At 70.3% G+C, this 224,875-nt stretch carries 211 protein-coding genes and 3 tRNA genes (2 of these 214 running past the window's edge); 106 read left to right on the forward strand and 108 right to left on the reverse strand.

Features of this window, described 5'->3' with window-relative positions; translation table 11 throughout:
* Positions 1–813, reverse strand: the 5' portion of a protein-coding gene (locus ACLF3G_RS00580; protein ID WP_430667364.1) for a DEAD/DEAH box helicase. 468 nt of this gene lie to the left of the window's left edge; only the first 813 of its 1,281 coding nucleotides appear in the window; the start codon lies at positions 811–813; the stop codon falls past the left edge of the window.
* A 312-nt stretch (positions 814–1,125) separates the two neighbouring features.
* Positions 1,126–2,106, reverse strand: coding sequence for a LysR family transcriptional regulator (locus ACLF3G_RS00585; RefSeq protein WP_430667365.1), 981 nt, complete (start codon positions 2,104–2,106; stop codon positions 1,126–1,128).
* 69 nt (positions 2,107–2,175) lie between these two features.
* Here ACLF3G_RS00585 and ACLF3G_RS00590 point away from each other — a divergent pair, with 69 nt between their 5' ends.
* Positions 2,176–2,577, forward strand: coding sequence for a hypothetical protein (locus ACLF3G_RS00590; RefSeq protein ID WP_430667366.1), 402 nt, complete (start codon positions 2,176–2,178; stop codon positions 2,575–2,577).
* Positions 2,578–2,604: 27 nt separating this feature from the next.
* Positions 2,605–3,252 carry a DUF2306 domain-containing protein gene (locus tag ACLF3G_RS00595; RefSeq protein ID WP_430667367.1) on the forward strand — a complete coding sequence of 216 codons (648 nt, stop codon included), beginning with the start codon at positions 2,605–2,607 and terminating at the stop codon, positions 3,250–3,252.
* Between the two features lie 469 nt (positions 3,253–3,721).
* Here the strand turns inward: ACLF3G_RS00595 and ACLF3G_RS00600 are convergent.
* Positions 3,722–3,811 (reverse strand) — tRNA-Ser (locus ACLF3G_RS00600).
* Between the two features lie 192 nt (positions 3,812–4,003).
* Here ACLF3G_RS00600 and ACLF3G_RS00605 point away from each other — a divergent pair.
* The 3 genes from ACLF3G_RS00605 to ACLF3G_RS00615 are packed head-to-tail and all read left to right on the forward strand — an operon-like array spanning position 4,004 to position 7,763.
* Positions 4,004–4,756 (forward strand): SDR family NAD(P)-dependent oxidoreductase, encoded by a 753-nt coding sequence (locus ACLF3G_RS00605; RefSeq protein ID WP_430667368.1) that lies wholly within the window; start codon positions 4,004–4,006, stop codon positions 4,754–4,756.
* Positions 4,744–6,294 carry a hypothetical protein gene (locus tag ACLF3G_RS00610; RefSeq protein ID WP_430667369.1) on the forward strand — a complete coding sequence of 517 codons (1,551 nt, stop codon included), beginning with the start codon at positions 4,744–4,746 and terminating at the stop codon, positions 6,292–6,294. The genes ACLF3G_RS00605 and ACLF3G_RS00610 overlap by 13 nt, the downstream gene beginning before the upstream one ends.
* Positions 6,295–6,317: 23 nt before the next feature.
* Positions 6,318–7,763, forward strand: coding sequence for an amidase (locus tag ACLF3G_RS00615; protein WP_430667370.1), 1,446 nt, complete (start codon positions 6,318–6,320; stop codon positions 7,761–7,763).
* Here the strand turns inward: ACLF3G_RS00615 and ACLF3G_RS00620 are convergent.
* Together ACLF3G_RS00620 and ACLF3G_RS00625 are read right to left on the reverse strand one after the other, a co-directional pair.
* The gene (locus ACLF3G_RS00620; RefSeq protein WP_430667371.1) at positions 7,663–9,084 is read right to left on the reverse strand and encodes a glycosyltransferase family 4 protein; all 1,422 of its coding nucleotides are present in this window, start codon (positions 9,082–9,084) and stop codon (positions 7,663–7,665) included. The genes ACLF3G_RS00615 and ACLF3G_RS00620 overlap by 101 nt on opposite strands.
* A gap of 88 nt (positions 9,085–9,172) precedes the next feature.
* Complete coding sequence (locus ACLF3G_RS00625) at positions 9,173–9,535, reverse strand: hypothetical protein (RefSeq protein ID WP_430667372.1); 363 nt, start codon at positions 9,533–9,535, stop codon at positions 9,173–9,175.
* 18 nt (positions 9,536–9,553) lie between these two features.
* Between ACLF3G_RS00625 and ACLF3G_RS00630 the strand changes: the two genes are divergently transcribed.
* The 14 genes from ACLF3G_RS00630 to mazG all read left to right on the forward strand — a co-directional run bounded on the left by ACLF3G_RS00630 (position 9,554) and on the right by mazG (position 24,500).
* Positions 9,554–10,699, forward strand: a complete 1,146-nt coding sequence (locus ACLF3G_RS00630) for a hypothetical protein (protein WP_430667373.1) — start codon at positions 9,554–9,556, stop codon at positions 10,697–10,699.
* Positions 10,700–10,817: 118 nt separating this feature from the next.
* On the forward strand, positions 10,818–12,458 hold the full coding sequence (locus tag ACLF3G_RS00635; RefSeq protein WP_430667374.1) for an ABC transporter permease: 1,641 nt from the start codon (positions 10,818–10,820) through the stop codon (positions 12,456–12,458).
* The gene (locus ACLF3G_RS00640; protein WP_430667375.1) at positions 12,458–13,126 is read left to right on the forward strand and encodes an ABC transporter ATP-binding protein; all 669 of its coding nucleotides are present in this window, start codon (positions 12,458–12,460) and stop codon (positions 13,124–13,126) included. The genes ACLF3G_RS00635 and ACLF3G_RS00640 overlap by 1 nt, the downstream gene beginning before the upstream one ends.
* Positions 13,119–14,303 (forward strand): hypothetical protein, encoded by a 1,185-nt coding sequence (locus ACLF3G_RS00645; protein WP_430667376.1) that lies wholly within the window; start codon positions 13,119–13,121, stop codon positions 14,301–14,303. Before ACLF3G_RS00640 ends, ACLF3G_RS00645 begins: the two co-directional genes overlap by 8 nt.
* Before the next feature lie 55 nt (positions 14,304–14,358).
* Positions 14,359–15,408, forward strand: a complete 1,050-nt coding sequence (locus ACLF3G_RS00650; protein ID WP_430667377.1) for a lipid A deacylase LpxR family protein — start codon at positions 14,359–14,361, stop codon at positions 15,406–15,408.
* 61 nt (positions 15,409–15,469) lie between these two features.
* Positions 15,470–16,426, forward strand: coding sequence for a lytic murein transglycosylase (locus ACLF3G_RS00655; protein WP_430667378.1), 957 nt, complete (start codon positions 15,470–15,472; stop codon positions 16,424–16,426).
* Positions 16,426–17,349 (forward strand): RlpA-like double-psi beta-barrel domain-containing protein, encoded by a 924-nt coding sequence (locus tag ACLF3G_RS00660; RefSeq protein WP_430667379.1) that lies wholly within the window; start codon positions 16,426–16,428, stop codon positions 17,347–17,349. The genes ACLF3G_RS00655 and ACLF3G_RS00660 overlap by 1 nt, the downstream gene beginning before the upstream one ends.
* Positions 17,350–17,376: 27 nt before the next feature.
* Positions 17,377–18,582 (forward strand): D-alanyl-D-alanine carboxypeptidase family protein, encoded by a 1,206-nt coding sequence (locus tag ACLF3G_RS00665; protein ID WP_430667380.1) that lies wholly within the window; start codon positions 17,377–17,379, stop codon positions 18,580–18,582.
* Positions 18,583–18,587: 5 nt separating this feature from the next.
* Positions 18,588–19,211 carry a dTMP kinase gene (gene tmk, locus ACLF3G_RS00670; protein WP_430667381.1) on the forward strand — a complete coding sequence of 208 codons (624 nt, stop codon included), beginning with the start codon at positions 18,588–18,590 and terminating at the stop codon, positions 19,209–19,211.
* The gene (locus tag ACLF3G_RS00675; protein ID WP_430667382.1) at positions 19,208–20,275 is read left to right on the forward strand and encodes a DNA polymerase III subunit delta'; all 1,068 of its coding nucleotides are present in this window, start codon (positions 19,208–19,210) and stop codon (positions 20,273–20,275) included. Before tmk ends, ACLF3G_RS00675 begins: the two co-directional genes overlap by 4 nt.
* A 24-nt stretch (positions 20,276–20,299) precedes the next feature.
* The gene (metG, locus tag ACLF3G_RS00680; RefSeq protein WP_430667383.1) at positions 20,300–21,829 is read left to right on the forward strand and encodes a methionine--tRNA ligase; all 1,530 of its coding nucleotides are present in this window, start codon (positions 20,300–20,302) and stop codon (positions 21,827–21,829) included.
* Positions 21,826–22,599 (forward strand): TatD family hydrolase, encoded by a 774-nt coding sequence (locus ACLF3G_RS00685; protein ID WP_430667384.1) that lies wholly within the window; start codon positions 21,826–21,828, stop codon positions 22,597–22,599. The genes metG and ACLF3G_RS00685 overlap by 4 nt, the downstream gene beginning before the upstream one ends.
* The gene (locus ACLF3G_RS00690) at positions 22,599–23,402 is read left to right on the forward strand and encodes an MBL fold metallo-hydrolase (RefSeq protein WP_430667385.1); all 804 of its coding nucleotides are present in this window, start codon (positions 22,599–22,601) and stop codon (positions 23,400–23,402) included. The genes ACLF3G_RS00685 and ACLF3G_RS00690 overlap by 1 nt, the downstream gene beginning before the upstream one ends.
* Before the next feature lie 291 nt (positions 23,403–23,693).
* Positions 23,694–24,500, forward strand: a complete 807-nt coding sequence (mazG, locus tag ACLF3G_RS00695) for a nucleoside triphosphate pyrophosphohydrolase (protein ID WP_430667386.1) — start codon at positions 23,694–23,696, stop codon at positions 24,498–24,500.
* A gap of 109 nt (positions 24,501–24,609) precedes the next feature.
* On the opposite strand, the gene ACLF3G_RS00700 is transcribed toward mazG, so the two are convergent.
* The 12 genes from ACLF3G_RS00700 to dusB form a co-directional block, all read right to left on the reverse strand.
* On the reverse strand, positions 24,610–25,554 hold the full coding sequence (locus ACLF3G_RS00700) for a pirin family protein (RefSeq protein WP_430667387.1): 945 nt from the start codon (positions 25,552–25,554) through the stop codon (positions 24,610–24,612).
* Between the two features lie 56 nt (positions 25,555–25,610).
* A complete protein-coding gene (greB, locus tag ACLF3G_RS00705) occupies positions 25,611–26,141 on the reverse strand; it encodes a transcription elongation factor GreB (RefSeq protein ID WP_430667388.1) in 531 nt (176 codons plus the stop codon).
* A complete protein-coding gene (locus tag ACLF3G_RS00710; protein ID WP_430667389.1) occupies positions 26,134–26,964 on the reverse strand; it encodes an inositol monophosphatase family protein in 831 nt (276 codons plus the stop codon). Before ACLF3G_RS00710 ends, greB begins: the two co-directional genes overlap by 8 nt.
* Complete coding sequence (gene hflX, locus ACLF3G_RS00715) at positions 26,964–28,274, reverse strand: GTPase HflX (protein ID WP_430668123.1); 1,311 nt, start codon at positions 28,272–28,274, stop codon at positions 26,964–26,966. Before hflX ends, ACLF3G_RS00710 begins: the two co-directional genes overlap by 1 nt.
* Before the next feature lie 25 nt (positions 28,275–28,299).
* The gene (hfq, locus tag ACLF3G_RS00720) at positions 28,300–28,641 is read right to left on the reverse strand and encodes an RNA chaperone Hfq (RefSeq protein WP_430667390.1); all 342 of its coding nucleotides are present in this window, start codon (positions 28,639–28,641) and stop codon (positions 28,300–28,302) included.
* Between the two features lie 178 nt (positions 28,642–28,819).
* Positions 28,820–29,485 carry an HAD family hydrolase gene (locus ACLF3G_RS00725; RefSeq protein ID WP_430667391.1) on the reverse strand — a complete coding sequence of 222 codons (666 nt, stop codon included), beginning with the start codon at positions 29,483–29,485 and terminating at the stop codon, positions 28,820–28,822.
* Positions 29,482–30,354 (reverse strand): D-amino-acid transaminase, encoded by an 873-nt coding sequence (locus tag ACLF3G_RS00730; protein WP_430667392.1) that lies wholly within the window; start codon positions 30,352–30,354, stop codon positions 29,482–29,484. Before ACLF3G_RS00730 ends, ACLF3G_RS00725 begins: the two co-directional genes overlap by 4 nt.
* Before the next feature lie 65 nt (positions 30,355–30,419).
* Positions 30,420–31,829 carry a sigma-54-dependent transcriptional regulator gene (locus tag ACLF3G_RS00735; protein WP_430667393.1) on the reverse strand — a complete coding sequence of 470 codons (1,410 nt, stop codon included), beginning with the start codon at positions 31,827–31,829 and terminating at the stop codon, positions 30,420–30,422.
* Positions 31,819–34,107 carry an ATP-binding protein gene (locus ACLF3G_RS00740; protein WP_430667394.1) on the reverse strand — a complete coding sequence of 763 codons (2,289 nt, stop codon included), beginning with the start codon at positions 34,105–34,107 and terminating at the stop codon, positions 31,819–31,821. The genes ACLF3G_RS00735 and ACLF3G_RS00740 overlap by 11 nt, the downstream gene beginning before the upstream one ends.
* Positions 34,108–34,144: 37 nt before the next feature.
* A complete protein-coding gene (ntrC, locus tag ACLF3G_RS00745) occupies positions 34,145–35,605 on the reverse strand; it encodes a nitrogen regulation protein NR(I) (RefSeq protein ID WP_430667395.1) in 1,461 nt (486 codons plus the stop codon).
* Positions 35,602–36,768 carry a two-component system sensor histidine kinase NtrB gene (locus tag ACLF3G_RS00750; protein WP_430667396.1) on the reverse strand — a complete coding sequence of 389 codons (1,167 nt, stop codon included), beginning with the start codon at positions 36,766–36,768 and terminating at the stop codon, positions 35,602–35,604. Before ACLF3G_RS00750 ends, ntrC begins: the two co-directional genes overlap by 4 nt.
* Positions 36,765–37,805: a tRNA dihydrouridine synthase DusB gene (dusB, locus tag ACLF3G_RS00755; RefSeq protein WP_430667397.1), complete on the reverse strand. Its 1,041-nt coding sequence runs from the start codon at positions 37,803–37,805 to the stop codon at positions 36,765–36,767. The genes ACLF3G_RS00750 and dusB overlap by 4 nt, the downstream gene beginning before the upstream one ends.
* Before the next feature lie 144 nt (positions 37,806–37,949).
* Here dusB and ACLF3G_RS00760 point away from each other — a divergent pair, with 144 nt between their 5' ends.
* Positions 37,950–39,095 (forward strand): bifunctional 2-C-methyl-D-erythritol 4-phosphate cytidylyltransferase/2-C-methyl-D-erythritol 2,4-cyclodiphosphate synthase, encoded by a 1,146-nt coding sequence (locus tag ACLF3G_RS00760; protein ID WP_430667398.1) that lies wholly within the window; start codon positions 37,950–37,952, stop codon positions 39,093–39,095.
* Between the two features lie 535 nt (positions 39,096–39,630).
* Here the strand turns inward: ACLF3G_RS00760 and ACLF3G_RS00765 are convergent.
* The 6 genes from ACLF3G_RS00765 to ACLF3G_RS00790 form a co-directional block, all read right to left on the reverse strand.
* Positions 39,631–40,797 (reverse strand): acetyl-CoA acetyltransferase, encoded by a 1,167-nt coding sequence (locus ACLF3G_RS00765; RefSeq protein WP_430667399.1) that lies wholly within the window; start codon positions 40,795–40,797, stop codon positions 39,631–39,633.
* Between the two features lie 36 nt (positions 40,798–40,833).
* Positions 40,834–41,631, reverse strand: coding sequence for an enoyl-CoA hydratase/isomerase family protein (locus tag ACLF3G_RS00770; RefSeq protein WP_430667400.1), 798 nt, complete (start codon positions 41,629–41,631; stop codon positions 40,834–40,836).
* Positions 41,632–42,187: 556 nt separating this feature from the next.
* Positions 42,188–43,285, reverse strand: coding sequence for a serine/threonine-protein kinase (locus ACLF3G_RS00775; protein ID WP_430667401.1), 1,098 nt, complete (start codon positions 43,283–43,285; stop codon positions 42,188–42,190).
* A 92-nt stretch (positions 43,286–43,377) separates the two neighbouring features.
* Positions 43,378–44,037, reverse strand: a complete 660-nt coding sequence (cysE, locus tag ACLF3G_RS00780; protein WP_430667402.1) for a serine O-acetyltransferase — start codon at positions 44,035–44,037, stop codon at positions 43,378–43,380.
* 6 nt (positions 44,038–44,043) lie between these two features.
* Positions 44,044–45,048 carry a cysteine synthase A gene (locus tag ACLF3G_RS00785; protein WP_430667403.1) on the reverse strand — a complete coding sequence of 335 codons (1,005 nt, stop codon included), beginning with the start codon at positions 45,046–45,048 and terminating at the stop codon, positions 44,044–44,046.
* Between the two features lie 5 nt (positions 45,049–45,053).
* A complete protein-coding gene (locus ACLF3G_RS00790) occupies positions 45,054–45,686 on the reverse strand; it encodes a peroxiredoxin (protein WP_430667404.1) in 633 nt (210 codons plus the stop codon).
* Positions 45,687–45,895: 209 nt separating this feature from the next.
* Between ACLF3G_RS00790 and ACLF3G_RS00795 the strand changes: the two genes are divergently transcribed.
* On the forward strand, positions 45,896–46,885 hold the full coding sequence (locus ACLF3G_RS00795) for a DUF2891 domain-containing protein (RefSeq protein ID WP_430667405.1): 990 nt from the start codon (positions 45,896–45,898) through the stop codon (positions 46,883–46,885).
* Positions 46,882–47,565: a DJ-1/PfpI family protein gene (locus tag ACLF3G_RS00800; protein WP_430667406.1), complete on the forward strand. Its 684-nt coding sequence runs from the start codon at positions 46,882–46,884 to the stop codon at positions 47,563–47,565. The genes ACLF3G_RS00795 and ACLF3G_RS00800 overlap by 4 nt, the downstream gene beginning before the upstream one ends.
* Here ACLF3G_RS00800 and ACLF3G_RS00805 read toward each other — a convergent pair.
* Genes ACLF3G_RS00805 through ACLF3G_RS00830 form a run of 6 tightly spaced genes read right to left on the reverse strand, consistent with a single transcriptional unit; the run spans position 47,562 to position 52,367 of the window.
* Complete coding sequence (locus tag ACLF3G_RS00805; protein ID WP_430667407.1) at positions 47,562–48,005, reverse strand: MarR family winged helix-turn-helix transcriptional regulator; 444 nt, start codon at positions 48,003–48,005, stop codon at positions 47,562–47,564. The two genes, ACLF3G_RS00800 and ACLF3G_RS00805, sit on opposite strands and share 4 nt — an antisense overlap.
* Positions 48,002–49,048 (reverse strand): hydroxyacid dehydrogenase, encoded by a 1,047-nt coding sequence (locus tag ACLF3G_RS00810; RefSeq protein WP_430667408.1) that lies wholly within the window; start codon positions 49,046–49,048, stop codon positions 48,002–48,004. Before ACLF3G_RS00810 ends, ACLF3G_RS00805 begins: the two co-directional genes overlap by 4 nt.
* On the reverse strand, positions 49,045–50,037 hold the full coding sequence (locus ACLF3G_RS00815) for an ABC transporter substrate-binding protein (protein WP_430667409.1): 993 nt from the start codon (positions 50,035–50,037) through the stop codon (positions 49,045–49,047). Before ACLF3G_RS00815 ends, ACLF3G_RS00810 begins: the two co-directional genes overlap by 4 nt.
* A gap of 4 nt (positions 50,038–50,041) precedes the next feature.
* Positions 50,042–50,230, reverse strand: a complete 189-nt coding sequence (locus tag ACLF3G_RS00820; RefSeq protein WP_430667410.1) for a hypothetical protein — start codon at positions 50,228–50,230, stop codon at positions 50,042–50,044.
* A complete protein-coding gene (locus ACLF3G_RS00825) occupies positions 50,221–51,420 on the reverse strand; it encodes a Gfo/Idh/MocA family protein (RefSeq protein WP_430667411.1) in 1,200 nt (399 codons plus the stop codon). Before ACLF3G_RS00825 ends, ACLF3G_RS00820 begins: the two co-directional genes overlap by 10 nt.
* The gene (locus tag ACLF3G_RS00830; protein WP_430667412.1) at positions 51,420–52,367 is read right to left on the reverse strand and encodes a PDR/VanB family oxidoreductase; all 948 of its coding nucleotides are present in this window, start codon (positions 52,365–52,367) and stop codon (positions 51,420–51,422) included. The genes ACLF3G_RS00825 and ACLF3G_RS00830 overlap by 1 nt, the downstream gene beginning before the upstream one ends.
* Positions 52,368–52,479: 112 nt before the next feature.
* Between ACLF3G_RS00830 and ACLF3G_RS00835 the strand changes: the two genes are divergently transcribed.
* The gene (locus tag ACLF3G_RS00835) at positions 52,480–53,811 is read left to right on the forward strand and encodes a Rieske 2Fe-2S domain-containing protein (RefSeq protein ID WP_430667413.1); all 1,332 of its coding nucleotides are present in this window, start codon (positions 52,480–52,482) and stop codon (positions 53,809–53,811) included.
* A 4-nt stretch (positions 53,812–53,815) separates the two neighbouring features.
* On the opposite strand, the gene ACLF3G_RS00840 is transcribed toward ACLF3G_RS00835, so the two are convergent.
* Positions 53,816–55,024, reverse strand: a complete 1,209-nt coding sequence (locus ACLF3G_RS00840; protein ID WP_430667414.1) for an LLM class flavin-dependent oxidoreductase — start codon at positions 55,022–55,024, stop codon at positions 53,816–53,818.
* Positions 55,025–55,104: 80 nt separating this feature from the next.
* On the opposite strand from ACLF3G_RS00840, the gene ACLF3G_RS00845 reads away from it, so the two are divergent.
* The 9 genes from ACLF3G_RS00845 to ACLF3G_RS00885 all read left to right on the forward strand — a co-directional run bounded on the left by ACLF3G_RS00845 (position 55,105) and on the right by ACLF3G_RS00885 (position 61,137).
* On the forward strand, positions 55,105–56,820 hold the full coding sequence (locus tag ACLF3G_RS00845) for a class I SAM-dependent methyltransferase (protein ID WP_430667415.1): 1,716 nt from the start codon (positions 55,105–55,107) through the stop codon (positions 56,818–56,820).
* A 70-nt stretch (positions 56,821–56,890) separates the two neighbouring features.
* Positions 56,891–57,304 carry a CopG family transcriptional regulator gene (locus ACLF3G_RS00850; protein WP_430667416.1) on the forward strand — a complete coding sequence of 138 codons (414 nt, stop codon included), beginning with the start codon at positions 56,891–56,893 and terminating at the stop codon, positions 57,302–57,304.
* A 43-nt stretch (positions 57,305–57,347) separates the two neighbouring features.
* Positions 57,348–58,439, forward strand: a complete 1,092-nt coding sequence (locus ACLF3G_RS00855; protein ID WP_430667417.1) for an extracellular catalytic domain type 1 short-chain-length polyhydroxyalkanoate depolymerase — start codon at positions 57,348–57,350, stop codon at positions 58,437–58,439.
* A 59-nt stretch (positions 58,440–58,498) separates the two neighbouring features.
* Positions 58,499–58,816: a hypothetical protein gene (locus ACLF3G_RS00860; RefSeq protein ID WP_430667418.1), complete on the forward strand. Its 318-nt coding sequence runs from the start codon at positions 58,499–58,501 to the stop codon at positions 58,814–58,816.
* Between the two features lie 113 nt (positions 58,817–58,929).
* The gene (locus ACLF3G_RS00865; protein ID WP_430667419.1) at positions 58,930–59,274 is read left to right on the forward strand and encodes a hypothetical protein; all 345 of its coding nucleotides are present in this window, start codon (positions 58,930–58,932) and stop codon (positions 59,272–59,274) included.
* Positions 59,275–59,395: 121 nt separating this feature from the next.
* Positions 59,396–59,527, forward strand: coding sequence for a hypothetical protein (locus ACLF3G_RS00870; protein WP_430667420.1), 132 nt, complete (start codon positions 59,396–59,398; stop codon positions 59,525–59,527).
* Positions 59,528–59,552: 25 nt separating this feature from the next.
* Positions 59,553–59,963: a DUF4345 domain-containing protein gene (locus ACLF3G_RS00875; protein ID WP_430667421.1), complete on the forward strand. Its 411-nt coding sequence runs from the start codon at positions 59,553–59,555 to the stop codon at positions 59,961–59,963.
* Positions 59,964–60,010: 47 nt separating this feature from the next.
* Positions 60,011–60,445, forward strand: coding sequence for a globin family protein (locus ACLF3G_RS00880; RefSeq protein WP_430667422.1), 435 nt, complete (start codon positions 60,011–60,013; stop codon positions 60,443–60,445).
* A 32-nt stretch (positions 60,446–60,477) separates the two neighbouring features.
* Complete coding sequence (locus tag ACLF3G_RS00885; RefSeq protein ID WP_430667423.1) at positions 60,478–61,137, forward strand: DsbA family oxidoreductase; 660 nt, start codon at positions 60,478–60,480, stop codon at positions 61,135–61,137.
* Positions 61,138–61,147: 10 nt separating this feature from the next.
* Here the strand turns inward: ACLF3G_RS00885 and ACLF3G_RS00890 are convergent, their stop codons facing one another.
* The 4 genes from ACLF3G_RS00890 to ACLF3G_RS00905 all read right to left on the reverse strand — a co-directional run bounded on the left by ACLF3G_RS00890 (position 61,148) and on the right by ACLF3G_RS00905 (position 63,936).
* Positions 61,148–61,525 (reverse strand): hypothetical protein, encoded by a 378-nt coding sequence (locus tag ACLF3G_RS00890; protein ID WP_430667424.1) that lies wholly within the window; start codon positions 61,523–61,525, stop codon positions 61,148–61,150.
* A gap of 75 nt (positions 61,526–61,600) precedes the next feature.
* Positions 61,601–62,488, reverse strand: coding sequence for a pyridoxal kinase PdxY (gene pdxY / locus ACLF3G_RS00895; RefSeq protein WP_430667425.1), 888 nt, complete (start codon positions 62,486–62,488; stop codon positions 61,601–61,603).
* Positions 62,485–63,231, reverse strand: a complete 747-nt coding sequence (locus ACLF3G_RS00900; protein WP_430667426.1) for an SDR family oxidoreductase — start codon at positions 63,229–63,231, stop codon at positions 62,485–62,487. The genes pdxY and ACLF3G_RS00900 overlap by 4 nt, the downstream gene beginning before the upstream one ends.
* Positions 63,232–63,303: 72 nt before the next feature.
* Positions 63,304–63,936: a cation transporter gene (locus ACLF3G_RS00905; RefSeq protein ID WP_430667427.1), complete on the reverse strand. Its 633-nt coding sequence runs from the start codon at positions 63,934–63,936 to the stop codon at positions 63,304–63,306.
* A 104-nt stretch (positions 63,937–64,040) separates the two neighbouring features.
* Between ACLF3G_RS00905 and speB the strand changes: the two genes are divergently transcribed.
* The 8 genes from speB (at position 64,041) to ACLF3G_RS00945 (ending at position 74,066) form a co-directional block, all read left to right on the forward strand.
* Positions 64,041–64,925, forward strand: coding sequence for an agmatinase (speB, locus tag ACLF3G_RS00910; RefSeq protein ID WP_430667428.1), 885 nt, complete (start codon positions 64,041–64,043; stop codon positions 64,923–64,925).
* 615 nt (positions 64,926–65,540) lie between these two features.
* Complete coding sequence (locus ACLF3G_RS00915) at positions 65,541–66,740, forward strand: type III PLP-dependent enzyme (RefSeq protein WP_430667429.1); 1,200 nt, start codon at positions 65,541–65,543, stop codon at positions 66,738–66,740.
* A gap of 70 nt (positions 66,741–66,810) precedes the next feature.
* Positions 66,811–68,229, forward strand: coding sequence for a homospermidine synthase (locus tag ACLF3G_RS00920; RefSeq protein ID WP_430667430.1), 1,419 nt, complete (start codon positions 66,811–66,813; stop codon positions 68,227–68,229).
* Positions 68,230–68,284: 55 nt separating this feature from the next.
* Entirely contained in the window at positions 68,285–69,883 is a 1,599-nt protein-coding gene (locus ACLF3G_RS00925; protein ID WP_430667431.1) for an ABC transporter substrate-binding protein, read from the forward strand.
* The gene (locus tag ACLF3G_RS00930; RefSeq protein ID WP_430667432.1) at positions 69,880–70,758 is read left to right on the forward strand and encodes an alpha/beta hydrolase; all 879 of its coding nucleotides are present in this window, start codon (positions 69,880–69,882) and stop codon (positions 70,756–70,758) included. Before ACLF3G_RS00925 ends, ACLF3G_RS00930 begins: the two co-directional genes overlap by 4 nt.
* Positions 70,759–70,849: 91 nt before the next feature.
* A complete protein-coding gene (locus tag ACLF3G_RS00935; RefSeq protein ID WP_430667433.1) occupies positions 70,850–71,590 on the forward strand; it encodes a FadR/GntR family transcriptional regulator in 741 nt (246 codons plus the stop codon).
* 57 nt (positions 71,591–71,647) lie between these two features.
* Positions 71,648–73,003, forward strand: coding sequence for an MmgE/PrpD family protein (locus tag ACLF3G_RS00940; protein WP_430667434.1), 1,356 nt, complete (start codon positions 71,648–71,650; stop codon positions 73,001–73,003).
* Between the two features lie 106 nt (positions 73,004–73,109).
* Positions 73,110–74,066, forward strand: coding sequence for a Bug family tripartite tricarboxylate transporter substrate binding protein (locus ACLF3G_RS00945; RefSeq protein WP_430667435.1), 957 nt, complete (start codon positions 73,110–73,112; stop codon positions 74,064–74,066).
* On the opposite strand, the gene ACLF3G_RS00950 is transcribed toward ACLF3G_RS00945, so the two are convergent.
* Genes ACLF3G_RS00950 through ACLF3G_RS01020 form a run of 15 tightly spaced genes read right to left on the reverse strand, consistent with a single transcriptional unit; the run spans position 74,053 to position 88,335 of the window.
* Positions 74,053–74,244 carry a DUF1289 domain-containing protein gene (locus tag ACLF3G_RS00950; RefSeq protein ID WP_430667436.1) on the reverse strand — a complete coding sequence of 64 codons (192 nt, stop codon included), beginning with the start codon at positions 74,242–74,244 and terminating at the stop codon, positions 74,053–74,055. The genes ACLF3G_RS00945 and ACLF3G_RS00950 overlap by 14 nt on opposite strands.
* Positions 74,241–75,611, reverse strand: a complete 1,371-nt coding sequence (locus ACLF3G_RS00955) for an FAD-dependent oxidoreductase (protein WP_430667437.1) — start codon at positions 75,609–75,611, stop codon at positions 74,241–74,243. The genes ACLF3G_RS00950 and ACLF3G_RS00955 overlap by 4 nt, the downstream gene beginning before the upstream one ends.
* Positions 75,533–76,507: an ABC transporter ATP-binding protein gene (locus tag ACLF3G_RS00960; protein ID WP_430667438.1), complete on the reverse strand. Its 975-nt coding sequence runs from the start codon at positions 76,505–76,507 to the stop codon at positions 75,533–75,535. The genes ACLF3G_RS00955 and ACLF3G_RS00960 overlap by 79 nt, the downstream gene beginning before the upstream one ends.
* Positions 76,500–77,378 carry an ABC transporter permease gene (locus ACLF3G_RS00965; RefSeq protein ID WP_430667439.1) on the reverse strand — a complete coding sequence of 293 codons (879 nt, stop codon included), beginning with the start codon at positions 77,376–77,378 and terminating at the stop codon, positions 76,500–76,502. Before ACLF3G_RS00965 ends, ACLF3G_RS00960 begins: the two co-directional genes overlap by 8 nt.
* Complete coding sequence (locus tag ACLF3G_RS00970) at positions 77,375–78,316, reverse strand: ABC transporter permease (RefSeq protein ID WP_430667440.1); 942 nt, start codon at positions 78,314–78,316, stop codon at positions 77,375–77,377. The genes ACLF3G_RS00965 and ACLF3G_RS00970 overlap by 4 nt, the downstream gene beginning before the upstream one ends.
* Positions 78,317–78,372: 56 nt before the next feature.
* On the reverse strand, positions 78,373–79,929 hold the full coding sequence (locus ACLF3G_RS00975; RefSeq protein ID WP_430667441.1) for an ABC transporter substrate-binding protein: 1,557 nt from the start codon (positions 79,927–79,929) through the stop codon (positions 78,373–78,375).
* Between the two features lie 35 nt (positions 79,930–79,964).
* Positions 79,965–81,083: an NAD(P)/FAD-dependent oxidoreductase gene (locus tag ACLF3G_RS00980; protein WP_430667442.1), complete on the reverse strand. Its 1,119-nt coding sequence runs from the start codon at positions 81,081–81,083 to the stop codon at positions 79,965–79,967.
* Entirely contained in the window at positions 81,083–82,441 is a 1,359-nt protein-coding gene (locus tag ACLF3G_RS00985) for an FAD-dependent oxidoreductase (RefSeq protein WP_430667443.1), read from the reverse strand. Before ACLF3G_RS00985 ends, ACLF3G_RS00980 begins: the two co-directional genes overlap by 1 nt.
* Positions 82,438–82,725: a (2Fe-2S)-binding protein gene (locus ACLF3G_RS00990; RefSeq protein ID WP_430667444.1), complete on the reverse strand. Its 288-nt coding sequence runs from the start codon at positions 82,723–82,725 to the stop codon at positions 82,438–82,440. The genes ACLF3G_RS00985 and ACLF3G_RS00990 overlap by 4 nt, the downstream gene beginning before the upstream one ends.
* Complete coding sequence (locus ACLF3G_RS00995) at positions 82,722–83,414, reverse strand: SDR family NAD(P)-dependent oxidoreductase (RefSeq protein WP_430667445.1); 693 nt, start codon at positions 83,412–83,414, stop codon at positions 82,722–82,724. The genes ACLF3G_RS00990 and ACLF3G_RS00995 overlap by 4 nt, the downstream gene beginning before the upstream one ends.
* Positions 83,407–84,393, reverse strand: coding sequence for an ABC transporter ATP-binding protein (locus ACLF3G_RS01000; protein ID WP_430667446.1), 987 nt, complete (start codon positions 84,391–84,393; stop codon positions 83,407–83,409). Before ACLF3G_RS01000 ends, ACLF3G_RS00995 begins: the two co-directional genes overlap by 8 nt.
* Before the next feature lie 33 nt (positions 84,394–84,426).
* Positions 84,427–85,542 carry an NAD(P)/FAD-dependent oxidoreductase gene (locus ACLF3G_RS01005; RefSeq protein ID WP_430667447.1) on the reverse strand — a complete coding sequence of 372 codons (1,116 nt, stop codon included), beginning with the start codon at positions 85,540–85,542 and terminating at the stop codon, positions 84,427–84,429.
* Entirely contained in the window at positions 85,543–86,940 is a 1,398-nt protein-coding gene (locus ACLF3G_RS01010; RefSeq protein WP_430667448.1) for an FAD-dependent oxidoreductase, read from the reverse strand.
* Positions 86,937–87,230, reverse strand: coding sequence for a (2Fe-2S)-binding protein (locus ACLF3G_RS01015; RefSeq protein ID WP_430667449.1), 294 nt, complete (start codon positions 87,228–87,230; stop codon positions 86,937–86,939). Before ACLF3G_RS01015 ends, ACLF3G_RS01010 begins: the two co-directional genes overlap by 4 nt.
* Complete coding sequence (locus ACLF3G_RS01020) at positions 87,214–88,335, reverse strand: NAD(P)/FAD-dependent oxidoreductase (RefSeq protein ID WP_430667450.1); 1,122 nt, start codon at positions 88,333–88,335, stop codon at positions 87,214–87,216. Before ACLF3G_RS01020 ends, ACLF3G_RS01015 begins: the two co-directional genes overlap by 17 nt.
* A 62-nt stretch (positions 88,336–88,397) precedes the next feature.
* Between ACLF3G_RS01020 and ACLF3G_RS01025 the strand changes: the two genes are divergently transcribed.
* Both ACLF3G_RS01025 and ACLF3G_RS01030 read left to right on the forward strand, forming a co-directional pair.
* On the forward strand, positions 88,398–89,906 hold the full coding sequence (locus ACLF3G_RS01025) for an ABC transporter substrate-binding protein (RefSeq protein WP_430667451.1): 1,509 nt from the start codon (positions 88,398–88,400) through the stop codon (positions 89,904–89,906).
* Between the two features lie 4 nt (positions 89,907–89,910).
* Positions 89,911–90,876, forward strand: coding sequence for a Bug family tripartite tricarboxylate transporter substrate binding protein (locus ACLF3G_RS01030; RefSeq protein ID WP_430667452.1), 966 nt, complete (start codon positions 89,911–89,913; stop codon positions 90,874–90,876).
* A 10-nt stretch (positions 90,877–90,886) separates the two neighbouring features.
* On the opposite strand, the gene ACLF3G_RS01035 is transcribed toward ACLF3G_RS01030, so the two are convergent.
* A complete protein-coding gene (locus ACLF3G_RS01035; protein WP_430667453.1) occupies positions 90,887–91,576 on the reverse strand; it encodes a glutathione S-transferase N-terminal domain-containing protein in 690 nt (229 codons plus the stop codon).
* A 153-nt stretch (positions 91,577–91,729) separates the two neighbouring features.
* Here ACLF3G_RS01035 and ACLF3G_RS01040 point away from each other — a divergent pair, with 153 nt between their 5' ends.
* Complete coding sequence (locus ACLF3G_RS01040; RefSeq protein WP_430667454.1) at positions 91,730–93,037, forward strand: M20 family metallopeptidase; 1,308 nt, start codon at positions 91,730–91,732, stop codon at positions 93,035–93,037.
* Positions 93,038–93,112: 75 nt separating this feature from the next.
* On the forward strand, positions 93,113–93,598 hold the full coding sequence (gene mscL / locus ACLF3G_RS01045) for a large conductance mechanosensitive channel protein MscL (protein ID WP_430667455.1): 486 nt from the start codon (positions 93,113–93,115) through the stop codon (positions 93,596–93,598).
* On the opposite strand, the gene ACLF3G_RS01050 is transcribed toward mscL, so the two are convergent.
* Positions 93,555–94,451 (reverse strand): BMP family ABC transporter substrate-binding protein, encoded by an 897-nt coding sequence (locus ACLF3G_RS01050; RefSeq protein ID WP_430667456.1) that lies wholly within the window; start codon positions 94,449–94,451, stop codon positions 93,555–93,557. The genes mscL and ACLF3G_RS01050 overlap by 44 nt on opposite strands.
* 2 nt (positions 94,452–94,453) lie before the next feature.
* Positions 94,454–95,440, reverse strand: a complete 987-nt coding sequence (locus tag ACLF3G_RS01055) for a Bug family tripartite tricarboxylate transporter substrate binding protein (protein WP_430667457.1) — start codon at positions 95,438–95,440, stop codon at positions 94,454–94,456.
* A gap of 71 nt (positions 95,441–95,511) precedes the next feature.
* Between ACLF3G_RS01055 and ACLF3G_RS01060 the strand changes: the two genes are divergently transcribed.
* From ACLF3G_RS01060 to ACLF3G_RS01100, 9 genes are all read left to right on the forward strand, one after another.
* Positions 95,512–96,261 (forward strand): hypothetical protein, encoded by a 750-nt coding sequence (locus ACLF3G_RS01060; protein WP_430667458.1) that lies wholly within the window; start codon positions 95,512–95,514, stop codon positions 96,259–96,261.
* A 2-nt stretch (positions 96,262–96,263) separates the two neighbouring features.
* Entirely contained in the window at positions 96,264–96,605 is a 342-nt protein-coding gene (locus ACLF3G_RS01065) for a hydroxyisourate hydrolase (RefSeq protein ID WP_430668124.1), read from the forward strand.
* 14 nt (positions 96,606–96,619) lie between these two features.
* The gene (locus ACLF3G_RS01070) at positions 96,620–97,504 is read left to right on the forward strand and encodes a polysaccharide deacetylase family protein (protein WP_430667459.1); all 885 of its coding nucleotides are present in this window, start codon (positions 96,620–96,622) and stop codon (positions 97,502–97,504) included.
* Positions 97,501–98,229 carry an aspartate/glutamate racemase family protein gene (locus tag ACLF3G_RS01075; protein ID WP_430667460.1) on the forward strand — a complete coding sequence of 243 codons (729 nt, stop codon included), beginning with the start codon at positions 97,501–97,503 and terminating at the stop codon, positions 98,227–98,229. The genes ACLF3G_RS01070 and ACLF3G_RS01075 overlap by 4 nt, the downstream gene beginning before the upstream one ends.
* Before the next feature lie 54 nt (positions 98,230–98,283).
* Entirely contained in the window at positions 98,284–99,258 is a 975-nt protein-coding gene (locus tag ACLF3G_RS01080; RefSeq protein WP_430667461.1) for a Bug family tripartite tricarboxylate transporter substrate binding protein, read from the forward strand.
* Positions 99,259–99,299: 41 nt separating this feature from the next.
* Positions 99,300–100,640, forward strand: a complete 1,341-nt coding sequence (locus tag ACLF3G_RS01085) for an MATE family efflux transporter (RefSeq protein ID WP_430667462.1) — start codon at positions 99,300–99,302, stop codon at positions 100,638–100,640.
* Between the two features lie 37 nt (positions 100,641–100,677).
* A complete protein-coding gene (locus ACLF3G_RS01090; protein ID WP_430667463.1) occupies positions 100,678–101,808 on the forward strand; it encodes an acyl-CoA dehydrogenase family protein in 1,131 nt (376 codons plus the stop codon).
* A complete protein-coding gene (locus ACLF3G_RS01095) occupies positions 101,805–102,572 on the forward strand; it encodes a 3-ketoacyl-ACP reductase (protein ID WP_430667464.1) in 768 nt (255 codons plus the stop codon). Before ACLF3G_RS01090 ends, ACLF3G_RS01095 begins: the two co-directional genes overlap by 4 nt.
* A 125-nt stretch (positions 102,573–102,697) precedes the next feature.
* Positions 102,698–103,165, forward strand: a complete 468-nt coding sequence (locus tag ACLF3G_RS01100) for a MaoC family dehydratase (RefSeq protein WP_430667465.1) — start codon at positions 102,698–102,700, stop codon at positions 103,163–103,165.
* Here ACLF3G_RS01100 and ACLF3G_RS01105 read toward each other — a convergent pair.
* Both ACLF3G_RS01105 and ACLF3G_RS01110 read right to left on the reverse strand, forming a co-directional pair.
* Positions 103,142–104,161 (reverse strand): Gfo/Idh/MocA family protein, encoded by a 1,020-nt coding sequence (locus tag ACLF3G_RS01105; RefSeq protein WP_430667466.1) that lies wholly within the window; start codon positions 104,159–104,161, stop codon positions 103,142–103,144. The genes ACLF3G_RS01100 and ACLF3G_RS01105 overlap by 24 nt on opposite strands.
* Positions 104,158–104,886: an enoyl-CoA hydratase/isomerase family protein gene (locus tag ACLF3G_RS01110; protein WP_430667467.1), complete on the reverse strand. Its 729-nt coding sequence runs from the start codon at positions 104,884–104,886 to the stop codon at positions 104,158–104,160. Before ACLF3G_RS01110 ends, ACLF3G_RS01105 begins: the two co-directional genes overlap by 4 nt.
* A gap of 64 nt (positions 104,887–104,950) precedes the next feature.
* Between ACLF3G_RS01110 and ACLF3G_RS01115 the strand changes: the two genes are divergently transcribed.
* The 8 genes from ACLF3G_RS01115 to ACLF3G_RS01150 all read left to right on the forward strand — a co-directional run bounded on the left by ACLF3G_RS01115 (position 104,951) and on the right by ACLF3G_RS01150 (position 113,542).
* On the forward strand, positions 104,951–106,495 hold the full coding sequence (locus ACLF3G_RS01115) for an acyl CoA:acetate/3-ketoacid CoA transferase (RefSeq protein ID WP_430667468.1): 1,545 nt from the start codon (positions 104,951–104,953) through the stop codon (positions 106,493–106,495).
* The gene (locus ACLF3G_RS01120) at positions 106,492–106,920 is read left to right on the forward strand and encodes a MaoC family dehydratase (RefSeq protein WP_430667469.1); all 429 of its coding nucleotides are present in this window, start codon (positions 106,492–106,494) and stop codon (positions 106,918–106,920) included. Before ACLF3G_RS01115 ends, ACLF3G_RS01120 begins: the two co-directional genes overlap by 4 nt.
* An 86-nt stretch (positions 106,921–107,006) precedes the next feature.
* Positions 107,007–108,005: a TRAP transporter substrate-binding protein gene (locus tag ACLF3G_RS01125; protein WP_430667470.1), complete on the forward strand. Its 999-nt coding sequence runs from the start codon at positions 107,007–107,009 to the stop codon at positions 108,003–108,005.
* 67 nt (positions 108,006–108,072) lie between these two features.
* Positions 108,073–108,588 (forward strand): TRAP transporter small permease, encoded by a 516-nt coding sequence (locus ACLF3G_RS01130; protein WP_430667471.1) that lies wholly within the window; start codon positions 108,073–108,075, stop codon positions 108,586–108,588.
* Positions 108,588–109,907, forward strand: a complete 1,320-nt coding sequence (locus ACLF3G_RS01135) for a TRAP transporter large permease (protein ID WP_430667472.1) — start codon at positions 108,588–108,590, stop codon at positions 109,905–109,907. The genes ACLF3G_RS01130 and ACLF3G_RS01135 overlap by 1 nt, the downstream gene beginning before the upstream one ends.
* Before the next feature lie 40 nt (positions 109,908–109,947).
* Positions 109,948–111,708 (forward strand): ABC transporter transmembrane domain-containing protein, encoded by a 1,761-nt coding sequence (locus tag ACLF3G_RS01140; RefSeq protein ID WP_430667473.1) that lies wholly within the window; start codon positions 109,948–109,950, stop codon positions 111,706–111,708.
* A 288-nt stretch (positions 111,709–111,996) separates the two neighbouring features.
* Entirely contained in the window at positions 111,997–112,941 is a 945-nt protein-coding gene (locus tag ACLF3G_RS01145) for a DUF4394 domain-containing protein (protein ID WP_430667474.1), read from the forward strand.
* 151 nt (positions 112,942–113,092) lie between these two features.
* On the forward strand, positions 113,093–113,542 hold the full coding sequence (locus tag ACLF3G_RS01150) for an RrF2 family transcriptional regulator (protein WP_430667475.1): 450 nt from the start codon (positions 113,093–113,095) through the stop codon (positions 113,540–113,542).
* Positions 113,543–113,548: 6 nt separating this feature from the next.
* Here ACLF3G_RS01150 and ACLF3G_RS01155 read toward each other — a convergent pair whose 3' ends face one another.
* Entirely contained in the window at positions 113,549–113,968 is a 420-nt protein-coding gene (locus ACLF3G_RS01155; RefSeq protein ID WP_430667476.1) for a YidB family protein, read from the reverse strand.
* A 74-nt stretch (positions 113,969–114,042) separates the two neighbouring features.
* Positions 114,043–114,717: a GntR family transcriptional regulator gene (locus ACLF3G_RS01160; RefSeq protein ID WP_430667477.1), complete on the reverse strand. Its 675-nt coding sequence runs from the start codon at positions 114,715–114,717 to the stop codon at positions 114,043–114,045.
* Between the two features lie 93 nt (positions 114,718–114,810).
* Here ACLF3G_RS01160 and tcuA point away from each other — a divergent pair, with 93 nt between their 5' ends.
* Both tcuA and tcuB read left to right on the forward strand, forming a co-directional pair.
* Positions 114,811–116,208: an FAD-dependent tricarballylate dehydrogenase TcuA gene (tcuA, locus tag ACLF3G_RS01165; protein WP_430667478.1), complete on the forward strand. Its 1,398-nt coding sequence runs from the start codon at positions 114,811–114,813 to the stop codon at positions 116,206–116,208.
* Positions 116,195–117,355 (forward strand): tricarballylate utilization 4Fe-4S protein TcuB, encoded by a 1,161-nt coding sequence (tcuB, locus tag ACLF3G_RS01170; protein WP_430667479.1) that lies wholly within the window; start codon positions 116,195–116,197, stop codon positions 117,353–117,355. The genes tcuA and tcuB overlap by 14 nt, the downstream gene beginning before the upstream one ends.
* A 5-nt stretch (positions 117,356–117,360) precedes the next feature.
* On the opposite strand, the gene ACLF3G_RS01175 is transcribed toward tcuB, so the two are convergent.
* Positions 117,361–118,236 (reverse strand): FkbM family methyltransferase, encoded by an 876-nt coding sequence (locus tag ACLF3G_RS01175; protein ID WP_430667480.1) that lies wholly within the window; start codon positions 118,234–118,236, stop codon positions 117,361–117,363.
* A gap of 41 nt (positions 118,237–118,277) precedes the next feature.
* Between ACLF3G_RS01175 and ACLF3G_RS01180 the strand changes: the two genes are divergently transcribed.
* From ACLF3G_RS01180 to ACLF3G_RS01190, 3 genes are all read left to right on the forward strand, one after another.
* Complete coding sequence (locus ACLF3G_RS01180; protein ID WP_430667481.1) at positions 118,278–118,886, forward strand: glutathione S-transferase family protein; 609 nt, start codon at positions 118,278–118,280, stop codon at positions 118,884–118,886.
* Positions 118,887–119,048: 162 nt separating this feature from the next.
* Positions 119,049–121,301 (forward strand): DUF3141 domain-containing protein, encoded by a 2,253-nt coding sequence (locus tag ACLF3G_RS01185; protein WP_430667482.1) that lies wholly within the window; start codon positions 119,049–119,051, stop codon positions 121,299–121,301.
* 119 nt (positions 121,302–121,420) lie between these two features.
* On the forward strand, positions 121,421–121,612 hold the full coding sequence (locus tag ACLF3G_RS01190; RefSeq protein WP_430667483.1) for a hypothetical protein: 192 nt from the start codon (positions 121,421–121,423) through the stop codon (positions 121,610–121,612).
* A 79-nt stretch (positions 121,613–121,691) separates the two neighbouring features.
* Here ACLF3G_RS01190 and ACLF3G_RS01195 read toward each other — a convergent pair whose 3' ends face one another.
* Positions 121,692–122,801 (reverse strand): hypothetical protein, encoded by a 1,110-nt coding sequence (locus tag ACLF3G_RS01195; protein WP_430667484.1) that lies wholly within the window; start codon positions 122,799–122,801, stop codon positions 121,692–121,694.
* A gap of 299 nt (positions 122,802–123,100) precedes the next feature.
* On the opposite strand from ACLF3G_RS01195, the gene ACLF3G_RS01200 reads away from it, so the two are divergent.
* Positions 123,101–124,048, forward strand: coding sequence for a 3-hydroxyacyl-CoA dehydrogenase (locus tag ACLF3G_RS01200; protein ID WP_430667485.1), 948 nt, complete (start codon positions 123,101–123,103; stop codon positions 124,046–124,048).
* A complete protein-coding gene (locus ACLF3G_RS01205) occupies positions 124,045–124,968 on the forward strand; it encodes a 3-keto-5-aminohexanoate cleavage protein (RefSeq protein WP_430667486.1) in 924 nt (307 codons plus the stop codon). Before ACLF3G_RS01200 ends, ACLF3G_RS01205 begins: the two co-directional genes overlap by 4 nt.
* Positions 124,969–124,971: 3 nt before the next feature.
* Here ACLF3G_RS01205 and ACLF3G_RS01210 read toward each other — a convergent pair whose 3' ends face one another.
* The 5 genes from ACLF3G_RS01210 to ACLF3G_RS01230 all read right to left on the reverse strand — a co-directional run bounded on the left by ACLF3G_RS01210 (position 124,972) and on the right by ACLF3G_RS01230 (position 129,509).
* Complete coding sequence (locus ACLF3G_RS01210) at positions 124,972–125,658, reverse strand: hypothetical protein (RefSeq protein WP_430667487.1); 687 nt, start codon at positions 125,656–125,658, stop codon at positions 124,972–124,974.
* 74 nt (positions 125,659–125,732) lie between these two features.
* Entirely contained in the window at positions 125,733–126,716 is a 984-nt protein-coding gene (locus tag ACLF3G_RS01215) for an ABC transporter ATP-binding protein (RefSeq protein ID WP_430667488.1), read from the reverse strand.
* Entirely contained in the window at positions 126,713–127,681 is a 969-nt protein-coding gene (locus tag ACLF3G_RS01220) for an ABC transporter ATP-binding protein (RefSeq protein ID WP_430667489.1), read from the reverse strand. Before ACLF3G_RS01220 ends, ACLF3G_RS01215 begins: the two co-directional genes overlap by 4 nt.
* Positions 127,678–128,538, reverse strand: a complete 861-nt coding sequence (locus ACLF3G_RS01225; RefSeq protein WP_430667490.1) for an ABC transporter permease — start codon at positions 128,536–128,538, stop codon at positions 127,678–127,680. Before ACLF3G_RS01225 ends, ACLF3G_RS01220 begins: the two co-directional genes overlap by 4 nt.
* Entirely contained in the window at positions 128,535–129,509 is a 975-nt protein-coding gene (locus tag ACLF3G_RS01230) for an ABC transporter permease (protein WP_430667491.1), read from the reverse strand. Before ACLF3G_RS01230 ends, ACLF3G_RS01225 begins: the two co-directional genes overlap by 4 nt.
* A gap of 86 nt (positions 129,510–129,595) precedes the next feature.
* Here ACLF3G_RS01230 and ACLF3G_RS01235 point away from each other — a divergent pair, with 86 nt between their 5' ends.
* The 4 genes from ACLF3G_RS01235 to ACLF3G_RS01250 are packed head-to-tail and all read left to right on the forward strand — an operon-like array spanning position 129,596 to position 134,284.
* The gene (locus ACLF3G_RS01235; protein ID WP_430667492.1) at positions 129,596–131,182 is read left to right on the forward strand and encodes an ABC transporter substrate-binding protein; all 1,587 of its coding nucleotides are present in this window, start codon (positions 129,596–129,598) and stop codon (positions 131,180–131,182) included.
* A complete protein-coding gene (locus tag ACLF3G_RS01240; protein WP_430667493.1) occupies positions 131,182–131,892 on the forward strand; it encodes a creatininase family protein in 711 nt (236 codons plus the stop codon). The genes ACLF3G_RS01235 and ACLF3G_RS01240 overlap by 1 nt, the downstream gene beginning before the upstream one ends.
* On the forward strand, positions 131,874–132,884 hold the full coding sequence (locus tag ACLF3G_RS01245; RefSeq protein WP_430667494.1) for a ketopantoate reductase family protein: 1,011 nt from the start codon (positions 131,874–131,876) through the stop codon (positions 132,882–132,884). Before ACLF3G_RS01240 ends, ACLF3G_RS01245 begins: the two co-directional genes overlap by 19 nt.
* A complete protein-coding gene (locus tag ACLF3G_RS01250) occupies positions 132,881–134,284 on the forward strand; it encodes a M20/M25/M40 family metallo-hydrolase (protein WP_430667495.1) in 1,404 nt (467 codons plus the stop codon). The genes ACLF3G_RS01245 and ACLF3G_RS01250 overlap by 4 nt, the downstream gene beginning before the upstream one ends.
* On the opposite strand, the gene ACLF3G_RS01255 is transcribed toward ACLF3G_RS01250, so the two are convergent.
* From ACLF3G_RS01255 to ACLF3G_RS01280, 6 genes are all read right to left on the reverse strand, one after another.
* Positions 134,272–134,763, reverse strand: coding sequence for a gluconokinase (locus ACLF3G_RS01255; RefSeq protein ID WP_430667496.1), 492 nt, complete (start codon positions 134,761–134,763; stop codon positions 134,272–134,274). The genes ACLF3G_RS01250 and ACLF3G_RS01255 overlap by 13 nt on opposite strands.
* On the reverse strand, positions 134,760–135,737 hold the full coding sequence (gene gnd / locus ACLF3G_RS01260; protein WP_430667497.1) for a phosphogluconate dehydrogenase (NAD(+)-dependent, decarboxylating): 978 nt from the start codon (positions 135,735–135,737) through the stop codon (positions 134,760–134,762). Before gnd ends, ACLF3G_RS01255 begins: the two co-directional genes overlap by 4 nt.
* A 99-nt stretch (positions 135,738–135,836) precedes the next feature.
* Positions 135,837–136,724, reverse strand: coding sequence for an MBL fold metallo-hydrolase (locus ACLF3G_RS01265; RefSeq protein ID WP_430667498.1), 888 nt, complete (start codon positions 136,722–136,724; stop codon positions 135,837–135,839).
* A gap of 53 nt (positions 136,725–136,777) precedes the next feature.
* Positions 136,778–139,063: a xanthine dehydrogenase molybdopterin binding subunit gene (gene xdhB / locus ACLF3G_RS01270; protein WP_430667499.1), complete on the reverse strand. Its 2,286-nt coding sequence runs from the start codon at positions 139,061–139,063 to the stop codon at positions 136,778–136,780.
* The gene (locus ACLF3G_RS01275) at positions 139,063–140,472 is read right to left on the reverse strand and encodes an FAD binding domain-containing protein (protein WP_430667500.1); all 1,410 of its coding nucleotides are present in this window, start codon (positions 140,470–140,472) and stop codon (positions 139,063–139,065) included. Before ACLF3G_RS01275 ends, xdhB begins: the two co-directional genes overlap by 1 nt.
* Positions 140,473–140,508: 36 nt before the next feature.
* Complete coding sequence (locus ACLF3G_RS01280) at positions 140,509–141,276, reverse strand: response regulator transcription factor (protein ID WP_430667501.1); 768 nt, start codon at positions 141,274–141,276, stop codon at positions 140,509–140,511.
* Between the two features lie 241 nt (positions 141,277–141,517).
* Here ACLF3G_RS01280 and ACLF3G_RS01285 point away from each other — a divergent pair, with 241 nt between their 5' ends.
* Positions 141,518–142,864: a response regulator gene (locus ACLF3G_RS01285; RefSeq protein WP_430667502.1), complete on the forward strand. Its 1,347-nt coding sequence runs from the start codon at positions 141,518–141,520 to the stop codon at positions 142,862–142,864.
* A 106-nt stretch (positions 142,865–142,970) separates the two neighbouring features.
* Positions 142,971–144,188 (forward strand): glycosyl hydrolase family 8, encoded by a 1,218-nt coding sequence (locus ACLF3G_RS01290; protein WP_430667503.1) that lies wholly within the window; start codon positions 142,971–142,973, stop codon positions 144,186–144,188.
* A gap of 20 nt (positions 144,189–144,208) precedes the next feature.
* Here ACLF3G_RS01290 and araD read toward each other — a convergent pair whose 3' ends face one another.
* Positions 144,209–145,942, reverse strand: coding sequence for an L-arabinonate dehydratase (araD, locus tag ACLF3G_RS01295; RefSeq protein WP_430667504.1), 1,734 nt, complete (start codon positions 145,940–145,942; stop codon positions 144,209–144,211).
* Positions 145,943–146,095: 153 nt separating this feature from the next.
* Here araD and ACLF3G_RS01300 point away from each other — a divergent pair, with 153 nt between their 5' ends.
* From ACLF3G_RS01300 to ACLF3G_RS01370, 15 genes are all read left to right on the forward strand, one after another.
* A complete protein-coding gene (locus ACLF3G_RS01300; RefSeq protein WP_430667505.1) occupies positions 146,096–147,376 on the forward strand; it encodes a glycosyltransferase family 4 protein in 1,281 nt (426 codons plus the stop codon).
* Positions 147,377–147,446: 70 nt separating this feature from the next.
* Complete coding sequence (gene rfbC / locus ACLF3G_RS01305; RefSeq protein WP_430667506.1) at positions 147,447–148,043, forward strand: dTDP-4-dehydrorhamnose 3,5-epimerase; 597 nt, start codon at positions 147,447–147,449, stop codon at positions 148,041–148,043.
* Entirely contained in the window at positions 148,043–148,927 is an 885-nt protein-coding gene (gene rfbD / locus ACLF3G_RS01310; protein WP_430667507.1) for a dTDP-4-dehydrorhamnose reductase, read from the forward strand. The genes rfbC and rfbD overlap by 1 nt, the downstream gene beginning before the upstream one ends.
* Positions 148,928–148,955: 28 nt before the next feature.
* Positions 148,956–149,837: a glucose-1-phosphate thymidylyltransferase RfbA gene (gene rfbA, locus ACLF3G_RS01315; protein ID WP_430667508.1), complete on the forward strand. Its 882-nt coding sequence runs from the start codon at positions 148,956–148,958 to the stop codon at positions 149,835–149,837.
* Positions 149,838–149,937: 100 nt separating this feature from the next.
* Positions 149,938–150,558, forward strand: coding sequence for a hypothetical protein (locus tag ACLF3G_RS01320; RefSeq protein ID WP_430667509.1), 621 nt, complete (start codon positions 149,938–149,940; stop codon positions 150,556–150,558).
* Complete coding sequence (locus tag ACLF3G_RS01325) at positions 150,558–152,219, forward strand: ATP-binding cassette domain-containing protein (protein WP_430667510.1); 1,662 nt, start codon at positions 150,558–150,560, stop codon at positions 152,217–152,219. Before ACLF3G_RS01320 ends, ACLF3G_RS01325 begins: the two co-directional genes overlap by 1 nt.
* Complete coding sequence (locus tag ACLF3G_RS01330) at positions 152,216–153,826, forward strand: ATP-binding cassette domain-containing protein (protein ID WP_430667511.1); 1,611 nt, start codon at positions 152,216–152,218, stop codon at positions 153,824–153,826. Before ACLF3G_RS01325 ends, ACLF3G_RS01330 begins: the two co-directional genes overlap by 4 nt.
* Entirely contained in the window at positions 153,823–155,202 is a 1,380-nt protein-coding gene (locus ACLF3G_RS01335; RefSeq protein WP_430667512.1) for an HlyD family type I secretion periplasmic adaptor subunit, read from the forward strand. The genes ACLF3G_RS01330 and ACLF3G_RS01335 overlap by 4 nt, the downstream gene beginning before the upstream one ends.
* A gap of 8 nt (positions 155,203–155,210) precedes the next feature.
* On the forward strand, positions 155,211–156,431 hold the full coding sequence (locus tag ACLF3G_RS01340; protein WP_430667513.1) for an FAD-dependent oxidoreductase: 1,221 nt from the start codon (positions 155,211–155,213) through the stop codon (positions 156,429–156,431).
* A 97-nt stretch (positions 156,432–156,528) separates the two neighbouring features.
* Positions 156,529–157,869: a sn-glycerol-3-phosphate ABC transporter substrate-binding protein UgpB gene (gene ugpB, locus ACLF3G_RS01345; RefSeq protein WP_430667514.1), complete on the forward strand. Its 1,341-nt coding sequence runs from the start codon at positions 156,529–156,531 to the stop codon at positions 157,867–157,869.
* Positions 157,870–157,884: 15 nt separating this feature from the next.
* Positions 157,885–158,766, forward strand: coding sequence for a sn-glycerol-3-phosphate ABC transporter permease UgpA (gene ugpA, locus ACLF3G_RS01350; protein ID WP_430667515.1), 882 nt, complete (start codon positions 157,885–157,887; stop codon positions 158,764–158,766).
* Positions 158,766–159,668, forward strand: a complete 903-nt coding sequence (ugpE, locus tag ACLF3G_RS01355) for a sn-glycerol-3-phosphate ABC transporter permease UgpE (RefSeq protein ID WP_430667516.1) — start codon at positions 158,766–158,768, stop codon at positions 159,666–159,668. The genes ugpA and ugpE overlap by 1 nt, the downstream gene beginning before the upstream one ends.
* Positions 159,668–160,738 carry a sn-glycerol-3-phosphate ABC transporter ATP-binding protein UgpC gene (ugpC, locus tag ACLF3G_RS01360; protein WP_430667517.1) on the forward strand — a complete coding sequence of 357 codons (1,071 nt, stop codon included), beginning with the start codon at positions 159,668–159,670 and terminating at the stop codon, positions 160,736–160,738. The genes ugpE and ugpC overlap by 1 nt, the downstream gene beginning before the upstream one ends.
* Before the next feature lie 25 nt (positions 160,739–160,763).
* Positions 160,764–162,932 (forward strand): glycosyltransferase, encoded by a 2,169-nt coding sequence (locus ACLF3G_RS01365; RefSeq protein ID WP_430667518.1) that lies wholly within the window; start codon positions 160,764–160,766, stop codon positions 162,930–162,932.
* 52 nt (positions 162,933–162,984) lie between these two features.
* Positions 162,985–165,168 (forward strand): ATP-binding protein, encoded by a 2,184-nt coding sequence (locus ACLF3G_RS01370; RefSeq protein ID WP_430667519.1) that lies wholly within the window; start codon positions 162,985–162,987, stop codon positions 165,166–165,168.
* Here the strand turns inward: ACLF3G_RS01370 and ACLF3G_RS01375 are convergent, their stop codons facing one another.
* The 10 genes from ACLF3G_RS01375 to ACLF3G_RS01420 all read right to left on the reverse strand — a co-directional run bounded on the left by ACLF3G_RS01375 (position 165,169) and on the right by ACLF3G_RS01420 (position 173,689).
* Positions 165,169–165,528, reverse strand: coding sequence for a response regulator (locus tag ACLF3G_RS01375; protein ID WP_430667520.1), 360 nt, complete (start codon positions 165,526–165,528; stop codon positions 165,169–165,171). It abuts the gene before it with no gap.
* Positions 165,529–165,639: 111 nt separating this feature from the next.
* Positions 165,640–166,026 carry a gamma-glutamylcyclotransferase family protein gene (locus ACLF3G_RS01380; protein WP_430667521.1) on the reverse strand — a complete coding sequence of 129 codons (387 nt, stop codon included), beginning with the start codon at positions 166,024–166,026 and terminating at the stop codon, positions 165,640–165,642.
* Positions 166,007–167,419: a phosphoglucomutase/phosphomannomutase PgmG gene (gene pgmG, locus ACLF3G_RS01385; RefSeq protein WP_430667522.1), complete on the reverse strand. Its 1,413-nt coding sequence runs from the start codon at positions 167,417–167,419 to the stop codon at positions 166,007–166,009. The genes ACLF3G_RS01380 and pgmG overlap by 20 nt, the downstream gene beginning before the upstream one ends.
* 92 nt (positions 167,420–167,511) lie before the next feature.
* Positions 167,512–168,384, reverse strand: a complete 873-nt coding sequence (locus tag ACLF3G_RS01390) for a UTP--glucose-1-phosphate uridylyltransferase (protein ID WP_430667523.1) — start codon at positions 168,382–168,384, stop codon at positions 167,512–167,514.
* Positions 168,385–168,448: 64 nt separating this feature from the next.
* The gene (locus tag ACLF3G_RS01395) at positions 168,449–169,138 is read right to left on the reverse strand and encodes a hypothetical protein (protein ID WP_430667524.1); all 690 of its coding nucleotides are present in this window, start codon (positions 169,136–169,138) and stop codon (positions 168,449–168,451) included.
* A 3-nt stretch (positions 169,139–169,141) separates the two neighbouring features.
* The gene (locus ACLF3G_RS01400; protein WP_430667525.1) at positions 169,142–169,843 is read right to left on the reverse strand and encodes a VWA domain-containing protein; all 702 of its coding nucleotides are present in this window, start codon (positions 169,841–169,843) and stop codon (positions 169,142–169,144) included.
* A 32-nt stretch (positions 169,844–169,875) separates the two neighbouring features.
* Complete coding sequence (locus ACLF3G_RS01405) at positions 169,876–170,568, reverse strand: endonuclease/exonuclease/phosphatase family protein (RefSeq protein ID WP_430667526.1); 693 nt, start codon at positions 170,566–170,568, stop codon at positions 169,876–169,878.
* Between the two features lie 8 nt (positions 170,569–170,576).
* Positions 170,577–171,167, reverse strand: a complete 591-nt coding sequence (locus ACLF3G_RS01410; protein ID WP_430667527.1) for a hypothetical protein — start codon at positions 171,165–171,167, stop codon at positions 170,577–170,579.
* A gap of 63 nt (positions 171,168–171,230) precedes the next feature.
* Positions 171,231–173,510: an NADP-dependent malic enzyme gene (locus tag ACLF3G_RS01415; RefSeq protein WP_430667528.1), complete on the reverse strand. Its 2,280-nt coding sequence runs from the start codon at positions 173,508–173,510 to the stop codon at positions 171,231–171,233.
* A gap of 93 nt (positions 173,511–173,603) precedes the next feature.
* Positions 173,604–173,689: transfer RNA gene (locus tag ACLF3G_RS01420), tRNA-Leu, on the reverse strand.
* Between the two features lie 27 nt (positions 173,690–173,716).
* Between ACLF3G_RS01420 and lipB the strand changes: the two genes are divergently transcribed.
* Positions 173,717–174,400: a lipoyl(octanoyl) transferase LipB gene (gene lipB, locus ACLF3G_RS01425; protein ID WP_430667529.1), complete on the forward strand. Its 684-nt coding sequence runs from the start codon at positions 173,717–173,719 to the stop codon at positions 174,398–174,400.
* A gap of 66 nt (positions 174,401–174,466) precedes the next feature.
* On the opposite strand, the gene ACLF3G_RS01430 is transcribed toward lipB, so the two are convergent.
* The 8 genes from ACLF3G_RS01430 to def form a co-directional block, all read right to left on the reverse strand.
* Positions 174,467–175,228 (reverse strand): hypothetical protein, encoded by a 762-nt coding sequence (locus tag ACLF3G_RS01430; protein WP_430667530.1) that lies wholly within the window; start codon positions 175,226–175,228, stop codon positions 174,467–174,469.
* Positions 175,225–175,407, reverse strand: coding sequence for a hypothetical protein (locus ACLF3G_RS01435; protein ID WP_430667531.1), 183 nt, complete (start codon positions 175,405–175,407; stop codon positions 175,225–175,227). The genes ACLF3G_RS01430 and ACLF3G_RS01435 overlap by 4 nt, the downstream gene beginning before the upstream one ends.
* A 17-nt stretch (positions 175,408–175,424) precedes the next feature.
* On the reverse strand, positions 175,425–176,831 hold the full coding sequence (locus ACLF3G_RS01440) for a DEAD/DEAH box helicase (protein ID WP_430667532.1): 1,407 nt from the start codon (positions 176,829–176,831) through the stop codon (positions 175,425–175,427).
* Between the two features lie 285 nt (positions 176,832–177,116).
* Complete coding sequence (locus tag ACLF3G_RS01445; protein ID WP_430667533.1) at positions 177,117–177,392, reverse strand: acylphosphatase; 276 nt, start codon at positions 177,390–177,392, stop codon at positions 177,117–177,119.
* On the reverse strand, positions 177,389–178,093 hold the full coding sequence (locus ACLF3G_RS01450; RefSeq protein WP_430667534.1) for an ATP12 family chaperone protein: 705 nt from the start codon (positions 178,091–178,093) through the stop codon (positions 177,389–177,391). Before ACLF3G_RS01450 ends, ACLF3G_RS01445 begins: the two co-directional genes overlap by 4 nt.
* Positions 178,094–178,103: 10 nt before the next feature.
* Entirely contained in the window at positions 178,104–178,640 is a 537-nt protein-coding gene (locus ACLF3G_RS01455) for a hypothetical protein (protein ID WP_430667535.1), read from the reverse strand.
* A gap of 291 nt (positions 178,641–178,931) precedes the next feature.
* Positions 178,932–179,510, reverse strand: a complete 579-nt coding sequence (locus ACLF3G_RS01460) for a COQ9 family protein (protein WP_430667536.1) — start codon at positions 179,508–179,510, stop codon at positions 178,932–178,934.
* Entirely contained in the window at positions 179,507–180,058 is a 552-nt protein-coding gene (gene def, locus ACLF3G_RS01465) for a peptide deformylase (protein WP_430667537.1), read from the reverse strand. The genes ACLF3G_RS01460 and def overlap by 4 nt, the downstream gene beginning before the upstream one ends.
* Before the next feature lie 194 nt (positions 180,059–180,252).
* Between def and rpsU the strand changes: the two genes are divergently transcribed.
* Together rpsU and ACLF3G_RS01475 are read left to right on the forward strand one after the other, a co-directional pair.
* The gene (gene rpsU, locus ACLF3G_RS01470; RefSeq protein ID WP_007006360.1) at positions 180,253–180,456 is read left to right on the forward strand and encodes a 30S ribosomal protein S21; all 204 of its coding nucleotides are present in this window, start codon (positions 180,253–180,255) and stop codon (positions 180,454–180,456) included.
* A gap of 180 nt (positions 180,457–180,636) precedes the next feature.
* Positions 180,637–181,914, forward strand: coding sequence for an aspartate aminotransferase family protein (locus tag ACLF3G_RS01475; RefSeq protein WP_430667538.1), 1,278 nt, complete (start codon positions 180,637–180,639; stop codon positions 181,912–181,914).
* A gap of 18 nt (positions 181,915–181,932) precedes the next feature.
* Here the strand turns inward: ACLF3G_RS01475 and ACLF3G_RS01480 are convergent, their stop codons facing one another.
* The 5 genes from ACLF3G_RS01480 to ACLF3G_RS01500 form a co-directional block, all read right to left on the reverse strand.
* The gene (locus tag ACLF3G_RS01480) at positions 181,933–182,520 is read right to left on the reverse strand and encodes a hypothetical protein (RefSeq protein ID WP_430667539.1); all 588 of its coding nucleotides are present in this window, start codon (positions 182,518–182,520) and stop codon (positions 181,933–181,935) included.
* Positions 182,521–182,626: 106 nt separating this feature from the next.
* Positions 182,627–183,367: a sulfite exporter TauE/SafE family protein gene (locus ACLF3G_RS01485; protein WP_430667540.1), complete on the reverse strand. Its 741-nt coding sequence runs from the start codon at positions 183,365–183,367 to the stop codon at positions 182,627–182,629.
* A gap of 83 nt (positions 183,368–183,450) precedes the next feature.
* Entirely contained in the window at positions 183,451–184,860 is a 1,410-nt protein-coding gene (locus tag ACLF3G_RS01490; protein WP_430667541.1) for an NAD(P)(+) transhydrogenase (Re/Si-specific) subunit beta, read from the reverse strand.
* A gap of 3 nt (positions 184,861–184,863) precedes the next feature.
* On the reverse strand, positions 184,864–185,259 hold the full coding sequence (locus ACLF3G_RS01495; protein ID WP_430667542.1) for an NAD(P) transhydrogenase subunit alpha: 396 nt from the start codon (positions 185,257–185,259) through the stop codon (positions 184,864–184,866).
* Between the two features lie 12 nt (positions 185,260–185,271).
* Positions 185,272–186,420 carry a Re/Si-specific NAD(P)(+) transhydrogenase subunit alpha gene (locus ACLF3G_RS01500; RefSeq protein WP_430667543.1) on the reverse strand — a complete coding sequence of 383 codons (1,149 nt, stop codon included), beginning with the start codon at positions 186,418–186,420 and terminating at the stop codon, positions 185,272–185,274.
* Between the two features lie 137 nt (positions 186,421–186,557).
* Between ACLF3G_RS01500 and ACLF3G_RS01505 the strand changes: the two genes are divergently transcribed.
* The gene (locus tag ACLF3G_RS01505; RefSeq protein WP_430667544.1) at positions 186,558–187,328 is read left to right on the forward strand and encodes a DUF3891 family protein; all 771 of its coding nucleotides are present in this window, start codon (positions 186,558–186,560) and stop codon (positions 187,326–187,328) included.
* Between the two features lie 4 nt (positions 187,329–187,332).
* Here ACLF3G_RS01505 and ACLF3G_RS01510 read toward each other — a convergent pair whose 3' ends face one another.
* Positions 187,333–188,286 carry a TAXI family TRAP transporter solute-binding subunit gene (locus tag ACLF3G_RS01510; RefSeq protein WP_430667545.1) on the reverse strand — a complete coding sequence of 318 codons (954 nt, stop codon included), beginning with the start codon at positions 188,284–188,286 and terminating at the stop codon, positions 187,333–187,335.
* Between the two features lie 111 nt (positions 188,287–188,397).
* Between ACLF3G_RS01510 and ACLF3G_RS01515 the strand changes: the two genes are divergently transcribed.
* Genes ACLF3G_RS01515 through ACLF3G_RS01525 form a run of 3 tightly spaced genes read left to right on the forward strand, consistent with a single transcriptional unit; the run spans position 188,398 to position 192,119 of the window.
* Positions 188,398–189,330, forward strand: coding sequence for a LysR family transcriptional regulator (locus ACLF3G_RS01515; protein ID WP_430667546.1), 933 nt, complete (start codon positions 188,398–188,400; stop codon positions 189,328–189,330).
* Entirely contained in the window at positions 189,327–190,328 is a 1,002-nt protein-coding gene (locus ACLF3G_RS01520; RefSeq protein WP_430667547.1) for a Bug family tripartite tricarboxylate transporter substrate binding protein, read from the forward strand. The genes ACLF3G_RS01515 and ACLF3G_RS01520 overlap by 4 nt, the downstream gene beginning before the upstream one ends.
* 21 nt (positions 190,329–190,349) lie before the next feature.
* The gene (locus ACLF3G_RS01525) at positions 190,350–192,119 is read left to right on the forward strand and encodes an adenine deaminase (RefSeq protein ID WP_430667548.1); all 1,770 of its coding nucleotides are present in this window, start codon (positions 190,350–190,352) and stop codon (positions 192,117–192,119) included.
* On the opposite strand, the gene ACLF3G_RS01530 is transcribed toward ACLF3G_RS01525, so the two are convergent.
* From ACLF3G_RS01530 to ACLF3G_RS01550, 5 genes are read right to left on the reverse strand one after another with little or no spacing between them, the layout of a single operon-like run.
* The gene (locus ACLF3G_RS01530; RefSeq protein ID WP_430667549.1) at positions 192,089–193,207 is read right to left on the reverse strand and encodes an OpgC family protein; all 1,119 of its coding nucleotides are present in this window, start codon (positions 193,205–193,207) and stop codon (positions 192,089–192,091) included. The genes ACLF3G_RS01525 and ACLF3G_RS01530 overlap by 31 nt on opposite strands.
* A gap of 29 nt (positions 193,208–193,236) precedes the next feature.
* Complete coding sequence (locus tag ACLF3G_RS01535) at positions 193,237–193,701, reverse strand: DoxX family protein (RefSeq protein ID WP_430667550.1); 465 nt, start codon at positions 193,699–193,701, stop codon at positions 193,237–193,239.
* A 55-nt stretch (positions 193,702–193,756) separates the two neighbouring features.
* On the reverse strand, positions 193,757–194,638 hold the full coding sequence (locus tag ACLF3G_RS01540) for a transglutaminase family protein (protein ID WP_430667551.1): 882 nt from the start codon (positions 194,636–194,638) through the stop codon (positions 193,757–193,759).
* The gene (locus tag ACLF3G_RS01545) at positions 194,635–197,067 is read right to left on the reverse strand and encodes a circularly permuted type 2 ATP-grasp protein (RefSeq protein WP_430667552.1); all 2,433 of its coding nucleotides are present in this window, start codon (positions 197,065–197,067) and stop codon (positions 194,635–194,637) included. Before ACLF3G_RS01545 ends, ACLF3G_RS01540 begins: the two co-directional genes overlap by 4 nt.
* A 47-nt stretch (positions 197,068–197,114) precedes the next feature.
* Complete coding sequence (locus tag ACLF3G_RS01550) at positions 197,115–200,393, reverse strand: DUF2126 domain-containing protein (RefSeq protein WP_430667553.1); 3,279 nt, start codon at positions 200,391–200,393, stop codon at positions 197,115–197,117.
* A gap of 148 nt (positions 200,394–200,541) precedes the next feature.
* On the opposite strand from ACLF3G_RS01550, the gene ACLF3G_RS01555 reads away from it, so the two are divergent.
* The 10 genes from ACLF3G_RS01555 (at position 200,542) to ACLF3G_RS01600 (ending at position 218,003) form a co-directional block, all read left to right on the forward strand.
* The gene (locus ACLF3G_RS01555) at positions 200,542–201,285 is read left to right on the forward strand and encodes an SDR family oxidoreductase (protein ID WP_430667554.1); all 744 of its coding nucleotides are present in this window, start codon (positions 200,542–200,544) and stop codon (positions 201,283–201,285) included.
* A gap of 4 nt (positions 201,286–201,289) precedes the next feature.
* Complete coding sequence (locus ACLF3G_RS01560) at positions 201,290–202,042, forward strand: SDR family NAD(P)-dependent oxidoreductase (protein WP_430667555.1); 753 nt, start codon at positions 201,290–201,292, stop codon at positions 202,040–202,042.
* Positions 202,039–202,974, forward strand: coding sequence for a glucokinase (locus tag ACLF3G_RS01565; RefSeq protein WP_430667556.1), 936 nt, complete (start codon positions 202,039–202,041; stop codon positions 202,972–202,974). Before ACLF3G_RS01560 ends, ACLF3G_RS01565 begins: the two co-directional genes overlap by 4 nt.
* Positions 202,975–203,124: 150 nt before the next feature.
* The gene (locus tag ACLF3G_RS01570; RefSeq protein ID WP_430667557.1) at positions 203,125–205,605 is read left to right on the forward strand and encodes a glycogen/starch/alpha-glucan phosphorylase; all 2,481 of its coding nucleotides are present in this window, start codon (positions 203,125–203,127) and stop codon (positions 205,603–205,605) included.
* A gap of 16 nt (positions 205,606–205,621) precedes the next feature.
* On the forward strand, positions 205,622–207,859 hold the full coding sequence (gene glgB, locus ACLF3G_RS01575; protein ID WP_430667558.1) for a 1,4-alpha-glucan branching protein GlgB: 2,238 nt from the start codon (positions 205,622–205,624) through the stop codon (positions 207,857–207,859).
* Entirely contained in the window at positions 207,843–209,114 is a 1,272-nt protein-coding gene (gene glgC / locus ACLF3G_RS01580) for a glucose-1-phosphate adenylyltransferase (RefSeq protein WP_430667559.1), read from the forward strand. Before glgB ends, glgC begins: the two co-directional genes overlap by 17 nt.
* Entirely contained in the window at positions 209,111–210,565 is a 1,455-nt protein-coding gene (gene glgA, locus ACLF3G_RS01585; RefSeq protein ID WP_430667560.1) for a glycogen synthase GlgA, read from the forward strand. The genes glgC and glgA overlap by 4 nt, the downstream gene beginning before the upstream one ends.
* Positions 210,555–214,634, forward strand: coding sequence for a glycogen debranching protein GlgX (gene glgX / locus ACLF3G_RS01590; protein WP_430667561.1), 4,080 nt, complete (start codon positions 210,555–210,557; stop codon positions 214,632–214,634). Before glgA ends, glgX begins: the two co-directional genes overlap by 11 nt.
* A 71-nt stretch (positions 214,635–214,705) precedes the next feature.
* Positions 214,706–215,806 carry an alpha-hydroxy acid oxidase gene (locus ACLF3G_RS01595; RefSeq protein ID WP_430667562.1) on the forward strand — a complete coding sequence of 367 codons (1,101 nt, stop codon included), beginning with the start codon at positions 214,706–214,708 and terminating at the stop codon, positions 215,804–215,806.
* Positions 215,807–215,915: 109 nt separating this feature from the next.
* Positions 215,916–218,003: a hypothetical protein gene (locus ACLF3G_RS01600; protein WP_430667563.1), complete on the forward strand. Its 2,088-nt coding sequence runs from the start codon at positions 215,916–215,918 to the stop codon at positions 218,001–218,003.
* A gap of 56 nt (positions 218,004–218,059) precedes the next feature.
* Here the strand turns inward: ACLF3G_RS01600 and ACLF3G_RS01605 are convergent.
* From ACLF3G_RS01605 to ffh, 9 genes are all read right to left on the reverse strand, one after another.
* Positions 218,060–218,136, reverse strand: a tRNA-Arg gene (locus ACLF3G_RS01605).
* Between the two features lie 59 nt (positions 218,137–218,195).
* Positions 218,196–219,308 carry a 3-isopropylmalate dehydrogenase gene (gene leuB, locus ACLF3G_RS01610; RefSeq protein WP_430667564.1) on the reverse strand — a complete coding sequence of 371 codons (1,113 nt, stop codon included), beginning with the start codon at positions 219,306–219,308 and terminating at the stop codon, positions 218,196–218,198.
* Between the two features lie 10 nt (positions 219,309–219,318).
* Positions 219,319–219,936 carry a 3-isopropylmalate dehydratase small subunit gene (gene leuD, locus ACLF3G_RS01615; RefSeq protein ID WP_430667565.1) on the reverse strand — a complete coding sequence of 206 codons (618 nt, stop codon included), beginning with the start codon at positions 219,934–219,936 and terminating at the stop codon, positions 219,319–219,321.
* A gap of 1 nt (position 219,937) precedes the next feature.
* Complete coding sequence (gene leuC / locus ACLF3G_RS01620; RefSeq protein WP_430667566.1) at positions 219,938–221,362, reverse strand: 3-isopropylmalate dehydratase large subunit; 1,425 nt, start codon at positions 221,360–221,362, stop codon at positions 219,938–219,940.
* A gap of 77 nt (positions 221,363–221,439) precedes the next feature.
* Positions 221,440–221,826 carry a 50S ribosomal protein L19 gene (gene rplS, locus ACLF3G_RS01625; protein ID WP_430667567.1) on the reverse strand — a complete coding sequence of 129 codons (387 nt, stop codon included), beginning with the start codon at positions 221,824–221,826 and terminating at the stop codon, positions 221,440–221,442.
* Between the two features lie 26 nt (positions 221,827–221,852).
* Positions 221,853–222,596: a tRNA (guanosine(37)-N1)-methyltransferase TrmD gene (gene trmD / locus ACLF3G_RS01630; protein WP_430667568.1), complete on the reverse strand. Its 744-nt coding sequence runs from the start codon at positions 222,594–222,596 to the stop codon at positions 221,853–221,855.
* Positions 222,593–223,108, reverse strand: a complete 516-nt coding sequence (gene rimM, locus ACLF3G_RS01635; RefSeq protein ID WP_430668125.1) for a ribosome maturation factor RimM — start codon at positions 223,106–223,108, stop codon at positions 222,593–222,595. The genes trmD and rimM overlap by 4 nt, the downstream gene beginning before the upstream one ends.
* A gap of 26 nt (positions 223,109–223,134) precedes the next feature.
* On the reverse strand, positions 223,135–223,470 hold the full coding sequence (gene rpsP / locus ACLF3G_RS01640) for a 30S ribosomal protein S16 (RefSeq protein ID WP_430667569.1): 336 nt from the start codon (positions 223,468–223,470) through the stop codon (positions 223,135–223,137).
* Positions 223,471–223,492: 22 nt separating this feature from the next.
* Positions 223,493–224,875, reverse strand: partial view of a signal recognition particle protein gene (gene ffh, locus ACLF3G_RS01645; protein ID WP_430667570.1) — the 3' portion only. It continues 3 nt past the right edge of the window; the window shows 1,383 of its 1,386 coding nt (coding positions 4–1,386); its start codon lies off the right edge, out of view; its stop codon occupies positions 223,493–223,495.

A 224,875-nucleotide genomic window follows, 5' to 3' on the forward strand; every position in this document is an offset into this window, starting at 1 on the left:
GATGCCCGCCTCGTTGATGAAGGCGCAGACATCGTTGGCGATGGTCTTCTGCAAGGTGAACACCACGGCCTGACCGATCCCGGGCGTCCGCAGCAGCGCCAGCAGCGCAGCCCGCTTGTCGGCGGCATCGACGAACATGACCGACTGCTCGATCCGGTCCACCGTGGTCGAGGGCGGCGCGATCTCGACCTTCTCCGGATCGCGCAGCAGGCTCTCGGCCAGCGAGGCGATGGATTTCGGCATCGTCGCCGAGAACAGCAATGTCTGCCGATCCTTCGGCAGCGTCGCGACGATGCGCTCGATCGGCCTGGCGAAGCCCATGTCGAGCATCTGGTCAGCCTCATCAAGCACCAGCGCTTCGATCTGCGACAGGTCGCAGAGGCCCTGGTCGATCAGGTCCAGCAAGCGCCCTGGCGCGGCGACGATGATGTCCACGCCGTCCCTGAGCGCATTGACCTGGTGGAACTGGCTTACGCCGCCGAAGATCGTCGTCACGCTCTGCTGCAGGTGGCGTCCGAAGTTCTCGAAGCCGCTGGCGATCTGGGAGACCAGTTCGCGCGTGGGGGCCAGGACCAGGACTCGGGCGCCGCCTCGGGGTGCCGGGCGAGGCGCGGCCGCGAGGCGGTGCAGCAGCGGCAGCGCGAATGCGGCGGTCTTGCCCGTGCCGGTCTGGGCCAGGCCCAGCAGGTCGCGACCCTCCAGCAGCATCGGGATCGACCGGGCCTGGATCGGGGTGGGCGTGGCGTAACCTTCCTCGGCCAGCGCGCGCAGCAAGGGCGGCGCAAGGATGAGTTCGGCAAAGGTCGTGGGCATAATGAAGCGGCGCCTCCGGCGCTCGGTAAAGCTGCGCCGGTTGGGGGCTTCGCTGGTTTGAAGGCGCGCCTTTACGGGCGATGCTGCACTGCGTCAACGCGGCGACCGCGGGCAGTGGCACCCGGGTAGGCCCGTGGCAAACTGGCGGATGGGGTTGGATTTGATCGAGGCGGTCACCCGCAGCTTTTGCAGGCCTTCGATACCGTCTGAAGCGGGCCGCCCAGGCCAAGGCGAAAGGCGGTTCGGCTTGGCGAAGCGGGGCAAAGCTGGCGGCCCGGTACAACCAGATGCGAACCACCTCAGGCAGCGAGGTCAGCTCTGCTGCGACAGCGCATCGGCCAGCAGGTCGAAGACGACCCGCACACGCCGGCTGGTGTGCAGTTCCCGATGTGTGACAAGCCAGATGGGGAAGATGATGGGCGCCGCCTCGGGTAGCACGCGACATACCCGTGGCTCCGCATCGCCCACCGCTTCCGTGGCGAAGCCGATGCCCACGCCCTGCTTCACCAATTCCCAATGCACCAGGTAGCTGTCCACCTGAACCGGCAATTGCTGCGCCGTCAGATGCAGGCCCAGGGCGCGCCCGCCTTCGATGAAGTCCGCGGCTTCCCCGAAGGCCACGAACTGCGCCCGCTTTAGATCATCCCAGCCCCGGGGATGGCCCAGCTTGCTGAGATGGCTTGGGCTCGCGTAGGGGCGGCCCCGATCCTCCCCCACCTTGCGGGCGATGAGTTCCGGCTCACGCGGTTCGAAGTTGCGGATGGCAATGTCGGCCTCGCGCCGCAGCAGATCGGCCGTGCGATCGGTCGCGCGGATTTCCACCGTGATGCCCGGATGTGCCGCGCGCAGCCTGGCGACGATGGGAGGCATGACGTGCGCCGCACAGGCTTCGGTGGCGGTAATCTGAATCGGGCCTTCAATCCGCTGCGACACCCCGGTGGCGGCCAGGCCCAAGCGGCCGGCGGCCTCGCCCATCGCGCGCACATGGTCCAGCAACGTCCCGGCGGTTGGCGTCAGCACGAGGCCGCGACCGGCCCTTTCGAAGAGAGCAACACCAAGCTCACGCTCCAGCGCCGCGATCTGGCGGCCGAGCGTCGGCTGGGTGAGGCCGAGGGCCCGCGCCGCGGCGGAGAGTGAACCTGCCTCGGCAGTCGCGAGGAAGGCCCGGATGCGATTCCAATCGAGCGGTGTGGCGTTCCAATCCATACGTCCTTGTATGGATGATGACCGGATTTCGCCAGTTCCCCGCGTATTGCCGCATGGGTACGTCATCAGCCTCACGACGCCAGGCATTCTGGTGCGCGCCCGACCCGCACACGACTGCCTTGCCCAACGAGACGAATGAAATCCGCGGAGACAATCATGCGCATTCGACCGATCGCATCCCTCACTGGGGCGCTTGCCCTGCTGGCCGGATGTGCGGCCACCGTAAGTCAGGACAGGCTGGAGCAACGCACGGCCCAAGCCATCGGCCGAACCGTCGGCCAGTTCGCCATCATCGACCGCAGCGAAGAGGCCGGAGGCCGCATCAACTACACCGTCGACACGCGCGATGGGGCGGCCTACCGCTGCTACCTCTACGGGACTACCGGCCTTCAGAATGCCGTCAGCTTTGGGCAGATACCGCATTCCGACGCGATCTGTACTGCCGTGGCGCGCGGCCAGAGAGAGAGCGGCAATGCCGGCCCCGCGGCCGCAGGCCAACGCGGTCGAAGCGGTGGCGGCGATTGCAACGCGTTGTTGCGGGCAGCAGGGCGATGCTGATCCGTCATCCTTGAAGCGAATTCGCCCATGATCCGCGTCTTCAGCCGGCCGATACCGCTTATTCTGGCGCTGGCCTTCTGCACCTTCATTCCAGTGATGCTGGCCGCTGTCCGCGTGGTGCAGATCCCACTTGGCGCAGTGCCCGAGGACAGCCTGCGGCTGACCTCCGTTCCCACCGCCTATTTCCTTCACGCAGTCGCGGGCTCGCTGTTCGGCTTCCTCGGGCCGCTGCAGTTTGTCCGCGCCCTTCGTCGCCACTTCGGGACTCTGCACCGCCTGACCGGGCGGATCTTTGTGCTTGCGGGCGTGGGGTTGGCGCTGTCGGGGCTGGCGCTGCTGCTGCAGGTCGAGAGCATCGCAACCGGGCTTCTGGATGCCGCACGCGGGGTCTTTGGCCTGGTGCTGATTGCAGCGCTCACGCTGGGGGTGGTTGCGGCGCGGGCCCACGCCACGCTTCGGCACCGCGCTTGGATGATCCGCGCCTATGCCGTTGGCATGGGGCAGGGAACTGTCGCGCTGATCTTGTTCCCCGTCTACCTGATCAACGGAGAACCACCCACGGGGCTATCCACTGACATCGCGGTTGTCGGCACGTGGCTGCTTGCAATCGCCATGGGTGAATGGGTCGTCCGCAGGCTTGCATCCTTCAACCGCCGTAGCCCGTCAGCACCGTGACCCGACCAGCGCTGCGGCGGGCGAAAGCACATGAACATCGGCCAGGCAGACGACCACAATGAACAGGACGTAGAGCATCGATCCGTCAGACGTTTCAGATGATCTCCACCAAACCTCAACTCGGTTTAGCGCAGATGCGGGTCAATATTTCACGCCTGCCGCAGACGCCCGGGTGCGCGGGACCGCCTTCAGCCGCGTAATGCCGGTGCTGCCTCGAACGAACATCAGCGCGCCGCTGACGACAGCATCGTCCCCGGCCTGGCTTTTACAGGTGGTGGCACATCGCAGGAGATCCGCGCTGCGGCGAGCGAGCACACACGCGACGCAGGCGTCACCCGGGTGCCGTCATTATGCGTAGGTCGGCGGATCGTCGATACGCTCACCGATGGTGCAGCGCGGCTTCGATGCCAGCCTGGGTGCTTGCGCGCCTGAGCGGAAGGCGAAGTAGCGACGCGAGCCAGAGCGAAACTGGCGGATGGGGTGGGATTCGAACCCACGGTAGGCTTGCACCCACGGCGGTTTTCAAGACCGCTGCCTTAAACCACTCGGCCACCCATCCTTCGGGCCGCGCCGGAGCACGGCGCCGACGGGGTCCTGTATAGCCGCAACGCCATCCTGGCGAAATCTCCCAACCCAGCCCGCCCGGGGATGATCGCGCGGCGGAAGCGTGACAGGTTGGCGGGGATGCCGGCTGCTGCAGCGCCTGCTGCAAATCGATGCCACGCCGGATGCCACAGCGGGAGACGGAGTGATGTCAGAGACAAGGAAGGTTGCCGTCGTGACCGGCGGCGCCCGCGGCATCGGCCGCGGCTGCGTGCTCGCCCTGGCGGCGCGCGGCCACGACATCGTCATCGTCGACCTGCTGCGGCCGGAGATGGAACGCACCCAGGCGGAGGTCGAGGCGCTCGGCGGCCGCGTGCTGATCGAGGAGGCGGATGTCGCGGACCATGCGCGCGCACGGCAGGTCGCCGCCGCCGTGCAGGCACGGTTCGGCCGCTGCGACGTGCTGGTGAACAACGCCGGCCGCGGCAACCCGGCCGGCATCCTGGAGATCACGGAGGATGCCTTCGATCGCAGCATCGCGGTGAACCTGAAATCCTGCTTCAACTACATCCAGGCCTTCGCGCCGCTGATGCTGGAGGGTGGTGGCGGGCGGATCGTCTCCATGTCCTCGCTGAATGCACATACCGGCGGCGTCACCAGCGCAGTCTCGAAATTCTCGTACGCTGCGGCCAAGGCCGGCATCATCGGGATGACGCGGGCTCTGGCCAAGGAACTGGGTCCGACCATCGCCATCAACGCGGTCTGCCCCGGCGTGATCGAGACAGAGGTCGGCAACAGCCTGACCAGGGCGCGCGGCCCGGAACTGGCCGCGAAGATCACGCTGGGCCGCCTCGGCACGCCGGCGGATGTCGCGCAACTGGTCGTCTTCCTCGCCACCGCGGAGCCCTTCTTCATCACCGGCCAAGCCATCACCATCGACGGGTTCCAGTGGGAGATCTGAAGCCGGGGCCGGGCTGGACTCTCATCTCCCTGCTGCCGGCGATCTTCTTCCTGGCCGTGGTCCTGGCGCCGCCGCTGAACCAGGACGTCGCGGCCGTGCTCAGCTTCGCCGAGCGGATGGTCGCGGGCGAGGCGCTGTACGCGCATCTCATTGACGTCAATCCGCCCCTCATCTTCCTGCTCAACCTGCCGGCCGCGTGGCTTGGCGCCTGGACGCCGCTCTCGGCCGTGCAGGCGCTACACCTGCTGCTGCTGGCCTTCTGCGCCGGGATTATCCTGCTGTGCCTCCGCCTGCGCCGTCCCGGCACGGGGCCGGTCGAGGACGCCATGCTGCTGGCGCTGCTGCCGCTGAACCTCCTGCTCGCAGGCTATGATTTTGGGCAGCGCGAACACCTGATGGCAGTGGCCGCCTTGCCATACCTTTTCCTGGCGGAGCGACGGGCGGAGGGAGTGCGCACCGGGCCTGGCCTGGTTGCCGTGGTCACGCTGGTCGCAGCCACCGGCTTCGCCCTCAAGCCGCATTTCCTGGCGGTTCCGGCGCTGGTGGAGGCGCTTTTGCTCGGCGTCGCGCTGCGGCAGGGGCGCCTGAGGCAGGCCGTGTGGGATTCCGTGCCATGGGGCCTTGGGGTGCTGTGGCTGGCCTACCTGGCGCTCATCGGCTTCGGCTTTCCCGAGTATTCCGGCATCATCCTGCCGCTGGTGCGGAGCGATTACCTCGGCTTCGCCGACCCGTCCCTCGGCCAGGCGCTGATGACGGTGCACCTGTTCACGGCGACGGTGGCGACCCTCGCCCTGCTGGCTTTTGCGATCGCGGCGCGTGCGGGCACCCTGGGCTGGCTGCCGCGGCTATTGGCGGCGGCGACCTTCGGCGCCCTGGCCGCGGCACTGGTCCAGCTCAAGGGCTGGAGCTACCAGGTCGTCCCGGTCTGGATGTTCGCCGGCCTGTTCGGCGGCATCGTCGCGGCGCGGGCTGCGGACCGCGTCCTGGCGCAGCGTGCCGCCCATCGTCTCGCGCCCCTGATGGCAGCGGGCTTCTGCCTGGCCCTGGCACTGTTCCTCATCCGGGCAGGAGAGGCGCCGTGGCGCCAGTTCCGCTACGACGATTCACCCGCCGGCCGCCTGGCCGCATGGCTGCGGGAACGGGCGCCGGGGGAGGACGTCATGGCGCTGTCGCCGGACATCCATCCCGCCTATCCCGCGATGAACTACGCCGGCAACCGACCCGTCTTCCGCTTCATGAGCACCTGGCTGTTGCAGGCCGCCTATGCCACCTGCCCGGCGGATGGCAGCCGCTTCCGCGCGGTGGAGCAGATGGGGCAGGCGGAGCGCTTCCTGTTCGACGCCGTCGCGCAGGATCTTGCAGCCGGCCGGCCCCGAGTCGTCCTGGTGGCGCGCGACGCCCACATCGCCTGGTGCGGCGGCCAGGCTTTCGAGATGACGGCGTATTTTGCCCGCCATCCGGCCTTCGCCGAGGCCTGGCGGGCCTATCGCCAGGCGGGTGAGATCGACGGCATCCTGCTGTTCATGCGACCGGATTGACCCATGATGTCGGAGACCTCGGGATGACCTCGCTCTGTGACCATACGGCCGTCGAGTTGCGGCGCATGATCGGCACGCGGAAGATCTCTCCCGTGGAACTGCTGCAGGACTGCATCCGGCGCATCGAGCAGGTGAACCCGGCGGTCAACGCCATCGTCGCCACCGACCATGAAGGTGGCCTCGCCGCCGCCCGCGCCGCGGAGGCGAAGGTAATGCGTGGCGAGAAGCTGGGCGCGCTGCACGGGCTGCCGGTGGGCATCAAGGACCTGAACGACACCGCCGGGCTGCGCACCACCTACGGCTCGCCGATGTTCCGCGACCATGTGCCGCAGCGCGACGAACGCGTGGTGGCGGCGCTGCGGCAGGCCGGCGCCATTATCCTGGCCAAGACCAACACGCCGGAATTCGGCACCGGCGGCAACACCATCAACGAGGTCTACGGCGCCACCGGCAACGCCTTCGACCCGGCACTGTCCTGCGCCGGCTCCAGCGGCGGGTCGGGCGTCGCGCTGGCGACCTCCATGCTGCCGCTCTGCACCGGCTCGGACACCGGCGGGTCGCTGCGCAAGCCGGCGGCGTGGTCCGGCGTGGTGGGGTTCCGCCCAAGCCCCGGCCTGGTTGCCTCCGAACGGCGGCGGCTGGGCTGGTCGGTGCTGTCGGTGCAGGGGCCGATGGGGCGCGACGTCGCCGACACCGCGCTGCTGCTCAGCGCCATGGCGAGCACGGACAGCCACGACCCGATGGCGAATCCACGGCCGGAGGCGATCGCGGCCCTGGCGGCGCGGCGGCCGCTGGACCTGTGTTCGCTGCGCGTCGCGATCTCCGCCGACCTCGGCTTCGCACCGGTGGCACCCAGCATCCGCCGCGTCTTCCTGGCACGAATGGCGGCACTGGCGCCGGTATTCGGGCGCTGCGAGGCGGAGGACCCGGACATGGCCGGGATCGACCGCGCCTACCGCGTCATCCGCTGCACCAACTTCCTGGCAGCCTTCCGCAAGTACCACGAGCGCGACCCGCAACTGCTCGGCGCGAACACCCGCGGCAACTACGAGGAAGGCCTGCGCTACAGCCTGTCCGACCTGGCGGAGGCGCATGCCGAGCAGACCCGCATCTACCGGGCCTTCCAGGACTTCTTCACCCGCAACGACCTGCTGCTGCTGCCCTGCCAGGCACTGACGCCGTTTCCGAAGACGCTGCCCTTTCCGACGGAGATGGAGGGGATGCCGCTGTCCGGCTACTTCGCCACCTCCGGCATCACCTACGGCATTTCAATGACCGGCCATCCGGCCATCTGCATCCCCTGCGGCCGCGACGAGAAGGGGATGCCGTTCGGGCTGCAGGTCGTCGGGCCACGTGGCGCCGATGGCTTCACGCTGGATGCAGCGCTGGCGCTGGAGGCGCATTTCCAGGCGTTGCCGGACTTCGCACGGCCGCTGCCGGACCTGGCCCGGCTCCAGGCGGCCGCATAGGACGGGGCGCGGCGTTCCGGGCTGACGGCCGGGCCGGAAGCTCGGCCAGGAAGTTCAGCACGGCATCGACATGCGCAGGCCAGCCTGGCGCCTCCCATCCCGCCAATCGGCGCAACTGCGCCAGCCGGCGCGGTGCGGCAGGCGCGGCGTAGTGCTGCACCGCCCGAAGCCAGGCGAGGGTGTTCAGCGGGTCCAGGTACTCCGCAACCGGGCCGGCGATCTCGCGGTGCGCGGCGATGTCGCTGCACAGCACCGGCGTGCCACGGGCCAGCGCCTCCGCCACCGGCAGGCCGAAACCCTCGATAAAGGAGGGCATGAGCAGAGCACGGGCATTGTCGAGCAGCGCAGCCACCACACCGTCGGAGACGCGCCCGAGTTCCAGCACATGCGGCCGCAACCGCGCGCAGCGTTCCAGCAGGTCCACCACCTGTTCATTGTCCCAGCCGCGATTGCCGACGATGACGAGGCGCGGAACCGGTTGCCCGGCGGGCGTCGCCACCACCAGTTGCCGCCACAGATGCAGCAGCATCAGGTGGTTCTTGCGCGGCTCGATCGTGCCGAGGCAGAGAAAATAGGGCGCGCCGGTGGCAAGGGCGGGCGGCAGCGCTGCGGCGTGGCGCCGCACCACCCCCAGGGGCACCGACAGCATGGGCAGGCCCGGCGGCAGCAGCGGGCGCAAAGCATCCGCCGTCGCCGCTGAATTCGCCAGCACCGCGCTGGCGTGTGCAGCGATCGTGGCGATCCGCCGGCGGTGGCGGGCCGTCTCCGCCGCCCCGACATATTCGGGCCAATCCAGCGGGATGAGGTCATGCACCAGCGGCACGAGATTGGCGCCGGTGCGGGCCAGCAACCGCGCCACAGCCTCGGTCTTCGCCAACGGATGGTGCGACACGTTGAGGTAGATCGGGCGCGGTCCGGACCGGCCAGGTGACGGTACGCCGCGCCAGTTGGCCAGGCTGCCGGCGAAGGCGGCCAGGGCGCGGGGGGCCAGCCGGGCCAGCGTGCCTGCCTCCCAGGCCGGACCGACGGACCGCACGAGGGCTGCGGTCTGCGCATGCGGCAGAAGGCCGAACCGCCCCCGGTAATCATACGCCACGAACCGCAGGCGATCGCCGGCCTCGGCCAGCAGATGCTCGGCATAGGCGAGTTCGACGCGATCCACCCCGGTCAGCGTGCCACGGAAAACCCGCCAGAGCAGGCGCGAGACGTCCAGCCAGAGGGGGGCCTGGTCGCGCAGGTGCAGCGCCGGCGCAGCAGGCCTGGGCCGCATATCGGCGCTGGTGGCGCAGACCTGGAGAAGCGCGAGGTTGGCATTGCTCACTCCCTCACACTCCCGACGGCGAAGTGGTTTTTGAGAATGATCCGGCAATTCTGACCGACATTTTGTCGCTCCAGTTCCCGTTTTGTCATCATCGTCGTTGCATTGGAGCAGCGTCGCGTTGTAGATCTCTACCGGAAGTTGCTAAACAAATGCAAACAGGAACCTCCCGGCTGTGCATATACGAGCAAAATCCCGCGAAGCGGGTTACCGCATGACGCAGCGCCCGCGCATCGCGATCGTCAGCACCTACGACGAGCTTTGCGGAATAGCGGGCTATACCAGGGCCTTGGAGCAACAGCTTCAGGACAGCATGCAGGTGCAGGTGTTCGATCTCGACCAATACCTGCTGCGCAGCCCACATCGCCGCGTGCAAAAGCTTGGCGACAGGCATATTCGTGAAATTGCGAAACAACTTCAAAATTTCGACAGCGTGAACATTCAGCTGGAGCACGGAACACTGGGGCTCGCGATGCCGCAGATCCTGCGGCGGTTCCGATGGCTGGTCCGCGCGGCCCCGGCGGTTTCGGTGACGTTCCACACCATCCTGGACCAGGTGAGCACCTCCAGCGGGCAGGTCTGGCGGCAGCTTCTGCGTCTGAACCTGGTCGGCGCGGCGATGGCCGTCGCGGACGATGCGCGGTCCGCCATGCTGGCCCATGGCATCTACCGGGAGCTGCGTCGGCAGCAGTCGCGCAAGCCGGTGCGGATCATCACCCACACCAAGCGGGACATGCGCCTGCTGCGGGACGTGCATCGGCTTGCAGAGGTGCATCACCATCCGCTGTCCTTCGTGGCGCCAGCCCAGGCCACCGCGATCCGTGAGGCCGCGACTCAGGAGGCCTTTCCGATCCTCAAGCTGCTTCCACCCGGAGCGAAGCTGATCGGCACCTTCGGCTTCCTGTCGCCGTACAAGGGTTTCGAGACGGCGGTGGAGGCGCTTCGCTACCTGCCGGAGGATCATCACCTGCTGGTCTTCGGCGGCATCCACCCGCAGGCCATCGCCCGCGGGCAGCCGCGGGATGCCTACATCTCGAAGCTGCTGGAGCAGGGCCATATCGGCCAGAGCCCGCTGCAGGCGCTGCGCGCCGCTGGCGCCACCAACCTGACGGTGGATGGCTCGGCGCACGAACTCCTCGCAGCGCATCCGCAGGACCTGCATCACCGGCTGCACTTCATGGGCGTGCTTGACGACACCCAGTTCATGTCCGCCATGGCACTGTGCGACAGCGTCGTGGTGCCCTACCTCGAGGTCGGACAATCCAGCAGCGGGCCGATCGCGATGGCGCTGGAGATGGGCTGTCGCGTCATCGCCTCCCGCACCCGAGCCTTCCTGCAATACGCCCGCTACCATCCCGACCGCATCGAGTTCTTCGACATCGGCAACTTTGCCGAACTCGCCCGGCGGATCGAGGCCGGGCCACCACCCGCGCCGGCGGATCGGCGCCTGACACACGACACCACCAGCAATGCCGCCCTCTACCTCAAGGTCAGCCTGCCGGCCGGCATGGCTCCACCCGGCATGGCTCCACCCGACCAGGCTCCATCCGACATGGCACCATCGGCCCAGCGCGTGGAGCCGGCCGAGGCTGCACCACGCCAGCCCGTCGTCGCCTAGGGCGGGTTCACCTGTGCCAAGCACGGGTGAATCCGGCTTAGCTGTTGATTCGGCGCATTTTCCAAGTCGTTCGGCGTATCCGCCTGACTTGAAAATGCTCTAGCAGGAGTGGGCAGGGATGGCGGCAGGGCAGAAGGCTCTGGCGGCGGTCGTCGCGGCGATCGAGGGCGGCAGGCCAGAGGCGGCGGCGGCGCAGTACGACACCGCGGGATCGCACGGCCCGGCGGAGGCGCTGGTGGCGCTGCTGCTGCTGGATCGGCGGGCGGCGCTGATGGCGGTGGTGGCGCCGGCGCTGGCCGACGCGGCGGCGCTGGGTGATGTGCTGCGGCACTTGGGATTGCGGTTGGACGGCAGCGGCCCCGACCCGGTGGCGGCCGTGCACCGGCTGGCGAGGCTGCCGGACGCCGAGAACCCGCGCGCCCATCTCGCCTCCCTGCTTCTTGATGCGGGGCGGCCCCGACTGGCGGAGGCGCTGCTGCTGCCGGCCTGGCAGCACGCCGCGACCAGCGCACTCATAGCCCGTGCCTTGTCCGGTACCTGGATGCTGCTGGGGCAGGACTCCCGCGCGCTGGATGCGGCGCGCATCGCCGTCGATGCGGCCCCCGAAGCGCCGGAGCCGCTGGAGCATCTGGCCGGCCTGCTGCTGCGCGCGGGCCAGCCCGGCCCGGCCTTGTTGGCCGCCGGGCGCGCCATCGCCGTGGACCCGAAGGCGCACCAGGCCTGGCGCTTGGCATCCTCGGGCCTGCTCGACCTGGGCCAGACGGAGGAGGCGATCGCCGCAGCCAACCGCGCCGCGCGGCTTTCACAGTTGCATGCACCGCATGCCGAGTTGATCCGCACCGCACTCGCCGCCGACAGGCCGCGCGTACCTGGGCCGGCACCGGAGGCGGGAAGGGGCAAGGCCGTGCCGCCGACCCGGCGCGCGGCGACCTGGGCGCAGGTTCCTGCGGTGCGGCCGGCGCCGCGCCGGATGCCGCTCGGGCGCGCACTGGCCGTGCGGGCGCGCGTGATCGATGCGCTGTTGCTGCGGGAGACGCGGACGATGTTCAGCGCCAGCCGCCTTGGCTACGCCTGGGCGCTGGTGGAGCCGCTGTCGCATGTGCTGCTGCTGAGCGTGGTCTTCATGTTTCTCGGCCATGACAGCCAGCCGCCGATCGGCGACAGCATGCTGACCTTCTACATGACCGGCGTGCTGGCTTTCCTGTTCTTCTCGCACCTGACCGAGCGCGCGATGGACCTGCCGGCCGCCAACCGTTCCCTGCTGCTGGTGCCGGCGGTCGGCATCTTCGATATCCTGGCGTCGAAATCGGTCCTGTCGGCGGTAACGGACCTGGTGGTGGCGGCCACGACCTTCGCGCTGCTGATCGGCTTCGGAGTCGGCGGGCTGCCGGCGGACCCGGCGCAGATGGTGGCCTGCTACCTGGTGCTGTTCCTGCTGGCCTTCGGCATCGCCTGCATGAACCTGGTCGTGTCCAGCTACTCCGCCGCCTGGGACAAGCTGTGGCCGACCGTCCTGCGCGTGCAGTACTTCACCTGCGGCGTCTTCTACCATCCGCTGGACATGCCGGAGGACATCCGGTCGCTGATCCTGCTGAACCCGCTGGTGCACGTCACCGAATGGATGCGGCAGGGCTATTTCCGTGGCTACGAGAGCCCGTTCCTCGACATCCCCTACCTGCTGCAATGGACCATCGGCAGCCTGACCCTGGGCACCTTGCTGTTCGCCGCGGCCGCGCGGCAGTTGCGGCAGCCGGCCTGATGGTGATCCTGGACGGCGTCAGCAAAAGCTACCGCACTGCGGAGGGTGGCCGCCGTGCCATCCTGCGGGATGCGACGATCGCGTTTCCGGCCGGGGTCAAGGTCGGCGTGCTCGGGCCGAACGGCGCCGGCAAATCCACCCTGCTGCGGCTGATCTCGGGAACGGAGCCGCCGGATGCAGGCCGCATCCACCGCCATGGCCGCGTGTCCTTCCCGATGGGCTTCGCCGGCACCTTCCACCCACAGCTCAGCGGGCGGGAGAACCTGCACTTCCTGGCGCGGGTCTATGGCCTGGACCCCGCAACGATGGTCCGATCCGTCGCGGATTTCACCGAGATGGCGCGGGAGATGGACGCGCCGCTGGAACACTATTCCTCCGGCATGGCGGCCAAGTTCGCCTTCGGCGCCTCGCTGGCGATCGATTTCGACGTCTACCTGGTGGACGAGATCACGGAGGTCGGCGATGCCCGCTTCCGCGCGCGCTCCGTCGCCGCCTTCCGCGAGCGGCTGCAGCACGCCTCGCTGATCCTGGTTTCGCACAACAGCCAGACCATCCGCAGCCTCTGCGACTGCTGCGCCATCCTGTCGGATGGCGCGCTGGTCGCATTCGATACGGTGGATGAGGCGCTGGATCGCTACGCAGAGCTGATGGGAGTGGCCGATGCTTGAGACCGTGACGCGACCCGCGCCGGCCGGCGACTTTGCGCGGGAAGCGAGGCACGCACCGCCCGCCCGTACGGCGCCGCCGCCCGCACCCAAGCCGCGGCGCGGCGGGTTGTTGGGCTTCCTGCTGCTGGTCGTGCTGCCGACGCTGGCCTTCGGTGGCTGGCAGATTCGTGGCGCTGCGGACCAGTTCGCGGTGGAACTGCGCTTCGTTGTGCGTCCCGCGGATCCATCGCGGGCGGCGCTGCCGGCGGGCATGCTGGCCGGAGCGGCGGCAGGCAACACCGATGCCTATGCCGTTGTGCAGCACCTGCAAAGCCGTGCCGGCATCCTGGCAGTGGCGCGCCATGCCGATGTGCGCGGCATCCTCGCGCACGAGGCCGCGGATTGGCTGGCGCGGCTGGACCTGGCAGCGCCACTGGAAGACGCGCTGCGCGTCTGGCGGCGCCAGGTGCAGCCCTATTATGACCGCGCCAGCGGTATCGTCTCGGTCGAGGTGCGCGCCTTCACGCCAGCGGATGCGCTGGCCCTGGCACTGGCGGTGGAGACGGCGTCGGAGGAACTGGTCAACGCCATGTCGGTGCGCAACCGTGCCGAGTTGCTGGCCGCCGCGGCACGGGACGTGGACCAGGCGGAACGCCGCTTCGCCGCCGCGCGGACCGCCGTCCAGGCCTTCCGCGATGGTCGGCAGGTGGTGGATCCGCGGCGCAATGCCCAGGCCTATTCGGAACACCTGGTGCGCCTGCAGTCGGAGCTGATCGCGATGCGCGCGCAGCTTGCCAATCTGCGCCGCGTGATGAGCGACAGCACGACCCAGGTGATGCAGCTGCTGGGCAACATCCGCGGCACGGAGGACCAGATCGCCGCGGTGCAGGCACAACTGACAGACGCCGCGCCGGGTGCCGCGACCTTGACCCACAGCATCGGCGGCTTCGAGGCGGTGGAGACGGAGGCGATCTTCGCACAGCGGGCGTATGAAGCGGCGATGGCGGCGCTGGAACGGGCGCGTGGCGAGGCATCGCGCCAGCAGGTCTACCTCGCGCCGGTGGTTCGGCCGGTGGCGCCGGAACACGCGCTGTATCCGATGCGCCTCGCCAATACCGGCACGGTCCTGGCCGCCGCGCTGCTCGCATGGTTTGTCGGCCTGGTCGCACTGCGGGCGCTGCGGGAACATCTGGCATAAGCCGGATGGAAGCCGTGCGATTTGCACGGACCGAAAGGGACGGATAGATCGGGGCATGATCCGAAACACCCCGCTGCTGATCTGCCTGACCTTTGCCGCGTCCGTCCCGCTGCTGCCGGCCCTCGCTCAGCCGGCCACGGCCCAGGCGCCGCTGGTTTCGGTGGCGGAGGTTCCGCCGCCGCTGCCAGACCCCTTCGGCAGCATCACCCTGAATTACGAGAACGACACCCTCGGCGGCACCGACCGCTTCTACAGCAGCGGCGTGCAGATCGCTTGGCGCTCGCCTTCCGCCGAATTGCCGGGCCTGCTGCGCTTCCTCGACCAGCAGGCCGACCGGCTGCTCGGGCCGGGGTCGGTGCGCTGGGGCGCCGGGCTGGTACACAGTATCTACACGCCATCTGACACGCAGCGCCGCAACCCCGACCCTACCGACCGGCCCTATGCCGGCCACCTGTATGGCGCGCTGGTGCTGCAGCGGGACAGCGGCAGCGCGCTCAGCACGCTGGAGTTGCAGGCCGGCGTGGTCGGCCCGGCGGCGCTCGGCGAATTCGTGCAGAATTCGGTGCATGACGCGATCCGCGTCGACACCACCAATGGCTGGGACCGCCAGCTGAAGGATGAGCTGGCGCTGAACATGGTGTTCGAGCGCACGCTTCGGACCCCGACCCTGCGGGTCGGCGGGATCGAGGCCGACCTGCTGCCCTCCATGACCCTGGCGCTGGGCAATGTCTCAACCTATGGCGCCGCCGGTGTGACGGTTCGCCTGGGGCAGGGGCTGGATGCGGATTACGGCGCGCCCCGGCTGCGGCCGGCGCTGGTGGGTTCCGCCTTCTTCCAGCCGCGTCAGGAATTCGGCTGGTACGGCTTCGTCGGTGGGCAGGGGCGCGCGGTGGCTCGGGACATCTTCCTGGATGGCAACACTTGGCGCGACGGCGGACCTTCGGTCGACAAGCGGCCGCTGGTGGCGGATGTGACGGCGGGGCTGGTGGTGCATTGGCGCGGCTTCCGGGCCGCCTACAGCCACGTCTGGCGGTCGGAGGAGTTCTACGGCCAGCGCGGCGGGTTGCAGAGCTTCGGGTCCATCGGGGTCACCGCGCGGTTCTGAATTTGCACATGGCACAACCTTGCGTTGCCCCGGGCGCCCTGCCTGTGGCATCCACCGCAGCATGGTCCAGACTCGTCGACTTCTTCTTTTGGCCGCTTCCGGCCTGCTCGCCTCGGAGGCCCAGGCGGCCACCCAGGGGTTCGAGGCGTTCCTCGATGGCGTCCGGGCCGATGCGCGGCGGGCCGGCGTTTCCCCGGCCACGCTGAACCGCGCCCTTGCCGGGCTGCAACCCAATGCGCGGGTGCTGGAGTTGGACCGGCGGCAGCCCGAGTTCACCCAGACCTGGGAACAGTACCGCGACGCCCGCCTGTCGCAGCAGCGGATCGACGCCGGCCGTCGCGCCTTCGCCGACAACCGCGCGACGCTGGAGGCCGTGCAGGCAAGGTTCTCCGTCTCGCCGCGCATCGTCACCGCGATCTGGGGGCTGGAGACGAATTACGGCGGCTTCATGGGCAACATGAACGTCATCCAGTCCCTGGCGACGCTCGCCTGGGACGGCCGGCGAGCCAGCTATTTCCGCGCCGAGCTGTTGGCCGCGCTGAAGATCCTGGAAGCCGGCCATGTGACGCCAGACCGGATGCGCGGCAGTTGGGCCGGCGCCATGGGCCACCCCCAATTCATGCCGAGCAACTTCGACCGGCTGGCGGTGGACATGGATGGCGATGGCCGCCGCGACATCTGGGACAACCGCGCGGACGCACTGGGCTCGATCGGCAACTACCTGGCCCGGTCCGGCTGGCGCGACGACGAGCTGTGGGGGCGGGAGGTGGTGCTGCCGGCGGGCTTCGACCCGGAACAGGCCAGCCGCACCAACATGCGGCCGCTGCGGGACTGGGTGCGGATGGGCGTGCGCCGGCCGGATGGAGAGGCGATCCCGCCGCTCGACATGCAGGCGGCGGTGCTCATCATGGGTGGGCAGGCCTTCCTAGTCTACCACAACTTCAACGTCATCCGGCGCTACAACCCCTCCAACTTCTATGCGCTGGCGGTTGGCCTGCTGTCGGATCGCGTGGCCTGATGCGGCCTGTCCTGGCGGTCCTGGTTCTGGCCGCACTCGCCGGCTGTGCGCAGCGTGCGCCGCAGCCGCAGGGCCAGCCGCGCTACCTGATCGGCGAGCCCTACCAGATGGGTGGCACCTGGTCCTATCCGCGCGAGAACTTCTCTCTCGTGGAGACGGGCATCGCGACCATCGCCGCGGATGCGCGGGCCGGGCGCCGCACGGCGAATGGCGAAATCCACGACCCGACGGCGCTGATGGCGGCGCACCGCACGCTGCAGATGCCGGCGCTGCTGGCGGTGACGAACCTGGAGACCGGCTTGCGGCTGGAGGTGCGGGTGAACGACCGCGGTCCGGCGCAGCCGGGTCGCGTGGTAGCGCTGTCCCGCCGCGCCGGCCAGCTTCTCGGTATCCGGGAAGGCGGCACGGCGCAGGTGCGGATCGAGGTGGTGGGCGAGCCGAGCCGGGCGCTCGCGGCCGGCCTGCCGAACACCGAAACCCCGCCGCTCGAAATCGCCGCCGCGCCACTGGCGGCGGTGGAGCGTGAGACTCTGGCGCCGCCGCCAGGCGCGACGCAGTCCGCGCGGCTGCGCCAGGCTCGGCAGTTTCCCGGCGCCACCGGTAGCACCACCGCCACCGCCACCGCCGGCACCGCCTCCGCCCCGCCGCTGCGGCTGCCAGAGCGCGTGACGCGGGTTGCGGCCTCGCCAGGACAGCTGTGGATCGAGACCGCCACCTTCTCCCGCCGCGACATGGCGAACCGCCAGGTCGCCCGGCTGGCGGGGCTGCGGGCGCGGGTGGACCAACTGGGCGGGCAGGGGCGCGGCGCGCAGCCGAGCTTCCGCGTGCGGCTTGGCCCATTCGGCAGTGTGGCGGAGGCGGACAGGGCGCTTGAGGGAACCCTGCGCGCCGGCGTATCGGAAGCACGTATCCTCGTCGACTAGGACGAGTCGCAGACAGGAGAGGCAGCCATGCGGCGCCGCGAGATCATGGGGGCCGCAGCCGGCCTCGCCACCGGGCTTGTGGCACAGGACGCCGCGGCGCAGCGCAATGCGCCGGCGCGTCCCGCCGCCCGTCCTGCGCCGCCGCCCACGACCCCCGCCACCACGCCGCTCGGGCCGCTGGACACGACGGCGCGGCACGCCCTGATCATCGATTTCGATACCGGCGCGGTGCTGCTGGAGAAGGCGGCGGAGGACCGCATGCCGCCGTCCTCCATGTCCAAGCTGATGACCATGTATGTGGTGTTCGAGCTGCTGAAGAACGGCCGCCTGCGCATGGACCAGGAACTGCCGGTCAGCGAGCGCGCCTGGCGCATGGGCGGCAGCAAGATGTTCGTCGAGGTCGGCAACTCGATCAGCGTAGAAAACCTGTCCCGTGGCGTCATCGTCCAGTCCGGCAACGACGCCTGCATCGTGCTGGCCGAGGGCATCAGCGGCTCGGAGCAGCAATTTGCCGAGTTGATGAATGAGACAGCGCGCCGTATCGGCCTGACCGACAGCAACTTCCGCAATGCGACCGGTTGGCCCGACCCGGAACACCGGATGACCAGCCGCGACCTGGCGACCCTGGCGCGCCGGATCATCCACGACTTCCCAGAATACTACAGCCTCTACAACGAGCGTAGCTTCCGCTGGAACAACATCGCGCAGGAGAACCGCAACCCGGCACTCAGCCGCGTCGCCGGCGCCGATGGTCTCAAGACCGGGCATACCGAGGAAGCCGGCTACGGCCTGACGGCGTCCGCCATCCGCGGCGGCCGACGGCTGATCCTGGTGGTGAACGGCCTTTCCTCCATGCGGGCGCGCGCGGAGGAGAGCGAGCGGCTGTTCGAATGGGCGTTCCGCGAGTTCGAGAATGTCATCGTGTTCCGCGCCGCCGACACGGTGGAGGAGGTGCCGGTCTACCTCGGCGAACGCGCGACGGTGCCGCTGGTCGCCGGGCGTGACCTGGTGCTGACCCTGCCGCGGCAGTGGCGGCGCAACCTGCAGGTGCGGGTGCGCTACGATGCGCCGGTGCCGGCCCCGGTCAGCAAGGGGCAGGGCCTCGGCACGCTGGTGATCAGCGGGCAGGGGGTGCCGGAGCAGAACGTGCCGCTGATCGCCGGCGCGGATGTGGACCGGCTCGGCCTGCTGCCGCGCATCCCGGCGGTGATCGGCCGCTGGTTCGCCAGCTGAGAGGCATGCCGAGCCCCGGCAGGTTCATCACGCTGGAAGGCGGCGAGGGGGCGGGGAAATCGACCCAGGCCCGGTACCTCGCCGCGCATCTGGCTGGGCGCGGGCTGCCGGTGCTGCTGACGCGGGAGCCTGGCGGTGCGCCGGGGGCGGAGGCGATGCGGCGCGTGCTGCTCTCGGGCGCCGGGCTGGACCCGGTGGCCGAGGCGCTGCTGGTATTCGCGGCGCGACGGGATCACTGGGTGGCGACCATCCGCCCGGCGCTGGCGGCCGGCATTTGGGTGGTCTCCGATCGCTTCGCCGACAGCAGCCGCGCCTACCAGGGTCATGCGCAGGGCGTGAAGGCCGGCACCATCGAGAGCCTGGCCTGGATCGCGCTGGAGGGGCAGGAGCCGGACCTGACCGTGGTGCTGGACCTTCCGGTGGAACTCGGCTTGGCTCGCGCCCGGCAGCGCGGCGTGGCGGCGGACCGGTATGAGCGCCTCGACGCCGGGTTTCACGCCCGCGTGCGGGAGGGTTTTCGCGCGATCGCGGCGGCGGAACCTGGGCGCTGCGCATTGCTCGATGCCGCCGGCGCGCCGGAACTGCTCGCCGCCCGCATCGCGGCCCTGGTGGATGAGCGCCTGCCATGAGCCGCGCGCCGCGCGCCCTGAAGGTGCAGGAGTTCGCGCCGGACCCGGACCTGCCGGTTCGGTCCATGGCGGACCTGTTCGGGCATCGCGGCGCGGCGGAGACGCTGCAACGCGCCGCGCTGTCCGGCCGCCTGCCGCAGGCCTGGATGCTGGCGGGGCCGCCCGGCATCGGCAAGGCGACGCTTGCCTACCGCTTCGGCCGCTGGCTGCTGGCCGGTGGTGCGGAGTGCGGAGTGCCGGCCCACGCCGCGCCGCTGCACCTGGACCCGGCCAACCCGACCTTCCGCCGCATCGCCGCCGGCACGCATGCGGATCTGCGCACGCTGCGCCCGAACACCGGCGAAAAGGGCGGCGTGAAGTCCATCATCCGCGTCGAGGATTCGCGGGAAGCGACCCGCTTCCTCGGCATGACCCCGGCAGAGGGCGGCTGGCGCTTCGTGCTGGTGGATGGCGCGGAGCATATGCGCGTCGAGGCGGCAAATGCGCTGCTGAAGACGCTGGAAGAACCGCCGCCACGCTCGGTCCTGGTGCTGACCACCGCGGCGCCGGACCGCCTGCTGGCCACCATCCGCAGCCGGGTGCGCCGCCTGGACCTGGCGCCGCTGGCGCCGGAGGACCTCGACCCGCTGCTGGCCCGCCTGCTGCCCACGCTGACGACGACCGAGCGCGCCACGCTCGGCCGCATCGCGGAAGGCTCGGCCGGGCAGGCCATGGCGCTGGCGGAAGGCGAGGGGCTGGCCTTGCAGGCGCTGGTCGAGGAGGTGCTGGAGGGGCTGGCCGGCGGCAGCCGGCGGCGCTGGCATGCGCTGGCGGACACCGTCGCGGCGAAGCGGGATGGCAGCAGCTTCCTGACCTTCATGGCCCTGCTGCGCCAGGCGATCTCGGCCGCGGTGCGGCAGGCGGCGCGTGGGCATGGGGCGCCCGAATGGCTCGCCGGGCGTCCGCTTGCCGAGTGGTCGACCCTGTGGGATAGGCTCGGGCGGCTGGCGGCCGAGACGGATGCGCTCAGCCTGGATCGCAAGCAGGCGGTCCTGACCGGGCTCCTGTGGCTCTCCAGAAGCTGACCGAGAACCTGGATGCCGGATACCGTGACAACAAGCTCCTACCTCACCACGCCGATCTATTACGTCAACGACCGGCCGCATATCGGGCACGCCTATACCTCCCTGGCCACCGATGTGCTGGCGCGCTGGCGGCGATTGCAGGGACGGCGGGTGTTCTTCCTGACCGGGACGGACGAGCACGGCCAGAAGGTGGAGAAGGCGGCGCAGGATGCGGGGATGGACCCGCAGGCCTTCACCGACCGCGTCAGCCAGCACTTCGCCGACCTGACCACCACCATGGGCTTCTCCAACGACGCCTTCATCCGCACCACGGAAGACCGCCACAAGCGCGCCTGCCAGGCGCTGTGGGAAAAGCTGGCCGCCAACGGCGAGATCTACCTCGGCGCCTATGAGGGCTGGTACGCGGTGCGTGACGAGGCCTTCTACGGCCCGGATGAACTGGTCGAGCGGGACGGGGTGAAATACGCGCCCTCCGGCGCCCCGGTGGAATGGGTGCGGGAGCCGTCCTACTTCTTCCGCTTGTCCAACTGGTCGGATCGCTTGCTGGCCTTCTACGACGCCAACCCGGATTTCATCCTGCCGGCCGGCCGGCGGAACGAAGTGGTGGCGTTCGTGAAGTCGGGGCTGTCCGACCTGTCCATCTCCCGCACCTCCTTCCGCTGGGGCGTGAAGGTACCGGGTGACGATGCGCATGTGATGTATGTGTGGCTGGATGCGCTGACCAACTACATCACCGCGCTGGGCTGGCCGGACGAGAGCACCGAAGCTTGGCAACTCTGGCCGGCCGAGGTGCATTTCGTCGGCAAGGACATCCTCCGGTTCCATGCCATCTATTGGCCGGCCTTCCTGATGGCGGCGGGCCTGCCGGTGCCGCGGCGCGTCTTCGCGCATGGCTGGTGGACCAATGAAGGCCAAAAGATCTCGAAGTCGCTCGGCAACGTCATTGATCCGGTGGCGCTGGTCGAGGAGTTCGGGCTGGACCCGGTGCGCTACTTCCTGCTGCGAGAGGTGCCCTTCGGGCAGGATGGCGATTTTTCCCGTGGCGCGTTGGTCAACCGGCTGAACGGCGAGCTGGCCAATGCGCTGGGCAACCTCGCCAACCGCACGCTATCGCTGATCCAGCGCAACTGCGACGCGACGCTGCCGGAGGCGACGGAGCCCGCCGAGGCCGATGCGGCGATGGTGGCGCAGCTTGCGGCGCTGCCGGGCCTCGTTGGCGCGCATCTGGACCGCCAGGAATTCCACCTGGCGCTGGAGGCGATCATGGCCGCGGTGCGCGACGCGAATGGCTACATCACGGTCGCCGCGCCCTGGGCCCTGAAGAAGACCGACCCGGCACGCGGCCGGGCGGTGCTGCGCCACCTGCACGATGCGCTGCGCGTCTTTGCCACGGTCTTGCAGCCTTTCATGCCGGCGACGATGGCGAAGCTGCTGGACCAGCTTGGCGTGCCGGAGGCGGCGAGGGGGCTCGAGGACCTCGCGACGCCGCTGCCGGCGGGCCTCCCGCTGCCGCCGCCGGAGCCGCTGTTTCGCAAGATCGAGGCCGTCGCGTGATTGTCGACAGCCACTGCCATCTGGACCACTTCCGGGGCGAGGCGCAGGACGCAGCGGTGGCACGCGCCAAGGCGGCGGGCGTGGGTGTGATGGTCACCATCGGCACCAGGCTTGGCGAGCAGGCGGCCGCGGTACGGGCGATCGCGGACCGGCATGCGGGCGTGTTCGCCACCGTCGGTATCCACCCGCACAATGCCGGCGAAGGCGAGCTTCCGACGGTCGAGGCGATCCTGGCTGAGGCCGATCATCCGCGCGTGGTCGGGATCGGCGAGAGCGGTCTCGACTACTTCTACGACAAGGCGCCGCGCGACCGGCAGCAGGCCGGCTTCCGGCGCCATATCGAAGCCGCGCGGCAATCCGGCCTGCCGCTGGTGGTGCATGCGCGCGACGCCGATGCGGACATGGCCGCGATCCTGGAAGATGAGGATGCGCGCGGCAAGTTTCCCTTCCTGCTGCACTGCTTCTCCTCCGGCGCGGACCTCGCGCGAACCGCGGTGCGTCTTGGTGGTTTCATCTCCTTCAGCGGCATGCTGACCTTCCCGAAGTCCGACGCGATCCGCGCCGTCGCTGCCGAGACCCCGGCGGACCGCCTGCTGGTGGAGACCGACAGCCCCTACCTGGCGCCGGTGCCGCTGCGCGGGAAGCCGTGCGAGCCGGCCTATGTGGTGCATACGGCGGCGAAGCTGGCGCAGGTGAGGGGGCTCGGCAGCGCCGAACTGGCGGACCTGACCACCGGCAACTTCCACCGCCTGTTCAGCCGGGCGCGTTGATGCGGGTGACGCTGCTGGGCTGCGGCGGCTCAGCCGGCGTGCCGCAACTGGGCGGGCCGGATGGACGCGGCGAATGGGGCGCCTGCGATCCGGACGAGCCGCGCAATCGCCGCAGCCGCACCGCCGCCCTGGTGCAGGATGAGGCGGGCCGGCGCCTGCTGATCGACGCCGGGCCGGATCTGCGCCAGCAGTTCCTGGCATCCGGGACCGCAACGATCGACGCGGTTGCCTTCACACACCCACACGCCGACCACGTGCTTGGGATTGACGAGTTGCGCGCCGTCAACCGGCTGCGCGGCACCGCGCTGGATGCCTTTGGCACCTATCTGACCCTGTCCGAGATCCGGCGCCGGTTCGAGTATGCATTCCGGCCGCCGACTCCGCCCGCCTTCTTCCGTCCGGCCTTGTCGGCCCTACCGATCGCACCAGGCGAGACGGTGGCAATGGCAGGCATGCAGGTCCAGGTGTTCCGGCAAGACCACCAGGTGATGGAGACCCTGGGATTCCGGATCGGCGCCTTCGCCTATTCGACCGATGTCGTCAGCCTGCCGGAGGAGAGCCTGGCGGCGCTGGCCGGGCTGGACACCTGGGTCGTCGGCTGCCTCCAGCGCGCCCCACACCCGGTGCATGCCGGGATCGGCCAGGTCCTGGAGTGGGTCGCGCGGCTGCGGCCTCGGCGCACCGTGCTGACCCATATGGGGATCGACATGGATTTCCGCACGCTGCGCGCCAGCCTGCCGGACAGTGTCGAGCCCGGGCATGACGGCATGGTGCTGGAGGTTCCCGACGGGGCCGCTCGCTGACTGTCCTTCGCCGAACCTCGTGCGGGATCGGCGGAGGGCACCCTTTGTTCCAGCGGTCGGCCGGGCGGGTGCGGTTGTGCGACAGGTCAAGCGCCGTGCTCAACATACAAGGAAGCCCACCGGCTTATCCCCATTCTAATTCTTTCCATAATATTGATTATGCGGCAACTTTATCGGGGGATAAATTCGGGAGGAACTGTGGATGCCAGCGGTTCACCACCCTCGCCTTGACCAGCCTGCGCGACACTGGACGTATCCCGGGTCGAAATCGTCCCTGGAGAGCCTGCCCCGATGCCCCATCCCGATGCCGACCCTGGCGCCGCGCTAGCACGCCTGTTGGAGATCATGGTCCGCCTGCGGGCGCTGGATGGCTGCCCCTGGGACCAGGTCCAGGACTTCGCCTCGATCGCGCCCTACACGGTTGAGGAAGCCTACGAAGTCGCAGACGCCATCGCCCGTGGCCCGGATTTCCCGGCGCTGCTGGACGAACTGGGCGACCTGCTGTTCCAGGTCGTCTACCACGCCCGCATGGCCGAGGAGGCCGGCCATTTCGGCTTCGCCCAGGTGGCGGAGGCGATCTCCGCCAAGATGATCCGCCGCCATCCGCATGTCTTCGGCAGTTCCGCCGCCCGGGACACGGCCGCGCAGACCGTGGCCTGGGAAATACAGAAGGCCTCCGAACGCGCCGCCCGCGCCGAGACCGGAGCCTTGGCCGGCATCCCGCCCGGCCTCCCTGCCCTGACCCGCGCCCTGAAGCTGACCCGCCGTGCTGCCCGTGTCGGCTTCGACTGGCCGGATGCGCCGGCCGTCCTGGACAAGCTTGAGGAGGAAGCGACGGAGCTTCGTGCCGAGCTGCCGGCGATGGACCGCGCCCGGCAGCAGGACGAAGTCGGTGACCTGTTCTTCGTGCTGGTGAACCTGGCCCGCAAGCTGGACCTGGACCCGGAGACCTGTCTCGCCGCCGCCAATGCCAAGTTCGAGCGTCGCTTCTCCGGCGTCGAAGCCCGGCTGGCCGTCCGCGGGTTGGCGCCCGCGGATGTCGCCCTGCCGGAGATGGAGGCCGCTTGGCAGGCGGTGAAGGCGGCGGAGCGAGGCTGATTTGTAAATTGGATTTACAAGACGCTCAGGTGCCACGACGCGAATGTAGTATTACTACGACATCCTCAGGGTGGTGGCATGAACCATGAACAAGCCACTGTCCCGTCCATTAGCTGGTGGGAGATCCCTCCCCGGCCCGTACCACCTTCTTCTCCGGCAGCGGGATCCAGTCAGATTCACCAGGCACCGGCGTGCCGAAACGGTCGCGCGACCAATCCGCCTTCGCCTGCTCGATCCGCTCACGGGAGGAGCTGACGAAGTTCCAGAACAAGTAGCGCGGCCCGTCCATGGCGGCACCGCCGAGCAGCAGCAGGCGCGCGCCTGCCGGACCCGCCTTCAGCGACATGCGGTCGCCGGCGCGGAACACCAGCATCCGCCCGGCCTCGAACATCTGCCCCGCGACCTCCACGCTGCCTTCGAAGACATAGGCGGCGCGCTCCTCCTGCTGGTCCGGCATCGGCACCTGCGCGCCCGGCGCCAGCACCGCATCGGCGTAGAATAGCTCCGACAGCGTGCTGACCGGCGACCGCAGGCCCCAGCCATGGCCAGCCACCAGGCGCAGCTTCACGCCCGCATCCTCGATCACCGGCAGGGTGGACCCGCCATGGTGCACGAAGGCGGGCGCCGTCTCCTCATGCGCCTTGGGCAGCGCGACCCAGGACTGGATGCCGGACAGGCGGTGCGGCGCCACCCGGCGTTCGCCTGCGGTGCGTTCCGAATGGACGATGCCGCGGCCGGAGGTCATCCAATTCACGTCGCCGGGTGCGATCGGCAGTTCGGTGCCGAGGCTGTCCCGGTGCAGGATCTCGCCCTCGAACAGGTATGTGACGGTGGACAGTCCGATATGCGGGTGCGGGCGCACGTCGACGCCGGTGCCGGTCAGGAACTCGCCGGGACCCATCTGGTCGAAGAAGATGAAGGGCCCGACCATCTGGCGTTCCTTCGCCGGCAGGGCACGCCGCACCTCGAAGCCGCCGATATCGTGGGTGCGCGGCAGCAGGACCGTCTCGAGGCCCTGGGGCAGCGGGTCGTTGGGGTCGAGGATCATGGACATGGTGCGTCTCCTTCCGAGTTGCACGGAAGATGGGCCGCAGCGCGCGGCGGCGCGAATCACGCCGGCGGATAAGCGATATCCACCACCTCGATCTCCTCCATCCCCGCCGGGGTGCGGACGCGCCGCACATCCCCCACCTGCGCGCCCAGCAACGCGCGCGCCATAGGCGCGACCCAGGAGATGCGGCCGGCGCTGCTGTCGGCCTCGTCCACGCCGACGATGGTGATGGTCACCTCGGCATCGTCGCTCGCGCGCGCATAGGTGACGGAGGCGCCGAAGAACACCCGGTCCCGCCGGGTCTGCGCTGCCGGGTCCACCACCTGCACCCGTTCCAGGCGTTTCCGCAAGAATCGCACGCGGCCGTCGATCTGGCGCAGGCGGCGCTTGCCGTACTGGTAGTCCGCATTCTCCGATCGGTCGCCAAGACCTGCGGCCCAGGAGACCACTTCGACCACCTTCGGCCGCTCCTCGTCCCACAGCTTGCGCAGTTCGGCGCGCAGCGCATCGTGGCCAGCCGGCGTCATGTAGAAGGGCGTGCCGGGCGGCAGGCCGGGTGGACCCTCGTCCTCCCCGTCATCCTCAGCCAAGCAGCGCGTCCCGCGCTTCCCGCCAGGAGGCCTGGTCGGGTGCGCAGATCAGGCCGCCGGTGACATGGTGGCTGGCCTCATAGGCGCTGCCGTCGAAGCGGGCGGAATAGCCACCGGCCTCACGGTGCAGCAGCCAGCCCGGCGCGTGATCCCACGGCATCAGCTTGTTGTAGAACAGCAGATGTGCATGGCCGCTGGCCGCCAGCCGGTATTCATGCGCGGCGCAGCGGAAATTCACGATGCCGGCCAAGCGCGGCAGGCGGGATGCCACCTGGGTGCGCTGCGGCTCCTTCAGGAAGCCCCAGGAGACGGCGCCGACCATGCGGCCGACCGGCACTGGAGCCGCGACGCGCAGGTCGGCGAAGCGGCGGCCCTCCGCGTCCTCGAACCAAGCCCCCTCCCCGCGCAACGCCACGGCGGTGTCGTCGCCGAGCGGATCATGGATCCAGCCCGCCACCACCTCTCCCTTCACAAAGGCCGCGGCCATGCAGCCGAACAGCGGCATGCCGGCGGCGAAGTTGGCGGTGCCGTCCACCGGGTCCACCACGAAGGCAAGATCGGCGCCGGCCAGCTTCGACAGCAGGGCGGCATCTGCCGCCGTGGCTTCCTCCCCTACCACGACGCAGCCCGGGAAGCGGGCGCGGAGCGCCGCCTCGATCATGCGCTCGGCGGCCTCGTCGGCCTCCGTCACCAGGTCGAGCGGGCTGGACTTGGTGCGCACATCGCCGGCAGCGAGGCGGCGGAAGCGCGGCAGGATTTCCTTGCGGGTGGCCGCGCGCAGCAATTCGGCAACGTCGCGCGCCGCCCTGGTATCGAAGCGCATCAATGCCCCCGCTGTTCGAATCGCGCCCGGTCGGCTGAGGTCAGGCGGACGGAGACGCGGATCATGTCCTCGGCATCCTCCCGCGCCAGCACCTCGCCATGCTCATACAGCCAGGCGAGACTGGCGCCGTCGCCCGGCGCGATGCGGTAGTCGGCGGTTTCCATGCCGGCCACCATCCGCGCGTCCAGCGCCTCCCGCAGCGCATCCAGCCCGTCGCCGGTCAGGGCGGAGACGGCGATGGCGCCGGGGATCTCCGGCACCGAGTCCACGCCACCCATCAGGTCGGCCTTGTTCAGTACCTCGATGACCCGCCGCGGCCAGCCCTCATCCATCGGCGCATCGTCGCCCTGGGCCATGTCGCCCAGCACGCCGAGCACGTCGGCCCGCTGCGCCGCGGTATCAGGGTGCGCGGCGTCGCGGACGTGCAGGATGATGTCGGCCGCCGCCACCTCCTCCAGCGTCGCCCGGAAGGCCTCCACCAACTGCGTCGGCAGGTCGGAGATGAAGCCCACGGTGTCGGACAGGATGACGGTGCGGCCGGAAGGCAGCTTGATCGCCCGCATGGTGGGGTCCAGCGTCGCGAACAACTGGTCCTGCGCGAACACGCCGGCGCCGGTCAGCGCGTTGAACAGCGTCGATTTGCCGGCATTGGTGTAGCCGACCAGCGCCACCACCGGGTAGGGCACGCGGGCGCGGGCGGACCGGTGCAGGCCGCGTGTGCGGCGCACCTGCTCCAACTCCTTCTTCAGGCGCACCATGCGGTCGCCGATCAGGCGGCGGTCCAGCTCGATTTGCGATTCGCCGGGGCCACCCAGGAAGCCGAAGCCGCCGCGCTGGCGCTCCAAGTGGGTCCACGACCGCACCAGCCGGGTGCGCTGGTAATCCAGATGCGCCAGTTCGACCTGCAGCGCGCCTTCCTTGGTGCGCGCGCGATCGCCGAAGATCTCCAGGATCAGGCCCGTGCGGTCGATCACCTTGGCGCCCCAGGCGCGTTCCAGGTTGCGCTGCTGTACCGGGGACAGCGCGGCATCGACCACCACGACGGTTACGCCATGCCGCGCGCATTCCTCGCGCACCATCTCCACCTGGCCCTCCCCGAGCAGGGAGGAGGAGCGCATGGCGCGCAGTGGGAAGATGGCGGAGTAGACGATGGTCAGGCCGATCGAGGCGGCCAGCCCCACCGCTTCCGCCAGCTTCGCCTCCGCGGCGCGATTCGCCCCGGCTTCGCCATGCGCCGTGCCCGCTCGCTGGAAGCGGTCATGCGACAGGATCACGGCGGCCCGGGTAGGGCCGTCGCGCGTGTCCTTCAGGCCCCTGGCGTCGCCGTCCGAGGGATTAGTCTCGCGATCCGACAGGTGTCACCTCACGCCCAAGGGTCAGTCGATTCTCCCGCGCCGGGGCCGAACCCTCGGCCGCCGCGCCCGCACCGGCACCGGCACCCTGGGCCGTCGCGTCAAACAGCATGATCGGCGCGCCCGGCATGACCGTGCTGATGGCGTGCTTGTAGACCAGTTGGGTATGCCCATCCCGCCGCAGCAGGACGGAGAAGTTGTCGAACCAGGTGATGATGCCCTGCAGCTTGACGCCGTTGACCAGGAAGATCGTCACGGGGGTCTTGGACTTGCGGACGTGGTTCAGGAACACGTCCTGCACGTTCTGGGATTTCTCGGCGGCCACGGAGGGTCGTCCTTCTTGTTGGCGGCCTGAAGAACCAGGCCGAGGGCTTGTTGGCAGCCTGGCACACCAGGCCGAGGGGTTGGTTAGGCGGCCGGGCCCAGGTGGCATTCAACCACCATCAAGGCCCTGCCCGAATCCGGCTCCGCCACGGCCTGCGCCGCCAGCATCACCGGCGCCCCTACAATCCCCCGCCGACCCCTGCCCTGGCAAGGCTCCGCAGATGCCCGGCCAGCGCATGGCCGTCATCGAAGGCGATGTCGGGCCGCGCGGCGGCGACGCCCCCGTCGTGCGCCGCCCGGCCGAGCAGCACCGCGGTGCAGCCGGCGGCGCGCGCCGCATCCATGTCCAGCACCGTGTCGCCGACGTACCAGACCGCCCGCCCCGCCGGCATGCCACAGGCCTCCAGTGCCAGCAGAAGCGGTGCCGCGGCTGGCTTATCCGCGCTGGCATCGCCCGCGCCGACCAGCGCGGCGAAGTTGGACGCCCATCCCAGATGCGCCGCCTCCGCCCGCAGCAGCGCGCCCTGCTTGTTGGAGACGACCCCCTGCGGGCCGATCGCAGCGGCCGCGGCGATGGCATCGGCCGCGCCCGGCATGGGGTTCAACACATCGAGATGGCAGGACCGGACGCCCGTGTAGAAGATATCCCGCGCCTTTTCCCACTCCGTCCCAAACATGCCGGGGAAGGTATCGCGCAGCGACCCCCGGACATTTGCCAGCACCGTCTCCCGCGTCCAATGCGGCATGCCGAACGCGGTGAAGGTGGCGTTGAGCCCGTGCTGGATCGCGGCCCAGCCATCCACCAGGGTGTTGTCCCAATCCCAGAGGATGCAGACGGGCGTCATGCCGCGTTCTTCACGTCGCCCTTCACGTGGCGTGCGAAGATCTCGAACAGCCGCCGCACCACCGGGCCGACCTTGCCATCGCCCACCGGCCGGCCATCGATCTTCGTGATCGGCTTCACGAAGGAGGTGGCGGAGGTGATGAAGGCTTCACGGGCTCGCCGCATCTCCTCCACCGAGAATTCACGCTCGTCGTAGCCCATCCCGAGCGTCCGCAGTTCGGCCATGAGCGCGGCGCGGGTGCAGCCCGGCAGGATGACGTGGTCGAGGAAGCGGGTACGGATGGCGCCGTTCTCATCGACGATCCAGAAGGTGGTGGCGGCCCCCTCCGTCACCATGCCGGTGGCCTCGTCGAACAGGATCGCCTCGATGGCGCCGGCCTCCCGTGCCTTCTGCCGGGCCAGCACGTTGGGCAGCAGGTTGACGGACTTGATGTCGCGGCGCGCCCAGCGCAGGTCGGGCAGGGTGATGCAGGCGGCCTGCCACTTGTCGACGTCGGTCGGGTAGGCCGGCACGCGGCGGATCGTGACGACCAGCGCCGGCGGCACCGGCTTCGACGGGAAGGCATGGTCGCGGCGGGACACCCCGCGGGTCACCTGCATGTACAGCAGGCCCTCCCGCACCCGGTTCCGCTGCGCCACCTCCCGCAGCACCATGGACAGCGCGGCGCGGGACATCGGCATCGGCAGGTGGATCTCGCCCAGCGAGCGTTCCAGCCGCGCCAGGTGCAGGTCCTCGTCCACGTAGCGGCCGTCATGCAGGTGGACGACCTCGTAGATGCCGTCGCCGAACTGGTAGCCGCGATCCTCGATATTCACCGAGGCCTCGGGCTGCGGCAGGTAGCGCCCGTTCACATACGCGATCTTCGACATGCCGGTGTTCCCGTGACTCAGGCGGTCCCCCTCACCCAACCCTCTCCCCCGAGGGGAGAGAGGGCTTATCCGCCGGCGGCGGCGGGGGCGCGGTCCTCGGCCTGGACGCCGAGGAACTTCAGCTTACGATGCAACGCGCTGCGTTCCATCCCCACGAAGGCCGCCGTGCGGCTGATATTGCCGCCGAAGCGCAGCAGCTGGGCCTCCAGGTATTGCCGCTCGAACAACTCCCGCGCGTCGCGCAGCGGCAGGGTCATGATCTCGGAGGACCGGTCCAGCTTCAGCACGGCAGGGGCCGAGGCGCCGACCTGGGGCGGCAGCATGTCCGGCCGGATCGGCTCCCGCGCCTCCCCCGGCGCCATGATCAGCAGCCAGTCGATCAGGTTGCGCAGCTCGCGGACGTTGCCCGGCCATTCGTAGGCCTGCATCGCCGCCAGCGCGTCCTCCGACAATTCGCGCGGCGCCATGCCGGAGGTCTCGCCGGAGCGCGCCATGAAGTGCCGGGCGAGAGCCGGGATATCCTCCCGCCTGTCGCGCAGCGGCGGGATCTTCAGGGGCACCACGGCGAGCCGGTAGTACAGGTCCTCACGGAACCGCCCGCCGGCAATCTCGGCCTGCAAATCCCGATTCGTCGTCGCGATCACCCGCACATCGACAGTGACGCGCTGCGCGCCGCCGATACGGACGAAACCCTGTTCCTGCAGGGCGCGGACGATCTTGCCCTGGGTTTCCAGCGGCATGTCCGCGACCTCGTCGAGCAACAACGTGCCGCCATGGGCGCGTTCCAGCACCCCAGCCCGGCGCGGCTGGCCGGTGGGATCGGCGCCGGCCTCGACGCCGAACAGCTCCTCCTCGAACCGTGCCGGGGCCAGCGTCGCGCAGTTCAGCGCGACGAAGGGGCCATCGTTGCGCCGGGACCGCGCGTGCAGCATCCGCGCCGTGACTTCCTTGCCCGATCCTGCCGGTCCGGTGATCAGCACGCGGGACCCGGTCGGCGCCACCCGGTCGATCGCCTGGCGCAGCTGGATGATGGGGGCGGAGACACCCACCAGCTCCGTCTCCCCGCCCGCCCGCAGCCGCAACTCGCTGTTCTCCCGCCGCAGGCGGGAGGCCTCCAGCGCGCGGGAGATGACCAGCAGGAGGCGGTCGGATTTGAACGGCTTCTCGATGAAGTCGTAGGCGCCGTTCTGGATCGCCTGGACCGCGGTCTCGATGGTGCCGTGGCCGGAGATCATCACGCAGGGAACCCGCGGCTCCTCGCCATGCAGCGCGGCCAGGATGCCCAGGCCATCGAGCCGGGAGTTCTGCAGCCAAATGTCCAGGATGACCAATGCAGGTCGACGCGCCTTGAAGGCGGCGATTGCCTGGTCGGAATTGGCCGCCTGGCGTGTCTCGTAGCCCTCATCCGAAAGGATGCCCTCGATCAGGGCGCGGATGTCGGGCTCGTCGTCGACGATCAGGATTTCATGCGCCACGGTCGGAAATCCCCATCGTGGCAGGCTCGGGCGCCGAAGCTGCGGGCGCAGGAACCTCGGGCTGCGACGCCGGGGCGGCGCCCGTGTCCTTCGCGGGTTTCATCTCGGCCAGCGGCAAGATCAACAGGGCGCGGGCTCCTGGGCCATCGGGGCGGTCCTCCAGATCGAGGCGACCATGATGGTCCTCCATGATCTTTTTGACGATGGCAAGGCCAAGCCCGGTTCCTTTCGCCTTGTGCGTGACATAGGGCTCGGTCAACCGCGCCCGTTCCTCGCCAGCCGGCAGGCCGACGCCGTTGTCTTCGACCACCACGGCGAATCCCTCCGGCACCTTCTCGATCCGCAATCCGATTCGGCCCTGGTCCCCTTCCTCCCGCACCACGCTCGCGACGGCATCCGCCGCGTTCTGCAACAGGTTGGTCAGCGCCTGGCCGATCAGGCGGCGGTCCATGGGCAGAGGCGGCAGGCCCTCCGGGATCCCGGTTTCGTAGCGGATTTCCGGATGCGCGTGCTGTTGCAGGACCAGCGCCTCCCGCACCACCTGGTCCAACCGGTCGGGGCGGATGACCGGCTGCGGCATGCGGGCGAAGGCGGAGAACTCATCTACCATCCGCCCGATGTCGCCGACCTGGCGAACGATGGTGTCGGTCAGCATCCGGAAGGTGTCCGGGTCGCTGGCGATCTCCTTCAGGTATTTCCGCTTCAGACGCTCCGCGGACAGCATGATGGGGGTCAGCGGGTTCTTGATCTCGTGCGCGATCCGGCGCGCCACATCGGCCCAGGCGGCCTTGCGCTGGGCGGACTGCAGTTCGGTGATGTCGTCGAAGGTCAGCACGAAGCCGGTGACGCGGCCGGGCTGGGTCTCCGCGCCTATGCGCGCGATCAGCATCCGGCGATGCGCCGGCGGTCCGATGGGGATTTCCGCCATGTGCGGCCGGTCCGGCTGGTCCCGCGCGGCGGCCACAAGCTCCGCGAATTCTGGAGCAACGCGGGCCATGTTCAGGCCGATCGCGGCATCCAGGTCGACGCCGAGCAATTCGCTGGCCGTGCGGTTCGGCAGGTTGATGCGGCCGGTGGCGTCCAGGCCGATGACGCCGGCGGAGACGCCGGACAGCACGGTCTCGGTGAAGCGCCGACGCTCGTCGATCTGCCGGTAGGCCTCCATCAGCTCGCCGCGCTGGGCCGACAACTGGCTGGTCATGCGGTTGAAGGCGCGGGACAGGCTGGCCAGTTCGTCATCCGCGGTGCCTTCCTCGACCCGCGTCGACAGATCGCCGGCCCGCACCCGCTCGGCCGCGGTGATCAGGCGGGAGATCGGGCGGGCCATCTGGTTGGCAAAAACCAGCCCGACCAGGACCGCCGCGAGCAGCACCAGCAGGGCTGCGCAGGCGAAGATAAGGGCAAAAGTGATCTGCAGGCTGCCGCGATTGCGGTCGAGCTGGTCGTATTCCTGGAAGGCCAGTTCCGTGGTCCGCATGTGGTCCAGCACGCTGGCGTCCAGCGGCCGGCCGATCAGCAGCAGAAGGCCCGGCGGGATATCCAGGCTGGTCACCGCCCGCACCCGTGCGTTGTTGTCTCCCGGCACCACCGCGACTTCGCCCTGGCGCACCTGCTCCAGCGCCCAACCTGGCGGCGGCTCGATCATCGCACCAGGGGTAAAGCCGGCGGCGGCCATGACGCGGCCGAGAGTCGGTTCAAACACAACCGCCTCGGTCAGGCCCCGGATCGAGGTCTGGGTCGCGAGCAGCCGCTCGAAGGCCGGCATGTTGTCGGGCAGGAAGACCTGGGCGGCGCGATTGAGGTCGGCCGCCATGGCCAATGCGTCGACGCGGATCTCGTCACGGTGCTGGTCCATCCAGGCGCGGGAGGCGACGAGGGAGGCCTCCAGCGTGGAGCGCACCCGGTCGCTGAACCAGGCCTGGATGCCGAGGTTGAAGAACACCGCGGCGAAGGCCGCCACGATCAGCGCCGGCACCACGGCGACGCCGCCGAACAGCGTCACGAGCCGCACATGCAGCCGCGCGCCGGCGCTGCCGCGCCGCCGTTCGGCCCAGACCCGCACGAGCCGAGAGGCCAGCGAAGCCGCCAGCAGCAGCAGCACGCCGGCATTGCACAGCACCACGGCGACGATCTGCCCCGGGCTGGTCGGGCCGAAGGGGCTGCCGCCGGCCAGCAGCACGAAGGTGGCGATGCCGAGCAGCACGGCCGTGACGGCCAGGCCGAGTGTCGTGGCCCTGCCGAAGAACAGCTCGCCGATCCGCCGCCAGCTCAATCCCATCAGGTCAGCCTAGCCCAGCGCAGCCGCCTTCAAAAGCTCAGGGAAGGCCGCGCACCACGGGCAGGTCCAGCTCCCGCAGCTTCTTCCGTAGCGTGTTGCGGTTCAGGCCGAGCATCGCCGCGGCCTTGATCTGGTTGCCACGCGTCGCCGACAGCGCCAGCTTCAGCAGCGGCCGCTCCACCTCCGCCAGCACGCGGTCGTACAGGTCGCGGATCGGCATGCCGTCCTTGTGCGCCGACATGAAGCCGGCAAGGTGGCGTTCCACCGCCTGTTCCAGGGTTTCGGGCGCGCGCGGGCCTTCCTCCGGCGGCGCGGCGGCCTCCGCGAGTTCGGCTCCGACGGCATCGGCCCCGATGATCTCCTGCGGGTACAGCGCCGCCATCCGGCGCATCAGGTTCTCGAGCTCCCGCGCATTGCCGGGCCAGGCGTGCTGCTTCAGCCGGTCCATGGCGCCCTGGTCCAGCTGCTTCTGCGGCAGGCCGGCGGCGCGGGCGCGCTCCAGGAAGTGCCGCGCCAGCAGGGGAATGTCCTCCAGCCGCTCACGCAGCGGCGGAAGACGGATCGGCACCACATTCAATCTGTAGAAAAGATCCTCGCGGAACATGCCGCCGCGGATCGACTGCCGCAGGTCGCGGTGGGTCGCGGCGACGATGCGGACATTGGCCTTGATCGGCTGCCGGCCGCCGACGGTGGTGAACTCGCCCTCCTGCAGGACGCGCAGCAGGCGGGTCTGCGCTTCCGATGGCATGTCGCCGATCTCGTCCAGGAACAGCGTGCCGCCCGCCGCCTGTTCGAAGCGCCCGACACCGCGGTTCAGCGCACCGGTGAAGGCGCCGCGCTCGTGGCCGAACAACTCAGATTCGATGAGTTCGCGCGGGATGGCGGCCATGTTGATGGCGACGAAGGGACCGGCCCGACGGCGGCCGTAATCGTGCAGGGCACGGGCGACCAGTTCCTTGCCGGTGCCGGATTCGCCCGTAATCATGACGGTCAGGTCGGTGGTGGTGAGGCGGGCGACGGTCCGATAGATCTCCTGCATGGCGGCGGACCGGCCGACCAGCGGCAGCCTTTCCTCCGGCTCCTCGGCATCCGCGATGGCCGGCGTGCTGGGTGCCGCCAGGGCGCGGCCGACGACAGCCAGTAATTCCTTCAGATCGAAGGGCTTGGGCAGGTAGTCGAAGGCGCCACGTTGGGTCGCCTTCAGCGCCGTGGAAAAGGTGGACTGCGCCGACATCACCACCACCCGCAGGTCCGGGCGCACGCGGCGGATGCGTGGCACCAGGTCGAGGCCGTTCTCGTCCGGCATGATGACATCGGTGATCACCAGGTCGCCCTCCCCATCCTCCACCCAACGCCACAGGGTGGCGGCGGAGGATGTTGCGCGGACGTGGTAGCCGGACCTGCCAAGTGCTTGGGAAAGCACGGTTCGGATAGCCCGATCGTCATCAGCGATCAGGATGGTCCGGGTGGTGGCGGAGACCGCGGCCGTGTCGCTCATGCGGAAACTCCGGTGGGGGGACGGCGGGGCGGCGTTGGTGAGGTCGGCAGGGAAATGCGGAAGGCGGTGCGGCCCGGGCGGCTGTCGCACTCGATCAGCGCCCCCTGGTCCGCAACCAGCTTGGCGACCAGCGCCAGGCCCAGCCCCTGCCCGCCCCTCTTGGTCGAGACGAAGGGCTCGAACAGTGTGGCACGGACGCTTTCCGGGATGCCGGGGCCGTTGTCGCGGACGATGACCTGCAAGGGCAGGTCCACCCGTTCCCGGCTGCCCGGCACGGCAATGCGGACGCCGTGGTGGTAGGCGGTGGCCAGCGAGATCTCACCTTCACGCGGATCAACGGCTTCCGCGGCGTTCTTCACCAGGTTCAGCAGGATCTGCACCAGCAGATCCCGGTTGCCCCAGACCGGCGGCAGGGACGGGTCGTAATCCTGGTTGATCTTGAGATGCGCCGCAAAGCCGGACAGCGCGATGCGGCGGACATGGTCCAGCACCTCGTGGATGTTGACCTCCGCCTGCTCCACCGGGCGTTCGGAGAACATGTCCATCCGTTCCACCAGGTTGCGGATGCGGTCGACTTCGTCCTGGATCAGCTGGCAGAGTTCCCGGTCGCCCTCGCTGGCGCCCTGTTCCAGGAGCTGGGCGGCGCCCCGGATGCCGGAAAGCGGATTCTTGACCTCGTGGGCCAGCATCTCCGCCATGGCGGAAGCGCTGCGGGCGGCGCCCCGGAAGTTCAATTGCCGATCCAGCATCTGCGCCGTGGAGCCATCCTGCAGCGTCAGCACCACCCCGCCAGGCATCTCGGGCAGCGGCGCGCCATGGGCCGCGACGCCCAGCCGGCGCATGCGCGGGCTTTCCAGCGCCAGATCGTGGTCGGACACCGGCGCATCATGCAGTCGGATCTGCGCCAGGACAGAGAACAGCCGGTTGTCCGGCGGCAGCAGGTCTCGAAGTGTGTAGGACTGTAGCGAGGCGGCGGAATGCTGGAAGAACAGCTCGGCGGCCGGGTTGGCGAAGCGGAAGCGATCCTGTGCATCCAGCACCACCGCCGCGATCGGCAGCGCGCCCAGCACCACCACCGAATCCGGCACCGGCGGCGGGATGGTCGGCAGCGGAACCGGCAGGCGCAGGGCGCGCGCCGCGCGCGTCAGGGCGGAGGGCCTCATGCCGCCAGGCGCTCCTCAGGCACGAAGCCGCGGTCGATCAGGGGTAAATAGAGCCGGTCGATCAGCGCCAGCACCGAGTCAACATTGTCCGTGCGCATCACATCAGACCGGAACTCAGCCGAGCCCGGCAAACCTTTGGAGTACCAGGAAACATGCTTGCGAGCTAGGCGAAGGCCCGGATCGCGGCCGTGGTGGTCCAGCATGGCATGGTAGTGCGCCAGCAGCGTCGCATGCTGCTCGGCGAGCGTCGGATCCGGCGGCAGGACCCCGGTCTCCAGGTACTGCGCCACCTGCCCCGGCAGCCAGGGCCGACCGTAGCAGCCGCGACCGATCATCACGCCATCGGCGCCGGATTGCCGCAGGGCCTCCGCGGCATCCAATGGGTTCAGGATGTCGCCGTTGACGATCACGGGCAGGCCGACGGCGGCCTTCACGGTGGCGACGAAGGCCCAGTCGGCGGTGCCGTTGTAGAACATCTGCCGGGTGCGGCCATGCACGGTCACCATGCGGATGCCGCACTCCTCCGCGATCCTGGCCAAGCGTGGCGCGTTCAGCGACTGGTGGTCCCAGCCCATCCGCATCTTCAGCGTCACCGGGACCGGCACGGCGCGCACCACCGCCTCCAGGATGCGCGCGGCGCCGATCTCGTCCCGCATCAGCGCGGACCCCGCCGCCTGGCCGACCGCGACCTTCTTCACCGGGCAGCCGAAGTTGATATCGACGATCCCGGCGCCATGCTGCACGACGAGCTTCGCCGCTTCCGCCATCACCAAGGGGTCGCAGCCTGCGAGCTGGACGGAGGCGCCCTGCCCGTCCACCTCCACCATCTTCAGGGTCGTCCGGTTTTCCCGTACCATGGCGTTGGAGGCGATCATCTCGCTGACCACCAGCCCGGTGCCCTGGGCGCGGGCGAGGCGGCGGAACGGCAGGTCCGTCACGCCGGACATGGGCGCAAGGATCACGGGGGTCTCGATCCGCGCACCGCCGAGATCGATGGGGCGCAGCCGTGGCGGTGCGGGGGCGTTGGTCATGCTCATGATTTGGGCAAGCTAGTGGCCACGGCGCCTTTCGGCAATGCGAACCATCATCCCGTATCGAAAGACTGCCACTTAATCCGGCATTGGGACGGATTCACCGGACCCACCCTGGGAGGAAGCCAAGTCCTGCGGTAAGCCGGGCAGATGCAATGCGTGGCCCTCCTCATGGCGGCCGGCAGCGGCAGCCGTTTCGCCGCCGCCCGGCCGAAGCAGTTCTCCCGCCTCGGCAGCAGGACCGTGCTGCGCCATGCGGCGGAGGCCCTGCTGCGCGATGGCGGCGTGGACGCGCTGCTGCCGGTCTGTTCGCCAGAGGATGCGGCGGAGGTCGCGGCCCTCCTGGCCGGCCTGCCCACCCTGCCCCCGGTCCCCGGCGGCGCAACGCGCCAGGCCAGTGTTCGTGCGGGGCTGGAAGCGCTGGCGGCGGCGCCTCCCGAGCATGTCCTGGTGCACGATGCGGCACGGCCCTTCATACCGCCGGGCACCGTCCCGGCGCTTTTCATGGCGCTGTCGGACCACCTCGGCGCCATTCCGGCCCAGCCGGTGACGGATACGCTGAAGCGCGCGGAGGGCGGGCGCATCATCGCCACCGTCCCACGCGCCGGCCTGTTTCGCGCCCAGACGCCTCAGGCATTCCGCTTCGCCACCCTGCTCGCCGCCCACCGCGCCGCGACCGTCGAGGCGACCGACGACGCGCAGCTGCTGGAAGCCACAGGCCACCCGGTGGCGCTGGTGGCGGGGGATGACCGCAACATCAAGATCACCTGGCCGGAGGATCTCGCCCGGATGGAGGCCGCCATGACCCCGCCCCTGATCCCCCGCATCGGCACCGGCTTCGACGTGCACCGCCTGGTCGCCGGCCGCCCCATGGTGCTGTGCGGCGTCACCATCCCCGGGCCGATGGGGCTCGACGGCCATTCGGATGCCGATGTCGGGCTGCACGCACTGTGCGATGCGATCTACGGCGCATTGGCGGAAGGCGATATCGGCCGCTGGTTTCCGCCCTCCGAGGCGCAGTGGAAGGACGCCGACAGCGCTCGCTTCCTGACCCACGCCGCCGGGCGCATTACGGCGCGTGGCGCCGTGCTGGCGAATGCCGATGTCACGCTGATCTGCGAGCGCCCCAAGATCACGCCGCACGCCACCGCGATGCGCGAGAGGCTGGCGGCGCTGCTGGCGGTGCCGGTCGACCGCATCTCCGTGAAAGCGACGACCACCGAGAGGCTGGGCTTTCCCGGCCGCGGCGAGGGCATCGCGGCGCAGGCGGCGGTCTGCCTGCTGGTGCCGGCCTAGGCTCGGTACAGGTCGCGGAGCGGCAGGCCGCCTTCGACCTCCGGCAGCTCGGGCGCGGCGTCGAGGCCGTCGAAGACCTCCTCCTGCCACCCGGCCTCCCGCCGGCATATGACGAGGCGCGGGCTGTCCTATTGCCCGTGACGTCGGCGCGCACGGAAAGGTCCCGCACATATTCGGCCGGCTTCACCCGCATGTCGGTCCATGAGGTGGAGGGCGACAGCACCTTGGACACCAGGCTTGGCGAGACCCGGTCGGCGTTGGCGGCGACCGGGCCGCAGACCACCGCAGGGTCAGGGTAGCGCACCCGACGCTCGGTCACGACCTTCATGTCATGCGCCAGAACCGCGCAACCGGGATCGCAGGCGTGAGAACAGCGCCAGGATGACGCGGGTCACCAACCGGGCAAGTTGCAGCGAGGCGCCGGTCATCGCGACCGGCTGCGTGCCATCGAATTGGAAGCGCTCCTCCCGCGCCGCTTCCCAGCGAGGAACTCCTCCAGCGTCAGCGGCTTCAGGTGGCCGCTCATGGGGCGAGGCTACTCCACCCGCTCCAGGATCGAGCAGTAGTTCGCCACCGCCGCGCCGCCCATGTTGAAGACGCCGGCGCGGTCCGCCTTCGGCAACTGCATGTCGCCGGCCGTCCCGGTCAGCTGCATCGCCGTCAGCACATGCATCGAAACGCCCGTGGCCCCGATCGGGTGGCCCTTCGACTTCAGCCCGCCGGAGGGATTGACCGGCAGGCGGCCATCCTTGGCCGTCCAGCCCTCCAGCGCCGCCCGCGCCCCCTGCCCGTCCGGCGTCAGGCCCATCGCCTCGTATTCGATGAGTTCCGCGACGGTGAAGCAGTCATGCGTCTCGACGAAGGAAAGGTCGGAGAGCGACAGGCCGGTCTCACGGAAGGCTTGGCCCCAGGCCGCGCGGGCGCCCTCGAAGCGGATCACGTCGCGGGCGGCAATCGGCATCAGGTCGGTGGCCTGCACCGCGGCGCGGAAGCGCACGGCCTTCGACATCGACCGTGCCGTCTCCTCATCCGTCAGGATCAGGGCCGCGGCGCCGTCCGAGACCAGGGAGCAGTCGGTGCGTTTCAGCGGCGGCGCGACGAAGGGGTTTTTTTCAGATTCAGCACGGCAGAAGGCGAAGCCGAGGTCCTTGCGCATCTGCGCATAGGGGTTGGCGACCCCGTTCCTGTGGCTCTTCGCCGCAATCGCCGCCAGGGCATCGGACTGGTCGCCATGCCGCTGGAAATAGCTTTCGGCGATGCGGCCGAAGACGCCGGCAAAGCCCGCCGGGATCTCGCCCTCGTCCTTCCGGTAGCTGGCGCCGAGCAGGATGTCGCCGATCTGCGCGTTGGAGGTCGCGGTCATCTTCTCCGCCCCAACGACCAGCGCAAAGCGGCCGCGCTTCGCCGCGATGAAATCGAGCGCGCCGTGGATGGCGGCGGTGCCGGTGGCGCAGGCATTCTCATACCGCGTGGTTGGCTTGAAGCGCAGTTCCGGCACCGAGCCCAGCAGCAGACTCGCGAAGAAATCCTGCTTCGAGAAGCCGCCGTTGAAGACGCCGACGAAGGCAGCATCCACCTCCGCCGCGCCGATCCCGGCATCCTCGATGGCGGCGCGGGCGACACGGCCGAACAGGCTCTCGATATCCGGGTCTTCCAACTTGCCGAAGGGCGTATGGGCCCAGCCGACGATGCAGGCGGTCATGGCGTGTCCTCCGTTCCGGTCCGCGTCAGTGTGGGGTCAGCTTAGCATCCAGGATGGCTTGCGGCGCGCCTTGAAGCTGGCGATGCCTTCCTCGGCTTCCGGGTCTGCGGCGCGGCGGGCGAAGCTACGGGCGCCGGCCTCGGCGTATTCGGGCGTCGCCACCGGTCCAAGCGCGGCCAGCAGCGCCTTGGTTTCCGCCAGCGCGCCGGGTGCGCCCTGGAGGATGTCGCCGACGGTCGCCGCCACCGCGCGCTCCAGCGCCGACGCATCGGGCAGCACCTGGTGGACTAGGCCGGTGCGGGCGGCTTCCTCGGCGTCCATCACATGCCCCTGCAGGCACAGCCGTGCCGCCTCCGACCGCCCCATGCGGCGCACCAGCCAGGGCAGGATCTGGGCCGGCACCAGCCCGCGCCGGACCTCGGGCGCGGAGAAACGCGCATCGGCGGACGCCAGGCAGATGTCGGCGGAAGCAACGAAGCCGAGCCCGCCGGCATAGGCGGCACCCTCGACGGCGGCGATGACCACCTGCGGCAGTTCGGCGATGGCGTTGAAGCGGGCGCCGGTGCGCTGGTTGCGCAGGTGCTGGCGCTCCAGCTTCTGTTCACGGGTTTCCACAGCGCCGACCTCCGTCAGGTCCAGCCCGGCGCAGAAATGGCCGCCGGCACCGGACAGCACCAGGACGCGGGCGGTCGTGTCCGTCCGCAGTTTCGCCAGCAGCAGGTCCAGCGCCTCGACCAGCGCCTGGCTCATGGCGTTGCGCCGGTGCGGTCGGTTCAGCACGGCGCGCACCACCGGCCCGTCTCGGGTAACCAGAACGGGGGTCTCGTCGGTCATGCGCGCTTTTCCTCCTGGTGTCCTGGAAGCCGAAATTCGGCCCGGCCCGGCGGGGCGTCAAGCGCGCGGATTGTCCGTCAAGGACCGGTTCGCAGCATCGTTGCCTTGGCCGCGCAGATCGTCGGACCGATCATAATTGTAGCAGCAATCGCCCTTGGTCGTGACCGGGTCGTTGTGCCTGGAGAAGCTCATGCCGAGGATATGGAGGCGGGAGGAACTGGCTTCTCCGGGCATTGCCGTAGATGGCGGAGGCGAAGCCGATGGCATGGGCCACGGCGTGGGGCGGGTTGTCGACCTACCCCTTTACGTTCTTCTCGATGACGGTGCGGATCCCCGACCCATGACCGGTCGCAGAGTGTGACTTCTTCTTGCTGTCGAATGGTCCCAAGGTGGCAGCCTCCCGGCCATTTTCAGCCGCGTTTCGATCTTTCGCTATCGGATCCATCCGAGCTGGCCTCGCGGCCGGCGCGCCGGTGCATTTGGACTCTGACGACGATCCGGATGTTCAGCGCGGGGCAGCCCGCCGCTAGCGAGCGTGGGGGCGGCCCGCCGTCGTTCAGGCCTGGCTGGCAAGAAATCCCAACAACCCGCCAAGCGCCAAGCCGAGCAGCATGCCGCCCAGGAAGACGATGGGTGCCCGCGTCCCAGATCCCGGCGGCCTCCCGCCCTCACCCGCGACGGGTGCGGAGGGCGACGCTATCTGGGCCGGCATGTCCGGTCCGTCTGCCGGGACTTCTCCGGCTGGCGGGTCCATCCCGAGTGCAGCGCGGACCGCCTCCGCCATTTCCAGTGCCGAGGCAAAACGGTCCTCGGCCCGCTTCGCCAAGGCCCGCCCGATCACGGCGTCGAAGGCGAGTGGAAGGTCGGCCCGCAGGCTTGTCGGCGGAGCGGGCGTTACGGTCTCGATCCTGTGGAACAAGGCCGGAGGCGCGCCTTGGAACGGCCGTTCACCCACAAGCATTTCATAGAGAATGACGCCCGCGGCCCAGATATCGATCCGTGCATCGCCGGCCTCGCCACGCACCTGCTCCGGGGCCATCACCGATGGCGTCCCGATCATATCGCCGCCAGCCCCCTGCTGGTCGGTCAACATGCGCGCGACGCCGAAATCCGAAAGGCGCAAATCGCCATTCGTCTGGGTCGTGCTCATTTCGATCAGGATGTTGGCCGGCTTGACGTCGCGATGGACGATGCCGCGCCCATGTGCGAAGGCCAGCGCGTCGAGCAGGGCCGTGATGAGGCGCACCGCCTCCGCGACAGGCAGCGGACCCTGCTGACGAAGCGTTTCCTTCAGCGTTTCCCCGATGACGAGCTGCATGACGATCCAGGCATGTCCGCCCGTCCGTCCGAAATCATGCACGGTGATGATGTTCGGATGCGACAGGCGCGAGACCGCCTGGGCTTCGAACCTGAAGCGCCGGAACCGCTCGGCGGCTTCCTGCGAGTCCGCCTCCTCCACTGGCATGAGCTTCAATGCGACAAGCCGGCCGAGGCTGCGGTCGTAGGCCTCGAACACCTGCCCTCCGGCGCCGCTGCCGATGAGGTCCCGGAGTTCGTAGCGCTCCGCGATCACGGTGGCCGGCAGCATGTGAGAGAGGCCGGACACCACGCTCGTCCGATCGGGATCCAGGTCGTGAGCCGGGTTGATGTTCACGGAGCGGCACCCTTCAGCGGACTGCTACCTGAAGTTGTAGCACAAATGTATGCCTGTATGAAGGGTTGTGCCTTCGGTCGGCGCCGCGCGAACTAGACTCCTTCCCGCTGGTTCGCCCGCAAGGCCGCCATCTCCGCCCGCAGCGTGGCGAGCTCGGCGCGCAGCTGGGAAAGCTGCTCGCCCACCGGATCCTCGTCGATGCCACCAAGGCCGTAGCCGATGGACGGGTCCTGGCAGGGCTGGCCGCGTGGTGGCCGCGCCGGAATGCCGACGACGGTGCAGCCCGGCGCCACCGGCGCCACTACCACGGCATTGGCGCCGACCCGCGCCCCGCGCCCGATGCGGATGGGACCAAGCACCTGCGCCCCGGCGCCCACCGTCACCTGGTCCTCCAGCGTTGGGTGGCGCTTGCCGGGCTGGCCGGACAGGCCGCCGAGGGTCACGCCGTGGTAGATCAGTACGTCGTCACCCACCTCCGCCGTTTCGCCGATCACCACGCCCATGCCGTGGTCGATGAACAGGCGCCGGCCGAGCCTGGCGCCGGGATGGATCTCGATGCCGGTCAGCCAGCGCGCCAGGTGGGAGGAAAAGCGCGCCGCGGCCGGCAGCCCGAGCCCCCACAGCGCGTGGGAAAGCCGGTGCCACAGCACGGCGTGCAGCCCGGCATAGCACAGCATGGCCTCCACCCAACTCGGCCGCGCCGGGTCACGGGCGCGGATGGTGCGGGCCAGTTCGATGATTTCCAGGCGCATGGTGGCTCACTCCAGCCAGGGCGGCGCCGGCAGGCCGCGTTCGCGCAGGAAGGCCGGGTTGAACAGCTTGGACTGGTAGCGCGCGGCGCCGTCGCACAGGATGGTCACCACGGTATGCCCCGGCCCCAGGTCGCGGGCGACGCGGATGGCCGCAGCCACGTTCAGCCCCGCGCTGCCGCCAACCGAAATCCCTTCGTGCAGTTGCAGGTCGAAGACCTGTTGCAGCATCTCAGGGTCCTCGACGCGGATGGCATCGTCGATCAGGTCGCGCGCCTGGGCGAGGTTGCCGGGGGCGCGGGCCGCCTGGCCGATGCCCTCAGTGATGGACCCGCCCTCGGCCCTGGGCGTGCCGGTCTTCACCCAGTCGAGCAGCCCGCTGCCGCCCGGGTCGGCGAGCACGATCCGCACGCCCGGCTTGCGGGATTTCAACGCGCGAGCAACGCCGGCCAGGGTGCCGCCGGTGCCGCAGGCGCAGGTGAAGGCATCCACGCCCCCGCCGGTCTGGTCCCAGATCTCCGGCCCGGTGGTCGCCTCGTGCACCGCGGCGTTGGCCAGGTTGTCGAACTGGTTGGCCCAGACCGCACCCATCTCCTCCGCCAGGCGGCGGGAGAAGTGGACGTAGTTGCCGGGGTCGCTGAAGGGCTTGGCCGGGATCGCGCGCAGGTCCGCGCCGATCATCCGCAGGTAGTCCAGCTTCTCCCGCGACTGCGTCTCCGGCACCACGATGACGCTGCGCCAGCCCATGGCGTTGGCGGCCAGGGCGATGCCGATGCCGGTGTTGCCGGCGGTACCCTCCACGATCGTGCCCGGCTGGCCCGGCACCAGCAGGCCGCGGACCATCGCGTCCTTCAGGATGCCGAGCGCGGCGCGGTCCTTCACGCTGCCGCCGGGGTTCATGAACTCGGCCTTGCCGAGGATTTCGCAGCCGGTCGCCTCCGAGGCCCGTTTGAGGCGGATCAGCGGCGTATTGCCGACGGCGCCCCAGAAGCCGTCGGCAATGTGCTGTGCCACCGGGTTCAGGCCTTCGTCCCGACCCAGCGGAGGTAGGGCCGCTCCGCCTCCCACCCCTGCGGGAACAGCGCCTTGGCCTGCTCATCCGGGATCGAGGGCGGGATGATGGCGCGCTGGCCCGGGCGCCAGTTGACGGGCGTTGCCACCTTCTGGCCGTCAGTCGCCTGGAGGCTGTCGATGACCCGGAGAATCTCGTCGAAGTTGCGGCCGGTGCTGGGCGGATAGACCATGAACAGCCGCACCTTCTTCGCCGGATCGATGACGAAGACCGTTCGGACGGTGATGGAGGGATCGGCCTCCGGATGCACCATGCCGTACAGCGCGGACACCTTCTTGTCCGGGTCGGCGATCATTGGGAAGTTCACCGCGTGGCCCTGGGTGTCGGCGATATCCGCCTCCCACCCTGCATGGCGGTCGAGGGTGTCCACCGACAGGCCGATGACCTTCACGCCGCGCCGGTCGAATTCCGGCTTCAGCCGCGCGGTCTCGCCGAGTTCGGTGGTGCAGACCGGGGTGAAGTCCTTCGGGTGGCTGAACAGCACGCCCCAGGAATTGCCGAGCCATTCATGGAAGCGAAGCGTGCCCTGGGTGGTCTCCGCCTCGAAATCCGGGGCGATCTGGCCAAGCTGGATGGTCATGGCATGTCCTCGCGAAGCAGGTCTGGCGGACGATAAGGGTATTCCGGAAAGCGATTCCAGCGGGGGTGCCGGAGGCATTTCCGGCTGGCGTGGGGTCGTGCATGCTCGGCACGCATACCCGCGGCGCTTGGCTTCCACCGCGGCGAGCGATCGGAGATTGAGATGCGTGTGCAGGCCGCGGGGCGGAGAAAAACATTCATTTTGCCGCCATGCCGTTAGCGCCGGACCAGGCGGAGGCGCTGGCGCGGATCGCGCTGGGCCATGTCGGCCAGGAATGGCCACAGAAGCTGGATCACGTACTGACCGGGCCGGAGGATCTGCGCCGGCCCTCGGAGCTGCATCCGGCCTTCCATGGCAGCTTCGACTGGCATTCCTGCGTCCATGCCCATTGGATGCTGGCGCGGCTGCTTCGGCGCGTCCCCGCCCTGCCCAGCGCCGCCGCCATATCGGCCCGGTTCGACACCGCGTTCACGCCCGGTAACATCGCTGCCGAGCGCGCCTACCTCGCCCGCCCCTCCGCGCGTGGCTTCGAGCGTCCCTACGGCTGGGCCTGGCTGCTGAAGCTGCACGCCGAACTGGCCGGTACCACATGGGACGGCATCCTGGCCCCGCTGGCCACGGATTTCGCGGCGCGCTTTCATGCGCACCTGCCGCGCGCGGACTACCCGGTACGTGCCGGCGTGCACGGCAACACAGCCTTCGCGCTGACGCTGGCCGCCGATTGGGCGGAGACGCGGGATACGGCGCTGTTCGACCTGCTGCGCGAAACCGCCTGGCGCTGGTACGGGGGCGACACGAACTGCCAGGCGTGGGAGCCCTCTGGCGAGGATTTCCTGTCCCCGGCCCTGACGGAGGCCGCCGGCATGGCCCGGCTACTACCCCCGGCCTGCTTTGCGCCGTGGTTCGACGCGTTCCTGCCACGGCTGGACCATGGCGAGCCCGCCAGCCTGTTCACGCCGGCCACCGTCTCCGACCGCACCGATGGACGCATCGTGCATCTGGATGGGCTGAACCTGTCCCGCGCCTGGTGTTGGCGGCGCATCCTGGCCGCGCTTCCGGCCCGCGACCCGCGCGCCGAGCGGCTGAAGGCGACCGCCGCCGCGCATCTTGAGTCGGCGATGCCGCATCTGGATGGGCACTACATGGGCGCCCATTGGCTTGCCAGCTTCGCCCTGCTCGCTCTCGAGGAGACCCAATGACCGAAGCGCCCTTCCGCGTCCTGTTCATCATCTACCCCAACATGACGCAGCTCGACTTCACCGGCCCGCACCAGTTCCTGACGCGGCTGCCCAACAGCGTCACCACCATCGCCAGCCCCGCCGGTGGCGACGTGAAGGCCGATGGTCTGGTCTTCGCGCAGACGGTGCCGGTGGCACAGGTCGCGGGCTGCGACCTGGTCTGCCTGCCCGGCGGCGCCGGCGCGACGGAGGTGTCGCAGGACCAGGATTTCCTGGCGGAGTTGCGCCGGCTGGCGGCCGGCTCGCGCTACGTCACCTCGGTCTGCACCGGGGCGCTGATCCTCGGCGCCGCCGGGCTGCTGCGCGGCAAGCGCGCGACAACACACTGGGCGTGGCAGGACCTGCTGCCCTTGTTCGGTGCAATTCCGGTGGCGGAGCGGGTGGTGCGCGACGGCAACCTGATCACGGGCGGCGGCGTGACCGCAGGGATCGACTTCGCCCTGACGGTAATGGCCGAAATCGCCGGCGACGAGGCGGCGCAGATGGTGCAACTCGGCTTTGAATACGCCCCTGCCCCACCCTTCGACTCTGGTACGCCGGAGACGGCGCCGGCCGAGATCCTGCGCCGGTACCAGGTGGTGCAGCGCCGGATGGCGCCGAAGCGGCGGGCCGAGGCCGAGGCCGCGGCGGCGCGGCTTTAGCCGTCCGCCGCGAAGTTCGCGCGGACCTGCCGCAGCAGGGCGATGAAGGCCGGCACATCCACCCCCTCCGCCGCCTGCGCATTCACCGCATGGGCGGCCGGCATCAGTGCCTCCCGCAGCGCATGGCCTTGCGCCGTCAGGAACAGGTGCACCTTGCGGCGATCCTCCGCGCTACGCTCGCGGCGGAGCCAGCCGGCGGCTTCCATGCCGCGCAGCGCGATCACCGCCGTCGGCTCCCGCATGCCCACGCGCTGCGCCAGTTCGCGCTGGGTCAGCCCATCCTCCTCCCACAGCACCCGCAGGAAGTACCAGGCGCCGGGCGGCACGCCATGGGCCGCAATGCGAGATTGCAGGTCGCGCTGGATGGCGCGGTTCAGGTCGCGCACCAGGAAGCCGATGCTGTCCTCGAAGGGCAGCTTCGCGGCCGGGTCTGCGGTCAAGGCAGCGGGTCCGGCGGCGTGCCAAGGATGCGCCGGAACCGCGCGCTGTAGGCTGGCCAGGCTGCCGGGTTCACCAGCCGTGGCGGCACGCGTCCGGCGAACAGCGCCACCCATTGCTCGGCGGCACCCACCGCCATGTCGTGCAGCGATTCAGCGGTGATGCCGGCGGTGTGCGGCGTCAGCAGCACGTTGTCGAAGGCCATGAGCGGATGGTCGTGCGGTGGCGGCTCGTGCAGGAAGACGTCGATGCCGGCCCCCGCGATGCGACCCGCGGCCAGGGCTTCGGCCAGCGCCGCCTCGTCATGGATGCCGCCACGGGCCGTGTTGAGGAAGTAGGCGGTGGGCTTCATCAGGGCGAATTGCGCCACGCCGAACAGGCCCAGCGTCTCCGCGCTGCGCGGGCAGTGGACCGAGACGAAATCCGATTGCCGCAGCAGGTCGGGCAGTTCGACTTTCTCAGCACCGCGTGCGGAAACCTGCGCCGCGCTGAGATACGGATCGCAGGCCAGCACCCGCATCCCGAACAGCGTGCCGCACAAATTCGCCACGCGTGTGCCGATGGCGCCAAGCCCGACCAGCCCCACGGTCTTGCCGCGGATGTCGTTGCCCTGCAGCGCGAAGCGGTCGATCACGCCCGGCCGGCGCATCGCCTTGTCCGCCAGCCCGATGCGCTTCGACAGCGCCAGGATCAGGCCAAGCGCGTGTTCCGCCACTGCTTCCGTGTTCGTGCCGGATTGGTGACAGACGAGGACGCCCGCCTTGGTGCAGGCGTCGACGTCGATGTAGTCGTAGCCCGCGCCGGTCGAACTCAGCGCCAGCAGGTTCGGGCTGCGCGCCAGCAGCGCGGCGTCGCCGAGCCATGGCTCGCGCAATTCGGTCCGCGACTGTACCTGGTAGCCATGCGCCTGCGCCATCGCCGCGTCGTTCACCGCGCGCGGATCGTCGTAGCGCAGGCGCATCACCTCGATGCCCGGTTGCGCGGCCAGCACGCGCTCCGCCGCCGGGTCCACCCAGCTTTCGAAGAAGACGAGACGTGCGGTCACAGGCGAAAGCTTTCGAGCGAGGCGGGGTGAAACAAATCCTCCGGCCGCAGCAGGCGGGAGGACAGGCCCTGGGCGTGGTGGGCGCGCAGGAAAGCCTCCAGCACGTGGCGGTTCGGCGCCAGGCCGTAGGACCAGAAATCTTCGCCCATCAGCGCGCGGGCGCGCGCCAGCTGTTCCTCGACGAAGGGCAGCGTGACCTTGGTGGCGGCGGTGTTGGACAGCTTCGCCATCGCCACCGCCTTCGCCTGTTCGAAGGCCTTGGCCAGTGCGCCGACAAGGTAGGGGTGGCGCTCCGCCAGATCCCGGCGGATGCCGAGCAGGTGCATGATGGGAAACATCCTCGTCCGACTGTACCACTCGGACGCCGCGGCGATCGGGTCCGCCCACAGCCGCCCGACCTGCGGATGGCCGCGCTCGAAGCAGGACGGCGCGCGCGGGCCTATCACCGCATCCAGCGTGCCATCCGCCAGGGCGGAGGAAATGGTGGCACCTGCTGGCAGGCTTTCGAGCCGTACATCGGCGGGCAGCGACAGCGCGATCTTCTCCTCCCGCGCCGGATCCTCGTAGCCGCCGCGCACCCAGGTGATGTCGGCAGGGCGCACGCCGAAATCCTCCTCCAGGATCGCGCGCACCCAGACATTGGCGGTGAGCTGGTATTCCGGCACGCCGATGCGGCGACCCTTCAAATCTTCTGGCCTGACGATGCCACGATCCGTGCGGATGTAGACGGAGGTGTGGCGGAAGGCGCGCGACGGGAAAACGGGTATGCCGACATAGGGGCAGGTGCCGGCCGCGGTCTTCACCGTGAAGCTGCTCAGCGACAATTCGCAGATGTCGAAATCGGCGTAGCGGAAGGCGCGGAAGAAGATCTCCTCGGGGTCCAGGATGGAGAACACTGGGTCCACGCCATCGATCTGCACGCTGCCATCCACCAGTGGGCGGATGCGGTCGTAGTCGCCGATCGCGAGCGAAAGCGGCAGCCTTGCCATGCGCTCAGTCTCCCTTGGCCGTGCTGGCGGCGGCGGCCAGGATGGCGATGATATCGTTCTCGGCCGCGGCGGCGGTCTGGTAGCGCGGCTGCGTCGTGACGTAGGGCGAGGCCGCGTCATGCGGCTTGTAGATCTCGAGGTAGTACTTGCCGGAGGCCGCATCCTGCGCGGCCTCGATGCGAATCAGCGGCATGTGGCGGGCACTCCCTGGTGGTGCAGCGGAATTTCGCGGCCCTGGCGCGCGGAGTCGAGGATGCCGAGGCAGATTTCCAGTGTCGCCATCCCCGATGCCCCGCTGTGCCAGGGCGCGCGGCCGAGGGCGATGGCCTCCCACAGCTCGTCGATCACCTCCGCCCGCGCGACGGCGGGTGGTGGCAGCGTCTCGAAGCGGCGTTCGGCATCGCCGTGGATCATCACGCCATCCGGCATCGGGCGCAGGTCGGCGCCCTCGCAGGAGGCGATGAAGAGGCCAAAATGGTTGTGTGCCGACGGTGGCGGCGCGCCTCGCGCCTCCTCCGCACCCAGTGCCGCGCCATAGGCCCGGCGGGACTTCAGCGCGGCCTCCTCGGCGGGCGAGGCGAGGCGCGCCAGTGCCGCACGGGCCTCGCCGTGGCGGTCCGGATCGCGCCGAAAACCCATCTCGCCGGTCCAGCCCATGAAGGCGTCGCTGTCGAAGTGGCCATGGCCGGAATAGGTGAGCGCGGCCGTCAGCCCCTCGCCGAAGTCGAGAAAGGCGGCGTAGGCGCCCTCCGTCCCGCGCGCCCGGTCCCACACGCTGGTGCTGGCGCGGACGGACCGCGCCGGGTGGTCGGCCAGAAGCCTCGCGATCTCCACCTGGTGCGGCGCCTGGGAAAAGACGGCGCCGCCGCCCTGCGCTGTGTCCAACTCCTCCGGCCGGCGCGGGCGGTACAGGTAGTCGGTGAAGTTCAGCGCGGTGATCATGCGCAGGGCGCCGTAGGAACCCGAACGGATCAGGTCGCGGGCGCGGAGGTAGGGCGCGTCGAAGGAATGGCTGTGGCCGACCAGCAGGTGGATGCCTGCGGCGCGCGCTGCCTCGACCATCGCCTGCGCCTCCGCCAGGTTCAGCGCCATTGGCTTTTCCACCAGCACATGTTTTCGGCGCGCGGCGGCGGCCTGGACATGGGCAAGGTGGAACTGGTGCGGTGTCGAGATGTAGACGGCATCAATGGCCGGATCGTCGCACAGCGCCTCGACGCTGGGGTGGGTGCGGGCGCCCGCGAAATCGGCGCGGAAGCGGTCCAGCGCATCGGCGCGGGGATCGGTCGCCGCCACCAGCCTCACGCGCGGGTGCTGCACCAGGGTCGGCAGCATCAGCATGAAGGCGCGGCCGAGACCTGCGACGCCGAGGCGGATCTGCTCCATCAGAGGTCCAGCACCAGCGTCCCGGACCTGGCGCGGGAGACGCAGACCATCAGTGCCCTGCGCCGTTCCACCGGCGTCAGCACCAGATCGCGATGGTCCACCTCGCCCGCCAGATAGCCAGTGCGGCAGGTGCCGCAGGTGCCGCTCTCGCAGGAGGATGGCGTGGTGCGGCCGTGAGCGCGGAGCGTCTCCAGGATCGTCACGCCCACCGGCACTTCCAGCACCGCGCCATCGCGGCCGAGCTGGATCCGGAAGGGCGCGTCGTCGGCGCGTGGCCGAACCAGATCCGATCCGAAATCCTCGAAATGCACGGCCTTGTCAGGCCAATGGCCGGTCATGTCGCGCACCGCATCCATCAGCGGGCGCGGGCCGCAGCAGTAGATGTGTGCGCGCGTCGGTTCCTCAAAGACGGGCCAGAGGTCGTAGGCATTCTCCGGCACGCCCTCATCGTGGTGCAGGATGATGTCGGCGGCGCCCGATAGCTCGGCATGGAAGGCGGTGCCGGCGACGTTGCGGGTCAGGTAGAACAGCCGGAACGGCTTTCCGGCGCGCCGTGCGGCATGGACCATGGACAGGATCGGCGTGATGCCGATGCCGCCGGCGACGAAGATGTAGGACGGCGCACGGGTGTCCATCTCGAACAGGTTGCGCGGATGCGACACCTCCAGCATCGCGCCCTGCGCCACACCATCGACCAGGCTGACGGACCCGCCGCGCCCGGCCGGGTCGCGCTTCACCGCGATGACGTAGCGGTCGCGCTCAATGCAATCGTTGCAGAGCGAGTAGTTCCGCAGCGCCCCACCCGGCACACGGACCGACAGGTGCGCGCCTGGGGTGAAGGGCGGCAGCGCCGTACCATCTGGATCGCGCAGCTCGAAAAGCTGGATGCCCTGCGCCGCGGGTTCGCACCGGGTGACGCGCAGGCGCAGCAGGTCATCGGTGGCCATGCCGGTTCCTTCGCTGGGGCCCAGCTTCTTAGGAACCTAAGCAAGCCGCCGCAAGATGGACAGGAAGTGCTTAGACCCCTAACTTCATGCGGCCGGTTTCGGAGGGATCACCATGCTCACCGCCCAGGAGAACGAGACGCTGACCCGCGTCGAGGGCGACGCCCCGATGGGCCGCCTGATGCGTCGCCACTGGATCCCCGCCGCCCTGTCCGAACAACTGGCCGAGCCGGACGGAAAGCCGATCCGCCTGACCCTGCTCGGCGAGAAGCTGGTCGCCTTCCGCGACAGCGAGGGTCGCCTCGGGGTGCTCGGCGAGTTCTGCCCGCACCGAAAGGCCTCGCTGGCCTTCGGCCGCAACGAGGATTGCGGGCTGCGCTGCCTGTACCATGGCTGGAAATTCGACGTGGAAGGCAACGTCATCGACATGCCCTCCGAACCCCGCGAGAGCGGCTTCGCGGAGCGCGTGAAGCACAAGGCCTATCCGGTGCGGGAGGCCGGTGGCTTCGTCTGGACCTACATGGGCGAGCCTTCGCAGATGCCCGAATTCGAGCCGCCACCCTGGGCACCGACGCCGGACACGCGCATCGCCATCATGCGCGTGGACCTGCCCTGCAACTGGGCGCAGATCATGGAGGGGCAGATCGATTCTGCGCATTCCTCCTCGTTGCATTCCAGCGACATGAAGCCGGCGCGCGGCGAGGCGCAGGCGCTGGATACGCACTGGGTGCGGCCGTCCACGGACAAGAACCCGCGCATCCAGGTGCAGGTGACCAACTACGGCATGCGCTACGCCGCGATCCGCCGGCCGATCACCCAGGCGACGACGCATGACTATGTCCGCATCACCACCTATGTCGCGCCCTTCATCGCACTGATCCCGCCCAACGCCTCCTACAACGTCGCCTCCGTCATCGTGCCGAAGGATGATACCTCGTCGTATTTCCACTTCATCGCCTGGAGCGACAAGGGTGGTGGCATCGAGACGGAGGCGTGGCGCAGATTCTGCGTGATGCAGGTCGGCGTCGACCTTGATGACGAGTTCCGGCCGATCAAGCGCTTCGCCCACAACGACTACCTGCAGGACCGAGCGGCGATGAAGGACGGCAACTTCACCGGCATCCCCGGCATCCCGAACCAGGATATCGCGATGTGGGAGAGCATGGGCGCGATCTCCGACCGCACCAGCGAGCGTCTCGGCGCCAGCGACATCGCCGTGATCCAGTTCCGCCGCATCCTGCTGGACGCGGTGGCACGGCACGAGGCGGGGGCGGAACCCATTGGCCTGTCGGCGCCGCACCTGCCGCTGGTGCAACTGGCATCCTACCAAGGCGTGGTGCCGAAGACCGAGGATTGGCGGAAGCTCGGTGCCTCGGCCGACGAGGTCGCCGTGCTGGACGGGCTGGAGGAGGACGAGACGGAACGCGAGATGTCGCAGGCCGTCTGAACGCCTACTCCCCCGCGGCCGGCGTGATGTCGCGGGCGCCTGAGGCCCGCGCATCGAAGGACTCCGGCACCGCCTGGCCGTGGTCGGTGAAGGCCTTGCGCAGCGCCGCGACGTTCGGGCTGAAGATGGTCTTGCGGTTCTCCACCGCCCAGGCGTGCGAGGCCTGCACCGTGCCGAGCGAGTCCTGGAAGCGCGGCATCACCCAGCGTGCGAACAACTCGTAGCTGCGCCAGGTCTGCTCGCGGTCCGCCCAATCATGCGCGCGGAACAGGAAGCCGCCGAAGCCTCCGCTTGCTTCGATCAGGTTCTGGATGCCCTTCGCCACCGTCTCCGGCGAGCCGACCAGCGTGGTGCCGGCCTTCACGCCATCGGTCAGCGGGTCCTGCGATCGGCCGGGCGGGCGGCCGAGCGCATCCTCGAAATAGGTCACGGTTTCCGCCCGCTCGCCGATGCGGACCTGGTCCATGGCGCGCTCGTCGGTCTCCGCCACATGCACGTTCATCACCATGCGCCAGTCGCGGCGGTTCATGGTCTTGCCGTGCTTCGCGGCCTCCTCCTCGGCGATGCGCCACTGGCCGGGCAGCGCGGAGGGTCCGCCGGGCATGCCGGCGCCGAGGGAAAGAATGCCGACGCCATGCCGCCCGGCCGTCGCAGGCCCGGCGGGCGTGAGGGTGCTGGCCACCGCGATCGGGAAATGCGGATCGCTGTAGGGGCGCAGGTGCAGCCGCGCCTCATGCATCTCGAACCAGTCCGTCTTGCGGGTCACCGGGCCGTCGCAGCGCAGCAGCGCCATGATCGCCTCCAACGCATCATCCATCCGCCGCCGCTGCGTCGAAGGCTCGATGCCGAGCATGTAGGCGTCCGACACCAGCGCACCCGGCCCGCAGCCGAGCATCACCCGGCCGCGCGTCATGTGGTCCAGCTGCACGAAGCGCTGCGCCACCAGGAATGGGTGGTGGTAGGGCAGGCTGGTGACGCCGGAGCCGAGGCGGATGTGCTTCGTTCGCTCCGCCGCCGCAGCGATGATCAGTTCGGGCGAGGCGATGGTCTCCCACCCCGCGGAGTGGTGCTCGCCGATCCAGGCCTCGTCGTAGCCGAGGCGGTCGAGCAGCTCGATCATCTCGATGTCGCGGGAGATCGCCAAGGTCGGATTGTCGCCGAGCCGATGGAACGGCGCCAGGAAGATGCCGAACTGCAATCCGCGCCGCGCCATGGATCGTACTCCTCTGCCCTGCCAGAAACCTTCGGACAGATTTGCGTGCATGCCAAGCTCGCAGGGGATATCGGTCGCGGATGCCGAACCGGGACACCGTCGCGCCCTACCACCGCGGCTTCCGCGAATTCACCGAGGCCTACGAAGCCTTCGGCTTCGAGGAAATCCATCGCGATGCCCTGCCCTTCCTACCTGGGAAACCTGGCCTGATGCTGGATGTCGGGGCCGGGAGCGGCCGCGATGCCGCCTGGTTCGCGGCGCAGGCGTGGGAGGTGGTCGCCGTCGAGCCGGCCGCCGCACTGCGCAACCAAGCCTCGATGCTGCACGGCGATGCGCGCATCCGCTGGGTCGACGACAGGCTGCCGGCCCTGGCCGGCGTGCACAGGCTCGGCCTGTCCTATGACCTGGTCTGGCTCAGCGGCGTCTGGCAGCACTTGCCGCCGGAGGATCGCGGTCGCGCCATGCGCAAGCTCGCGACCCTGCTGAAGCCTGGCGGGCGAATGGTTCTGACGTTGCGGCACGGGCCACCGGCGAGCGACCGGCCCATGTGGCCGGTCTCGGCTCAGGAGGTCGAGCGGCTCGGCCTGGATCATGGCCTTGCCGTGCGCGTCGCCACGGCGCGGCAGGAGGACCGGCAGGGCCGCAGCGACGCGTCCTGGCAGACCGTGGTGCTGGACCTGCCGGATGATGGCGGCGGCGCGCTGCCCCTGTTGCGCGGCGTGATCCTGCGACAGGAGAAGTCCGCGACCTATAAGCTTGCCCTGCTGCGGTGCCTGGCGCGAATTGCCGATGGCTCGCCCAATGTGGCGCGGGAGGCTGGGGAGGATGTGGAACTGCCGCTTGGTCTGGTGGCACTGTTCTGGATCCGAATGTTCAAGCCACTGGTGGAGCGTGGGCTGCCGCAACTGCCGGGCGGGCGCATGGGCTTCGTGAAGGACGCATTCCGCGCCTTGGAACCTCTCGCGCCCTTCGAGCTGCGGCCCGGCGCCAGCTTCGGTGGCGAGATGGCGCAGGCGTTGGGTCGCGCGCTGGCCGACGTGGCACGGCTGATCGCCGATATGCCGGCGCGGCACCTGACGCATGCGGATGATACGCCGGTCTTTGCCACCGTCTCCGCCCGGCCCCCGCGCCTCGGCACGGTAATTCGGCTGGACCAGGACCTGCTGTGGTCGTTCGGAACGACGCGGGTTCCGTTGACGGTGTGGTCCGCGCTGCGCCGGATGGCGGCGTGGATCGAGCCGATGCTGCTGGCGGAATGGGTGCGCCAGACACGCGGCTACGCGGAACGCGCAGGATCGCCGGTGACGACCGATGCTGTGCTGGCGGCGCTGCAATGGCTGGAGCCGCAGCGCGACACGGGCTTCGTCCGAACCCTGGTGCAGCAGCGCCTGATGGCCGGCGCGCCGGTTGCATGCGTCTGGTCCGGCCAGCCGCTCGGGCGGGGGGGACACGACATCGACCATTGCCTGCCGTGGTCCGCGTGGGCCTGCGGCGACCTGTGGAACCTGCTGCCGGCGGCAACCGAGGTGAACCGGCGCGGCAAGCGCGGCCAGATCGTCGGTGCGGCCGCGCTGGCGGAAGCGCGACCGCGCATTCTTGCCTGGTGGCAGGACGCCTACCAGGGCGGGGCTTTACGCGATCGCTTCGCCGAAGAGGCCCGAACGACGCTGCCAATCGCACGTCAGGCGGGTGCGCTGGACCTGGAGGAGGTCTTTGCGGCGCTGGATTTCCGCCGGCTGCGCCTGCGGCAGGAGACCAGCCTGCCGGAGTGGCGTGGCGCCATGCCGCTGGCGTGATCTTCCAGCCCGCTTGAACCAGCCGCTCGAACCGCCATTTACCATCCATGTGGATGGCAGATGGATGGAAATGAGCAGCACGATCCCGGTCCGGGCTGGTGGCGACAGCGAGAAGATCACCATCAACCTGGGCTATGTCGACCTCGGTCACATCGACCTGCTGGTGCAGGACGGCTTCTATTCGAACCGCACCGACTTCATCCGCACTGCCATCCGGAACCAGGTGGAGCGCCATGCGGAGGCGACGCGCCAATCCGTGGCGCGGCGCAGCCTCGACCTCGGGATGCGGCACTTCACGCGCGCCGACCTTGAAGCCGCGCAGGCCCGGGGCGAGGTTCTGCATATCCGCGTGCTAGGCCTTGCCAGCATTGCCGCCGACGTGTCGCCCGAGCTGGCGCGCGCGACCATCGCCTCCCTTTCCGTGCTGGGCGCGCTGCAAGCCAGCCCTGCCGTCAAATCCGCGCTCGCCGACCGGCTGCGCTGACCCAAGGAATACAGCATTGATCAAGTTCAACCTCCCGCCGGGCATGGCCGAGGCCACCCGCCTGACGCGCGAAGGCAAGTTGCAGGACGCCATGGCGCTGCTGCGGGGCGGCTTCGCGGGCACTCCGCCGGAACCAGCGGCGCCGCGCCCTGGTTATGCCCCGTCGGGGCGCATCTTCGACGTGGAGCCGGACGCCGTGGCGCCGCCCTCCTCCGCGGGATTCATGGAACGCCTGAAGCGCGGACTGCATCGCAACCAGCCGGCGGCGCCGCCGCCCCTGCCGCCCGGTGCCCGGTTCGTGACGCAGACCTTCACCGGCGCCGGCGGCAGCCGCGCCTACAAGCTGTACATCCCGGCCAGCCTGCCTGAAGGGCCGGTGCCGCTGATCGTCATGCTGCACGGCTGCACGCAGTCTCCGGACGACTTCGCCGCCGGCACGCGGATGAACGCGCTGGCCGAGACAGATGCCTGCCTGGTCGCCTACCCCGAGCAGACGGCCTCGGCCAATGCGCAGCGCTGCTGGAACTGGTTCAACCCGGAAGACCAGCAGCGGGACCGCGGCGAGCCTGCGATCATCGCCGGCATCACCCGGCAGATCCTGCGCGACCATGCCGTGGACCCGCGCCGGGTGCATGTCGCCGGCTTGTCCGCCGGCGGCGCGCAGGCGGCCATCATGGGCGCAACCTATCCTGAGTTGTACGCCGCGGTCGGCGTGCATTCCGGGCTCGCCTGCGGCGCGGCGCGCGACGTGCCGAGCGCCTTCGCCGCGATGCGCAGCGGTGCGGCGGGGCTGGCCACGGTCGGCGGGCGGGCGGTGCCGACCATCGTCTTCCATGCCGACCGGGACGCCACCGTGCATCCGGTGAATGGCGACCAGGTCATTGCCCAGGCGCGCAGCGCCACCTCGTTGCGTGCGGAGACGCTGCGCGGCCAGGTGCCGGGCGGCCACGCCTTCACCCGCACCCGCCACACCGATCCCGCCGGTCGAGCGGTGCTGGAGCAATGGGTGGTGCATGGTGGGGGCCATGCCTGGTCCGGCGGCGATCCGGCCGGCAGCTACACCGATGCCCACGGGCCGGATGCCTCCGCCGAGATGCGGCGGTTCTTCGCGGAGAATCCGCTTCGCCCCGGCTGAGGGGCAACCGCCCTGCCCTGGCTCGCGTTGGCTGCCATTGCAACCACTTGGGACACGCGATGCAGATCCAGGTCAATTCCAACGACAGCCTCAGCACGACGGAGGGGCTGGCCGCGAAGGTGGAGGCGCATATCGAGCATGTGCTCGGCCGCTTCGAGGGCCGGGTGACGCGCATCGAGGTGCATCTGAACGACGTCAACGCCGGAAAAGGCGGCGAGGGCGACAAGCGCTGCATGATGGAAGCACGGCCCGCCGGCCTGGCGCCGCTGGCCGTGACCCACCAGGCGGGCACCCTGCCGGAAGCCTGGCAGGGCGCCGCGAACAAGCTGCGCAGCCTACTGGAAACCACCTTCGGCAAGCTCGACGCCAGATCCTGAGGTCGCCTTCGGGCCGGTGCGCCACGGGCCGGCGCACGCGGAACGGTGCTTGGAACAAAAGCGGAATATGCTACAGTGCCGCCTCCTGGCGAGTCCCTGAGAGGTAGAGGAACATGGCTGTACGCAAGCCACGGCCGGTGCGACCGGTCGATGCCGCGCTCGCCCGCATCCTGGCGCTTGCCGGAAAGGGCGCCGCGCCTGGCCGAATGGCGCGGGAGGTGGAGGTCATCGCCGGCGAGTGGCTGGCGGAGCCGGAGCACGATCCAACCGACATCCGTGAGCGATTGGACGAACTGCGCGAGCAGCTTTCCGCCGGGGTCGGCCACGCCGAGGAACAGGTCGCCGACCTGGATGCGAGCGAGCCGGGCGCTCTGAAGCAGGCCGGTGCCATGCTGGCGGCGCTTGTGGCGACCCGGGATGCGGCAAGCCATGCCCTCGGCGCCCTGCAGCCAGCTTGACGGTCAGTTTCGAGCCACGGATGGCATAAAGTCTACGGTGTAAAGTTGGCTGGACGAGGCCGAATGACTATCCTAGGTTGCGCTCATGGATCGGCCCGACCAGCTCCGCAGAAGGCGCCTGATGCGAACCGCGCTGGTATTCGCGGCCGTTCTGGCCCTGGGCGCGGTGGTGCTGGGGCTGGGCGACGTCGTCCGCGCGGCGTTGGACCCGCCGCAGCAGGTGCAGCCGTACGACCCGCTGGTGCGCTGGTAGGTTCAGGCTGAGCGAAGCAACAGCCTTGCGCGATCTCCGCATCCTACAGCTTGCGGTTGCGGTCGGCGGTTGCGTGCCGGTCCTGGCAGGTGGTGCCGGCGTGCTGCTGGGACCGGCGCTGGTGGGCGGGCTGCCGGGTGAGGCAGCCGGGGACAGCCACTTCCGCTACCTCTCCGGCCTGCTGCTTGGAATTGGCCTCGGCTTCTGGAGCACCATCCCCGCCCTGCCTCGGCGCGCCGTCCGGTTCAGGCTGCTGACTGCGATCGTGGTGCTCGGCGGCCTTTCACGGCTGCTGGCGGTGCCGCTTCAGGGATGGCCGGGCGGGCCGATGGGCGTGGCGCTGGTCATGGAACTGGTCGTCACGCCACTGCTGTGCCTCTGGCAGGCGCGCATAGCCTCAGCGCAACGAACGCGAAACGCCACGTCACCGGCCTGAAACATCATCCTGGCACAGACCTCGCAGCCGATGCAGGGGCCCAAGCCATGAACGCCGCCCAGATCAGTCACGTCGAAGCCAGCTACCGCCTGGTGGCGCCCATCGCGGAACCCGCCGCGGCGATCTTCTACCGCAGGCTTTTCGACCTGGACCCGTCGCTGCGGCCGATGTTCCCCCAGGACCTGTCTTCGCAGGAACGCAAGTTGATGCAGGCAATCGGCTTCGTCGTCGCGCATCTGCGGGTGCCGGAACATTTGTTGCCCGCGGTCTCGGCCCTCGGGGCGCGCCATGCCGGCTACGGCGTGCAGCGGCAGCATTATGACACGGTCGGCCAGGCCCTGCTGCTGACGCTGGCGGAGGGGCTTGGAGACGCCTTCACACCCGCGGTGCAGGACGCCTGGGAGGCCGCCTACGAGTTGCTCGCGAAGGTCATGCAGGCCGCCGGCCAAGGGTCCAAACCGGCAGAGCGACAGGCGGCCTGACTCCCGCACGGGTTGGGTGCTATCATGGCCTTGTGAACGTCCTTGCCCCGCCCCGCGCCCGCCTGAACATCGAGGTGGTGTTCGACCTGGTCTGTCCCTGGTGCTTCCTCGGCACCCGCCGGCTGCGGCGGGCGCTGCGGGCACGGCCGGACATTGCCGCCGACATTTCCTGGCGCCCCTTCCTGCTGAATCCGGACATTGCCCCAGGCGGTGTTGCGCGAGCCGACTACATCATCCGCAAGTTCGGCGGCGAGGATCGGGCACGACGGCTGCATGGCACCATCGCCGATCTGGGCCGTGGCGAAGGGGTCGTCTTCCAGTTCGACCGCATCCGCCGCATCCCGCCCTCCCTCGACGCGCACCGCCTGGTCCGGCTGGCAGACCGGCACAGCGTGGCCGCCGATGCGGTGGACGCGCTGTTCCAGGCTTATTTCTGCGACGGACAGGACATCGGCGACCTCGCCGTGCTGGTCGGCATCGCCGCCAGCCTGGGCATGGACCCCTTGGCGACTCGCCGCCTGCTGGCGAGCGGGGCGGAGGCGGAGGCGGTGCACGCGGACAATCTGCGCGCCCACCGCCTCGGCATCAACGGCGTGCCCTGCTTCGTGGTGCAAGGCCGCCACGCCATCGCCGGCGCGCAGGAGCCGGAGGTGATCGAACGGCTGCTGGACGTGGCGGTCGTCGAAGGTTGACCGGGCGCGGTCAGCGCAGCCGGCGCCGCTCCTCCTCGATGCGGCGCTGCTGATCGGCCAAGCGGCGCTGCTGGTCCTCAAGCTCGCGCTCCCGCTCCCGCAGGGCGCGCGACCGGCCGCGATCGTCGTCGCGATCGCCGCGGCGGTCCCGCTCGGCCCGCTCCCGTTCCCGCTCGCCGCGCTCGCGTCCGCGCTCATAGGCTTCGCGCTCGCGTTCGCGTTGTTCGCGGCGCGCCTCGTCGTCCCGCCGGCGCTGCTCATCGGTGTCGCCACCCTGGAACTGGCGCAGGACGTCGCCGATGCTCTGCGCCGCGGCGGGCTGGGCCAGGACCGGGGCCACCACTGCGGCACAGGCGGCGCCGAACAACAGGCGTCGTGACGATATCATGGCCGATTTCCTCCACGGTTCGTGGAGATCAACGCGGCAGGCGTAAATTCGTTGCGTCGCACGCCGGCCGACGCCTCAGCAGGCGCTGGCCCTGAAGACACGGGACGGCGTGACGAACTCGTCCTGCGCGGCCACTGTCAGGATCTCCCGCGACCCGGCCTCCGCCGTGCGGCGCAGCAGGCCGTAGATGCTGGAGGCCGCGGCGGAAAGCGCCACGGAAGGCTCACCCCAGCGCAGCCGGTGGAACAGGAACAGCGCCGCGATGGCATCGCCGGCGCCGTTGACGTTCAGCGGCAGCAGCGGCGTGCGGATGCGGTGGAACTGCCCGCCCTCCCCCACCAGCATGTCCATGGCATCCGCCGGCGTGTCCTCGACGCGCAGCGAGGTCACCAGCACGCAGCGCGGTCCCTTCGCCTGCAACGCAGAAACCGCGGCCTTGGCATCGTTCAGCGACATGACGGCCTGCCCGGTCAGCCATTCCAGCTCGAACTGGTTCGGCGTCAGGATATCCGCGGCCGGCACGCCGCGGTCGCGCATGAATTCGGGGATGCCGGGGCGAACGAAGACGCCGCGGCCGATATCGCCGATGACCGGGTCGCAGCAATACATCGCCGCCGGGTTCGCCGCCTTCACCCGCCCCACCGCCGAGAGGATCGCGGCACCCGTCGCCGCGTCCCCCATGTAGCCGGACAGCACGGCATCGCAGCGCTCCAGCGCGCCGCGCTCGGCGATCCCGAGGACCAGCTCCTCGATCAGCTCACTTGGGAAAACCTGGCCGCGCCAGGCACCGTAGCCGGTGTGGTTGGAGAACTGCACCGTGTTCAGCGCCCAGACCTCCGCCCCCAGCCGTTGCAGCGGAAACACGGCGGAGGCGTTGCCGACATGGCCGTAGCAGACCCAGGACTGGATCGACATGATGTTGAGCGGGCGCCCGGCATCGGCCGGAGAAACAGCCTCCGTCATGCGCTGCGCCCCCCGTCCACCGGCAGCAGGATGCCGGTGATGAAGCTGGAGGCATCCTCGCCGAGCCAGACGCAGGCATTGGCGATGTCAGCGGGGGTGGACATGCGGCCCAACGGCACGGAGGCGACGAAGCGCGCGCGCAACTCCGGCGTGTCCGGGCCGCCCATGAACTGCTCCAGCAGCCCGGTCGCGCCGATCACCGGGCAGACCGCGTTGACCCGGATGTTGTCCCTGGCGAATTCCTGCGCCATCGCCTGCGTCGCGGTGTTCACCGCGCCTTTGGTCGAATTGTACCAGGTGAGGCCCGGCCGCGGCCGCTGCCCGGCGGTGGAGGAGATGTTGATGATGGACCCGCCGCGGCCCTGCCGCTGCATCACCGGCACCGCCGCGCGCACCATCCAGAAGATCGACTTCACGTTGGTCGCGTAGACCAGGTCGAACTCCTCTGCGGTCACCTCCAGGATCGGCTTGTTGCGATGCGTGGTGCCGGCGTTGTTCACGACGATGTCGAGGCCGCCGAATTCGTCCACCGCCTTGGCGACCAGCGCCTGCACATCGGCTTCCACCGACACGTCGCCGCCCACAGGCGTGCCCCCGATCTCGGCCGCGACGCGCGTGGCGCCGGCCAGGTCGCGGTCGGCGCAGATCACCCAGGCGCCCTCTGCGGCGAAGCGGCGGGCGATGCCCTCGCCGAAGCCGGAGGCGGCGCCGGTGACGATGGCGGATTTGCCTTGCAGGCGCATGCGAGCGGTCCCTCGATCCCGCGCCCGCTGTAGGGGGCGGCACCGGGAGGGTCAATCAAGCCGCGCCGGCGCTCAATGGGCGTGGCCTGCATGGCTGCCCCGCCCGTTCAGTTCTGTCATCGCGCGCCGCGCGGTCAGCATCGCTGTTTGCAGGAACAGCGCCGACATGACGGCAGCAACCGCCAGGTCGGGCCAGCGCGAGCCGGTGCCGAAGACGCCCGCGGCAGCGGCCAGCACCATCAGGTTGCCCAGCGCGTCGTTGCGGCTGCACAGCCAGACGGAGCGGATGTTCGCATCCCCCTCCCGCCACCGCCACAGCAGCAGGACCGACGCAACATTGGCGAGGAATGCGGCAATGGCGATGGCGCCCATGGTGAGGGGCTCCGGCACCTCCACCACGAAGACCCGCCACAATGCGGCCCCCAGCACCCAGGCTGCAATCAGGCCAAGCGAGGCCGCCTTCAGCAGCGCGGCCCGCGCCCGCGTCGCCGGCGCCATGCCGATGACGGCCAGCGACAGGCCGTAGGTCGCGGCATCCATGGCGAAATCCAGGCTGTCGGCCTGCAGCGCCAGCGAACCGGCGATGGCGCCGGCGACGAACTCCACCACGAACATCGCGGCGTTCAGGCCGATGATAATCCAGAGCACGCGCCGGAAGGCAGGGTCATCGCCGGTGAAGGTGTGGTCGCAGCAATCGTGGGGCATAGGTCGCATGTCAGTCGGCCGCGCTGCCGTCTCAACCCGGTCCCTTGATTCGGTTACAACATAGCGGCGCGGTTGCACGCGCCAGACGCAAGGACCCTCCCCGCATGGCCGGAACGCCCACCTACGCCACCCCGCCCGGCTTCCTCGGCGTCTCACGGCAGGACGCCGCGGGCGCCATCGCGATCGCCGGCATCCCGATGGACATCGGCACCACGAACCGCGCCGGCACGCGCGAAGGACCGCAGGCGATCCGGCGGGCGTCGCGCATGCTGGTGGATGGCGCGCATCCCGGAAGCTGGGTGGACCCGGCGACGCTGCCGCTGGCCGATGTCGGCGATTTCGCGCTGGCGTTGGGCGACATCCCGGGCAGCCTGGCGCTGATCGAGGACCAGGCGGCGCAGGTCGAACACCTGGTGGCACTCGGCGGCGAGCATGGCGTGACGCTGCCGCTGCTGCGTGCGCTCTCGACGCGTATGGGCGCGCCGCTCGGGCTGCTGGTCTTCGATGCGCATGTCGACACCTGGGCGGATAACTTCGGCCAGGCCTACGCGCATGGTTCCGTCTTCTACCACGCGATCCGGGAGGGGCTGGTGGACCCGCGCCGGATGATCCAGCTCGGTATCCGCTCCCCGGTGCAGCGGGATGTGTGGGACTGGACGCTGGGTCAGGGCGTCACGGTGGTGACGGCGCAGGACGTTCACGAATCCGGCCCGGCGGCGGTGGCGGCGCGGGTGCGCCAAGTCCTGGGCACGGCGCCGTCCTACTTGTCCTTCGACATCGATGCGCTGGACCCGGCCTTCGCCCCCGGCACCGGAACGCCGGAGATCGGCGGCCTGGCCAGTTGGCAGGCGCAGGCGGTGCTGCGGCGGCTGGGCGGGCTCGATTTCCGCGGCATGGACGTGGTGGAGGTGGCCCCGGCCTACGACCAGGGGGAGGTCACCGCGCTGGCGGCGGCGACGGTGGTTTGGGAATACCTCTGCCGCGGCTGAAACGCTTCCGGCCGAATGCGCGGGATGCAGGGCGTCCCGCGTGACAATTCGGTCCTCTCCGGAAAAACCCCTTGCATCGACGGCAGGCCGCCGCTATTTATCCGGCCGTGACGAGGCAAGGTTGCTTCGCCACCCAGACCCGACGCCATCGCACGTGCCGCGAGCCTCCGACTTCGGAGGCACAAGCAACGACGGGACGCGTCTCTTGTTCACGCCGGTCCTCTTCGCTCGGGGGGCCGGAAGGTTCGAGGGAACCGCCTGTGTCGCCTGATCGCCGCCGCGCGAAGCCGGGACTTCTCCCGCCGCTTTCCGCGTAACAGCGCCCGAGGCGCAGCGCCCTGCTTCCGCCGGCCCGAGGGCTGGCGCAGCGGGTGCGCCTGCACCTCCGCCGCCCGCGTTCCGTCCCCCCGCATTCCGCGGGTGGCGTGCCGCGCGCGGTGCAAGGGTGCGCGCCGATCCGGCCCCGGTTCCCCCCTTCCCGCCGCCGCGCCTGCTCCCTTCGGAGCCGTGGCGCGGCGGCGGGCCAAACATCTTCGCGCGGCCGGTTCAGACCTCCGGGCCATTCGGGCCTTCGGTCACCGGACGCATCACCCCAGCCCCGGGAGGGTTGCCTGCATGACCGACCTTCGCTTCCGCGGCGCCGTCGCGCCGCTCCGCCGCCCGAATGTGGACCTGCCGCGCAACGTCGCCGGTGTCGTCGCCGCGCTGCGGCCGGAAGCCCCGCTGCATTGTCTGCGGCCGGCGACCATCGCGGCGGCAGGCGCCACCTTCCTCGGCGCCTTCCCCGGCACGGTCATGTATGCGGTGAAGTGCAACCCGGACCCCACCGTGCTGCGCGCGCTGTGGAATGGCGGCCTGCGCCATTTCGACTGCGCCTCGGCGGGCGAAGTGCGCCTGGTCCGCAGCATGTTCCCGCTCGCGGAAATCCATTTCATGCACCCGGTGAAGGCGCGCGGCGCGATCCGCGAGGCGTTCTCCGAGCATGGCGTGCGCGACTTCGTGCTGGATTCGTCCGCCGAACTGGCGAAGATCCTGGAGGAGACTGGGGGCACGGGGCTGAACCTCATCATCCGGCTCGGCCTGCCGAAGGGCGGCGCCGTCTATGACCTTTCAGGGAAATTCGGCGCCGAGCCGGCCGAGGCGGTGGCGCTGCTGCGCGCGGCGCGGCCACATGCGGGCAAGCTCGGGGTGTCCTTCCATGTCGGCTCGCAGTGCCTGGACCCGGCCGCCTATGCCCGCGCCATCGCGCTGGCGGCGTCCGTGATCCGTGAGGCCGGTGTGAAGGTTGAGGTGCTGGATGTCGGCGGCGGCTTTCCGGTGGCCTATCCGGATGTCGTGCCGCCGCCGCTCTCCGCCTTCATGGACGCCATCGGCGAAGCCTTTGCGCAGGCCGACCTGCCGGGGGTGGAGCTGTGGGCGGAGCCGGGCCGTGCGCTGGTGGCGGGCGGCGCCTCCATCGTCGTGCAGGTGCAGGCGCGGCGGGACGGGATGCTGTTCATCAACGACGGCGTCTATGGCGCGCTGTCCGATGCCGGCGCGCCCGGCTTCCGCTTCCCGGTGAAGCTGATGCGGCCGAGCGAGGCTCCGCTGGTGCCGTTCAGCTTCTTCGGCCCGACCTGCGACACCGCGGACCGCATGGAAGGCCCCTTCCTGCTGCCCGGCGATGCGCAGGAGGGCGATTGGATCGAGATCGGCCAGCTCGGCGCCTATGGCGCCTGCCTGCGGACCGCCTTCAACGGGTTCGACCGCGCGGGCATGGTGGAAGTGGCCGATCTTCCGCTGCTGGAGACGCCGGGCTACGCCCTGGCCGCCTGAGAAGCCTGCCTGAAAGTCCTCTCCCCCGCTCATGGGGGAGAGGGCTTCCTATGCCCAAGGAGTTGTCTAGATGAAGCATGTCGCCTTCGCCGGTCGTCTCGTCATCCTCGGCTTCGGCTCGATCGGCCAAGGCGTCCTGCCGCTGATCCTGCGGCACATCGACCTGCCGCGGGATCGCATCACTATCGTGACGGCGGAGGAGCGTGGTCAGGATGTGGCGGCCGAGTACGGCATCCGCTTCATCCTGCAGGCCGCCACGCGCGAAAATTTCTCGGATCTGCTCTCGCCGCTGCTGGCGAAGGGCGACTTCCTGCTGAACCTGTCGGTGGACGTGTCCTCGGTGGAGCTGATGAAGCTGTGCCAGACGCTCGACGTGCTCTACCTGGATACGGTGGTGGAGCCCTGGGCCGGTGGCTACACGGACACGTCCCTGACGCCGTCGCAGCGCTCCAACTACGCGATGCGGGAAGCGGCGGTGGCGCTGCGCGAGGACATGCGCGGCGGGCCGACCAGCGTCACGGCGCATGGCGCCAATCCCGGGCTGGTCAGCCATTTCGTCAAGCAGGCGCTGCTGGACATCGCGCGCGATACCGGCGTGCCCATCGCGACCCCTCCGCCGGCTTCCGACCGCGCGGCCTGGGCCGGCATCGCAGCCCGGCTCGGCGTCAAGGTGATCCACATCGCGGAGCGTGATACGCAGGTGGCCGACCGGCCCAAGAAGCCCGGCGAATTCGTCAACACCTGGTCGGTCGATGGCTTCGTCGGCGAGGGCTGCCAGCCGGCGGAACTCGGCTGGGGCAGCCATGAGACGGCGATGCCGGCGGATGGCCACCGACACGGCTTCGGCTGCGACGCCGCGATCTACCTGATGCGCCCCGGCGCCTCCACGCGCGTCCGCACCTGGACGCCGCTGGAGGGGCCGATGCACGGCTTCCTCATCACCCACAACGAGTCGATCTCGCTGGCGGACTACTACACGCTGCGCGACGCATCGGGCGCCGTGACTTATCGACCGACGGCGCACTACGCCTACCACCCGTGCGACGACGCGGTGCTGTCGGTGCATGAACTGGCCGGCAAGAACTGGCAGATGCAGCCGGAGAAGCGGCTGATGACGGATGAGATCACGCAGGGCATGGACGAACTTGGCGTGCTGCTGATGGGCCACGCCAAGGGCGCCTATTGGTACGGCTCCCGCCTCACCATCGAACAGGCCCGCTCGGCGGCGCCGCACAACAACGCGACGTCGCTGCAGGTGACGGCGGCGGTGCTGGCCGGCGTGATCTGGGCGATGGAGAACCCGCGCCAGGGCCTGGTGGAATCGGATGAGATCGACCACGCCCGGGTGCTGGAAATCTGCGCGCCGTATCTCGGGGACGTCGTCGGCGTCTATTCCGACTGGACGCCGCTGCTGGATCGCGGCGTGCTGTTCCCGGAGCCGGTGGATGGATCCGATCCGTGGCAGTTCGGCAACTTCCGCGTGTCCTGACTTTGCCCCGGCCGCCACCCGCGCCATGATCGGCGCGGGTGGAGGATTTTGTCGAATGAAGCGTACCTTGCTGGCGGGCATCGCCTGTCTCGGATTCAGCACCGCGGAGGCGCAGACGCTGCGCATCGCCATGGCGGCGGAGCCGACCTCGGCCGATCCGCAGCAATATGCCGCAGCGCCCAATTCCACGCTGCACAACCACGTCTTCGAATCGCTGGTCTCGCTCGACGCCCGGCTGAAGGCGGGCCCGTCGCTGGCCGTGTCCTGGTCACGGCGCGACGACAACACCTGGGTGTTCCAGCTGCGTGAGGGGGTGACGTTCCACAACGGCCACCCCTTTACCGCGGCCGATGTCGTGTTCTCCTTCTGCCGCATCCTGAACAACGAATCGGAGCTTGCGGTCAGCTATTCCTCCTACGTCCGCCGCCTGACGCGGGTGGAAGCGGAGGGGCCGAACACGGTGGTGATCGGGACACGAGAGCCGGAGCCGCTGCTGCCGGCAGATATCTCCAGCCTGCGGATCATCCCGGCGAACCTGGTGCCGGCGCGCCCCATCGCCTTCAGCGTCGCCGACAATTGCGCCGGCGCCGGCCAGCCCTGGCCGACCCTGGCGCAGTTCAACGACGGCTCCGCCGCCATCGGCACCGGCCCCTTCCGGATGCGCAGCTTCGGCCGCAGCGGCGTGACGGAGCTGGCGCGGAACGACGCTTATTGGGGCGAGAAGCCGCATTGGGCCGAGGTCCGGCTGCAACCCGTGACCGCTGCCGGCCCGCGCCTGGCCGGGCTGCTGGCGGGCGACCATGACGTGGTGGAGGCCCCCGCCACTGGCGACATCCCCCGCCTGCGCAGCAATGACGCGGTGCGGCTGGCGGTTTCTCCAACCACCCGGCTGATCTTCCTGCAACTCGACCAGCGTGAGCCGGCGCCCTTCGTCAATGGCGGCGCGGCGCCCAATCCACTGCGCGATGCCCGGGTGCGGCAGGCGCTGTCGCTTGCGATCGACCGCAAGGCGATCGCGGACCGGATCATGGACGGCCTCGCCCTGCCCGCCACCCAATTCCTGCCGGAGGGGATGTTCGGCACCCTGCCCGGCCTGCCCACCCTGCCCTACGACCCCGCCCGCGCCCGCGCCCTGCTGGCCGAGGCGGGCCATGCCAACGGCTTCGCCCTGACCCTGCACGCCACCAACAACCGCTACGTCAACGATGCCCGGATCATCCAGGCGGTGGGCCAATACTGGTCCCGCATCGGCGTGCGGACGGAGGTGGATGCCATGCCCTCCAACGTCTTCTTCGGCCGCCGCGCGCGGCGTGAATTCTCCATCCCCATGGGTGGCTGGGCGGCCAGCGCGGAGGAAACCCTGCTGTTCTTCCGCACCTGGATGACCACCACCAACCGGGAACGCGGCATCGGCGGCAGCAACTACGGCAACTGGTCCAACGCGGCCTTCGACGCCGCGGCGGTACAGGCGCTGACCACGATGGAGGACGCCGAGCGCGGCCGCCTGCTGCGCGAAGCCTCTCGCATCGGGCTGGAGGAAATGCCGATCCTGCCGCTGCATTTCGAGAGCGCCGCCTGGGCCTTCCGGCGCGGCCTGGCCTATGACGGCCGCATGGACCAGCAGACCCTGGCGCAGGAGATCCGCCCACAATGACCCCCCTTGCCCAGGCCTTTCGCGCCACCGGCCGCATCGCCATCCCGTGGGCGGATGCCGCCTGCGACCTGTCCCGGCCGCTGACGCTGGAATGCTACCGGCCGGCCGGCCACCGGCCCGACAGCCCGGTGGTGCTGGTGCAGCACGGCATGCTGCGCAACGGCGACGACTACCGCGACTTCTGGATTCCAGCCGCGGACCGCCACGGCCTGCTCATCGTCGCCACCACCTACGGCAAGGAAGCTTGGCCGCAGGCCGAGCACTACAACAACGGCCTGGTGCTCGATGATGACGGCAAGCTGCGCCCGCGCGCGACCTGGGCCTACGGCATCCCGCTGCGCGTCTTCGCGGCGCTGCGTGCCGCGGGGGTGACGACGCGCCAGAAGGCGCATCTGTTCGGCCACTCGGCCGGCGGGCAGTTTGGCCACCGGCTGCTGTCCACCCAGCCACACGACCTGATCGAGGCCGCGACCATCGGCAATCCGGGCTGGTACACGCTGCCGGTGCTGGACCGGGATTTTCCGGAGGGCATGGGCGGCATCGGGCTGGGCGAGACGGAGTTGCTGGCGCTGCTCGCCTGCCCGATGACCATCCTGGCCGGTGACCGGGACATCGAGACGGAGGGACCCTCCCTGCCGTCGCAGCCAGCCGCCCTGGCCCAGGGCCCGCACCGCTTCGCGCGCGCCCACAACTACCTGGCGGCTGGACAGGCGGAGGCGGCGCGACGCGGCGTTCCCTGCAACTGGTGCCTGGTGCCGGTGGCCGGCGTCGGCCACGACGGCCGCGCCATGTCCGCCATCGCCGCGGCGCTGTGGTTCGAGAACCGGCTGATCTCGGCCGCCGAGGCAGGCGTCGGCACCGAAGCCGTCGCCTGAAGCAGTTGCGTTGACGTCGGGGGCCGGGCGCCCTAACGTTGTCAGGTCATATGATGACCTGTAGCGCCTTGCCCCACCTGATGGCCGAACCATGATGCGCCGCGACATCGGCATGACGCCGCTGCGCCCGGCCGCGAACCTGACCGGCGCGCTGGTGCACCGCCTGGCCGAGGAAATCCGCTCCGGCCGCCTCGCCCCGGGCGCTCGCCTGCCGACCGAACAGGACCTGATGCGGGAGGCCGGCGTCAGCCGGACCGTGGTGCGGGAGGCCGTGGCGGCGCTGCGGGCGGAGGGGCTGGTCTTTACCCGCCAAGGCGTTGGTGCCTTCGTCACCGAACGTCCCGGCGAGGGCATCTTCCGCCTTACCCCCAGCGAGGCTGAGGGGCTGCAACAGGTCATCCAGGTGCTGGAACTGCGCCTGGCGCTGGAGGTGGAGGCCGCCGGCCTCGCCGCCGAACGTCGCAGCGAGGCCGCCCTGGCCGTGATCTCGGAGGCCGAGGCGACCTTCGATGCGGCGGTTTCCGCCGGCGGCGATGCGGCGGAGGCGGATTTCGCGCTGCACCGCGCGATCTTCCTGGCGACCGGCAATCCACATTTCCTGCGCTTCCTGGAGGTGCTTGGCCGCCACGCCATCCCCCGTCGCGCCCTCGGCCTCGTGGAACGCAGCGAGGCGGAGCGGCGGCAATACCTGGCCCAGGTCCGCGCCGAGCATCGCATGGTGGCGGAGGCTATCGCCGCCAGCGATCCGGCTGCGGCCCGCGCCGCCATGCGCCAGCATCTGGAAGCGGCGCGGGAGCGGTATCGGCGGCTGGCGGCCCAGGCGGGGGGATAGCCGGTCGGGTAGGAGGCGCGGCCCCGGCAGACTAGGCTGACGGAGGAGGACCTCGCCATGGACAACCCGCTGATCCGCCTTGCCGACCACGCCGCAGGCTGGCGCCACCGGCCGCTGCCGGCCGATGTCGCGCATCATGCAAGGCGTGCCCTGGTGGATTGGTTCGCCGCCCTGCTGCCAGGATGCTCCCAGCCGCCGGCCAGCCTGATGGCGAAGGTGCTGGCCGACCAGCGCGGCACGGGGCGCGCCATCTGCTACGTGGATGGGCGGGCCGGGGCGCTGCGCCACGCCGCGCTGCTGAACGCGACGGCCAGCCACACGGTGGAATTCGACGACATCTACCGCGACGCCGGTTACCACCCCGGCTGCCCGACCATCCCCGCCGCGCTCGCCGCCGCCCAGGCGCAAGGCGGCGACATGGATCTGCTGCTGCGCGCCATCACCGCAGGCTACGAGGTGGGCTGCCGCATCGGCCTCGCCATCCAGCCGAGCCACTATCGCTACTGGCACACCACCGGCACCGTCGGCACCTTCGGCGCCGCGGCGGCAGTGGGCGTGGTGCTCGGCCTGGACGAGACCTGCATGGCGCATGCGCTGGCCACCGCCGCCACCATGGCCGGCGGGCTGCAACAGGCCTTCCGAGGCGAGGGCATGAGCAAGCCTCTGCATCCGGGACATGCGGCGGAAGCGGGCGCGCTGGCGGCGCTCGCGGCCTCGGCGGGGGTAACCGGGGCGCTTGACGTGCTGCACGGCCCCGTGGGCTTCGCCGCCGCGACCAGCGAGGACACCGGCAAGTGGGACAAGGCGCTGGCCGGGCTGGATGAGAGCTTCGCCATCACCGGCATGACCTTCAAGAACCACGGCTGCTGCGGCCACATTTTCCCGGGCCTCGATGGCCTGGCGTTCCTGCAGGAAGCCCACGGCTTCACGGCGGAGGATATCAGGAAGATCCACCTCGGCGGCTACAGCGCGACCAAGGATGTCTGCGACCGCCCCGTGGTCGAGACCGAGCAGCAGGCGCGGTTCAGCGCGCAATACTGCATTGGCGCCCTGCTGGTGCTGGGGGGCGTGCGGCTGGCCGCCTTCACGCCCGAAAGCCTGGCGGACTCGCGCATCCGCGCCGTAATGCCGAAGGTCACCGTCAGCCTCGACCCCGCCTTGGCGCAGGACTACCCGGCGCGGCGCGCGGCGCGGCTGCGGGTGGAGCTGCTGGATGGCCAGGTGCTGGAGCATTACCAGCCGACCCGGAAGGGCGACCCCGACGCGCCACTGACCGATGCGGAGCTTGCGGCGAAGTTTCGCGAGTTGGCAGAGCCGGTGCTGGGCGCGGCGCAGGCCAGCACGCTGCTCGACCTGTTGCGCGAAGGTTCCACGCTGCCGGGCTTGCTGAAGACGGCGTTCTCCGGAAAATAGGCGCAGAAGAAAGAAATTCTTTCTTTTCTTAGCTCCTTGCTTCGGGTTTGGAGGAAATCCATTCTCCGGTCCGGCCGGCGCCCTTCGCTGGCACCAGGACCCGAACATGACCCTCCCACGCCGCCGCTTTCTCGCCCTGTCCGCGGGCCTTCTCGCCGCACCGGGCCTCGCCCGCGCCCAGTCGGACCGGCCAATCCGCCTGATCGTGCCGGTGGCGCCGGGCGGCAGCCAGGACATCGTCGCGCGGCATTCGGCCCGCGCCCTGACCGAGATCCTGGGCCAGACGGTGCAGGTGGAAAACCTCGCCGGCGGTGGATCCAACATCGGCTATGCGGCGGCGGCCCGCGCGGCGGCGGATGGGCATACGCTGCTGGCCGGCGCCGATACGCTGTCGATCACCGGGACGCTGACGCCGCGCCTGGGCTTCGACCCGCTCGGCTTCGCCGCCATCCACCGCACGGTGCGCGTGCCGCAGATCCTGGTAGTGCGCGCCGATGACCCGGCGGCCGACTTCGCCGCCTGGTTCGCCGCCAGCCGCCGGCAACCCCCGGCGGTGGGCACGCCGGGCCATGGGCAGTTGGCGCATCTGCTGGTGGAACAGCTTTCGCGCGCCGCCGACGGCCGCTGGACGCACGTTCCCTATCGCGGCGGTGCGCTGGCGCTGAACGACCTGCTGGGCGGCCAGCTTCAGGGCGTCATGATCAACATCGGCGCGGTGACCGATCACGTCCGCTCCGGCCGGCTGCGCGGGCTGTTCGTCAGCCCGGAGGCGCGGGCCGCCGCGCTGCCGGATGTGCCGACCCTGCGCGAGGTCGGCTTCGCCGGCCTGTCCGCTGTCGGCTGGCACGGGCTGCTGGCGCCGGCCGGCACCGATCCCGCCATCATTGCCCGCTTGAACGCCGCCAGCCGTGCCGCCGTGAAGCGACCGGACATCGCCGAGCGTCTGGCGGGCCTTGGGGTCGAGCCGACCGACGAGGGCCCGGAGGCTCTGCAGGCGGCGATGCAGGAGGATGCGGCGCGCTACGCCGAGATCATCCGCCGCTTCGGCATCACGGCTGCCTGACGGGCTTGAAGGGCGGCCGGCTCGTCATGCGGGCCGGCAGTTCGGCCAGCAAGGCGCGCCGCGCGGCCTCCGACAGATAGGGCCAGGCGGCGATCTCGTCACCGCTGCGACCGCAGCCGCGGCACCAGCCGGTGCGCGGGTCCAGCAGGCAGGCCCCGGTGCAGGGGCTGGCCGTCATGCCGCCCGCCCGGCGCGGAACCCGAGCGCAAAGGACTGCGCCAGGCCGTTTCCCGGCACGTAGCCTGCCGCGCCATGGCCTGAGACGCCGCAGGCAACGCCGCCGGCCGCGAACAGGCGCGGAATGACGGACCCATCCGGCCGCAGCACCCGCGCGTTACGATCCACCCGAAGGCCACCCTGCGTATGGGCCAGCGCGCCGGTGACCTCCGCCGCGTAGAAGGGCGGCACCAAGGCGTGGCCCCAGGCCTGGCGGCCGAAGCCGTCGGGCTGGCGACGCAATGCGTCCAGGGTCTCCGCGAGCGCCGCCAGCGGCAGGGCGAAGCGCGCGGCAAGGGCGGGCGCATCCGCACATTCCGTCACCGCCCCACAGGCCACGGCGTGCCGGAATGGGCCGCCGGACAGCGCCGCCTGATGCGCGGCCTCGCCCCAGATCTCCACCGCCACGCTGCCCGGCTGCGCCAGCAGATGCGGGGTGAGTTCCGAGGGCCCCATATCCTCCGCCACGAAACGGTGGCCGAGGCGGTTCACCAGGATGGCGCCGAGCGCCGGCAGGGCACCGCCGAAGCGCGGCCTTTCCCGACCCATCAGATGCGGCGAGACATGCGGCTGGCCCTGCCAGGCATCCATGCAGCGAACCTCCGCGCCCAGCGCCTCCGCCCAGCGCAGCGCGGCGCCATCGCTGAGCGCGCCGCCGACATGCACGGCGGCCGCGGCCTCCGGGCAGAAGCGCCCGACCAGGTCCGGCGCGCCGCCGAAGCCGCCGGTGGCGAGGATGACGGCGCCGGCCTCGATCTGGCCATCCGCCTCGACACCGGCGACGCCAGGCAACAGTGCCGTCACGGCGACGCCGTCGCGGAGTTCGATGCCGGGATGCCGTGCCACCGCCTGTCGCAGCAGTGCCTGAAGCTCCGAACCGGATTCGGCAGGCGTGGCGTGCAGCCGCATGGCGGAATGGCCCGGCCAGCGGGCGCCAGTGTGCAGGTGCAGCGGCAGGATTGGGTCGAGGAAGGCCAAGGCCTCCGCCGCGCCGTGCGTCACAGCTTCCAGCAGCAGCGGGTCGACCGCATCGCCGGATTTCGCCCGGATATCGGCCGCGAACCGCGCGGGCGAGTCGGGCTCATCCTGCCAGCGGGTGCCGGCGGCCGCGATCAGGCCGCCGGACAAGGACAGGGTGCTCGGCGTCGCGGCGTCGCGCTCCAGCAGCAGCACGCGCCGCCCTCGATCCGCCGCCGCCAACGCCGCAACCAACCCGGCCGCGCCCGCGCCGGCCACCACCACATCCCACATCAGCCGTGCAGGTGGCAGGCCACGCCGCCCTGGTTCTCGCCGGGCGTCACGGTCCAGCGCGGCAGCTCCCGCGCGCAATGCGGCATGGCGTGAACGCAGCGCGGGTGGAAGGGGCAGCCGGGCGGCGGGTTCGCCGCGCTCGGGATCTCGCCAATGATGCGCGGCAGCACGCCGCGGCGCGAGGGGTCCGGAATGGGCGAGGCGTCGCGCAGCATCTGGGCGTAGGGGTGCATCGGGTTGGCCAGGACGCGCCCGGCCGGCCCTTCCTCCACGATGCGGCCGAGATACATCACCGCGACGCGGTCGCAGAACCAGCGGACCACGGACAGGTCGTGGCTGACGAACAGGAAGGCCAGGCCGCGACGCTTGCGGAGGTCCTGCATCAGCAACAGCACCTGCGCCTGCACCGAGACATCCAGCGCCGAGACGGGTTCGTCCGCCACGATCAACTCCGGCTCCACCGTCAGCGCGCGGGCGATGCCGATGCGCTGGCGCTGGCCGCCACTGAATTCGTGCGGGAAGCGGTCGAGCGCCGCCGGCGGCAGGCCGACTTCCTCCAGCAGGGCACCGGCGCGGCGGCGAGCCTCCTTGCCCTCCGCCAGGCCGTGCACGCGCATGGGTTCCATTAGCGCATCGCCGATGGATTGCCGCGGATCGAGCGAGGAGTATGGGTCCTGGAACACGATCTGCATGCGCCGGCGCAGCGCCTTCAGGGCGGCACCGCGCGCGGCCAGCACGTTCTCCCCCTTCCAGGTGACGGTGCCGGCATCGGGCTCGATCAGCCGCAGCAGCGCGCGGGCGGCGGTGGATTTGCCGCAGCCGGATTCACCGACCAGCCCGAAGGCTTCCCCGGCGTTGATGGTGAAGGAGATGTCCTCCACCGCGCGCACGCGGACGGTGCGCGGGGTCGGGAAGCCCTTCTTCGAGACGAAGTGCTTTCGCAGGCCGTCCACGACCAGGACAGGTTCACTCATTGCGCAGCTTCGGGTCGGTGGCGTCGCGCAGCCCGTCGCCCACCATGTTCAGCCCCAGCACCAGCAGCAGGATGGCGATGCCCGGGAACACCGCGAGCCAGGGTGCGTCGAGGATGTTCTCGAACCCGTCCCGCGTCATGCCGCCCCAGGTCGCCGTCGGCGGCTTCACGCCGAGGCCGATGAAGGACAGGGAGGCTTCGACGCGCACGGCGGTGGCGAGCCACAGCGTGCCCATCACCATCACCTCCGACATGATGTTGGGCAGGATGTGGCGGAACAGCACGCGGGTGTGGCTGAACCCCAGCGCGCGGCCGGCTTCCACGAAGGCGCGCTCCTTCAGCGCCAGGGTCGGCGCGCGGGCGACGCGGGCGAAGGGCGCGATGGCGGTCAGCGCGATGGCGACAACCAGATTGACCAGTTCCGGCCCCAGCAGCGCCACCACGATCAGGCCAAGGATCAGCGAGGGAAAGGACAGCAGCACATCCATCACCTGCATCACGAACAGGTCGAACTTGCCGCCGATGTAGCCCGACACCAGCCCGATGGCGCCGCCGATGATGGCCGCGGCGAAGATCGCGCCGAGTGAGACGATCAGCGAGATGCGCGCGCCCCACATCAGGCGGGACAGGATATCCCGCCCGAACTGGTCGGTGCCCAGTAGATAGTCCCCGCCCGGCGATTGCAGGCGGTTGAAGATGTCCTGCTCCGCCGGGTCGTAGGGCGCGAGCCAGGGGGCGAAGATGGCGGCGGCCATGATCAGCAGGCAGATCACCGCGCCGACCGCCGTGGTCGGGTTGCTACGCGCCTTGCCGAGCGCCCGCTTCCAGCCGGAGGGCGGCGGCGGCGCCACGATTTCCGAGGTGGTGCTCATTCCGCCTTCACCCGTGGGTCGATGACGCCGTACAGCAGGTCCGTGATCAGGTTCACTACGACGATGAGGAAGCAGTAGATCACCATCAGCCCCTGCAGCATCGTGTAGTCACGCTGGTTCAGCGCGCCGACGATGATCTTGCCGAGGCCGGGCCGGTTGAAGACGATTTCGGTAAGCACGGAATTGCCGAGCAGGATGCCGACATACAGCCCGACCACGGTGACGATGGGCAACGAGGCATTGCGCAGCCCATGCACCCAGACCACGCGGCGCCACGGAACGCCCTTGGCGCGCGCGGTGCGGATGTAGTCCTCGCCGAGGGATTGCAGCATGGCGCTGCGCGTCACCCGCGTGATGTAGGCCGCCATGATCAGGCCAAGCGCGATGGTGGGTAGCACCAGCTTGTGCAGGCGGTCGCCGTAGTCGGACAGGTCGGACCCGCCGATGACGGGAAACCAGCGCCAGTGAAGGGAGAAGGCCAGCAGCAGGAAGATGCCGGAGACGAACACCGGAAAGGACAGGCCGATCAGCGACAGGACGCGCGCGGCCACATCGACCACGCCGTTGCGGTTCAGCGCCGCCCAGATGCCGACCGGCACGCCGACGACGACGCCGAAGATCATCGAGGCGATGGTGAGGTCCAGCGTATGCGGCAGCACCGCCGCGACCTCCGCCGTGATGGAACGACCGGTCACCATGGAAACGCCGAAATCGCCCATCAGCGCGCTGCCGATGAAGCTGAGATACTGTGCCCACAGCGACCGATCGAGGCCCAGCCGCGTGCGCAGCGCCGCGATCGCCTCCGGCGTGGCCTGGTCGCCCAGGATCACCAGCGCCGGGTCACCGGGCACGATGCGGACGATGATGAAGACCAGCGTCAGCACCGCGATCAGCGTCGGCACGGCGGCCAGCAGCCGCCGCAGGACGAAACCTGTCATCTAGCGCGCCTCGCCCCCTCGCCCGCCTGCGGGAGAGGGTCGTGGTGAGGGCCTTCTCACCGAAGCCGCGTCGCTTCAGTGATCAGCGGCCCCAGGCTCATCGAGCCTTTCAGCTCATAGCCATAGTCCAGGTTGTCGCGACGGGCGAAGACCAACAGCGTCTCGATCAGCGGTACGCCACAGACATTCTGTACCAGGATGCGCTGCGCGTCCGCCCACAGGCGCTTCTGCGCCTCGATGTCCGTGCTGACCCGCGCCGCGTCGATCTGCTGGTCCGCCTGGTCGCAATGCGAGAAGTTTGTCACCGCCGTCGGCGTGCGGACGCGTGACCGGCCGTGAAAGAACTGCGTCAGGTAGATATCGGCCACCGGGAAACGTGCCGCGGCGTAGTAGACCATCGGCGACAGGTCCTGGCGGATCTGCTGGTGGAAGGTCGCGTGTTCCACCACCTGCAGGTCGAGCGTGATGCCGGACCGGCGCAGCTGCTGCTGCACCACCTGCATCATGTTCAGCATCTCCGGCAACTGCGTGTGGATGACGCGGATGGTGATGCCGTTCGGGTGCCCGGCCTCCGCCAGAAGCGCCCGTGCCCGCGCCGGATCGGCCGGCAGGAGGCCGTTGTCGGCGCTGAAGCCGAGATAGCCGCGCGGCACCAGGGACTGCCCCTCCCGCGCCACGTCCTGGCCGCGGAAGCGCACCAGCTCCGCCCGGTTCACCGCATGCGCCAGCGCCTGGCGGATGCGGATATCGTTGAACGGCGGCTGCTGCGTGTTCAGGTTCAGGATCGCCAGTTCGCCCGGCTCGAACACGTCCACCACCGTGTTCGGCACCTGCCGCGTGCGGTTGACCCAGGTCTGGTCGGCGCGGCCGTAGTTCAAATCCAGCTCACGGTTCTGGAACGCCAGGTCGCGGGAGGCGTCGGAGGGGATGAAACGGTAGCTGATGCGGCCAAGCTGCGGCGCACCGCGGAAGTAGCCGGCATGAGCGACCAGTTCCGCCGACTGGTTCGGCGTCACGCGGTCCAGCGCGAAGGGGCCGGTGCCAATGGGCGAGCGCACGAAGTTGTCGCCCCGCTCCTCCACCGCGCGCTTCGAGACGATGTAGCCGCCGGAGTAGTTCGTCAGGATGCCAAGCATGCTCGGGATGTTCTCCCGCAGCACGATCCGGACCGTGTGCGGGTCCACTGCCTCGATGCTCTCAATCGCGCGGTAGTCGGCGGCGAAGGCGCTGGTCGCGGCAGTGCCGGCCTTGCGCAGCGAGAACACCACGTCCTCGGCGGTGAGTTCGCCGTAGTTGCCGTGGAAGCGCACGCCACGGCGCAGGTGGAAGGTCCAGGTCTTGCCGTCGGCGCTGCTCTCCCAGCGCTCGGCCAGGTCCGGCTCGATCTCGGCCGGGTTGATGGAGCCGGGCTTGAAGCGCACCAGCCCGTTGAACATCCAGGCGACCACGACGCGGTCGATGGTGGAGACGGCGAAATGCGGGTCGAGCCGCCCAACATCCTGCGCGGCCATGCCGACGCGCAGCGTCGGGCCCGCCGGGGCCTGCGCCTGCGCGCCGAAGACGGAAGCTATGGCGATGGCGCTGCCCAGCAACGCCGCACGAAATCCGCGCATTGAAAAAATCTTCCCCGTTGGACCTTGCGCGGAGCCTAGCCTGTTACGCGTGCGTCCGTGAAGCGACCAATCGCGAAGGCGTCCAAGGGAATATCCGTGGCGCCGTCCATCACCAACTCGGACAGCACCGCGCCGACGCCGGGCCCGGTTTGGAATCCCTCGCCGCAGAAGCCGAAGGCGTGGATCAGGCCGGGCGTGGTCTGCGATGGGCCGAGCACCGGGAAGTGGTCGGGCAGCATGCCGTCCGTGCCGGTCCAGCTGCGGATCACCATGGCCTCCGCCAGGCGGGGGATCACGCCGACGGCACGCTGCATGGCGCCGAAGGCGGCATCCGGGCGCGGGCGGGTCACGCGGATGGCCTCGTCGCTTTCGCCATGGCCGCCGCCGAAGATGATGTTGCCGCGCGGAATCTGCCGCAGGTACAGGTTGCCGCCGACCACGCCGAGGCTGTTGCGCAGGAAGTAGGGCAGCGGCTCCGTTACCAGCATGTTTGGATGCAGCTTCGTGATTGGCACTTCCTCGCCGAAGCGGCGCGCAATCGCGCCGCCCCAGAAGCCGGCGCAGTTCAGCAGCCAGGGCGCCGTGAGGGACCGCCCGCCGGCCGTCAGGACGAAGTTGCCGCCGTCATGGTGCAGGTCCGTGACGCCACAGTTCTCCCGGATCTCCGCCCCGGCAGCACGCGCGGCGCGGGCCAGGGCCGGGGCCAACAGTCGCGGATTGGCGCTGCCATCCTCCTCCAGCAGGCTGCCGGCGATAACCTGGTCGCTGAAGAAGGGATTTTCCGCGCGGATCGCATTGCGGCCGATCATGCGCGGTCGCAGGCCGTGCTCGGCTGCCAGCGCATTCCAGCGCAGCAGTTCCGCTTCCTCATCCGGCGTGCGGGCCAGCTTGAGGTGGCCGCAGGCGTCGAACTCGACATCGCTGCCGGTCAATTCGGAGATGCGCGACCAGATCTCCCGGGATTTCCGCGCCAGCGGCAAGCCGGCGGGATCACGACCCTGCTGGCGCACGCCGCCATAGTTCACCCCCGTCGCCTGGCCGCCAACCAGGCCGCGTTCCAGCAGCACCACCCGCACGCCGCGCAGCGCCAGGTGCAGGGCGGCGGAGCACCCTGCCCCGCCGCCGCCGACGATCAGGACATCAGTCGACTGCATCAGCCAACCTGTGCAACCGGCACCGGCTTCACCGGCGGCTGCCCGCGCAGCCGGCCCACCTCCTCGACCTTCACGCCGAGCGCCTTGGACAACACCACCGCCGCGGGCGGGCCGCACAGCCGGCCCTGGCAGCGGCCCATGCCGATGCGGGAGAACGCCTTGGCGCGGTTCAGCTCCGGCGCCTCCTCCGCCGCGGCACGACGCAGGTCGCCGGCGGTGATCACCTCGCAGCGGCACAGCGGCGTATTGTCCTCCATCCGCGCGGCGAGGCGTGCGGGATAGGGAAAGGCCTGCTCCAGCGCGCGCCGGAAGCGGCGTTCCGTGCGCAGCCGCCCATCGAGGTGCTTGGTCAGCGCGGCGTCGGAGGGCAGGTGCGCGTCGGCCAACACCGCCAGCCCGGCGCGTGCGCCGGCCAGTTCCGCGACCTCCGCCCCGCCGATCCCGGCGCCGTCACCGGCCAGGTATACGCCCTCCACCGGCGTCCGCCCGGCAGCATCGGCGCGCGGCACCCAGTTCTGCTGCGTGTCGTCATAGTCGAACGGCACGCCGGCGAGGTCGGCCAATTGCGCCTCCGGCTTCAGGCCCCAGCCGAGCGCCACCGCATCGCAGGGCGTGACATGTTCCTTCCACGCCGCGTCGCGCCAATGCACGGCGGTGACGCCGTCTACGCCCTCGATCGCCAGTGGCGTCGCATCCTCCGCCATGCGCACGCCGCGCGCCTTGAGCGAGGCGTACATGCCCATGCCGCGCAACAGCGTCGGCGCATTCCACAGCATGCCGGCGCCGAAGCGGGCCTTGGTAATGATGTCGGTGGTGTCCAGCACCAGCACCGGCTTGGCACCGGCCTTGGCGTATTGCAGCGCCGTCAGCCACAGCAGCGGCCCGGTGCCGATCAGCACCGGCTTCGAGCCGATGCCGACGCCCTGCGACTTCAACGCCACCTGCGCGCCGCCGAGCGTTGCTACGTTCGGCAAAGTCCAGCCCGGCAGCGGCAGCACGCGGTCCATGGCGCCGGTGCAGAGGATCAGCGCGTCATAGGTCACCTCGCCCTGCGCCGCGCCATTGGTCAGCGTGTGCAGCACGCGGTCGCCAGGGCGGATGTTCCAGACCAGCGTGTCCGGCCGCCAATCCGTGCGCGCCTTCAGCGCATCCAGCGTCGCGTGCAGGCGCTTCGCCCGGCCGGCATCGGCGCCGTAGAGCTGGGCGTTGGTACGGGTGAAGCCGGCGGGCGGGCGCTGCGTGACGCGGCCGCCACCATCGGGGCCTTCCTCGATCCAGATCGGCGTGACGCCGGATCGCACGAGTTGTTCCACCGCGCGGATTCCCGCCGGGCCGGCACCCACCACAACCACCTTCATCGCCTGATCACCTCGAGCCCGGGTTCCACCAATGTCGTACAGGCACGGCGGATGCCCTGATTCACACCGGGACCCACCACATGCACCCAGCAATCCTGGCAGGCACCCATCCAGCAGAAGCCGGTGCGGCCGCCATCGCCGAATTCGCTGGTCCGCACATGGCCGAGGCCTGCCGTCAGCATCGCCGTCAACAGCGTGTCCCCGGCACGTGCGGCCAGTTCCATGCCATCGACGGTGAAAGTGAGGACGGGCCGGTCCTGGTCAAGCAGGCGAACCGCCGTCACAGCAGCGCCTCGAACCGGCAGTTCACCCGCAATTCGCCGACACTGGCGGTATTGGGCAGGCGCAGCACGGTCTCGACGAGGGCGGCCACGTCCTCCGGCCGGCTCATCGCCTCGCGCGGGAACTTGGCGTGTGCCGTCATTTCCGTGGCCACGAAGCCGGGGCACAGTGCGGTGGCGCGGATGCCGTGTTCCCAGCCCAGCCGCCGCACCTCCTGCGTCAGCGCCACCACGGCGAACTTGCTCATCGCATAGCCGAGATTGTCGTTGGCGACGCGCTTGCCGGACAGCGAGGCGATGTTGACCACCCGTCCCTCCCCGCCCGCCACCAGGTGCGGCCAGGCGGCGCGGATGACGCGCAGCGGCGCCTTGGTGTTGACCTGCCACTGCCGGTCCATCGCCGTCTCATCCGCATCCAGCAGGCGCGCGACCGGGTTGATGCCGGCGGCGTTGATCACCGCGTCGATGCGCCCGAAGCGGGCCATGGTGGCGGCGACCCAAGCCTCCGAGCTGCCCTCGGCTTCCGCGTCCCAACGATGCAGCATCAGGTCCGGCCCGGCCGAGAGCTTGCCGGCGCTGCGGATGCCGGCGCTGACCAGCCAGCCGGAGCCATGCAGGCGCCGCAGCACTTCCCGGCCGATACCGCGCGAGGCGCCGGTGATCATTGCAACCCGGCCCACGGGGTCAAGCATGAAGGGCACCTTTCCCTGTCGCGACATGGCAGCGCGCCGCATGTGCTGCCGAGACTTCGGCCAGCACCTGCTCCCGCTCGCAACCCGCCTGCGCCATTGGGCAGCGTGGCGCGAAGCGGCAGCCGGCGGGCATGGAATCCAGCGGCGGCACCCGGCCGGGAATGGCGGACAGCGCCTGGCCCGGCTGGTCCAGCCTCGGGATCGCGGAAAACAGCGCGCGGGTATAGGGATGCTGCGGCCGGTCGAAGATGGCGGCGACCGGCCCCTGCTCCACGATCTCCCCGGCATACATCACAGCCACCCGATCCGCGATCTGCGCCACCACGCCGAGGTTGTGGGTGATGAACAGCACCGCCATGCCGTGCTTCTTCTGAAGGTCCGCCAGCAGGCCGAGCACCTGCGCCTGGATTGTCACGTCCAGCGCCGTGGTGGGTTCGTCCGCCAGCAACACGGCGGGCTCGCAGGCCAGGGCGATGGCGATCATCACGCGCTGGCGCATGCCGCCGGAGAACTGGTGCGGATACTCGTCCAGCCGCTGCGCCGGCGAGGGGATCTTCACCTCCTCGAACAGCGTCAGCGCCCTGGCGCGCGCCGCCTTGCGATCCAGGCCGCGATGGATGCGCAAGGCCTCCGCTACCTGGTCGCCCACGGTCATCACCGGGTTCAGGCTCGTCATCGGTTCCTGGAAGATCATCGCCATTCGGTCGCCACGCACCGATTCCAGCGCTTGGTCGGACAGCCCCGCCAGGTCGCGGCCGTCCAGCAGGATGCGCCCGGCATGGACCCGGCCGAAGGGCGGCTGCACCAGGCCCATGACGGACAGCGCGGTAACGGATTTGCCGCAGCCGCTCTCGCCGACCAGGGCCAGCGTCTCATCGCGCATCAGGGTCAGCGACAGGTCGCGCACCGCCGGGTGCCACGTGCCGCCGATGCGAAATTCGGTTCGGAGTCCAACCAGTTCGAGCGCGGGTGTCGTCATCGCCTGCGAAACTGCGCCAGCCGGCGTCCGGCATCAAGCGGGAACGGCGAAGCGATCCTGGCTGAAGGCCGCAACCGGCAGGTTCGTGGCGCCGCGCGCCATCAACTCGGCGACCGCCGCGCCAGCCGCGGGGCACAGCTGGAAGCCGTGGCCAGAAAAGCCGAAGGAGTGGAACAGGCCCGGCAGGGTGCGGCTTTCACCGATGACGGGCATGTCGTCCGGCGGTCGCGCCTCCGTCCCGGTCCAGCTGCGCACGATGCGGGCCTCGGCAACGCAAGGAAAGATCTCGGCGGCGATGCGGGCGGCGAAGGCCAGGTTGCCGAAGACGACGGAGGAGGTTTCCGCCATCCGGTCGTTCAGCCCCTGGTGCCCGCCGCCGATCACGACGGTGCCGGAGGCGGTCTGCTTGAACGACAGCGCGCGGGCTGTTGCCCCCACGGTGGGCTCGACGAAGGCTGGCAGGCGCTCCGTCACGATCATCATGCTGGCCTTGGTGCCGCAGGGAATTGCCTCCCCGGCCAGCGCGGCCAGGTCCGGCGCCCAGGCACCGGCGCAATTGGCGACGCGCTCGGCCGCAAAGTCGCCCTGGTCGGTTCGGACTGTGATGGTGCCATCCGCCGTGCGGTCCAAGCCGATGACGGCGACGCCCTCCCTGATCTCCACCCCCGCCCGCTCCGCCGCGGCCCGGAAGGCCATGACGGTGCGCATCGGGTCGGCCGAGCCATCGTCCCGCGTCACGATGGCGCCGATCACGTGCGGGGACACGGCCGGCAGCAGGCGACGGACCTCGGCCTGGTCCACCACCTCCTCATGCGACCAGCCCAGGGCACGGACCTGCGCGACACGGGCCTCGTTCTTTGCCATGTCGGCGGCGCTCTCGGCCACCTTGACCTGCCCGGTGGCGCGAAACCCGCAATCGTCGCCAACCAGCGCCACGATGCCGTGCCACATCTCCGCCGCCACCACCGACAGCGCGATTTCCGGCAGCGCACGGCCAAGCCGCCGCACCCCGCCGGCATTCACCCCGCTGGAATGGCGCCCGACATGGCGGCGCTCCAGCAGCGTCACCTGCCAGCCCGGCGTGCGGGCCAGGTGCAGGGCGGTGGACAGCCCGTGCAGCCCGCCGCCGATCACCACCGCGCGGCGCATCTAGCCGGCCAGCGCGGCGAGTTCGCCCAGCGTCAGGGGCTTGGTCGGGAAGCGGGTGCGGAACGGGTCCACCTCCGCCGGGTCGACACCCCGCGCCGCCGCGATCACGCCATGCACCGCCGGGCCGCAGACCCGCCCCTGGCACGGCCCCATGCCGGCCCGCGTGAAGGCCTTGGTCTGGTTGGCGCCGAGGCAGCCAAGCGCCACCGCCTCCCGCACCCGGCCGGCCGTCACTTCCTCGCAGCGGCAGAGGATGGTCTCGTCGGGGATCAACGCCTCGGGCCGCGGCGGGAACATCGCGTCGAGAAAGGGCCGCGGCGCCAGTTGCCGGTCGCGCAGCAGGCGCAGCGGGCCGGCGCGGCCGTCGCGTTCATCTGTCGTGATGCGGCCGAGCGCGCGCGCCGCCTCCAGTGCCGCGATCCGACCGGACAGCGCCGCGGCGCGGGCGCCGCCGATGCCACCCGAATCGCCCGCTACCATGACGCCCTCGGCCGAAGTATTGCCCCAGAGGTCGAGGCCCGGCCGCCAACAACGCTGCACGGGGTCCCAGCCATGTTTCAGCCCGGCGATGGCGCGGGTCACCTGCGTGTTCGGCACCACGCCATCATGCAGCAGCAGCAGGTCGGCCGGATGTGCGACGCCGTCGATGACGATGCGCGAAAGCCGTCCCTCGCCCTCCGCTCGCAGCTCCCGCGCCGGAGTCACGGGCACGCCGGCCCGCTTCACCCGGCGCTGCCACAGCAGGCCGCGCAGCAGGTATTCCGGCGCCTTCAGCGCGCGGGTCAGGAAGGGCATGGCCCGCCGCAGGCCACCGGGCGGCGAAAGATCCACGATGCCGGCGATCTGCCCGCCCCGCTCCAGCGCCTGCACCGCATACAGCCACAGCAACGGCCCCTGCCCGGCCAGCCACACCGCGCCTTCCGGCACCAGCCCCGCCGTCTTCAGCGCGATCTGCGCCGCGCCGATGCCGATGACGCCCGGCAGGGTCCAGCCCGGGATGGGCAGCGGCCGCTCCGTGGCGCCCGCGGCCAGGATGATGCGGCCGGCGGTGATGCTGCGGGCGGCGCCGGCTTCGGACCAGAACACCTTGCCGCCCGCCTCCACCGCCCAGAGGGTGGCGCCGGGCCGGAACTCGGCGCCGGAGGCGCGGAAGGCGGCAACCAGCTTCGCGCCGTCCTTGTCCTGGTCGTCCTTCGCGGGCCGGGCTTCGACCCCGCGATGCACCTGCCCGCCCGGCGCCGCGTTCTCGTCCAGCAGCAACACCGTCATGCCATGCGCCCGCGCCTCGGTCGCTGTCGCCAGGCCCGCCGGCCCGGCGCCGAGCACCAGCAGGTCCACGCTGCCGCCGGCCTTCCCCGGCGCTGCCTGTTCCGCCGTCCACTCCGCCTCGACGCTCATGCCTCGTCCCCGAAGCCACGGGCGCCGCGCTGGATCCCGGCGCGCAGGCCGGGCACCACCGGCACCAGGCAGGCCTGCACATTCTGGGCGCCCTCCACCACCACAAGGCAGTCGAAGCACGCCCCCATCAGGCACAGCGGCCCGCGCGGGCTGCCGCTGACCGGGGTTTGCCGGAACGCCGTCACGCCGGCCGCCAGCAGCGACACGGCCAGGCTCTCGCCCGCCCGCGCCGGCAGCGCCTCGCCCTCCCAGGTGATGGTGCAGTCGGTCGGCTCACTGCGCCGGAACATGCGGACCTCCGAGGAAGCGGGCGGGGTGCAGGTCGCGGGCCGCGTCCGGCAGCGCGCCGCCGAGGATCGCCTCTGCCAGCGGCCCCGCATGCACGGCAGCGAGCGTCACGCCGGAATGGCAGGTGGCGACGAAGGCGCCGGGGTGGGTCGGGCTTTCGGCATAGGCGGGAAAGCCATCCGGCGTCATCGGCCGCAGCGCCGCCCAGCCGCGCACCATCCGCGCCTGCGCCAGCACCGGCAGCACCCGCAAGGCGCGAGCGGCCATGCGGGCCAGCGCATCGGTGCTGGTGCCGGTCGCGAAGCTGCCGTCATCCTCGCTGGTCACGCCAATCTGGATGGTGCCGTCGCCGGTCTGCCGGATGGCGCTGGCCGGCAGCGGCAGGATTGGTGCCAACCGTTCGGTGACGATGTTCTGGCCGCGCACCGGCCGCACCGGCACGTCCAGCCCCACCAGCTTCGCGAGCCGCGTCGTCATCACCCCCGCCGCGATGACGATGCGCCGCGCCGCGACCTCGGAGCCATCCTCGCGGTCGATGCGGTAACCGCCGGCCACCGGCTCGATCGCCATCACCGCGGCGCCGGGCAGGTGCGCCCCGCCGGCCTTCCGCATCCCGGCCTGGAGCCCGCGCAGCAGGGTCAGGGGGTCGACATGGCCATCCGCCGGCTGGAAGCTGGCGCCGAGCACCTCCGGCCCCAGCGGGCAATCCGGCATCAGGTCGCGCAGCGCCGCACGGTCCAGCATCCGCAGGCCCTGCTGGCCCTGGTTGTGCATGCGCTGCACGAAGGCTTTCCGGGTGTCGTACTCGCCCTCGCCCAGGCAGAAGGTCAGGCCGCCGACGGCCCGGTACTGTGTGTCCCGGCCGGCATGGCCGGACACCCGCTCCGCCAGTGCCGGCCACAGCGCGACGCTGGCCCGCGTCCATTCGGCATAGGCGGGCATGCCGTCCCCCTTGGACTGCGACCAGACCAGCCCGAAATTGCCGCGCGCCGCCCGCAGCGCCACATCGCCCTCGTCCAACACCGCGACGCGCGCGCCACGCTCCGCGCAGCCAAAGCCGATGGCAGAGCCCACCATACCACCGCCGATGATCGCCACGTCATACATGTTGCGAGCCTGACCCCTGCCGCCCCATCCTGCAAGCCGGGATGCTTCGAAAGGACCGGACAATGCGCCGCACCATCATGGCCACCGCCCTGCTACTGGCGCTTCCGGCAGCCGCACCAGCGCAGACGCTTCGCGTTGGCCTGATCGCGCAGGACATGGGCACCACGGATCCGCACCGCGCCAGCGCCACGCAGGACAAGGCGCCGCTGTCCTGGGCCTATGACGGGCTGGTGCGCTTCCCGCCCGGCTCCGCCGACCCGGCGCAGATCGAGCCGGACCTGGCGGAGCGCTTCACCCGCAGCGAGGACGGCCTCAGCTACACGTTCTACCTGCGCCCCGGCGTCCGCTTCCACGATGGCCAGCCGCTCGGCGCGGAGGACGTGGTGTTCTCGCTGCGCCGCGCCGCCGACCGCGCCCGCAGCGGCTTCGCCGGCGACTTTGCGCCGGTCACGAGCATCGAGGCGCTGGACCCCATGACCGTCCGCGTGACGCTGCGCGAGGCGGTGGCCGGCGCACTCGGGCTGTTCGCCAACTACCATGGCGGCATGATCGTCTCCCGCCGTGCCGACACAGGTGGGCAGGCGCCGGGCACCGGCCCGTTCCGCATGGAACGCGCCGGCGGCGGCGCCGCGCGGATGGTGGCGCATGACGCGCATTGGCGCGGCCGCCCGGCGATCCGCGCCATCGACCTGCGCTTCATCACCTCCGACGCGACCCGTGAACTCGCCTACACCGCCGGCGAGCTGGACCTGATCATCGGCCGCCGCGAACAGCGCTGGGTGGAGCGCATGCGGGCGCATCCGAATACGGCGGTGGAGGTCTTCTCCCCCGGCGAGTTCCGCACCCTGCTGATCAGCAGCCGCAGCGCGCCGCTGGACGATGCGCGGGTGCGCCGCGCCGTGCAGCATGCGGTGGATGCCCCCGCCATCGCCCGCTTCGTCGGCCTGGACGTGGCGACGCCCTGGCCGAGCCCGGTGCCGCCCGGCTACCTCGGCGCGACGCAGGAGGTCCCGCGCTACGCTCCCGATCCGGCGCGTGCCCGCGCATTGCTGGCGGAGGCGGGCCATGCAAACGGCGTCACCATCCGCGCCGTCGTTTCCTCCAACTCCGCGCAGTTGCCGATCATGGAGGTGATCCAGGCGCAGTTGCGCCGCGCCGGCATCACGCTCGACATGGATGTGGTGGAACACGCCACCTACCACGCCCGCATCCGGCAGGACCTGTCGCAGATGACCTTCTACGGCGCCGCGCGGTTCCCGGTGGCGGACAGCTACCTCAGCCAGTTTTACCATTCCCGCAGCGCACCCGGTCAGCCGACCATGTCGTTGAACTTCGCCCACTGCAGTGCCGCCGACGCCGAGATCGACGCCGCCCGTGCCGAACCCGATGCGGCGAAGCAGATGGCGCTGTGGGCGACGGCGCAGCGCAAGGTGCTGGAGGCCGGGTGCAGCGTGCCGCTGTTCGACCTGAAGCAGGTCTGGGTGCGGCGCAGCGGGCTGAACCTGGGCTACAGGCTGGAGGGCGCGCTGAACCTCGGCCCGGCCATCACGGCGGCGACGCGGCTGGACTGACGGGATGCGGCGGCGGAGCCTTCTCGCGGCGGGTCTCGCCGCCCCCAGCCTGGCCGGCGCGCAAGTAAGCTGGCTGCCGGACCGGCCGATGCGGCTCATCGTGCCCTTCGCGCCGGGCGGCGCGCTGGATGTGCTGGCGCGGCTGCTGGCGTGGGAGATGGAGCCGCTGCTCGGCACCACCATTCTGGTCGAGAACCGCAGCGGGGCCGGCGGCAATGTGGGCGCGGAGGCGGCGGCGCGCAGTGAGCCGGATGGCCACACCTTCCTGATTTCCGCGCCCGGGCCGCTGGTGGTGAACCCCTTCCTGTATCCCAGCATGCCGTTCAACCCGGAGGTCGCCTTCGTCCCGGTGGCCCTGGTCGCCAGCAACCCGCTGCTGGTCCTGGCCTCCACCCGGCGACCGGAGCGCAGCCTGGCCGACCTGGTCACCGCGATCCACAGCGGGGCGCGGCTGAACTATTCCAGCGCCGGCGCCGGCAGCGCCGGGCACCTGACGATGGAGATGCTGAAGTCCCGGCTTGGCGTCGCCCAGCCCCAGCACGTCGCCTTCCGCGGCGCCGCCCCCTCGCTGGAGGCGTTGTCAGGCGGCCATGTGGAATTCGCGGTGGAAAGCATCACCAGTTCCATCGGGTTCATCTCAGGCGGCCTGGCGCGCGCGTTGGCGGTGACCACCTCGGAACGCTGGCCCGGACTACCGGGGGTCCCGACGGTGCAGGAATCCGGCGTGACGGACTTCGACTACGTCTCCTGGATCTGCTTCGTCTACCCGGCCGGCGTCAGCGAGGAAGCGGTGCTGCTGCTGAATGCGGCCACGAACGGGGCACTTGCCACGCCCGGGATGCGTGAGCGCCTGCTGCGCCTTGGTGCCGTGCCGCGCGGCGGCACGGCACGGCAGCTTGAGCAGCATATCCGGTCCGAGCGGACGAAATGGGGGGATGCGGTGCGGATTTCCGGCGCCAGGGTCGGATGAACGCAACCGTCTACGGAAAGGCGGCGCAGGCCTCCCAGCCGATCTCGCGCGCCTGCGCCTCCGCCCCCGCGACCCATTCGGCCACCAGCGGATGCGCCAGCACGGCATCCGCATAGGCCTGGGCGTCAGGTGCCAGGGGCACGGAGTAGGTGCGGAAGCGGCTGGCCATCGGCGCCCACATCGCATCGGCAAAATTGAAGCGCGCGCCGAACAGGTAGGGGCCGCCCTGCCCCCAGGCCGCGCGCGTCTGCCGCCAGCTTTCCTGCACCCGCGCCACCTGCGGCGCGACGCCGGGCCGGCCGAGCAGCTTGACGTTGGAGGGCACGCCATGCGCGATCGGCCAGCGCTTCACCAGGTTCATCGGCAGCGCCGCGCGCAGTTCCACGAAATGTGCGTGCATCTCGGCCGCGGAGCTGCGCGCGGCGGTGCGGGCGCGCAGATCGCCGGGCCAGATGTCGCAGCCGGGCGCGCGTTCCCACAGGTATTCCGCGATCGCCAGCGTGTCCGTCACCGCGAAGTCACCATCATGCAGGATCGGGATGAGGCCGGTCGGCGAGGCTTCCGCGAGCTGCGCCTTGCTGTCGGCGCGGGACAGGAACAGCGTCTCGGACTCGAAGGGTAGGCCGGAGAGCCGGCACGCCAGCCAGCCGCGCATGGTCCAGGTGGAGGACCACTTGCCGCCGATCACCAGCCGCATCATCCGCTCGTCTCCCGCCAGGCTGGCGCCAGATGGCCGCAGGCCCGGCGGCGAAGCAAGCCCTGCAACCTCAGTCACTTGATGTATACGCGCTGGTCATTGCCCTGCCGCCCATAGTGGCTAAGTTGGCGCCCCTCGACGACAGGACGAAGCACGATGGACGGCCCGATGAATTCCGTGGCGGCGCGCGTGGACCAGGCGGCGGAGGCGGGTGGCGAGGCCGCGGTCAGCTTCCTGCGCGACCTGATCCGCCTGCAATCCGGCGGCGAGGCCGCGGTGCAGGCGCGCATCGCCGCCGCCTGCGAGCAACTCGGCTGCATCGTCGAGACCCGCCGCTACAGCCCGGCCAACGTGGTACTGCGGGAAGAATTCGCCAGCGAGGCGGCAATGGCGGCCGAGGAGCGGGAAGCCGTGCTGGCCCGCTTCCCCGGCAGCGGCGGCGGCCGCAGCGTGATCTTCTTCGCCCATCCGGATGGCGAGGCGTTCCAGCCCCAGCATGGCTGGCTGCACGACCCGATGGCCGGCGAGATCGACCAGGGCCGCATCCATGGCTGGGGCGTCGCCGACGACCTGGCCGGCATCGCCACCATGGTGGAGGCCTTGCGCGCCGTGCTCGCCGCCGGCGTGGTGCCGAAGGGCGATGTCATCCTCGCCAGCACCCCATCCAAGCGCCACGCCCGCGGCGTGCACGCGCTGCTGCATGGCGGCGTCACCGCCGATGCCGCAGTCTACCTGCACCCGGCCGAGTCGGGCATCGGGATGCGGGAGGTGAAGGCCCTGGCGCCGGGCCAGCTCGTGTTCCGCATCATCGTCAAGGGTAAGCTTCCGCCGACGCAGGAACCCGGCCACACCGCCTTCGCGCATCTGGCGGTGAACCCGATCGAGAAGGCGATGGGCGTCCTCGCCGCGCTGCGGGCGCTGGATGCACGGCGCGGCGCGCGTGTGCATCACCCGGCGCTGGATGCCGCCGTCGGCCGCAGCACCAACCTGCTGGTCGGCGACCTCAAGACGCTCGGCGATGGTCGCGCCGCGCGCATCGCACCCGCCGTGCAACTGTCCTGCGCCCTGTCCTTCCCGCCCGGCGAGAAGCTCGCCGACGTGCAGGCGGAGGTCGAGGCCGCCATCGCGGAGGCGGTCGCCGCCGATCCGGCGCTGGAGGTCGAGACGATTTTCCTGTCCGGCGTCACCGGCGCCGAAGTGCCGCTGGACCACCCGCTATGGCTTGCCACGCATGAGGCGGTTTTGCGCGGCACCGGCACGGCGCCCGAGATCAACCCGCTGCACACCTCCTCCGACATCCGCAACCCGATGGTGCAGTCGGGGATTCCCTGCGTCGGGCTGGGCCCGCTGTGCGGCGACCTGACGCAGAATGGCGGCCGGGACGAATGGGTCGACGTGGCGGACTATCGCCGCGGCGTGGCGGTGGTGGCGGCGCTGATCGCCGGCTGGTGCGGCGCGGAGTAGCGCCGCGCGCAAGGAGATTTGCGTGGCGCCGCACCGCGCGGCGCCACAGGCTGCCTGTTCACGCAGGAGCGCGCCATGAAATCGCCAATTACGCTGAATGAACCGGCCTGGCTGACCGAGTTCAAGGCCTTCATCATGCGAGGCAGCGTGATCGACCTGGCCGTCGGCATCGTCATCGGCGCCGCCTTCACCGCCATCGTCGGCAGCCTGGTCGAAGACCTGATCAACCCGATCGTCGGCCTGATGATCGGCGGCATCGATTTCTCCAACGTCTTCGTCGTGCTCAGCGGCGCAAGGCAGCCCTCGCTCGAGGCAACGCGCGAAGGTGGCGCGGCGGTGCTGGCCGTCGGGCGTTTCATCAACGCCATCATCAAGTTCCTGATCGTCGCGATGGCGATCTTCTGGCTGTTGCGCATCCTGTCCCGCTTCCGCCGGACGCAGGAGGCGAAGCCGGTGGCACCGACAAAAAGCGAAATCCTGCTGGCGGATATCCTGGCGGAACTTCGTGCGCGACCGCCTACGGCGCCCAATCCCGCCCCGGCCAATCCTCCGGCACCCTGACGGCGCCCGACAGGATCTCGTCGCGCAGCGCGTCGATCCGGGCCGCGAGGTCCGGCGCGACGTCGGCGGCGAGCGCCAGACGCACCGCCTCCGGCGCCTCAAGCCCGATGCGGCGGTCCGTGAAGGCGCCGGCGAGGAAGGCCTCGATGGCGGCCAGCATGGCGACGCCGTTGTCGGCCACGGCGGAGGCAAGGAACACCGCATCCTCCGCCGTCCAGTCCCGGACGTTGCCAATGGCGCGGATGCCGGCGGCGCGGCACGCGGCGATGGCGCCGGACCGGCCGCCATCGAGCATGGCGAATTGCACCTCGGCGCCCGCCGCCACCTGCGCCGCGGTCCAGTGCCCGGCGAGTGCAGGGTCGTGCTGATTGCCGCAGAAGCCGCTCAGTAGCGTGGCCTCGGGGCGTGTATGAGCCAGCCCGGCGGCGAAGCCGGCACGGCCGCGTAGGCCCGGCGGCACGGGTTCGCCCGACAGATGCGCCGCGACCATACCGCGCATCCACCAGCCGGCCAGTGCGCCGGCAAGGAAGGCGGATTGCTCCTGCAGCACCTCGAATCCCGCGATGTTGGGGCCGGTGATGCGGCCCTGCGTCACGGCGAAGGCGACGTCCGGGAAGGCCGGCGCCACCTCCGCCACCGCCTGTTCCCCCTGCCCGCCATGCGCGATGACCAGGTCGGCGCGGGCGGCCGCGGCTTCCACCGTGGCGGCGCGGCGGGCCGGCACCGGCTCCCACACCGTCTCGATGGCGACCGGCAGCGCGGACGCGCGCGCAAGGCCCTCGGCACCGGCCCGGTTGAAGGCACCAGCGCCGGGCTGGCCGAACAGGATGGCGACGACGCGTGGCCTGTTCATGCTCAACCGGGCGTCAGGCCGAGCGCCTTCACCGCGGCGCCTGTCACGCGCACCTCCTCGCCGACGAAGGCGAGGAATTCCGGCTGCGTCATTCGCCGCGTCGCGATGCCGTGCTCGTCCAGCCGGCTGCGCATCAGCGGCACGGCCAGCGCGGCCTCCACCTCGGCGTGCAGTCGCGCCAGGATGGTGGGCGGCAGGCCCGGCGGTCCGGACAGGCCGAGCCAGTTCTCCGCCAGCAGTCCCGGGAAGCCGGCTTCCGCCGTGGTCGGCACGTCCGGCGCCATCTTCTGGCGCTCCGGCGCGGTGATGGCGATGGCGCGCAGCCGCCCGGCCTGGATGTGCTCGACATTCTGCGGCAGCGTGTCGAAGGACATCGGGATGGCGCCGCCCAACAGGTCCGCCTGCATCGGCGCGCTGCCGCGATAGGAGACATGGGTGAGCTCGGCGCCGGTGCGCTTGGTGAAGGCCTCGCCGAAGATGTGCGCGACGGAGCCGGCGCCGGAACTGCCATAGCCCGGTGGCACGCGCTGCGCGCGGAGCCAGGCGACCAGGCCGGCGAGGTCGGTCGCCGGCACCTTGGACGGGTTGACCATGATGACCAGCGGCGTCGCGCCGATATAGGCAATGTGGCTGAAGCCGCCGACCGGGTCGTAGGTGACGCTCGGATAGATCGGCGGGCTGGTGACGATCGGCGCGGTGTTGGACAGCATTAGGGTATAGCCATCGGCAGGCTGCTGCGTGGTGTAGATGGCGCCCAGGGTGCCGCCGGCGCCCGGCTTGTTCTCGACCAATACGCGCTGCGGCAGGCGCTGGGACAGCACCTCCGCCAGCACGCGCGCGACGATGTCGGAGGACCCGCCGGGCGGGAAGGTGACGATGATGCGGATCGGGCGGCTCGGCCAAGAGGGCGGAGATCCCGGCTGCGCCAGGGCGGTGCCGGCGGAGCAGGCGGCGAATGCCGCGAGAAGTGGCAGATGGCGGCGGCGCATGGGCTGAATCCCCTCGGATGCCGGGTCCGAGGCAATTGCCGTGCCGCCTGCGCCGCGCCAGTCTCGCCCGCATGCCCGACGCGACCACCCTGATGCACCCGGCCCCGCGCCTGCTCGCCACCATCCTGCCCTCCGCCAACACGGTGGTGGAGCGCACGACGCAGGCGCTGCTGCGCGACCTTCCGGGCGTGGTGCCGATCTTCAGCCGCGTCGCCAAGCGCGGCGCCGTGGACCCCTTCCCCGACAGCTACGACTGGGAGGCGCTGCTGAGCGCCGCCGACCTGCTGGCGGATGCGAAGCCGGATGCGCTGGTCTGGTCCGCCAGCAAGGGCGCCTTGATCGGCCTGGAACACGACCGGGAGCTGGTCCGGCGGGTACGCGCCGCGACGGGCCTGCCCTGCGACACCTCCGGCCTTGCCCTGCTGCGCGCGCTGGCGGCCTTGGGCGCGACGCGGATCGCGCTGATCGGGCCGCACACGCGCGACTACAATCTGCGCGCCGCGCGAGGCCTGGCGGCGGAGGGGATCGAGATGGTGGCTGAAGCCAGCCTCGGCATCACCGACAACCTCACCTACGCGACTGTGGGGTATGATTCGGTCGCGGCGCTGGTGCGGCAGGTGGCGAAGCCCGGGGTGCAGGCGATCGTGATGTGGAACACCAACTGCGCCGCCGCACCGCTCGCCGCGGCGCTGGAGGCCGAGACCGGCATCCCGCTGCTGGACGCGACGGCCCTCGGCGTCTGGGGCGGGCTGGCGGCGGCGGGCATCGCCGAACGCCCCGGCGCGGCATGGGGCAGGCTGTTCAGCCTGGAGGGCGCGTGAGCATGGCGGGCGGCATTTCCCTGCATGCGGTGGATGTGGCCAGCGGCCAGCCCGCGCGCGGGCTGCGCGTGACGATCCATCGCCTCGACCCCGCGCCGGTTCTGGTGGCGGAGGGTGTGCTGGGCGCCGATGGCGCGCTGGTCCATCCGGTAACACGCGGCGAGGGCGTGCGCCCTGGCGTGCATGAGGTGCTGTTCCAGATCGGCGCCTTCTACGCCGGCACGCAAACGCCGCCCTTCCTCGGCGAGGTGCCGTTCCGTTTTGCCGTCTTCGACCCGGCGCTGCACTACCACCTGCCGATGAAGTTCACGCCGTGGGGCTATGCCCTGTTCCGGGGCGCCTGATGCTGCCCGGTGCCATGCCGCCCGCTTCCCGCGACCTCGCCGGCCGCGCCGGCGCGCCCTCCGCCGCCGAATGGCCGGATGGGCGAAAGCTGGCGCTGTCCTTCGTCGTGAATGTCGAGGAGGGCGCGGAGATGTCGCTGACCTCCGGCGATGCGCGCAACGAGCCGACCTACGAGGCGCGGGAGGAGGTGGTGGGCCATCCCGACCCCTGCATGGAAAGCCACTTCGCCTATGGCAGCCGCGTCGGCCTGTGGCGCATCCTCGATGCCTTCGACGCGCATGGCTTGAAGGCCACGTTCTCAAGCTGCGGCCGCGCTGTCGCCGCGACGCCGGTCCTGGCCGCCGCGCCGCATGCGCGCGGGCACGAGATTTCCGCGCATGGCTGGCGCTGGGAAAGCCATGCCGGGATGCCGGAAGACACCGAGCGCGCCGTGATCTCCGCGACCGTCGCCGCCATCCGCGACGCCACCGGCGAACGACCGGTCGGCTGGCACACCCGCAGCGCGTCCTCGGTCAACACGCGCCGGCTGCTGCAGGAGGAAGGCGGCTTCCTGTACGACAGCGACAATTACGACGACGACCTGCCGCGGCTGCACGGCGCGGCGCATGTCCGCCTGCCCTACGCCTTCGACACCAACGACATGCGCTTCTCGCCCGGCGGCGGCTTCATCCAGCACGAGGATTTTTCCAGCTACTGCATCGCGGCGATCGACTGGCTGCTGGCGGAGGGCGCACCGCGCATGCTCTCCATCGGGTTGCACCTCCGCATCATCGGCCGCCCGGCGCGAATGCCGGGCCTCGACGCCGTGCTGCGCCACGTCGCGGGGCGTGATGATGTCTGGGTGGCGCGGCGCTGCGACATCGCACGGCACTGGCTGACCCAGGAGACACCGGCGTGAGGCTGCTCGTCGTCAACAGCAATACCACGGACAGTGTCACCGCACGCATCGGCGCGGCGGCGCGGGCCGCGGCCTCGACGGGCACCGTCGTCCAGGCCATCTCCGCGCCCTTCGGCCTGCCGTTGATCGTCAGCCGTGCCGACTGGCTGGTGGCCGGACCCGCCACGCTGGCGGCGCTGGCCGCGCATCGCGGCCACTACGACGCGGCGATCATCGCCTGCTTTGGCGACCCGGGTCTCGATGCCGCGAAGGAATTGCTGGACGTGCCGGTGCTCGGCATCAGCGAGGCCGCCTTCCACGCCGCCGCCATGCTCGGCCGCCGCTTCGGCGTGGTGTCCTTCACCACGGCGCTGCGGCCGATGTTCGAGGACTGCCTGGCGCATCACGGCCTCGGCGCGCGCTGCGCCGGCTTCCGTATGGGCCCCGCCTTCGCCGGCGATCCGGGCCTGGTGGCGGAGGAACGGGCGGAGCTGCTGGTGGAGCTGTGCCGCCAGAGCGTGGAACAGGATGGCGCGGAGGCCGTGATCCTGGCCGGCGGCCCGCTCGCCGGCCTCGCGCCCGTCATCGCACACCGCGTCCAGGTGCCGCTGGTGGATGGCACGGCGGCCGCGGTGCGGCTGGCGGAGGCGATGGTTGGCCTGGCGCCGCCCGACGCGCCACGCCCGGCACGCAGCCGAACCCTGACCGGCTTCGCGCCCGGTATTGCCGATCTCTACCGGGGCTGAGCCGGGCGGCACGCGGCTTGCTTCTTCCGGCCACTGCAAAGCCGGAGAACGCCAATGACCACCCGCCGCCAGATCCTCGCCGCCGCCATCGCGGCCCCGCTCGCCGCCCCCGCACTCGCCCAGGCGCCGTGGCCGAACCGGCCGGTGCGCATCCTCAACCCCTACGCGCCCGGCGGCACCAGCGACCTCATCATCCGGCCGCTGACGGAACGGCTGGAGCGCGCCTTCGGCCGGCCCTTCGTGGTGGAGAACAAGCCCGGCGCCGGCGGTACCGTCGCCACGGCGGAAGCGGCGCGCGCCACTGCCGATGGGCATACGCTGCTCGTCTCCAATACCGGCCCCCTGGCCGTTGCGCCCTCGCTGTTCCGCAACCTGGCCTATGACCCGCAGCGTGCCTTTTCCTGGATCAGCATGCTCGGCGGCGCGCCGATCGTCTGCGCGGTGAAGGGCGACAGCCCGATGAACACGATGGACGACTACCGCGCGATGGCGGCGCGGCGGGCGGAGGAAGTCTCCTTCGGCTCCTCCGGCGTCGGCTCGGTCGGCCACCTGACCGGGGTGATGTGGGCACTGGAATCCGGCGTGCAGATGCTGCACGTGCCGTTCCGCGGCGCGGCGGAGGCGCAGCAGAACGTGCTCGGCGGCAACACGACCTCCCTGTGGGATACCTCTGGCGCCAATGCGGCGGCGATCCGCGCCGGCACGCTGAAGGCGCTGGCGGTCTCCTCGCCGGAACGCGTCTCGGCGCTGCCGGATGTACCGACGCTGGTGCAGGCCGGCTGGCCCAAAGCCGTCTCCACCAACTGGTTCGTCATGGCAGCCCCCGCCGGGCTGGACCCCGCCATCGCGGCGCGGCTGAACGCGGAACTGCAGGCGGGCCTGGCCGATGCTGCCATCAAGGCGCGGCTGGAGAGCGTCGGCGTGGTCTCGCTCGGCGACCTGCAGCCGGCGCGCATCGGTGAGTTCGTCGCGGCCGAGGCGGCGCGGTGGGCGCCGGTGGTGCAGGCGGCGGGGGTGCAACCCAGCTAGGCGTCCAGCGCGGCTGTGCGGTGCAGCACGAGACTGCCAGCATGGCAGGGCCGCCCGAGGAGACTCCGCCCGTGATGCTGGACCGCCTGCGACGGATCGGAGTTCTGGCGGCGCCGACCGCGCTGGTCGCGCTGCTCCAGGTGGTGGGGCAGTTGGCGGAAACTTGGCTGGCGGCGCGGCAGGGCACCGCGGCGCTGGCCGGCTGGGCCACCGCCCTGCCCTTCGTGCTGCTGATGCAGATGATGTCGACCGGCGCCATGGGCGGCGGCGTGGTGTCCGCCATCGCGCGGGCGCTGGGTGGCGGACGGCGGGAGGATGCCTCCGCCATGGTGCTGCACTCCGTGCTGATCGCGGTCGCCGCCGGGCTGATCTTCGCCATCCCGCTGGGGCTGTTCCCGCGCGCCATCTTCGGCGCCATCGGCGGCGCCGCGGCGGCGGAGGCGGCGGCGCCCTATGCCATGTGGCTGTTCGGGCTGGGCGCGGTGCCGGTCTGGCTGACCAACACCCTGGCCTCCGTGCTGCGCGGCGGCGGGCGGCATGCGCTGGCGGCGCGCGTGCTGGTGCTGGCCTGGCTGGCGCTGCCCTTCACCGGCTGGGCCCTGGCGGAATGGGCGGGCATGGGGCTGGCCGGACTCGGCCTGGCACAGGCGCTGGTGTTCTGGGTGGCGACGTTGGCCATGGGGCTGGTGGTGCTGCGCGGCGGCGCCGGCTTCGTTCCGGTGCTGCGCCAGCGGCCCCGAGGTGCCATCTTTGGGAAGATCCTGTCGGTCGGGCTGGTGGCGAGCGGGCTGGCAGTGGTCGCCAACCTCGCAACCATCCTGGTGACGGCGCAAATGGCGGCCTATGGCCCGGTGGCCGTCGCGGCCTATGGCATCTCAGCGCGGCTGGAATTCCTGATGATCCCGCTGGCCTTCGGCATCGGCTCCGCGCTCACGGCCCTCGTCGGCCGCGCCGCCGGCGCCGGCGACTGGGCGGAGGCCCGCGCGCTGGCATGGACCGGGGCCGCGCTGGCCCTGGCGCTGACCGGAGTGGCGGGACTGGTGGTGGCGCTGTGGCCGGTGCAGGTGGCGTCCCTGTTCAGCGCCGACCCGGCCGTGGTGGCGATTGCCGCGCGCGGCCTCGGGTATGTCGGCTTCGCCTTCGGCGGCTTCGGGCTGGGGATGGCGCTGTATTTCGCCAGCCTCGGCGCGGGGCGCATGGGCTATCCCGTTGTCGGCGCGCTGTCCCGGCTGACGCTGGCGGTGGGCGGGGGCGCGCTGCTGGCCGGGCCGCTGGGCATGGGGATCGAGGGGCATTTCCTCGGCGTGGCGCTGGGCATCACCTCCTATGGTGTGGTGACGGCGCTCGGCGTGCGGCGGGCGGTCTGGCCGGGACGCGCCTGACCGGGCAGGATGCGGCAACACCGAGTGGGGTAAACGGGTGGCTGAGACGGAGACCCTGGCGGCACTGCGCGACACCGCGCGCCGCTTCGCCGATGCCGAGGTGGCGCCGCGCGCCGCCGAACTGGACGACAGCGAAAGCTTCCCGGCCGACATCTACCGGGCGCTGGCCGGACTCGGCCTGTTGGGCATGACGGTGCCGGAGGCGATGGGCGGCGCCGAGGCGGGCGTCGAGGCCTATGCGGTCGTCATGGAGGAACTGTCGCGCGGCTATGCCAGCGTCGCCGACCAGGTGGGGCTGGTGGAGTTGCTCGGCACGCTGCTGTCGGAACACGGCACACCGGACCAGCGGGCGCGCTACCTGGTGCCGCTGCTGCGCTACGACATCTCCTGCGCCTACGCCCTGACCGAGTCCGAAGCCGGATCGGATCTTGCGAACCTGCGCACCACGGCGCGGCGGGACGGCACGGATTGGGTGCTGGACGGCGAGAAGATGTGGATTCACATGGCGCCGCGCGCGGATTTCGCCGCGGTCTTGGCGCGCACGGATCCGGCGGCGGGCCACCGCGGCATGTCGATCCTGCTGGTCGACCTGGATGCGCCGGGCGTCGAGCGGCTGCGCGCCGAACACAAGATGGGCCAGCGCGCCTCGCCCGTCGGCGGGCTGCGGTTTTCGGGTGTGCGGCTGCCGGCAGCGGCGCTGCTGGGGCCGGAGGGGCGCGGCTTCCACATGATGATGTCGGTGCTGGACAAGGGCCGCATCGGCATCGCCGCGCTGGCACTCGGTATCCTGCAACGCGCGCTGGAGGAAAGCGTGTCCTACGCGAAGCAGCGCGTGCAGTTCGGCAAGCCGATCGCGGACCAGCAGGCGATTCGCTTCCTGATCGCCGACATGGCGAAGGATGCCCACGCCGCCCGTCTGCTGGTGCGCGACGCGGCGCAGGGCATGGATGCAGGGCGTCGTGTGACGCTGGAGGCGAGCATGGCGAAATGCTTCGCCAGCGACGCCGCCGTGGCGCGCACCGCGGACGCCGTGCAGATCCATGGCGGGTCCGGCTACATCCGTGGCGTGACGGTGGAGCGCCTGTACCGCGATGCCAAGATCACGCAGATCTACGAGGGCACCAACCAGATCCAGAGGGTCATCATGGCACGGGAAATCCTTTCATGAGCCGTCCTGTTGCTTTGGTGACAGGCGCCCGCCGCGGCATCGGCCGCGCCGCCTGCGTCGCGCTGGCCGAGAAGGGCTACGACCTGCTCGGCTGCGACCTGGTGGAAGACGGCTTCGCCGAGACCGCCGCCGCCGTGGTTGCCGCCGGTGGACGCTTCGCCTGGCGGCTATGCGACGTCGCGGACCTCGACGACGTGCAGCGCATGGTGGCCTGGGCCTGGGATGAATGGGGCGGGCTGGAGGCGCTGGTGAACAATGCCGGCGTTGGCGCCATGCAGCGCGGCGACCTGCTGGAGATGTCCCGCGAATCCTGGGACCGCTGCATGGACATCAACGCCCGCGCACCCTTCTTCTGCTCGCAGGAGGTGGCACGGCGGATGCTGGCGGCGGATGCGCCGCAGCGTGGTCCTCGCGGGCTGGTCTTCGTCTCCTCCGCCAATGCGGTGATGGTCAGCGCCGACCGCACCGAATACAGCGCCAGCAAGACCGCCGTCAGCATGGTGGCGCGCTGCTTCGCGGTTCGCCTGGCGGAAGACGGCATCCCGGTCTACGACATCCGCCCCGGCGTGATCCGCACCGACATGACCGCACCCGTGACCGCGAAATACGAGGCGCGCATCGCGGCGGGCCTGTCGCCGATCCGTCGCTGGGGCGAGGCCGACGATGTCGGCCGCGCCATTGCGGCGCTGGTCAGCGGTGCGCTTCCTTTCTCCACCGGAGACGCGTTCCACGTCGACGGCGGCCTGCACCTGCATCGGCTTTGAATGGCTTGCCGATGCGCGGCACATGCAGACTGCGCGAAGGCACAGTCTGGCGGCCGAATGGCCGCCGCGGCGAATGCCGCGAAGCCAAGCGGCCGGAGGCCATACCCGGCGTCTGAGGAATGCAAATGCACATAGACCCTGCCCTGCTGCGCTACGAACAGGTGGAACCCGGCCTGGTCATCGAGACCGGCGGCATCACCGTCACGGAATCGCACATCATCGCCTTCGCCGGACTCACCGGCGATTTCTTCGACATCCACATGGATGACGACTACGCCCGCGACCTCGGCTACCCTGGCCGGGTCGCGCACGGCCTGCTGGGCCTGGCGCTCTGCGATGGCCTCAAGAACCGTGCGCCGCGAAAATTCGCCGCCATCGTCTCGCTGTCCTGGCGCTGGTCCTTTGCCGGACCGATCCTGGTCGGCGACCGCATCGCCGCGCGCATCACCGTGCTGTCGAAGCGGCTGACGCGGAACCCGGCGCGCGGCATCGTCACCATGGGCTTCGACCTGACGAACCAGCGCGGGGAGGTCGTACAGAAGGGCGAGAACGACCTGATGGTGCACACGCTACAGGTCGACGAAGGCACCTAGCTCGGCGCTGCGCAGGATCGCCTCGATGGCGTGCAGCACCGGCAGACCGGTTGCGCCATCGTTCAACGGGGCGCGGCGCTCCGTGATGGCGGCACAGAGTTCAGCGATCATGGTCCGGTGCGGGCCGTGGTCGAAGGCCATCGGGTCGGCCCCGCCGCCACCGGCCATGGCACCCTCGACGATCTCAGGCTCGCGGCCCTTCATATGCAATTCCAGCCGCTCCGCCACCAGCGATGCGCTGCCGCCGGTGCCGGCGATCTCGATGCGCTCGGGATAGCCGGGTTCGGCCACCGTCGTCGCATCCAGCACGCCGATCGCGCCGTTGGCGAAGTGCAGCGCGGCGGCGGCCATGTCCTCCGTGTCGATGGCGCGCAGCCCGCTGGTCCGCGCCAGTGCGCCGACGCGTGAAAGCGGCCCCGCGATGTGCAGCAGCAGATCCAGCGTGTGGATCGCCTGGGTCAGCAGCACGCCACCACCATCGCGCGCCTTCATGCCGCGCCCGGGCTGCGCGAAATAGGCCGCATCGCGCCACCAGCGGATGCTGGCGGAACACGACAGCAGCGTGCCGAGTTCGCCCCCCGCCACCGCCTGCTTCAGCCGCAGCGCCGCCGGCCTGAAGCGATGCTGGAACACCACGCCCAGCGCCACGCCGGCCTCCCGCGCCGCCTGCACCAGCGCAGCACCCTCCGCCGCCGTGCGTTCCAGCGGCTTCTCCACCAGAAGATGCTTGCCCGCCGCCGCCACCGCCCGCGCCACCGGCAGATGCGCGCCCGGCGGCGTCAGCACCAGCACCAGGTCCAGTCCCGGCGCGGCCAGCAGCGCCTCCAGGCTGCCGAAAACCGGCGCATCCCAGCTCGTGGCAAAGGCTTGCCGCCGCGCATCACCGGGCGAGAAGCCGCCGACCAGCCGCGCCACCCCGGCCGCCCGCAGGTCCCGGATCGCCAGCATGTGCGGCTTGGTCGCCATGCCGAGTCCGACGATGCCGATGCCGATCATGGTGCTGTTCCCTCGCGCAGCGCCGCCAGGCACAGCACGTTCATCTCGTTCTCATAGGCGAGGCCCGCCGTGAGCGGCGCTTCCAGCGATTGCCGCACCGCCGCCTTCACCGCCTGCACCGCGACCGGCGACAGGCCCGCGAGGCGCGCGCACAGCGCCCGCGCCGTGTCCTCCAGCGCCGCATCCGGCACCATCTGCTCCACCAGCCGCAGCCGCAGTGCCTCCGCGGCGTCGATCTGCTCGCCGGTCAGCAGCAGGCGCATGGCCTGGCCGAAGCCGGCGATGCGCGGCAGCATCTGGGAGGCGCCACCGCCGCCGACCCAGCCGCGCGTCACCTCGGGAAAGCCGATCCGGCTGGACTCGGCGGCGATCCGGATATCGGCGGCCATTGCCAGTTCAAACCCACCGCCAAGCGCCCAGCCCTTGATCGCGGCGACCACCGGCTTGCGGATGGCGCGCACCGCGCCCGGATAATCCGGCCGGTGCCGAAAATCCCAGGCGGTGCGGTAGGCCTCGATGGCACGAAGGTCCATACCGGCGCAGAAGGCGCGGTCGCCGGCGCCGCGCAGCAGCACGGCGCGCACCCCGTCATCCGCGTTGATCGCCTGCGCATGGGCGGCCAACTGCGCCGCCATCGCGTTGGTGATGGCGTTGTGCTTCGCCGGACGGTCCAGCGTCAGCACGCCCACCCCCTCGGCGACTTCGAGCGTCACCTGACCGTCCATCCCGTTCCCTCCCGCGCGCAGCACCCCTAGGATAGCGCGAAGGACGGATGAGGAAACGGGCAGGATGCGACGGATCACGGCGCAACAGGCGGCATCGCTGGTGCGGGACGGCGATACGCTGCTGATCGGCGGCTCCGGCGGCGGCCATGCCGTGCCGGATGCGCTGCTGGAGGCGCTGGGCAACCGCTTCCGCGAAACCTCGGCACCGCGCGGCCTGACGGCGCTGCACCCGGTCGGCGTCGGCGATGGCGGCACGCGCGGCCTCGGGCACCTGGCGCAGAAGGGTCTGCTGAAGCGCAACATCGCCGGCAGCTACGTCAACAGCCCGCCGATCGGCGCCATGGCGCTGGCCGACGAAATCGAGGCCTGGTCGCTGCCGCAGGGCGCGCTGTCCCAGTTGATGCGGGAGATGGCTGCCGGACGCATGGGCCTGTTCACGAAGACGGGCCTGCACAGCTTCGTCGACCCGCGCCACGGCGGCGGCCGCCAGTCACCCTCCGCCAAGGAGGATCTGGTGACGCTGGAGACGGTGCGCGGCGAGGAGGTGCTGTTCTTCAAGCCCTACCACGTCGATGTCGCCTTCCTGCGCGGCACCACGGCGGACGAGGACGGCAACGTCTCCATGGAGCAGGAGGCGGTGACGCTGGAGATGCTCTCCGAGGCGCAGGCGACGAAGCGCTGCGGCGGGCTGGTGGTGGTGCAGGTGAAGCGCATGGCCCGCCGCGGCAGCCTGCACCCGAAGATGGTGAAGATCCCCGGCATCCTGGTGGACCTCGTGGTCGTGGTGCCTGACCAGGAACAGACCTACCTCACCCCCTATTCCACCGCCTATTCCGGCGAACTCCGCATCCCGCTGGATGACATCCCCCGCCTAAAGCAGGACGCCCGAAAGGTGGTCGCCCGCCGCGGTGCACTGGAATTGTTCCCCGGCGCCATCTGCAACCTCGGCAGCGGCATCTTCACCGGCATCGCCAATGTGGCCGCCGAGGAAGGCTGCCTCGATGCCATCTGCCTGACCAACGAACAGGGCAATATCGGGGGCGCGCCGGCCAGCGGCGGGGAGGCCGGCGCCGCGATGAACCCGGACGCGCAGGTGGACCAGCCCTACCAGTTCGACTTCTACGATGGCGGCGGTCTCGACCTCGCCTTCCTGTCCTTTGCCGAGTTCGATGCGGCGGGCAACGTCAACGTCTCCCGCTTCGGCGGCAAGCTGATTGGCCCCGGTGGCTTCATCAACATCAGCCAGAATGCGAAGCGCGTGATCTTCGGCGGCACGCTGACCGCCGGAGGCAAGCCGAAGGCGGTGGCGCAGGTGGAACAGGTGACCTTCTCCGGCCGCTTCGCGCAGGAACGCGGCCAGCCGGTGCTGTACGTGACCGAACAGGCGGTGTTCCGGCTGGGGGAAAACGGGCCGGAGGTGGTGGAAATCGCGCCGGGGCTGACGGCCGAGGAGGTGATCGGCCGCATGGGATTCCGCCCCGCGGTCTCGCCGGACCTGCGCCAGATGGACCCGCTTCTGTTCGCGCCCGGGCGCATGGACCTGGCCGCCATTCTCGCCGCGCGCCCGGGCCGCATCGGGTCCCCGCGCCTGTCGGCGCTTGCGCCGTGAAGCTGGGCCTGGAGCCGGGCGCGGAGGCGCGCTTCACCAAGACCATCACGGAACGCGACCTGCTGCTGACCGCCGAGATCACCGGCGACCACGACCCGCTGCATGTCGATGCCACCTATGCCGCGACCACCGCCTTCGGCCAGCGCATCGCCCATGGCGCGCTGGTGCTTGGCCTGCTGTCCGCCACAGCCTCCGAGATCGCGCACCGCGCGATAGCCGCGGGGGCGGAGGGCGTGCCGGTGTCGCTCGGCTACGACCGGGTGCGCTTCCTCCGCCCGGTCTTCATCGGCGATACGCTGACGGCGCACTATCGGGTGGACACGGTGGACGCCGCCCGTGGCCGGTCCGAGGCCGCCTGCGAAGTCGTGAACCAGAAAAACGAGACCTGCCTCGCCGCCCGGCACATCCTGCGCTGGACAGGGTAACTGGGCGGTTCACAAACACGGCCGGTCCGGTGTAGACAACCCGCGGTCATCCGGGCCGTGGTCCGGCAACAAAGGGGAGTTTGTCCATGGAACGTCGCGCATTGCTCGGCGGCATCGCCGCCGCCACCGGCCTGCTGGCCACGCCGCATGTCGTCCGCGCCCAGGCGCCGATCACGCTGAACGGCGCCAGCCAGTTCAACGAGGAGCACGTCTTCACCCGCGCGATGAAGCATTTCGCGACCAAGGTGGTGGAATACTACGGCCGCCCGGTGAACTTCGTCTGGCACCTGAACAGCTCCCTCGGGCTTGAGAAGCAGTATTTCGAGTACATGTCGGCAGGTCGCGCCGTCGATTTCGGCATCGTCAGCCCGGCGCACATGTCCACCTTCAGCCGCGCCGCGCCGTTCATCGACGCGCCCTTCCTGTTCCGCGACATCGCGCACTGGAACAAGGTGCTGGACGGCGACATGCTGAAGCCGGTCTCGGACGAGGTCGAGCGTCGCGCCCGCGTCGCGCTGATCGGCTATGCCGGTGGCGGCACGCGCAACATCTTCTCCTCCCGCCCCGCCACCAACATGGCGGAACTGCGTGGGCTGCGCGTCCGCGTGCAGGGCGCCCCGATCTGGTCGCGCACCTTCCAGGCGATCGGCATGGCGCCGCAGGTGATCGCCTACAACGAGGTCTACAACGCTATCCAGAACAACGTCATCGAGGCGGGTGAGAACGAGGCCGCGGGCGTGGAGCAGATGCGCTTTTACGAAGTCGGCCCGAACCTGATCATGACGCAGCATGCCATCACGGTGCGGCCGCTGTGCTTCTCCGCGCAGACCCTGTCGCGCTTGCCGCGCGAATTGCAGGAGGCGGTGCGCCGCGCGGGCCGTGAGGCCGGCGTGTTCGGCCGCAACGCCGAAAGCTCGGAGGATGCGCAGAAGATCAACGCGCTGGAAGCCGCCGGCCGCCTGAAGAAGATCACCTTCACGCAGCGCGCCGAGATGAACGCCGCGGTGCAGCCGATCATGATGGAGTACGCGCGGGAGATCGATGCCGGCGGCATCTTCTCCGCCATCAACGCGCTGACGTCCTGATGCGCCGGGCGGGGCGCCATCCGGCGCCTCGCCCCTTTTCGCTCCACGGTAAAGGATACCCACCCGCATGCAGCCACCGGGCGCGCGCGGCATTTTGCGCCGCATCTCCGCCGGCTACGCCAAGGTCCTGGACGTGCTGCTGGTGGCCACCGTCGTCAGCATCATCCTGCCGGTAACACTGCAGATCGTCGCCCGCTTCTCCGACTTCCTGCCGCGCTACATCTGGACGGAGGAGTTGTCGCGCTTCATGCTGGTGTGGATGATCATGATCGGCAGCATGATCGGCGTGCGCGAAGGCACGCACTTCAACGTCGACCTGTTCCACAATCTGCGCGGCCGGACCAAGGCGGCGATGGACATCCTGGCGGCGCTGTTCGTGCTCGGCTTCGGCTATGTCTTTATGATCTACGGCTGGGAGTTCACCGACACCGCCTGGTACCGGATCAGCGAACTGGCCGAACTGCCGCTCTGGACCATCCATATCGCCTGGCCCATCGCCGGTGTCAGTTGGATCATCTTCGCCGGCGAACGCGTGTGGGACGACCTGCAGATCCTGCTGCACGGCGAGAAGGCGGAATCCTGATGGGCGGTAGCACCCTGGCCACCGGCGAAGCCGCGTGGATCATGTTCGGCATCTTCTTCCTGCTGCTCGCGCTGCGCGTGCCGGTCGCCGTCTCCCTCGGCATCGCCTGCCTGCCGGCCTTCATCCTGGAGGACCGCCTCTGGCCGATGATCCTGGTGCAGGAGACGTTCAACTCCTACAACTCCTTCATCCTGCTGGCCGTGCCCTTCTTCCTGCTGGCCGCCAACCTTATGACCGCGGGCGGTATCACGGACCGATTGGTGAAGCTCTCCCGATCCATGGTCGGACACCTGCCAGGCGGGCTGGCACAGATCAACGTCGTGCTGTCGGTGTTCTTCGCCGGCATCTCCGGCAGTTCCACCGCCGATGCCGCCAGCCAGGGCAAGATCTTCATCGAGGCGCAGATCAAGGAAGGCTTCGCCCCGAGCTTTTCCGTCGCCATCACCGCCGTATCCTCCGTGCTGGCCGTGGTCATCCCGCCCTCCATCCTGATGATCGTATGGGGCGGCGTGCTGACCACCTCCATCGGCGCGCTGTTCCTGGCCGGCATCCTGCCGGGCCTGTTCCTGGCCCTGGCGCAGATGGGCACCGTCCACGTCTACTCGAAGGCGCGCAACTACCCGACCTACGAGAGGGCGACCTGGAGCGAGCTCGGCTACGCGCTGTTCATCTCCATTCCCGCCCTGATGACTCCCTTCATCATCATCGGCGGCAAGATCTTCGGTTGGTTCACGCCGACTGAAGCCGCCTGCGTCGCGGTGCTCTATGCGCTGACCTTGTCCCTGCTGGTCTACCGCAAGCTAAACCTGCGCGGGCTTTACACCTGCTTCAGCGAAACCGGCCGCTTTGCCGCCATCACCCTGTTCTGCGTCGGCACCGCCAGCGTCTTCGGCTGGCTGATGGCCTTCTACCAGATCCCGCAATCGGTGCTGGCCGGGGTTTCTTCCTGGGAGATGGGGCCGATCGCGGCGGGCTTCTTCATCGCGCTCGTCTTCCTGATCGTCGGCTGCTTCCTGGACGCCATTCCGGCCATCATCATCGTCGGCACGATCATGCAGCCGATCGCGGCTGCGGCGGGCATTCATCCCGTCCACTTCGCCATGATCAGCATCGTCTCCCTGGCCTTCGGATTGGTGACGCCACCCTACGGCCTATGCCTGCTGATCTGCTGTTCCATTGCCAACCTGCGGCTGGTGGATGTGCTGAAGGACGTGATCCTGATGCTGCTGCCGATGCTCGCCGTGCTGGTGCTGCTGATCCTCTGGCCTGGCATGGCGCTGATCATCCCAAGCTGGCTGGAGCCGGGCTTCATGCAATAGCCGCATTGCGAAGCGGCCGCGACGGGCGTTCTATGGGCGGGTGACACCCGCCCCTCCCCGCCCGCCGGTCGCATCGCTGCGGCTGCTGCTGCCGCACCTGCGTCCCTACCTGCCCCGCGCCCTGGCCGCGGGCTTCGCCCTGATGGCGGCGGCCGGGCTGACGCTTGGCCTCGGCCAGGGGCTGCGGCGCCTGATCGACGAGGGATTTTCCGCCGGCACCGGAGCTCTGGACCAGGCCGCGATCTTCATGGGGTCGGTGGTCGCGCTGCTCGCCCTGGCCACGGCGGCCCGGTACTACCTGGTCTCCTGGCTCGGCGAGCGTGTCGCGGCGGACCTGCGGCGCCGGGTCTTCGACCACGTGCTGTCCCTGTCACCGAGCTTCTTCGAGACCGCCCGCACCGGCGACATCCTGTCGCGCATGACGGCCGATGTCTCGCTGCTGCAATCGCTGATCGGCTCGGCGATCTCCATGGGGCTGCGCAACACCCTGACGGGCCTCGGCGCGCTGGCCATGCTGCTGGCGACCAGCGCCAAGCTGGCCGGCATCGTGCTGGCGGTGCTGCCGTTGGTGATCGTGCCGATGGTGGTGTTCGGCCGCCGCGAACGGCGCCTGTCCAAGGTGGCGCAGGAACGCGTGGCGGATCTGGCGGCGACTGCGGAGGAAGCGCTGAACGGGCTGCGCATCGTGCAGGCCTTCACGCACGAGCCGGAGGACCGCAGGCGCTTCTCGCGCGAGGTCGAGGCCTCCGTCACCGCCGCCCTGCGCCGCATCGCCTCCCGCGCCGCGCTGATCCTGGTGGTGATCCTCTGCGGCTTCGGCGCCATCACCTTCAGCCTGTGGGTCGGCGGGCACGACGTGCTGGCCGGGCGGATGACCGGTGGCGAGCTTTCGGCGTTCGTCTTCTACGCCGTGCTGCTGGCGAGCTCCGGCGCGACGATGAGCGAGTTGTGGGGCGAGATCCAGCGCGCGGCGGCGGCCGCCGACCGGCTGCTGGAGGTGCTCGGCGCGCAGTCGGACATTGCCATCCCCGCCTCCCCCGCCCGCCTGCCGCAGCCGGCGCAGGGTCGCGTGACATTCGAGGCGGTGCGCTTCGCCTATCCGACGCGCCCGAACCAGTCGGCGCTCGATGATTTTTCCCTGGTCGTCGAACCGGGTGAAACGGTGGCGCTGGTTGGCCCTTCGGGCGCCGGCAAGACCTCCGTCTTCCAGCTCCTGCTGCGCTTCTACGACCCGCAGGAAGGGCGCATCACCGTCGATGGCGTCGATGTCGCGGCGCTGGACCCGGCCGACCTGCGCGGCCGGCTTGGCCTGGTGCCGCAGGACCCGGCGATCTTCTCCACCAGCGTCGCCGAGAACATCCGCTACGGCCGCCTGGATGCGACCGATGCGGAGGTCGAGGCCGCCGCACGCGCCGCCGCCGCGGACGAGTTCATCCAGCGCCTGCCGCAGGGCTATGCAACGCATCTCGGCGCCCGCGGCGTGACGCTTTCGGGCGGCCAGCGCCAGCGCATCGCCATCGCGCGCGCCATCCTGCGCGACCCGCCTATCCTGCTGCTGGACGAGGCGACCAGCGCCCTGGACGCCGAATCCGAACAATCGGTCCAGCTTGCGCTGGAGGCACTGTCCCAAGGCCGCACCACACTGGTGGTGGCGCACAGACTGGCGACGGTGCGGAAGGCGGACCGGATCGTGGTGATGGAGGGCGGGCGGATCGTCGCCACCGGCACGCATGAAGCGCTGGTCCAGGAAGGCGGACTGTATGCCCGCCTGGCCGCGCTGCAATTCTCAGAAGCCGCCTGAACCAACGGAACAACCAGACCGGGCGCATGGTGAGCGATCACCGACGCGCAGGGGTGCAACGTCGGATCGAATTCGACATAACGGAAACTTCACATTTATGATTTGCATCCGGAACACTGCAACTCTTTGAATATCCTAGATTTTCTGTAGTAGATTCTTACATGCCATAATATAGACTCCAAACATCGCTGCGATTCAGCAGGTTATTTACTGGCACGTTGTTTGCACTTCTCCCTGTGGTGGCGGGCGTCCCTTTCGCGGCGTGTCACCACGAACAGCGAGGAGTTCATGATGAAGCAGAACAATTCAGGCTGGCACCGTCGGCCTGTCCGGCCACTTGCCGCCGTTGCCGGGTTGCTGGCCCTGCTGGTCGCGCCGGTGCAGGCGGCGCCCATCGTGGGCGTGGTCGGCCAGCGCACCTTGGTGGGCTTCGATTCCGCCACGCCGTCCAACGTGACCGATACGCTGGAGATCACCGGCATCGGCAACGACACCATCCGCGGCATCGACTTCCGCCCCGCCACCGGCGAGCTTTTCGCCATTGGCCAATCCGGCGGGCTCTACAACGTCAACACCGTCACCGGGGCCGCCACCTCCGTCGGCAGCGGCGTCCCGCTGCCCGGCGGCACTTTCGAGGTCGGGTTCTCCTTCAACCCGACCGTCGACCGCATCCGCGTCACCACCGCCGACGACGTGAACCGGCGGGTCAACCCGATCGATGGCACCACCATCATCGACGGCCCGATCGCCTTCACGCCCGGGGACCCGAATGCCGGTACCAACCCCACCGTCACCGGGGTCGCCTACACCAACCAGGTCGCCGGCATGGTCGGCAGCACCATGCTGTACGGCCTGGATGCCGCCACGTCGTCGCTGGTGACGATCAACCCGGCCAATGCCGGCGCCGTCTCCACCGTGGGATCGCTCGGCATCCAGCTGTTTGGACCGGGCACCGGCTTCGGCAACGGCTTCGACATCGATGGGGAGACCGGCATCGCCTATGCCAGCCTGCTCAACGCCGTCGGCGGCACGGGGCCGCAGGGCCTGTTCACCATCGACCTCGCGACCGGTGCCGCCTCCTTCCTCGGCAGCTTCGGGATGAACACGGTGCGGGAGATCACGGTCGGCCAGCTCGGCGCCGTGGCGGTGCCGGAGCCGGCGTCCCTCGCTTTGTTCGGCGCGGGGCTGATGGGCCTGCTCGCTCTGCGTCGTCGCCAGCGCACGACCACCTGAGCCGATAGGCACGGAGCCGGGAGACATCCCGGCTCCGTTGCCCAGGCCTCTGCCGGCAATTCGCGGGTCGATCGGTAGGCGAGCCGCGCTCGGGGCTGGAATGCTTCGGGACCCGCCATTAGAAGCGGTTCAGCCGAGGACACGACCAACGATGCTGATCCGCCAGGACCGCGCCATGACCGCCATCGCGGTGATGCTCGATGTCGCCTTCCATGCCGGACCCGGGCAGGAGGTGACGGCCGGCGCGGATGTCGCGGTGCGCCTGTCCGCCGCACGGCGCGGCATCGAGCCGGTGTTCCAGGCCCTGTCACGCGCCGGGCTGCTGGACAGCATTCGCGGGCCGCGCGGCGGCTACCGGCTCGCCCGTCATCCGCAGGATATTACGCTGGAGGAAGTGGTCGAGGCGGTGACCGAGCCAGCCGAGGCAGAGGAGGACCGCCCCGGGCGCCTCCACGCCGCCGTCACGGCCCCGCTCTGGCAGGAACTGGCCCGGACGGTCCGAGAAAGACTCGCCGCCCAGACCCTGGACGACCTGCTCCGTCGCGCCGCCGCGGCCGGCCCGGAGGCGCCGGCAGCGGAACAGCGGACCTGCGTGGCCTGAAGCGGATTACCCCGGCAGGCGGCCATCCGGCGTGTAGTGGTCCACCGCGCCCGGCAGGTCCCGCGTCAGGCGGGCCAGGATCTCGGCGCGGGACAGACCGGTCTGCTTCGCCAGTTCGTCCAGCGTATCGGCGCCCACCGCGCGTTCCAGCTGGTCCGGCGCCAACTCGCGGTTCGGGCCCTGGGCAACCCAGGAATCGGCGGTCTCGCCATACCCGGTCTGGCGGAAGCGGTCGACCAGATCGCGCAGGCCGCCGCTGAGGATGTTGCCGATGCCGCCCTGGGCCGGTTCTGGCTGTCCTGGCGCCCGCGTGGCGCCGCCGCTGGTCGCACCGGCCAGCATTTCCGAAATCTTGTCGCGGTTCTGGTAGCCTGCGATGGCGAGGACGCCCAGCAGGGCGGTCATGGAGGGAAAGCCGCGGCTCATCTGGTGTCTCCCGTTGGAACTGGTTGCCGTAACAACTCCGTGCCCAGCTTCGGGTTCCGCCGGCGCCGCCTCGGTCAGTCCGCCCCCGGCGCCGCGAAGGGCACGCCGACGGTGCGCACCAGCCACGCCAGGCGATGTCGCTGCGCCGCCTGGGCATGGGCGCGGGAGGCCGCTTCCGCCGCCTCGCCATCGCGGGCCCGCAATGCCGCGAGGATCGCCAGGTGCTCCGCATGGGCCGCCTCGGCGCGGCCGGCGACAGTCAGCAGGCTCGGCAGCAGCGCCATGGTGGCGGAAAGCTGTTCCAGGCTGCGCAGCAGGTAGCGGTTGTGGGCTGCCAGATACAGCAGGCCGTGCAGCCGCTGGTTGGTTTCCGCCAGGGCCCGCGCATCAGCGAACAGCGCCGGCTCGCTCGCCACCAGCTCGGCCATGGCGCCGATCTCGGTCGGGCTGGCGTGCTGCGCGGCTAGGCGCGCGGCGGCGCCTTCCAGCACCTCCCGCATCACATACAGCTCGACCACCTGCTGGTGGTCCGGGCGTGTCACGGTCAGGCCGCGACGAGGTTCGTGCGTCAGAAGCCCTTCCGACTCCAGCCGGGCGATCGCCTGCCGGACCGGCGTGCGGGAGACGCCGAAGCGGGCGGCGAGGTCGGTTTCCGTCAGGCGCAGGCCAGGCACCAGCGTGCCCTCCCGGATCGCGGCGCGGATGCGGCCATAGGCTTCCTGGCCCAGGTCGCGGGGGGGCTGCGGCATGTCCATGCCGACCACATACCATGCGCCGCCCATCTGGACATCAGTGGATACGAGTGGATACAAGGATCTCCTGATTCGGGAGACATGGGACAGATGCCTGATTTCGCCCGCGTCTACGACGTGCTGGTGGTCGGCGGCGGCAATGCGGCGCTGTGTGCGGCCATCACGGCGCGCCGCGCCGGCGCCTCGGTGATCCTCTGCGAGGCATCTCCCCCGCCGATGCGCGGCGGCAATTCCCGCCACACCCGCAACCTGCGCGCCCTGCATCCCGGCCCCACGAAGGTGCTGACCGACAGCTACCTCGAGGAGGAATACTGGGACGACCTCAACCGCGTCACCGGCGGCCGGACCAACGAGGATCTGGCGCGGATGTGCATCCGGGCGAGCCAGCACGCGCCGGATTTCCTGGCGAGTTGCGGCGTGGTGTTCCAGCCCTCCCTGTCCGGCACCCTGTCCCTGTCCCGCACCAACGCCTTCTTCCTCGGCGGCGGCAAGGCGCTGGTGAATGCGCTGTACCGGGAGGCGGGGCGCCTCGGCATCGTCACGCTGACGGATACCGAGGTACAGCATATCGAGGTGGAGGATGGCTTCGCCAGCGAGGCCATCGTCTCCCATTGCGGCTTTCCGCAGCGCATCCGCTTCAAGGCGCTGGTCGCGGCCAGCGGCGGCTTCCAGGCCAATCGCAACTGGCTGCGGGAGTATTGGGGCGACGCCGCCGACAACTTCCAGATCCGTGGCACGCCCTACGCGCAAGGCACGGTCCTGAAGGACCTGCTGGCGCAGGGCGTGCAGCAGGTCGGCGACCCGACGCAGTTCCACGCGGTGGCGAACGACGCCCGCGCACCGATGGAGGATGGCGGGCTGGCCATGCGGCTGGACTGCGTGCCGTTCTCCCTGGTGGTGAACCGCGACGTGGAGCGCTTCTATGACGAGGGCGAGGATGTCTGGCCGAAGCGCTACGCCATCTGGGGCCGCCTGATCGCGCAGCAGCCGGGCCAGACGGCGCTGGCCGTCACCGACAGCCAGGCGGTGAGGAATTTCCTCCCCAGCGTCTATCCGCCCTACAAGGCGGACAGCATCGCCGGCATCGCGGCGCAGGCCGGCTTCGACGCGGCGAAGCTGGAGAAGGTGGTCGCCGACTTCAACGCCGCGGTCCGCCCGGGCACCTTCACGCCGATGGTGCCCGACGACTGCCGGACCGAAGGCCTGACTCCGCCGAAAAGCCACTGGGCACGGCGCATCGAGAAGCCGCCCTTCTATGCCTACCCGCTGCGCCCCGGCATCACCTTCACCTTCCTCGGCGTGAAGGTGAACGACCGCGCCCGGGTGCTGATGGCGGATGGCAAGCCCTCGGCCAACATGTTCGCCAGTGGCGAGATCATGTCCGGGAACATCCTCGGGCAAGGCTACCTGGCTGGTTTTGGAATGACGCTCGGCACCGTCTTCGGGCGGCTTGCCGGCGAGGAGGCCGCGCGCCATGTCCGCAACTGAGATGAGCAAGCTGGACCTGCTGGTGCAGGAAGCCGTCGATGCCGGCACGACGCCGCTGGAATCCGACGCCTACCAGGATGCCCGCCGCCAGATGGCGGTCTGCAACGCCTGCCGCTACTGCGAGGGCTATTGCGCCGTGTTCCCGGCGATGGCGGCGCGGCGCGAGTTCGAGAAGGCGGACCTGACTCACCTCGCGAACCTCTGCCACAACTGCAAGGGCTGCTTCCACGCCTGCCAATACGCCCCGCCGCACGCCTTCGGCATCAACATCCCGGCGACCTTCGCGACCGTCCGGCAGGAGAGTTATGCCGAGTACGCCTGGCCGGCCGGCATGGGGCGCCTGTTCAATCGCAACGGCACGCTGCTGGTCGCCGCGACCACGATCCTGGTGACGCTGGCGCTGGTGCTGACGGTGGCGATCCGCGACCCGGACGTGCTGTTCTCCGCCCAGACTGGCACCGGCGCCTTCTTCCGCATCATCCCGCTCTGGCTCATCAACCTGCTGGCGGGTGGTACCTTCGGCTTCGCCATCCTTGCCATGGCAATGGGCGCGCTGCGCTACTGGCGCAGCACCGGCGGCATGGGCGGCACCTTCCAGCCGGCCCCCGTTGTGGATGCGGCGGTGGATGTGCTGACGTTGCGCAACCTCGGCGGCGGCGGGCATGGCTGCAACGACCTCGACGACAGTTTCGCGCAGCACCGGCGCTGGCTGCACCAGGCGATGTTCTTCGGCTTCATGCTGTGTTTCGCGGCCACCAGCACCGGCGCCATCTACCACCACGTCTTCGGCTGGCGCTCGCCGCACGCCTTCCTGTCGCTGCCGGTGCAGTTCGGCACCTGGGGCGGCGTGCTGCTGTGCATCGGCACGGCGGGGCTGCTGTGGGTGAAGACCGTCACGGACCCGGCGCCGGTCGCCCGCAAGCTGATGGGCGGGGAATACGCGCTGCTCGGCCTGCTGTTCCTGATCGGCTCCACCGGGCTGCTGCTGCTGGTGGTGCGGCATACCGGCGCCATGGGCATCATGCTGGCGCTGCATTTCGGGCTGGTGCTCGCCCTGTTCGTGGTGCTGCCCTATTCGAAGATGGTGCACGGGATCTACCGCGGCATCGCCCTGCTGCGGAATGCGCGGGAGAAGCGGCCGGCCTGATCAGGTCAGAGCCGCTCGCCGAACACCTCGAAGGCCGGCGCTTCGGCCACCCGCGCGGCGCAGAAGGCGGCGTCCCGCAGGTACAGCGTGTTCGGCGCGCCCGGCCCCGCGCGCGGCGTCAGGGCGCGGCGACGAGGATCGTAATCGAATGGCGCGAAGCCGTGCCGGCGCAGCGGGGCGTCCGGCTCCTCGCCGTAGCGGCTGCCATGGCCGGCGGTTTCGACGATCAGGGCACGCAGGGCCGGGTCCGCCAGGATGCGGGCGCCGCCGGCCAGGATGCGCGCCTCGAACCCCTCCACGTCCAGCTTCAGCAGCAGCGGCGTGCGCCCGGCGAAGGCGGCGTCGAGGGTCGTCACCGCCACCTCCACGGCCGCCTCCGCCTCCCCTGCCCGCAGCACGCGGTTCGCGGCGCCCCGCCCGGCGGTCAGGCGGAGCCGCCCCGGCGCTTCGCCCATCGCCACCGGCAGTATGGTGACCAGTGCGGCCAGATCGTTCAGTCGGATGTTGTCGTGCAGGTGCGGCAGGGTCGCCGCGGCGGGCTCCACCGCCACCACCTCCGCCCCCGCGACACCGGCCGCCAACAAGGCATAGACACCAATATTGGCGCCGATGTCGCCCATCAGGTCGCCCGGCCGCAGCAGGTGCAGGCAGAAGCCCATCTCGCGGTAATCCGTCAGCCCGACATACCAGGCAGCGGTGGCGGAGGAGAGGCCGCGGCGCAGCAGCAGCCGCGTCGGCCCCACCAGCGGCACCACCATGGGCAGACCGGCCGCCCGCCCGCCAATCTGCCAGCGCAGCAGCCGCCCCAGCGCGGCCGCCCGATGCCGCCCGGCCAACTCGTGGCCGAGGATGAATCGCAGCAGGCGGAATGGCACGCGCATCGCCGCTCTGGCATCCTCGATCTGGTTGCGAGGAACCAACAATGCGGCACTTCTACGGCTGGGCAACCCCCAACTCCCAGCGCGTCTCCATCATGCTGGAGGAATGCGGTCTGGATTATGCCGTGACCGGCGTGAATATCCGCGCCCGCCAGCAATTCGCGCCCGAGATCCTGGCGCTGAACCCCTACGGCAAGATCCCGATCCTGGTGGAGGAGGGCCGAGTCCTGTTTGAAAGCGGCGCCATCCTGCTGCACCTGGCGGAACGGCACAGTACCCTGCTGGGCGAGGACCGACCCACCATGCTGTCCTGGCTGATGGTGGCGCTGACCTCGCTCGGCCCCTTCACCGGCCAGGCGCATCACTGGACCGATCTGGCGCCGGAGAAGCCGGAAGCCGCACGCGCACACAGCACGGCGCTGGTGGACCGGGTCTATCGCCTGCTCGACGCAAGGCTGGCGGAGGTGCCGCATCTGGCGGGACAGGCTTGCACCATCGCCGACATCGCCGCCTACCCCTGGGTCGCGAAGCATGGCTGGGCCGCGCGCAGCCTGGACGCCACCCCGCACCTTGCCGCCTGGTTCGCCCGGATGGGGGAGCGTCCGGCGGTGCGCCGCGGCATGGCGGTGCCGGCCGGGGCGCGGCTGGAGTAGGGGCCGGCCGCGCGGGGCAACTTTTCCGCGCGTGCCTCGTCAACCATAACCAGATATGCTGCACCGCCGTTGCAGCCCTCTTTGCCATGGCGAGGCCGCGACCAAACAGGACGTGGCGATCCGAGGATGACCGGGATGAATGCTGAAACCCCTGCCCGCGAAATGATGGTCCAGACCCTGACCCGCTTCATGGAGCAGGCCAATGCCATGGGCGAGGTCGCCCGCCGGCAGTTCGCGGCGATGACGCCGCCGATCGGGCCGAAGGTGATGGATGGTGCCGGCCCGACCGGTTCCGCTTTCCTCGGCCGGTCGCCCTTCGCGCTGATGTCGGACGCCATGGCCTATGCGGTGGACGCCTCGCAGCGGTCCGTCCTGTTCTGGGACACCATGCGCCAGGCCGGCAATGCCTTCGTGGAGCACGAAAAGGCCGGCTGCCCGCCGGTGCTGGTCTTCGACTGGGACATGGTGGTGGATGGCCGGCATCTGCCGCGCCGCTGCAACTACGCCCTGGTCCGCATCAAGCCGCCGGCCGGGTTCCGGGAGCCCGACCCGAAGCTGCGGCCCTTCGTCATCATCGACCCGCGCGCCGGCCACGGCGCCGGCATCGGCGGCTTCAAGTCGGACAGCCAGGTCGGCGTGGCACTCCGCCGCGGCCACCCCGTCTACTTCGTCATCTTCTTCCGCGACCCGGAACCCGGCCAGACCATCCTCGACATCACCGAGGCCGAGGCGATCTTCCTGCGCAAGATCCACGAATTGCACCCCGATGCGCAGCGCCCGGTGGTCATCGGCAACTGCCAGGGCGGCTGGGCGGTGATGATGCTGGGCGCCTCGGAGCCGGAACTGACCGGCCCGCTGGTGCTGAACGGCGCGCCGTTGTCCTACTGGGCCGGCGAGAAGGGCCGCAACCCGATGCGCTACACCGGCGGCCTCGCCGGCGGGTCCTGGCCCGCGGCGCTGCTGGCGGACCTCGGCAACGGCACCTTCGACGGCGCGAACCTGGTTTCGAACTTCGAGAACCTGTCGCCGGGCAACGCCAAGTTCCGCAAGTACTACAACCTGTACGAGAAGGTGGACACCGAGGCCGAGCGCTTCCTGGAGTTCGAGCGCTGGTGGGGCGGCTACTTCCTGATGACCCGCGATGAGATCCGCTGGATCGTCGAGAACCTGTTCATCGGCGACAAATTCGCCCGCGGCGAAGTTTCCGCCGGCAAGGGCGCGTCCTTCAACATGCGCTCGGTGAAGTCGCCCATCGTGGTCTTCGCCTCGGCCGGCGACAATATCACGCCGCCCGGCCAGGCGCTGCGCTGGATTGCCGACGTCTATCGCGACGAGCAGGAGATCAAGACGCTTGGCCAGACCATCGTCTATCTCGTGCATGACGACATCGGGCATCTCGGCATCTTCGTCTCCGGCAAGGTGGCCAACAAGGAACATACGGAAATCGCCAACACGCTCGACCTAATCGAGTCCGTGGCGCCCGGCCTCTACGAGATGCGCATTACCGGCACCGCCGGCAGCGGCGTGAATGCGGGCTATCAGGTGGAGTTGGTGGAGAAGACCGTGGCGGATATCCGCCAGGTCTCCGGCGATGCGGAGAACGAGGCCTTCCCGGCCGTCGCCCGCATCTCCGCGATGAACCAGATGCTGTACGACCTGTTCGCGAGCCCGATCATCCGCAAGTTCGTCACCGAGGAAAGCGCGGAGATGCGGCGCCAGATGAACCCGATGCGCGCGCGCCGCTACATGGTCAGCGACGCCAACCCGGCGATGAAGCCGCTGGCGCACATGGCGGAGCTGGTGAAGGCGAACCGCGCGCCGGTCGCGGCCGACAACCCGTTCATGGCAATGGAACGCGCCTGGGCCGACAGCACCGAACGCGCCATCGATGCCTGGCGCGACTGGCGCGACCAGATGCAGGAAACCGCCTTCCACGCCGTCTACGGTTCGCTCTCGGCGCTGAACGTGGCCTCGGACGTTCCGGTGGAAGCGGTGGCGGACCTGCCGGAGACCCCGGACGTGCGCGCCGCGCTGGACCGGGTGGCGGAGGGTGGCTACGCCGAGGCGGTGGTGCGGATGATGATCCTGCTGGCCAAGGCGCGCGGTGGCGTCCGCCGCAGCCGGCTGCAGAAATCCAATGCGCTGCTGACGACGGAGGAGCCTTTCGCCCAGCTCACGGCCTCCGCCCGCCAGGCGCTGATCCGGGAGCAGACCGTGATCGTCGAGATGGCGCCGCAACAGGCCTTCGACACGCTGGCCACCCTGCTGCCCGATGCCGACAGCCGCCGCCGCGCCTTGCACAGCGTCGCCGACGTGGCCGGGCCGGAGGAGGAACTGGGCGAACCGGCGGCAGCCATGCTGGCACGCCTGCGCGCGCTGCTGCTGCCGGCGGAGGCGAGCCAGGCCGCCGAATAAGCCCCGGCCATTCATCAAGATGCAACCGGATCCGGGCCATCCTTCCCGGGTCCGGCGCCCTGCGCTCGGAGTCCCAGGTCGCAAGAATTGCGGCGCCGAGGCAAGAGGGCCAACCCCAGATGATGCCGCAGATCGCCGCCCATCCCGCTCGCGTGTCCGACTTCGTTGCTGCTTCCCTGCTGACGTCCGACCAGGGCGCGGAGGTCCACCTGGTGGCCCGTGACGGTCGCCTGCTGCGCCTGCCGACGGATGAGGCGACGGCGCGCCAGTTGATCGTCAGCCTGTGGCAGGCGCTCGACCGGGCTCGGTGACTCCTTTGCTAAAATGAGCGCCGGACCGTCCTTCTCCAGCGTGCCGGAGGCAATTGGTTGCGGCTCTTTCAGCAGCGGGTCAGGCGAATATGAAATCCGCCTCTGTCAGTCCGCTGCAATTCACCAGCGTGAGCGTGGCTGACGCTCCAAGCCAAATGATGGAAACAACACCATCGTCCGATAGATCAAGCTCAGAAAAACTGTCGATGCCGAGGGCGCGAAGATCGATAAGATCCTTATCCGTCTCGAAATCATAGATAATATCGTTTCCACTGTCGGCGCGAAAGACGAAGATATCCGCTCCTCCGGCATCAATGTTGTCCCTGAGCTCGCCGTCGCCCCACATCCTGTCGGATCCAGTTCCGGAGACGATCGTGTCATTCCCACCGTGGCTTCCTGCGCTCATGATGCGCGCATCGCCGTATAATTCATTTTCCGATCCGTCTCCAGCTATGATGCGGTCGTTCCCGCCTTTCGCCGCCCCTTCCATCTCCACTGCATCACCATAACATGCATTAAGCTGCGCCCCGCTGGCGCCATGTATAATGTCATTTCCGCCCGCTGCCTCACGACGCATGAAATAGGCATCGCCGACGAAGAAATTATGACCGGCCCCTGTGCCACCATGCAGGAAGTCATTTCCGCACACCACAAAATCGGACGCCTCGTCAGCATCACCGTACAGCCGGTTCGAGATGGCGTAATCTCCAGCACGCAGATGATCGTTGCCTGCGCGCGCAAGTATCCCGAGTTCATACGCATCGCCAATGAGCACGTTATTCAGAGCAAGCTCACCCCCGATCAGGCAGTCATTTCCCCCGGATGTGCTGCCGAACATGCGTTCGCCTGCGTCGCCGACAATGAAATTGCTTCCAGACTTTCCGCCGACGAGAATGTCGTTGCCGCCTTTCGCAGCATCGAACATAAACTCCGCATCACCGAAAATCTGATAATTTTGACCTGTTCCACCGAATATACTGTCATTCCCACCCCTTGAGGAGTCTAACATCCTGATCGAGTCGCCGATGAGCCTGTTGAATGCGCCGCTACCCGTAATAAGATCATTGCCGCCGCGCGCCGAATCGACGAGATTAGCAGCATCTCCATACACTTCCTCCCCGGTCAGTGTCTGATTCCGCCCACGGGCCTTTGCGGCGAGCGTGCCATCCGTGTCCCCGAAGACTGTCACCTCACCCTCCTGATAAAGACAATGAGCGCCGAATGTATATCTTCCAATGCCGAGATGTGTATTGCAGTGGTCGCACCTGAAGCTACCGCCGGCATTAAATACTTGAGGATCACAAGAAGCTGAGTAGACAATCATAGCGGAAGCGCCCATCGGGTTTATTGTTGTCCGGGATGCAATGCGCCGTTACCGATCAGGTTTGCAGATCTCCCGACTGCAATTAGCGCCTGGTCCTGATCATCCTGGCACGGGATTGCGCCGCGCCGCCTGAGGCCTATCCTGGCCCCAAACGGGGGATGGCCATGGCAGAAGCGGGCAAAGTCGCCATCGTCGGTGCGGGGTTGATCGGCCGCGCCTGGGCCATGATCTTCGCCCGCGCCGGCTGGGACGTGTCGCTGCACGACCCGGTGCCGGCAGCGCTGGAAGCCGCGCCGCGGCTCTGCGCGCAGGGGCTGGCGGAACTGGCGCGGCACGGTCTGTGCGACAACGCGGAAGCGGCCGCCCGGCGCATCTCCGTCACCGGCAGCCTGACCCAGGCTCTGGATGGCGCTGCCTTCGTGCAGGAAAATGGGCCGGAGGACGCCGCCACCAAGCGCGCCATCTTTGCGGAGCTGGATTTCCTGGCGGCGCCGGACTGCATCCTGGCCTCATCCACCTCCGCCATCCCCTGTTCAAGCTTTACCGAAGGCTTGGCCGGCCGCGCCCGCTGCCTGGTAGCGCACCCGGTGAACCCGCCGCATTTGATCCCGGTGGTGGAGCTTTCCGGCGCGCCCTGGACCGCGCAGGCCACCATCGACCGTGCGCGGGCCATCTTCGCCGGCATCGGCCAGGCACCAATCACCGTGAAGCGGGAGATCGAGGGCTTTATCCTGAACCGCCTGCAGGGCGCGCTGCTCGCCGAGGCGTTCCGGCTGGTGCAGGAAGGCTATGTCTCGCCGCAGGACTTGGACACGACGGTGGCGCAGGGCCTCGGCCTGCGCTGGTCCTTCCTCGGCCCCTTCGCCACCATCGAACTGAACGCGCCCGGCGGCATCCCGGACTACTGCGCCCGCTACGCCCCCTTCTACGCCCGCATCGCCGGCGCCCCGCCCGCGCCCGCCGTGTTCGGCGCGGACGGCGTCGCGCAGATCATGCAGGAATGGGGCGGCACCCCGTCGCGGGAAGACATCGCCACTCGCAGCGCCCTGCGCGATGCCAGGCTGGCCGCGCTCGCCGCCCATAAACGGAAACAGGACAACGAGACGACATGACCCGCAAAGTCATCATCACCTGCGCGGTGACCGGCGCCATCCACACGCCGAGCATGTCCCCGCATCTGCCGATCACGGCCGAGCAGATCGCCGATGCCGCGATCGGCGCGGCGGAGGCCGGTGCCGCCATCGTCCACCTGCACGCCCGCAACCCGACCGATGGCCGCCCGGACCAGTCGCCCGAAGCCTTCGCGCCATTCCTGCGCGTCATCAAGCAGCGCAGCGATTGCGTGGTGAACATCACCACCGGCGGCGCGCCGACCATGACCATCGAGCAGCGCGTGAAGCCGGCGGCGAGCTTCGCGCCGGAGGTCGCCTCGCTGAACATGGGCTCGATGAATTTCGGCCTGTTCGGCATGCTGAACCGATTCAAGGATTTCCAGCATGACTGGGAGAAGCCCTACCTGGAAAACAAGGACATCCTGTTTCGCAACACCTTCGGCGACATCGAGTACATCCTGACCACCTGCGCGCAGAACAACACGCGCTTCGAGTTCGAGTGCTACGACACCTCCCACCTGTACAATCTGAAGTACTTCCTCGACGCCGGGCTGGTGCGCGCACCGCTGTTCGTCCAGACGGTGTTCGGCCTGCAGGGCGGCATCGGCGCGCACCCCGAGGACGTGATGCACATGAAGCGCACCGCGGACCGCCTGTTCGGCGACAACTACCGCTGGTCCGTACTCGGCGCAGGTCGCAACCAGTTGCCGATCGCGGCAATGGCAGCGGCCATGGGCGGCAATATCCGCGTCGGATTGGAGGACAGCCTCTGGGGCGGCCCGGGGCGTCTGGCACAAAGCAACGCGGAACAGGTGCGCTCCGCTCGCCAGATCATCGAGGGGCTCGGCCTCGCCGTCGCCACGCCGGATGAGGCTCGCGAAATCCTGTCGCTGAAGGGCGGCGACCGGGTGAACTTCTGACGGTCAGCCGTGGATGTTGCCGTTGCGGGCGGACCAGCGGTAGCGGATTTCCCCGTAGCGCCGGTCGACGATCCGCAGCGGCAGGTCCGGGCCGTAGATCTCCATGGCGTAGGCCGGACGGTAGTCGCAGACCAGCTTGCCGGTGGCATCCGTGATGTACACCCAGGTCGCCGGACCGACGCGCCAGGTCACCCCGCCATGGTTGGCGATGGTCATGGCGACAATGCCACGGCCGGAGGCGCCGTAGTTGCGGACAGAGCGGATGAAGGGCCGGTAGCGCGCCGGCTCGTTCGCCACCGCCGTGGCGATGATGCCGTCCTCATGATCCTCGACCAGCGCCTTCACCACGCCGGTGACCATGGTGGCACCGGACCCGATGGCGCCGCCGAGCAGCGAGACGGCGCTGCCCAGGCCCCACAGCGCGATATCTCCCGGCTGTGGTGCCTTGCCGCCGATGACCCACACCGCCGGCTGCACCAGCGCCCCCACGCCGCCGCCCACCGCACCGCCTAGTCCGGCGCGTCCAGCCGTGCCGGCACCACGCTCGATCAGGCGGGAGATCGTCTCGGAGGCGATGGTCTGCGAAACCTCCTTGCCGATGTTGGAGCTGTTGTTGATCAGGTCCGTGATGCCGTTGGATTCCGCCGGCGGCGTGAAATCCGCGGTGGCGGTCTGCGTGCTTCCGCTCATGTTGGGCCCCTTGCTGCCGGCACATCCTAGACAGGCAGCGGGCGCAACTCGGTTTCAGGCGGCTTCAGGGCGCTTCACGCGTGGTGGCAGGCCACCATTGCACCATCGTCGCGCGGCGTCAGCAGGGGGCGCTCAGTGCGGCAGATCGCGGTCGCCTTGGGGCAGCGCGGGTGGAAGGCGCAGCCGGAGGGTGGCGACAGCGGCGAGGGCAACTCCCCGGCGATCGGCCGGAAATCCGCGATATCGCCCGCATCCAGCCGCAGCTTCGGCACGCTGTCGAGCAGCCCCTGCGTGTAGGGATGCCGCGGCGCCGCATACACCTTCGCGGTGTCACCCGATTCCACGATGCGGCCGAGATACATGATGGCGACGCGGTCCGCGACATGCCGCACCACGGACAGGTCATGCGAGATGAAGACGCAGGTCAGCCCCAGATCGCGCCGCAGGTCGAGGAACAGGTTCAGGATCTGCGCCTGGATCGACACATCCAGCGAGGCCACCGGCTCGTCGCAGACCAGCATCTCCGGCTGCATCGCCAGCGCCCGCGCGATGGCGACCCGCTGCCGCTGGCCGCCGGAGAACTGGTGCGGGAAGCGTGTGGCGAAGGCCGGGTCCAGCCCGACGCGCCTCAGCCAATCCGCCACCAGCGCCGGCGCCGCCGCATGCGTCACCAGCCCATGCGTCACCGGCCCTTCGGCGATGGTCTCGCCGATGCGCATGCGCGGGTTGAGCGAGGCGAAGGGGTCCTGGAACACTGTCTGGATGCGCGTTGTCGCCTTGTGCCTCCCGACCATCGGCGCCGCGCCCGAGACCAGCACGCGGCCGGAGGTCGGCGGCAGGATGCCCGCCAGCATCCGCCCGAGCGTCGATTTCCCGCAACCGCTTTCGCCAACCAGGCCAAGGGTCTCCCCCGCCGTGACGGAAAGCGACACCTCCGACACCGCCTGCACCGGGCGGGTTTCCACCGCCGCGCCGAACACCGCGGCGATGCGGTCGCCGAGCGACAGGCGCGGATCGAAGCGCTTGGTCACATCTTCCGCCACCAGCACCTGACTCATGCGGCGAGGCCCAGCGGATGATGGCAGCGCACAAGCCTGTCATCCGTCACCACATCCGGCGGGTCCGTCGCGCAGACCGCGTCGGCGCGTGGGCAGCGCGGCGCGAAGGGACAGCCGGGCGGCAGCGACAGCAGCGATGGCGTCGTGCCCGGGATCTGGTTCAGCCTCTCGCCCGGCCGCGCCGTCGCCGGCAGGCTGTCCAGCAGCCCGCGCGTGTAGTGGTGCCGCGGCGCCCGCAGCACCTGCCCCACCGCGCCACTTTCCACGATGCGCCCGGCATACATCACCAGCACACGGTCCGCGAGCGAGGAGACGGTGGCGAGGTCGTGCGAGATCCACACCAGCGCGGTGCCCGTCTCCTTCGCCAGCTTGCGCATCTCCGCCAGGATCTGCGCCTGGATGGAGACATCGAGCGCGGTGGTCGGCTCATCCGCGATGATCAGATCCGGCCCGTGCAGCAACGCGGTTGCGATTGCCACGCGCTGGCGCATGCCGCCGGAGAATTCATGCGGATAGGCGTCCAGCCGCGCCGCCGCGTCCGGGATGCCGACGCGGGTCAGCGTGCGCGCCGCCAGATCCCGCGCCGCCGCCTCGCTCGCGCTGCCATGCGCGCGCACGGCGAGCGCCATCTGCTGGCCGATGGTCAGCACCGGGTTCAACGTCGCCGTCGGATCCTGGAACACCATGGCGATGCGCTTGCCACGCAGCTTCCGCATCTCGCCCTGCGGCATCCCGACCAGCTCCCGCCCATCGAAGCGGATGGAGCCGGAGACGACGCGGCCGGGCGGATCGACCAGCCCGATCAGCGAGAAGCCGGTGACGGATTTGCCGGAACCGCTTTCCCCGACCAGGCCGAGGATCTCGCCGCGCGCCAGATCGAAGGACACGCCCTCCACCGCCTTCAGCACGCCGGCGCGGGTGAAGAAATGCGTGCGCAGGTCGCGCACTTCCAGCAGCCCGCTCATTTCCTGAGCCTCGGGTTGAACTGGTCCCGGATCTGGTCGCCGACGATGTTGATGGCAACGATCAGCAGGATCAGCGCGATGCCCGGATAGACCGAGATCCAGCTTCGCCCGTTCATCATATAGGGAAAGCCGTTGGCGATCAGCATGCCGAGCGAAGGCTCCGTCGGCGGCAACCCAAGCCCGAGGAAGGACAGCGTCGCCTCCAGCGCGATCGCATTCGCCACCTGTACCGTGCCGACCACGATCAGCGGCGGCAGGCAGTTCGGCAGGATGTGGCGCAGCACCACGCGCCAGCTCGGCAGCGGCGTGGCGGAGGCGGCTTCCACGTAGTCCTTCTGCCGTTCCGCCGTGGCGGCCCCGTAGGCGGTGCGGGCGAAGTAGGCGTACTGCGCCGCGACCAGCGCGATGATGAGCTGCGACTTCCCCTGCCCCAGCACCGCCACCAGCACCAGCGCCAGCAGGATCGCGGGGAAGGACAGTTGCAGGTCCACCACCCGCATCACCAGCGCCTCCACCCAGCCGCCGAGATGCGCGGACAGGATGCCGAGCGAGGCGCCCAGCGTCATCGCCACCGCGCCGGCCACAAGGCCCATCTGCAGCGAAATGCGCAGCCCGTACAGGATGGCCGACAGCAGGTCCCGCCCCTGTGCATCCGTGCCGAGCCAATGGACATAGCCGCCAGAGCCCTCGTAGCCCGGCGGCCGGCGTGCATCCATCAGGTCCAGGATCGCAAGGTCGTAGGGATCCTGCGGCGCAAACATTGGCGCCGTCAGCGCCGCCAGCACCACCAGCACCACGACGGCGAGGGCTGCGACGGCGACCCAGTTCTCGCGGTATTCGCGCCAGAACGCCCTCACGCCGCGCGTCCCCGACGCAGCCGCGGGTCCAGCAGCGCGTAGGACAGGTCGACCACCAGGTTGATGGTGACGAACAGGAAGGCGACCAGCACCAGGTAGGCGACCATTACCGGGCGGTCGAGCGAGGTGATGCTGTCGATGATCAGCTTGCCCACGCCCGGCCAGGAAAAGATCGTCTCGGTCACCACCGCGAAGGCGAGAGTCGAGGCGAATTCCAGTCCGAACACCGTCACCAGCGGAATCGAGATCAGCCGCAGCACGTGCCGCCGCAGGATGGTGAACTCGGTCAATCCGGCGGCACGCGCGAACTTCACCGTGTCCGTCAGCATGATCTCCCGCGTTCCGGCTCGGGCCAGCCGGATCATCATGGCCAGCTTGAAAAGCGACAGGTTCAGCGCCGGCAGCACCAGGTAGGTCAGGCCCTCCGCCGTCAGGAAGGACCAGCCGACGCCGAACACCTCCACCACCGGTCCGCGATCGCCCGCCGGCAGCCAGCCGAGGTTCACCGCGAAGGTCAGGATCAACAGCAGCCCCACCCAGAAGGTCGGCACCGAGAATCCGAGCACCGATACCGCCATGATGGCGCGGGAGGATTTCGCCTCCGGCCGGTAGCCGGCATAAATGCCGAGCGGGATGCCGATGAAGGCGCCGATCAGGACCGAAGCCAGGGCGAGCTCAAGCGTCGCCGGCAGCCGCGCCATAACCAGTTCCAGCACCGGGATGTCGAACACGAAGGACCGCCCGAAGTCCCCCGAGAGCAGCCGCCCGACGAAGGCGAAATACTGCTGCCACAGCGGCAGGTCCAAACCATACCGGGCAATGGTATCGGCCCGGATATCCTGCGTCGCATCCGGGGAGATCAGCACGTCGATCGGGTTGCCGATGGCGTAGACGCCGACAAAAACCAGCGCCGACATGGCGAGCATGACGAGGACGGATTGCAGGAGTCGCTGGATGATGAAGCCGAGCATTCCTCCCCACTATCGGGGCATGGACAGCGGACGCAAGCCGTTCCTACCATGATCCGGACAGGACGCTTCAAATCGAGAACCCCGCAATGACCCAGAACATCCGCAACCTCGCCCTGGCCGCGACCACCGGGCTGATGCTTTCGGGCGCGGCAATCGGCCAGACCCTCAACCTCGGCGTCCGCGCGGGGCCGGAGGGCGTGGACCCCCACTTCACCGCGACGGGCACCCATGCGGAAGCCCTGAAGCATGTCTTCGACACGCTGGTGACTTCGGGCGACAACCTGCAACTGCTGCCCGGCATCGCCGAAAGCTGGCGGCCGGTGGATGCCACCACCTGGGAATTCAAGCTGCGCCAGGGCGTCACCTTCCATGACGGCAGCCCTATGACGGCTGAGGACGTGGTTGCCTCGATCCGTCGGATGCAGGTGCTGTCCGGGCCGAACCCCACGCGCATCTACGTCCGCAACGTGAAGGATTTGCGGATCGTCGACCCGCACACGCTGCACGTCATCACGGACGGCCCGGCTCCGACCCTGCCGAACGACTTCATCCGGGTCTTCATCACCAGCGCCCGCGCCACTGCCGGCCTGACGCCGGAGACCAGCAACGAGGCGTTCAATTCCGGCCGCGCCGCCATCGGCACCGGCCCCTACCGCTTCGTCTCCTGGACCCCGCGGGAACAGTTCGTGGTGGACCGCAACGACAGCTACTGGGGTGGGGCACAGCCCTGGGCTCGGCACATCCGCCGCGAGATTCCGAACGATGCCGCCCGCGTCGCGCAGCTTCGCACCGGCCAGGTGGACATGATCGTGCGCGTGCCGGCCGCCGATGTCTCGACGCTGGAGCGTGACCGGGCGCTGCGGGTGGTGAAGGCGGACACCGTCTACGTCTTCAACCTGCAGCTCGACTACCGCGAGACCACGCCGCAGGTAACGGCCAAGGACGGCTCCCGCCTCGCCGCCAACCCCTACCGCGACATCCGGGTGCGGGAGGCGATGGACCTCGCCATCGACCGCCGCGCGCTCGCCGAGATCGCCATGGAGGGCCTCGGCGCGCCGCAGGGCCAGATGGTGACGCCCGGCATCTTCGGCTTCAACCCGGCCATCCCGATCCCGACGCCGAACCTGGCGCGCGCCCGCACCCTGCTGACCGAGGCCGGCTACCCCAACGGCTTCCGCATGGTGCTGAACTTCACCAACAATCGACTGCCTGGCGACAACGGCGTCGGCACCGCGCTGGCCCAGATGTTTGCTCGAATTGGCATTGAGGTCCAGGCGGCGGGACAGCCGGCAGCGGTGATCTTCCCCGCCCGCGCGCGTGGCGAATTGTCGAACATCATGGCCGGCTGGGGCACGCTGACCGGGGAGGCGAACTACTACTATTCGTCCAACGCCCACACCAACAACCCGGCGCTCCGCCTCGGTGCCTTCAACTGGCACGGCTATTCCAACCCGGAGATGGACCGCCTGATCCAGGCCGCCGGCGTGGAACTGGACGAGAAGAAGCGCGAGCAGCTTCTCCAGGAAATCGCCACCCTGTTCACGCGGGAACGCGTCGGCATGCCGCTGACCTCCGTCGGCAGCGCCTGGGCGATGCGGCGGGACCGGGTGAACCTGGTGCGGGCGCGGACGGATGAGGACACGCTGGCCATGGACATCGTGCCGACACGCTGATGAACATCGCCGAGCACAACTGGAAGGACGTCGAGGCGCGGCTGCGCCTCGATGACCGCTGCGTGCTGCCGCTGGGCAGCACGGAACAGCACGCGCAGCTTTCGCTGTGCACGGATGCGATCCTGGCCGAACGGGTGGCGCGCGAAGCCGCCGCGCCGCTCGGCGTGCCGGTGTTCCCGGTGATGCCCTTCGGCCTCGCGCCATACTTTTCCGAGTTTCCCGGCACCCTCTCGCTGCGCGTCGAGACGCTGCTGGCGGTGATGCGCGACCTGGCCGACAGTGTCTTCCGGGTTGGCTTCCGCCGCGTGCTGATCGTCAACGGCCATGGCGGCAACGCTCCCGTCGCGGCGCTGGCGCAGCAGATGATGGCTGAACAGCCTGGCCTCAGCGCAAAATTCCACAACTGGTACAACGCGCCGCGCACCTGGGCTGCCGCGCTCGCCGCCGATCCCTCCGCCAGCCACGGCAACTGGTTCGAGAACTACCCCTGGACCCGCCTCGACCATGCGCCGGCGCCGGAAGGTCGCAAGCCGCAACCCGATATCGCGCTGATGAAGGCGGGCGGCCCTGCGGACTGCAAGGCGATCCTCGGCGATGGCTCCTTCGGCGGACCGTGGCAGTTGCCCGATGCTACCATGCAGGCGCTGTGGGACACCGGGGTCGCAGAGACGCGCGAAGCGCTGGAGGGACCATGGCCGACCCGATCCTGATCTGGGGCGCGGGCGCCATCGGCGGCACGCTCGGCGCGCATTGGGCGCGGGCCGGCCATGACGTGCTGCTGGTCGATACCGTCGCCGAGCATGTCGAGGCCTGCCGCACCACCGGCCTCGCCATCACCGGCCCGGTGACCGAGTTCACCCAGGTGATCCCGGCCGTGACGCCGGCCAAACTCACCGGCACCTATTCCCGAATCGTGCTGGCGGTGAAGGCGCAGGCCACCGCGGCGGCCATCCCGATGCTGGCGCCGCATCTGAAGCCGGACGGCTTCGTCTTCTCCGCCCAGAACGGACTGAACGAGATCGCCCTGTCGCGCGCTTTCGGCGCGGAGCGCGTGATGGGCTGTTTCGTCAATTTTGGCGCCGACTGGCACGGCCCCGGCCAGATCCTGTTCGGCAATCGCAGCGCGCTGGTGATCGGCGAACTGGACGGCGTGACGCGCCCGCGGACGGAGGCGATGTTCGCGCTCGCTCGTGAATTCGAGCCGGACGCGATCCTGACGCCCGACATCTGGTCCTACCTCTGGGGCAAGATGAGCTACGGCGCCATGCTGTTCGCCACCGCCCTGAACCACGACAGCATGACCGAAAATTTCGCTGACCCGGCCCGTATGCCAGTGTGGCTCACGCTGGGGCGGGAGGTGGCGGCGACGGCGCTGGCGCATGGAGTCACCCCGCGCGGCTTCGGCGGGTTCGACCCGATGGCGTTCGCGCCAGGCCAGCCCGATGCGACCGGCGAGAAGATCGTCCACTGGCTGCGCGATTTCACCGCCGTCGGCGCCAAGACCCATTCCGGCATCTGGCGCGACCTGGCCGTCCGCAAGCGCAAGACCGAGGCGGACGCGCAGATCGGCCTGATCCCGCCGCTCGCCGCGGAGAAGGGCGTGCAGGTGCCGATGTCGGAGAAGCTCCGCGCCCTGATTGCGGAGATCGAGACCGGCAAGCGCGAGCAGTCCCCCGAAACCTTCGCAGCGCTGCTGGCATGACCGACCCTGTCCTGGACCATCTGCTGGCCGGGCGGTCCGGCTTCATCGCGCGGTTGGGCGAGCTGGTCGCCTGCCCTTCCGTCTCCACCGACCCAGCCTATGCCGCCGGCATGGCGGCGGCGCGGGACTGGTGGCGGGCGCGGCTGACGGCGCTTGGCTTCCAGGACGCGCGGGAGGTTTCGGCCGGCGGCCACCCCGCCGTCACCGCCCGGTGGCACGGCGCCGGGCCACAGGCGCCGACGCTGCTGGTCTACGGCCATTATGACGTGCAGCCGCCGGACCCGGTGGCGGCTTGGACCTCCCCCGCCTTCACCCTGGCCTCCCGCCACGGCCGCCTGTTCGCGCGCGGCGTGTCGGACGACAAGGGGCCGTCGCTGCTCGCCATCGAGACGCTCGGCGCGTTCCTCGCCGTCGAGGGCCGCCTTCCCTGCAACGTCACGCTGCTGCTGGAGGGCGAGGAGGAGGTTGGCTCCGCGACGCTCGCGAAGATCCTGGTCCAGCATCGGGAGGATTTCGCCGCCGACGCCGCACTGTCCGCCGATGGCGCCCGCTGGCGCGCCGACCTGCCCACCATCACCATCGGGACGCGTGGCAACACCGGGCTGGAGCTGTCGCTGCGCAGCGCGGTGAAGGATCTGCATTCCGGCCGCTATGGCGGCGTGGTGGCGAATGCCGCGCAGGCCATGGCCCGCCTGCTCGCCACGCTGCACGATTCGGACGGGAACATCGCCGTCGCCGGCTTCCGCGACGGCATGGCGGACCCGACCGAAGCCGAGCGCGCCGCGCTGGCCGCCATTCCCTACGATGTGGCCGCACACGACGCCTCCACCGGTGCGGCACCCAGTGGGCTGGATTCAGGACGGTTTCTGGAACGCCTTTGGCATCAGCCGACGCTGGAGGTGAACGGCATGTGGGGCGGCTACACCGGCCCCGGCGGCAAGACCGTCATTCCCGCCGAGGCGCATGCCAAGCTGTCGATGCGCCTGGTGCCTGGGCAGCACCCGGCGCGGGTGCTGGCCGCGGTCACCGCCCATCTTCACGCCCACTGCCCACCGCGCACAACGCTCGAGATCCGCACGCATCGCGAGGGCAGCCAGGCCACCGCCGTACCGCCCGCGCACCCGCTGCTGCTGGCCGCCGAGGCCGCGCTGGCCGAGACCACCGGCACCGTGCCGCTGCGCGTCCGCATGGGCGCGACGCTGCCGCTGACCGATATCGTCCAGCGCGTGCTGGGGCTTGAGACGGTGATGTTTTCCTTCGCCACGGCGGACGAGGATTTTCACGCGCCCGACGAGAACTGGCGCGAAAGCGCGATCCCGGAGGGCTTCGCCGCCTGGGTGGCGCTGCTGCGCCGCGTCGGCGGGCTGAGCCCGGAGGATTTCGCGCCCTACCGGAGTTGATCGAGCGCCGCCTCGGCCAGCGCCCGCGGCGTCGCCGCCACGTCCAGCACGATGGCGCCTTCCTCCGCATCTGGCGCTTCCAGCGTGGCGAACTGACTGGCGACCAGGCTCGCCGGCATGAAATGCCCCGCCCGCGCGGCCTGCCGCGCCGCGACCAAGTCCTGGTCGCCGCGCAGGAACACCAGCCGCAGGTCCGGCGCCACGGCGCGCAGCCTGTCGCGGTAGGCACGCTTCAGGGCGGAACAGGTCACCACGCAGCCGCGGCCGCGATGTGCCGCCAGATGCGCGCCAATGGCGTCCAGCCAGGGCGCCCGATCGCTGTCGTCCAACGGCTCGCCGCGCGACATCTTCGCCACGTTGGCCGGCGGGTGGAAATCGTCCGCGTCGTCGAAACCCACCCCCAGCCCCGCCGCGATCAGCGGCCCGACGGTCGATTTCCCGGCCCCCGAGACACCCATCACCAGGACCAGCGCCGTCATTTCGGCTCCAGGTGCCCGCCGAAGGCGTTGCGCATGGCGGATAGCGACCTGTCCGCGAAGGGCGATTCCTGCCTCGACCGGAACCGCGAATACAGCGCCGCGGACAGCACTGGCGCCGGCACCGCGCTCTCGACCGCCGCCTGCACCGCCCAGCGCCCCTCGCCGCTGTCGCCGACCCGGCCGGAGTAGCCGGAAAGCTCGCCATCCGCCGCAAGCGCCTGCGCCGTCAGGTCGAGCAGCCAGGAGGCGACGACGGAGCCGCGGCGCCAGGCCTCGGTGATGTCCGGCACGTCGAGACTGAGGCGCAATTCCTCCGGCACCACGTCGCTGTCGGCCTGGCGGAGCAACTCCAGCCCCTCCGCCATCGCCTGCATCATCCCGTATTCGACAGCGTTGTGGACCATCTTGGTGAAATGACCTGCGCCATTCGCACCGCAATGGATGTAGCCCTGCGGCGGGCGCGGATCGGCGGCTGGGTCGCGGCCCGGCGTCGGCGGTGCCGCACCCTCCCCGGGTGCCAGCGCCTTGAAGACGGGGTCGAGCCGCTCGACCTGCTCGGCCGGCCCGCCGATCATCAGGCAGTAGCCCCGCGCCAGGCCCCAGACGCCGCCGGAGGTGCCGATATCCAGCATGTCCACACCAACGTCGCGCAGCATTGCGGCGCGGCGGATGGCGTCCTTCCACATCCCGTTGCCGCCATCGATGGCGACATCGCCGGGCGCCAGCAGATTCGCCAGCTGGCAGATGGCTTCCTCCGTCGCCGCGCCGGCGGGCAGCATGACCCAGACAGTGCGCGGTTCCGGCAGGCGTTCCACGAGATCCGCGAGGTCGGAGGCCGCCTCCGCGCCCTCCGCGGCCAGCGCCGCGACGGCAGCCGGGTCGCGGTCCCAGACGGTGCAGGTGATGCCGGCGCGCGCCAGGCGCCGCACCAGGTTGCCGCCCATGCGCCCAAGCCCGACCATGCCGATCTGCATTGCCTGTCCTCCCCCGAATCAGCACTCAGGATGAGCGGGGGATGCGGTCAGGACAAGCCGCCCGCAGAGCCCTCTCCCCCTGCCGGGGGAGCGGGTTCTTCAGTCCAGGCCCGCGGCGGCCTCGGCCGTCTTCGGCTTCACCGGGATCTTCAGGTAGCGCACCCCGTTCGCCTCAGCCTGCGGGAAGCGCCCGGCGCGAATGTTGACCTGAATGGAAGGCAGCAGCAGCGCCGGCGCCGCCAGCTTCGCATCGCGGGCGGTGCGGAAGGCAACGAATTCCTCCTCCGTCCGGCCGTCCTTCACATGCGGATTGTGGGCGCGCTGTTCGGCCACGGTGGATTGCCAGGCGAAGTGGTCCCGGCCCGGCGCCTTGTAGTCGTGGCACATCCACAGCCGTGTCTCCGGCGGCAACGCCAGCAGGCGATGGATGGACCGGTACAGCGTCCGCGCATCGCCGCCGGGAAAATCGGCGCGCGCCGTGCCGTAGTCGTGCATGAACAGCGTGTCGCCGACGAAAACATCGTCCCCGATCCGGTACGCCGCGCAGGCCGGCGTGTGCCCCGGCACGTGCAGCACCTCGACCTCCAGCCCGCCGATCCGGAAGGTCTCGCCATCTTCGAACAGGTGGTCGAAGTCGCCGCCGCCGGGCGCCATGTCCTCCAGCCCGAAGACCGGCCGGAAGATGGTCTGCACCTGCTTCACGCCCGAGCCGATGCCGATGCGCGCGCCGCTGTGCTGGCGGATCCAGGGCGCGGCGGTCAGATGGTCGGCGTGGACATGGGTCTCCAGCACCCAGTCCAGCGTCAGCCCTTCCGCCTTCGCGGCGTCGAGCAGCTGCTGGGCGGAGGTCGTATCCGCCTCCCCGCTACGGTTGTCCCAATCCAGCACCGGGTCCACCACCGCGCCGTGCTTCGTGACGGGGTCCCAGACCAGGTAGGAGACGGTGTTGGTCGGCTCGTCGAAGAAGGCGCGAATGGCGGCTGACATGGCTTGCTCCCAGACGCTTCCGGCGGAGCATAGCGCTCTCCGCCGCGCCCGTGTCAGCCCCGGCGATGCAGCGCCATCAACACGCGTTCAGGCGTCGCCGGCAGGTCCAGTGCCTCGACGCCAATCGCATCCTTCAGCGCATTCGCCACGCTGATCGCCAGCAACAGCGGCGGCTCCCCCACCGCCTTGGACCGGAAGATGGTGTCGGACCGTGCCGGGGCGCCTTCCAGCAGCCGCACGTTGAACACCGGTGGCACGTCGCGGGAACCGGGGATCTTGTAGGTGGAGGGCCCCACCGTGCGCAGCCGCCCCCCCGCGTCCCACCAAAGCTCCTCGCAGGTCAGCCAGCCCATGCCCTGCACGAAGGCACCCTCGATCTGCCCGCGATCCACCGCCGGGTTCAGGCTGCGGCCGCAATCCTGCACGATGTCGGTGCGGATGCACCGGTGCTCCCCGGTCAGCGTGTCCACCACCACCTCGGAGACGGCGGCGCCGTAGGAGAAGTAGAAGAACGGGTTGCCGCGCATCGCCTCCCGGTCCCAGTGGATGTCCGGCGTGCGGTAGAAGCCGGTCGAGGACAGCGAGACCCGTTCCAGGAAGCACAGCCGCGCGAGTTCGGAAAATTCCAGGAAGCGGTTGCCGCCGACATCCCCGGCCCAGACGCGATCCTCCGCGAACACCACGGCCTCCGCCGCGATGCCGAAGCGCGCTGCTGCAACCTGCGCCATGCGGTCGCGGATGGTGGTGGCGGCGTTGTGCGCGGCCCAGCCATTCAGGTCGCTGCCGGTGCTGGCCGCGGTCGGTGCGGTGTTCGGCACCTCCGCCGTGCTGGTCGCGGTGATGGCGATGCGGTCCATGCCGGTGCCGAACACATCCGCCACCACCTGCGCCACCTTGATGAACAGCCCCTGCCCCATCTCCGTGCCGCCATGGTTCAACCGGATCGAACCGTCGGAATACACATGCACCAGCGCGCCGGCCTGGTTCAGGTGCATGATGCCAAAGGAGATGCCGAAGGCCAGCACCATGGACCCCACGCCGCGCCGCAGCGTCGGATGGGTGGCATTGAACGCGGCAATCTCGCCGCGCCGCCGGTCCCATTCCGAACTTTCCCGAGCTTCCGCCCAGACCCGCGCGATCAGGTCGCCCTCCAGTTTCTGGCCATAGGGTGTCGCGTCGCCATTCCCCGGCGCGCCGCAGAAATTGCGCGCCCGCACCACCTCCGGCGGCAGGCCACAGGCGGCGGCGACGCGGTGCACCACATCCTCCATCAGCAGCGCGCCCTGCGGCCCGCCGAAGCCGCGGAAGGCGGTGTGGGAGACGGTGTTGGTGCGCGCGGCGCAGCCCGTGATCGCCACCGCCGGCACGTCGCAGCAGTTCAGTGCGTGGGTGATGGCGCGGAACACCACGCCGCCGGACATGTCGAGCGACCAGCCGCCATCCGCGGCCAGCAGCGCCTGCAGCCCCAGGATGCGCCCCTGCGCGTCGAAGCCCGCGGTCCAGCGATACAGGAACGGGTGCCGCTTGCCCGTCGCCACCATGTCCGCCCGCCGCGACAGCCGTAGCTTCACGGGTCGCCCGGTGGCCCGCGCCGCAAGCGCCGCCGCGGCGGCGACCCAACTCGCATTGCTCTCCTTGCCGCCGAAGCCGCCGCCCATCCGCCGGCAGGTGACAGTGACGCGGTGGCAGGCGCCGCCGAGCACGCGCGCGACGATATGCTGCGCCTCCGACGGGTGCTGGGTGGAGGACACCACGGCGATCTCGCCATCCTCCCCCGGCGTCGCGACGGCGATGTGGCCTTCCAGGTAGAAATGCTCCTGCCCGCCAGCGCGGAACTCCGCCTCCATCCGGCGCGGCGCCGCGGCGATGGCCGCTTCCGCATCGCCCTGGCTCATGGTCTGCGGCGCGACGACGTACTGCCCGCGCGCCAGCGCCGCCTCGATCGACAGCACCGGCTCCAGCGGCGCGATCTCGGCCCGCACGGCGGAGGCGGCCAGCAGCGCGGCGTCGCGGCTGGTCGCGACCACCATCGCCAAGGGCTGGCCGGCGAACTGCACCAGCGGATCGGCGAACAAAGGCTCGCCGCGCCCGGCGGCGGCGATGTCGTTCTCGCCGGGAATGTCCCGCGGCCCGAGAATGGCGACGACGCCCGGCATGGCGCGCGCGACACCGACATCCAGCGACGTGACCGTGCCATGCGCGACTGCGGACAGCACCAGCGCGGCGTGCAGCGTGCCCGCGGCCTCCGCCGTGTCGTCGGCGAAGCGCGCCTCGCCGGTGGTGTGCTTCAGCGCGCTGTCGTGGCGCAGCGCTGCGCCGGATTTTCCCCCATCGGCCATCACGCCAGCTCCGTCAGGCTGGCGGGCAGGCCCGGATGCCGGGTGCGGACCAGCAGCCGGCGCAGCAGCCCCTGGGCGACGAGCAGGCGGTACTCTGCGGTGCCGCGCCAATCCGACAGCGGCTGGATCTCGCCGGCCAGTTCCTCCGCCGCATCCGCGATGCTGCCGGCATCCAGCCGATGGCCGAGCAGCGCCGCCTCCGCCCGCCGCGCCCGCAGCGCCATGGGCCCGACGCCACCGAAAGCCAGCCGCGCCTCCGCCACCCGGTCACCTTCCATGCGGATGAGGAAGGCGGCGCCGACGGTGGCGATATCCTGGTCGTGCCGCTTGCTCACCTTCTCGCAGACGAAGATGTCCGCCGGCCCTGGTCGCGGCAGGGTGACGGAGACCACCACCTCATCCGCCGCCAGGTCCGCCTGGCGGTAGCCGAGCAGGTAATCCTGCACCGCCAGCTTTCGCCGCCCCCGCACCGAGGCCAGCTCCAACTCCGCCCCGAGCGCCAACAGCGGCGGCAGCGCATCGCCTATGGGCGACGCCGTGCCGAGGTTGCCGCCCAGCGTGCCCAGCCCGCGAATCTGCCGCGAGCCCAGCCGCGCCAGCAGCGAAGCCAGAGGCGCGAACCCCACCTCCTGCCGCGCCAGCGCCAGCAGCCTCGCATAGGACACCGCCGCACCGACCTCGATCGCCTCCGCCGTTGCGCGCAGCGTGTGCAGGTCGGGGACGTTCAGCAGGCAGATGACCGCACCCGGCCCTTCGCGGTGGTCCGACACGCGCAGGCCGAGATCGGTGCCGCCGGCCAGCAGCCAGGCCTCGGGATGCGATGCGCGCAGCGCCAGCAGGTCGTCCAGCGTTGCCGGCAGGTGGAACACCTGGCCCGGTGCCTCGAACCGCGCCGCGCCAGGCGCGGGCAGGTCCGGCGGCGGCCCGGCGTCGTCGGCGAGCCCTGCAAAGACCTCCAGGATCGGGCGGTAGCCGGTGCAGCGGCACAGGTTGCCGGCGAGCGCCTCATGCACCTCCCCGCCCTCCCGCGCATGCGCCCAGGCGGTCATGACAATGCCGGGCGTGCAGAAGCCGCACTGCGTGCCGTCGCTTTCGGCCATGGCGCGCTGGATCGGGTGCGGCGCGCCATCCGGCTGGCGCAGCCCCTCCACCGTGCGAATCGCGCGGCCATGGACCTGGCCGAGCAGCGTCAGGCAGGCATTGACCGGCGTGCGGGTGCCATCCGCCTCCTCCAGCACCACGGTGCAGGCGCCGCAATCCCCCTCGGCACAGCCTTCCTTGGTGCCGGTGAGGCCCGGCCCGCCGGCCGCGCCACGCAGCCAGTCCAGCAGGGTGGTGGTGGGAGAGATCGCGGGCGGCAGCATCTGGGGCTGGCCGTTGAGGAAGAAGCCGATATCGGTCGCCGTCATGCGCCCAGGATAAGCAAATCCCGGGCCCCGCGCCTATCAGCCAGTCGGGAAGCCAATGAAGACGTAACCGACCTGGCGGATGGTGATGATGCAGCGCTCGCCAAGTTCCGGCGCCAGCTTCTGGCGCAGGTGCAGCACCGCGTTGTCCACCGCGCGGTCGCCCGGCCGCCAGTTGCGCCGGAACACCTGCTGCGTCAGCGCCTCCCGCGTCTGGACCTCGCCGGGCATGGCGGCCAACGCGGCCATCAGGTCGAACTCGGCCCCGGTCAGTTCCAGCAGGCTGCCATCCGGCCGCACCAGGCGGCGTTCCACTGGCATCAGCCGCCAGCGGTCCCGCCGCGGCGCCGGTGGTGGGCCTGCGGGTCGGCGTATCCGCGCGCGCAGCCGCGCCACCAGCTCCCGCCCCGAGACCGGCTTCACCAGGAAGTCGTCGGCCCCGAGTTCCAGCCCCAGCACCCGGTCCGTCTCCTCCCGGTTCCCGGTGACGACCAGGATCGGCGCGCTGGTCAGCGCGCGCAGCTCCGGCAGATGCGGCAGCGTGTCCACCGGGCCCAGGCGCTGGTCCAGGATGATGGCGTCGAGCTGCTGCGTCTCGATGATGGTCAGGGCGGCGGTGTAGGAATTGGCAACGACCGTGCGCAGGCCGTAGCGCGCCAGGTAGGCCGCCATCTCGTCCGTCAGCTCGCGCTCGTCATCGGCCAGCAGCACGAGCGGGCCCTGCGGACGCGCCAGGCCCACCGTCTCCTCGGCCCGCACCGCAACTTCCATGGCACCCGGGCGGGCGGCCACCGTCCGCATCGTCATGCCATGTCTCCCACGCCGACTTCTGTCTCCCAAGCTGGAGACGCGCGACGACAAAGACATCTAGCGGAGGACGTAGGATGACGTCGAGCGCAGTTTGTCGTCGTTCCGAGTGATTTCCCTAACAATCGGGACAACACGACGACGCGTTAACCTTTCATTCATTGGGCCGCTTCCACGGGGCGGCCCGGACCTCCGGCCCCGCCTCGTTTCCCGAATGAGACCAGCGAGACGGAGCCGCACCATGAACATCCAGGCAGGCCACGGCAGCGTTATGCGTTCGCTCCTCAAGGGGACTCCCGCATTGGGGGCGCCCGCGCTCGCCCTGCGACCTGCGCGGCAGATCGTCCAGGCCGCCGCAACGGACCTGTCGGTGCTGCTGGTTGACGACGAGGGTGAGGTGCTGGCGGAACTGGTGGCCAACCTCAGCCGCCGCGGCCTGAACGTGCTGCCCAGCGAATCGGCGGAGGCCGCGCTGGCGGTGCTGCGCCGGCGCCCGGACATCGCGACCCTGGTCAGCGACATCCGTATGCCCGGCATGGACGGGCTCGCCCTGGCGGAAGCGGCGCTCCGCGGCCGGGCCGAGGCGCAGGCGCTGGAGGTGGTGCTGATCACCGGATATGCCTCCGCCGCGCAAGGCATGGCGGCGGCGCGGATCGGCGCCTTCGGGATGCTGCACAAGCCGATGCGCGGCGCCGAGTTGGCGCGGATGGTGCAGGACGCACTCGCTCGCGCCGCGCTGCGCCGTGGCATCCTGGGGAATGCCATCCCCGCCGCCTGGACCCGTCGCCCGACCGCCGCGGCGGCCCTGGCGCCGATCCCGACTCCGCCGCCGCGCTTCGCCCGCGCCCCGTCCCGCCGCGCCGAGCGTGGGCCCGCCGCTGCTCCGGACACCGTCACCCCGGCCGATCCCGCCGGTGCGGCGGAGGCCCTGCTGCACGCGCTGGCGCAGCGGGTTGATGCCGAGGGTAATGGCGTGGAGGCGGTGGCGCAGGACCTGCGCGGCCCGCTCGGGGACCTGATGCGTGCCGTCCCGCGCAAGGATGCCTGCGGCGTCCCGGCCCCTGCCGTGGGCCTGCTCGCCCTGCTCGACGAGTTGATGGACCTGGCCGAGCTTGAGGACGGCCTGGCGCAGCCGCAGCACACGCCGATCTCGGCGCATGGATTGCTCGGCCTGGTCTCGTCCGGTCTCGGTGGCCTCGGGCTGCGTTGCGGCCGGCGCCTGATCCTGCAGCCGGATGCCGATCCGGCCTTCAATCTCGACGGACCTCGGCTGGTGCGAGCCATGGTCCTGCTCGCGGCGCTGACGCTCGGCCAACAGCCCGTCCCGGCGCAGGCTTCCGGTGCCCAACCTGCGCTGCCCGCCGGCGCGGCGGAGCTTTCGGTGGATGCCGGCGTCGGGCAGGCGCGGCTCGACCTCGTGATCCGCCCGAGCGCCCCGACCCTGCGCCGCCCGGAGGTGGCGGAAACCGAGCAGCGCCTCCGAATCGCGATTGCCCGCCGGCTGGTCGCGCTACAGGGCGGCCGGATGGACGTCTGGACACTTCCGGACCGCGGCCTGCGCGCCCGCCTGCTGCTCCGCAGCGCCTGAGCCACCGGCCATACCCACCGGCCACACCCACCGCCGATACCCACCGCTCGTGCCCGACCGGCCGCCCGCCCGCCTGCCCCAGGCGGCCTTGATGGAGACTGCCTCGATGCTCGCCGAATCCCTGCTCCGGTCCGAACCGCGGTCGCGCACCAACCCGTATGGCGCGCCGGTGGAGCCCACCATGCCGCTGGCCTCCGCCACGCGTCGCCGCCTTGTCGGCGGGATGAGCGCGATGCTGGCCCTGCTGCCGGCCGGCAGCGCCGCCCGCAACCCGCAGCAGGCCGCGCCCGCGATGCCGATGCGCGCGGTGCAGGATTCCGGCTCCGAATGGCGCGCCTTCCAGGCCCGCTTCGTCACCGGGGAGGGCCGCGTCGTCGATACCGGCAATGCCGGCATCTCGCACAGCGAGGGTCAGGGCTACGGCCTGCTGTTCGCCGAATCCTTCGGGGATCGCCAGGCCTTCGAGCGCATCCACCGCTGGACCCGCACCCGGCTGCGCCGCACCGATGGCCTGCACGCCTGGCGCTTCGTGCCCACCGCCGCGAACCCGGTGGCGGACCGCAACAATGCCACGGATGGCGACCTCTACATTGCCTGGGCCCTGCTGCGCGCTGCCGATCGCTGGCAGGTGCCGGCCTACCGGCGGGAGGCACAGGCGATGGCACAGGCGATCCTGCGCAAGCTGGTGGTGGAGGTGGATGGTCGCACCGTGCTGCTGCCAGGTGCCTTCGGCTTCGAACATTCCGACCGGGTGGTGACCAACCCCTCCTACTACGCCTTCCCCGCGCTGCGCGCCCTGGCCACAGCCCTGCCCGACCGGGCCTGGGGCCGCCTGATCGATGACGGCGTCGGGATGCTGCGCGGCATGCGCTACGGCCGCTGGGGCCTGCCGGCCGACTGGGTGGAGATCGGCCGTGGCCGCCAGGCCGGCATCGTGCAGCCCGCCGCCGGCTGGCCGGCGCGCTTTTCCTTCGACGCGGTGCGGGTGCCGCTGCACCTGGCCTGGGCGGGGATGACCTCGGAGCCGGCCCTGCGCGCCGCCACCCGGTTCTGGAACGACCCGAACCTGGCCGCGCGCCCGGCCTGGACGGATCTGCGCAACGGCCAGCTTTCCCCCTACACCGCGCCCGCCGGCATCGAGGCGGTGGCGGAGGTGATCACCGCGGCCGGGTCGAACGGCCGTGTCGCGCACCCGCTGCCCGGCATCGCCCGCAGCCCGGACTACTACTCCGCCGCCCTGTCCCTGCTGTCCCGCATCGCGCAGCAGGAGAACCCGCGCAACGCGATGGCCGGCGTCGCCGATCCGCACGCGGCGCCGGCGTGAGGCTCATCGCGTGACGCGGATCAGTAGATGTCCGGCTCCGGCGTCGGTGCTCCCGCCTCCAGGAAGCGCAGGTCGCAGCCCTCATCTGCCTGGCTGACCTGATCCAGGTGCAGCGCGGTCCAGCCGCGGGCATAGCGGGTCGCCGGCTTCACCCAGGCATCGCGCCGCCGTTCCATCTCCGCCGGCTCCACCAGCAGGTCCAGCGTCCGGTTCGGGACGTCGAGCCGGATCAGGTCGCCATCCCGCACCAGCGCCAGCGGCCCGCCGACATGGCTCTCGGGCGCCACATGCAGCACGCAGGTGCCATAGCTGGTGCCGGACATCCGGGCATCGGACAGCCGCACCATGTCCCGCACCCCCTGCTTCAGCAGCTTCTGCGGGATCGGCATCATCCCCCATTCGGGCATGCCGGGGCCGCCCTGCGGGCCGGAGGAGCGCAGCACCAGCACGCTGTCGGCCGTCACCTCCAGATCCGGGTCGTCCAGGCGCTTCTTGAGGTCCGCATAGGTGTCGAACACCACCGCCGGGCCGGTATGCACCAGCAGCTTCGGGTCGGCCGCACTGGTCTTGATGACGGCGCCGCGCGGCGCCAGCGAGCCCTTCAGCACCGCGAGCCCGCCTTCGGCCTGCAACGGGCGGTTCAGCGGGCGGATGATCTCCTCGTTGAACACATCCGCATCGGCGATGTCCTCGCCCAGCGTCGCGCCGGACACCGTCCTCGCCGACAGGTCCAGATGCGGCGACAGCCGGTTGAGGAAGGCGCGGGAACCGCCGGCGAAGAAGAAATCGGCCATCAGGTAGGTGTCGCCATTCGGCCGCAGGTTGGCGATCAGCGGCACCCGGCGGCTGATCGCGTCGAACCGCTCCAGGTCCAACTCCAGCCCGGCGCGGCGCGCCATGGCGATGATGTGGACGATGGCGTTGGTGGACCCGCCGAAGGCCATGGTCGCCGCCACGGCGTTGTCGATGCTGCCCTGGGTGAGCAGCGCGGCCGGGCTCTGGTCGGTCCAGACCATCTCGACGATCCGCTTGCCCGATTCGGTCGCCATCCGGGGATGCGCGCTGTCCGCGGCGGGGATGGAACTGGCACCGGGCAGCGTGAGCCCCATCGCCTCCACCGCCAGCATCATGGTGGCCGCCGTGCCGGCGGTCATGCAGGTGCCGAAGGACCGGGCCATGCCGCCCTCCATGTCCTTCCACTGCGCCTGGCTGATCGTGCCGGCGCGCAGTTCCGCGTGGTACTTCCAGGCGTCCGAGCCCGACCCCAGCGATTTTCCGCGCCAGTTGCCGCTGTTCATCGGCCCGGCGGGCACGAAGATGAAGGGCAGCCCGGCGGACAGCGCGCCCATCACCAGGCCGGGCGGCGTCTTGTCGCAGCCACCCAGCAGCACCAGCCCGTCGCAGGGCTGGCTGCGGGCCAACTCCTCCGTCTCCATCGCCAGCAGGTTGCGGTACAGCATGCTGGACGGCTTCATGTACTGCTCGGTCACCGGATGCGCCGGCAGTTCCACCGGGAAGCCACCGGCCTGCCAGACGCCGCGCTTCACTTCCTCCGCCCGGGTGCGGAAGTGGAAGTGGCAGGGGCTGAGTTCCGACCAGGTGTTGATGATGCCGATCACCGGCTTGCCGCGGAAATCGCTTTCGGAAAAGCCCATCTGCAACATGCGGGACCGGTGCCCGAAGGCGCGCAGATCCTCGGCGCCGAACCAGCGATGGCTGCGCAGGTCTTCCGGCTTCCGGCGAGTGTCGGCCATGGCCGCGTTCCTTTCCAATAAGGCGCCCAGCCTGCCATCGGCCGGGCAGCCCGACCACCCCGGCGGTCGCCCGGCGGGGTGGCGCCTTGACCCGGACGGCGCCGCCCCACAGGCTGATCCGCAACGAAACCCGGCCCCTTCCGGCCCGGAGAGATGATGGCCCTGCTGCTGCCCCGCCGCCCGTTGCGCGCCCTGTTCATCCACCAGAACTTCCCCGGCCAGTGGGCCCACCTGGCGCCGGCGCTGGCGCAGCGCGCGGGGGTGAAGGTCTGGGCGGTCGGCGAAAAGCCCGGCCATGCCGCCCCCGGCGTCGAATACATCGCCTATGGCGCGCCGAAGGGCGCCGGGGAGGCGACGCATCGCTACCTCCGCTCGCTGGAGGCCTCGACACGGCGCGGCCAGCATTTGGCGAACCGGCTGGTCCAGCTGCGCGACAAGGGCATGCGGCCGGACATCATCGTCTGCCACCCCGGCTGGGGCGAGGGCCTGTTCCTGAAGGACGTGTTTCCGCAGGCGCGGACGCTTTTCTACTGGGAGTTCTACTACAATTCTGTGGGCCAGGACCTCGGCTTCGATCCCACGCAGCCCGTCGGCCTCGACGATGCCGCGCGCATCCGGATGCTGAACGCGACGCAGCTCATCTCCCTCCAGGCCGCCGACTGGGGCCTCAGCCCGACACGCTGGCAATGGAGCCGCTACCCGGACTGGGCGCGGCGCCGCATCACCTGCCTGCATGAGGGGGTGGACACCCAGCGCTGCGCGCCGGACCCGCAGGCCGTCTTCACCACCCCGCAGGGCCGCCGCTTCGACCGGGGGGAGGAGGTGATCTCCTACGTCGCGCGCAACCTGGAACCCTATCGCGGCTTCCCCACGATGATGCGCGCCCTGCCGCGGCTGCAACGCGAGCGCCCGAACCTGCACACCATCATCGTCGGCGGCAACGAAGTCTCCTACGGCAAGAAGCCGGAGGATGCGGAGAACTGGAAGGCGAAGCTGCTGGCCGAGCTCGGCCCCTCGCTCGATCTGTCCCGCATCCACTTCACCGGACGCGTGCCGCACGACGAGCTGCACAACCTGTTCCGGATCACCCGGGCGCACATCTACCTGACCTACCCCTTCGTGCTGTCCTGGTCGATGCTGGAGGCGATGGCCTGCGGCGCCCTCATCATCGGCTCCGACACCTCGCCGGTGACGGAGGTGCTCGAGCACGGCCGCAATGGCCTGGTGGTGCCGTTCTTTGATCCCGATGCCCTGGCACGCCAGGTGTCGGGCGTGCTCGCGGACCCCTCGCGCCATGGCGCCCTGGCTGCCACCGCGCGCGCCGACATCATCGCCCGCTACGACCTGCGCACCCGCTGCCTGCCGCGCCAGCTCGATTTGGTGGAGAAGCTGGCGGCGGGCGGGGAGCCGGAGGCGGAGCCGCTCGCGGTCTAGTGCACTTTGCCCGGGCCCCCGCCTGCACTAAGGAAGCTCCGATTGCGCCATCGCCCTCGGAGAACACTGCATGCCGGATCGGGTCGCCCCGTTCCCCACCCGACGCGCCGGAAACGTCGAGTCCCAGGCCCTGGCGATCGAGGGCCCGCTGCTGGTCTCCGTGCGGCGCTTCGCCGATGCCCGCGGCGCCTTCGTCGAGACCTATTCGCGCCGGGACTTCGCGGCGGTCGGTATTCCGGATGAGTTCGTGCAGGACAACCAGTCCCTGTCCGTCCATGTCGGCACCGTGCGCGGCCTGCATTTCCAGACCCCACCACACGCCCAGGGCAAGCTGGTGCGGGCCCTGCGCGGGCGCATCCTGGATGTGGCGGTCGACCTGCGCCGCGATTCGCCGAGCTTCGGCCAGCATGTCGCCGCCGAACTTTCCGGCGAGAACGGGCTGATGCTCTGGGTGCCGCCGGGCTTCGCGCATGGCTTCATCACGCGGGAGCCGGAGACCGAGGTGGCCTACAAGGTCACCGCCCTCTACGCGCCGGAGTGTGACCGATCGCTGGCCTGGGACGACCCGGCGCTCGCCATCGACTGGGGCTTCGACCCGGCGGCTGCGACGCTGTCCGACAAGGACCGCCGCGCGCCGCGCCTCGCCGATCTCGGGCCGGCCTTCTGATGCGCGTCCTGATCGCGGGCCGCGAGGGCCAGGTGGCGCGGGCGCTGGTGCGCCGCCTCGATGGGCATGAGGTCACGGCGCTGGAGCCGCCGGAGCTTGACCTGACGGACGATGCCTCCGTCGCCGCCGCCATTGCCGCGGCGCGACCGGACCTCGTCGTCAACGCCGCCGCCTACACCGCGGTCGACCGCGCCGAGGACCAGGAGGCGCTGGCCTTCGCGGTGAACTGCGCCGGCGCCGCGCGGCTGGCCGCCGCCGCTGCCGACCACGGCGCGCCCTTCGTGCATTTCTCCACCGACTATGTCTTCGACGGCGGCAAGGGCGCGCCCTACCTGGAAACGGACAGCCCCTCCCCGCTCGGCGTCTATGGCCGCAGCAAGGAGGAAGGGGAGCGTGCGGTGCTGGCCGCCAACCCGCGCAGCGTGGTGCTGCGCACCGCCTGGGTGTGCAGCCCGGATGGCGCGAACTTCGTGAAGACCATGCTGCGCCTGGCGGCGGAGCGCGATGAGCTGCGCGTCGTCGCCGACCAGCATGGCGCGCCGACCTTCGCCGCCGACCTCGCCGAGGCGGTGGCTTACATGGCGCCGCGGCTGCTGGCGGCGCCGGCGGGCGATGCGGCGTTCGGCCTGTTCCACCTGACCGGCGCGCCGCACACCACCTGGCACGGCTTCGCCGAGGCGATCGTGGCCGAGGCGGCGCGGCGCGGCCACAAGCAGCCGCGCGTCACCGCCATCACCACCGCGGATTTCCCGACCCGCGCCGTGCGCCCCCCCGACGGTCGGCTCGATTGCAGCCGGATCGGCGCCGTGCACGGCATCGCTCCGGCGGATTGGCGGCAATCCTTGGCCACCTGCCTGGACACGCTGGTCGGGCCGGCATCTTGATATCCCCACACGATCTGGAGACTACGGCATGAAGGGCATCGTCCTGGCGGGCGGCTCGGGCACGCGGCTGCATCCGGCGACTCTCGCCGTCTCGAAGCAGCTGCTGCCGGTGTTCGACAAGCCGATGGTCTACTACCCGCTGTCGGTGCTGATGCTGGCCGGCATCCGCGAGATCATGATCATCTCGACGCCGCACGACCTGCCCCTGTTCCGACGCCTGCTGGGCGATGGCGAACGCTGGGGCCTGAAGCTGGAATACGCCGAGCAGGACAAGCCGCGCGGCATCGCCCATGCCTTCGTGCTGGCCGAGGAATTCCTGGCCGGCCAGCCCTGCGCGCTGGTGCTCGGCGACAACCTGTTCCACGGGCACGACCTGGAGGAACGGATGAAGGAAGCGCAGGCCAACGCGACCGGAAGTGGCGCCACCGTCTTCGCCTACCGCGTCGCCGATCCGCACCGCTACGGCGTGGTGGAGTTCGATGGGCAGAGCCGGGCGCTGACGATCGAGGAGAAGCCGACGCTGCCGCGCTCCGACTGGGCGGTGACCGGGCTGTATTTCTACGATGGCCGCGCCGCGGCGCTGTCCAAGGCGCTGGCGCCTTCGCCGCGCGGCGAGCTGGAGATCACCGACCTCAACCGGGTCTACCTGGACGAGGGCTCGCTGCGGGTGGTCCGCCTCGGGCGTGGCTATGCCTGGCTGGATACCGGCACGCATGACAGCCTGCTCGAGGCCGGCGAATTCGTCCGCGCCATCGAGAAGCGCACCGGCCAGAAGGTGGCAGCCCCCGAGGAAGTCGCCTGGCGCATGGGCTTCATCGATGGCGACCAGCTGCGCGCCCTGGCGGCGCCGCTGCGCAACAGCGGCTACGGCACCTACCTGGAAAGCCTGCTGACGCGCGAAGACCCCTGATCACGCGACTTGCGCCCGACGCGATTTGAGCCGGGCGCTTTTTACACTAACCTCAGCGGCGTGACCCGCCGCACCTCTCCGGCCCTGCCCGGCCCCGCGCATGAACGCGGCCCTTGACCCGCGCGGCCGGCCGGTGATCCGCGGCTGCGTCGAGCAGGCGACCCTTGGCGAGATCAGCGGCTGGGCCTTCGAGCCGGGCGCGCCGCGGCACCGCGTGCTGGTGGAACTGCGCCTGGACGGCGGCATCCTCGCCGTCGCGCCGGCCGACCATGCGCGCGGCGACCTGGTGCCGGCCGGCATCGGCGATGGCGCCCACGGCTTCCGCTTCGCCCTGCAACCGGCCTGGGCCGCGCGCCTGCCCGACCTCCAGGTGGTCGCCCGCGCCGCCGCCGGCGGTGCCGTGCTGCTGCCGCCGCAGCGACGGGTCGAGCCGCCGCATTCGCAGGTCGTCCAGGTCATCAACCAGCTCGTGCAGGGCCAGCAGGCGCTGGAGGCGCGGCTTCAGGCAGTGGTTCCGGTCCGCATGGCCCCGGACGCGGAACAGCGGCTTGCGGTGCTGGAAGCCTGGATGGCGCGGCTCGATGACCGCCTCGCCCGGCTGCCGGCCGCGCCCCCGGCGGCGCCGCGCGGGCCGGATGCCTGGCAGGTGGCGCTGGGTACGCTGCTGGCGCTGGTCAGCCTCGGCGCGCTGATCGGCTTCGCCCTGCTGCTGGCGCTGTGATGGCGGCGCAGCCGGACCCTGCGGCAGACAGCCCGGCGCTGCTGGCGCGCTCGGAAATCCTGGCCGCTTCACGCTTCGCCCTGGCATTGGGGCTGGCGATCAGCCTGGCCGGTTTCGGCGTGGTCGCGGCCAAGCTGGCGATCTGGCAACTGGTGCTGCCGACCGGCAATGGCTGGACCCTGGCGGGCCTTGCCATCGCAATAGGCCTCGCCGTCGCGCTGCTGCTGGGGCTGGAGCAGCTCCGCGCGCTCGGCCTGATCGCCGTCTCCCACCGCCTGGCACGGCGCCTGGCCGGGCCGCTGGTGCGTGCCGCGGCACAACGCGATCCCGGTGCGGATCGCGTGGCGGGACAGGCGCTGCGGGACGTGGAGGCGCTGCGGCGCACCGTCTGCGGTCCGCTGCTGACGGGCCTCGCGGACGCGCTGCTGGCGCCGGTCCTGATCCTGCTGCTGCTGGTCTTTCACTGGGCCTTCGCAACCTGGGCGCTGGCCTGCTGCGGCATCGCCGCGATGCTGAGCCTGCTCGGCGAACGCCTGACCCGCCGTGACTTGGCCGAGGCCGAGGCGGCGCAGGCGCGACTCGCCGGACAGGTCGCCGATGCGCTGCGCTGCGCCGAGGCCATCGCGGCGATGGGGATGCGCGACCGGCTCGTCGCCGGCTGGCAGACCGGGGCGGCGCCCGCCGATGCCGCGCTACGCCGCGCGCGGACCATCGCCCGGCGCATCGCGGCCGGCCTCGGCAGCCTGCAGGCCCTCGGCGCCGGGGGCGCGTTGGTGGTGGGCGCGCTGCTGCTCGCGCTGGATGTGCCGGTCGGATTCGGCATGGTGCTGGCGATGCTGGTCACCGGGCAGGCCGTGGCGCCCTTCGCCCGCCTCGGCGCCGCCCTGCACGAAGCCGGCGCGGCGCGCGCGGCCTGGCTGCGGCTCGGGGCGCTCGGCGCTGCGGAAGCCGGTCCCACCCTCGCCTACCCCTGCCGCACCCCGCGCCTGGTGCTGGACCGGGTCAGCTTCGCCCATTCCGGCGCCGCCCGTGCGCTGCTGCGCGACGTGGTGTTGGAGGTTTCCCCCGGCGAGATCGTCGCGCTTGCCGGCGGCACCGGGTCCGGCAAGACGACGCTGCTGCGCATCGCCATCGGCATGGTCCGCCCCTCGGCCGGGCTCTGCACCCTCGATGGCCATGCCACCGCGCAATGGGCACGCGCCGATCTCGCCCGCCACGCCGGCTACCTGCCGCAGGACCCACTGCTCACCGATGGCACGGTGGCCGAGGCGATCGCGCGGCTCGAGGAGCCGGACCTGCCAGCCGTGCTGCGCGCAGCAAGGCTGGCGGAGGCGCATGCGATGGTGGCGTCCCTGCCGCAGGGCTACGCGACGCCAATCGGTCCGCAGTTCTCCGCCGGCCAGCGCCAGCGCCTCGCCCTGGCGCGGGCGCTGTACCGCGACCCCGGCCTGCTGGTGCTGGACGAGCCATCCGCCTTCCTCGACGCGGAGGGCGAGGCCGGACTGGTGCGGATGCTGCGCGAGTTGGCCTCTCGCGGCACCGCCGTGCTGCTGAGCTCCCACCGCCCGGCGCTGCTTTCGGCGGCGGATCGCGTGGTGGTGCTGCGGTCCGGCCAGCTTCTGGCCACCGAGCGGCGCCGTGCCCTGGCCGCGCCGGCATGAGCGGCACCCGCACCCTGCCACCCGCCATCCCGCGCCAGGCAACAGGCCTCGCGCTCGCGCTGTCCGTCGCACGGCAGGTGGCGCTGCTCGGCCTGCCGCTGCTGACCATGCATGTCTTCGACGGCGTGGTGGAGGGCCGCAACCTGGATACGCTGGCGGTGCTGTCGCTGGCCTTCGCGGTGGCCCTGGCGCTGGCCGCCGCGCTGCGCGTGCTGCGCGGCGCGCTGGTCTCGGCCGTGGCGGATGCCGTGCTGCACCGTGTGGCGCCCGCGACGCTGCATGCGGCGCTGCGCGGCGCGGTGGCGGGCGGCAGCGCACCGGGCCTCGCGGCGCTGCGCGACCTCGCCACGCTGCGGCGCTTCCTCAGTGGCGAGACGCCGGCGGACCTGCTGGACCTTGCGGCCGTGCCGGTGGCGCTCACCGTCCTGGCGTTGCTGCACCCGGTCCATGCGCTGGTGGTGGGCCTTGGCTGCATCGTGCTGGCGCTGCTCGGCCTGGCTCTGGACCGCACCACGCGCGGCACGGTGCAGGACGCCGAGACCAGGCGCCAGCATCACGCCGCAACGCTGCAGGACCGGCTGCGGCAGGCGGACCTTCTGCGCGGGCTTGGAATGCTCGATGCCGTCACGCGGCGCTGGCAGGCGGCGCAGCCGACGCTGCTGGAGGACAGCGACCGCGGCGAGACCCGCGCCCGGGCGCTGCGCGGCGTCATGGCCCTGACCGGGCACCTCACGCAGGGTGCCGTGGTCGTCGCCGGGGTGCTGCTGGCGCTGGCGGACCGAGCCTCGCCCGGCAGCGTCATTGCCGCCATGCTGCTGGCCGGCATGGCGACGCAGCCGGTAGCGAGGCTGGCCGCGGCCTGGCAGGACTGGGCGCTGGCGGCGCTCGCCTGGCGCCGGCTGGACGAGCTGCACTCCGATGACGCAGCCCCGGCGCCACGGCCCGCCGACCGTGCCGCACCGCCCGGCCTGGTGCTGCGCGACCTCCGCTGGACGCCGCCGGGCGGCGCTGCGCCGGTGCTTGGCGGGATCACGCTGCACGTGCCGCCCGGCACGCTGACCCTGGTGGTCGGCGCGAACGGTGCCGGCAAATCGAGCCTGCTGCGGCTGGCCCTTGAGCTCGCGATGCCGGATGCCGGGCGGGTGCTGCTGGATGGCGAGCCCGCCGGCCACGCGACCGTCGGCTACCTGCCGCAGGATGTGCAGCTGACGGAGGGCAGCGTCGCCCGCGCCATCGCCCGCTGCGGGCCGGAGGACATGGACCAGGTGGTGGACGCGGCGCGGCTGGCCGGCGCGCATGAGTTGATCGGCCGGCTGCCGCAGGGCTACGCCACGCCGGTCGAGATCCTGTCCGCCGGCCAGCGCCGCCTCGTCGGCCTCGCCCGCGCCCTGCACGGCGGTCCGGCCCTGCTGGCCCTCGATGAACCGGAGGCAGGTCTGGACAAGCCGGCGCGGGAGGGGGTGCGGGACGCGGTGCTCGCGGCGCGGGACGATGGTGCCTGCTGCCTCGTCATCAGCCACGATGGTTCCCTGTGGGATGGCCATGTCGACCAGCTCCTGGTGCTGGCGCCGGGCGGCCTCTGGCGCGTGGAGGGACCGACGGCATGACACGATTCGCCGCAGGCCCCGTGGCGACCCGCAGGCCGGATGCCGCCCCGGCCCCGCGCCGCATCGCGCTGCACTTCGAGACGGCCGGACCGCAGACGCCCGACCTGCGCCGCGCGATGCGCGCCGCCTGGCTGCTGCTGGCGCTGGGATTCGGCGGCACGTTGGCCTGGGCCGCGATCACGCCGATCGAGCGCGCGGTGCTCGCCCGCGGATCGCTGGTGGCGGAGGGCCGTCGCAAATCGATCATGCTGGCCGAGCCCGGCATCCTGCAGGACCTGCTGGTGCGCGAAGGCCAGCGCGTCCAGGCCGGGGAGGTGCTGCTCCGCCTCGACCCCACCAATGCGGAGGCCACCGCCGTGCAGGCCCGGGCCCTGGCCCGCACGCTGGCCGCCCGCACCGCCCGGCTGGTCGCCGAACAACAGGACTCCCGCCAATTCGAAATTCCCCCCGGCATCCGCCAAGCCGCCGCCACCGACCCGGCCCTGGCTGCGATCCTGTTGGCGGAGGGCCGGCTGTTCCAGGCGCGCTGGCAGGCCTTCGACAGCAACCAGCGCGTCTATGAACGCCGCGCCGCCGTGCCGCGCGAACAGCTTCTGGCCGCCGGCGCCCAGCGCGCCGCCGCCGCCGCGCGCCAGGCCTCCGTCCGCGCCGACCTCGCCGGGCTGCGCCCACTGGCGCAGCAGGGTTTCGCCCGGATGCGGGAGGTGCGGGAGCTGGAGCGGCTGGAGGCGCAGGCGCGCGGCGACATGGGCCTGCACGCGGCGCAGGAGGCGCAGTTCCGCCAATCCATCGCCCAGGCCGAGGCCGAACTCGCCACGCTGCGCCTGACCCGCGCCCAGGAGATCGCCGGCGAATTGCAGGCGGCGCAGCAGCAGGCGCTGGAGGCGGAACAGCGCCTTCTGGCCGCGGAGAATACGCGGACGCGGCGCGATCTGGTGGCCCCGGAGGCCGGGATCGTCACCGATATCCGCTTCGTCACCCCCGGCAGCAGTATCACCGAAGGCCAGCCGGTGCTCGATCTGGTGCCGATCGGCGACCGATTGGTGGTGGAGGCGCGCATCGCGCCGAACGATGTGGAACAGGTGCAGCCGGGCCAGCGGGTGAACATCCGCCTGACCGCGCTGCGCCAGCGCACCACGCCGCTGCTGGCCGGCACCCTCACCTACGTCTCCGCCGACCGGCAGGCGGACGCGCAGGGCCAGCCCTTCTTTCTGGCCCGCGCCGAGATCAACCCCGGCGAATTGTCCCGAATCGCCAGGCTGCGGCTGACGCCGGGGATGCCGACGGAGGTCTTCGTGCTCGGGGAGACGCGGAGCGCGCTGGCCTACCTGGTCTCGCCGATCCGGGACTCGCTGCGGCGGGCGTTGCGGGATTAGATGCGGGCATGGACTCGAAGACGAAAGACGACCGCCGCATCGCCATCATCGGCGCCGGACCGGTGGGGCTGGTGCTGGCGCTGAAGCTCGCGACCCTCGGCCTGCCGAGCCTGGTGCTGGACGCGGAGGACGACATCTCGGAGGCGCTGCGCGCCTCCACCTTCCACCCGCCTTCGCTCGACATGCTCGATGCGCTCGGGGTCGCGGCGCCGCTGATCGCGCAGGGGCTGGTGACGCCGCACTGGCAGATCCGGCGGCACGAGGATGGCGCGCGCGCGGTGTTCGACCTCGGCGTGCTGCGGGAGGATACCGCCCACCCCTACCGGCTGCAGGCCGAGCAGTGGAAGCTGTCCCGAATCATCCTGGCGAAGCTGGCGGCGGAGCACGCGGATACCGTGCAGATCCGCTTCGGCTGCAAGGTGGACACGGTGGTGCACGGAGCGGACCACGTCGCGCTGTCCGGCAGCGGCTTCGAATCCTTCGCCGCGCCCTATGCCATCGGGTGCGACGGCGCGCGCAGCATCATCCGCCGCGCCATGGGCCTGGATTTCGCCGGCGACACCTATCCCGAAACCACGATCCTCGCGACCACGCCCTTCCCGTTCCACGAGGTGTTCGAGGGGCTGTCGAACGTCAACTACATCTGGACCCGCCACCCGGCCTTCTCCGGCACCTTCTCCCTGCTGCGGGTGCCGGGGCTTTGGCGTGCCTCGCTGCACACAGCGCCCGGCGAATCCGTAGACCAGGCGCTGGAACCCTCGGCGATCGAGCGGAAGCTGCAGGCAATCCATCCCAAGGACACGCCCTATGACGTGCCAGACCTGCGCCCGTACCGCATCCACCAGCGGATCGTAGAGACCTACCGCATCGGTCGCCTGCTGCTGGCCGGCGACGCCGCGCACCTGAACTCGCCCTCCGGCGGCATGGGCATGAATGGCGGCATCCACGATGCGGTGGAACTGGCCGGGACCCTGGCCCCGGTCTGGCGCGGGGAAGCCGAGGACGCCCTGCTCGACCGCTACACCCGCCGCCGGCAGCCCATCGCCGCCCGCGAAATCATCGCCCAGGCCGACCGCAACCGCGCCCGAATGCGGGAGACCGGTCCGGCCCGGCGGGCCGAATTGCTGGCGGAGTTGCAGGCCACGGCCGATGATCCGGCCCGGTGCCGGGAGCACCTGCTGCGGTCCTCCATGATCTCCGGGCTGCGCGCTGCCTCGCAGATCATGTGACCGTGCCAGCCCCTTCACCGATCTGACATAAATCTGTAAAAACCTCGCAACGCAGGCCGTCTAGAGCCCGCCGGCACCCAAACGGGAGAAGAGACCCATGTTCCGCCGCAGCATCATGGCGGGCGCCGTCGCGCTCGCGAGCCTTGCCGGGGCACCCGCCCAGGCGCAGGCCCCTACCGAAATCCAGTTCTGGCACGGCCTGTCGCAGCCGCTCGGCGGCCTGCTGGAGAACCTGGTCAAGGGCTTCAACGACAGCCAGACCCAGTACCGCGTGGTGCCGACCTTCCGCGGCAGCTACCCGGAGACCATGGTCGCCGCCATCGCAGCCTTCCGCGCCGGCCAGGCGCCGCACCTGGTGCAGATGTTCGAAGTCGGCACCGGCACCATGATCAATGCCGGCCGCGCCATCATCCCGACGCATGAACTGCTGTCGCAGGCCGGCGTCAACATCAACTTCGACGACTTCCTGCCAGGCGTGCGCGGCTACTACGCCGCCGCCGATGGCCGCCAGATGGCGATGCCGTTCAACAGCAGCACGGCGATCGTCTACTACAACAAGGACGCCTTCCGCCGCGCCAATTTGAACCCCGACCAGTTCCCAACCACCTGGGAAGGCGTGGGCCAGGCGCTGACAGCGCTCAAGGCTTCCGGCCATGCCTGCCCGATGTCCACCGCCTGGCCGACCTGGCTGCACATCGAGCAGTTCAGCGCCATCCACAACATCCCGCTGGCCACCCAGGGCAACGGCTTCGGCGGCGCCAACGCTGAACTCCGCGTCAACAACCCGCTGATGCTGCGGCACCTGACCAACCTGGTGAACTGGCAGAAGGAAGGCCTGTTCCGCTGGGGCGGCCGCGACAATGCCGGCGAGCCGCTGTTCCCGGGTGGCGAATGCGCCATCATGATGACCTCCTCCGGCTTCCGCGCCCGCGTGCAGCGGGAGGCGCGCTTCGACTGGGGCGTCGCCATGCTGCCGACCTATGAAGGCACGCAGCCGGCCAACGCCATCATCGGCGGCGCCGCCCTGTGGGTGATGAACCGCGGCCCGAACACGCAGCGCAGCGCGGCCGAGCTGCGCGGCATCGCCGACTTCTTCGCCTACACCGCGCAGCCCGCGGTGGCCGGCAAGTGGCACATGGACACCGGCTACCTGCCGATTACCCGCAGCGGCTTCGAATCCGCCCGCGCCACCGGCTTCTACCAGCAGCCCGCCAACATCGGTGCCGACGTGCCGATCGAGCAGATGCTGCGTGGCGCGTCCTCCGAGAACACGCGCGGCATCCGCCTCGGCGGCTTCGTCGAGATCCGCGTGATCATGCAGGAGGAAATGGAGAAGGCCTTCCAGGGCCAGCAGACCCCGGAACAGGCCCTCACCGCCATGACGACGCGCGGCAACGCCGTGCTGCGCAACTTCGAACGCGCCAATCGCGGCGGCTGAGCAGGAACAGGCAGCGTGCGCAAGAAAGTCATCTTCAAAGGCACGCTGCTTCCCTGGCTGCTGCTGTTGCCACAACTCCTGATCACCGGCGTCTTCTTCTTCTGGCCGGCCGGGCAGGCCATCTACGGATCCTTCCTGCGGGAGGACGCCTTCGGCCTGTCCAGCCAGTTCGTCGGCTTCGAGAATTTCACGGACGTCTTCGCCGACCCGAACTATCTGGCGGCGGGGTGGAACACGGTGGTGTTCTCCTCCGCCGTCGCCATCCTGGCGCTGGGCGCGGCGCTGTACCTGGCGGTGCAGGCGGACAAGGCGATCCGCGGCGCCAATGGCTTCAAGACCCTGCTGATCTGGCCCTACGCCGTGGCACCGGCCATCGCCGCCGTGCTGTGGCTGTTCATGTTCCACCCGCAGATCGGCCTGTTCGGGCGCATGCTGAACGGCCTGGGCATCCCCTGGGACTACAAGCTGAACGGCAACCAGGCGATGACGCTGGTGATCCTGGCGGCCGCATGGAAGCAGGTGTCCTACAACTTCATCTTCTTCATGGCCGGGCTGCAATCCATCCCGAAGGCGGTGCTGGAAGCTGCGGCCATCGACGGCGCGCGCCCGATGCGGCGCTTCTGGACGATCATCTTCCCGCTGCTGGCCCCGACCAGCTTCTTCCTGCTGGTGGTCAACATCGTCTACGCATTCTTCGACACCTTTGGCATCATCCACGCGCTGACCGGCGGCGGCCCGGCGCAGGCGACGACGACGCTGATCTACAAGGTGTACGTGGACGGCGTGCAGAACCTGAATTTCGGCTCCTCCGCCGCGCAGAGCGTGATCCTGATGGTCATCGTCATCCTGCTGACCGCCGTGCAGTTCCGCTTCATCGAGCGGAAGGTGCACTACTGATGCTCGCGACCGCCGACATCGAGGGCGACCGCCTCGCCCGCGCCACCCTGCGCCGCAACGCCCGCAACCGCTGGATCGCCTATGTCACGCTGAGCCTCGGCGTGCTGATCTTCGCCTTCCCCATCTGGCTCACCGTCGTTGGCTCCACGCATGACGTGAACACCATCGGCCGCGGCGACGTGCCGCTGTGGTTCGGCGGAGAAGCGGTGGCGAATTACGTCTCCGCCTGGATGACGGGCGGCGCCGCCACGCGCACCACGCGGTCGGTCCCCGCCTGGGTGATGCTGTGGAACAGCCTGAACATGGCGGTGCTGATCGCTGTCGGGAAGATCGCGATCTCCCTGCTGTCGGCCTACGCCGTGGTGTTCTTCAGCTTCCCCGGCCGCATGATCGCCTTCTGGCTGATCTTCATCACGCTGATGCTGCCCGTGGAAGTCCGCATCATCCCGACCTTCGAGGTCATGGTGAACCTTGGCCTCATCAACACCATGACCGGCCTGGTGGTGCCGCTGATCGCCAGCGCCACCGCGACGCTGCTGTTCCGGCAGTTCTTCCTGACCATCCCTGACGAATACGTCGAGGCTGCCAAGATCGATGGTGCCGGGCCAATGCGCTTCTTCAAGGATGTCGTGATGCCGCTGTCGGTGACGAACATCGCGGCGCTTTTCGTCATCCTGTTCATCTATGGCTGGAACCAGTACCTCTGGCCGCTGCTCATCGTCTCCGACCGCGACCTCGAGACCGTCGTTGTCGGCATGACCAAGATGATCGGCACCGGCGACGCGCAGAACGAGTGGAACATCATCATGGCCACCGCCGTGCTGGCCATGCTGCCGCCCGTCGCGGTGGTCGTGTTCATGCAGCGCTGGTTCGTGAAGGGCCTGACGGAGACCGAGAAGTAATGGCCACCCTGACACTCAACTCGGTCAAGAAGCAGTTCGCTGCGACCCAGGTCCTCCACGGCATCGACCTCGAGGTCGCGGATGGCGAGATGATCGTCGTCGTCGGCGCCTCGGGCTGCGGCAAATCCACCTTGCTGCGCATCGTGGCAGGGCTGGAGACCGCGACCTCCGGCCATGTCCGCATCGATGGCCGCGACGTCACCGCGCTGGAACCCGCCGACCGCGACATCGCCATGGTGTTCCAGAACTACGCGCTGTACCCGCACATGTCGGTCTTCGAGAACATGGCCTATGGCCTGAAGATCCGCGGCATGAAGACAGCCGAAATCCGCCGCCGGGTGGACGAGGCGGCGCAGATGCTGGAGATCGGCCCGCTGCTGGACCGCAAGCCGCGCCAGCTTTCGGGTGGTCAGCGCCAGCGCGTCGCCATGGGCCGCGCCGTGGTGCGGGAGCCCAAGCTGTTCCTGTTCGACGAGCCACTGTCGAACCTCGACGCGAAGCTGCGCGTGCAGATGCGCGCCGAAATCCGCCGCCTGCAGAAGCGCCTCGGCGTCACCTCCCTGTTCGTCACACATGACCAGGTGGAGGCGATGACGCTGGGCGACCGCCTGGTTGTCATGCACCAGGGCCGCGCGGCGCAGGTCGCCTCCCCGATGGAGGTCTGGGGGCGGCCCGCGGATACCTACGTCGCCAGCTTCATCGGCTCGCCCGCCATGAACTTCCTCGACGCCACACTGGCGCAGGGCGGCACGGCCGCGGTGCTGAAGGCCGGCCCCACCATCACCTTCGCCGATGGGCCGCGCCCCGGCACCGCCGGCACGCCCCTGATCCTCGGCATCCGGCCGGAGCATATCGAGCCGGGCAACGGCGGCCTGACCCTCGCGGTGGATCTGGTGGAGCCGTTGGGCTCGGAGACCGTGATCCACGGCTCCCTGCCCGGCGGCGAGATCCTGACGGCGCGGCTGCCGATCCCGGCCAGCAACATCGGCGCCACCATGCCGGTCCGCCTGCCGGCCCAGGCCTTCCACGTCTTCGACGGCGCCGGCGGCCACCGCATCGATTCCGCCTGACGCGGAATTGCTCTACAGCTTCCGCATGGAAGACGAGCCGCCGCCCGAGACGCCCGAACCCGTCAGCCCGAACGCCATCCGCGCCCGTGCCGACGCGCTGCGCGATGCGCGGAACTGGCCGGAGGCCGAAGCCGCCTATCGCGAGTACCTGGCGGAGCGTCCGCGCCACTGGCAGATCCACGTCCAGCTCGGCCACACCCGCAAGGAACAGGGCGACCTCGAAGGCGCGCTGCCACACTATCGCCGCGCCGCCGAACTCGCACCCGACGATCCCGACCCGATGCTGCAGGCCGGCCACGTGCTGCGCAGCCTCGGCCGTGGCGGGGAGGCTTCGGTGGCACTCGCCCGCGCGCTGTCCCTGGCGCCGGAGAGCGCGACGCTGCGCCATGTCGTGGCCTTGCTGCGCCACCGCACGCAGCCACCACCGGATGGCCCGATGCGGCCAGCCCTGCCGCGCCCGAGCGGCCCGCCGGCGCAGATCGCCTTCGATGTCACGGACCTGCTGGACTACCTGCGCGCCGCCCGCACCCCCACCGGCATCCAGCGCGTGCAGATGGGCATCCTCGGCGCCATCCTCGCCGCGCCCGGCCGCCCCGCGAACCTGATCCTGGTCGGCTTCGAGGGCTCCACCTGGCGCTGGTGGCATGTGGATGAGGCCGCCTTCCGCCGTGTGCTGTCGCTCGCGCGGATCGGCGGGCGGGAGGATGATCCGGCTTGGCAGGACGCAACCACCACGCTGGTGGCGCCGGACAGCCGCCCGGATGCGCCCTTCCTGGCCGGCTGCACCCTGGCCTCGCTTGGCAATGCCTGGGGCGTGCAGGAATACTTTCGGGGACTTCGCATGCAGCGTGCCCTTACGCCGCTGCGCTACGTCGCCTTCGTGCATGACTGCGTGCCGCTGGCCATGCCGGAACACTGCCTGGACCTGACGGTGCGCCTGTATGCTCGCTGGTTCGCCGCGCTGTCCCTGCACGCCGATGGCATCCTGGCCAATTCGCGCGCCACTATCGCCGACTATTCCCGATTTGCCGCACCACTCGCGAAGCCTGCCCCGGCCGGACTCGTGCGCCTCGCGGCCGAAGCCAGTGCCTCCCCCGTCGCCGCCGCCACGGCCGCCGATGCGCTGCCGGCGCCGCGCCCCGGCGAGTCCTTCGTGCTGTTCGTCGCCACGCTGGAATCCCGGAAGAATCACCTGATGGTGTTCCAGGCCTGGCTGGCGCTGATCCGCCGCCGCGGCGCCGCCAATGTGCCGCGCCTGGTCTGCGTCGGGCGTCCCGGCTGGCGCGCGGACGCGGCGCTGGCGCTGCTGGAAGGCTCACCCGACCTCCGCCGCAAGGTCACCGTGCAATCCGGCGTGTCCGATCTGGCGCTGGCCGGCCTCTACGCGCGCTGCCTGTTCACCGTCTACAACTCCTTCCACGAGGGCTGGGGCCTTCCGGTCAGTGAAAGCCTCGCGGCCGGAAAGCTGGCCGTGGTGCCGGCGCACTCCGGCCTGTTGGAATCAGGCGCGCCCGGCGCGGTGTTCTTCGCCCCCCAGGACGAGCCCGACCTGGTCGAAAAGCTCGACGCCCTGCTGTCCGATCCCGCCCATCGCGCCGCCCTCGAAGCCCGCATCGACCGCGCCGCCGCCCGCCGCGACTGGCCGGATGCGGCGCGTGAGGTGATGGCCGCCCTGACCGCGCCCGCGCCGGAACCCCACGCACCCGACCACCTGCCGCTCGGCCGGCACCTGCCGATGGGCTGGCGCGGCGATGGTGTGCCCTCCCCGGCCATGGCCTGGGCGGAACGGGTGCGGGAGGGGTTGGCCTGGTGGTGGCAGGAGGAATGGGGCGTATGGATGCGCGACGGCGTCGCCACCCTCGCCTTGCCCTGCGATGTGCTGGCCGGCACGCCGATGCGCGTGGTGCTGGAGCTGCGCGGCCCGCCCCGCGCCCTGCCCCTGCGACTGCGCGCCCGCGGCGCCCGCGCCGAGGCTTGGCGCGGCCTGACACTCGACCCGGGCGAGGTGGTGCGCTGCGTGTTGCAGGCGGAAGCCGGCCCCGGCGGCCTCGCCGTGGATTTCGACTGCGGCGACGGCGTGCCTCTGGGCGACCGCTTCAAGCGCGTGGTCGGCGCTGGCCTGATAGGCGTGATGCTATGCCGGGAGGATGACCTCGCCGCGCGGCTTGGCGCCCTGGAACGCGCCGAGGCCTGAACGTCTGCCGCAATCCAGCAACGCTCAGCGCAACTTCCTGAATGCTGGGGCGATGCGGTGGCGGCGCACTTCGCCTATTCTGCGGAACGAATCGGCGGGTTCGCGCGGCGCGGAGCGCGCGGCAGGATCCTGCTCCGGCGAAAGGCCCTGTTCCATCACCCGCGACCGGACGGCCCCCGCAGACCCGCAGACCGCCGGAGGACGCGGCCGGGTCGCGCTGCTCGGCGGCGTGCTGGTCTCCGCCCTGGCCTGGACCGGCGCGGCCTGGTTCGCCACCCAGCGCACCGGGGATGCAACGCGCGAGGCACTTGCCACCGCGTCCCGCGCCGCAATGACCGCGCAGAGACTGGCCGGCGCACCGGTCGAGGCCGCCATGGCCGTACTCGCCGAGGCCCGGTCGCCCGGCCAGGGCCGGACGGTGGGGCTGGACGCCGCACTGGCCGGACGGCTGGGGCGCGACGGCCTGCAATTCGCGGCGGTCACTGATGCCGCCGGGCTCGTCCTGTGGTCGAGCCACCCAACGCTGCTCGGACGATCCCTCGCCGAGCGCCCCGCCTTCACGCAGCATCAGTCCGGGCGGGGCGAGATGCTGGTGACGCCGGCGCTGCTCGACCTGCCGGGCGGGCCCCGCAGCCTGCTGGTCAGCCGCCCGCTTGCGGATGCGCGCGGCGGCTTTGCCGGTGTCGCCGTGGTGGCGCTCGACCCGCGGCGGCTGGACCTCGCCCTGTCGGATGCCACGCTGCTGCCCGGGCTGCGGCTGGCCCTGCTGCGCCCGGATGGCACGCCCCTGGCCCAGACCGGCGGCCCGGGCCGCGCGGCGCCCGCCGCCTGGCCAGCGCCGCCGCGCCCCGGCGCGCCGGTACTGCATCCCGCCGGCGAAGGCCTCCCGGCACTGGCCCTGGCCACCGCGCCGGTGGCGCAGGACCTGCTGGTTGTGGCAGCCTACGACCCGGACCTGCTGCTGCGACCCGCGACCGAGGCAGGATGGCTTGGCTTCCTCTCCGCCTTCCTGCTGAGCGTCGTCGCACTCGGCGTGCCGCTCACCCGGCGCCTGCCCCTGCCGGGCGCCCAGCCGGCCGAGGAATTGCTGCCGGCGGTTGGCTATCGCGGCCTGCTGCACCCTGATGGCGGCATGCGCCTGACCCGGATCGGCGCGGGTATCGAGCGCCTGACCGGCTGGTCGGCGGAAGCCGCGCTGCGGCCCGGCTGGCGGCAACGCGGCATGGATGCCGGCAGCCAGCCGGTCGGGCCTGAGCTGGAGGAACGGCTGCGGCGCGAGGCCACCGCAACCACCGAATACCGCTTCCGCCGCGCCGACGGAGGCTGGATGTGGCTGCGCGAGACCCTGCGCGTCCTCCACCGCCGCCGGGAGGGCATCGAGGTTTCGGGCGCGCTGGAGGATATCTCGGCCGAGCGCGAGCTGGCGCTGCAGGCCGCGACCTCCGCCAAGTTCGCCACACTTGGCGAGATGGCGGCTGGCCTGGCGCATGAATTGAACCAGCCCATCGCCATCATGTCGCTGGCCGCGGAGAATGCGGCGGAGGCGCTGGAGGCCGGTGAGGACGGGGTTGAGGAAGCCCTGGTCCGCCTACGCCGCATCATGGCCCAGGCCGACCGCGCCAAGGCGATCGTGACCCAGCTCCGCGCCTTCTCCCGCGTCGATGTCGCGGCGCTGGAGCCGGTGGATCTCGGCGCTGCCGTGCAGGGGATGATGGTGCTCGCTGGCCAGGCGCTGCGCGATGCCGGCATCCAGGTCCAGCTTCGCCTGCCGGATGTGCTGCCGCCGGTGATCGGCCAGATCATCCTGGTGGAACAGGTGCTGCTGAACCTGGTGCTCAACGCGCGCGACGCGCTGCTGGAGCGCCCGGCGGAACGCCGGCGCCTGCGGATCGAGGCGGAGGCCGGCACCCGCGACGCGCCGGAGACCGTGACGTTGCGGGTGCTGGATTCCGGGCCGGGACTGACCTCGGACACGCTGGAGAAGCTGTTCGAACCCTTCTACACCACCAAGCCGCCCGGCCTCGGCACAGGGCTTGGCCTGTCGATCTCCCGCACCATCATGCGTGGCCTGGGCGGGCATATCCTGGCCGCGAACGCGCCCGATGGCAGCGACATGGGCGCGGAGTTCACCCTGGTGTTCCGCCGCGCCGCCCTGCCGGCGGCGGAGCGCTCCGCCGTGGAACCGTCCCGGCTGCTGGCCGATGCCCCCTCCCCACGCTGGCCAGCCGCGACCTGATCAGGCGGCGCAGAGCCGCCCAAGCATGGAAATCAGTTCGCCCGGATCGTAGGGCTTGGCCAGCACCATCGCCTTCTGGTGGCCCGGCGGCAGGCCGGAGGCGCCGTAGCCCGTCGCGATCACATAGGGGATGCCGCGCGACGCCAGCAGGTCCGCAACGGGTGTCGAGGTCTCCCCTGCCAGGTTCAGGTCCAGAACCACCGCATCCGGCCTTTCGCGGTCCAGCAAGCTCAACGCTTCCTCCACCGTCGCGGCCGGGCCCAGCACCTCGAAGCCGGCGTCGAGGAGCGCATCCTCGACCAACATGGCGACAAGCGCCTCGTCTTCGACGACGAGCACTTTCCTGATGACTGCCGACATCCTCAACTCCATCCGACATCGCCGCTGTAAACTGAACGCGAGATGCTACGCCGCGTTCCACCATGCACGCAGCGCCAATTTACGCCAGCGGCAACTCCGGGCGGCATCCGCTCACGATTGCGCGTGCGGAAAAATTTCGCCTGGTCGTGCCGCGAGGGACGCCGCCGCGATCCAGGCGCACGCGTATCGCGGCCCCTGGGCGGTCCGGACGCGGACGCGCCGCAGCCGGTAGGCGACACCTTCATAGGCGATCAGGCGACGAATCGGGGCGCCGCACAGCCGTAGCAGCACGCCATCGGTCCGGCAGCCCCGCGCCCGCACCAGGGTCGGGAAGGCCGTGCCACGCAGCCCGACACGGCGCCAACCCAGCAGCACCGCGCGAACCGCCAGCCGCATCAGTCCACGTCGCCCGGACTGCCTGGCGAGGACCACGGGGTCCAGCAGGCTGCCATAGACGAAGACGGGCAGCCCCGCCGGATCAATGCCCCGCGTTGGCACCCGAGAAATCCGGCACCGGCAGTCCGGAAGCCTGCAACTGGCGGGAGATGTCCGCCTTCAGCCGGTCCAGCCCCGCCTCGCTCGAGGCTTCCGCGCGCGCGACCAGCACCGCCTGGGTGTTCGATGCCCGCAGCAGCCACCAGCCGTCCTCGGTCAGCACGCGCACGCCATCGACGTCCTGCACCTTGGCGCCTTCGCCGGCGAGACGCTGCTTCACCTCCGCCACCACGCCAAACTTGCGGGTGTCCGGGCAATCGAAGCGCAGTTCCGGCGTGTTGATCACCTGCGGCAGCGCGGCACGGGTCTCGGACAGCGTGCCGGACATGCGGGCCACGATGCCGAGGAGCCGCACGGCGGCGTAGGGCGCGTCGTCGAAACCGTACCACTTGTCGGCGAAGAAGATGTGGCCCGACATCTCCCCGGCCAGCGGGCTTTTCGTCTCGGCCATCTTGGACTTGATGAGGCTGTGCCCGGTTTTCCACATCAGTGGCGTGCCGCCGGCCTTGGCCACCTCGTCGAACAGTACCTGGCTGGCCTTGACGTCGGCGATGATGGTGCCGCCGGGGTGCGACTTCAGCACGTCGCGCGCCAGGATCACCAGAAGCTGGTCGCCGAACAGGATGTGGCCCTCATTGTCCACCACGCCGATGCGGTCCGCGTCGCCGTCGAAGGCGATGCCCAGGTCGGCGCCCTGCTTGGCGACCTCCTCGATGATCTGCTCCAGGTTCTTCGCCACGGTCGGGTCAGGATGGTGCGCCGGGAAGGTGCCGTCGATGCTGCCGTTGATGATGTAGTGGGTGCCCGGAAGCTGGGCCATCAGCAGCTTGGTGATCTCGGCCCCCGACCCGTTGCCCGGATCCCAGACCACCTTCAGCGCCCTCTCGCCGCCGTCCCAATCCTGCATCATCCGCGCGACATACCGCTCGGACAGATCCACCTGCTCGTCGGTGCCGACGAGGTTGGGCACCACGTCGCCTTCCGCCGCCATGCGCCCGATCTCCTGGATCTGCGCGCCGAAGAACGGCTTGCCGCCGAGCATCATCTTGAAGCCGTTGTAGTCCGGCGGGTTGTGGCTGCCGGTCACCATGACGGCGCCATCGGCCTCCAGCGCGTAGGAGGCGAAGTACAGCATCGGCGTCGGCCCGCAGCCGACCCGTGCCACCGCCATCCCGCAGGCGCGCAGGCCGGCGACCAGCTGCGCCTCCAGCTCCGGCGAGGACAGCCGTCCGTCATAGCCCACCGCGACCTTGGTGCCGCCGGCGCGGGAGACCAGGCTGCCGAAGCAGCGGCCGATGGCGAAGGCATCCTCAGGGCTGAGGGTTTGCCCGACGACGCCCCGGATGTCGTATTCCCGCAACGAGGTCGGGTCGAAACGGTGGTTGAAGGCGGTCATGGCGTCTCCGGCAAGACAAAGCCCTCTCCCCCGAAGGGGGAGAGGGTAGAGTGGAGGGACTGTGCAAGGTCGGGCGCACCGCGCCCTGAACGCTACTGCGTGTATTTCTTCAGGATGGCCTGCATGGCGGGTGCCATGTCCGGCCGGGACAGCGCGAAGGCGACCTGCGCTTCCAGGTAGCCGGCCTTGTCGCCGCAGTCGAAGCGGCGACCCGCGTAGCGAACGCCGTGGAACGGCTGGGTTCCGATCAGCTTCGCCATGCTGTCGGTCAACTGGATTTCGTTGCCGGCGCCCTTCTCCTGGCTCGCCAGGAAGCCCATCACCTCCGGCATCAGCACGTAGCGGCCGATGACGGTCAGGTTGGACGGCGCCTTGTCGGCCGGCGGCTTCTCCACCAGGCCCTTCACCTCGACCAGATTGCCGCTGCTGGTGCCCGGGTCGATCACGCCGTAGCTGCTGACGCGCGCCATCGGCACTTCCTCGATCGCCACCACGTTGCCGCCGGTCTGGTTGTAGGCGTCGACCAGCTGCTTCGTGCAGGACACGTCGCACAGCATCAGGTCGTCCGGCAGCAGGATGGCGAAGGGCTCGTCGCCGACGAAGGCCCGCGCGCACCAGATCGCGTGGCCGAGGCCGAGCGGCACCTGCTGGCGGGTGGAGACGACGGAGCCCGGCGGCAGCGCCTGGGCGTGCAGCATCGCCAGCTCCTTGGCCTTGTTGCGCTCCACCAGTGTGCGCTCCAGCTCGTAGGCGACGTCGAACTGGTCGACCAGCATGGTCTTGCCGCGGCCGGTGACAAAGCAGAACTGCTCGATACCGGCCTCGCGGGCTTCCTCCACCGCGTACTGGATCAGCGGCTTGTCGACGACGGGCAGCATTTCCTTCGCCATCTGCTTGGTGGCGGGCAGGAAGCGGGTGCCGAGACCGGCGACGGGGAGGACGGCCTTGCGGAGCGGTTTGCGCACGGCTGGGATATTCCCTGGAAGGTTATATTTGAGGGATGCCACGCCCGGCGAAGGGCGTCCACCGTCAGGGAATGAGCACGTCCCGCGCTTCGTTGAGCCGCGAGGCGAGCCAGTCGGAACCGCCCTGGTCCGGATGGGCGCTGCGCATCAGCCGGCGATGCGCGGCACGAATTTCATCCAGACTTGCACCTTCCGCTAGGCCAAGCACGGCCAGCGCCTCCGCCCGGCTCATCGGGCCACCAGGCGGCGGTGGCGGCGCCTGGTGGCGCCAGTCCGGATGGCTGCGATCCAGCCAGGCCTCCAGCAGCGTCGCCCCCTCCGGGTCCAGCGACGCGAGTTCCGCCATCAGCGCCAGCAGGTCCGGCAGGTCGAGATCGGCGAGGTCGGCACCAGCATAGCTCCCGGCCTTCACATGCCCGGTCATCCGGCCACTGTCATGGTCCAGCCCCATCGCCAGATGCGCGGTTTCCACGTCGGAGGCCTGGCCGGCGCTGGCCGCGCCGCCACGGGCGAAGGTGCCGGCGGCGCGGCGTGCCTGGATGATGCGCCAGGCGGCGGGGCCGAACAGTGCCAGCGCCCAGAACGCCTGCCCGGCCCGCCCGCTCGCCAGCAGCGCCACCACCAGCACGGCGCCCAGCCCGCCGGCGAACCAGGCGATCGCCCGCTTCACCTGCGCCGGGCTGGCCTCCGCGAACAGCTTTCCCAGACCGATCAGCGCCACCAGCACCAGAGCCCCGAGGGCGAGCCAGGCCATGCGTCAGGCACCCCGCGGCGCAGGTAGCTGACCGGCGATGCCGCGCGCCACGGTGCCCGGCAGCCGCGCCAGCGCCGGGCGGCCACCCGCGGCAAAGACGGCAACGGCACGCAGCAGGTCGCGCAGCGCCGTGGCGCTGGAGGAATCGAACGGCGCCCAGGCGCCACCCGACAGCTTGGCCACCTGGCGCAGGGCGCTGCGGGCGATTGGGTTGTCGCCTTCCTGGAAGCAGAACACCGGCAGCCCACGCAGGCCGAGCTGGCCCGCGACATGACAGACCGAATCCACATCCTCCTCGAAGGCGTCGCCGACCAGGATCATGGCGTTGACCCGCTGCCGCTGCGTCTCCGCCAGCGCATGCTTCAGGGTGCGCCCGATCTGCGTCTGGCCGCCGAGGCAGGTGACGCCCGCCATGCGGCGCGCCAGATCCTCGGCATGGGTCAGGAACGGCGTCGCGGCGAATTCCTGGAAGCCGCGATAGTAGGCGAGGCTCACCGCCAGCCCGCCGATATCGCGCACCGCCAGGAACATCTCCGCCTGCAGGTGGCAGGCCCGGTCCCAGCTCGGCTGGCGGCTGGCGGTGGCGTCCATGGCAAAGATCAGGCGTCCCACGGTACCACGCGCGGGCGTGGCCGCTGGCATGGCGGCCACCCTGTTCAGGAAGGCCGCGACGGCGGAACCGGGCTTGTCGGGCAGGTTGGTCATGGCTGCCATGTGGCCCCGGCGGGGCCGCGTCGCTAGGGCGCCCCCAGTCGGATACACGCCATCAGGGGCAGGTGGTCCGAGGCCCGGCGGGCCAGCGGCGTGTCGTGCACTGCGAGTTCCGAAATCAGGCCCGCCGGATAGGCCAAGATACGGTCCAGCGACAGGGTCGGTCGCAGCGCCGGGAAGGTCGGGGCCGCCGGTGGCACGCCGAAGCCTCGCGCCAGCACCGCCAGCGCCGCGCCCTGCACGCGGATCTCATTCAGGTCGCCCAGCACCAGCACCGGCAGCGGCGGCGGCTCCATCGCCGCCGCCAGCAGCCGCCGCGCCTGTTCCCGCCGCCGCCCCGCGCCGAGGCTGAGGTGCGTGCCGATCACCCGGATTGGCCCAGCACCGAGGTCGAGCTCCGCCAGGATGGCGCCGCGCGGCTGCGCCCCGCCAAGCCGCAGCCCGACCGGCCCGCGCCGCAGCATTGCGTCGCGCCGCACCAGCAGCAGGTTGCCGCGATAGCCCTGCTGTCCCGGCACGACGCACAACGGAACCAGGTCCAGCCGGTCGGCCAGCGCCGCCTCGTCCAGCATCGAGGTTCCCGGCCGCAGCCAGGATTGCGCCTCCTGCAACGCGATCAGATCCGGCCGGATTTCCGCCAGCACGTCCAGGATCCGCCCAGGCCGAGGCCAGCCGGCGGCCCCGCGTGTGCCGTGGATATTCCAGGTCGCAACGCGCATCGGGCGGCTCAATGGACCACGGCGGGTTTCGCGCGGCCCGCCCGCCACAGCAGCAGCGGGCCGGCCCAGGCGGCACCCAGCGCGACGCCGGCGGTGGTCAGCACGATGTCGGAAGCCGTATCCCATGGCCCGCCGATCAGCCCCGTGGCCCATTCGAACACCTCCCACGCCACCGCCAGCGCCAGGCCGAAGCCGAGGCCGAGCCAGGCGCGCCGGCGCATCCCGCGATCGCGGCCATCGTGTTCCAGCAGCCCTGCGAAGACGGCGCCGGCCAGGACGCCGTTCACCAGGTGGACCATCTCGTCGTAGGGATTGGCGCCGTAGAACCAGTTCAGGCCATAGCCGGGGCAGGTCACCAGCGTGGCCAGGATCGGCGCGGCATCGAGCACCCGCGGCAGTCGCCGCAGCCGCTGCGGCAGCCGCGCCATGCGTTCCCGCGGCGGCAGGATCAGCCCGAGGCAACCGACCAGCGCCGCCAGCGTGCCATAGGCGGCGCCGCGCCGGTCGATGAACCAGAAGATGATGGCGCAGGCCAGCAGCGCCGCCAGGCTCACCCAGGCGGCGGGCGAGTGCCGGCGCAGATCGTCTTTCGTCAGCAAGCCCACGCGCCGCACTCCCCGGTCCGGAAGGGTCAACGCGTGGATCGCGCCTTGGTCGCCGGGTCACACCGCCGGCAGCATCCCATTCGCCTGCGCCGCCGCCAGTGCCGTCATGTTGACGATGCCGCGCGCGGTCACGCTCGGGACCAGGACATGGATGGGCTTCGACATGCCGAGCAGCATGGGCCCGACCTGCAACCCCTCCCCCGCCGCCTTCAGCAGATTGAAGCTGATGTTGGCCGCGTCCAGCGTCGGCATCACCAGTAGGTTCGCCGCATCGGTCAGCGCGCTGTCCGCCACCGCGCGGGCTCGGATCGCAGGTGCCAGCGCGGCATCGGCGTGCATCTCGCCATCCACCTCGAAATCCGGCGAGGCCTGGCGCAGCAGCCGCAGCGCCTCCCGCATCTTGCGGGCAGACGGTGCGCCGGAGGCCCCAAAGCTGGAATGCGACAGCAGCGCCGCCTTGGGCGTGATGCCGAAGGCGCGGATCTGCTCGGCGGCCAGCAGCGTCATGTCGACCAGCTGCGCTGCCGTGGGGTCCACCGTCAGGTGGGTATCGACGAAGAACAGATGGCCATTGGGCACGATCAGCGCGGACAGTGCATAGACCCGCGCCACCTCCGGCCGCTTGCCGATGACGTCGAAGGCGTGGTGCCAGTGGCTCATCCAATCGCCGGTGCCGCCGCAGAGGCAGGCGTCCACCTGCCCGGTCTCCAGCAGCAGCGCCGCTGCCACGGTGGGACGATTGCCGACGCGCCGCGCGGCCGCATCCGGCGGCACGCCGCGGCGACCCACCCGCTGCTGGTACAGCTCCACCAGCGGGCCGAACACCGCGGAATCCGCCTGCGGGTCCAGCACGCGCACCGATTCCGAGAAATCCATCCGCAGGCCCATGCCGGCGGCCTTCGCGGAGATCACGTCGCGCCGCCCGATCAGGATCGGCTCGGCCAAACCCTCGTCCAGCACGGTCTGCACGGCCCGCAGCGTGCGTTCATCCTCGCCTTCCGCGTACACCACGCGCGCCAGGCGCTTGCGCGCCGCCTCGAAGACCGGGCGCATCAGATTGCCGGAGCGGAAGACGAAGCGCTCCAACTCCTGCCGGTACTTCGCCATGTCGGCGATGGGGCGCTTCGCGACGCCGGACTCCATTGCGGCCTTCGCCACGGCCGGAGCGATCTCCAGGATCAGCCGGGGGTCGAAGGGCTTCGGGATGATGTAGTCCGGCCCGAAGGTCGGTGCCGCGCCGCCATAGGCCGCGGCCACCACCTCGGACGCCTCCATCCGCGCCAGCGCCGCGATGGCATCGGCAGCGGCGACCTTCATCTCCTCGTTGATCGTGGTGGCGCCGGCATCCAGCGCACCGCGGAAGATGAAGGGGAAGCAGAGGACGTTGTTGACCTGGTTCGGGTAGTCGGTCCGCCCCGTCGCCACGATCGCGTCCGGCCGCACCGCGCGCACCGCCTCCGGCAGGATTTCCGGCTCCGGATTCGCCAGCGCCAGCACCAGCGGCCGTGGCGCCAGCATCGGCAGCCATTCGGCCTTCAGGATGCGCGGCGCCGACAGGCCGAGGAACACATCCGCCCCCGGCAGCACCTGCTCCAGCGTCCGCGCCTCCGTATCCTGCGCATAGGCCGCCTTGAACGGATCGGTGTTCGGGCGGCCCTTCCAGACCACGCCATCGATGTCGCAGATGGTGACCTTGGCGCGGTCGAGGCCCATCGCCACCAGCAAATCGAGGCATGCGATCGCAGCGGCGCCGCCGCCGGTATTCACGACGCGCACCTCGGACAGCTTCTTGCCCTGCAGCAGCAGCCCGTTGCGCACCGCGGCCGCAACGATGATGGCGGTGCCGTGCTGGTCGTCGTGGAACACCGGGATGTTCATCCGCGCCCGCAGCGCCCGCTCGATCTCGAAGCACTCGGGGGCCTTGATGTCCTCGAGGTTGATGGCGCCGAAGCTGGGTTCCAGCGACGCCACCGCCTCGATGAACTTGGCCGGGTCGCGCTGCTCGATTTCCAGGTCGATGGAATCGATGCCGGCGAACTTCTTGAAGAGGACGGCCTTGCCCTCCATCACCGGCTTCGACGCCAGAGCGCCGATCGCCCCCAGCCCCAGCACGGCGGTGCCGTTGGTGATGACGGCGACCAGATTGCCGCGCGCGGTATAATCCCAGGCCGCATCCGGGTCCTTGGCAATCTCCTCGCAGGCCGCGGCGACACCGGGCGAGTAGGCCAGGCCCAGGTCGCGCTGCGTCGCCATGCGCTTGGTCGGCTCGACGCTGAGCTTCCCGGGCCGCGGCAGCCGGTGGTAGTCGAGCGCGGCCTTGCGGAAATCATCGTCCATGGCGGGGCGGCATCCTTAACTTTGTCGCGGGCAGCCATTCGTCCGACGTATCGGCGGGGTGCGCAACAGCCAAGGTGCAGGACGGCGGGGAGATGGTGCGGTCGAGAAGATTCGAACTTCCACAGGGTTGCCCCTACCAGCACCTCAAGCTGGCGCGTCTACCATTCCGCCACGACCGCATATCGGGTAGGACGCGCCTATAGCCGATGACAGCGCACCCGACAACGCCCCTTCCCGCGTCCCCGCAGTGGTCGCCCACCTGGACCATCGAACCGGGCCGCCTGCCCTATGCCGCGGCGTTGGAGGCGATGGCCGCGCGCGTCGCCGCCATCCGCAACGGCACGGCGGAGGAAGCCGTCTGGTTGGTGGAGCATGAGCCGACCTACACGGCCGGTACCTCCGCCAGGCCGGAGGATCTGCTGGAAACGCGCTTCCCGGCCGTCGCCGCCGGGCGCGGCGGGCAGTGGACCTATCACGGCCCCGGCCAGCGCACCGGCTACGTCATGCTGGACCTGACGCGGGACCACGGTACGGTGCGCGCACGCGACGTGCGGGACTACGTTCGTGGCCTGGAGGAATGGCTGATCCGGGCGCTGGACCGCTTCAACATCCGCGGCGAACGGCGCGACGGCCGAATCGGCATCTGGGTCGCCGACCGCGCCCGCGGGACGGAGGAAAAGATCGGCGCCATCGGCGTGCGCGTCACCCGCTGGGTGTCCTGGCACGGCGTGGCGCTGAACGTGGACCCCGATCTGTCCCACTTCGCCGGCATCGTCCCCTGCGGCATCCCCGACCACGGCGTCACCAGCCTGCACAGGCTGGGCGTGCTGGCGACGATGGAGGAAGCCGATTCGGCGCTGATGGCGGCCTGGGGCGAGGTGTTCGGCTGAAGCATTTTCAAGTCAGGCGGAACCGCCTGAGGGCTCCGAAAATGCCCCAGATAAACCGTTTTAAGCTCAGCGCTTCGCGGGCACCACGCGGTAGACGAACACACCCACCGCCCAGGCGAGCCAAGCCACCGCCGGCCAGGCCAGCAGCATCAGCGCCGCGCCAATCCTGTCCAGGGCCCCGCCGGATGCCGGCGCCAGGAAGGCCGGGTCGGCAACGCTCGTCAGGCCATGCTGCGCGATGGCGGCCTGCGCCGCCTCCGGGCGCGGGGTCGCGCGGATGGCCTGCGTCAGACGAGCCGGCATCTGGCTGCCACATGGTGTGGCGGTCTCCGACCTGGCCTGCTCGCACACCAGCCAGGCCGCCACGGACTGGCCTCGCTGCCAATCGGCCGGTACCAGCGGCACCGCGAAGGCGGAAAGCTCCACCGGCGGCCCGGCGCTGCGCGCGATGCTGCTGCGCGCCTCCCCCACCAGATCCATCCGCGCCACCGACTCGGGAAAGCTGAGGCGGGAAGCGGCAGGGTGCTGCGCCGCCGCCGCAACCGAATCGAGCACGACCGGCGCCCCGACCTGAAAGCGCAGCCAGATCTGTGATTCCGCCGCCGCCGCGACAAAGGCGAACAGGCCGAACAGGCCGAGCGCGAACAGGGCGCCGGAGCGCAGGCGGATCGCCAGCGCCACGCCGGCCGTGAAGGTCGCCATGCCACCCAGTGCGACCGCCGCCGGAAACGGCAGCAGCGCCACCAGCGGCGGCGCGGCCAACGCCACGGCCAGGGTCAGGCCAAGCCCGACCAGCAGAAGCCGTTGCAGGGAAAGAGGAGAGGTCACGGGCCGTCCTCCTCGATTTCCCAACCAAGGTCGAGGTAGTGGCGCAGGATCGCCTCGTGGCGATCCTCCGCGTGCTGTTCCAGCACCTCGTCCTCGCCATCCAGCACTTCCGTGCCGGCCTCCGTGGTGACGATGACGATGGTCGCCATCTCACCCTTCATCAGAACGGTCTCGCGCATCCGCGAGACCTATTCCATTACCGGCCGCGGATGAAGGCCGGGGCGCTGCCGCCATCGCGGAAATCACCCTCGCGCCAGTTGCGGTCCTTCTGGCCCGCCGCGGCGACGACCGCTGGGCGACGCGCCGGCTGGTCGCCAGCCCGTGGCGCCGGGGCGGCGTTCCCGCGCGGAGCACCCTGCCCGCCGCGGCCACCGCCGCCGCCGTTGCGCCCGCGAGACGGGCTGTTGCGGCCGCGATTGCCGCCGGCCGGCTTCACCGCATCCGGACGCCCGGCGGTGCGGTGCATCGGCACGGTGACATCCTGGCGCTCGTCGCTCGCCGGGATGGAAATGCGAATCAGCTTCTCCACCGCCCACAGCTTCTCCCGCTCATCCGGCGCACACATCGCAATCGCGATGCCGGACGCGCCGGCGCGCGCAGTGCGGCCGATGCGGTGGACATAGGCCTCGGGGGTGTCCGGCATGTCGTGCTGGATCACATGCGTCACGCCATCCACGTCGATGCCACGGGCGGCGATGTCGGTGGCGACCAGGACCGGGGCGCGGTTCGATTTGAAATCGGCGAGCGCGCGTTCCCGCTGGCCCTGGGACTTGTTGCCATGGATCGCGTTGGCGGCGATGCCGTCGGCCTCCAGGTTCTTCACCACGCGATCGGCGCCATGCTTGGTGCGGGTGAAGATCAGCGCGCGACCGACGCCCTCGCCCTTCAGCAGCTCGGCCAGCTTGCCGCGCTTGCGGCCCTGCTCGATGACCACCAGCTTCTGCGTCACGCGTTCCGCCGTGGTGGCGACGGGCGCCACCTCGATGCGGATCGGGTCCTTCAGGATCTCGGCGGATAGCTTCGCCACTTCGGCAGGCATCGTCGCTGAGAAGAACATGGTGTGACGCTTCGCCGGCAGCTTCGGCAGGATGCGGCGGATGGCGGGCCAGAAGCCCTTGTCCAGCATCTGGTCGGCCTCATCGAGCACCAGCGCATTCACCATGTCGAGGCGCGCGGAGCCCTCATCCATGTGGTCCTGCAACCGGCCCGGCGTCGCCACCAGGATGTCGATGCCGTTGGCGAGCGCGCGGCGCTGCGGGCCATGCGGCACGCCGCCGAAAATGACGGAGACGGACAGGCCCAGGTGGCGGCCATAGGCCTTCAGGCTGTCGGCGATCTGGCTGGCCAACTCGCGCGTCGGCGACAGGATCAGCGCGCGGCAGCCGCCACGCGGCGGCCGGCCCTTCGATTCGGCCAGCAGGTGAAGCAGCGGCAGGCCGAAGGCCGCGGTCTTGCCGGTGCCGGTCTGCGCGATGCCGAGGATGTCGCGGCCGGTCAGCGCATGCGGGATCGCATCGCGCTGGATCGGCGTGGGGGTGGTGTAGCCTTCTTCCTGAAGCGCCCGGAGGATGTTCGGGGAAAGGCCGAGTTCACTGAAGCTCATGAAAAATTCGAATCCGGTCATGCCGCCCTGCTGATAAGCGGGCGGAGGGGTGGCGGTGGGCCAACCCGCGTGCCGGGGCCGGTCCGATGTTGTCCGCTAAGCCGCGCCGTTCTCAGGCAAGGGCAGCGCCCCGGTCCGGGCCTCCAGGCGCACCGTCCCGCGTGGGACAGCGCCGGGCCCGCTCACGCGGCCGGGGCGCGGCGGGCAAACACCCGCCGACGGGCGAACAGATAGGGCAGAACCGCTACCCCGACAAGCCAATTCGGCGGTGCAGCATAAGCGGGTTCAGCCATCCGCCATGCGCGTGAAGCCGGTCTCCTCCGGAGGCGGATGCGCCGACTCGGCCACCTGGGACACCCGGGCGAATAGCGGCCCGCGATGGCACGCTGCGACCACAGCCTTCACCGCCTCGGACTCGCCGGCCACCAGCGCCTGCACGCTGCCATCCGGCCGGTTGCGCACCCAGCCCTGGATGCCGCGCCGCTGCGCCTCCCGCACCAGCCAATCCCTGTAGCCAACGCCCTGAACCCGGCCGGTGATGGCCAGCAGCAGCGCCGTCACGCCGGCACGAGGCCGACAAGCCTGGCAGCCAGTGCCACATCGGCCGCCGCCGCGTCCCGGCGCCGTGCCGAATCCGGGTCGATGCCCCAGAATTCCTCCTGGAAGGCTTCCTCAAGCGAAGCGAGCCGCTGCGCCTCCTCGGCCGAGACCTCCCCACGCACCACCGCCAGCCCCAGCACCAGGCTGCCCAATGCCGGGACCGCGACGCCGAGCGCGGCCAGGCCCATGGTGGAATGTCCCGCGACGGCCCGGTGCAGCGCCGCCAGCGCCTCCGCCGGCTGCGCCACCGGCATCACGCCGGTGGTCACGCGCAGCGGCGCATCCAACTGCCGCGCCGCCCAGGCCAGCCAGGGATCCCACGCTTCCGCCTGCCAGGCCGCCAGCCGTGCCGCCTCGGCGCGGTAGCACAGCAGTTCGGTCTCGCCGTACCGGGCGATCGCCGCCACCGTGGCCTCGCGCGCCGGCGCGATGCGCTCCTCCGCGGTGCCCACGAGGCGGGTCAGCGGCACGTCCTCGGGCCGCATCTCGCCGCCCTTCTCGCCACCCGCCGCCTGCCATTCGGCCGCGACCGCCTCGGCCAGCGGCTGCGCCGGAAGGCTGAGCGGGTTGCCCCCGGGCAGCCGCAGCGGCTTGCCATCCAGCAGGACGGCAAATCGCCCCTCGGCCTCGGCGATGCGTGCCTGGTCCCAGAACCGCTTCACGCAGGCGCCCTCAGCGGCGCGCCGCTGCGGTGCCGGCCCGCGCGGCCGGGCGCGCACGGGTCGAAGCCGTCGTCGTCGCGCGCTCGGCGCAGACCGGCGCCTCGAACGGGTTCAGCACGTTGCGCTCCATGGAGATGTCGGCCAGCGAGCTGGCATTGCTCTGCGACAGCGCGGCCTGGAACAGCGGGCCGACATTCTGGCAGAAGCGCGAGCCTTGGCGGATGCCGTCCTGCGACTGCTCGTTGGCAAGCGTCGTGATATAGCCATCCAGCGCACGCTGGTGGCCGCCGCCGGCGGTGCGGCGGAAATGCCGTTGGATCGAACTGTAGGCGCCGCCGAGCTCGCCCTGGAACTTGCGGACGAAGGCGTTGTAGTCGTCGTCCCGCGCGCAGGTCAGCGCCGCCACCATCAACTGGCTTTGCAGCGCGCGCACTTCAAAAGCGGTACGGTCGGCGCTCTGCACGCAGGATTGCGCGATGGCCGGGCCAGCGATGGCGACGGCGGCGCCGGCGAGGATGAGGCGGAAGGCGGTCTTGGCGCGGCGCATGACTCGGGAAACTCCCCTGGGGACGCCCTGCCTGCCGCATCCGACCGGGCCGCGCAACCAATGTTGCGCAACCCGAGCGACGCGGCCGGACCCCCCGGTCCGAACGGCATCCCATGACGGGCATTCCTACCGCATCGTCCGGCGCCTCGCAGCAGAAAATCAGCGGCGCAACATCTTACAGCACGCCGATCAGATACAGGATGATGATGATCGGGATCGGTAGCCCGACCAGCCACAGCATGATGCCCTTCATAGCCCACTCCTCCTTCGGAATGGGGACGTAACGCCGCGTCAGGCTCTTCGTTGCATCTTCTGGAACCTTGCGAGCCCGGCCAGCCGGCGGTCCAGGAAGGCCTCCGTCGCCGCATGGTCGGGCGACTGGTCCTGCAGCCAGAAGGCCAGGGTCGCACCATACACCCCGGCCAGCGTCGCCCGCCGCGTGTACCAGGAGAAATCCGCCGAGGTATCGCCGGCCGCGGCCCACATGGCATCCGCCGTCCGCGCCACCGTCCGCGCGGCGGAGGCGAGGTTCCAGGGCAGTGACTGCACCGCCAGCGCCCGGCGCACCGCGTCCTTGTGCGGCGCGGCCTGTTCCAGCCGGATCAGCACGACGCGGCGGATTCGGGCGGGAATGCGCTGCGCCGCCAGGTCCTCCGCCACCGCCGCCGCTTCCATGTCCCGGTCCGCCAGGTCGCACCAGGCCTCGATCGCCTCCACCGGCCCGCGCGGGAACAGCCAGTCCTGCTCCAGCGCATCGCGGCCGAGGTCGGACAGGCCGGCGGACAGCGCCGCGCGGGTCCAGCCGAGGGCCGGCACATGCGGCAGGGCGGCGCGGATGGCCTCGTCGCGCTCCTCGCTGCGTTCGATCACGATGCCGGCTCCTCGGTGCGGGCCGTCTGTGCGGCCTGGGCGGCTTGCGCGGCCTGGACCGCTGCGCGGTGCAGGTCCTCGGTGAAGCCGAAGCGCGAGAGGTCGGGCATCCGCATCGGATACAGCACGCCGTCCAGGTGGTCGGCCTCGTGCTGCATCACCCGGGCGGACATTCCCGCCGCCTCACCCTCCATCAACCGGCCCTCGATGTCGTAGCCGCGAAATCGGATGCGCGCCGCGCGCGGCACCTCTCCGCGAAGGCCGGGGATGGACAGGCAGCCCTCCCAGCCCTCCTCCGTCTCCTCACCGACCGGAGTCAGTTCGGGGTTGATGATGGCCAGGATGTTGCCGGCCCCGCCGCGCCAGACGAAGACGCGCAGCCCGACATGCACCTGCGGCGCGGCCAGGCCAAGACCGGAGGCATCCTCCATGGTCTCCGCCATGTCGGCGACCAGGCGGCGGATCTCGGGCGCCGTGGGGTCCGGCACCGGCAAAGCGGGCCGGATCAGCACGGGGTTGCCCATGCGGGCGATCTTCAGGATGGCCATCGGCGGTGCGGGTTCCGGTTGGTGCGAGCCACAAGGTAATGCGTCGAGCGCGCTACGGGAGGGTCTTTCGCGCGACGCGAATCCTGTGCTAAGGCTCTGCCCATCGCGTTGGCGGTTCGGGTCATCTCCCGGACCGGCCGGCGCGCATCCGCGTTTCAGCTATCCTTAACACCAGAACCAGGAGGTTCCATCGCGTGCAGGTCGTCGTCCGCGACAATAACATCGACCAGGCCCTGAAGGCGCTGAAGAAGAAGCTTCAGCGTGAGGGTGTGTTCCGTGAAATGAAGCTCCGCCGCCATTACGAGAAGCCGTCCGAGCGCCGCGCCCGCGAGGCCGCGGAGGCCGTGCGCCGTGCGCGCAAGGTGGAACGCAAGCGTCTGGAGCGGGAAGGCTTCTGAGCCTTCCACCGCCCGTCCTCCCTGGCGGGCCGACCTGACAAGCCGGATCACCGCGGCACGGACAAGCCGGATCACCGCGGCACGGAGGAAACTCCGTAGCCCGCGGCTTCGCGCCGTCTTCACGCGCCCATCGGAACCCGGTCTACTGGCCGGACTCTGAGGAGCGGCATGATGGACGGCATGGATGCAGAACAGGCGCTGATCGCCCGCGCGCGGCGCGTGCTGCCCGCCGGCAGCTTTGGCAATTTCCCTGCCGAGATCATCCTGCGGGAGGGTCGCGGCGGCCGTGTCTGGGATCAGGCCGGCCGCGAGTATGTGGATTTCCTGCTCGGCTCCGGCCCGATGTTCCTGGGCCACGGCCATCCCGAGGTTATCGCGGCGGTGCAGGAGCAGCTCGCCCGCGGCACCACCTTCTTCGCCAACAACGAACCTGGCATCGCGCTCGCCGAGGCGATCGTGGATGCGCTGCCCTGCGCGGAGCAACTCCGCTATGTCGGCTCCGGCACCGAGGCCGACCTCTACGCCATGCGCCTCGCCCGCGCCTTCCGTGGCCGCGACAAAATCCTGAAGTTCGAGGGTGGCTACCATGGCATGAGCGACCACGGGCTGATGAGCCTGGCGCCGCGCCACCTGGCGAACTTCCCGCAGGCCGTGCCGGACTCACCGGGCATCCCGAGATCCGTCGCCGATGACATGCTGGTCGCGCCTTTCAACGACCTGGAGGCCGTGACGCGGCTGGTGGAGGCGCATGCCGACGACCTCGCCGGCATCATCGTCGAGCCGCTGCAACGGCTGATCCCGCCCGCCCCCGGCTTCCTGCAAGGGCTTCGCGACCTCTGCACGAAGCACGGCCTGGTGCTGATCTTCGACGAGGTGGTGACCGGCTTCCGCTTCGCCTATGGCGGCGCGCAGACCTACTACGGCGTGACGCCGGACCTCTGCACCCTGGGCAAGATCGTCGGCGGTGGCTTCCCGCTGGCCGCCATCGCCGGGCGGGCCGACATCATGTCGCTGTTCGACAAGGCGCTGGTCGGGGAAGACCGTGTGCTGATGCAGGTCGGCACCCTGTCTGGCAATCCGATTGCAGCGGTCGCCGGACTCAAGACCCTGGAGATCCTGCGCCGTCCCGGCACCTACGAGGCCGCCTTCGCGACCGGGCAGGCGCTGATCCAGGGCATGTCGGAGCATATCGCCGCGGCCGGCCTGCCGGCGCAGGTGGTGGGCGAGCCGCCGCTGTTCGACGTGGTGTTCGCCGATGGCCTGATCCGGGACTACCGCGCCACGCTGCGCGCCGACCGCGTGGTGCAGGCGCATGTGAACCGGGTGCTGCGCGCAGACGGCATCCTGAAGGGCGACAGCAAGTACTATGTCTCGACGGCGCACCAGCCGCATGACGTGGACCAGACGCTCGGGGCGTTTGCGCGGGCAATGCGAAGCCTGCCACGCACGGCGTCCTGAGCCGGCACCCGGCGCGCCTCAGGCGACGCCGAAATGCATCGCCAGCGCGTGCATGTCGTGCGCCGGGATGACGCCGCTGCGGCTGATGTCCGACTCCTTCAGGTTCGGTACATAAAGCTGCCAGGCTTCCAGCACGCCGAGGTCCGGCGGCAATTGCGCGCCACCGCTCACGGAAATTTCCTTCGCCCGGGCTGCGGCGCGGCCCGAGGCGGTCGCGGGCGTCGCGGAAAGCTTCTTTTGCGGCGCGAACAGGCCCCAGAAGGCGCGGCACTCAGCCTTCAGCTTGATCTGAACAAAATTGTCCAGATCGTTCCAATCGATGCAGACCGCAGACATGAACCGAACCATTGCGCTCATATCGATGCCGTTCAGCTTCGCCTGCTGGTATCGGCCCAAGGCACCCTCGTAATCCTCCTTGAAGGGCTTTACCGGCGACCACCAGGGACTGATCCCCCATTGCGTGGCCTGCGCCTTGCCGGCGGTCAGCTTGAACAACATGAAGTCCTTGGGCAGCGTCTCGACGCGCACGGAGGGCACCAGGAAGGCGCTTTGGTGGGAGTCCGGCAGCCGGCCAAAATCGGCCATGCTGAGTGTCTCGTTGATCATTTGGACGAATGTTCCTCCCCCCAGCGCAACTGTGGCATCCTGGATGGTAAACGGGTCCTGGGCCAGCCTTGGGTCAGGCCAGCCTGCACCGATCCTGAACCTGGTCTCAGGGCCACCCGAGCGATGCGGACAGGCTGCGCAGCGACAGCAGCATGATCACCAGGCCGACCAGCAGCATCAACTTCCGCGCCGGGAGGTGCCGGGCGATCAGCGCGGCGAAGGGCGCGGCCAGGATCCCGCCGATGACCAGCCCCAGGATCGCCTGCCACAGATCCAGGCCGATGGTGGTGAAGAAAGCCGCCGTGATGGCGAAGGTGACGAAGAATTCGGCTGCGTTGGTCGACCCGATGGCGATCCGGGGCGCATCTCCCCGTCCTATCAGGGTGGAGGTGACGATAGGTCCCCAGCCGCCGCCGCCCGCCGCATCCAGGAACCCGCCTGTCAGCCCGAGCAGCACGACCGGCCGTCCTGGCTTTGCCTGCAGCGGGCGCAGCGCACGCCACAGGATCAGCCCACCCATACCGAGCAGATAGAGGCTGACCAACGGCCTGATGATCTGCATCGGCAAGGCTGAAGCCACCAGCGCTCCAGACACGCCGCCGGCGATGCCAGGCAGCGCCAGCCGTGCCAGAAGCCGGGCATCGACATTCTTCAGGCGCCAGTGGGCGTAGCCGGAGGCACCTGTGGTGAAGACCTCCGCCGCATGCACGCTCGCACTTGCGACGGCGGGATGGGTGCCGATCGAGACCAGCACACTGGTCGCCGTCAGCCCGTAGGCCATGCCGATGGCGCCATCGATGATCTGCGCCACGAACCCGACAGCCACGAAAAGCAGGATCTCGTCCATGCGACCCCCCTCACCTCCTGCCAAGCTGGTGCGGGCGCCTCGGCTTCCTCCGGCCGCACGGGGCGGCCGGAGGAAGCGGAAGGTTACTTCTGCAGGCTCTGCACGATCTGCTGCGTCACCTTCTTGGCGTCCCCGAACAGCATCATGGTGTTCGGGCGGAAGAACAGCTCGTTGTCGACGCCGGCATAGCCGCTGGCCATGCCGCGTTTCACGAAGAACACGGTCTTGGCCCGCTCCACGTCCAGGATCGGCATACCGTAGATGGCGCTGGTCTTGTCGGTCTTCGCCGCCGGGTTGGTCACGTCGTTGGCGCCGATGACATAGGCGACGTCGGCCTCGGCGAATTCGGCGTTGATCTCCTCCAGCTCATGCACCTCGTCATAGGGCACGTTGGCCTCGGCCAGCAGCACGTTCATGTGGCCGGGCATGCGGCCGGCGACGGGGTGGATGGCGTAGGAGATCTCGGCGCCTTCCTTCTTCAGCAGGTCCGCCATTTCCCGCACCACCTGCTGCGCCTGCGCCACCGCCATGCCGTAGCCCGGCACGATGATGATCTTCTGCGCGTTCTTCATGATGTAGGCGGCGTCCTCCGGGCTGCCGGCCTTCACCGGCGCACGGTCCGCATTGCCTGCGCCGGGGCCGGCGGCGGCACCCGAGTCACTGCCGAAGCCACCCAGCAGCACGTTGATGATGCTGCGGTTCATGCCCTTGCACATGATGTAGGACAGGATGGCGCCGGATGCACCGACCAGCGCGCCCGTGACGATCAGGAGCAGATTGCCGATGGTGAAGCCGATGCCCGCCGCCGCCCAGCCGGAATAGCTGTTCAGCATGGACACCACCACCGGCATGTCCGCGCCACCGATCGGGATGATCAGCAGGAAGCCGAGCGCGAAGGACAGCAGCGCGATCAGCCAGAACAGCGCCGGCGAGCCGGTGACGACGAAGGCGATCACCAGCACCAGCAGCAGCGCGCCCAGCGCCGCGTTCAGCATGTGCTGGCCCTTGAAGATGATCGGCGCGCCGGACATGCGGCCGTCCAGCTTGGCGAAGGCGATGACGGAGCCGGAGAAGGTGATGGCGCCGATGGCGAGCCCCAGCGACATCTCGACCAGCGAGGCACCCTTGATGTTGCCCACGGTGCCGATGCCGAAGCTTTCCGGCGAGTAGAAGGCCGCCGCCGCCACGAACACCGCCGCCATGCCGACCAGGCTGTGGAAGGCGGCGACGAGCTGCGGCAGGGAGGTCATCTGGATGCGCTGCGCCAGCAGCGTGCCGATGGTGCCGCCGATGGCAAGCCCGGCCAGCACCAGCACGATGCCGCCCGCGCCCATGCCCGGCCGCAGCAGGGTCGCCAGGATGGCGATACCCATGCCGATCATGCCGTACAGGTTGCCCTGGCGGCTGGTCTCGGGGTTCGAAAGCCCCCGCAGCGCCATGATGAACAGGACCGAGGCGACGAGATACGCCAGGGTCGAAAGGGTCTGTCCCATGGCTCAGCCGCCCTTCTTCTTGAACATGGACAACATGCGCCGGGTCACCAGGAAGCCGCCGAAGATGTTCACCGAGGCCAGCGTCACGGCGATGAAGCCGAAAATCTGCGCGGCGACGCTCTCGGCCAGGCCGGTGGCCAGGATGGCACCGACGACGATGACGGAGGAGATCGCGTTGGTGACGCCCATCAGCGGCGAGTGCAGCGCCGGGGTCACGTTCCACACCACGTAGTAGCCGACAAAGCAGGCCATCAGGAAGATGGTCAGCAGCAGCAGGAAGGGCTCGGCCGCCGCGGCAACGGGCGCCGCCGTCTCGGCCAGTTGCCGCGCATGCTCGGCGAGCAGCGCGGCGCGATCCGAGATCGAGGCCGCCTCGTTGGCGATCTGATTGGGGGTCATGCCAGGATCTCCTCAGGCGGCCGGGAGCGATGCGTGGACCACGGCGCCGGCGCGGGTCAGCGTGACGCCCTTGATGATGTCGTCCTCCGGATTGAGCACTGGCTTCTTCGCGTCCTTGTCCCAGAAGGTGGTCAGGAAGGTCAGCAGGTTGCGCGCATACAGCGCGGAGGAGGCACCGGAAATCCGCCCCGGCCAGTTGCGGTAGCCCAGGATTTTCGCGCCATTCGACGTCACGACGAGCTCACCCGGCACGGTCGCGGCACAATTGCCGCCCGCGTCCGCGGCAAGGTCCACGATGATGCTGCCCGGCTTCATGGAGGCGACCATCGCCTCGTTCACCAGGATCGGCGCGCGCCGGCCCTGCACCAGCGCGGTGCAGATGACGATGTCCTGCTTGGCGATGTGGGTCGCGACCACCTCCGCCTGCTTGGCGTAGAACTCGGCGGAAAGCTGCTTGGCGTAGCCGCCGGCGGTCTGCGCCGACTTGCTCTCCTCGTCCTCATGGCCGACGAAGCTGGCGCCGAGGGACTTGATCTCCTCCTTCGCCGCCGGCCGCACATCGGTGGCGGAGACCCGCCCGCCGAGGCGCCGCGCCGTTGCGATGGCCTGCAATCCGGCGACGCCGGCGCCCATGACGAAGACGTTCGCCGCCGGGATGGTGCCGGCCGCCGTCATCAGCATCGGGAAGCCGCGGTCGAACGCCGCCGCCGCTTCCACCACAGCGCGGTAGCCGGCAAGGTTGGCCTGGGAGGACAGCACGTCCATCGACTGCGCGCGGGTGATGCGCGGCAGCAACTCCATGGAACACGCCTCGATCCCAAGCTGCGCGTAGGTGTCCGCCATGGCGCGGTCGGCGCCCAGCGTGCCGATCAGGATGGCGCCGCGCGGGATCATGGCGAGTTCGTCGACCTCGCCCTCCCCAGTGCCGAGCGGCGCGCGCACCTTCAGCACCAGCCCGGCATTGGCCAGCGCCGTGCCGGCATCCGGCGCGACCTCGGCCCCGGACTCGGCGTACTGGCTGTCCGGGAAGCCGGAGGCGAGGCCGGCCCCGGTTTCCACCGCAACGGTGCAGCCGAGAGCGATGAGTTTCTTCGCCGTCTCGGGCGTCGCGGCCACCCGCGTTTCGCCTCCGCGACGTTCGCGCAATACCGCAACGCGCATCAATACCACCCCCTCGGCCCTGGACATTTCGTTAGGTCAAAGTCGCAGCCATATGCCGGTGCCTCGCAAGTCTTGCAAGGACGCCACGTTCCGGCGCGGTATGCTACCGCGTTCCAACGGCAGACGGGTCACGGCAGATGTTGTTGCGCGAAGCGGCGGATGGTTCCTTCCTGGCGATCAGCCAGCCGATGCACGCACTGGTTTCCGGCCAGATGGCCCGCGCCTGGGGCGCCCCCGGCTTCGCGCCGGTCGCGCCCTTCGAGGATGTCGCCACCGCCTGCGCCCAGCACGATGTCGCCTGGATGGCGTGGGAAGCCGCGCCGACCTTGGATGCGTCCACCGGCCTGCCGCACATGTTCCGCACCGTCGGCGCCAGCCGCCACGCGCCGATGTGGGCAGAAGGCGTGCAGCGCGCTTTGGCCTCCTGGGGCCCCTGGGTCGCGCTGCTGGTCAGCCGCCATGGCAGCTTGATCTATGGCAGCTACGCTGACCGCCACCAGCTCGACCGCGCCGATGCCGAGGCGGCGGATCGATATCTGGCCGAACAGGCGGTGGTGCAGCAGGACCTCGCGGCACAGACCGGCGCCGCGCCTGCGCAGATCGAGGCCGCCTCCGCCCTGGTCGCGGTGACGGATGCGCTGAGCCTCGCGGTCTGCGGCGGCGTGCAGACCATCGGCGGGGTCGGCACCGCTCCGTTGGCCGATGGCGGCCGGGTGAAGCTGGCGCTGCGCGAGTCGGAGGGCGTGCTGGCCATCGCGCCCTGGCCGTTCCGCCTGCCGGACGTGACGCTGCACTGGCATGCGCGCCGCTTCGAGGCCGGCACGCGATGGACCGATGAGGCGGCGATGCGCGCCGACCTGGCCGCGGCACCGCAGCACCTGGTGACGGCGCGGCTGGTGGCGGGCTGAAGGATCAGGTGGGCTGCGCGATCTCCGGCACCGTCGCCCCGGCCTCCCGCAGCGCGCGGACCGCACCCGGATGGAAGGCCAGCACCCGGTTCGTGCCGGCATTCGCCGCCCGCGTACCGGCGGCGGCGGCCGAGATCTCCTGCCGCGGATCGCCGGCCGACAGCACGGCGCGGGTCACGGCATAGGCCACCTCCTCCGGCAGCGCCGCATTGGCGATGACGAAGTTCCACGCGGCGAAGGACATCACTGGCGCGTTCTGTCCACGATAGGTGCCGGCGGCGACCGTCAGCGGCGCCAGATGCGGCAGCCGGGCGACAACGCCACGCGAGACCTCCTCCCCCGGCCCGATGATGACGCTGTCCGTGCCATCGGCGACCATCACCAGCGCCGGAATCGGCAGCACGGCGCCCTGCCACAGCGCGTCGATCTCGCCGCGCAGCGTCGCCTCCGCCAGAGGGGCGCTGTCGCCGGAGACGATCTCGGCGGTGATGCCGGCGACCTCGGCGGCGGCGCGGAAGAAGGTCTCGGCCGGGCCGCGCGCGGGGCCGCAGCCAACCTTCTTCCCCGCCAGATTGGCAAAGCGCACCAGGCCGCGAGCACGCGGGGCGGCGGCCATGAAGCCGGTCTCATACATGGGAAACAGCGCCCGCACCGCACGGTGCCTGCGCCCGCCGGCGGCCGGCGTACCCTGCAAAGCATCCACCACGCTGCCGAGGAAGGCGGTGCCGATGGCGCCCGGCTCATCCTCCACCCGCCGCAAATTCTCCAGGCTGCCGGCTGAGCGCCGCACCTCCAGCATCACGCCCTTCGTCGCGGCGAAGCGCGCAACGGCCTCGCCATAGGGCAGGAAGGCGCTGCCGGGGCCGGCCGTGTAGAAGGGCAAGGTTGCCGCCTGGGCGCGCACCCCGGGCGTGGCGAGCAGCATGGGCGTGGCGAGCATCAGGCTGCGGCGGCGCATGGCGGGCATTCCTTCTGGTCTCGCAGCAGCCTGTCGCGACTTGCCAATCCTGTCAAAGACATTATAGCATGAACTTGCGTCAATAACCTCCGCGCATAGGATCACCCGGGATTGCCCGAGGCCGACCCCTCCGCACCCGAGTTGCCCAGCCTGCGGGAGTTCGAGGTGTTGTCGGCTGTCATCGCGCATCGCACCACCGCCGCGGCCGCCCGCGCGCTCGGTATCTCGCAGCCCGCCGTATCCCGCGCCCTGGCGGGGCTGGAGGCGCGGCTTGGCCGGGCGATGTTCCGGCGCGAAGCCGGTCTGCTGGTGCCGACCGCCGAAGCCGCCGACCTCAGCGCGGAAGCGCAGCGCGCCATCGGCAAGCTGAAGCGCCTGGTCGGCCAGGCCGGCCCGGCGGAGGCCGACGGCAGCCTGCACCTGATCACCACCACCACCATGGCGCAGTGCTGGCTGCACCGCATCCTGCCGCCAATGCTGCGGGCGCATCCGGACCTGCAGGTGCAAGTCGAGATCGCCGCCTCCTCCGCCGTGCTGAACGCGGTGGCGGATGGCACGGCGCAATGTGGATTGCTCGATGGCTTCGCTCCCCATGCCAGCCTGTCCGCCGAGATCCTGCATCGCGGGGAGGCGCATGTGGTGCTGCCGCGGGATCATCCGCTGGCGGCGCGCCCGGCGCTGGGGGCGGCGGACCTCGCCGGCCTGCCGCTGGTCGCCCTGCCCCGGCGCTTCGCGCTGCGGGCGAGGGTGGACCAGGCATTCCGGGAGGCCGGGCTGGTACCGGCCATCGCCATGGAATGCGCCACCGCGGTCTTCGCCGCGGAGATGGTGCTGCGCGGTGTCGGGATCGGCATCCTCAACGCCTTCCCGCTTCGCGCGTTCTACCCCAACCTCAGCTTCCGCCCCTTCCTGCCGGGGCTGGCGATGGAGATCGCGCTGGTGGTGCCGCGGGCCTCACCGCCGCGCACCACCGTGGACCTTCTCTCCGCCTGGCTGAAGCAGGCGCTGCCCGATCCCAAAGCCGAAAAGGATACACTTCCATGACCCGATCCGGACCCAGCCGCCGAACCCTGCTCGGCGCCGTCGCCGCGCTGCCGCTGGCGGCACCCGCGCTGGCGCAGGGCAACTGGCCGCAGCGGCCCATCCGCCTGGTGGTCCCCTTCCCGCCCGGCGGCGCGGTGGACATCACCGGCCGCCTGCTGGCGGAGCGTCTGCAGCCGATCCTCGGCCAGCCCATTACGGTGGACAATCGTGGTGGCGCCGGCGGCAATATCGGCGGCGACGCGGTGGCGAAGGCGCAGCCGGATGGCTACACGCTGCTGCTCGGCACCGCGACCATCCTCGCCGCCAACAAGTTCCTGTTCCGCCGCTCCATGCCCTTCGACCCGCTGCGCGACCTGACGCCGGTGACGCGGGTCACCACCGGCACGGTGCTGCTGGTGGTCAATGCACAGCGGCCCTGGCGCAGCTTCGCGGACCTGGTCGCGGCGGCGAAGCAGGCGCCCGGCCGCATCTCCATGGGCTCCTCCGGCACCGGCACCGCCAGCCACCTGACCTTGACCAAGGTCAACGCCGCGGCCGGCATTGACATCACCCATGTGCCGTATCGTGGCGGCGGCCCCGCCATCGCGGACCTGCTGTCCGGCACCATCGACATGATGTTCGACGTGATCCCGGCGCTGATGCCGCATGTCCGCGAAGGCCGCTTCCGGGCGCTCGCCGTCGGCTCCGCCGAGCGCGTGACCTATGTGCCGGAGCTGCGCGACGTGCCGGGGATGAGCGAGCTGCTGCCGAACCAGGGCATCGACATGCAGTCCTGGTACGCGGTCAACGCCCCCGCCGGCACCCCGGCCCCCATCGTGGCGCGCCTGCATGAGGCGCTGGTGCGGGTGGTGCGGTCGGATGATTTCAAGGCGCGGATGGAGCCGCTCGGCTTCACCCCCGTCGCGGATGACAGCCCGGCCGCCTATGGTGAGTACCTGCAGCAGCAGGAGCAGTTCTGGAAGGCCCTGGTCGAGGCCTCCGGCGCCACGCTGGACTGACCCATCGGAGAACCGCCGCGCATGACCGACTCCGTCGACCCCGCCACCCGTGCCCGCGCCGTCCAGGCGGCGCGCGGTGCGGCGCCCTTCGACCTGCTACTGGCCGGGGGCACCGTGGTGGATGTCGCGACGGGGGAATTGCGCGCGGCGGATGTCGGCATCGTCGGCCCGCTGATCGCCTCCGTCCACGCGCCCGGCGCGCGGGGGGATGCGGCGAGGGTGCTGGATGTGGCCGGGCGCTGGATCGCGCCCGGCTTCATTGACAGCCACCTGCACTACGAAAGCAGCCTGATGACGCCGGCCGACTATGCCAGCGTCGTCGTCCCCGCCGGCACCACCACCTGCGTCTGGGACCCCCATGAACTGGCCAATGTGCTGGGCCTGGCGGGCGTGCGCTGGGCCGTCGAGGCCTCCCGCCACCTGCCGCTGCGCACGCTGGTCGCGGCACCGTCCTGCGTGCCCTCCGCCCCCGGACTCGAACTCGCCGGTGCAGAGATCGGGCCGGCCGAGATGGCGGAGATGCTGTCCTGGCCGGAGGTGGTCGGTGTCGCGGAGGTGATGGATATGCCCGGTGTGCTGCGCGGCACGCCGCATATGCAAGGCATCGTCGGCGCCGGGCTCGCCGCCGGCAAGAACGTCAACGGCCATGCGCGCGGCCTGCTGGATGCCGACCTCCAGGCCTATGCGACGGCCGGCGTGACCTCCGACCACGAGATCACCGCGACCGAGGATTTCCTGCAGAAGCTGCGCGCCGGGCTGACGGTGGAATTGCGTGGCAGCCACGACCAGGTGCTGCCCGGCGCCGTCGCCGCGCTGGCCACCCTGCCGCTGCTGCCGCCGAACCTGGTGCTGGCGACGGACGACGTTTTCCCGGACGAGCTGCTGGCGAAGGGCGGCCTGCGCGACACCATCGCCCGCGTCATCGCCCGCGGCCTGTCGCCCATCGCCGCCATCCGGCTGGCGACGCTGCACGCCGCGATGCGGCTGAAGCGGGACGACCTCGGGCTGGTGGCGCCGGGGCGGCGGGCGGATCTCGTGGTGCTGTCGGACCTTGCCACGGTGCGGGTGGATCGCGTGCTGGTGGGCGGGAAACTGGTGGCCGAAGCGGGCGCGCTGCTGGCGCCGCCACCGCGGCGGGCGGATGCGCCGACCGACACGATGAAGCTTCTGCCGCAACCGACCGCTGCCTTCCGCCTGCGGGTGCGCGGCGTTCAGGATGGCCGAGCCCGCCTGCGCCGCATCCTCGGCGCGCGCTTCGTGTCCTGGGGCGAGATCGAGGTCGAGATCCGCGACGGCGTCGCGACGCCGCCGCCCGGCCATGCGGTACTGACCCTCATCCACCGGCACGGCCGCGCGCCCGCCACGCCGCGGACCTGCCTGACCGATGGCTGGGGCGAGATGCGCGGCGCCATCGCCACCACCATCGCGCATGACAGCCACAACCTGCTGGTCCTCGGCGGCACGGCGGAGGACATGGCGGCGGCGGCCAATGCGGTGATTGCTGCCGGCGGCGGCATGGCGGTGGCCGCCGGGGGCTTGGTGACGGCGCTGCTGCCATTGCCCATCGCAGGCTTGCTGGCCGAGACGCCGCCGGCCGAAACAGCGGAAAGATTCGCGCGGCTGCGGCAGGCGGCGGATGCGGTGTGCGACTGGCTGCCGCCCTATCGCGTGTTCCGCGGCATCACCGGCATCTCGCTCGCCTGCAATGCCGGGCCGCACCTGACCGACCTCGGCCTGACCGATGGCAGCACCGGGCAGGTCTACGATCCGGCGGAACCGCTGATGGCGTGACGCGCCGGCACCCGGCGCCAGTCGAGCCAGAAGGCAAAGGCCGCCAGCGCCAGGATGCCGGCCGGGATCAGCACCAGCTCCAGCCACCAGGCTCGCGCCGGGAACATCTCGAAGGCCAGGGACACGCCCCAGCTCAGGAACAGGCCCAGGCAGAACACATGCAGGCTGTGCTGACCGATGGTTGCCAGAACGCGCGGCACCAGCCCGTGCATCCAGGGCGCATCGCGCGGCACCAGCACCGCCACCAGCCAGGCCAGCACCAGCGCATGCGCCAGCCGTAGCGGCCCGAGCGTGCCCTTGTCCGCCAGCGTCTCCATCAACGCCGTCGGCGCGGCGATCCAGCCATGATGCCCGGCCTTCACCCAGAGCCCGACCGCCAGCACCGCCGCGGCCAGCCCGAACAGCGCCGGGTGGCGCGGCAGCGGTGGCCCGCCAAGCAGGGCGCGGCGACCGACCCAGGCGCCGAGCAGGAACAGAAGCTGCCAGGCGAAGGGGTCGAAGGTGATGTGGGTGCCGCCGAGCCCCGGCGGCGCCAGGCCGAAGATCTGCGTCGCGGCATAAAGGCCGATCGGCGCCAGCAGCGCCCGGTCGCCGAAGCGGTCCAGCAGCCACAGGAACGGCGCCAGCAGCAGCATGCAGAACACGAACAGCGGCAGGATATCCATGAAGGTCGGTTGGTACAGCAGCGCCAGCGTCGCCGGCACCGCCCGCAGCGGGTCCTGCGCCAGCCAGGCCCAGCCGGTTTCCTGCACCAACTCCGGTAGCGGCACCCGCATCTGCACCCAGAACACCATGGCGGCGAACAGCACGAAGACCACCAGATGCGTCAGGTACAGCCGCCGGATGCGCCCCAGCAGGTCGCTTGCAGCGGACCGGAAGCCATCCCGCGCGCGCTTCAGCGTGAAGACGGAGCCGAGCGCGAGCCCGGACAGCAGCACGAACTGCTCGGAACTGTCGGAGATGCCCCAGGCCGCGTGGATGCCCCAGAAGAACACCACCGTGTAGGCATGGCTGATGAAGATGGAGACCTGCATCCAGCCGCGCAGCACATCCATCCGCACATCACGCGGCGGCCGCTTGAGAGTCATGGGCACGGCCTGCTCCGCCGGCATCGGCGTCACGCCGCCTGCGGCAGGAAGCGGGCACGCAGCTTGGCGACCAGGGCCAGGGCCTCCGCCCGGTGGGCGAACAGCACGAGCAATGCCATGAACCAGGTGAACACCGCCTCCTTGAACAGTCCGCCGCCATCGCCGTAGGGGTCGATGCCCAGCGGGCTGACGACGTGGAAGAAGATCGCGCCGGACATGGTCCCGAGCGACAGCGCCGCACCCCACATCCGCGTGCGCGGGATCAGCACCAGTACGGCGCAGAAGATTTCCAGGATGGCGACGAACAGCCGGAACGGCTTCTCGCCGCCAGGGGTGCCGAGCCAGTCGGACAGGATGGTGAAGAGGTAGACCGAGCCCTCGTTCCCGGTCAGCTTGAACTGCTGGTACCAGGTCAGCTCATAGGCAATCCAGATCGCCGCCGGCCAGGCCAGGAGCTTCAGGATGCGGTCGGTGCCCGGCGAAAGGGTCATCATGGTGTGAAGCTCCGGTGGATCGGTGCACCGTGCTTCGTCGAGGTTCCGTCGCCGGTTACGCTGGCTCGTCCTCCGCCAGAAGGTCGACGCTGACCGACAGTTTCTGCCGCCCCCCGCCAAGCAGGATGCCCGTCACCGGGCTGACATCGGCGAAGTCACGCCCCCAGCCCAGCAGCAGGTGCTCATCGGAAACCACGAGGTCGTTGGTCGGGTCGAGGTCCACCCAGCCATGCTGCGGCCCGAGCCAGCAGCCGACCCAGGCATGGCTCTGGTCCGCCCCCTGCCGCCGCTTCTGCCCCGGCGGCGGCCGGGTGCGGACATAGCCGGAGACGTAGCGGGCGGGCAGGCCGAGGGCGCGCAGCCCCGCGATCATCAGATGCGCGAAATCCTGGCAGACGCCGGCTCGCTGTGCGAGCACCTGGCTGACCGGCGTGGAGATGGTGGTAACGCCGGCCTTGAAGGCGAAGTCCCGCCGGATGCGCGCGCACAAGTCCCGCACACCCTCCATGATCGGCCGGCCGGGCGGGAAGGATTTTGCGGCATAGACGCCTGCCCCGCGCTCGGCCGGCGCCAGGGCGCTTGGCATGGCGAATTCGGCGGCGTCCCAGCCTTCCGCCGCGCGTGCCGCGGCGCGCACCGCCTCCCAGGGCAGCGTCGCGGCGGCCAGCGGCGGCGGAGCGAAGTCGACATCGACGACGGCGTCCAGCACCACCTCGAAGGCGTCATGCGTGGTCTCGAGCGACAGCCAGGTGACACCGTTGCCGAAATGGTCGCTGCCATCGGTGCGCTGCCCGCCGTGCGGCGTCACGGTGATGACGGCGGAGCGCACCACCTGGCCCGGCACCACGCGCGGCGTCAGGTGCATCAGGTGCGTCGCCAGGTCCACGGCGCGGCCATAGGCGTAGGCGGTGCGGTGGCACAGCGTGTAGCGCGTCATGCCTCGGCGCCCACTTCAGGCTCGTCCTGCCCCAGCACGCGGGTGCGGACATGGCTGACGTAGCGTCGTGCCACGGCATCGGACAGCGCGGCGGTCTCGGCTTCCAGCGCATGTAGCGCGGCCGGCAGCGCGGCCACCGCGGCATCGCGGTCGGTGGCGACCAGCACCGCATCCACCAGCGCCTGCGGCCGCGCGGCGAGGCCCGCCGCCGTCGCCGCCAGCGTATCCCCGGCACCGGCGATCTCCGCCAACCGGTCGGATACCGCCGCAAGCTGGAACGCCAGCGCCCGCGGATTGCCCGGGTCCGCCAGCACCAGGTCCAGCACCGGCGCCGCCTGCACGGCCGCCAGGTAGCGGGCGCGGTAGGTCAGCGCGCTGTCGCAGATCTCCAGCGCCAGGCGCAGCCCGGCCTCGATGCGTGGCGCCGGCTGGTCCAGCGCATGCGCCAGGTTGCGGGCCGTCGCCGTCGCACGCTCGATCCGGCGGCCAAGGTCGAGGAACATCCAGGCGCCGCCGCGCACCATGTTCTCCGCCGCGATACCGGACACCGCATTGCAGAAGCGGATGATGGCGGTGGCGGCGGCGGCCAGCGCATCGTCGCCATCGGCGCCGGACAGCAGGCGGGCGCGGCCTTCCTGGATCAGGTGCGCGAAGGCCGCCCACATGTCATGGGTCAGGCGGTCCCGTACCGCCACCTGCGGCCGTTCCACCGCTTCCAGCAGGCCGAGCAGCGCGCCGCCCGGCGCCGCCGCTTCCCGCAGCGCGCGCGGCAGGGCCTTGCCATCGGCCGGGCTGGCCGCCGCCTCCGCCGAGATCAGCCCGGCCGCCTGAAGGCAGCGCGCCAGGGCGCGGATCTCGGCGATCTCGCGCGGCATCGCGGCTCCGCGCAGCAGCCGGGCAAGCAGGGCGCGCAGCAGCCGGGCGGCCGCGTCCAGCCGCTCGATGGTCCGCCCGAGCCAGTACAGATCGTCCGCCACGCGGCTCGGCAATTCGCCGGAGGACCGGCGGATGGACAGCAGCGCGGCGCGTGGCGCGGCGGGGCCCAGGATGTCCTGCGCGTCTTCCGCGATCACCCAGACATCCTTGGCCGCGCCGCGCCGCGCCGGCGGGCCGGCGATCGGCCCGCTGCCATCCAGCACATGTGCGAGGCCGCCGGGCATGGCGCGCCAGTCACCCGCCGCGTCGCGCGCCAGGAACATGCGCAAGGTAACCGGCGCCGGCTCCAGCGCCTCCCCGGCCAGGCGCGGGGTGGCGGAAGGCGCCATCGGACGCGTCGCCGCATGCATCCAGGCGGCCGCATTGCCCTTCTCGGAAAACACTTCCAGCGCGCCCAGCGGGGTCGCCTGCCCCGGATCGAAGGCGGAGCGCAGGCGCCAGGCCTCGGGCGCCGCCTGCACGCGGGCGCGGGCGTCCGCGTCGCCCATCCACAGCGTCTCCAGCCCCTCCAGCGCCAGGTCCTCATCCAGCAGGAAGCGCGCGGCAGCCGGCAGGTAGGGCGCGGCGCCGGGCGCTTCCGCCAGCATCGAACCGGGCGTGTTCACCAGCCGCACCGCCCCCGCCCGCATCGCCTGCATCAGCCCGGGCACGCCGGAGCCGCTGTCGAATTCCAACGGATCCGAGACCTCACCCTTGATGCGGCGCAGGATGACGTCGACGCGGCGCAGGCCGCGCAGGGTCTTCAGGAACACCTGCCCGTCGCGTACCGTGAGGTCACCGGCTTCGACCAGTTCCAACCCCAACTCGCGCGACAGGAACAGGTGCTCCAGCCAGGTCTCCTGCCGCGCGCCGGGCGACAGCAAGGCGAGGCGCGGGTTGTCCACGCCCCCCGGCGCGAGCGCCTGCAAGGCATCCAGCCAAGTGTCGAAGAAGGGGCGTAAACTGCGGACATGCACGGCGCGGAACGCCTCCGGCAGCACGCGGGCCAGCAGGGCGCGGTTTTCCGCCGCGAAGCCCACGCCATTGGCACCGCCACAGCGATCCGCCAGCACCCGCCAGGTGCCGTCGGGACCGCGTAGCAGGTCGGCGCCGTAGAAGGTCAGGCGCGGAAACGGCTTCGGCGCCGGCACCCGGCAAGGGCGCAGGAAGTGTGGGTTGCCGAAGACGAGGGCCGCGGGCAGCACGCCCTCCGACAGCAGGCGCTGCGGTCCGTACAGATCGTCCAGCATCGCCGCCAGCAGCCTTGCCCGCTGCGCCAGGCCAGCTTCCAGCGCGGCGAACTCCCCGGCCGGCAGGATCAGCGGCACCGGGTCGCAGCGCCAGGGCCGGCTGGTGCGGCTGGTCTCGGTGGCGAGGACGGTCGCGACGCCCTCCTCCTCGAAGGCACGGTCCAGCCGCCTCGCGCGTTCCGCCACCGCCGGGTAGCCGAGCGAGGAGAAGGCGCCGAGCAGGCCGCGCCATTGCGGGCGGACCTGGCCGTTGCCGTCCACCATCTCGTCCAGTTGGTGCGGGGCGTTTTCCGCGGAGGCCGGCGCGTCGGTCAGCGGGTACGCCTCAAGTCGAGCGTGCGCGGCGTGGCGCGGGAGGGCACGCTTCGCGGCGCCTCCATCGCGCCCGGCGTATGGCCCATCGGCATGAACAGCGCGCGCCGCCGCGCCTCCGCCTCGTTCGCATTGACCGGGAAGGTCTGGTAGTTGCGCCCGCCCGGGTGCGCCACGTGGTGCTGGCAGCCGCCGAGGCTGCGCCCGGTCCAGCTATCCCACACGTCGAAGGTCAGCGGCGCCTGGGCGCGCACCGTCGGGTGCAACGCGCTCGGCGGGTCCCACGCCTTGAAGCGGATGCCGGCGACGTATTCGCCCTCCGTCCCCGTCGGGCTCAGTGGCACCGCGGCGCCGTTGCAGGCGAGCACAAAGCGCTCCTCCACCCAGCCCGTCACCCTTGCCTGCAAGCGCTCCACGCTGCTGTCGACATAGCGCGTGGTGCCGCCGGCGGAGGCTTCCTCGCCCAGCACATGCCAGGGCTCCAGCGCATTGCGCAGTTCCAGTTCCATCCCACGCAACGCAATGTGGCCGACCTTGGGGAAACGGAACTCGAAATGCGGCTCGAACCAGGCGGCATCGACCGGGAAGCCAAGCGCCTGCACCTCCTCGATGACTTCCGAAAAATCCTGCCGCGCATGATGGTGCAGCATGAAGTCGTCATGCAGCCGCGTGCCCCACTTGATCAGGCGCCGCTCATACGGCCGCTGCCAGAAGCCCGCGACCAGCGACCGCAAAAGCAGTTGCTGCGCCAGCGACATCTGCCAATGCGGCTGCATCTCGAAACCGCGGAACTCCACAAGCCCGCGCCGCCCGCCCGCATTGTTCGGGTCATACATCTTGTCGATGCAGAATTCCGTGCGGTGCGTGTTGCCCGTCATGTCGACCAGCAGGTTCCGGAAGATTCGGTCGGTCAGCCAGGGCGGCGAGGCCTCGCCCATGCGCGGCACCTGCGCCAGCGCCGTCTCCAGCTCATGCACCGCATCGCCGCGCGCCTCGTCGACGCGCGGATGCTGGCTGGTCGGGCCGATGAACAGGCCGCTGAACAGGTAGGACAGGCTCGGGTGGTTGTGCCAGAAGCCGACCAGCGACTTCAGCAGATCCGGCCGCCGCAGGAAGGGACTGTCCGCCGGTTCCGCCGCGCCCATCACCATGTGGTTGCCGCCGCCGGTGCCGACATGGCGGCCGTCCAACATGAATTTTTCCGCCGCCAGCCCGATCTGGCGCGCTTCCTCGTACAGCACCTCCGTCCTCGCGCTGAGGTCGGACCAGCTGGCGGAGGGATGCACATTCACCTCGATCACCCCCGGATCGGGCGTGACGGAGAAGTTCAGCAGGCGCGGGTCGCCCGGCGGCTGGTAGCCTTCGAGGAACACCTTGCGGCCGACATCGCGCGCCACATCCTCGATCGCCGCCACCAGGTCGATCCAGTCCTGCGCCAGGGCCAGCGGCGGCAGGAAGATGTGGATAAGCCCGCCGCGGCTCTCGACGCAGAGCGCCGTCCGCACCACGCCCGGCTCCTCCTTCCCAGGTTCCGGCACCGGCTGCTCGATGATGCGGGCGCGTTCCCCGGTCCCGTCGCGTCGCGGCCGCAGCGGTTCGCGGCGGGCAAAAGGGTCCGGCTCAGGCTGCGCATCGATGCTTTTCTCGGAGGCCCAGGGCAGGCTGTCCAGCGGCAGCCGGAAGCCCATCGGGCTGTCGCCGGGGATCAGCAGCAACTCGCCATCGCGGAACGACCACCTGCCGGATTCCCAGGCGCGATCCTCACCCTCCCCGGCCCGGCGCAGGGGCAGGACGGAGCCGACCTCCGCCGCCAACCCGCCGGCGAACAACCGCGCCAGCCGCGCGCGTTCCAGCGGGTCGCGCAGCTTGCTGTCCTCCGCCACCACGTTGGCGGGCAGCAGCTTTTCCTTCCACAGGTAGTAGTGGACATCCTCGCGGGCCGGGATCCGCAAAGCCGGGTCCAGGCCGAGCCGGCCGGCCAGCATCACGGCGAATTCCGCCGCGTCCTTGGCAGTCGCATCGTCGGTGTCGTCATCCGAGGCCAGCAGCGCAGGATCGGTCCAGACCGGCTCGCCATCCGCCCGCCAGTGGCAATGCAGCCCCCAGCGCGGCAGCGGCTCGCCCGGATACCACTTGCCCTGCGCGTAGCTGAGCGCCGAGCCCGGCGCCCACAGCCCCTGCAACCGCCGCAGCAGCCGCCCCGCCAGCTTGCGCTTGGTCGGGCCGAGCGCATCCGTGTTCCATTCCGCCGCGTCGCGGTCGCCCTCCGCCACGAAGGTCGGCTCGCCGCCCACCGTCAGGCGCACGTCGCCGGCCACCAGCGCCTCATCGACCCTGGTGCCGAGCGCCATGATCCGCGCCCAGTCCTCCTCGGTGTAGGGCTTGGTCACGCGGGGCGACTGCGCCACGCGGCGGACTTCCATGTGGAAACCGAACTCCGTCTCCGCTTCGTCCACGCCGCCGGTGATCGCGGCGGCCGAGGCGGGTTCTGGCGTCGCCGCCAGCGGGATATGGCCCTCGCCCGCCAGCAGCCCGCTGGTCGGGTCGAGGCCGATCCAGCCGGCGCCCGGTACGTACACCTCGCACCAGGCGTGCAGGTCGGTGAAGTCCGTCGTGGTGCCCTGCGGGCCGGTCACCGACTTGATGTCGGGGACAAGCTGGATGAGGTAGCCGGAGACGAAGCGGGCGGCGAAGCCCAGGTGGCGCAGGATCTGCACCAGCAGCCAGCCGGAATCGCGGCAGGAGCCTTTCCGGTTGGACAGCACTTCCTCCGGCGTCCAGACGCCAGGTTCAAGCCGGACGATGTAGCCGATCTCGGTGGACAGCTTTTGGTTCAGGTCGACCAGATAGTTGACGGTGTTCGGCGCCTGCCGCGGCACGCCCTTCAGATAGGCATCCAGCAGCGGGCCGGGGGCGGAGACGCGACGGAACGGCGCAAGTTCCTGCGCCAGCACCGGATCGTATTCGAAGGGGAAGGCCTCGGCCTCGGGCTCCACGAAGAAGTCGAAGGGGTTGATCGTGGCCATGTCGGCCAGCAGGTCGACCGTCACTTCGAAGGACCGGACGCGGTCGGGAAAGACCACGCGGGCGCAAAAGTTGCCCTGCGGGTCCTGCACCCAGTTCAGGAAATGCGGCTTCGGCGAGATGTCGAGGGAGTAGGACAGGATCGGCGTGCGGCAATGTGGCGCCGGACGCAGCCGGATCAGCTGCGGCGACATGCCCACCAACCGGTCGTAGCTGTAGCTGGTGCGATGGGTGAGCGCAGCGTGGATGCTCATGGGGAGGGGGGTGTCCGGCCGGGATTTTCGCTCTCCGCTATCCCATCGGAACGGTAGCCGCCGCAAGGCCGCACCGGCACCCGGGTGGACAGGGGATGGGCTGGCGCGGCACCCTGCTGCCTCGGGATCGGCTTTTGGGGGAACGTGGATGGCACAAAAATATGCATTGGTGACGGGCGCTGGGTCCGGCGTCGGCCGCGCCGCCTCCCTGGCGCTGGCCGAGGATGGCTGGACCGTCGCCCTGCTCGGCCGCCGGCAGGACGCGCTGGAGGAGACCGCCGGCCTGTGCCAGGGCGAGACGCTGGTCGTGCCGGCGGACGTGACAGAACCCGGCCAGATCGACGCCGCCTTCGCCACGATTGAACAAAAATTCGGCCGCCTGGACCTGTTGTTCAACAACGCCGGGAACAACGTGCCCGGCACGCCGTTCGAGGAGCTGACGGCGGAGCAGTGGTTCAAAGTGGTGGCGGTCAACCTGAATGGCGTGTTCCTGTGCGCGCATGCGGCCTTCCGCATGATGGCGAAGCAGCAGCCGATGGGCGGGCGTATCATCAACAACGGCTCGATCAGCGCCCACGCCCCGCGCCCGGGCAGCGCGCCCTACACCGCCACGAAGCACGCCGTCACCGGCCTGACGAAATCCATGAACCTTGATGGGCGGCGGTTCGACATCGCCGTGGGCCAGATCGATATCGGCAACGCCGCGACGCCGATGGCGGAACGCATGGCCAAGGGCGTGCCGCAGGCGGATTGGTCGATCAAGGCGGAGCCGCTGATGAAGGTCGACCATGTCGGCCGCGCCGTGGCGCAGATGGCGGCCTGGCCGCTGGAGACCAACGTGCTGACCATGACCATCATGGCCAGCAAGATGCCCTTCGTCGGCAGGGGGTGATGCCATGAACAAGCTGGATCTTCAGGGCCGCGTCGCCGTCGTCACCGGCGGCGCGCGTGGCATCGGGCTGGCGGTGGCCCGCCGCATGGTGGCATCCGGCGCCAGCGTCTCGATCTGGGATGCCGACCCGGCCAAGGCCGAGGAAAGCCGCGCGGCGCTGGCCGCCGACGGCACCGTCACCGCACAGGTGCTGGACCTCGCCGATGAATTGGCGGTGGCGGAGGCGACGGCGAAGACCATCGCCGCGCATGGCAAGGTGGATATCCTGGTGAACAACGCCGGCATCACCGGCGGCAACATGCCGGTGGCCGAAATTCCCCCCGCGCAGTGGCGCCGCGTGGTGGAGGTGAACCTGACGGCCCCGTTCCTGGTATCCCAGGCCCTGGTGCCGCATCTGGTCGCCAATGGCTGGGGCCGCGTCGTGAACGTCGCCTCCGTCGCCGGCAAGGAAGGCAACCCCAACGCGGCGCACTACAGCGCCAGCAAGGCCGGGCTGATCGGCCTGACCAAATCGCTGGCGAAGGAGCTTGCGACCAAGGGCGTGCTGGTGAACTGTGTCACGCCGGCCGCCGCCAAGACCGACATCTTCAACCAGATGACGGAAGCCCACATCGCCTTCATGCTGTCCAAGATCCCGATGGGCCGCTTCGTGGAGGTGGAGGAGATCGCCGGGCTGATCTGCTGGCTGGCGAGCCCCGACTGTTCCTTCTCCACCGGCGCGGTGTTCGACATCTCCGGCGGGCGCGCCACCTATTGAGCGCGCTGCTGGCGGATATCGGCGGCACCAACGCCCGCTTTGCGCTGTTGGAGGATGGCCTGGTCGGTGACCCGGCCATCCTGCCGGTCGCCGAGTATCCGACGCCGGAAGACGCCATCGCCGCCGCCCTGGCGCTGCTGCGGCCGCGGTCACCGCTGGATCGCGCCGTGCTGGCCGTGGCCGGGCCAGTGCTGGAAGAACCCGTGCGCCTGACCAACGCGCCCTGGGAATTGCGCAGCGACGCCATCGCCGCCCGCTTCGGCATGGCGCGGGTGCGGCTGGTGAACGACTTCCTGGCGCTGGCCCACGCGCTGCCGCACCTCGGCGCGGCCGATCTGGTGCGGATCGGCGGCGGCCGCTCGGTGCCCGACGCGCCGATGATCGTCGTCGGCCCCGGCACCGGCCTCGGCGCCGCCGGGCTGGTGCCGAGCCCGGCCGGGCCGATCGCGGTGCCGACGGAGGGCGGCCATATCGGCCTGGCGCCGGAGACGGCGCGGGAGGATGCGGTGGTTGGCGCGCTCCGCGCCCGCTGCGGACGCGCCGGGGCGGAGGAAGCGCTCTCCGGCCGTGGCCTGGTGAACCTGCACGCCATCTGCGCCGTGTTGCAGGGCATCGCGGTGCCGGAGCGTGACGCCGGCGCCATCGTCGATGCCGCCGGCACCTGCCCGGTGGCGGCGGAGGCGGTTGCGCTTTTCCTGGATTTCCTCGCCGCCTACGCCGGCGACATGGCACTGGCCTGGGGCGCCCGTGGCGGCGTCTTCATTGCGGGCGGCGTGCCGCCGCGCCTGCTGCACCTGATGGATGCCGCACGCTTCCGGTCCCGCTTCGAGGCGAAGGCCCCGATGCAGCACTGGATGGCCGACGTGCCGCTTGCCTTCGTGGTACACCCGGCCCCGGCCTTCGCGGGCCTCGCGGCCATTTCGGCAGCGTAAAAAGCCACACTTCACGGATCCGAGAGGCGCCGCCGGGCTGCCGCTTGTTTTTCATGTGGCGCTGAATGCAAATTGCTGCAAAGCACAGCCAACGGTTGCCGACGGTTTGCCGAACCGTCGCGATGCCGATTGCCGAAGGAACCGAAACGCATGGATAGCCCGACACCGACCGGCGCCGCCGCAATCCTCGCCCCCACGGCCCGCGCCGGCGATGCCGCGTCGCTGCGCGAGAGCATCCTGCACAAGCTGACCTACGATCTCGGCAAAAGCCGCCTCGGCGCGCGCGACCGCGACTGGTTCATCGCGACCGCCTTGGCGGTGCGCGAACGCATTGTGGACCGCTGGATCGACCTGACCCGCGCCACCTACCAGTCCGGTGCCAAGCAGGTTTACTACCTCAGCCTGGAATTCCTGATCGGCCGGCTACTGCGGGACAATGTCTGCAACCTTGGCCTGGTCGGGGCGATCCGGGAGGCGCTGGAGCCGCTCGGCGTCGATGTCGAGAAGCTGCGGATCGCGGAGCCCGACGCCGCGCTCGGCAATGGCGGCCTTGGCCGGCTCGCGGCCTGCTTCATGGAGAGCATGGCCTCGCTGTCCATTCCCGCCTTCGGCTACGGCATCCGCTACGACCATGGCCTGTTCCGCCAGATCATCCGCGACGGCTGGCAGCATGAATTCCCCGAGGATTGGCTGAACTTCGGCAATCCCTGGGAATTCGCCCGCCCGGAAATCTCCCACACCATCGGCTTCGGCGGCACGGTGGAGGCGGTGAACCTCTCCGAGGCCCAGGTGAAGCATGTCTGGAAGCCGGGCGAGACGGTGCAGGCGGTGGCCTACGACACACCGATCGTCGGCTGGCGCGGCGTGCATGTGAACACGCTGCGACTGTGGTCGGCCCGCGCGACGGACCCGCTGCGCCTCGATGCCTTCAACTCCGGCGACCACATCGGCGCGCTGTCGGAAAAGGTGAAGGCGGAGAGCATCTCGAAGCTCCTCTACCCCTCCGATGAAAGCCCGGCCGGCCAGGAGCTCCGGCTGCGGCAGGAGTACTTCTTCTCCTCCGCCGCCTTGCAGGACCTGGTGCGCCGGCACATCCGCGTCTACGGCGACCTGCGGTCCCTGCCCGACCGCGTCGCCATCCAGCTCAACGACACGCACCCGGCGATCGTGGTGGCGGAGCTGCTGCGCATCTGCGTCGACCTGCACGACATTCCCTGGGACGAGGCGTGGGACATCACGCGCCGCACCATCAGCTACACCAACCACACCCTGCTGCCGGAGGCGCTGGAATCCTGGCCGGTACCGCTGATGGAACGGCTGCTGCCGCGCCACATGCAGCTCATCTACCTGATCAACGCGTTCCACCTGGATGATGTGCGGACCAAACATCCCGATGACGGGCGCATGCTGTCCTCCGTCTCCGTCATCGAGGAAGGCCACGGCCGCCGCGTCCGGATGGGGCATCTCGCCGTCGTCGGCTCGCACAAGGTCAACGGCGTCTCCGCGCTGCATTCGGACCTGCTGAAGACCACGGTGTTCAGCGATTTCCACACGCTGTTCCCGGGCAAGCTGACCAACAAGACCAACGGCATCACCTTCCGGCGCTGGCTGCAGCAATGCAATCCGGCGTTGACCTCGTTGCTGGTCGAGGCCTGCGGCCCGCAGGTGCTGGACGATGCGATGGCGCTGGAGAAGCTGCGCCCACTGGCCGCCGACGCCGGCTTCCAGCAGAAATTCGCCGCGGTGAAGCGCGCGAACAAGCAGGCGCTGGCCGCCCTGGTGCGCGACCAGCATCAGCTCCGCATCGACCCCGATGCGATCTTCGACGTGCAGATCAAGCGCATCCACGAATACAAGCGCCAGCTTCTGAACGTGCTGGAAGCCGTGGCGCTGTACGACGAGATCCGCAGCCAGCCGACGCGCAGCTGGGTGCCGCGGGTGAAGATCTTCGCCGGCAAGGCGGCCAGCAGCTACCACCGCGCCAAGCTCATCATCAAGCTGGCGCATGACGTGGCGCGCGTGGTCAACAGCGACCCGACCGTGCGCAACCTGCTGAAGATCGCCTTCCTGCCGAACTACAACGTGTCGCTGGCCGAGATCATCGTCCCCGCCGCCGACCTGTCCGAGCAGATTTCGACCGCGGGCATGGAGGCGTCAGGCACCGGCAACATGAAGCTGGCGCTGAACGGCGCGCTGACCATCGGCACGCTGGACGGCGCCAATGTCGAGATCAAGGAGCATGTCGGCGACGACAACATCTTCATCTTCGGCCTGACCACGGAACAGGTGGCCCGGCACCGCGCCCAGAACATCCAGGGCGCCGCCGCCATCGAGAAGTCACGCCGCCTGAAGGAAGCGCTGGAGCAGATCGAGGCCGGCGTCTTCTCGCCGGATGACCCGACCCGCTATCGGTCCCTGGTGGCCGACCTGCGCGCCACCGACTACTTCCTGGTGACCGCAGATTTCGACAGCTATTTCGACGCGCAACGCCAGGTGGACGAACGCTGGCGCGACGCGAAGGGCTGGTGGCGCTCCGCCGTGCTGAACACCGCGAATGTCGGCTGGTTCTCCTCCGACCGCACCATTGCCGAATACGCCCAGGAAATCTGGAACGTGCCGGTCAAACGGTGAGAACGGTCAAGCGTTGATGCCTGACAGCTGGCGCATGCCGCAGGGCGAGATCGAAGCCCTGCGGAACGCCCGCCACGGCGACCCCTTCGCTTGGCTCGGGCCGCACCTGGTGGAACAAGGCCTGGTGGTGCGGGCCCTGGTGCCGGATGCCACGCGGCTGTTCGTGCTGCCGGCGGATGGCGGTGCCGCCGTGGCCCTCGAGCACCGCGATCCCTGTGGGCTGTTCGAGGGCCTGCTGCCCGGCCACACCCTGCCCTTCGCCTACAGACTGCGCGCCGAACATTCCGAGGGATGCTGGCCGGTCGAGGACCCCTACCGGTTTGGCCCCACCCTCGGCCCGCTCGACGACCATCTGCTGGTCGAGGGCACGCATCGCCACCTGCATGAACGCCTCGGCGCGCACCTGGTCACGCATGAAGGAACGCCGGGCACCCGCTTCGCGGTCTGGGCGCCAAATGCCCGCCGCGTGTCCGTCGTCGGCGATTTCAACGCCTGGGACGGCCGCCGCCACCCCATGCGGAAGCGGCACGACAGCGGGCTGTGGGAGATCTTCCTCCCCGGCCTCGAGGCCGGCGCCGCGTACAAGTTCGAGGTCCTGGGCGCCGATGGGCAAGTTCTGCCGCTGAAAGCCGACCCCTTCGGCCGCGCCGCACAGCTTCGGCCGGAGAATGCCTCCCTGGTCCAGCCGGCGCCGCCCTTCGCCTGGACGGACCAGGCCTTCATCGCCAGCCGTGCCACGCGCAACTCGGCGCGCGCGCCGGTCTCGGTGTACGAGGTTCACGCCGCCTCCTGGCGCCGTCATCCCGATGGCCGCTTCTACGACTGGGACGACCTTGTCGTCGCGCTGGTCCCCTACGTCGCCTGGCTCGGCTTCACCCACATCGAGCTGATGCCGGTGATGGAACACCCGCTGGATGAAAGCTGGGGCTACCAGCCCATCGGCCTGCATGCGCCCACCGCCCGGCTCGGCGATGCGGATGGGCTGAAGCGATTCGTCGCGGCCTGCCACGCCCAGGGCGTCGGCGTGATCCTGGACTGGGTGCCGGCGCATTTCCCCCAGGACGCGCATGGGCTGGCGCGCTTCGATGGTGGAACCCTGTACGAGCACCCCGACCCGAAGCGCGGCTTCCACCGCGGCTGGGGCACCGCCACCTATGATTTCGGCCGGCGGGAGGTGGCGGGATACCTCGCCTCCAACGCACTGTATTGGGTGCGGGACTTTCACGCAGATGGGCTGCGCGTCGATGCCGTGTCCTCCATGGTCTATCTCGACCACGGCCGCGGCGCGGGCGACTGGGCGCCCAACGCCCAGGGCGGCACCGAACATGCGGAGGCCATCGGCTTCCTGCGCCAGGTCAACGCCCTGCTGGCCGAGGAGGCTCCCGGCGTTGCCGTCTTCGCCGAGGAATCGACCAGCTTTCCCGGCATCACCCACCCCATCGCGGAGGGCGGGCTAGGCTTCCAGTTCAAGTGGAACATGGGCTGGATGAACGACACGCTGCGCTACGTGGCGATGGACCCTCTGCACCGGCGCTGGCACCACAACCTGGTCACCTTCGGCCTGATGTACGCCTTCTCCGAACGCTTCGTGCTGCCGCTGAGCCATGACGAGGTGGTGCACGGCAAGGGCTCTCTGCTCGGCCGCATGCCGGGCGACGACTGGCAGCGATTCGCCACGCTCCGCGCCTACTACGCGATGATGTGGGGCCATCCCGGCAAGAAGCTGCTGTTCATGGGCGGCGAGTTCGCCCAGTGGCGCGAATGGTCGGAGGCGCGGGAGCTGGATTGGTGGCTGTTGCAATTCCCACCGCACCACGGCGTGCAGGGCCTGGTCCGTGAGCTCAACCACCTCCACCGCACCCTGCCCGCCCTGCATGCCGGGGACGCCGACCCGTCTGGTTTCCGCTGGATCGATGCCGACAATGCGGAAATGTCGGTGTTCAGCTGGCTGCGCCTGGACCCCGCCGGCGGCCCGCCCGTCGCCGTGCTGTGCAACATGACCCCGGTGCCGCGCACCACGCTCCGCTTCGGCTTGCCCCGATCCGGCGTTTGGCGCGAGGTGTTGAACACCGATGCCACTGGTTTCGGCGGCTCGGGCATGGGCAATCTGGGTCGGGTAGCGGCGGAGGACTTGCCCGCGCATGGCCTGCCGGCTTCCGCCGTGGTGGTCTTGCCGCCCCTCGCCACCATCTATCTGATGGCGGACGAGATCGAGAACGAAACGAGGGGCGAGACGCATGCCACAGAGCCGTAGCCAGGCCTCCGCGCCGTTGGCCCGCACCGCCATGGCCTTCGTGCTGGCGGGCGGGCGGGGCAGCCGGCTGATGGAACTGACCGACCGCCGCGCCAAGCCGGCGGTTTTTTTCGGCGGCAAGTCCCGCATCATCGATTTCGCGCTGTCCAACGCCATCAATTCCGGCATCCGGCGCATCGGCGTGGCAACGCAGTACAAGGCGCACAGCCTGATCCGGCACCTGCAACGCGGCTGGAACTTCCTGCGGCCGGAGCGCAACGAGACCTTCGACATCCTGCCCGCCAGCCAGCGCGGCGATGGCGCCAACTGGTACCTCGGCACGGCGGACGCCGTGTACCAGAACATCGACATCATCGAGGACATGGCGCCGCGCCACATGGTCATCCTGGCCGGCGACCATGTGTACAAGCAGGATTACGAGCACATGCTGCAGCAGCATGTGGACAGCGGCGCGGACGTGACGGTGGGCTGCATCGCCGTGCCGCGGCTGGAAGCCCGTGCCTTCGGCGTCATGCATGTGAACACCGAAAGCCAGATCGTGCAGTTCCTGGAAAAGCCCGCCGACCCGCCCGGCATTCCGGGGCGGGAGGATCTGGCGCTGGCCTCCATGGGCATCTACGTCTTCGAGACGAAGTTCCTGTTCGACCAGTTGCGCCGCGACGCCGCCGAGCCGGGCAGCCAGCGCGACTTCGGCCACGACATCATCCCCTACCTGGTGAAGCACGGTAAGGCCGTGGCGCATCGCTTCGAGCGCAGCTGCGTCCGCTCCGGCGCGGAGGCCAAGCCCTACTGGCGCGACGCCGGCACCATCGACGCCTATTGGGAAGCGAACATCGACTTGACGGACGTGGTGCCGGAGCTCGACCTGTTCGATCGCGATTGGCCGATCTGGACCTATGCCGAGATCGTGCCGCCGGCGAAGTTCGTCCACGACGAGGACGGGCGGCGCGGCGAGGCGATCTCGTCCCTGATTTCCGGCGGCTGCATCGTCTCCGGCGCCAGCGCACGCCGGTCGCTGCTCTGCACCGGCGTCCACCTTCATTCCTTCGCGCGCATCGAGGGGGCGGTGATCCTGCCCTATGTCGATGTCGGCCGCGGGGCCCGGCTGACCAATGTGGTCATCGACCGCGGCGTGCGCATCCCGGAGGGCCTGGTCATCGGCGAGGACCCGGAGGAGGACGCACGCCGCTTCCGCCGCACCGAGAAGGGCATCTGCCTGGTGACGCAGGCGATGCTCGACAAGCTCGGGGAATGACCCTCCGCATCCTCTCCGTCGCCTCCGAATGCGTGCCCTTGGTCAAGACCGGCGGGCTGGCCGATGTGGTCGGCGCGCTGCCGGCGGCGCTGGCGGCGCAGGACTGCAAGGTCACCACGCTGCTGCCCGGCTACCCTGCCGTGATGGCGGCGCTCGGCGGCGGTCGGGCGCTGCGGCGGATCGACGACCTGTTCGGCGGCCCGGCCCGGCTGCAGCGCGGGGAGGTTGCGGGGCTCGACCTGATCGCGATCGACGCGCCGCACCTGTTCGACCGGCCGGGCAACCCGTACCTCTCCCCCGCCGGCACCGAATGGCCGGACAACGGCCTGCGCTTCGCGGCGCTCGGCGCCATGGCGGCACTGGTCGCGACCGGGGGGCTGCGCAACCTGGCCTTCGAGCTGGTGCATGCGCATGACTGGCAGGCGGGCCTCGCCGCCGCCTACCTGCGCTTCGCGCCAGGCGCCCGGCGAATCCCCAGCATCTTCACGGTGCACAACCTGGCCTTCCAGGGGCAGTTCCCGCTGTCCCTGTTCCCACGCCTCGGCCTGCCGCCGCAGGCGCTGTCGGTCGAGGGGCTGGAGTATTTCGGCACGCTCGGCTTCCTCAAGGCCGGACTCTGGTACGCGGATCACCTGACCACCGTATCGCCCACCTACGCCGCGGAAATCCGCACGCCGGAGATGGGCATGGGCCTTGATGGTCTGCTGCGGGGCCGGGCGGAGGCCGTTTCCGGCATCCTGAACGGCATCGACACCGCCAGCTGGGACCCTGCCGGCGACGCGCTGCTGCCGGCCGCCTTCAGCGCAAGCGATCTCGGCCCCCGCGCCGCCAACAAGGCCGCCCTGCAACGCCGGTTGGGGCTGGAGGAAGATCCGGACGCGCTGCTGTTCGGCTTTGTCGGCCGGCTGACCTGGCAGAAGGGTGTCGACCTCATCCTCGGGGCACTGCCAACCCTGCTCGGCCAGGGCGCGCAACTCGGGGTGCTGGGTGCCGGGGAGCCGGGGCTGGAACAGGGGCTGCGCGGCGCGGCTAACGCGAACCCCGGCCGGGTCGGCTGCGAGATCGGCTATGACGAGGCGCTGGCCCGCCAGATCTACGCCGGCGCCGACGTGGTGCTGGTGCCGAGCCGGTTCGAGCCCTGCGGCCTCGCGCAGCTCTGCGCGCTCCGCTACGGCGCGCTGCCGCTGGTGGCGCATGTCGGCGGCCTGTCCGACAGCGTCATCGACGCCAACGAGATGGCGCTGGCCGAGGGCCAGGGCACCGGCCTCCACTTCTCCCCGGTGACGCGGGAGATGCTGGAGGCGGCAATCCTGCGCACTGGCGGATTGTGGCGCAACCAGGACGTGTTTCGGCGGTTGCAGTCCAACGCGCTGCGCACCGATGTCTCCTGGACCCGGTCGGCGGCACGCTACGCCGCCTTGTACCGGGAGACCGTCACGCATGCCGTCTGAACCATCGCCGGGCTGGCCCGAGCCGCTCGGGGCCAACCTCGACGAGACGGGTGCCAACTTCGCCTACCCCGCCCCCGGCGCCACCGCCGTGTCCATCTGTCTGTTCGACGCGCATGGCCGCGAGACCGCCCGCATCCGCCTGCCCGGCCGCACCGGGGATGTGCATCACGGCCATGTCGCCGGGTTGGCGGAGGGCGCCCGCTACGGGCTGCGCGTCGACGGGCCGTGGAAGCCGTCCCGCGGCCACCGCTTCAACGCCCACAAGCTGCTGGTCGACCCCTGGGCGCGCGCGCTGGACCGCGCCTTTGCCCTGCATCCCGCGCAGTTCGACACCGGCGAGGCGCCGGACGAGACGGACAGCGCGCCCTTCCTGCCCAAGGCGATCCTCACCGCCCCGCTGCCGCCCACCCCCGGGCGTGCGCCGCGCGGCCCGCAGGTGATCTACGAGTTGCATGTGAAGGGCTTCTCCGCCCTGAACCCGGATGTGCCGCCGGACCAGCGCGGCACCTTCGCCGGGCTGGGTCATCCATCTTCGGTCGAATACCTGCGCGCGCTTGGCGTCACCACGGTCGAACTCCTGCCCACGGCGGCCTGGATCGAGGAGCGCCACCTGCCGCCGCTCGGCCTCACCAACTACTGGGGCTACAACCCGGTGGCGATGCTGGCGCCGGATCCTCGGCTGGCACCTGGCGGCATGGCGGAAATCCGCGCCGCGGTGGAGGCGCTGCATGCCGCCGGAATCGCGGTGATCCAGGACGTGGTGTTCAACCACACCGGCGAGTGCGACGAACTCGGTCCAACCCTGTCGCTCAAGGGCCTCGCCAACGCCGCCTTCCACCGACTGCTGCCGGAGGATGGCCGCCGCTACGCCAACGACGCCGGCTGCGGCAACACTCTGGCGCTGGACCGGCCCTGGCCGCTGCGCCTGGTGATGGACGCCTTCCGGCACTGGGCGGAACAGTCGGGGCTGGACGGCTTCCGGCTCGACCTCGCGACCACGCTGGCGCGGCGCGACACCGGATTCGACGCCGACGCGCCGCTGATCCAGGCGATGCGGCAGGACCCGGTGCTGCGCCGCCTGCTCATCGTCGCGGAGCCCTGGGACATCGGCATGGGCGGCTATCAGCTTGGCCGCTTCCCGCCGGGCTGGGGTGAATGGAACGACCGCTTCCGTGACGATTCGCGCCGCTTCTGGCGTGGCGATTCCGGGCGTATCGGCGCAATGGCCACGCGCCTTGCCGGCTCCGCCGACACCTTCGTCCATCGCCCGCTGTCCGACAGCGTGAACTACGTCACCGCGCATGACGGCTTCACGCTGGCCGACCTGGTCAGCCACGCCCACAAGCGCAACCACGCCAATGGCGAGCACAACCGCGACGGCACCGACGACAACATCTCCTGGAACAACGGCGTCGAAGGGCCGACCGACGACGCCGAAATCCAGGCGCGCCGCCAGTCCGACATCCGCGCCCTGCTCGCCACCCTGCTGCTGTCGCGCGGCACGCCGATGCTCTCGATGGGCGACGAAGCGGGGCGCAGCCAGGGCGGCAACAACAACGCCTATGCGCAGGACAATGCGCTGAGCTTCCTCGACTGGTCGCGCCTCGATCTCGGGCTGCGCGACTTCACCCGCAAGCTGGTGAAGGCGCGCCTGGCCCACCCGGCCTTGCACGACACCGCGCCGCTGACCGGCGTGCCGCAGCCCGATGGCCTGCCGGATGTTTCCTGGCTGCGCCCCGACGCCACGCCGATGGACCACGCCGCCTGGCATGATCCGGAGCGCCGCGCCGTGGCGGTCCTGCTGCACACCGACGGCGACCGCTGCCTGCTCGCCCTGAACGCCGGGGAGGCGACGCCCTTCGTCCTGCCTCCGCCACGCCCCGGCCAGGGCTGGGAACTGCTCGCCGACAGCAGCGCCCCCACCGCCACCGCGCTGCCCACCACCCTGCCCGCCCGCGCCGTGCTGTTGCTGGCGGAGGCGCCGCTGCCGAGCGGTGCGGCGGATGACGGCGCCCTGCTTGCCCGCCTCGCCCGTGCCGCGGGGATCGACACGCGCTGGTACCCGATCGGCGGCGCCGAGACGATCGTGCCCGCCACCACGCTGCGCGCCCTGCTCGGCGCGCTGGACCTGCCGGCGGAGAATGCCGGGGCGATCCGCGACAGCCTGTCGCGCCTGTCGGCCCCGCCCGGCCTGCCCGCCTCCCTCACCCATCGGGGCGACGCGCCGGTGGACCTGCCGCTGCCGCTGTCCGACCGCCCCGTGATGCTGCGCATCACCTGCGAGGACGGCCAGGAACACCGCGTCGAGGTGCCGCCGACCGCCGGCGCGACGCAGCGCCTGACCCTGCCCGATGGCCGTCCCGCCGCGCAGCGCCTGGTAGCGCTGCCGCCGCTGCCCATCGGCCGCCATAGCGTGTTCGAAGAGGCGGCGCCGGACCGGCGCTGCATCATCGCGGTGGCGCCCCTGCGCTGCTACCTGCCGCTGGAGGACGGCGAGCGCCGCTTCGGCCTCTCGGCCCAGATCTACGGCCTGCGCCACGCCCGAGACCAGGGTATCGGCGACTTCACCGCGGTGGCGGATTTCGCCCGCATGGCCGCCGCGGAAGGCGCCATGCTGGCCGGCCTCAGCCCGCCGCACGCGCTGTTCCCGACCGATCGCGAGCGCGCCAGCCCCTACCATCCCTGCGACCGCCGGTTCCTCGACCCGATCTACATCGACGTCACTGGCCTGCCCATGCTCGGCGACCTGCCGGCGGTCCGCGCAGCGCTGGCCCAAGCGGAGCCGCTGTTCCGCGACCTCTCGGCGCGCACGGCTGTCGACCACGCCGCGGTCTGGACCGCCAAGCAGGCCGTGCTGCGCGCCGCCTGGCAGGCGTTGCCCCCGGGCCAGCCCGACTTCGCGGCGTTCCGCCAGGAGGGCGGCCAGGCGCTGAAGCAGTTCTGCACCTGGGTCGCCATCGCCAACCAGGTCGGCCACGGCGACGCCCGCAACTGGCCGGCCGGCCTGCGCCACGGCGAGGATGCCGGCGTCGCCGCATTCCGCGCGCAGCACCCGCAGGAGATCGGCCTCGCCGCCTTCCAGCAATGGCTGGCCGACGCGCAGCTTGGCGTGGCCGGCCGTGCCGGGGCCGGGCTGTACCGCGACCTCGCCGTGGGCTCCGCGCCCGATGGCGCCGAAAGCTGGTCGCGCGACAGCCGCTTCCTGTCCGGCTTCTCGGTCGGTGCCCCGCCCGACCCCTTCGCCGCCGAGGGCCAGGTCTGGGGCCTGCCGCCGCCCGACCCGCGCGCCGGCGCCGCCAACGGTCATGCCGCCTTCGCCCGCCTGATCCGCGCCAACATGCGCCACGCCGCGGCGCTGCGCGTGGACCACGTGCTCGGCCTGCGCCGGCTGTTCCTGGTGCCGGAAGGTGCGAAGGGGTCGGAGGGGACCTACCTCGCCCAGCCCTTCTCCGACTTCCTGGGCCAGATGGCGATCGAGAGCCACCGCGCGAAATGCCTGGTGGTGGGCGAGGACCTCGGCACCGTGCCGGAGGGCATGGGCGAGGCGCTGCAAGCCGCCAACGTCCTGTCCTACCGCGTGCTGTGGTTCGAACGGCAGGGGCCGCAGTTCAAGCCGCCGGAGACCTGGCCCGCCCGCGCCGCCGCCTGCGTCTCCACCCACGACCTCGCCACGCTGGCAGGCTTCTGGATGGGCGCGGACCTGACGGAGCGCGCCGGGCTCGGCCTGCTCGCCGATCCGGATTCCGCCTGGGCCGAACGCGCCGCCGACCGCGCCGCGCTGCTGGAAGCGCTGGACAGCCAGGGCCTGCGCCCGCCCGGCGCCACAGCGGATAGCCCTATGGACGACGCCCTGGCTGCTGCGATCCATGGCTTCGTCGCCGCCTCCGCCTCCGCCATGCTGCTGGTGCAGACCGAGGACTTGGCCGGGGAGACCGTGGCGGTGAACCTGCCCGGCACGGATCGCGAACGCCCGAACTGGCGCCGCCGGCTGCCTGCCCCGCCGGACGCCCTGCGCGCCCTGCCCCGTGCCCAGGCCATCCTGGCGGAGTTGCGCCGGCTGCGCAGCTGAACCCACCCTACGGGGCTAGGCTCCGCCGCCAGTGCATTGCAAACTGTCGGCGAAGTCCAAGGGGTGGAAGCATGTCGACCGAAGCCGGTGAGAAGTTCCAGACGCTGCATGAGCTGGTGAAGGCCGCCAAGATCAGGCTCAACGCTAACATCTGGGACTACCTGGTCGGCGCCACCGAGACCGAGACCACCATGCAGCGCAACCGCGCCGCGCTGGATGCCTGGGCCTTCCGGCCGCGCGTGCTGCGCGATGTCAGCAAGGTGGACAGCAGCGGCGATTTCCTCGGCAAGCGACGCATCCGGCTTCCGGTGGCCCTCGCACCGGTCGGTTCGCTGGACAGCTTCGACCCGGGCGGTGCGGCGACCGCCGGGCGCGCGGCAGCGGAATTCGGCGTGCCGATCATCGTCAGCAGCGTCACGGAGCCGGGCCTGGAAGGCTCCGCCACCGCCAATCCGGACGGCGCCAAGGTCTTTCAACTCTATGTCCGCGGCGACGCGGACTTCATCGACGAGCACATCCGCCGCGCCATGGATGCCGGCTACGACGCCTTCGCCATCACGGTGGACACCGCGCACTACAGCCGGCGGGAGCGCGACATCGCCAAGCGCTTCGTCAAGCACTGGCGCGCCCGCAACACCGGCATGAACTACCAGGCCGCGTTCAACTGGTCCGACATCGCCCGCATCCGCGAAACGCATCCCGGCGTGACGCTGATCCTGAAGGGCATCGGCACTGGCGAGGATGCCGAAATCGCGGTCCAGCACGGCATCGAGGTGGTCTACGTTTCGAACCATGGCGGCCGCCAGCTCGACCACGGCCGCGGCTCGCTGGCCGTGCTGCCGGAGGTGGTGGAGGCCGTGGGCGGCCGCGCCCGGGTCTGGATGGATGGCGGCATCAGCCGTGGCTCGGACCTGGTGAAGGCGGTGGCCCTGGGGGCGGAAGTGGTCGGCCTCGGGCGGCTGTACTGCTACGGCCTGGCCGCCGGCGGCCAGGATGGCGTCCGGCGCGTGCTGCAATTGCTGGAGGACGAGGTGCAGACCTGCCTCGGCCTGCTCGGCGCCACCAGCTTCGCGGCGGTCGAGCGGTCCATGCTGCAACAGGTCGCTCCGGTGGTGGTGCCGCACGTCCATTCGGCCTTTCCGCTGCTGGCGGAGCCGGAGCGCGGCTACTGAACCGCCGTCTGCTCGCGCGGAACTGAACCGGCGGCGTGGTCGACCGGGCTGGCCGTGGTGCCTAGTCTCGCATGCGGCCCGCCATTCCGCCGCCTTTGCCCGAGGAACCGTGCGAGACCCCTATCACGTCATCCAGGACGCCGGCCGCGGCCTTCTGATCCTGGCCCTGGTCGCCATCACGCCGCCCGCGCTGGCCCAGCCACGCGGCCGCCCGGCACCCGCCCCACCGGCGGCCGAGCCGCTGCCCCTGCCACCCCCGGCCGCACCCTCCACCGCCGCGCCAGCCACCACGGACCCGGTGGAGCTGCCGCCCCCCAGCCCGCCGCTGCCCGGTGTGGCCCCCGTTCCACCGGTCGCGGCGCCTCCCATCGCCGCACCGCGCCCCGTGGCCGCGCCGCGCCAGCCACGGCTGCAACGGCGCATCGGCCTGCCGGAACTGGGCCTGCCCGCGGGCCTCGCCTTCGGGGCCCCGGCGCGGGACCTGATGTTCCCGCTGCCGCGCGGCATTGCCGGCCTCGGCGCCCGGCTGGTGTTGGAATTCGAGCTTTCGGCGCCCTTCCCCGGACGCCACGCCGTCCGGATCACCGCCAATGACCGCGTGCTGGAAAGCCGCGCCTTTCCCGATGCGTCGGACCGCCTGACGCTGGAGCTGGAGGTCCCGCCGGAGGATCTGGCGCGCATGGACGGCCTGCTGCACCTGCAGCTTCGCCTGGTCAGCGACCCTCCGGGCGAGTCGGCCACGGCCACCTTGCGCACCGGAAGCCACCTGGCGCTGCTGTTGCCGCCGGCGCCCGAACTCGGCGTCGCGGCCCTGTTCCGCCTGCTGCCGCGCCAGACCCAGGTGCTGCTGCGGCCCGGACCAGTCAGCCCGGCGGAAGCTGCGGCGGCCCTGCGCATCGGCCTCGCCCTGGCGCGCACCGGCCGGCAGGTCAGCATCGGCAGCAACCCCCCGGGACGGACCCTAGCCGGGGCCGATGGATCCCGCATCTGGGACACCGGCGCGGTGCTGGTCGGCCCCGGCGCGGAAGCCGCCTCCGTCCGGATCATGGATGGCCAGCCGGTCCTGGTCCTCGGCGGCGCCGAGCCGGATCGCGCCGCCGGGCTGCTGGACAGCGCCTGGCAGGACAGCGCGATCGGCAGCACCATCCAGGGCGGGCTGAGCGCGCCTGCCGATCCCGTCGCGACCGCACGACCGGCCACCCTGGCGCTTGCCTCCCTGCGCGGCAGCACCGCGCCGCAGGCCCAGGCGCGCGCCAACTGGACGCTGGAGTTCTCCACCCGCGACCTGCCCGCCGGAACCTGGCCGGAGGCGATCGAGGCCGAACTGCGCGCCGCGCCCGATCCTGCGGGCGGCCGCGCCGTGGCCAGCCTGCTGCTGAACCAGACCCTGCTCGGCACGGCAACCCTGTCCGCGGAGGGCCAGGGCCGGCTCGCCGTGCCGGTGCCGCAGGGGCTGGTGGCGCTGGAGAACCGGCTTGAGGTCGTCGTGCAGCGCAACGCCGCCACCGGCCCGGCACAGATGCTGCCCGGAAGCGTCCTGCGCCTGGGCGTGGCGCCGCCCGCGCGCGACTTCCTGGCGCTGCCCCCGGCCTTCGCGGCTGGCGTGCAGGTGCTGGTGGACGCGCCGGGCGGGGCACTGGTGGCGGAGCAGTTGAACCCGCTGCTGTGGGTGCTGCGCGGCCTGGTGCCGCCCGCCGCGCCGCTGACGGTCGTGCCCGTGGTGCCCGAAAGTGCGGCGCAGCCCAGCGGCCCCTTCATCGCCGCCACCCTGGATCCACCAGCCGGCACCGCCCCGGTGCTGCGCTTCGATGCCGGCCGTGTGGTGCTGTCCAGCGGCTCCGGTCGTCCCTTGCTCGATCTTTCGGGACTTGAGCGGGTGATGGCGGTGCAGTTGCTGGACTCGGAGGGTCATCCCGGCCTGTGGCTGCGCCGCATGGGCGCCCTTCCGCTGCTGCCGGCCAGCGCCCCGCTTCTGGACCGTGGCGACGTGGCATTGCTGGACGGCCAGGGCGTGGCGCTGGCCTGGAACAGTGCGCCTTCCCCGGTGGTCCGCGTGGCCTACCCCGACGCGGCCTCGGGCTTCAGCCTGCGCGCCTGGCGCCCCTGGATCGTCGGCGTGCTGTGGATCGCGGGTTTCGCGCTTGTGGTCTACGCCTTCGCCCGCCCACGGCGGACGGCGAAAGCCAAGACGACCTGAAACGCGAAAGGGCCGGACCCATGAAGGTCCAGCCCTTGCGACTGCATGAAAACCCGTGGCGGACCCGAAGGGACTCGAACCCCTAACCCCCAGATTCGTAGTCTGGTGCTCTATCCAATTGAGCTACGGGTCCGTACGGGAGCCGGTAGATAGCGGGGGACTTTCAGACGCGCAACCCCGCACCAACCAATTCTATGCAGAGAGTTTTTCAAGCTCCCGCAACACCGCTTCACCCATCACGGTGGTGCCGACACGCGCCATTCCGGGCGCCATGATGTCGGCCGTGCGCAGGCCACCGGCCAGCACCTTTTCCACCGATTGCTCGATCAGCGCCGCATCCTCGTCCATACCGAAGGACAGCCGCAGCAGCATCGCGAAGGACAGGATCTGCGCGCAGGGGTTGGCGACTCCGCGCCCGGCGATGTCCGGAGCCGAGCCGTGGATTGGCTCGTACAACGCGTGCCGCCGTCCGTCCTGCTGCACCGCGCCGATGGTGGCCGATGGCAGCATGCCGAGCGAGCCAGTGAGCGCCGCCGCAAGGTCCGACAGCACGTCGCCGAACAGGTTGCCGCCGAGCACGACGTCGAACTGCTTCGGCCGCGACGCCAGTTGCATCGCGCAGTTGTCCGCGTACATGTGCTCCAGCTCGACGTCCGGAAACTCCGCCTTACCGACCTCGCCGACCACGGCGCGCCACAGGCGGCCGGATTGCATGACGTTGGCCTTCTCGACGCTTGTCACCTTGCGGCGGCGCTTGCGCGCCAGGTCGAAGGCAACGCGCGCGACTCGGGCAATCTCGTCCTCGGAATAGATCTCGGTATCGATGCCGACGCGCTTGCCCTGATCGTTCAGGTGGATGCCGCGCGGCTCGCCGAAATAGATGCCGCCGGTGGTCTCGCGCACGATCATGATGTCGAGGCCGCGCACCAGGTCGGCGCGCAGCGAGGACGCATCGACCAGCGGGTCCAGGACCACGGCGGGGCGCAGGTTGGCGAAAAGCTGCAGGTCCTTGCGCAGCCGCAGGATGCCGAGTTCCGGCCGCTTGTCGAAGGGCAGGCTGTCCCACTTCGGGCCGCCGACGGAGCCGAACAGCACCGCATCCGCCTGCGTCGCCGCCGCCACCGTCTCATCCGGGCAGGGCGATCCGGTGGCGTCCAGCGCGGCGCCGCCGACCAGGCCTTCCGTCACCTCGAAGGTCACGCTGCGCTTGCGGTCCATCCAGTCGATGATGCGGCGCACCTCGCGCATCACCTCCGGGCCGATGCCGTCGCCCGGCAGGATCAGCAGCTTCTTGTTGGCGGGCATCGTGAAAGTCCTAAGGTTGCGCGTAGAGCCAGGGCTGCGCCGCGCGCTGCTTCGCCTCGAAGCCATCGATCGCCGGCGCGTGCTGCAGGGTCTGCCCGATATCGTCGAGGCCGTTCAGCAGCAGGTGGCGGCGGAAGGGATCGACCTGGAAGGGAATTTCCTCGCCATTCGGCCGCACGACGACCTGACGTTCGAGATCGACCGTGAGGCGCGCATTGCCGCCCATGCGGGCGTCTTCCATCAACTGCTCGCATACCGCGCGCGGCAGGGCCACGGGAAGCACGCCGTTCTTGAAGCTGTTGGAGTGGAAGATGTCGGCGAAGTCGGGGGCGATGACGCAGCGGATGCCGAAGTCCAGCAGCGCCCAGGGCGCGTGTTCGCGGGAGGAGCCGCAGCCGAAATTGTCGAAGGCGATCAGGATCTCCGCGTGGCGGTAGGGCTCCTGGTTGAGGACGAAGTCCGGGTTCTCCGACCCGTCCTCCCGGTACCGCATGTTGGCGAACAGCGACTTGCCGAGGCCGGTGCGCGCGATGGTCTTCAGGAACCGCGCCGGGATGATCTTGTCCGTGTCGATGTTCGCCGCAGGCATCGGCGCCGCGACGCCGGTCAGCGTGGTGAAGGGCTGCATCTCACACGGCTTCCTTCGGCTGATGGTTCCGCACATCGACAAGGTGGCCGTGGATCGCCGCCGCCGCCGCCATGGCCGGGGAGACCAGGTGCGTGCGACCTCCAGGCCCCTGCCGGCCCTCGAAGTTGCGGTTGCTGGTGCTGGCGCTGCGCTGGCCCGGCGTCAGCTTGTCCGGGTTCATGCCGAGGCACATCGAGCAACCCGCCTCGCGCCACTCGAAGCCCGCTTCCTTCAGAATGAGGTCGAGCCCCTCATCCTCCGCCTGCTTCTTCACCAGCCCGCTGCCGGGCACGACCAGCGCGCGCACATGTTCCGCAACCTTGTGGCCACGCGCGATGGCAGCCGCGGCGCGGATATCCTCGATGCGGGAGTTGGTGCAGGAGCCGATGAAGGCGACGTCGATCTTCAGCCCGTCCAGCTTCTGGCCCGGCTGCAGGTCCATGTAGTGCAGCATGCGCTGCATCTGCGCCCGGCGATCCTCATCCTCGACGGAGGCCGGGTCCGGCACCACGCCCGTGATCGGCAGCACCGCTTCCGGATTGGTGCCCCAGGTAACCTGCGGCGCGATCCCGGCGGCGTCGAGCACCACTTCCTTGTCGAAGTGCGCACCCTCGTCCGAAGGCAGCGTCTTCCACCAGGCAACCGCCTTGTCGTAATCCGCGCCCTTCGGTGCGAAGGGCCGGCCCTTGACGTAGTCGAAGGTGGTCTGGTCCGGCGCCACCATGCCGGCGCGCGCACCGGCTTCGATCGTCATGTTGCACAACGTCATGCGCCCGGCCATGTCGAGCGCGCGAATTGCCTCGCCGGCGTACTCGATCACATGGCCGGTGCCGCCGCCCGTGCCGATCTTGCCGATGATCGCCAGCACGATGTCCTTCGCCGTGCAGCCCACCGGCAGCACGCCATCCACGGTCACGCGCATGTTCTTCGCAGGCTTCTGCAGCAGCGTCTGCGTCGCCATCACATGCTCGACCTCGGAGGTGCCGATGCCGAAGGCGAGCGCGCCCATCGCGCCATGCGTCGAGGTGTGGCTGTCGCCGCAGACCAGAGTCATGCCCGGCAGCGACAGGCCGAGTTCCGGCCCGATGACGTGCACGATGCCCTGGCGGATATCGGTCAGTGGGATGTAGGGCACGCCGAATTCGACGACGTTGCGCTCCAGCGTCTCGACCTGCGTGCGGCTTTCCGGATCCTCGATCCGGCCGTAGCGCGACGCATCGGTGGCGATGTTGTGGTCCACCACAGCAATCGTCGCGTCCGGGCGGCGAAGCTTGCGCCCGGCGAGGCGAAGGCCCTCGAAGGCCTGCGGGCTGGTGACTTCGTGGGTCAGGTGCTTGTCGATGTAGAGAACCGCGGTGCCATCCGGCAGCGTGTCCACCACATGGGCATCCCAGATCTTGTCGAACAGCGTGCGCGGCTTGGCCATCGCTTCCCCCAATCTCAACACATCCGCCGCCTCCTCACCCAACCCTCTCCCCCGCAGCCGGGGGAGAGGGCTTGAGGTCAGGCGGTGGCGGGCACTTCGCGCTTGTCGCGGGCGCGTTCCACGATGCGCGCCGCCTTGCCGGTCCGGCCGCGCAGGTAATACAGCTTCGCGCGCCGAACCTTGCCGCGGCGGACCACGACGATCTCGGCCACGTTCGGCGAGTACAGCGGGAAAATACGCTCCACGCCCTCACCGTAGGACAGCTTGCGAACGGTGAAGTTGCTGTTCAGGCCGCGGTTGCTGCGCGCGATGCAGACGCCCTCATAGGCCTGCACGCGAGTGCGCTCGCCTTCAACGACCTTCACCATGACGCGGAGCGTGTCGCCCGCATCGAAGGCCGGAGTCGGGCGCTTCTCGGAGAGGCGCGCCTGCTGCGCGGCCTCGAACTGCTGGAGCAGATTCATCTTATGGTCCTTCCAATCAAATGCATCTAGGCGGCGGCCGGAGGGCCGTCCAGCCGCGCTGGCGTGGCCAGCTCGTTTCGAAGATGTTTGTCCCAGAGGTCGGGCCGCCGCATACGCGTCGCCGCCTCCGCCTCCGCGCGCCGCCAGCGCGCAACTTCCGCATGGTGCCCGGACAGCAGCACATCCGGCACGCGCCGCGCCTGCCATTCCGCAGGCCGCGTATAGTGCGGATATTCCAGCAGCCCCTCGGCGCCGTGGCTTTCCTCGGCCCCGCTCGCCACGCCGCCCATCACGCCCGGCAGCAGCCGGACGCAGGCATCGAGCAGCAGCAGCGCTGCGGGCTCGCCGCCCGACAGCACGAAATCCCCGGCGGAGACCTCCAGCATGCCGCGCGCCTCGATCACTCGCTGGTCGACGCCTTCGTAGCGGCCGCACAGCAGCACCACGCCAGGTCCCGCCGACAGCTCCCGCACCAGTGCCTGGTCCAGCAGTCGCCCGCGGGGCGTCAGGTACACCAGCGGCGCGCCGGGGTTGCGCTCCTGCGCCGCGGCGCAGGCGGCATCCAGCACATCCGGCCGCATCACCATGCCCGCACCACCGCCAAACGGCGTATCGTCCACCGTCCGGTGCCGGTCCGTGGCGAAGCCGCGGATGTCCATGGCCTCCACCGCCCAGCGCTGGTCGCGCAGCGCCTTGCCTGCGAGGGACAAGCCGAGTGGCCCCGGGAACATCTCGGGGAACAGCGTCAGGACGGTCGCCTGCCAGGTCATGCCGCTTCTTCCCCAGGCTGGGGCGGCACGATGATCTCGGCCGGAGGTGCGACGACGACGCGCCCGCCGGCAATGTCGACCACCGGCACGACCGCCCTGGTGAAGGGCAGAAGAAGCTCACCGGATGGACCATCGACCACCAGGAACGGCCCGGCGCCATGATCCTCGACCGCACGCACCGTGCCAAGTTGCGCCCCATCCTCCCCGAAGGCCGGAAGGCCCTCGAGGTCGCACAGGAAGAACTCCTCCGGGTCCGCTGGCGGCGGCAGCCGGTCGCGCTCGGCGAACAGCTTGGTGCCGGTCAGCTTCGCCGCCTGGTCGCGGTCCGTCACGCCGTCGATCCGGGCGATGCCGTCCGGCAGCACCGTAACGACGAAGCGACTCACGCCGGCCTCATCCGTCAGCGGGCCGTAGCTGGCCATGGCCATCGGGTCCGCGGTGAAGGCGCGCAGGCGCACGAGGCCGCGCACGCCATGCGGCCGCCCGATCTCGCCCACGATCACCCGCTTCACCCGCGCCACCCGTCAGCCTCCCTGGCTCAGCCCGCCGCGTTCGCGGCCGCGCGTTCCTGCGCCTTCTTCTTCGGCGCGGACTGCTTCGGCTGCTCCGGGAACACCGGCATCGGCGCCAGCCCGGCATGGCCGAGGAACTTCGCCACGCGGTCCGTCGGCAGCGCGCCGACCGACTTCCAGTAGACGATGCGCTCGGCGAACAGCCGCACGCGGTCGGCGTGGTCCGACGGCAGCATCGGGTTGTAGCTGCCCAGCTTCTCGATGAAGCGGCCGTCGCGCGGGCTGCGGCTGTCCGCCACCACGATGTGGTAGTACGGACGCTTCTTGGCGCCGGCGCGGGCGAGGCGGATCTTGAGGCCCATGAGGGTTACCTTCTCCTGATCTTCAAAAGGGTCGTTTGTTGCCAAGGCCCGGCATGAGGGAGGCGAGACCGCCGCGCATCATCCCCTTCTGGCCCATCTTGTTCATCCGCTTCATCATGTCCGACATGTCGTCGAACTGCTTCAGCAGTCGATTCACTTCCTGCACCGTGGTGCCGGATCCCGTGGCGATGCGCTTCTTCCGCGATGCCTTAATGAGCTCCGGCTTGCGCCGTTCCTTCATCGTCATCGAGGAAATGATCGCCGCCTGGCGCTTCAGCATGGACTGGTCGAGATTGGCGTTCTCGATCTGCGCCTTCATCTTGCCGATGCCCGGCAGCATGCCGAGGATGCCGGACAGCGAGCCCATCTTGCCGATCTGCTTGATCTGCTGCGCGTAGTCCTCGAGGTCGAACGACCCCTTCTGCATCTTCTTCGCAAGCTTCTCGGCTTCCGCCTGGTCGATCGTCTCCGCCGCCCGCTCGACGAGGGAGACGATGTCGCCCATGCCAAGGATGCGGTTGGCGATGCGATCGGGGTGGAAATCCTCCAGCGCATCCAGCTTCTCGCCGGCACCGAGGAGCTTGATCGGCGCGCCCGTTACCGCCCGCATGGACAGCGCCGCGCCACCGCGCGCATCGCCATCGACGCGCGTCATGACGATGCCGGTGACGCCGACCTGTTCATTGAATGCCCGCGCCGTCTGCACCGCGTCCTGGCCGGTCATCGCATCGACCACCAGCAGCGTCTCGTGCGGCTTGGCAAACGCCTTCACCGCGGCGACCTCGGCCATCAATTCCGCGTCGATGGAAAGCCGGCCGGCGGTGTCGAGGATCACCACGTCGTACAGTTCGCGCCGCGCGACATCCATGGCGCGCGCCGCGATCTCCAGCGGCTTCTGGCCGGCGACGATCGGCAGGCACGTCACCTCGGCGCGGTCCGCCAATTGCTGCAACTGCAACTGCGCCGCCGGGCGGTGCACGTCGAGCGAGGCGAGCAGCACTTTCTTGCGCTCGCGGGTGCGCAGCCGCAGCGCGATCTTGCCAGAGGTCGTGGTCTTGCCCGAGCCCTGCAGACCCACCATCAGGATCGGCAGCGGCGACGGCGCGTTGAGGTCGATGCCTCGCTTGCCGTCATCGCCCTCGCCACCGCCCAGCGCTTCCACGAGCGCGTCGTTGACGATCTTGATGACCTGCTGCGCCGGGGAAACGCTGCGGATGACCTCCTGCCCCACGGCGCGGTCGCGCACGCGGTTCACCAGGTCCTTCACCACGGGCAGCGCGACATCGGCCTCCAGCAGCGCGATGCGGACTTCCCGCAGCGCCTCCTGGACATCGGCATCGGACAGCGCGCCACGGCGGCGCAGCTTGTCGAACACCCCTGTCAGCCTGTTGCCCAGCGCCTCGAA

Source organism: Falsiroseomonas sp. HC035 (assembly GCF_050563525.1).
GTDB lineage: Bacteria > Pseudomonadota > Alphaproteobacteria > Acetobacterales > Acetobacteraceae > Falsiroseomonas.

Bases quoted from the DNA above. Each gene is read 5' to 3' on its own strand.
- ACLF3G_RS01265 (WP_430667498.1), bottom strand. From the start codon at position 136,724: ATGTCAGCCGCCATTCGCGCCTTCTTCGACGAGCCGACCAACACCGTC.
- ACLF3G_RS00640 (WP_430667375.1), top strand. From the start codon at position 12,458: ATGGTGATCCTGGACGGCGTCAGCAAAAGCTACCGCACTGCGGAGGGT.
- ACLF3G_RS00835 (WP_430667413.1), top strand. From the start codon at position 52,480: ATGCTCACCGCCCAGGAGAACGAGACGCTGACCCGCGTCGAGGGCGAC.
- ACLF3G_RS01275 (WP_430667500.1), bottom strand. From the start codon at position 140,472: ATGACGGCGACCGATATCGGCTTCTTCCTCAACGGCCAGCCCCAGATG.
- ACLF3G_RS01160 (WP_430667477.1), bottom strand. From the start codon at position 114,717: ATGCCGCAGCCCCCCCGCGACCTGGGCCAGGAAGCCTATGGCCGCATC.
- ACLF3G_RS01495 (WP_430667542.1), bottom strand. From the start codon at position 185,259: ATGACCCCCAATCAGATCGCCAACGAGGCGGCCTCGATCTCGGATCGC.
- ACLF3G_RS00795 (WP_430667405.1), top strand. From the start codon at position 45,896: ATGCCGTTAGCGCCGGACCAGGCGGAGGCGCTGGCGCGGATCGCGCTG.
- ACLF3G_RS00975 (WP_430667441.1), bottom strand. From the start codon at position 79,929: ATGCGCGGATTTCGTGCGGCGTTGCTGGGCAGCGCCATCGCCATAGCT.
- ACLF3G_RS01145 (WP_430667474.1), top strand. From the start codon at position 111,997: ATGATGAAGCAGAACAATTCAGGCTGGCACCGTCGGCCTGTCCGGCCA.
- ACLF3G_RS01135 (WP_430667472.1), top strand. From the start codon at position 108,588: ATGGGCGGTAGCACCCTGGCCACCGGCGAAGCCGCGTGGATCATGTTC.
- ACLF3G_RS00920 (WP_430667430.1), top strand. From the start codon at position 66,811: ATGAAGCATGTCGCCTTCGCCGGTCGTCTCGTCATCCTCGGCTTCGGC.
- ACLF3G_RS01055 (WP_430667457.1), bottom strand. From the start codon at position 95,440: ATGCGCCGCCGCCATCTGCCACTTCTCGCGGCATTCGCCGCCTGCTCC.
- ACLF3G_RS01245 (WP_430667494.1), top strand. From the start codon at position 131,874: ATGGCCGACCCGATCCTGATCTGGGGCGCGGGCGCCATCGGCGGCACG.
- ACLF3G_RS00750 (WP_430667396.1), bottom strand. From the start codon at position 36,768: ATGAGGCCCTCCGCCCTGACGCGCGCGGCGCGCGCCCTGCGCCTGCCG.
- ACLF3G_RS01520 (WP_430667547.1), top strand. From the start codon at position 189,327: ATGACCCGATCCGGACCCAGCCGCCGAACCCTGCTCGGCGCCGTCGCC.
- ACLF3G_RS00970 (WP_430667440.1), bottom strand. From the start codon at position 78,316: ATGACAGGTTTCGTCCTGCGGCGGCTGCTGGCCGCCGTGCCGACGCTG.
- ACLF3G_RS00630 (WP_430667373.1), top strand. From the start codon at position 9,554: ATGCCGCAGATCCTGCGGCGGTTCCGATGGCTGGTCCGCGCGGCCCCG.
- ACLF3G_RS01510 (WP_430667545.1), bottom strand. From the start codon at position 188,286: ATGCGCCGCCGCAGCCTGATGCTCGCCACGCCCATGCTGCTCGCCACG.
- leuB (WP_430667564.1), bottom strand. From the start codon at position 219,308: ATGCCCGCCAACAAGAAGCTGCTGATCCTGCCGGGCGACGGCATCGGC.
- ACLF3G_RS00760 (WP_430667398.1), top strand. From the start codon at position 37,950: ATGCAATGCGTGGCCCTCCTCATGGCGGCCGGCAGCGGCAGCCGTTTC.
- def (WP_430667537.1), bottom strand. From the start codon at position 180,058: ATGGCCATCCTGAAGATCGCCCGCATGGGCAACCCCGTGCTGATCCGG.
- tmk (WP_430667381.1), top strand. From the start codon at position 18,588: ATGCCGAGCCCCGGCAGGTTCATCACGCTGGAAGGCGGCGAGGGGGCG.
- ACLF3G_RS00870 (WP_430667420.1), top strand. From the start codon at position 59,396: ATGCGAACCGCGCTGGTATTCGCGGCCGTTCTGGCCCTGGGCGCGGTG.
- ACLF3G_RS01555 (WP_430667554.1), top strand. From the start codon at position 200,542: ATGGCACAAAAATATGCATTGGTGACGGGCGCTGGGTCCGGCGTCGGC.
- ACLF3G_RS01000 (WP_430667446.1), bottom strand. From the start codon at position 84,393: ATGACGACACCCGCGCTCGAACTGGTTGGACTCCGAACCGAATTTCGC.
- ACLF3G_RS00740 (WP_430667394.1), bottom strand. From the start codon at position 34,107: ATGGGATTGAGCTGGCGGCGGATCGGCGAGCTGTTCTTCGGCAGGGCC.
- ACLF3G_RS00860 (WP_430667418.1), top strand. From the start codon at position 58,499: ATGCAGATCCAGGTCAATTCCAACGACAGCCTCAGCACGACGGAGGGG.
- ACLF3G_RS01365 (WP_430667518.1), top strand. From the start codon at position 160,764: ATGGAAGACGAGCCGCCGCCCGAGACGCCCGAACCCGTCAGCCCGAAC.
- ACLF3G_RS01300 (WP_430667505.1), top strand. From the start codon at position 146,096: ATGATGGCCCTGCTGCTGCCCCGCCGCCCGTTGCGCGCCCTGTTCATC.
- ACLF3G_RS01530 (WP_430667549.1), bottom strand. From the start codon at position 193,207: ATGACTCTCAAGCGGCCGCCGCGTGATGTGCGGATGGATGTGCTGCGC.
- ACLF3G_RS01415 (WP_430667528.1), bottom strand. From the start codon at position 173,510: ATGGACGATGATTTCCGCAAGGCCGCGCTCGACTACCACCGGCTGCCG.
- ACLF3G_RS00840 (WP_430667414.1), bottom strand. From the start codon at position 55,024: ATGGCGCGGCGCGGATTGCAGTTCGGCATCTTCCTGGCGCCGTTCCAT.
- xdhB (WP_430667499.1), bottom strand. From the start codon at position 139,063: ATGGCCGATGGGGGAAAATCCGGCGCAGCGCTGCGCCACGACAGCGCG.
- ACLF3G_RS01020 (WP_430667450.1), bottom strand. From the start codon at position 88,335: ATGTATGACGTGGCGATCATCGGCGGTGGTATGGTGGGCTCTGCCATC.
- ACLF3G_RS01405 (WP_430667526.1), bottom strand. From the start codon at position 170,568: ATGCGCGTTGCGACCTGGAATATCCACGGCACACGCGGGGCCGCCGGC.
- ACLF3G_RS01050 (WP_430667456.1), bottom strand. From the start codon at position 94,451: ATGAACAGGCCACGCGTCGTCGCCATCCTGTTCGGCCAGCCCGGCGCT.
- rpsP (WP_430667569.1), bottom strand. From the start codon at position 223,470: ATGGGCCTCAAGATCCGCCTCGCCCGCGCCGGCGCCAAGAAGCGTCCG.
- ugpE (WP_430667516.1), top strand. From the start codon at position 158,766: ATGCTCGCGACCGCCGACATCGAGGGCGACCGCCTCGCCCGCGCCACC.
- ACLF3G_RS00615 (WP_430667370.1), top strand. From the start codon at position 6,318: ATGACCTCGCTCTGTGACCATACGGCCGTCGAGTTGCGGCGCATGATC.
- ntrC (WP_430667395.1), bottom strand. From the start codon at position 35,605: ATGAGCGACACGGCCGCGGTCTCCGCCACCACCCGGACCATCCTGATC.
- ACLF3G_RS00965 (WP_430667439.1), bottom strand. From the start codon at position 77,378: ATGAGCACCACCTCGGAAATCGTGGCGCCGCCGCCGCCCTCCGGCTGG.
- ACLF3G_RS01280 (WP_430667501.1), bottom strand. From the start codon at position 141,276: ATGACGATGCGGACGGTGGCCGCCCGCCCGGGTGCCATGGAAGTTGCG.
- ACLF3G_RS01220 (WP_430667489.1), bottom strand. From the start codon at position 127,681: ATGAGCGGGCTGCTGGAAGTGCGCGACCTGCGCACGCATTTCTTCACC.
- ACLF3G_RS01230 (WP_430667491.1), bottom strand. From the start codon at position 129,509: ATGCTCGGCTTCATCATCCAGCGACTCCTGCAATCCGTCCTCGTCATG.
- ACLF3G_RS01155 (WP_430667476.1), bottom strand. From the start codon at position 113,968: ATGAGCCGCGGCTTTCCCTCCATGACCGCCCTGCTGGGCGTCCTCGCC.
- trmD (WP_430667568.1), bottom strand. From the start codon at position 222,596: ATGACCTGGCAGGCGACCGTCCTGACGCTGTTCCCCGAGATGTTCCCG.
- ACLF3G_RS01330 (WP_430667511.1), top strand. From the start codon at position 152,216: ATGAGCGGCACCCGCACCCTGCCACCCGCCATCCCGCGCCAGGCAACA.
- ACLF3G_RS01490 (WP_430667541.1), bottom strand. From the start codon at position 184,860: ATGGGACAGACCCTTTCGACCCTGGCGTATCTCGTCGCCTCGGTCCTG.
- ACLF3G_RS01550 (WP_430667553.1), bottom strand. From the start codon at position 200,393: ATGAGCATCCACGCTGCGCTCACCCATCGCACCAGCTACAGCTACGAC.
- glgB (WP_430667558.1), top strand. From the start codon at position 205,622: ATGCCTGACAGCTGGCGCATGCCGCAGGGCGAGATCGAAGCCCTGCGG.
- ACLF3G_RS00985 (WP_430667443.1), bottom strand. From the start codon at position 82,441: ATGAAGGTGGTTGTGGTGGGTGCCGGCCCGGCGGGAATCCGCGCGGTG.
- rfbA (WP_430667508.1), top strand. From the start codon at position 148,956: ATGAAGGGCATCGTCCTGGCGGGCGGCTCGGGCACGCGGCTGCATCCG.
- ACLF3G_RS01335 (WP_430667512.1), top strand. From the start codon at position 153,823: ATGACACGATTCGCCGCAGGCCCCGTGGCGACCCGCAGGCCGGATGCC.
- lipB (WP_430667529.1), top strand. From the start codon at position 173,717: ATGACAGCGCACCCGACAACGCCCCTTCCCGCGTCCCCGCAGTGGTCG.
- ACLF3G_RS01175 (WP_430667480.1), bottom strand. From the start codon at position 118,236: ATGCGCGTGCCATTCCGCCTGCTGCGATTCATCCTCGGCCACGAGTTG.
- ACLF3G_RS01525 (WP_430667548.1), top strand. From the start codon at position 190,350: ATGACCGACTCCGTCGACCCCGCCACCCGTGCCCGCGCCGTCCAGGCG.
- ACLF3G_RS00825 (WP_430667411.1), bottom strand. From the start codon at position 51,420: ATGGAGCAGATCCGCCTCGGCGTCGCAGGTCTCGGCCGCGCCTTCATG.
- ACLF3G_RS00665 (WP_430667380.1), top strand. From the start codon at position 17,377: ATGCGGCGCCGCGAGATCATGGGGGCCGCAGCCGGCCTCGCCACCGGG.
- rfbD (WP_430667507.1), top strand. From the start codon at position 148,043: ATGCGCGTCCTGATCGCGGGCCGCGAGGGCCAGGTGGCGCGGGCGCTG.
- ACLF3G_RS01115 (WP_430667468.1), top strand. From the start codon at position 104,951: ATGCGACGGATCACGGCGCAACAGGCGGCATCGCTGGTGCGGGACGGC.
- rfbC (WP_430667506.1), top strand. From the start codon at position 147,447: ATGCCGGATCGGGTCGCCCCGTTCCCCACCCGACGCGCCGGAAACGTC.
- ACLF3G_RS00650 (WP_430667377.1), top strand. From the start codon at position 14,359: ATGATCCGAAACACCCCGCTGCTGATCTGCCTGACCTTTGCCGCGTCC.
- ACLF3G_RS01540 (WP_430667551.1), bottom strand. From the start codon at position 194,638: ATGACGCGCTACACGCTGTGCCACCGCACCGCCTACGCCTATGGCCGC.
- ACLF3G_RS00800 (WP_430667406.1), top strand. From the start codon at position 46,882: ATGACCGAAGCGCCCTTCCGCGTCCTGTTCATCATCTACCCCAACATG.
- ACLF3G_RS01105 (WP_430667466.1), bottom strand. From the start codon at position 104,161: ATGATCGGCATCGGCATCGTCGGACTCGGCATGGCGACCAAGCCGCAC.
- ACLF3G_RS00960 (WP_430667438.1), bottom strand. From the start codon at position 76,507: ATGAGTGAACCTGTCCTGGTCGTGGACGGCCTGCGAAAGCACTTCGTC.
- ACLF3G_RS00915 (WP_430667429.1), top strand. From the start codon at position 65,541: ATGACCGACCTTCGCTTCCGCGGCGCCGTCGCGCCGCTCCGCCGCCCG.
- ACLF3G_RS01290 (WP_430667503.1), top strand. From the start codon at position 142,971: ATGCTCGCCGAATCCCTGCTCCGGTCCGAACCGCGGTCGCGCACCAAC.
- ACLF3G_RS00700 (WP_430667387.1), bottom strand. From the start codon at position 25,554: ATGTCCATGATCCTCGACCCCAACGACCCGCTGCCCCAGGGCCTCGAG.
- ACLF3G_RS00710 (WP_430667389.1), bottom strand. From the start codon at position 26,964: ATGCGCTTCGATACCAGGGCGGCGCGCGACGTTGCCGAATTGCTGCGC.
- rplS (WP_430667567.1), bottom strand. From the start codon at position 221,826: ATGAATCTGCTCCAGCAGTTCGAGGCCGCGCAGCAGGCGCGCCTCTCC.
- ACLF3G_RS01485 (WP_430667540.1), bottom strand. From the start codon at position 183,367: ATGGACGAGATCCTGCTTTTCGTGGCTGTCGGGTTCGTGGCGCAGATC.
- ACLF3G_RS01395 (WP_430667524.1), bottom strand. From the start codon at position 169,138: ATGGCCTGGCTCGCCCTCGGGGCTCTGGTGCTGGTGGCGCTGATCGGT.
- ACLF3G_RS00765 (WP_430667399.1), bottom strand. From the start codon at position 40,797: ATGACCGCCTGCATCGTCGGCTGGGCCCATACGCCCTTCGGCAAGTTG.
- ACLF3G_RS01110 (WP_430667467.1), bottom strand. From the start codon at position 104,886: ATGGACGGTCAGGTGACGCTCGAAGTCGCCGAGGGGGTGGGCGTGCTG.
- ACLF3G_RS01190 (WP_430667483.1), top strand. From the start codon at position 121,421: ATGATGCCGCAGATCGCCGCCCATCCCGCTCGCGTGTCCGACTTCGTT.
- leuD (WP_430667565.1), bottom strand. From the start codon at position 219,936: ATGCAGCCCTTCACCACGCTGACCGGCGTCGCGGCGCCGATGCCTGCG.
- ACLF3G_RS00595 (WP_430667367.1), top strand. From the start codon at position 2,605: ATGATCCGCGTCTTCAGCCGGCCGATACCGCTTATTCTGGCGCTGGCC.
- speB (WP_430667428.1), top strand. From the start codon at position 64,041: ATGGCCGGAACGCCCACCTACGCCACCCCGCCCGGCTTCCTCGGCGTC.
- ACLF3G_RS01375 (WP_430667520.1), bottom strand. From the start codon at position 165,528: ATGTCGGCAGTCATCAGGAAAGTGCTCGTCGTCGAAGACGAGGCGCTT.
- ACLF3G_RS00585 (WP_430667365.1), bottom strand. From the start codon at position 2,106: ATGCCTGGCGTCGTGAGGCTGATGACGTACCCATGCGGCAATACGCGG.
- ACLF3G_RS00890 (WP_430667424.1), bottom strand. From the start codon at position 61,525: ATGATATCGTCACGACGCCTGTTGTTCGGCGCCGCCTGTGCCGCAGTG.
- ACLF3G_RS00675 (WP_430667382.1), top strand. From the start codon at position 19,208: ATGAGCCGCGCGCCGCGCGCCCTGAAGGTGCAGGAGTTCGCGCCGGAC.
- ACLF3G_RS01200 (WP_430667485.1), top strand. From the start codon at position 123,101: ATGGCAGAAGCGGGCAAAGTCGCCATCGTCGGTGCGGGGTTGATCGGC.
- ACLF3G_RS01560 (WP_430667555.1), top strand. From the start codon at position 201,290: ATGAACAAGCTGGATCTTCAGGGCCGCGTCGCCGTCGTCACCGGCGGC.
- dusB (WP_430667397.1), bottom strand. From the start codon at position 37,805: ATGAGCATGACCAACGCCCCCGCACCGCCACGGCTGCGCCCCATCGAT.
- tcuA (WP_430667478.1), top strand. From the start codon at position 114,811: ATGCCTGATTTCGCCCGCGTCTACGACGTGCTGGTGGTCGGCGGCGGC.
- ACLF3G_RS01595 (WP_430667562.1), top strand. From the start codon at position 214,706: ATGTCGACCGAAGCCGGTGAGAAGTTCCAGACGCTGCATGAGCTGGTG.
- ACLF3G_RS01095 (WP_430667464.1), top strand. From the start codon at position 101,805: ATGAGCCGTCCTGTTGCTTTGGTGACAGGCGCCCGCCGCGGCATCGGC.
- ACLF3G_RS01040 (WP_430667454.1), top strand. From the start codon at position 91,730: ATGGACGGCCCGATGAATTCCGTGGCGGCGCGCGTGGACCAGGCGGCG.
- ACLF3G_RS01130 (WP_430667471.1), top strand. From the start codon at position 108,073: ATGCAGCCACCGGGCGCGCGCGGCATTTTGCGCCGCATCTCCGCCGGC.
- pdxY (WP_430667425.1), bottom strand. From the start codon at position 62,488: ATGACGGAGGCTGTTTCTCCGGCCGATGCCGGGCGCCCGCTCAACATC.
- ACLF3G_RS00925 (WP_430667431.1), top strand. From the start codon at position 68,285: ATGAAGCGTACCTTGCTGGCGGGCATCGCCTGTCTCGGATTCAGCACC.
- ACLF3G_RS00950 (WP_430667436.1), bottom strand. From the start codon at position 74,244: ATGACGGCCAGCCCCTGCACCGGGGCCTGCCTGCTGGACCCGCGCACC.
- ACLF3G_RS01005 (WP_430667447.1), bottom strand. From the start codon at position 85,542: ATGCGCCGCGCGGTGGTGATCGGCGGCGGGCTGCACGGGCTGTCCACC.
- ACLF3G_RS00935 (WP_430667433.1), top strand. From the start codon at position 70,850: ATGATGCGCCGCGACATCGGCATGACGCCGCTGCGCCCGGCCGCGAAC.
- ACLF3G_RS01475 (WP_430667538.1), top strand. From the start codon at position 180,637: ATGGATGCAGAACAGGCGCTGATCGCCCGCGCGCGGCGCGTGCTGCCC.
- ACLF3G_RS00855 (WP_430667417.1), top strand. From the start codon at position 57,348: ATGGCCGAGGCCACCCGCCTGACGCGCGAAGGCAAGTTGCAGGACGCC.
- ACLF3G_RS01255 (WP_430667496.1), bottom strand. From the start codon at position 134,763: ATGACGGCGCTGGTCCTGGTGATGGGTGTCTCGGGGGCCGGGAAATCG.
- ACLF3G_RS01240 (WP_430667493.1), top strand. From the start codon at position 131,182: ATGAACATCGCCGAGCACAACTGGAAGGACGTCGAGGCGCGGCTGCGC.
- ACLF3G_RS01085 (WP_430667462.1), top strand. From the start codon at position 99,300: ATGGCAGGGCCGCCCGAGGAGACTCCGCCCGTGATGCTGGACCGCCTG.
- glgA (WP_430667560.1), top strand. From the start codon at position 209,111: ATGACCCTCCGCATCCTCTCCGTCGCCTCCGAATGCGTGCCCTTGGTC.
- ACLF3G_RS01080 (WP_430667461.1), top strand. From the start codon at position 98,284: ATGACCACCCGCCGCCAGATCCTCGCCGCCGCCATCGCGGCCCCGCTC.
- ACLF3G_RS01035 (WP_430667453.1), bottom strand. From the start codon at position 91,576: ATGATGCGGCTGGTGATCGGCGGCAAGTGGTCCTCCACCTGGACCATG.
- ACLF3G_RS00820 (WP_430667410.1), bottom strand. From the start codon at position 50,230: ATGCCGCTGATTCGCATCGAGGCCGCGCAGGATGCGGCCTCCGGCAAG.
- ACLF3G_RS00730 (WP_430667392.1), bottom strand. From the start codon at position 30,354: ATGTCGAAGATCGCGTATGTGAACGGGCGCTACCTGCCGCAGCCCGAG.
- ACLF3G_RS01320 (WP_430667509.1), top strand. From the start codon at position 149,938: ATGAACGCGGCCCTTGACCCGCGCGGCCGGCCGGTGATCCGCGGCTGC.
- ACLF3G_RS00605 (WP_430667368.1), top strand. From the start codon at position 4,004: ATGTCAGAGACAAGGAAGGTTGCCGTCGTGACCGGCGGCGCCCGCGGC.
- ACLF3G_RS00930 (WP_430667432.1), top strand. From the start codon at position 69,880: ATGACCCCCCTTGCCCAGGCCTTTCGCGCCACCGGCCGCATCGCCATC.
- glgC (WP_430667559.1), top strand. From the start codon at position 207,843: ATGCCACAGAGCCGTAGCCAGGCCTCCGCGCCGTTGGCCCGCACCGCC.
- ACLF3G_RS01010 (WP_430667448.1), bottom strand. From the start codon at position 86,940: ATGAGCGTCGAGGCGGAGTGGACGGCGGAACAGGCAGCGCCGGGGAAG.
- glgX (WP_430667561.1), top strand. From the start codon at position 210,555: ATGCCGTCTGAACCATCGCCGGGCTGGCCCGAGCCGCTCGGGGCCAAC.
- ACLF3G_RS01205 (WP_430667486.1), top strand. From the start codon at position 124,045: ATGACCCGCAAAGTCATCATCACCTGCGCGGTGACCGGCGCCATCCAC.
- ACLF3G_RS01025 (WP_430667451.1), top strand. From the start codon at position 88,398: ATGCGCCGCACCATCATGGCCACCGCCCTGCTACTGGCGCTTCCGGCA.
- ACLF3G_RS01070 (WP_430667459.1), top strand. From the start codon at position 96,620: ATGCCGCCCGCTTCCCGCGACCTCGCCGGCCGCGCCGGCGCGCCCTCC.
- ACLF3G_RS00830 (WP_430667412.1), bottom strand. From the start codon at position 52,367: ATGGCCACCGATGACCTGCTGCGCCTGCGCGTCACCCGGTGCGAACCC.
- ACLF3G_RS01210 (WP_430667487.1), bottom strand. From the start codon at position 125,658: ATGAGCGGAAGCACGCAGACCGCCACCGCGGATTTCACGCCGCCGGCG.
- ACLF3G_RS00790 (WP_430667404.1), bottom strand. From the start codon at position 45,686: ATGACCATCCAGCTTGGCCAGATCGCCCCGGATTTCGAGGCGGAGACC.
- ugpC (WP_430667517.1), top strand. From the start codon at position 159,668: ATGGCCACCCTGACACTCAACTCGGTCAAGAAGCAGTTCGCTGCGACC.
- ACLF3G_RS01185 (WP_430667482.1), top strand. From the start codon at position 119,049: ATGATGGTCCAGACCCTGACCCGCTTCATGGAGCAGGCCAATGCCATG.
- ACLF3G_RS01440 (WP_430667532.1), bottom strand. From the start codon at position 176,831: ATGAGCTTCAGTGAACTCGGCCTTTCCCCGAACATCCTCCGGGCGCTT.
- ACLF3G_RS01370 (WP_430667519.1), top strand. From the start codon at position 162,985: ATGCGGTGGCGGCGCACTTCGCCTATTCTGCGGAACGAATCGGCGGGT.
- ACLF3G_RS01180 (WP_430667481.1), top strand. From the start codon at position 118,278: ATGCGGCACTTCTACGGCTGGGCAACCCCCAACTCCCAGCGCGTCTCC.
- mscL (WP_430667455.1), top strand. From the start codon at position 93,113: ATGAAATCGCCAATTACGCTGAATGAACCGGCCTGGCTGACCGAGTTC.
- ACLF3G_RS00655 (WP_430667378.1), top strand. From the start codon at position 15,470: ATGGTCCAGACTCGTCGACTTCTTCTTTTGGCCGCTTCCGGCCTGCTC.
- tcuB (WP_430667479.1), top strand. From the start codon at position 116,195: ATGTCCGCAACTGAGATGAGCAAGCTGGACCTGCTGGTGCAGGAAGCC.
- araD (WP_430667504.1), bottom strand. From the start codon at position 145,942: ATGGCCGACACTCGCCGGAAGCCGGAAGACCTGCGCAGCCATCGCTGG.
- gnd (WP_430667497.1), bottom strand. From the start codon at position 135,737: ATGCAGATCGGCATGGTCGGGCTTGGGCGCATGGGCGGCAACCTGGTG.
- ACLF3G_RS00845 (WP_430667415.1), top strand. From the start codon at position 55,105: ATGCCGAACCGGGACACCGTCGCGCCCTACCACCGCGGCTTCCGCGAA.
- leuC (WP_430667566.1), bottom strand. From the start codon at position 221,362: ATGGCCAAGCCGCGCACGCTGTTCGACAAGATCTGGGATGCCCATGTG.
- pgmG (WP_430667522.1), bottom strand. From the start codon at position 167,419: ATGACCGCCTTCAACCACCGTTTCGACCCGACCTCGTTGCGGGAATAC.
- ACLF3G_RS01480 (WP_430667539.1), bottom strand. From the start codon at position 182,520: ATGATCAACGAGACACTCAGCATGGCCGATTTTGGCCGGCTGCCGGAC.
- ACLF3G_RS01015 (WP_430667449.1), bottom strand. From the start codon at position 87,230: ATGTTCCGGCGCAGTGAGCCGACCGACTGCACCATCACCTGGGAGGGC.
- ACLF3G_RS00815 (WP_430667409.1), bottom strand. From the start codon at position 50,037: ATGGCAAGGCTGCCGCTTTCGCTCGCGATCGGCGACTACGACCGCATC.
- ACLF3G_RS00660 (WP_430667379.1), top strand. From the start codon at position 16,426: ATGCGGCCTGTCCTGGCGGTCCTGGTTCTGGCCGCACTCGCCGGCTGT.
- ACLF3G_RS01250 (WP_430667495.1), top strand. From the start codon at position 132,881: ATGACCGACCCTGTCCTGGACCATCTGCTGGCCGGGCGGTCCGGCTTC.
- ACLF3G_RS00770 (WP_430667400.1), bottom strand. From the start codon at position 41,631: ATGACCGACGAGACCCCCGTTCTGGTTACCCGAGACGGGCCGGTGGTG.
- mazG (WP_430667386.1), top strand. From the start codon at position 23,694: ATGCCCCATCCCGATGCCGACCCTGGCGCCGCGCTAGCACGCCTGTTG.
- ACLF3G_RS00635 (WP_430667374.1), top strand. From the start codon at position 10,818: ATGGCGGCAGGGCAGAAGGCTCTGGCGGCGGTCGTCGCGGCGATCGAG.
- ACLF3G_RS00945 (WP_430667435.1), top strand. From the start codon at position 73,110: ATGACCCTCCCACGCCGCCGCTTTCTCGCCCTGTCCGCGGGCCTTCTC.
- ACLF3G_RS00995 (WP_430667445.1), bottom strand. From the start codon at position 83,414: ATGCTTGACCCCGTGGGCCGGGTTGCAATGATCACCGGCGCCTCGCGC.
- ACLF3G_RS01570 (WP_430667557.1), top strand. From the start codon at position 203,125: ATGGATAGCCCGACACCGACCGGCGCCGCCGCAATCCTCGCCCCCACG.
- ACLF3G_RS00725 (WP_430667391.1), bottom strand. From the start codon at position 29,485: ATGACGCCCGTCTGCATCCTCTGGGATTGGGACAACACCCTGGTGGAT.
- ugpB (WP_430667514.1), top strand. From the start codon at position 156,529: ATGTTCCGCCGCAGCATCATGGCGGGCGCCGTCGCGCTCGCGAGCCTT.
- ACLF3G_RS01215 (WP_430667488.1), bottom strand. From the start codon at position 126,716: ATGAGTCAGGTGCTGGTGGCGGAAGATGTGACCAAGCGCTTCGATCCG.
- ACLF3G_RS00905 (WP_430667427.1), bottom strand. From the start codon at position 63,936: ATGCCCCACGATTGCTGCGACCACACCTTCACCGGCGATGACCCTGCC.
- ACLF3G_RS01545 (WP_430667552.1), bottom strand. From the start codon at position 197,067: ATGGTGGACGGCAACGGCCAGGTCCGCCCGCAATGGCGCGGCCTGCTC.
- ACLF3G_RS00645 (WP_430667376.1), top strand. From the start codon at position 13,119: ATGCTTGAGACCGTGACGCGACCCGCGCCGGCCGGCGACTTTGCGCGG.
- ACLF3G_RS00865 (WP_430667419.1), top strand. From the start codon at position 58,930: ATGGCTGTACGCAAGCCACGGCCGGTGCGACCGGTCGATGCCGCGCTC.
- ACLF3G_RS01340 (WP_430667513.1), top strand. From the start codon at position 155,211: ATGGACTCGAAGACGAAAGACGACCGCCGCATCGCCATCATCGGCGCC.
- ACLF3G_RS01505 (WP_430667544.1), top strand. From the start codon at position 186,558: ATGTTGTTGCGCGAAGCGGCGGATGGTTCCTTCCTGGCGATCAGCCAG.
- ACLF3G_RS00690 (WP_430667385.1), top strand. From the start codon at position 22,599: ATGCGGGTGACGCTGCTGGGCTGCGGCGGCTCAGCCGGCGTGCCGCAA.
- ACLF3G_RS00590 (WP_430667366.1), top strand. From the start codon at position 2,176: ATGCGCATTCGACCGATCGCATCCCTCACTGGGGCGCTTGCCCTGCTG.
- ACLF3G_RS01455 (WP_430667535.1), bottom strand. From the start codon at position 178,640: ATGCGCCGCGCCAAGACCGCCTTCCGCCTCATCCTCGCCGGCGCCGCC.
- ACLF3G_RS00940 (WP_430667434.1), top strand. From the start codon at position 71,648: ATGGACAACCCGCTGATCCGCCTTGCCGACCACGCCGCAGGCTGGCGC.
- ACLF3G_RS01325 (WP_430667510.1), top strand. From the start codon at position 150,558: ATGGCGGCGCAGCCGGACCCTGCGGCAGACAGCCCGGCGCTGCTGGCG.
- ACLF3G_RS01285 (WP_430667502.1), top strand. From the start codon at position 141,518: ATGAACATCCAGGCAGGCCACGGCAGCGTTATGCGTTCGCTCCTCAAG.
- ACLF3G_RS01400 (WP_430667525.1), bottom strand. From the start codon at position 169,843: ATGACCAACCTGCCCGACAAGCCCGGTTCCGCCGTCGCGGCCTTCCTG.
- cysE (WP_430667402.1), bottom strand. From the start codon at position 44,037: ATGCGCCTGGAAATCATCGAACTGGCCCGCACCATCCGCGCCCGTGAC.
- ACLF3G_RS01030 (WP_430667452.1), top strand. From the start codon at position 89,911: ATGCGGCGGCGGAGCCTTCTCGCGGCGGGTCTCGCCGCCCCCAGCCTG.
- ACLF3G_RS01125 (WP_430667470.1), top strand. From the start codon at position 107,007: ATGGAACGTCGCGCATTGCTCGGCGGCATCGCCGCCGCCACCGGCCTG.
- ACLF3G_RS01500 (WP_430667543.1), bottom strand. From the start codon at position 186,420: ATGCGCGTTGCGGTATTGCGCGAACGTCGCGGAGGCGAAACGCGGGTG.
- ACLF3G_RS01535 (WP_430667550.1), bottom strand. From the start codon at position 193,701: ATGATGACCCTTTCGCCGGGCACCGACCGCATCCTGAAGCTCCTGGCC.
- ACLF3G_RS01150 (WP_430667475.1), top strand. From the start codon at position 113,093: ATGCTGATCCGCCAGGACCGCGCCATGACCGCCATCGCGGTGATGCTC.
- ACLF3G_RS00850 (WP_430667416.1), top strand. From the start codon at position 56,891: ATGAGCAGCACGATCCCGGTCCGGGCTGGTGGCGACAGCGAGAAGATC.
- ACLF3G_RS01065 (WP_430668124.1), top strand. From the start codon at position 96,264: ATGGCGGGCGGCATTTCCCTGCATGCGGTGGATGTGGCCAGCGGCCAG.
- ACLF3G_RS00980 (WP_430667442.1), bottom strand. From the start codon at position 81,083: ATGCAGTCGACTGATGTCCTGATCGTCGGCGGCGGCGGGGCAGGGTGC.
- ACLF3G_RS01060 (WP_430667458.1), top strand. From the start codon at position 95,512: ATGCCCGACGCGACCACCCTGATGCACCCGGCCCCGCGCCTGCTCGCC.
- ACLF3G_RS01100 (WP_430667465.1), top strand. From the start codon at position 102,698: ATGCACATAGACCCTGCCCTGCTGCGCTACGAACAGGTGGAACCCGGC.
- ACLF3G_RS00900 (WP_430667426.1), bottom strand. From the start codon at position 63,231: ATGCGCCTGCAAGGCAAATCCGCCATCGTCACCGGCGCCGCCTCCGGC.
- ACLF3G_RS01235 (WP_430667492.1), top strand. From the start codon at position 129,596: ATGACCCAGAACATCCGCAACCTCGCCCTGGCCGCGACCACCGGGCTG.
- ACLF3G_RS01435 (WP_430667531.1), bottom strand. From the start codon at position 175,407: ATGCGCGAGACCGTTCTGATGAAGGGTGAGATGGCGACCATCGTCATC.
- ACLF3G_RS00880 (WP_430667422.1), top strand. From the start codon at position 60,011: ATGAACGCCGCCCAGATCAGTCACGTCGAAGCCAGCTACCGCCTGGTG.